At 71.7% G+C, this 225,675-nt stretch carries 207 protein-coding genes, 1 tRNA gene, 3 pseudogenes and 1 riboswitch (2 of these 212 running past the window's edge); of the genes and pseudogenes, 123 read left to right on the top strand and 88 right to left on the bottom strand.

Annotated features, from left to right (window positions below):
• From ACIP4X_RS07730 to ACIP4X_RS07700, 7 genes are all read left to right on the top strand, one after another.
• Positions 1-90, top strand: partial view of a VOC family protein gene (locus ACIP4X_RS07730; RefSeq protein WP_401347200.1) — the 3' end only. It extends 342 nt beyond the left edge of the window; 90 of the gene's 432 nt are visible here — the last part of the coding sequence; the start codon falls outside the window, past its left edge; its stop codon occupies positions 88-90.
• Between the two features lie 207 nt (positions 91-297).
• Positions 298-888, top strand: a complete 591-nt coding sequence (locus tag ACIP4X_RS07725) for a GNAT family N-acetyltransferase (RefSeq protein ID WP_401347197.1) — start codon at positions 298-300, stop codon at positions 886-888.
• A gap of 124 nt (positions 889-1,012) precedes the next feature.
• Entirely contained in the window at positions 1,013-2,653 is a 1,641-nt protein-coding gene (locus ACIP4X_RS07720) for an ABC transporter substrate-binding protein (protein WP_391456654.1), read from the top strand.
• A 5-nt stretch (positions 2,654-2,658) separates the two neighbouring features.
• On the top strand, positions 2,659-3,582 hold the full coding sequence (locus ACIP4X_RS07715) for an ABC transporter permease (protein WP_358728916.1): 924 nt from the start codon (positions 2,659-2,661) through the stop codon (positions 3,580-3,582).
• Positions 3,575-4,540 (top strand): ABC transporter permease, encoded by a 966-nt coding sequence (locus ACIP4X_RS07710; protein WP_401347194.1) that lies wholly within the window; start codon positions 3,575-3,577, stop codon positions 4,538-4,540. Before ACIP4X_RS07715 ends, ACIP4X_RS07710 begins: the two co-directional genes overlap by 8 nt.
• Before the next feature lie 7 nt (positions 4,541-4,547).
• The gene (locus ACIP4X_RS07705; protein ID WP_358728920.1) at positions 4,548-5,534 is read left to right on the top strand and encodes an ABC transporter ATP-binding protein; all 987 of its coding nucleotides are present in this window, start codon (positions 4,548-4,550) and stop codon (positions 5,532-5,534) included.
• Complete coding sequence (locus ACIP4X_RS07700; RefSeq protein WP_358728922.1) at positions 5,515-6,609, top strand: dipeptide ABC transporter ATP-binding protein; 1,095 nt, start codon at positions 5,515-5,517, stop codon at positions 6,607-6,609. Before ACIP4X_RS07705 ends, ACIP4X_RS07700 begins: the two co-directional genes overlap by 20 nt.
• A 67-nt stretch (positions 6,610-6,676) precedes the next feature.
• Here the strand turns inward: ACIP4X_RS07700 and ACIP4X_RS07695 are convergent, their stop codons facing one another.
• Entirely contained in the window at positions 6,677-8,806 is a 2,130-nt protein-coding gene (locus ACIP4X_RS07695) for a prolyl oligopeptidase family serine peptidase (RefSeq protein ID WP_401347189.1), read from the bottom strand.
• A 198-nt stretch (positions 8,807-9,004) separates the two neighbouring features.
• On the opposite strand from ACIP4X_RS07695, the gene ACIP4X_RS07690 reads away from it, so the two are divergent.
• A complete protein-coding gene (locus tag ACIP4X_RS07690) occupies positions 9,005-9,199 on the top strand; it encodes a hypothetical protein (protein ID WP_358728925.1) in 195 nt (64 codons plus the stop codon).
• Positions 9,200-9,262: 63 nt separating this feature from the next.
• Here the strand turns inward: ACIP4X_RS07690 and ACIP4X_RS07685 are convergent, their stop codons facing one another.
• Together ACIP4X_RS07685 and ACIP4X_RS07680 are read right to left on the bottom strand one after the other, a co-directional pair.
• Positions 9,263-9,472, bottom strand: a complete 210-nt coding sequence (locus ACIP4X_RS07685) for a DUF397 domain-containing protein (RefSeq protein WP_401347186.1) — start codon at positions 9,470-9,472, stop codon at positions 9,263-9,265.
• Positions 9,469-10,353, bottom strand: a complete 885-nt coding sequence (locus tag ACIP4X_RS07680; RefSeq protein ID WP_358728929.1) for a helix-turn-helix transcriptional regulator — start codon at positions 10,351-10,353, stop codon at positions 9,469-9,471. Before ACIP4X_RS07680 ends, ACIP4X_RS07685 begins: the two co-directional genes overlap by 4 nt.
• A gap of 142 nt (positions 10,354-10,495) precedes the next feature.
• Here ACIP4X_RS07680 and ACIP4X_RS07675 point away from each other — a divergent pair, with 142 nt between their 5' ends.
• From ACIP4X_RS07675 to ACIP4X_RS07630, 10 genes are all read left to right on the top strand, one after another.
• Complete coding sequence (locus ACIP4X_RS07675; protein WP_401347183.1) at positions 10,496-10,963, top strand: ATP-binding protein; 468 nt, start codon at positions 10,496-10,498, stop codon at positions 10,961-10,963.
• Between the two features lie 226 nt (positions 10,964-11,189).
• On the top strand, positions 11,190-12,128 hold the full coding sequence (locus ACIP4X_RS07670) for a helix-turn-helix domain-containing protein (protein WP_391456664.1): 939 nt from the start codon (positions 11,190-11,192) through the stop codon (positions 12,126-12,128).
• 52 nt (positions 12,129-12,180) lie between these two features.
• Positions 12,181-12,798 (top strand): Uma2 family endonuclease, encoded by a 618-nt coding sequence (locus ACIP4X_RS07665; RefSeq protein WP_358728935.1) that lies wholly within the window; start codon positions 12,181-12,183, stop codon positions 12,796-12,798.
• A gap of 86 nt (positions 12,799-12,884) precedes the next feature.
• Positions 12,885-13,781: an N-acetyl-1-D-myo-inositol-2-amino-2-deoxy-alpha-D-glucopyranoside deacetylase gene (gene mshB, locus ACIP4X_RS07660; protein WP_358728937.1), complete on the top strand. Its 897-nt coding sequence runs from the start codon at positions 12,885-12,887 to the stop codon at positions 13,779-13,781.
• Entirely contained in the window at positions 13,778-14,194 is a 417-nt protein-coding gene (locus ACIP4X_RS07655) for a DUF6113 family protein (RefSeq protein WP_358728938.1), read from the top strand. Before mshB ends, ACIP4X_RS07655 begins: the two co-directional genes overlap by 4 nt.
• 159 nt (positions 14,195-14,353) lie before the next feature.
• Entirely contained in the window at positions 14,354-16,471 is a 2,118-nt protein-coding gene (locus tag ACIP4X_RS07650; protein WP_401347180.1) for a hypothetical protein, read from the top strand.
• A gap of 174 nt (positions 16,472-16,645) precedes the next feature.
• Positions 16,646-17,575 (top strand): ABC transporter ATP-binding protein, encoded by a 930-nt coding sequence (locus ACIP4X_RS07645; protein ID WP_401347177.1) that lies wholly within the window; start codon positions 16,646-16,648, stop codon positions 17,573-17,575.
• A complete protein-coding gene (locus ACIP4X_RS07640; protein WP_358728942.1) occupies positions 17,572-18,312 on the top strand; it encodes an ABC transporter permease in 741 nt (246 codons plus the stop codon). Before ACIP4X_RS07645 ends, ACIP4X_RS07640 begins: the two co-directional genes overlap by 4 nt.
• A gap of 5 nt (positions 18,313-18,317) precedes the next feature.
• Complete coding sequence (locus ACIP4X_RS07635; protein WP_391457072.1) at positions 18,318-19,544, top strand: histidine kinase; 1,227 nt, start codon at positions 18,318-18,320, stop codon at positions 19,542-19,544.
• The gene (locus ACIP4X_RS07630; RefSeq protein WP_100568225.1) at positions 19,541-20,155 is read left to right on the top strand and encodes a DNA-binding response regulator; all 615 of its coding nucleotides are present in this window, start codon (positions 19,541-19,543) and stop codon (positions 20,153-20,155) included. Before ACIP4X_RS07635 ends, ACIP4X_RS07630 begins: the two co-directional genes overlap by 4 nt.
• A 28-nt stretch (positions 20,156-20,183) precedes the next feature.
• Here ACIP4X_RS07630 and ACIP4X_RS07625 read toward each other — a convergent pair whose 3' ends face one another.
• The gene (locus tag ACIP4X_RS07625) at positions 20,184-21,035 is read right to left on the bottom strand and encodes a tetratricopeptide repeat protein (RefSeq protein ID WP_401347173.1); all 852 of its coding nucleotides are present in this window, start codon (positions 21,033-21,035) and stop codon (positions 20,184-20,186) included.
• A gap of 29 nt (positions 21,036-21,064) precedes the next feature.
• Complete coding sequence (locus ACIP4X_RS07620; protein ID WP_401347391.1) at positions 21,065-22,138, bottom strand: GNAT family N-acetyltransferase; 1,074 nt, start codon at positions 22,136-22,138, stop codon at positions 21,065-21,067.
• Positions 22,139-22,278: 140 nt separating this feature from the next.
• On the opposite strand from ACIP4X_RS07620, the gene fdxA reads away from it, so the two are divergent.
• Both fdxA and ACIP4X_RS07610 read left to right on the top strand, forming a co-directional pair.
• Entirely contained in the window at positions 22,279-22,599 is a 321-nt protein-coding gene (gene fdxA / locus ACIP4X_RS07615; protein WP_100568222.1) for a ferredoxin, read from the top strand.
• 113 nt (positions 22,600-22,712) lie between these two features.
• The gene (locus ACIP4X_RS07610; protein WP_401347169.1) at positions 22,713-23,834 is read left to right on the top strand and encodes a bifunctional succinyldiaminopimelate transaminase/glutamate-prephenate aminotransferase; all 1,122 of its coding nucleotides are present in this window, start codon (positions 22,713-22,715) and stop codon (positions 23,832-23,834) included.
• A gap of 116 nt (positions 23,835-23,950) precedes the next feature.
• Here ACIP4X_RS07610 and ACIP4X_RS07605 read toward each other — a convergent pair whose 3' ends face one another.
• Both ACIP4X_RS07605 and ACIP4X_RS07600 read right to left on the bottom strand, forming a co-directional pair.
• A complete protein-coding gene (locus tag ACIP4X_RS07605) occupies positions 23,951-24,310 on the bottom strand; it encodes an ATP-binding protein (RefSeq protein ID WP_358728951.1) in 360 nt (119 codons plus the stop codon).
• 157 nt (positions 24,311-24,467) lie between these two features.
• On the bottom strand, positions 24,468-25,445 hold the full coding sequence (locus ACIP4X_RS07600; protein WP_358728953.1) for a heavy metal transporter: 978 nt from the start codon (positions 25,443-25,445) through the stop codon (positions 24,468-24,470).
• Positions 25,446-25,539: 94 nt separating this feature from the next.
• Between ACIP4X_RS07600 and dapE the strand changes: the two genes are divergently transcribed.
• Both dapE and ACIP4X_RS07590 read left to right on the top strand, forming a co-directional pair.
• A complete protein-coding gene (dapE, locus tag ACIP4X_RS07595) occupies positions 25,540-26,619 on the top strand; it encodes a succinyl-diaminopimelate desuccinylase (RefSeq protein ID WP_401347166.1) in 1,080 nt (359 codons plus the stop codon).
• A gap of 86 nt (positions 26,620-26,705) precedes the next feature.
• Entirely contained in the window at positions 26,706-27,464 is a 759-nt protein-coding gene (locus ACIP4X_RS07590) for a TIGR00730 family Rossman fold protein (RefSeq protein WP_358728957.1), read from the top strand.
• Between the two features lie 127 nt (positions 27,465-27,591).
• On the opposite strand, the gene folP is transcribed toward ACIP4X_RS07590, so the two are convergent.
• Positions 27,592-28,452 carry a dihydropteroate synthase gene (folP, locus tag ACIP4X_RS07585; protein WP_401347163.1) on the bottom strand — a complete coding sequence of 287 codons (861 nt, stop codon included), beginning with the start codon at positions 28,450-28,452 and terminating at the stop codon, positions 27,592-27,594.
• Between the two features lie 162 nt (positions 28,453-28,614).
• Between folP and ACIP4X_RS07580 the strand changes: the two genes are divergently transcribed.
• On the top strand, positions 28,615-28,971 hold the full coding sequence (locus ACIP4X_RS07580) for a DivIVA domain-containing protein (RefSeq protein WP_391456675.1): 357 nt from the start codon (positions 28,615-28,617) through the stop codon (positions 28,969-28,971).
• Positions 28,968-29,567, top strand: a complete 600-nt coding sequence (locus ACIP4X_RS07575; RefSeq protein ID WP_358728962.1) for a DNA-3-methyladenine glycosylase I — start codon at positions 28,968-28,970, stop codon at positions 29,565-29,567. The genes ACIP4X_RS07580 and ACIP4X_RS07575 overlap by 4 nt, the downstream gene beginning before the upstream one ends.
• A 37-nt stretch (positions 29,568-29,604) precedes the next feature.
• On the opposite strand, the gene ACIP4X_RS07570 is transcribed toward ACIP4X_RS07575, so the two are convergent.
• Positions 29,605-30,408 (bottom strand): enoyl-CoA hydratase-related protein, encoded by an 804-nt coding sequence (locus ACIP4X_RS07570; RefSeq protein WP_358728964.1) that lies wholly within the window; start codon positions 30,406-30,408, stop codon positions 29,605-29,607.
• A gap of 401 nt (positions 30,409-30,809) precedes the next feature.
• Here ACIP4X_RS07570 and ACIP4X_RS07565 point away from each other — a divergent pair, with 401 nt between their 5' ends.
• Positions 30,810-30,977 (top strand): DUF3117 domain-containing protein, encoded by a 168-nt coding sequence (locus ACIP4X_RS07565; RefSeq protein ID WP_003966491.1) that lies wholly within the window; start codon positions 30,810-30,812, stop codon positions 30,975-30,977.
• Between the two features lie 99 nt (positions 30,978-31,076).
• On the opposite strand, the gene ACIP4X_RS07560 is transcribed toward ACIP4X_RS07565, so the two are convergent.
• Complete coding sequence (locus ACIP4X_RS07560) at positions 31,077-31,898, bottom strand: O-methyltransferase (protein ID WP_358728966.1); 822 nt, start codon at positions 31,896-31,898, stop codon at positions 31,077-31,079.
• 51 nt (positions 31,899-31,949) lie between these two features.
• Here ACIP4X_RS07560 and sigE point away from each other — a divergent pair, with 51 nt between their 5' ends.
• The 5 genes from sigE (at position 31,950) to ACIP4X_RS07535 (ending at position 37,424) form a co-directional block, all read left to right on the top strand.
• Positions 31,950-32,723, top strand: a complete 774-nt coding sequence (gene sigE / locus ACIP4X_RS07555) for an RNA polymerase sigma factor SigE (protein ID WP_358728968.1) — start codon at positions 31,950-31,952, stop codon at positions 32,721-32,723.
• Positions 32,720-33,673: a zf-HC2 domain-containing protein gene (locus tag ACIP4X_RS07550; protein WP_391456679.1), complete on the top strand. Its 954-nt coding sequence runs from the start codon at positions 32,720-32,722 to the stop codon at positions 33,671-33,673. Before sigE ends, ACIP4X_RS07550 begins: the two co-directional genes overlap by 4 nt.
• 111 nt (positions 33,674-33,784) lie before the next feature.
• Entirely contained in the window at positions 33,785-35,902 is a 2,118-nt protein-coding gene (locus ACIP4X_RS07545; protein ID WP_401347159.1) for a trypsin-like peptidase domain-containing protein, read from the top strand.
• Between the two features lie 177 nt (positions 35,903-36,079).
• On the top strand, positions 36,080-36,547 hold the full coding sequence (locus ACIP4X_RS07540; protein WP_358728974.1) for a sec-independent translocase: 468 nt from the start codon (positions 36,080-36,082) through the stop codon (positions 36,545-36,547).
• Positions 36,548-36,752: 205 nt separating this feature from the next.
• Positions 36,753-37,424 (top strand): hypothetical protein, encoded by a 672-nt coding sequence (locus ACIP4X_RS07535; protein WP_358728976.1) that lies wholly within the window; start codon positions 36,753-36,755, stop codon positions 37,422-37,424.
• Between the two features lie 105 nt (positions 37,425-37,529).
• Here ACIP4X_RS07535 and ACIP4X_RS07530 read toward each other — a convergent pair whose 3' ends face one another.
• The 3 genes from ACIP4X_RS07530 to ACIP4X_RS07520 are packed head-to-tail and all read right to left on the bottom strand — an operon-like array spanning position 37,530 to position 40,577.
• Entirely contained in the window at positions 37,530-38,663 is a 1,134-nt protein-coding gene (locus ACIP4X_RS07530; protein WP_358728978.1) for an Mrp/NBP35 family ATP-binding protein, read from the bottom strand.
• Between the two features lie 41 nt (positions 38,664-38,704).
• Positions 38,705-39,304: a DUF1003 domain-containing protein gene (locus ACIP4X_RS07525; RefSeq protein ID WP_358728980.1), complete on the bottom strand. Its 600-nt coding sequence runs from the start codon at positions 39,302-39,304 to the stop codon at positions 38,705-38,707.
• Entirely contained in the window at positions 39,294-40,577 is a 1,284-nt protein-coding gene (locus ACIP4X_RS07520; RefSeq protein WP_358728982.1) for a magnesium transporter MgtE N-terminal domain-containing protein, read from the bottom strand. Before ACIP4X_RS07520 ends, ACIP4X_RS07525 begins: the two co-directional genes overlap by 11 nt.
• Before the next feature lie 220 nt (positions 40,578-40,797).
• Here ACIP4X_RS07520 and ACIP4X_RS07515 point away from each other — a divergent pair, with 220 nt between their 5' ends.
• Positions 40,798-41,544 (top strand): hypothetical protein, encoded by a 747-nt coding sequence (locus ACIP4X_RS07515; RefSeq protein WP_358728984.1) that lies wholly within the window; start codon positions 40,798-40,800, stop codon positions 41,542-41,544.
• Positions 41,545-41,565: 21 nt separating this feature from the next.
• Here ACIP4X_RS07515 and ACIP4X_RS07510 read toward each other — a convergent pair whose 3' ends face one another.
• Positions 41,566-42,078, bottom strand: coding sequence for a hypothetical protein (locus ACIP4X_RS07510; RefSeq protein ID WP_358728986.1), 513 nt, complete (start codon positions 42,076-42,078; stop codon positions 41,566-41,568).
• 22 nt (positions 42,079-42,100) lie between these two features.
• Positions 42,101-43,216 (bottom strand): magnesium and cobalt transport protein CorA, encoded by a 1,116-nt coding sequence (locus ACIP4X_RS07505; protein ID WP_358728988.1) that lies wholly within the window; start codon positions 43,214-43,216, stop codon positions 42,101-42,103.
• Positions 43,217-43,703: 487 nt separating this feature from the next.
• On the opposite strand from ACIP4X_RS07505, the gene ACIP4X_RS07500 reads away from it, so the two are divergent.
• Positions 43,704-44,288 (top strand): suppressor of fused domain protein, encoded by a 585-nt coding sequence (locus ACIP4X_RS07500; RefSeq protein WP_358728990.1) that lies wholly within the window; start codon positions 43,704-43,706, stop codon positions 44,286-44,288.
• Between the two features lie 30 nt (positions 44,289-44,318).
• Here ACIP4X_RS07500 and ACIP4X_RS07495 read toward each other — a convergent pair whose 3' ends face one another.
• Positions 44,319-45,614, bottom strand: a complete 1,296-nt coding sequence (locus ACIP4X_RS07495) for an MFS transporter (RefSeq protein ID WP_358728992.1) — start codon at positions 45,612-45,614, stop codon at positions 44,319-44,321.
• A 149-nt stretch (positions 45,615-45,763) separates the two neighbouring features.
• Here ACIP4X_RS07495 and ACIP4X_RS07490 point away from each other — a divergent pair, with 149 nt between their 5' ends.
• From ACIP4X_RS07490 to ACIP4X_RS07480, 3 genes are all read left to right on the top strand, one after another.
• On the top strand, positions 45,764-46,405 hold the full coding sequence (locus ACIP4X_RS07490; protein ID WP_401347152.1) for a DUF6758 family protein: 642 nt from the start codon (positions 45,764-45,766) through the stop codon (positions 46,403-46,405).
• A gap of 152 nt (positions 46,406-46,557) precedes the next feature.
• The gene (locus ACIP4X_RS07485) at positions 46,558-47,415 is read left to right on the top strand and encodes a PHP domain-containing protein (RefSeq protein WP_391456688.1); all 858 of its coding nucleotides are present in this window, start codon (positions 46,558-46,560) and stop codon (positions 47,413-47,415) included.
• Between the two features lie 52 nt (positions 47,416-47,467).
• Positions 47,468-48,073, top strand: coding sequence for a MarC family protein (locus ACIP4X_RS07480; RefSeq protein WP_358728998.1), 606 nt, complete (start codon positions 47,468-47,470; stop codon positions 48,071-48,073).
• A gap of 73 nt (positions 48,074-48,146) precedes the next feature.
• Here ACIP4X_RS07480 and ACIP4X_RS07475 read toward each other — a convergent pair whose 3' ends face one another.
• A complete protein-coding gene (locus ACIP4X_RS07475; RefSeq protein WP_100568199.1) occupies positions 48,147-48,299 on the bottom strand; it encodes a hypothetical protein in 153 nt (50 codons plus the stop codon).
• Between the two features lie 196 nt (positions 48,300-48,495).
• On the opposite strand from ACIP4X_RS07475, the gene ACIP4X_RS07470 reads away from it, so the two are divergent.
• Positions 48,496-49,392: an NYN domain-containing protein gene (locus tag ACIP4X_RS07470; RefSeq protein WP_358728999.1), complete on the top strand. Its 897-nt coding sequence runs from the start codon at positions 48,496-48,498 to the stop codon at positions 49,390-49,392.
• Here ACIP4X_RS07470 and ACIP4X_RS07465 read toward each other — a convergent pair.
• Positions 49,389-50,270: an alpha/beta fold hydrolase gene (locus tag ACIP4X_RS07465; RefSeq protein ID WP_401347147.1), complete on the bottom strand. Its 882-nt coding sequence runs from the start codon at positions 50,268-50,270 to the stop codon at positions 49,389-49,391. The genes ACIP4X_RS07470 and ACIP4X_RS07465 overlap by 4 nt on opposite strands.
• A 282-nt stretch (positions 50,271-50,552) precedes the next feature.
• The gene (locus ACIP4X_RS07460; RefSeq protein ID WP_401347144.1) at positions 50,553-53,108 is read right to left on the bottom strand and encodes a DEAD/DEAH box helicase; all 2,556 of its coding nucleotides are present in this window, start codon (positions 53,106-53,108) and stop codon (positions 50,553-50,555) included.
• Between the two features lie 490 nt (positions 53,109-53,598).
• Here ACIP4X_RS07460 and ACIP4X_RS07455 point away from each other — a divergent pair, with 490 nt between their 5' ends.
• The gene (locus ACIP4X_RS07455; protein WP_358729005.1) at positions 53,599-54,345 is read left to right on the top strand and encodes a ferritin-like domain-containing protein; all 747 of its coding nucleotides are present in this window, start codon (positions 53,599-53,601) and stop codon (positions 54,343-54,345) included.
• Between the two features lie 43 nt (positions 54,346-54,388).
• Here the strand turns inward: ACIP4X_RS07455 and ACIP4X_RS07450 are convergent, their stop codons facing one another.
• From ACIP4X_RS07450 to ACIP4X_RS07430, 5 genes are all read right to left on the bottom strand, one after another.
• Positions 54,389-54,658, bottom strand: a complete 270-nt coding sequence (locus tag ACIP4X_RS07450; protein ID WP_358729007.1) for a hypothetical protein — start codon at positions 54,656-54,658, stop codon at positions 54,389-54,391.
• Positions 54,659-54,860: 202 nt separating this feature from the next.
• The gene (locus ACIP4X_RS07445) at positions 54,861-55,088 is read right to left on the bottom strand and encodes a DUF3107 domain-containing protein (RefSeq protein ID WP_358729009.1); all 228 of its coding nucleotides are present in this window, start codon (positions 55,086-55,088) and stop codon (positions 54,861-54,863) included.
• A 176-nt stretch (positions 55,089-55,264) separates the two neighbouring features.
• Entirely contained in the window at positions 55,265-55,909 is a 645-nt protein-coding gene (locus ACIP4X_RS07440) for a TetR/AcrR family transcriptional regulator (RefSeq protein WP_358729011.1), read from the bottom strand.
• Positions 55,906-56,061 carry a hypothetical protein gene (locus ACIP4X_RS07435; protein ID WP_391456694.1) on the bottom strand — a complete coding sequence of 52 codons (156 nt, stop codon included), beginning with the start codon at positions 56,059-56,061 and terminating at the stop codon, positions 55,906-55,908. The genes ACIP4X_RS07440 and ACIP4X_RS07435 overlap by 4 nt, the downstream gene beginning before the upstream one ends.
• Positions 56,062-56,145: 84 nt before the next feature.
• Positions 56,146-56,358 (bottom strand): hypothetical protein, encoded by a 213-nt coding sequence (locus ACIP4X_RS07430; RefSeq protein WP_358729014.1) that lies wholly within the window; start codon positions 56,356-56,358, stop codon positions 56,146-56,148.
• Positions 56,359-56,577: 219 nt separating this feature from the next.
• On the opposite strand from ACIP4X_RS07430, the gene ACIP4X_RS07425 reads away from it, so the two are divergent.
• The 8 genes from ACIP4X_RS07425 (at position 56,578) to ACIP4X_RS07390 (ending at position 66,537) form a co-directional block, all read left to right on the top strand.
• Positions 56,578-57,720 (top strand): alpha/beta fold hydrolase, encoded by a 1,143-nt coding sequence (locus ACIP4X_RS07425; protein ID WP_401347139.1) that lies wholly within the window; start codon positions 56,578-56,580, stop codon positions 57,718-57,720.
• 620 nt (positions 57,721-58,340) lie between these two features.
• Positions 58,341-59,462, top strand: coding sequence for a DUF3152 domain-containing protein (locus tag ACIP4X_RS07420; RefSeq protein ID WP_401347137.1), 1,122 nt, complete (start codon positions 58,341-58,343; stop codon positions 59,460-59,462).
• A 231-nt stretch (positions 59,463-59,693) separates the two neighbouring features.
• Positions 59,694-61,433 (top strand): DUF3492 domain-containing protein, encoded by a 1,740-nt coding sequence (locus tag ACIP4X_RS07415; protein WP_401347135.1) that lies wholly within the window; start codon positions 59,694-59,696, stop codon positions 61,431-61,433.
• Positions 61,430-62,641, top strand: coding sequence for a hypothetical protein (locus ACIP4X_RS07410; protein WP_391456703.1), 1,212 nt, complete (start codon positions 61,430-61,432; stop codon positions 62,639-62,641). Before ACIP4X_RS07415 ends, ACIP4X_RS07410 begins: the two co-directional genes overlap by 4 nt.
• A 285-nt stretch (positions 62,642-62,926) precedes the next feature.
• Positions 62,927-63,889, top strand: coding sequence for an NAD-dependent epimerase/dehydratase family protein (locus ACIP4X_RS07405; protein ID WP_358729024.1), 963 nt, complete (start codon positions 62,927-62,929; stop codon positions 63,887-63,889).
• Positions 63,877-64,626, top strand: a complete 750-nt coding sequence (locus ACIP4X_RS07400; protein ID WP_401347130.1) for a spherulation-specific family 4 protein — start codon at positions 63,877-63,879, stop codon at positions 64,624-64,626. Before ACIP4X_RS07405 ends, ACIP4X_RS07400 begins: the two co-directional genes overlap by 13 nt.
• Before the next feature lie 63 nt (positions 64,627-64,689).
• The gene (moeZ, locus tag ACIP4X_RS07395) at positions 64,690-65,868 is read left to right on the top strand and encodes an adenylyltransferase/sulfurtransferase MoeZ (protein WP_358729028.1); all 1,179 of its coding nucleotides are present in this window, start codon (positions 64,690-64,692) and stop codon (positions 65,866-65,868) included.
• 225 nt (positions 65,869-66,093) lie between these two features.
• Positions 66,094-66,537, top strand: a complete 444-nt coding sequence (locus ACIP4X_RS07390) for a hypothetical protein (protein WP_358729030.1) — start codon at positions 66,094-66,096, stop codon at positions 66,535-66,537.
• A gap of 22 nt (positions 66,538-66,559) precedes the next feature.
• Here the strand turns inward: ACIP4X_RS07390 and ACIP4X_RS07385 are convergent, their stop codons facing one another.
• Complete coding sequence (locus tag ACIP4X_RS07385; protein ID WP_401347126.1) at positions 66,560-68,101, bottom strand: alpha/beta hydrolase; 1,542 nt, start codon at positions 68,099-68,101, stop codon at positions 66,560-66,562.
• A 72-nt stretch (positions 68,102-68,173) separates the two neighbouring features.
• The gene (locus ACIP4X_RS07380) at positions 68,174-71,008 is read right to left on the bottom strand and encodes a lysylphosphatidylglycerol synthase domain-containing protein (RefSeq protein WP_358729034.1); all 2,835 of its coding nucleotides are present in this window, start codon (positions 71,006-71,008) and stop codon (positions 68,174-68,176) included.
• A 186-nt stretch (positions 71,009-71,194) separates the two neighbouring features.
• Here ACIP4X_RS07380 and ACIP4X_RS07375 point away from each other — a divergent pair, with 186 nt between their 5' ends.
• The 5 genes from ACIP4X_RS07375 (at position 71,195) to nudC (ending at position 81,676) form a co-directional block, all read left to right on the top strand.
• Positions 71,195-71,581, top strand: a complete 387-nt coding sequence (locus ACIP4X_RS07375; RefSeq protein ID WP_358729036.1) for an MGMT family protein — start codon at positions 71,195-71,197, stop codon at positions 71,579-71,581.
• Positions 71,582-71,893: 312 nt separating this feature from the next.
• Positions 71,894-75,523: an ATP-dependent helicase gene (locus tag ACIP4X_RS07370; protein WP_401347122.1), complete on the top strand. Its 3,630-nt coding sequence runs from the start codon at positions 71,894-71,896 to the stop codon at positions 75,521-75,523.
• A gap of 100 nt (positions 75,524-75,623) precedes the next feature.
• Positions 75,624-79,163, top strand: coding sequence for a UvrD-helicase domain-containing protein (locus ACIP4X_RS07365; RefSeq protein WP_401347119.1), 3,540 nt, complete (start codon positions 75,624-75,626; stop codon positions 79,161-79,163).
• Between the two features lie 10 nt (positions 79,164-79,173).
• Positions 79,174-80,577 (top strand): dipeptidase, encoded by a 1,404-nt coding sequence (locus ACIP4X_RS07360; RefSeq protein WP_401347116.1) that lies wholly within the window; start codon positions 79,174-79,176, stop codon positions 80,575-80,577.
• Positions 80,578-80,731: 154 nt separating this feature from the next.
• The gene (gene nudC / locus ACIP4X_RS07355) at positions 80,732-81,676 is read left to right on the top strand and encodes an NAD(+) diphosphatase (protein WP_401347113.1); all 945 of its coding nucleotides are present in this window, start codon (positions 80,732-80,734) and stop codon (positions 81,674-81,676) included.
• A gap of 84 nt (positions 81,677-81,760) precedes the next feature.
• Here the strand turns inward: nudC and ACIP4X_RS07350 are convergent, their stop codons facing one another.
• Positions 81,761-82,003, bottom strand: a complete 243-nt coding sequence (locus ACIP4X_RS07350) for a mycoredoxin (RefSeq protein ID WP_358729046.1) — start codon at positions 82,001-82,003, stop codon at positions 81,761-81,763.
• Between the two features lie 205 nt (positions 82,004-82,208).
• Between ACIP4X_RS07350 and ACIP4X_RS07345 the strand changes: the two genes are divergently transcribed.
• From ACIP4X_RS07345 to ACIP4X_RS07325, 5 genes are all read left to right on the top strand, one after another.
• Positions 82,209-84,416 (top strand): UvrD-helicase domain-containing protein, encoded by a 2,208-nt coding sequence (locus ACIP4X_RS07345; protein WP_391456719.1) that lies wholly within the window; start codon positions 82,209-82,211, stop codon positions 84,414-84,416.
• Between the two features lie 187 nt (positions 84,417-84,603).
• On the top strand, positions 84,604-84,924 hold the full coding sequence (locus ACIP4X_RS07340) for a hypothetical protein (RefSeq protein WP_358729049.1): 321 nt from the start codon (positions 84,604-84,606) through the stop codon (positions 84,922-84,924).
• 174 nt (positions 84,925-85,098) lie between these two features.
• Positions 85,099-85,467, top strand: a complete 369-nt coding sequence (locus ACIP4X_RS07335; protein ID WP_028420407.1) for a WhiB family transcriptional regulator — start codon at positions 85,099-85,101, stop codon at positions 85,465-85,467.
• Entirely contained in the window at positions 85,464-85,787 is a 324-nt protein-coding gene (locus ACIP4X_RS07330) for a hypothetical protein (RefSeq protein WP_391456722.1), read from the top strand. The genes ACIP4X_RS07335 and ACIP4X_RS07330 overlap by 4 nt, the downstream gene beginning before the upstream one ends.
• A gap of 145 nt (positions 85,788-85,932) precedes the next feature.
• The gene (locus ACIP4X_RS07325; protein ID WP_358729363.1) at positions 85,933-86,214 is read left to right on the top strand and encodes a hypothetical protein; all 282 of its coding nucleotides are present in this window, start codon (positions 85,933-85,935) and stop codon (positions 86,212-86,214) included.
• Positions 86,215-86,249: 35 nt separating this feature from the next.
• Here ACIP4X_RS07325 and ACIP4X_RS07320 read toward each other — a convergent pair whose 3' ends face one another.
• Positions 86,250-87,644 carry an AarF/UbiB family protein gene (locus ACIP4X_RS07320; protein WP_391456724.1) on the bottom strand — a complete coding sequence of 465 codons (1,395 nt, stop codon included), beginning with the start codon at positions 87,642-87,644 and terminating at the stop codon, positions 86,250-86,252.
• Entirely contained in the window at positions 87,637-88,851 is a 1,215-nt protein-coding gene (locus ACIP4X_RS07315; RefSeq protein WP_391456726.1) for a TOMM precursor leader peptide-binding protein, read from the bottom strand. Before ACIP4X_RS07315 ends, ACIP4X_RS07320 begins: the two co-directional genes overlap by 8 nt.
• Positions 88,852-89,084: 233 nt before the next feature.
• Between ACIP4X_RS07315 and ACIP4X_RS07310 the strand changes: the two genes are divergently transcribed.
• The 4 genes from ACIP4X_RS07310 to ACIP4X_RS07295 all read left to right on the top strand — a co-directional run bounded on the left by ACIP4X_RS07310 (position 89,085) and on the right by ACIP4X_RS07295 (position 93,081).
• Positions 89,085-89,681, top strand: coding sequence for a SprT-like domain-containing protein (locus tag ACIP4X_RS07310; RefSeq protein ID WP_391456728.1), 597 nt, complete (start codon positions 89,085-89,087; stop codon positions 89,679-89,681).
• Positions 89,682-89,816: 135 nt separating this feature from the next.
• The gene (locus ACIP4X_RS07305; RefSeq protein WP_401347105.1) at positions 89,817-91,616 is read left to right on the top strand and encodes a TerD family protein; all 1,800 of its coding nucleotides are present in this window, start codon (positions 89,817-89,819) and stop codon (positions 91,614-91,616) included.
• Positions 91,617-91,627: 11 nt separating this feature from the next.
• Positions 91,628-92,308 (top strand): AIM24 family protein, encoded by a 681-nt coding sequence (locus ACIP4X_RS07300; RefSeq protein WP_358729061.1) that lies wholly within the window; start codon positions 91,628-91,630, stop codon positions 92,306-92,308.
• A gap of 17 nt (positions 92,309-92,325) precedes the next feature.
• Complete coding sequence (locus ACIP4X_RS07295; protein ID WP_391456733.1) at positions 92,326-93,081, top strand: AIM24 family protein; 756 nt, start codon at positions 92,326-92,328, stop codon at positions 93,079-93,081.
• Between the two features lie 162 nt (positions 93,082-93,243).
• On the opposite strand, the gene ACIP4X_RS07290 is transcribed toward ACIP4X_RS07295, so the two are convergent.
• Together ACIP4X_RS07290 and ACIP4X_RS07285 are read right to left on the bottom strand one after the other, a co-directional pair.
• On the bottom strand, positions 93,244-93,759 hold the full coding sequence (locus ACIP4X_RS07290; RefSeq protein ID WP_358729065.1) for an NUDIX hydrolase: 516 nt from the start codon (positions 93,757-93,759) through the stop codon (positions 93,244-93,246).
• Positions 93,756-95,231 (bottom strand): zinc-dependent metalloprotease, encoded by a 1,476-nt coding sequence (locus tag ACIP4X_RS07285; RefSeq protein ID WP_358729067.1) that lies wholly within the window; start codon positions 95,229-95,231, stop codon positions 93,756-93,758. The genes ACIP4X_RS07290 and ACIP4X_RS07285 overlap by 4 nt, the downstream gene beginning before the upstream one ends.
• A gap of 193 nt (positions 95,232-95,424) precedes the next feature.
• Here ACIP4X_RS07285 and ACIP4X_RS07280 point away from each other — a divergent pair, with 193 nt between their 5' ends.
• From ACIP4X_RS07280 to ACIP4X_RS07270, 3 genes are all read left to right on the top strand, one after another.
• Positions 95,425-96,534: an SDR family oxidoreductase gene (locus ACIP4X_RS07280; RefSeq protein ID WP_358729069.1), complete on the top strand. Its 1,110-nt coding sequence runs from the start codon at positions 95,425-95,427 to the stop codon at positions 96,532-96,534.
• Between the two features lie 178 nt (positions 96,535-96,712).
• Positions 96,713-97,171 carry a molybdenum cofactor biosynthesis protein MoaE gene (locus ACIP4X_RS07275; RefSeq protein ID WP_358729071.1) on the top strand — a complete coding sequence of 153 codons (459 nt, stop codon included), beginning with the start codon at positions 96,713-96,715 and terminating at the stop codon, positions 97,169-97,171.
• Positions 97,172-97,518: 347 nt separating this feature from the next.
• On the top strand, positions 97,519-98,616 hold the full coding sequence (locus ACIP4X_RS07270; RefSeq protein ID WP_401347099.1) for a PDZ domain-containing protein: 1,098 nt from the start codon (positions 97,519-97,521) through the stop codon (positions 98,614-98,616).
• Positions 98,617-98,673: 57 nt separating this feature from the next.
• On the opposite strand, the gene ACIP4X_RS07265 is transcribed toward ACIP4X_RS07270, so the two are convergent.
• Positions 98,674-99,216 carry a PPA1309 family protein gene (locus ACIP4X_RS07265; protein ID WP_358729074.1) on the bottom strand — a complete coding sequence of 181 codons (543 nt, stop codon included), beginning with the start codon at positions 99,214-99,216 and terminating at the stop codon, positions 98,674-98,676.
• Between the two features lie 174 nt (positions 99,217-99,390).
• Here ACIP4X_RS07265 and ACIP4X_RS07260 point away from each other — a divergent pair, with 174 nt between their 5' ends.
• The 3 genes from ACIP4X_RS07260 (at position 99,391) to ACIP4X_RS07250 (ending at position 104,619) form a co-directional block, all read left to right on the top strand.
• Positions 99,391-102,399 (top strand): UPF0182 family protein, encoded by a 3,009-nt coding sequence (locus tag ACIP4X_RS07260; protein WP_358729352.1) that lies wholly within the window; start codon positions 99,391-99,393, stop codon positions 102,397-102,399.
• Positions 102,400-102,616: 217 nt separating this feature from the next.
• Positions 102,617-104,446, top strand: coding sequence for a tetratricopeptide repeat protein (locus ACIP4X_RS07255; RefSeq protein ID WP_401347096.1), 1,830 nt, complete (start codon positions 102,617-102,619; stop codon positions 104,444-104,446).
• Between the two features lie 99 nt (positions 104,447-104,545).
• Positions 104,546-104,619 (top strand) — tRNA-Met (locus tag ACIP4X_RS07250).
• 167 nt (positions 104,620-104,786) lie between these two features.
• Here ACIP4X_RS07250 and ACIP4X_RS07245 read toward each other — a convergent pair.
• Complete coding sequence (locus ACIP4X_RS07245) at positions 104,787-105,203, bottom strand: Fur family transcriptional regulator (protein ID WP_100568161.1); 417 nt, start codon at positions 105,201-105,203, stop codon at positions 104,787-104,789.
• Between the two features lie 143 nt (positions 105,204-105,346).
• Between ACIP4X_RS07245 and ACIP4X_RS07240 the strand changes: the two genes are divergently transcribed.
• Entirely contained in the window at positions 105,347-106,798 is a 1,452-nt protein-coding gene (locus ACIP4X_RS07240) for a catalase (RefSeq protein ID WP_358729078.1), read from the top strand.
• Between the two features lie 69 nt (positions 106,799-106,867).
• On the opposite strand, the gene ACIP4X_RS07235 is transcribed toward ACIP4X_RS07240, so the two are convergent.
• Positions 106,868-107,278, bottom strand: a complete 411-nt coding sequence (locus ACIP4X_RS07235; RefSeq protein ID WP_358729080.1) for a CBS domain-containing protein — start codon at positions 107,276-107,278, stop codon at positions 106,868-106,870.
• A 176-nt stretch (positions 107,279-107,454) separates the two neighbouring features.
• Positions 107,455-108,252: a histidinol-phosphatase gene (gene hisN, locus ACIP4X_RS07230; RefSeq protein ID WP_391456739.1), complete on the bottom strand. Its 798-nt coding sequence runs from the start codon at positions 108,250-108,252 to the stop codon at positions 107,455-107,457.
• Between the two features lie 196 nt (positions 108,253-108,448).
• Between hisN and ACIP4X_RS07225 the strand changes: the two genes are divergently transcribed.
• Positions 108,449-109,081, top strand: coding sequence for a TetR/AcrR family transcriptional regulator (locus ACIP4X_RS07225; protein WP_358729084.1), 633 nt, complete (start codon positions 108,449-108,451; stop codon positions 109,079-109,081).
• 25 nt (positions 109,082-109,106) lie between these two features.
• Here ACIP4X_RS07225 and ACIP4X_RS07220 read toward each other — a convergent pair whose 3' ends face one another.
• The 4 genes from ACIP4X_RS07220 to ACIP4X_RS07205 form a co-directional block, all read right to left on the bottom strand.
• Positions 109,107-109,430: a multidrug efflux SMR transporter gene (locus ACIP4X_RS07220; RefSeq protein ID WP_100568156.1), complete on the bottom strand. Its 324-nt coding sequence runs from the start codon at positions 109,428-109,430 to the stop codon at positions 109,107-109,109.
• A gap of 118 nt (positions 109,431-109,548) precedes the next feature.
• A complete protein-coding gene (gene rsgA / locus ACIP4X_RS07215; protein WP_358729086.1) occupies positions 109,549-110,559 on the bottom strand; it encodes a ribosome small subunit-dependent GTPase A in 1,011 nt (336 codons plus the stop codon).
• 18 nt (positions 110,560-110,577) lie between these two features.
• Positions 110,578-111,894 carry a 3-phosphoshikimate 1-carboxyvinyltransferase gene (gene aroA / locus ACIP4X_RS07210; protein ID WP_391456744.1) on the bottom strand — a complete coding sequence of 439 codons (1,317 nt, stop codon included), beginning with the start codon at positions 111,892-111,894 and terminating at the stop codon, positions 110,578-110,580.
• Between the two features lie 111 nt (positions 111,895-112,005).
• Positions 112,006-112,728 carry a M50 family metallopeptidase gene (locus tag ACIP4X_RS07205; RefSeq protein ID WP_358729090.1) on the bottom strand — a complete coding sequence of 241 codons (723 nt, stop codon included), beginning with the start codon at positions 112,726-112,728 and terminating at the stop codon, positions 112,006-112,008.
• A gap of 50 nt (positions 112,729-112,778) precedes the next feature.
• On the opposite strand from ACIP4X_RS07205, the gene ACIP4X_RS07200 reads away from it, so the two are divergent.
• From ACIP4X_RS07200 to ACIP4X_RS07155, 10 genes are all read left to right on the top strand, one after another.
• Positions 112,779-113,594, top strand: a complete 816-nt coding sequence (locus ACIP4X_RS07200) for an SOS response-associated peptidase (protein ID WP_401347089.1) — start codon at positions 112,779-112,781, stop codon at positions 113,592-113,594.
• A gap of 28 nt (positions 113,595-113,622) precedes the next feature.
• On the top strand, positions 113,623-114,267 hold the full coding sequence (locus ACIP4X_RS07195) for an alpha/beta family hydrolase (protein ID WP_401347086.1): 645 nt from the start codon (positions 113,623-113,625) through the stop codon (positions 114,265-114,267).
• 255 nt (positions 114,268-114,522) lie between these two features.
• Positions 114,523-115,218, top strand: coding sequence for an RNA polymerase sigma factor SigR (gene sigR, locus ACIP4X_RS07190; protein WP_358729096.1), 696 nt, complete (start codon positions 114,523-114,525; stop codon positions 115,216-115,218).
• Entirely contained in the window at positions 115,215-115,526 is a 312-nt protein-coding gene (gene rsrA / locus ACIP4X_RS07185; RefSeq protein WP_358729097.1) for a mycothiol system anti-sigma-R factor, read from the top strand. Before sigR ends, rsrA begins: the two co-directional genes overlap by 4 nt.
• A 137-nt stretch (positions 115,527-115,663) precedes the next feature.
• Complete coding sequence (locus ACIP4X_RS07180; protein WP_401347082.1) at positions 115,664-117,106, top strand: HD-GYP domain-containing protein; 1,443 nt, start codon at positions 115,664-115,666, stop codon at positions 117,104-117,106.
• Positions 117,103-118,344 (top strand): HD domain-containing protein, encoded by a 1,242-nt coding sequence (locus ACIP4X_RS07175; RefSeq protein ID WP_391456755.1) that lies wholly within the window; start codon positions 117,103-117,105, stop codon positions 118,342-118,344. The genes ACIP4X_RS07180 and ACIP4X_RS07175 overlap by 4 nt, the downstream gene beginning before the upstream one ends.
• Positions 118,345-118,473: 129 nt before the next feature.
• Positions 118,474-119,454 (top strand): hypothetical protein, encoded by a 981-nt coding sequence (locus ACIP4X_RS07170; protein ID WP_358729102.1) that lies wholly within the window; start codon positions 118,474-118,476, stop codon positions 119,452-119,454.
• A 161-nt stretch (positions 119,455-119,615) separates the two neighbouring features.
• Complete coding sequence (def, locus tag ACIP4X_RS07165) at positions 119,616-120,266, top strand: peptide deformylase (RefSeq protein ID WP_391456757.1); 651 nt, start codon at positions 119,616-119,618, stop codon at positions 120,264-120,266.
• Between the two features lie 301 nt (positions 120,267-120,567).
• The gene (cyc1, locus tag ACIP4X_RS07160) at positions 120,568-121,653 is read left to right on the top strand and encodes an epi-isozizaene synthase (protein WP_358729105.1); all 1,086 of its coding nucleotides are present in this window, start codon (positions 120,568-120,570) and stop codon (positions 121,651-121,653) included.
• Positions 121,650-123,023 carry a cytochrome P450 gene (locus tag ACIP4X_RS07155; protein WP_401347076.1) on the top strand — a complete coding sequence of 458 codons (1,374 nt, stop codon included), beginning with the start codon at positions 121,650-121,652 and terminating at the stop codon, positions 123,021-123,023. The genes cyc1 and ACIP4X_RS07155 overlap by 4 nt, the downstream gene beginning before the upstream one ends.
• A gap of 21 nt (positions 123,024-123,044) precedes the next feature.
• Here ACIP4X_RS07155 and ACIP4X_RS07150 read toward each other — a convergent pair whose 3' ends face one another.
• Complete coding sequence (locus ACIP4X_RS07150; protein ID WP_358729109.1) at positions 123,045-124,010, bottom strand: helix-turn-helix domain-containing protein; 966 nt, start codon at positions 124,008-124,010, stop codon at positions 123,045-123,047.
• 93 nt (positions 124,011-124,103) lie between these two features.
• Between ACIP4X_RS07150 and ACIP4X_RS07145 the strand changes: the two genes are divergently transcribed.
• Positions 124,104-124,358, top strand: coding sequence for a hypothetical protein (locus tag ACIP4X_RS07145; RefSeq protein ID WP_391456764.1), 255 nt, complete (start codon positions 124,104-124,106; stop codon positions 124,356-124,358).
• On the opposite strand, the gene ACIP4X_RS07140 is transcribed toward ACIP4X_RS07145, so the two are convergent.
• The 6 genes from ACIP4X_RS07140 to ACIP4X_RS07115 form a co-directional block, all read right to left on the bottom strand.
• Positions 124,271-125,284, bottom strand: a complete 1,014-nt coding sequence (locus ACIP4X_RS07140; RefSeq protein ID WP_358729113.1) for a ribonucleotide-diphosphate reductase subunit beta — start codon at positions 125,282-125,284, stop codon at positions 124,271-124,273. The genes ACIP4X_RS07145 and ACIP4X_RS07140 overlap by 88 nt on opposite strands.
• Entirely contained in the window at positions 125,284-127,644 is a 2,361-nt protein-coding gene (locus tag ACIP4X_RS07135) for a ribonucleoside-diphosphate reductase subunit alpha (RefSeq protein ID WP_358729115.1), read from the bottom strand. The genes ACIP4X_RS07140 and ACIP4X_RS07135 overlap by 1 nt, the downstream gene beginning before the upstream one ends.
• Positions 127,645-127,766: 122 nt before the next feature.
• Positions 127,767-127,921: riboswitch (cobalamin riboswitch) on the bottom strand.
• A gap of 45 nt (positions 127,922-127,966) precedes the next feature.
• Positions 127,967-128,473, bottom strand: a complete 507-nt coding sequence (locus ACIP4X_RS07130) for a GNAT family N-acetyltransferase (protein ID WP_358729117.1) — start codon at positions 128,471-128,473, stop codon at positions 127,967-127,969.
• Between the two features lie 96 nt (positions 128,474-128,569).
• Entirely contained in the window at positions 128,570-130,180 is a 1,611-nt protein-coding gene (mctP, locus tag ACIP4X_RS07125; protein WP_391456768.1) for a monocarboxylate uptake permease MctP, read from the bottom strand.
• Positions 130,177-130,494, bottom strand: a complete 318-nt coding sequence (locus ACIP4X_RS07120; RefSeq protein WP_391456770.1) for a DUF3311 domain-containing protein — start codon at positions 130,492-130,494, stop codon at positions 130,177-130,179. The genes mctP and ACIP4X_RS07120 overlap by 4 nt, the downstream gene beginning before the upstream one ends.
• 139 nt (positions 130,495-130,633) lie before the next feature.
• The gene (locus ACIP4X_RS07115) at positions 130,634-131,398 is read right to left on the bottom strand and encodes a GntR family transcriptional regulator (protein ID WP_358729122.1); all 765 of its coding nucleotides are present in this window, start codon (positions 131,396-131,398) and stop codon (positions 130,634-130,636) included.
• A 463-nt stretch (positions 131,399-131,861) separates the two neighbouring features.
• Between ACIP4X_RS07115 and ACIP4X_RS07110 the strand changes: the two genes are divergently transcribed.
• The 4 genes from ACIP4X_RS07110 to ACIP4X_RS07095 all read left to right on the top strand — a co-directional run bounded on the left by ACIP4X_RS07110 (position 131,862) and on the right by ACIP4X_RS07095 (position 136,669).
• Positions 131,862-133,166, top strand: coding sequence for a sugar ABC transporter substrate-binding protein (locus ACIP4X_RS07110; protein WP_358729123.1), 1,305 nt, complete (start codon positions 131,862-131,864; stop codon positions 133,164-133,166).
• Positions 133,167-133,304: 138 nt separating this feature from the next.
• Positions 133,305-134,297 carry a sugar ABC transporter permease gene (locus ACIP4X_RS07105; protein ID WP_358729125.1) on the top strand — a complete coding sequence of 331 codons (993 nt, stop codon included), beginning with the start codon at positions 133,305-133,307 and terminating at the stop codon, positions 134,295-134,297.
• The gene (locus tag ACIP4X_RS07100) at positions 134,294-135,169 is read left to right on the top strand and encodes an ABC transporter permease subunit (protein ID WP_391456774.1); all 876 of its coding nucleotides are present in this window, start codon (positions 134,294-134,296) and stop codon (positions 135,167-135,169) included. Before ACIP4X_RS07105 ends, ACIP4X_RS07100 begins: the two co-directional genes overlap by 4 nt.
• Positions 135,170-135,178: 9 nt before the next feature.
• Positions 135,179-136,669 carry a glycoside hydrolase family 3 protein gene (locus ACIP4X_RS07095; RefSeq protein WP_358729126.1) on the top strand — a complete coding sequence of 497 codons (1,491 nt, stop codon included), beginning with the start codon at positions 135,179-135,181 and terminating at the stop codon, positions 136,667-136,669.
• 99 nt (positions 136,670-136,768) lie between these two features.
• Here ACIP4X_RS07095 and nagB read toward each other — a convergent pair whose 3' ends face one another.
• Positions 136,769-137,554, bottom strand: a complete 786-nt coding sequence (gene nagB, locus ACIP4X_RS07090; protein WP_391456776.1) for a glucosamine-6-phosphate deaminase — start codon at positions 137,552-137,554, stop codon at positions 136,769-136,771.
• Between the two features lie 731 nt (positions 137,555-138,285).
• Here nagB and ACIP4X_RS07085 point away from each other — a divergent pair.
• Complete coding sequence (locus ACIP4X_RS07085) at positions 138,286-139,752, top strand: PAS domain-containing sensor histidine kinase (protein WP_358729354.1); 1,467 nt, start codon at positions 138,286-138,288, stop codon at positions 139,750-139,752.
• A gap of 183 nt (positions 139,753-139,935) precedes the next feature.
• On the opposite strand, the gene ACIP4X_RS07080 is transcribed toward ACIP4X_RS07085, so the two are convergent.
• A complete protein-coding gene (locus ACIP4X_RS07080) occupies positions 139,936-140,193 on the bottom strand; it encodes a WhiB family transcriptional regulator (RefSeq protein ID WP_016639615.1) in 258 nt (85 codons plus the stop codon).
• A gap of 316 nt (positions 140,194-140,509) precedes the next feature.
• Positions 140,510-141,478, bottom strand: a complete 969-nt coding sequence (locus ACIP4X_RS07075; protein WP_358729130.1) for a diacylglycerol kinase family protein — start codon at positions 141,476-141,478, stop codon at positions 140,510-140,512.
• 116 nt (positions 141,479-141,594) lie between these two features.
• Here ACIP4X_RS07075 and ACIP4X_RS07070 point away from each other — a divergent pair, with 116 nt between their 5' ends.
• The gene (locus tag ACIP4X_RS07070; RefSeq protein ID WP_391456779.1) at positions 141,595-142,077 is read left to right on the top strand and encodes a hypothetical protein; all 483 of its coding nucleotides are present in this window, start codon (positions 141,595-141,597) and stop codon (positions 142,075-142,077) included.
• Between the two features lie 46 nt (positions 142,078-142,123).
• Here ACIP4X_RS07070 and ACIP4X_RS07065 read toward each other — a convergent pair whose 3' ends face one another.
• From ACIP4X_RS07065 to ACIP4X_RS07055, 3 genes are all read right to left on the bottom strand, one after another.
• Positions 142,124-143,239, bottom strand: coding sequence for a SigB/SigF/SigG family RNA polymerase sigma factor (locus ACIP4X_RS07065; RefSeq protein WP_391456781.1), 1,116 nt, complete (start codon positions 143,237-143,239; stop codon positions 142,124-142,126).
• Between the two features lie 17 nt (positions 143,240-143,256).
• Entirely contained in the window at positions 143,257-143,673 is a 417-nt protein-coding gene (locus ACIP4X_RS07060; RefSeq protein ID WP_146465655.1) for an anti-sigma regulatory factor, read from the bottom strand.
• A 250-nt stretch (positions 143,674-143,923) separates the two neighbouring features.
• Positions 143,924-144,184 (bottom strand): UBP-type zinc finger domain-containing protein, encoded by a 261-nt coding sequence (locus tag ACIP4X_RS07055; protein WP_358729135.1) that lies wholly within the window; start codon positions 144,182-144,184, stop codon positions 143,924-143,926.
• Between the two features lie 77 nt (positions 144,185-144,261).
• On the opposite strand from ACIP4X_RS07055, the gene ACIP4X_RS07050 reads away from it, so the two are divergent.
• Entirely contained in the window at positions 144,262-145,857 is a 1,596-nt protein-coding gene (locus ACIP4X_RS07050; protein ID WP_358729137.1) for a Na+/H+ antiporter, read from the top strand.
• 554 nt (positions 145,858-146,411) lie between these two features.
• On the opposite strand, the gene ACIP4X_RS07045 is transcribed toward ACIP4X_RS07050, so the two are convergent.
• On the bottom strand, positions 146,412-147,329 hold the full coding sequence (locus ACIP4X_RS07045) for a pyridoxal-phosphate dependent enzyme (RefSeq protein ID WP_391456783.1): 918 nt from the start codon (positions 147,327-147,329) through the stop codon (positions 146,412-146,414).
• Between the two features lie 222 nt (positions 147,330-147,551).
• Between ACIP4X_RS07045 and ACIP4X_RS07040 the strand changes: the two genes are divergently transcribed.
• The 4 genes from ACIP4X_RS07040 to ACIP4X_RS07025 all read left to right on the top strand — a co-directional run bounded on the left by ACIP4X_RS07040 (position 147,552) and on the right by ACIP4X_RS07025 (position 151,924).
• Complete coding sequence (locus ACIP4X_RS07040; protein WP_391456785.1) at positions 147,552-148,958, top strand: family 2B encapsulin nanocompartment shell protein; 1,407 nt, start codon at positions 147,552-147,554, stop codon at positions 148,956-148,958.
• Positions 148,959-149,084: 126 nt separating this feature from the next.
• Positions 149,085-150,251: a family 2 encapsulin nanocompartment cargo protein polyprenyl transferase gene (locus ACIP4X_RS07035; RefSeq protein WP_391456787.1), complete on the top strand. Its 1,167-nt coding sequence runs from the start codon at positions 149,085-149,087 to the stop codon at positions 150,249-150,251.
• Between the two features lie 174 nt (positions 150,252-150,425).
• Positions 150,426-151,049, top strand: a complete 624-nt coding sequence (locus tag ACIP4X_RS07030; RefSeq protein ID WP_391456789.1) for a GNAT family N-acetyltransferase — start codon at positions 150,426-150,428, stop codon at positions 151,047-151,049.
• Between the two features lie 56 nt (positions 151,050-151,105).
• Positions 151,106-151,924, top strand: coding sequence for a class I SAM-dependent methyltransferase (locus ACIP4X_RS07025; RefSeq protein WP_358729147.1), 819 nt, complete (start codon positions 151,106-151,108; stop codon positions 151,922-151,924).
• 63 nt (positions 151,925-151,987) lie between these two features.
• Here ACIP4X_RS07025 and ACIP4X_RS07020 read toward each other — a convergent pair whose 3' ends face one another.
• The gene (locus ACIP4X_RS07020) at positions 151,988-152,521 is read right to left on the bottom strand and encodes a GNAT family N-acetyltransferase (RefSeq protein ID WP_358729149.1); all 534 of its coding nucleotides are present in this window, start codon (positions 152,519-152,521) and stop codon (positions 151,988-151,990) included.
• Positions 152,522-152,742: 221 nt separating this feature from the next.
• Positions 152,743-153,138 carry a superoxide dismutase, Ni gene (gene sodN, locus ACIP4X_RS07015; protein ID WP_356380966.1) on the bottom strand — a complete coding sequence of 132 codons (396 nt, stop codon included), beginning with the start codon at positions 153,136-153,138 and terminating at the stop codon, positions 152,743-152,745.
• Between the two features lie 146 nt (positions 153,139-153,284).
• Here sodN and sodX point away from each other — a divergent pair, with 146 nt between their 5' ends.
• Positions 153,285-153,719, top strand: coding sequence for a nickel-type superoxide dismutase maturation protease (sodX, locus tag ACIP4X_RS07010; RefSeq protein ID WP_358729164.1), 435 nt, complete (start codon positions 153,285-153,287; stop codon positions 153,717-153,719).
• Here the strand turns inward: sodX and ACIP4X_RS07005 are convergent.
• The gene (locus ACIP4X_RS07005; RefSeq protein WP_358729166.1) at positions 153,623-154,252 is read right to left on the bottom strand and encodes a CGNR zinc finger domain-containing protein; all 630 of its coding nucleotides are present in this window, start codon (positions 154,250-154,252) and stop codon (positions 153,623-153,625) included. The genes sodX and ACIP4X_RS07005 overlap by 97 nt on opposite strands.
• Positions 154,253-154,350: 98 nt before the next feature.
• On the opposite strand from ACIP4X_RS07005, the gene ACIP4X_RS07000 reads away from it, so the two are divergent.
• Positions 154,351-155,127 carry a class I SAM-dependent methyltransferase gene (locus ACIP4X_RS07000; protein ID WP_358729168.1) on the top strand — a complete coding sequence of 259 codons (777 nt, stop codon included), beginning with the start codon at positions 154,351-154,353 and terminating at the stop codon, positions 155,125-155,127.
• A gap of 68 nt (positions 155,128-155,195) precedes the next feature.
• Here ACIP4X_RS07000 and ACIP4X_RS06995 read toward each other — a convergent pair whose 3' ends face one another.
• Genes ACIP4X_RS06995 through ACIP4X_RS06985 form a run of 3 tightly spaced genes read right to left on the bottom strand, consistent with a single transcriptional unit; the run spans position 155,196 to position 157,926 of the window.
• Positions 155,196-155,948: an amino acid ABC transporter ATP-binding protein gene (locus ACIP4X_RS06995; protein ID WP_358729355.1), complete on the bottom strand. Its 753-nt coding sequence runs from the start codon at positions 155,946-155,948 to the stop codon at positions 155,196-155,198.
• Between the two features lie 50 nt (positions 155,949-155,998).
• The gene (locus tag ACIP4X_RS06990; protein WP_401347059.1) at positions 155,999-156,934 is read right to left on the bottom strand and encodes an amino acid ABC transporter permease; all 936 of its coding nucleotides are present in this window, start codon (positions 156,932-156,934) and stop codon (positions 155,999-156,001) included.
• Positions 156,935-156,966: 32 nt separating this feature from the next.
• On the bottom strand, positions 156,967-157,926 hold the full coding sequence (locus tag ACIP4X_RS06985; protein WP_358729172.1) for an ABC transporter substrate-binding protein: 960 nt from the start codon (positions 157,924-157,926) through the stop codon (positions 156,967-156,969).
• A gap of 546 nt (positions 157,927-158,472) precedes the next feature.
• On the opposite strand from ACIP4X_RS06985, the gene ACIP4X_RS06980 reads away from it, so the two are divergent.
• From ACIP4X_RS06980 to ACIP4X_RS06965, 4 genes are all read left to right on the top strand, one after another.
• Positions 158,473-159,696, top strand: a complete 1,224-nt coding sequence (locus ACIP4X_RS06980) for an NADP-dependent malic enzyme (RefSeq protein WP_358729174.1) — start codon at positions 158,473-158,475, stop codon at positions 159,694-159,696.
• A 175-nt stretch (positions 159,697-159,871) separates the two neighbouring features.
• Complete coding sequence (locus ACIP4X_RS06975; RefSeq protein WP_358729176.1) at positions 159,872-160,837, top strand: zinc-binding dehydrogenase; 966 nt, start codon at positions 159,872-159,874, stop codon at positions 160,835-160,837.
• A gap of 99 nt (positions 160,838-160,936) precedes the next feature.
• A complete protein-coding gene (locus ACIP4X_RS06970; RefSeq protein ID WP_037745578.1) occupies positions 160,937-161,146 on the top strand; it encodes a helix-turn-helix domain-containing protein in 210 nt (69 codons plus the stop codon).
• On the top strand, positions 161,146-161,712 hold the full coding sequence (locus ACIP4X_RS06965) for a Clp protease N-terminal domain-containing protein (protein WP_391456946.1): 567 nt from the start codon (positions 161,146-161,148) through the stop codon (positions 161,710-161,712). Before ACIP4X_RS06970 ends, ACIP4X_RS06965 begins: the two co-directional genes overlap by 1 nt.
• 41 nt (positions 161,713-161,753) lie before the next feature.
• Here the strand turns inward: ACIP4X_RS06965 and ACIP4X_RS06960 are convergent, their stop codons facing one another.
• The 7 genes from ACIP4X_RS06960 to ACIP4X_RS06930 all read right to left on the bottom strand — a co-directional run bounded on the left by ACIP4X_RS06960 (position 161,754) and on the right by ACIP4X_RS06930 (position 170,877).
• Positions 161,754-162,755, bottom strand: a complete 1,002-nt coding sequence (locus ACIP4X_RS06960) for a helix-turn-helix transcriptional regulator (RefSeq protein WP_358729180.1) — start codon at positions 162,753-162,755, stop codon at positions 161,754-161,756.
• Position 162,756: 1 nt separating this feature from the next.
• Positions 162,757-163,662: a DUF4097 family beta strand repeat-containing protein gene (locus tag ACIP4X_RS06955; RefSeq protein WP_401347054.1), complete on the bottom strand. Its 906-nt coding sequence runs from the start codon at positions 163,660-163,662 to the stop codon at positions 162,757-162,759.
• A gap of 200 nt (positions 163,663-163,862) precedes the next feature.
• Positions 163,863-164,042, bottom strand: coding sequence for a DUF6104 family protein (locus ACIP4X_RS06950; RefSeq protein WP_003992906.1), 180 nt, complete (start codon positions 164,040-164,042; stop codon positions 163,863-163,865).
• 103 nt (positions 164,043-164,145) lie between these two features.
• Complete coding sequence (locus tag ACIP4X_RS06945; protein ID WP_358729184.1) at positions 164,146-167,955, bottom strand: multifunctional oxoglutarate decarboxylase/oxoglutarate dehydrogenase thiamine pyrophosphate-binding subunit/dihydrolipoyllysine-residue succinyltransferase subunit; 3,810 nt, start codon at positions 167,953-167,955, stop codon at positions 164,146-164,148.
• A gap of 281 nt (positions 167,956-168,236) precedes the next feature.
• Entirely contained in the window at positions 168,237-169,343 is a 1,107-nt protein-coding gene (locus ACIP4X_RS06940; RefSeq protein ID WP_358729186.1) for an ATP-binding protein, read from the bottom strand.
• Positions 169,340-170,077: a response regulator transcription factor gene (locus ACIP4X_RS06935; RefSeq protein WP_225075534.1), complete on the bottom strand. Its 738-nt coding sequence runs from the start codon at positions 170,075-170,077 to the stop codon at positions 169,340-169,342. Before ACIP4X_RS06935 ends, ACIP4X_RS06940 begins: the two co-directional genes overlap by 4 nt.
• Positions 170,078-170,199: 122 nt before the next feature.
• Positions 170,200-170,877 carry a spermidine synthase gene (locus ACIP4X_RS06930; protein ID WP_401347049.1) on the bottom strand — a complete coding sequence of 226 codons (678 nt, stop codon included), beginning with the start codon at positions 170,875-170,877 and terminating at the stop codon, positions 170,200-170,202.
• 161 nt (positions 170,878-171,038) lie between these two features.
• Between ACIP4X_RS06930 and ACIP4X_RS06925 the strand changes: the two genes are divergently transcribed.
• Together ACIP4X_RS06925 and lon are read left to right on the top strand one after the other, a co-directional pair.
• The gene (locus ACIP4X_RS06925; RefSeq protein WP_401347047.1) at positions 171,039-171,890 is read left to right on the top strand and encodes a rhomboid-like protein; all 852 of its coding nucleotides are present in this window, start codon (positions 171,039-171,041) and stop codon (positions 171,888-171,890) included.
• Positions 171,891-171,979: 89 nt separating this feature from the next.
• Positions 171,980-174,403, top strand: coding sequence for an endopeptidase La (gene lon / locus ACIP4X_RS06920; RefSeq protein ID WP_358729192.1), 2,424 nt, complete (start codon positions 171,980-171,982; stop codon positions 174,401-174,403).
• Positions 174,404-174,571: 168 nt separating this feature from the next.
• Here lon and ACIP4X_RS06915 read toward each other — a convergent pair whose 3' ends face one another.
• Entirely contained in the window at positions 174,572-175,396 is an 825-nt protein-coding gene (locus ACIP4X_RS06915) for a lysozyme (protein WP_401347043.1), read from the bottom strand.
• 196 nt (positions 175,397-175,592) lie between these two features.
• Between ACIP4X_RS06915 and ACIP4X_RS06910 the strand changes: the two genes are divergently transcribed.
• Entirely contained in the window at positions 175,593-176,084 is a 492-nt protein-coding gene (locus ACIP4X_RS06910) for a MarR family transcriptional regulator (RefSeq protein ID WP_358729196.1), read from the top strand.
• A gap of 22 nt (positions 176,085-176,106) precedes the next feature.
• Here the strand turns inward: ACIP4X_RS06910 and ACIP4X_RS06905 are convergent, their stop codons facing one another.
• Positions 176,107-176,895, bottom strand: coding sequence for a hypothetical protein (locus tag ACIP4X_RS06905; RefSeq protein WP_358729198.1), 789 nt, complete (start codon positions 176,893-176,895; stop codon positions 176,107-176,109).
• A 459-nt stretch (positions 176,896-177,354) separates the two neighbouring features.
• Between ACIP4X_RS06905 and ACIP4X_RS06900 the strand changes: the two genes are divergently transcribed.
• From ACIP4X_RS06900 to ACIP4X_RS06880, 5 genes are read left to right on the top strand one after another with little or no spacing between them, the layout of a single operon-like run.
• Positions 177,355-180,462, top strand: coding sequence for a nitrate- and nitrite sensing domain-containing protein (locus ACIP4X_RS06900; RefSeq protein WP_391456953.1), 3,108 nt, complete (start codon positions 177,355-177,357; stop codon positions 180,460-180,462).
• Positions 180,459-181,001, top strand: coding sequence for a roadblock/LC7 domain-containing protein (locus ACIP4X_RS06895; protein ID WP_358729202.1), 543 nt, complete (start codon positions 180,459-180,461; stop codon positions 180,999-181,001). The genes ACIP4X_RS06900 and ACIP4X_RS06895 overlap by 4 nt, the downstream gene beginning before the upstream one ends.
• Positions 180,998-181,414 (top strand): DUF742 domain-containing protein, encoded by a 417-nt coding sequence (locus tag ACIP4X_RS06890; protein ID WP_358729204.1) that lies wholly within the window; start codon positions 180,998-181,000, stop codon positions 181,412-181,414. The genes ACIP4X_RS06895 and ACIP4X_RS06890 overlap by 4 nt, the downstream gene beginning before the upstream one ends.
• Positions 181,395-182,030 (top strand): ATP/GTP-binding protein, encoded by a 636-nt coding sequence (locus tag ACIP4X_RS06885; RefSeq protein WP_358729206.1) that lies wholly within the window; start codon positions 181,395-181,397, stop codon positions 182,028-182,030. The genes ACIP4X_RS06890 and ACIP4X_RS06885 overlap by 20 nt, the downstream gene beginning before the upstream one ends.
• A 58-nt stretch (positions 182,031-182,088) precedes the next feature.
• A complete protein-coding gene (locus ACIP4X_RS06880; protein ID WP_358729207.1) occupies positions 182,089-183,351 on the top strand; it encodes a styrene monooxygenase/indole monooxygenase family protein in 1,263 nt (420 codons plus the stop codon).
• Here ACIP4X_RS06880 and ACIP4X_RS06875 read toward each other — a convergent pair.
• The 4 genes from ACIP4X_RS06875 to ACIP4X_RS06860 form a co-directional block, all read right to left on the bottom strand.
• Positions 183,348-184,466 carry an NlpC/P60 family protein gene (locus ACIP4X_RS06875; protein WP_391456954.1) on the bottom strand — a complete coding sequence of 373 codons (1,119 nt, stop codon included), beginning with the start codon at positions 184,464-184,466 and terminating at the stop codon, positions 183,348-183,350. The two genes, ACIP4X_RS06880 and ACIP4X_RS06875, sit on opposite strands and share 4 nt — an antisense overlap.
• A 104-nt stretch (positions 184,467-184,570) precedes the next feature.
• Positions 184,571-184,891, bottom strand: coding sequence for a hypothetical protein (locus tag ACIP4X_RS06870; RefSeq protein WP_391456955.1), 321 nt, complete (start codon positions 184,889-184,891; stop codon positions 184,571-184,573).
• Positions 184,884-185,543 (bottom strand): helix-turn-helix domain-containing protein, encoded by a 660-nt coding sequence (locus ACIP4X_RS06865; protein WP_358729213.1) that lies wholly within the window; start codon positions 185,541-185,543, stop codon positions 184,884-184,886. Before ACIP4X_RS06865 ends, ACIP4X_RS06870 begins: the two co-directional genes overlap by 8 nt.
• A 49-nt stretch (positions 185,544-185,592) precedes the next feature.
• Entirely contained in the window at positions 185,593-186,531 is a 939-nt protein-coding gene (locus ACIP4X_RS06860; RefSeq protein ID WP_391456959.1) for a diiron oxygenase, read from the bottom strand.
• A 152-nt stretch (positions 186,532-186,683) separates the two neighbouring features.
• On the opposite strand from ACIP4X_RS06860, the gene ACIP4X_RS06855 reads away from it, so the two are divergent.
• A complete protein-coding gene (locus ACIP4X_RS06855; protein WP_391456961.1) occupies positions 186,684-187,796 on the top strand; it encodes a diiron oxygenase in 1,113 nt (370 codons plus the stop codon).
• Here the strand turns inward: ACIP4X_RS06855 and ACIP4X_RS06850 are convergent.
• The 7 genes from ACIP4X_RS06850 to ACIP4X_RS06820 all read right to left on the bottom strand — a co-directional run bounded on the left by ACIP4X_RS06850 (position 187,778) and on the right by ACIP4X_RS06820 (position 194,719).
• Positions 187,778-188,296 (bottom strand): DUF3291 domain-containing protein, encoded by a 519-nt coding sequence (locus ACIP4X_RS06850; RefSeq protein ID WP_358729219.1) that lies wholly within the window; start codon positions 188,294-188,296, stop codon positions 187,778-187,780. The genes ACIP4X_RS06855 and ACIP4X_RS06850 overlap by 19 nt on opposite strands.
• 44 nt (positions 188,297-188,340) lie before the next feature.
• Complete coding sequence (locus ACIP4X_RS06845; RefSeq protein WP_391456964.1) at positions 188,341-189,810, bottom strand: penicillin-binding transpeptidase domain-containing protein; 1,470 nt, start codon at positions 189,808-189,810, stop codon at positions 188,341-188,343.
• Between the two features lie 19 nt (positions 189,811-189,829).
• Complete coding sequence (locus tag ACIP4X_RS06840; RefSeq protein ID WP_358729223.1) at positions 189,830-191,191, bottom strand: FtsW/RodA/SpoVE family cell cycle protein; 1,362 nt, start codon at positions 191,189-191,191, stop codon at positions 189,830-189,832.
• 43 nt (positions 191,192-191,234) lie between these two features.
• A complete protein-coding gene (locus ACIP4X_RS06835; RefSeq protein WP_391456966.1) occupies positions 191,235-191,738 on the bottom strand; it encodes an SH3 domain-containing protein in 504 nt (167 codons plus the stop codon).
• Positions 191,739-191,917: 179 nt separating this feature from the next.
• Entirely contained in the window at positions 191,918-193,255 is a 1,338-nt protein-coding gene (locus tag ACIP4X_RS06830) for a HAMP domain-containing sensor histidine kinase (protein WP_358729227.1), read from the bottom strand.
• Positions 193,252-194,082, bottom strand: a complete 831-nt coding sequence (locus ACIP4X_RS06825) for a hypothetical protein (RefSeq protein WP_391456968.1) — start codon at positions 194,080-194,082, stop codon at positions 193,252-193,254. The genes ACIP4X_RS06830 and ACIP4X_RS06825 overlap by 4 nt, the downstream gene beginning before the upstream one ends.
• A gap of 130 nt (positions 194,083-194,212) precedes the next feature.
• On the bottom strand, positions 194,213-194,719 hold the full coding sequence (locus ACIP4X_RS06820; RefSeq protein WP_358729228.1) for a protein phosphatase: 507 nt from the start codon (positions 194,717-194,719) through the stop codon (positions 194,213-194,215).
• A 100-nt stretch (positions 194,720-194,819) separates the two neighbouring features.
• Between ACIP4X_RS06820 and ACIP4X_RS06815 the strand changes: the two genes are divergently transcribed.
• Complete coding sequence (locus ACIP4X_RS06815) at positions 194,820-195,632, top strand: nuclease-related domain-containing protein (RefSeq protein WP_358729230.1); 813 nt, start codon at positions 194,820-194,822, stop codon at positions 195,630-195,632.
• Between the two features lie 234 nt (positions 195,633-195,866).
• Here the strand turns inward: ACIP4X_RS06815 and ligD are convergent, their stop codons facing one another.
• A complete protein-coding gene (gene ligD, locus ACIP4X_RS06810; protein WP_358729232.1) occupies positions 195,867-196,748 on the bottom strand; it encodes a non-homologous end-joining DNA ligase in 882 nt (293 codons plus the stop codon).
• A 111-nt stretch (positions 196,749-196,859) separates the two neighbouring features.
• Between ligD and ACIP4X_RS06805 the strand changes: the two genes are divergently transcribed.
• Positions 196,860-197,924: a Ku protein gene (locus tag ACIP4X_RS06805; RefSeq protein ID WP_358729234.1), complete on the top strand. Its 1,065-nt coding sequence runs from the start codon at positions 196,860-196,862 to the stop codon at positions 197,922-197,924.
• A 47-nt stretch (positions 197,925-197,971) separates the two neighbouring features.
• On the opposite strand, the gene ACIP4X_RS06800 is transcribed toward ACIP4X_RS06805, so the two are convergent.
• A complete protein-coding gene (locus tag ACIP4X_RS06800) occupies positions 197,972-199,747 on the bottom strand; it encodes a beta-ketoacyl-ACP synthase II (protein WP_391456972.1) in 1,776 nt (591 codons plus the stop codon).
• A gap of 323 nt (positions 199,748-200,070) precedes the next feature.
• On the opposite strand from ACIP4X_RS06800, the gene ACIP4X_RS06795 reads away from it, so the two are divergent.
• Together ACIP4X_RS06795 and ACIP4X_RS06790 are read left to right on the top strand one after the other, a co-directional pair.
• The gene (locus tag ACIP4X_RS06795; protein WP_358729238.1) at positions 200,071-200,802 is read left to right on the top strand and encodes a hypothetical protein; all 732 of its coding nucleotides are present in this window, start codon (positions 200,071-200,073) and stop codon (positions 200,800-200,802) included.
• Positions 200,803-201,252: 450 nt separating this feature from the next.
• The gene (locus ACIP4X_RS06790) at positions 201,253-201,555 is read left to right on the top strand and encodes a hypothetical protein (protein WP_358729240.1); all 303 of its coding nucleotides are present in this window, start codon (positions 201,253-201,255) and stop codon (positions 201,553-201,555) included.
• Between the two features lie 21 nt (positions 201,556-201,576).
• Here the strand turns inward: ACIP4X_RS06790 and ACIP4X_RS06785 are convergent, their stop codons facing one another.
• Positions 201,577-202,446: a class II glutamine amidotransferase gene (locus ACIP4X_RS06785; protein ID WP_401347027.1), complete on the bottom strand. Its 870-nt coding sequence runs from the start codon at positions 202,444-202,446 to the stop codon at positions 201,577-201,579.
• 219 nt (positions 202,447-202,665) lie between these two features.
• Here ACIP4X_RS06785 and ACIP4X_RS06780 point away from each other — a divergent pair, with 219 nt between their 5' ends.
• Positions 202,666-204,765: a TerD family protein gene (locus ACIP4X_RS06780; RefSeq protein WP_401347026.1), complete on the top strand. Its 2,100-nt coding sequence runs from the start codon at positions 202,666-202,668 to the stop codon at positions 204,763-204,765.
• Between the two features lie 110 nt (positions 204,766-204,875).
• Here ACIP4X_RS06780 and ACIP4X_RS06775 read toward each other — a convergent pair whose 3' ends face one another.
• Positions 204,876-206,516, bottom strand: coding sequence for a helix-turn-helix domain-containing protein (locus ACIP4X_RS06775; RefSeq protein WP_401347024.1), 1,641 nt, complete (start codon positions 206,514-206,516; stop codon positions 204,876-204,878).
• A 243-nt stretch (positions 206,517-206,759) separates the two neighbouring features.
• Here ACIP4X_RS06775 and ACIP4X_RS06770 point away from each other — a divergent pair, with 243 nt between their 5' ends.
• The 4 genes from ACIP4X_RS06770 (at position 206,760) to ACIP4X_RS06755 (ending at position 210,857) form a co-directional block, all read left to right on the top strand.
• Positions 206,760-208,031 carry an NAD(P)/FAD-dependent oxidoreductase gene (locus tag ACIP4X_RS06770; protein ID WP_401347021.1) on the top strand — a complete coding sequence of 424 codons (1,272 nt, stop codon included), beginning with the start codon at positions 206,760-206,762 and terminating at the stop codon, positions 208,029-208,031.
• A gap of 76 nt (positions 208,032-208,107) precedes the next feature.
• Positions 208,108-208,845: a rhomboid family intramembrane serine protease gene (locus ACIP4X_RS06765; RefSeq protein ID WP_391456985.1), complete on the top strand. Its 738-nt coding sequence runs from the start codon at positions 208,108-208,110 to the stop codon at positions 208,843-208,845.
• A 174-nt stretch (positions 208,846-209,019) separates the two neighbouring features.
• On the top strand, positions 209,020-209,409 hold the full coding sequence (locus ACIP4X_RS06760; RefSeq protein ID WP_358729252.1) for a VOC family protein: 390 nt from the start codon (positions 209,020-209,022) through the stop codon (positions 209,407-209,409).
• Between the two features lie 287 nt (positions 209,410-209,696).
• Positions 209,697-210,857 carry an acyltransferase family protein gene (locus ACIP4X_RS06755; protein ID WP_358729253.1) on the top strand — a complete coding sequence of 387 codons (1,161 nt, stop codon included), beginning with the start codon at positions 209,697-209,699 and terminating at the stop codon, positions 210,855-210,857.
• Positions 210,858-210,895: 38 nt separating this feature from the next.
• On the opposite strand, the gene ACIP4X_RS06750 is transcribed toward ACIP4X_RS06755, so the two are convergent.
• The 3 genes from ACIP4X_RS06750 to ACIP4X_RS06740 all read right to left on the bottom strand — a co-directional run bounded on the left by ACIP4X_RS06750 (position 210,896) and on the right by ACIP4X_RS06740 (position 215,483).
• Positions 210,896-211,987: a hypothetical protein gene (locus ACIP4X_RS06750; protein WP_358729255.1), complete on the bottom strand. Its 1,092-nt coding sequence runs from the start codon at positions 211,985-211,987 to the stop codon at positions 210,896-210,898.
• A gap of 300 nt (positions 211,988-212,287) precedes the next feature.
• Complete coding sequence (locus tag ACIP4X_RS06745; RefSeq protein WP_358729257.1) at positions 212,288-213,871, bottom strand: FMN-binding glutamate synthase family protein; 1,584 nt, start codon at positions 213,869-213,871, stop codon at positions 212,288-212,290.
• 856 nt (positions 213,872-214,727) lie between these two features.
• Positions 214,728-215,483 carry a sigma-70 family RNA polymerase sigma factor gene (locus ACIP4X_RS06740; RefSeq protein WP_401347017.1) on the bottom strand — a complete coding sequence of 252 codons (756 nt, stop codon included), beginning with the start codon at positions 215,481-215,483 and terminating at the stop codon, positions 214,728-214,730.
• A 406-nt stretch (positions 215,484-215,889) separates the two neighbouring features.
• Between ACIP4X_RS06740 and ACIP4X_RS06735 the strand changes: the two are divergent.
• From ACIP4X_RS06735 to ACIP4X_RS06715, 5 genes and pseudogenes are all read left to right on the top strand, one after another.
• Positions 215,890-216,270 (top strand): annotated as a pseudogene (locus tag ACIP4X_RS06735) (site-specific integrase); the annotation flags it as partial.
• 138 nt (positions 216,271-216,408) lie between these two features.
• Positions 216,409-216,714, top strand: coding sequence for a ferrous iron transport protein A (locus ACIP4X_RS06730; protein WP_401347387.1), 306 nt, complete (start codon positions 216,409-216,411; stop codon positions 216,712-216,714).
• Complete coding sequence (locus ACIP4X_RS06725) at positions 216,711-218,648, top strand: FeoB small GTPase domain-containing protein (RefSeq protein WP_391456996.1); 1,938 nt, start codon at positions 216,711-216,713, stop codon at positions 218,646-218,648. The genes ACIP4X_RS06730 and ACIP4X_RS06725 overlap by 4 nt, the downstream gene beginning before the upstream one ends.
• On the top strand, positions 218,645-219,223 hold the full coding sequence (locus ACIP4X_RS06720) for a NifU family protein (protein ID WP_391456998.1): 579 nt from the start codon (positions 218,645-218,647) through the stop codon (positions 219,221-219,223). Before ACIP4X_RS06725 ends, ACIP4X_RS06720 begins: the two co-directional genes overlap by 4 nt.
• 491 nt (positions 219,224-219,714) lie before the next feature.
• On the top strand, positions 219,715-220,644 hold the full coding sequence (locus ACIP4X_RS06715) for a phosphotransferase family protein (protein WP_401347014.1): 930 nt from the start codon (positions 219,715-219,717) through the stop codon (positions 220,642-220,644).
• A 47-nt stretch (positions 220,645-220,691) separates the two neighbouring features.
• Here the strand turns inward: ACIP4X_RS06715 and ACIP4X_RS06710 are convergent.
• Positions 220,692-221,840 (bottom strand): annotated as a pseudogene (locus tag ACIP4X_RS06710) (hypothetical protein); the annotation flags it as partial.
• Positions 221,841-221,994: 154 nt separating this feature from the next.
• Here ACIP4X_RS06710 and ACIP4X_RS06705 point away from each other — a divergent pair.
• Entirely contained in the window at positions 221,995-223,236 is a 1,242-nt protein-coding gene (locus ACIP4X_RS06705; RefSeq protein ID WP_401347011.1) for an IS256 family transposase, read from the top strand.
• A gap of 37 nt (positions 223,237-223,273) precedes the next feature.
• On the opposite strand, the pseudogene ACIP4X_RS06700 reads toward ACIP4X_RS06705, so the two are convergent.
• Positions 223,274-223,480 (bottom strand): annotated as a pseudogene (locus tag ACIP4X_RS06700) (hypothetical protein); the annotation flags it as partial.
• Between the two features lie 260 nt (positions 223,481-223,740).
• On the opposite strand from ACIP4X_RS06700, the gene ACIP4X_RS06695 reads away from it, so the two are divergent.
• From ACIP4X_RS06695 to ACIP4X_RS06680, 4 genes are all read left to right on the top strand, one after another.
• Complete coding sequence (locus tag ACIP4X_RS06695; protein ID WP_388484197.1) at positions 223,741-224,301, top strand: bifunctional DNA primase/polymerase; 561 nt, start codon at positions 223,741-223,743, stop codon at positions 224,299-224,301.
• On the top strand, positions 224,291-224,611 hold the full coding sequence (locus tag ACIP4X_RS06690; protein WP_388484199.1) for a hypothetical protein: 321 nt from the start codon (positions 224,291-224,293) through the stop codon (positions 224,609-224,611). The genes ACIP4X_RS06695 and ACIP4X_RS06690 overlap by 11 nt, the downstream gene beginning before the upstream one ends.
• 4 nt (positions 224,612-224,615) lie before the next feature.
• On the top strand, positions 224,616-224,936 hold the full coding sequence (locus ACIP4X_RS06685; RefSeq protein ID WP_388484200.1) for a hypothetical protein: 321 nt from the start codon (positions 224,616-224,618) through the stop codon (positions 224,934-224,936).
• A gap of 488 nt (positions 224,937-225,424) precedes the next feature.
• Positions 225,425-225,675, top strand: a protein-coding gene (locus ACIP4X_RS06680) for an IS3 family transposase (RefSeq protein ID WP_401347006.1); it runs 942 nt beyond the window's last position. Within the gene, positions 225,425-225,675 belong to an annotated coding region that runs on past the window's edge; the region does not span the whole gene.

Below are 225,675 nucleotides of genomic sequence, written 5' to 3'. Positions count from 1 at the left end.
GAGAACACCGACGGCTTCGAAGTCGAACTGGTGGCCCACCCGGAGCCCCCCGAGACCTCCCCGGCCACGACGCCCCCCGAACCGCCGTGACACCGCCCACCCCCCGCCGCGACACCGGACGACATCCCCGCACCGAGCGCCCACGCGCCGCGCGCGCCCTGCGCCGAGCGGTTCCACGTCGCGCGGTCCTCGTCCCGGCCGGGCTTCGCGCAGGTCGGGGCGCGTGCAGGGCTGGCCTCGCGTCGGTCGGCCTCGTGCCGGGCGGACCGATTTTCTACTGTTCTCAAGGAGCACCTCATGACGGAGACCGCGGCGGCGAACGCTCTGCCGTATACGGAACTCGACGGGTTCGGACTGCGTCTGCGGGCCTGGCGGGAGCATGACGTGCCTGCCGTGATGAAGGGCCTGAACGACCCCGAAGCGCTGCGCTGGTCCGCCATGCAGGCGACCCCCATGGACGAGGCCGGAGCGCTGGACTACGTCGCCACACGTGCCGAGCACTGGAAACAGGGCAGGCACGCGCCGTACTGCGTCACCGACGCCGTCACCGGGGAGGTGCTCGGCAGCGTGGAACTCCACAAGATAGAGCGCCGCATGGGCCACGCCGGGGTCGGTTACTGGCTCCTGCCCGAGGCGCGCGGCCGCGGCACGGTGACCCGGGCCGTCGAGCTGTGCGTCCGCTGGGGCTTCGAACAGCTCGGCCTGCACCGTATCGATCTGGGGCACGCCGTCGGCAACACGCCCTCCTGCCGGGTCGCCGACCGCTGCGGTTTCGCGTACGAGGGGGTGCTGCGCGGCTTCCTGCCCGCCGCGGGCGTGCCGGGCACGTACTTCGACACCCACCTCCACGCCCGACTCGCGACGGACCCGTACCCGGCCGTCGGCTGACCGCCGGTCAGGTCCTCCACGGATCCTCTCCACCCGTCCGGCGGGGGTGCCCGGTGCGGCGACCGTGTGATGTGCAGCTTATGTGCTGATATGTCTCAGGTCACCGCATCCCGAGGAGGCACCCATGCGTGGAGTCGCGCGCACCAGGGCCTTTCGAGGCCCCGGGTGGGCCGCCGCGGGTGCGATGGGCGCCGCGCTCCTCCTCGCGGCCTGCGGCGGCGGGGGCGCAGGCGTCGGCGCCAAGGCGCTGACCGCTTCCTGGGGCGACCCGCAGAACCCGCTGGAGCCGTCCAACACCAACGAGGTGCAGGGCGGCAAGGTGCTCGACATGATCTTCCGCGGGCTGAAGCGGTACAACCCGAGGACCGCCAAGGCCGAGAACATGCTCGCCGAGCGGATCGACACCACCGACTCGCAGCACTTCGCCATCACCGTCAGGGACGGCTGGAAGTTCAGCAACGGCGAACCCGTCACCGCCCGTTCGTTCGTCGACGCCTGGAACTACGGCGCGAGCCTGCGGAACAACCAGAAGAACGCCTACTTCTTCGGCTACATCGAGGGCTACGACAGGGTCCACCCCGAGAGTGGCAGGCAGAGCGCCGACACCCTCTCCGGTCTGAAGGTCACCGGCCCGCGCACCTTCACCGTCACCCTCGGCCAGAAGTTCTCCACCTTCCCCGACACCCTCGGCTACGCCGCCTTCGCCCCGCTGCCCCGCACCTTCTTCACCCACCACGCCGCCTGGCTGGACTCACCCGTCGGCAACGGTCCGTACACCATCGAGTCGTACACCAGGGGCGCGCAGATGACGCTCAAGAAGTGGGACGGCTACCCGGGCCCGGACAAGGCGCGGAACGACGGCGTGACCCTGGTGGTCTACACCGACAGCAACACCGCGTACACCGACGTGCTCGCCGGCAACCTCGACCTGGTCGACGACATCCCCGCCGGACAGCTCAAGAACGTGCGGACCGACCTGGCCGGCCGCTACATCAACAGCCCGGCCGGCATCCTGCAGACGCTCGCCTTCCCGTTCTACGACCCGAAGTGGAACACCGCTGGCGCGCGCAAGGTCCGCACCGGCCTGTCCATGGCGATCAACCGCAAGCAGATCACCGAGACCATCTTCCGGCGCACCCGCACCCCGGCCACCGACTGGACCTCACCCGTCCTCGGCACGGACGGCGGCTTCAAGCCGGGCCTGTGCGGCCACGCCTGCGACTACGACCCCGCCGGGGCCAGGAAGCTGGTCCAGGAGGGCGGCGGACTCCCCGGCGGCCAGGTGCGGATCACGTACAACGCGGACACCGGCTCGCACAAGCAGTGGGTGGACGCCGTGTGCAACTCCATCAACAACGTGCTCGGCAACGACCGGGCGTGCGTGGGCAACCCGGTCGGCACCTTCGCCGACTTCCGCAACCAGATCAGCGGGCACCGGATGACCGGACCCTTCCGGGCCGGCTGGCAGATGGACTACCCGCTGATCCAGAACTTCCTCCAGCCGCTGTACTACACGGGCGCCTCCTCCAACGACGGCAAGTGGTCCAACCAGCGCTTCGACCGCCTCGTCGACCAGGCCAACGCCGAGAGCGACCGGCCCCGGGCGATCCGGCTCTTCCAGCAGGCCGAGGGCGTCCTGCGGGACAACATGGCCGCCATCCCGCTGTGGTACCAGAACGGCAGCGCCGGCTACTCCGACCGGCTGCACGACGTGACGCTCAACCCGTTCAGCGTCCCCGTCTACGACGAGATCAGGGTCGGCTGATCCGCATGGGACGCTATGTCGCCAGACGGCTGCTCCAGATGATCCCGGTGTTCTTCGGGGCCACCCTGCTGATCTTCCTGATGGTGAACGTGATGGGCGACCCCATCGCCGGACTGTGCGGGGAGCGCGCCTGCGACACCGCGACCGCCGCCCAGCTCAGACGGGAGTTCGGCCTCGACAAGCCGCTGTGGCAGCAGTACGCGACCTACATGGGCAACGTCTTCACCGGCGACTTCGGCACCGCCTTCAACGGACAGCCCGTCACCCAGCTGATGGCGTCGGCGTTCCCCGTCACCATCCGGCTGACCATCGTCGCGATCCTCTTCGAGATCGTCGTCGGCATCACCCTGGGCGTGCTGACCGGGCTGCGTCGCGGCCGGCCCGTCGACACCTCGGTCCTGGTCCTCACCCTCGTCGTCATCTCCGTCCCCACCTTCGTCACAGGACTGCTGCTGCAACTGCTGTTCGGCGTCAAGTGGGGCTGGATCAGGCCCTCGGTGTCCCCGGCGGCGGCCTTCGGCGAGCTGATCGTGCCCGGCCTGGTCCTCGCCTCCGTCTCCCTCGCCTACGTCACCCGGCTGACCCGTACCTCCATCGCCGAGAACCGGCGCGCGGACTACGTGCGCACGGCCGTCGCCAAGGGAGTGCCCCGGCGCCGGGTCGTCGTCCGGCACCTGCTGCGCAACTCCCTGATCCCCGTGGTCACCTTCATCGGCACCGACATCGGCGCGCTGATGGGCGGCGCCATCGTCACCGAGCGCATCTTCAACATCCACGGCGTCGGCTACCAGCTCTACCAGGGCATCCTGCGGCAGAACACCCAGACCGTCGTCGGCTTCGTGACGGTCCTCGTCATGGTCTTCCTGGTCGCCAACCTGCTCGTGGACCTGCTCTATGCCGTACTCGACCCGAGGATCCGCTATGCCTGAGCAGCCGCGGGAGCCGGAGCGCGCCATCGCCGGGACCGGCATGGGCGGCGCGATGGACCTCGCGGCGAGCGAGGCGACGACACTGGAGCGGGCGCCGGGCGGGCCGACGGGCAAGCCGCGCTCCCTGTGGTCCGACGCCTGGCGCGACCTGCGCCGCAACCCGGTCTTCCTGCTCTCCGCGCTGGTGATCTGCTTCCTGGTCCTCATCGCGCTCTGGCCGTCCCTGATCACCTCGGGCAATCCGCTCACCTGCGATCTGGCCCGCGCCCAGGACGGCTCCGCGCCCGGCCACCCCTTCGGCTTCGACGGCCAGGGCTGCGACGTCTACACGCGCACCGTCTACGGGGCCCGCGCGTCCGTCACGGTCGGCGTGTGCGCCACGCTCGGGGTGGCGCTCCTCGGCTCGGTACTGGGCGGGTTCGCCGGGTTCTACGGCGGCGCCGGGGACGCCGTGCTGTCGCGGGCCACGGACGTCTTCTTCGCCATCCCCGTCGTCCTCGGCGGTCTCGTCCTGCTGTCCGTCGTCCCGAGCAGCACCGTCTGGCCGGTCGTCGGGTTCATCGTGCTGCTCGGCTGGCCGCAGATCGCCCGGATCGCGCGCGGGTCCGTCATCACCGCCAAACAGCTCGACTACGTCCAGGCCGCCCGCGCCCTGGGCGCCTCCGACTCCCGCATCCTGCTGCGGCACATCGCGCCCAACGCGGTCGCCCCGGTGATCGTCGTCGCCACCATCGCGCTCGGCACGTACATCGCCCTGGAGGCCACCCTGTCCTACCTCGGGGTCGGGCTGAAGCCGCCCAGCGTCTCCTGGGGCATCGACATCTCCGCCGCCTCGCCCTACGTCCGCAACGCCCCGCACGCGCTGCTGTGGCCCGCCGGGGCGCTGGCGATCACGGTCCTGGCCTTCATCATGCTCGGCGACGCGGTGCGCGACGCCCTCGACCCGAAGCTGAGGTGACGGCGCCGTGCTGCTCGAAGTCCGCGACCTGTACGTGGAGTTCCGGACCCGGGACGGGATCGTCCACGCCGTCAACGGAGTCGGCTACGAGGTGGAGGAGGGCGAGACGCTCGCCGTGCTCGGGGAGTCCGGCTCCGGCAAGTCCGTGACCGCGCAGGCCGTCATGGGCATCCTCGACGTGCCGCCCGGCCGGATCAGCGGCGGGCGGATCCTGTTCCGCGGCAGGGACCTGCTGGAGCTGAAGGAGGAGGAGCGGCGGCGGATCCGGGGCGCCGAGATGGCGATGATCTTCCAGGACGCGCTGTCCGCGCTGAACCCGGTGCTGTCCGTCGGCGACCAGCTCGGCGAGATGTTCGTCGTGCACCGGGGCATGTCCCGCAAGGACGCGCGCGCCAGGGCCGTGGAGCTGATGGACCGGGTGCGCATCCCGGCCGCCCGGCAGCGCGTCGGCGACTACCCGCACCAGTTCTCCGGCGGCATGCGCCAGCGCATCATGATCGCGATGGCGCTCGCCCTGGAGCCGGCGCTCATCATCGCCGACGAGCCGACCACGGCCCTCGACGTGACCGTCCAGGCCCAGGTGATGGACCTGCTCGCCGAACTCCGGCGCGAGTACCGCATGGGGCTCGTGCTCATCACCCACGACCTGGGCGTGGTCGCCGACGTCGCCGACCGGATCGCGGTGATGTACGCGGGCCGGATCGTGGAGTCCGCGCCCGTGCACGACATCTACAAGGCGCCCGCCCACCCGTACACCAGGGGCCTGCTGGACTCGATCCCGCGCCTGGACCACAAGGGCCGGGAGCTGTACGCCATCAAGGGCCTGCCGCCCAACCTCCAGGCGATCCCGCCCGGTTGCGCCTTCCACCCGCGCTGCCCCATGGCCCGGGACGTGTGCCGTACGGACGTACCGCCCCTGTACGAGGTCTCCGAAAGCCGCGTCAGCGCCTGCCACTTCTGGAGGGAGTGCCTGGATGGCAGAGCAGACGGCTGAGCGGGCCGCCGAGCCGATCCTGGAGGTCAGCGGGCTCGTCAAGTACTACCCGCTCACCCGGGGCGTGCTGTTCAGGAAGCAGGTCGGGGCGGTCAAGGCGGTCGACGGCGTCGACTTCACCCTGGGCCGGGGCGAGACGCTCGGCATCGTGGGCGAGTCCGGCTGCGGCAAGTCGACGGTCGCGAAGCTGCTGTGCAACCTGGAGCGGCCCACGGCGGGCGAGATCCGCTACCGGGGCGAGGACATCACCCGGCTGTCCGGGCGGGCGCTGAAGGCGGTGCGCCGCAACATCCAGATGGTGTTCCAGGACCCGTACACGTCGCTCAACCCCCGTATGACGGTGGGCGACATCATCGGGGAGCCGTACGAGATCCACCCCGAGGCCGCGCCCAAGGGCGACCGGAGGAGGAGGGTGCAGGAACTGCTGGACGTCGTCGGCCTCAACCCGGAGTACGTCAACCGCTATCCGCACCAGTTCTCCGGCGGTCAGCGCCAGCGCATCGGCATCGCACGGGGGTTGGCGCTGCGGCCCGAGATCATCGTCGCAGACGAGCCGGTCTCCGCGCTCGACGTCTCGGTGCAGGCCCAGGTGATCAACCTGATGGAGCGGCTGCAGAACGAGTTCGACCTGTCGTACGTCTTCATCGCGCACGACCTGTCGATCGTGCGGCACATCTCCGACCGGGTGGGGGTCATGTACCTCGGGCGGATCGTCGAGATCGGCACCGACGAGCAGATCTACGACCATCCCACGCACCCCTACACCCAGGCACTGCTGTCCGCCGTGCCTGTGCCGGACCCGGGGGCACGGGAGCGCCGGGAGCGGATCATCCTCTCGGGGGACGTGCCGTCGCCGACGGACATCCCCTCCGGCTGCCGCTTCCGCACCCGCTGCTGGAAGGCGCGGGAGCGCTGCACGCTGGAGGTGCCGGAGCTGGCGGTGCCCGAGGAGTTCCGGCACGACACCGGGCCGGCGGTGCACGACTCGGCGTGCCACTACGCGGCGGAGCTCCAGGTGGTGCCGCCGGAGGAGCGGGACAACGACGGACAGGGCACCGGCAGCAGGGCGCCGTGACCCCGCCGGCGGCCCGGCGCCCGCACGGCCCGTGAGGGGCGCTGTGAGGGCGTCGGGTCGGGAGGTCTCAGGCGATTCCCAGGGAGCGCTTGAGGAAGTCCACCTGGAGCAGCAGCAGGTTCTCGGCTACCTGCTCCTGCGGAGTCATGTGGGTGACCCCGGACAGCGGCAGCACCTCGTGCGGGCGCCCCGCGGCGAGCAGGGCGGAGGACAGCCGCAGGGCGTGGGCGACCACCACGTTGTCGTCAGCCAGGCCGTGCACGATCATCAGCGGCCGGTGCGGCTCGGCGGGCGAGGACAGCCCGTCGTCGGTGACCAGGGAGCTGTGGGCGTACACCTCCGGAGCCTGGTCCGGGTCGCCCAGGTACCGCTCGGTGTAGTGGGTGTCGTACAGGCGCCAGTCGGTGACCGGGGCGCCCGCGATGCCCGCGTGGAAGACGTCCGGGCGGCGCAGCACGGCCAGGGCGGCCAGGTAGCCGCCGTAGGACCAGCCGCGGATCGCGACCCGGCCGAGGTCGAGCGGATACGTCCCGGCGAGGTCCCGCAGGGCCTCGATCTGGTCGTCGAGGGTGACCGTGAAGTCGTGGTGGACGGCCTTCTCCCAGGCGGGGGAGCGGCCCGGGGTGCCGCGGCCGTCGGCGACGACCACCGCGAATCCCTGGTCGGCGAACCACTGCGAGGTGAGGTGCGCGTTGTGCGCGGCCACCACGCGGGAGCCGTGCGGGCCGCCGTAGGGGTCGAGGAGGACGGGCAGGGGAGCGGAGCCGTCAGTGTCACGGGGGTAGTCCGTAGGCATAAGCACGGCGCACGGGATTCGGCGTGCGCCCCCCTGGGTGAGGGTCACGCGCGGGGACAAACCGGGGTCTTCGGCATGGGAGCGGATGGTGGCCACCGTCCGGCCCTCGCGCACCACCCGTACCCGGGCGCCCGGCCGGTCGAGCGTGGCGGAGACGAGGACGGTCACGCCCCCGGCGCGCACCGCGGTGTGCACACCGGGCTCCTGGCTCACGCGTTCCACGCCGAGTTCGTTGACGCGGTAGACGTGCACCTCGCCGGTCTCAGGGTCCGCCGCCTCCTCGCCCGCCGAGGCGGAGACCAGCACGTCGTCGTCCGACACGTCCAATACCGCCCGCACATGCAACTGCGCCCCGGTGAGCGGTCGTTCGCCGACCGCCAGCACCCGCGCGCCGCCCTCGTCGGCGACACGCGCGAGCTGCCCCGAGGGAGACCAGCACGGCACCCCGGGGAAAAGATCAAGCCAATCTTGATCTTCATCGGCGTGCACCATGCGGGTCGCCCCGGACTCCGGGTCCACGGCCAGGTACAGCTGGCTGCGCTGGTCGCGCGCCTGTACGAGGAGCAGCGGCGCCCCTGCCGCTGACCAGTGCACATGAGCCAGGTACGGGTAGCGGGACCGGTCCCAGAGGACCTCCGTGCGGGTCCCGTCCAGACCGAACACGAACAACTGTACGTCCGCGTTGGGGGTGCCGGCGGCCGGGTAGGCGACGCGGCTGGGCTCCCGCTCGGGCTGCGCCGGGTCGGAGATCCACCACCGCCGCACCGGCGTGTCGTCCACGCGCGCCACGAGCAGCCGGTCCGACTCCGGCGCCCACCAGAAGCCGCGGGAGCGCTGCATCTCCTCGGCCGCGATGAACTCCGCGAGGCCGTAGGCGATGCCCTCGGACTCCGGTTCGGCGAGCGCCCGGTCGCCGTCGCCCTCGGCGCCGACCACCCGCAGGGACCCGGCGGTGACGTAGGCCACGTGCCGTCCGTCGGGGGACGGGCGGGGGTCGATCACCGGTCCGGGCACGGGCAGTTCACGTGCCGTACCCGCCCGCAACTCGGCTGTGAAAAGCCGCCCTGACAAGGCGAAAGACGCCAACTCCGCTGCGGTGTCGGTGGCGTAGCCGACGATGCCGGCGCCACCCTCGCGACTGCGTTCACGGCGTGCCCGTTCCTCGGCCGAGAGGTCCTCGGAGGCACCGGCGAGGAGGGCGCGCGGGTCGGCGGCCACGCGCTCCGCGCCGTCGCCGAGGTCGAGCACCCAAAGGGAGTTGGCCCGGTCCGTGCCGGATCCGGAGCGCAGGAACACGACACGGGAGGCGTCGGGAGCCACGGTGAACGCGCGCGGCGCGCCGAGCGTGAACCGCTGGGTGCGCGCGTGCCGTCGGGGGAAGGAGACAGGCTCGGTCGTCATGCAATGAACCATATTGGCCATGCGCCCCCTTGTGCGGCCGTGCGCCGACCGATGCGCGCGTGCGGATAGTTATGATCGTTAGCGCATAGTGGGTATGAACCTGCTGCCTGCTGTGTGGATTTATCTGCCCCCGTAGTCCGACGACCCCCGATACCCCCGACACCCCCCGCGTCCCGGGAACTTTGGAGGTGAGCCGCCGTGGCACTCTCGATTTCGGCGGTGCTGCTGCTGGTGATCATCGTCTTCTTGTTGATCAAGAAGTCGGGCCTCAAGGCGGGTCACGCGATCGTGTGCATGCTCCTGGGCTTCTACCTGGCATCGTCCACGGTGGCCCCCACGATCAGCGAACTCACCACGAACATCGCGGGGATGATCGGCAGCTTCAAGTTCTGACCCCGCGGGCTGTGCTCTCGGTGGTGGGGCGGCACCTGCCCCACCACACGCGGGCGTGCGCTGTCAGTCTTCGGCGGCGTACGAAACGAAGTGGGCCCAGGCTCCCGGCGTCATCGCGAGCCGGGGGCCGTCGACGTGCTTCGAGTCGCGGACATGGACCGTGCTGAGGTCGGTGGCGATCTCGACGCAGGAGTCACCCTCGCTGCCGCTGCTGTAGCTGCTCTTGAACCACGCCTGGTTGGAGGCGTCCCCGGACAAGGTGGTGCGCATCATGTCTCCCCCAGCAGTTGCTCGATGAACGCAGCCGACTCACGAGGCGTGAGGGCCTGCGCCCGGATGATGCCATACCGGAGTTCCAGAATACGGAGCTGCCTCGGCTCCGAGACCGGTCGGCCGTTGGCCACCACTGGAGAACGACCAATTGCTGAGCCGTCCTCGAACTTCAGCACCTCGATCCCGCCGTCCACTCCAGCATGCTCCTCGCGTTCCACTGGCATGACCTGGAGTTCGACATTCGGCAACTGCCCCGCCTCAAGCAAGTGCTCAAGCTGTCCCCGCAGAACCGCCCTCCCGCCTAGTGGGCGCCGAAGGGTCCACTCTTCCAGTACGAAGCTGAGTTCAGGTGCCGGCTCGCGCTCGTAGATCGCTTTGCGGGCCACCCGCGCGGCGATGAACCGCTCGACCTCTTCCGCTGAGTACGCGGGACGCCGCATCGTAAGGAGGGCGCGCGCACTCTCGCGTGTTTGCAACAAGCCGTGGACGTGCAGTGGGTCATAGAGCTGAAGCTCAACCGCCCGCGCCTCCAACTGTGCGAGATCCCGAACTTTCTTCGGGTACCGGACCTTCTTCAGGTCCTCCTGCATCGCCGAGACGAGTCCGCCCGCGTTCAGTACCGCGTCCGCCGCGTCCAGATACTCGGGCCGCGGGATGCGCTTGCCGCTCTCGATCTTGTAGACAAGGTCGTCGCCGTACCCGACCGCCGCGGCGAACTCGGCGACCCGCAGCCCCGCCGCTTCCCGTCGGAGTCTCAACTGCCGCCCCACCGTGGCCACTACGGCGAGCGCCCAGTCGTCGTCCGGGTCCACCTCCCACCCCGGCTCGTCCGCCGCCTCGGAGTCGACCCGAGTCCGTACCGCTTCGCCGTCCACCGACATGTGCGCGCCCTTCCGTAGTGCGTGTCGTACTCGTAAGAACGCCGTCGACAGGTTGGACAGCACCGGACAAACAGTGGACGGTGACCCTACGCAACAGCTTGAATACTCGTCACGGTAGGCCTCCTTGGCCACGCTGAGTGATGTGAATCAGGAAAATGCCGCGACCACAGCCCAACTCGACTCGGGCGTGCCCAACTTCAGCGTCCTCCTGTCGTCCACCCCGCGGGGCGCCCGCCTGGCCCGGCTCCTCGCTGCCGACCAGCTCCGCACGTGGGAACTCCCGACTGAGGCGGCGAGCCACGTCGTGGCCGAGCTGGCGGCGAACGCGGCCATCCACGGCCGGCACCCCGGCCGCAGCTTCCGCCTGACGCTCTACGTGATCGGCAGCACGCTCCGTATCGAAGTCACCGACACGCGCGGTGACCGTCGCCCGAAACTCCAAGAGCCGGACACGGACGCCGAGTCCGGGCGGGGCCTGCTGCTCGTGGACGCCCTCGCCGAGCGCTGGGGTGTGGCCGAGGACCGCTTCCCGCGCAAGACCGTCTGGGCTGAACTGCGCCTGCCGCGACCGGAACGCGCCCCCACGGGTTCCGGTGGCGCCGGCGACTGAAAGCAAAGGAACGAGGGAGAAGGAACCCCACCAAGCCCCACCCCTCCCGCCCGTGGCCCGCGCTCACTCGGGAGGGTGAACATCCCCGGCTCGGCTGGATTTGGCAGCCCCCGACGGCTCTACGCTCAGCCCAACGCAGCACGACAACCGCAGACATGCGACGGCCCCCGCCGGGACGGCAATCCCAGTGCGAGGGCCTGACCACCGAGGAAGAGGCAACTTCCCGATGGGTATCCAGAACCCTAGCGTGCCCCCGCGCGCTCAGTCCCGTATTGCGGCCGACAAGGACCCGAACCGGGGCCACCACACCGGCGGGCTCGTCCACGACAACACCCGCCACACCACCCGCTTCACGGTGATCGGCAACCACCTTGCCCAGCACCGCGAACTGTCGCTGCTCGCCATCGGCCTCGGCGTGCACCTCCAGTCGCTGCCGAAGGGCGCCCGCGTCGACATCAAGACCCTCACCGTGCGCTTCCCCGAGGGAGCCACCCGTATCGCCGCCGCCCTGCGGGAGTTGGAGGCCCACGGCTACCTCCGCCGCCCCCGTGAACGCGCCCCCGGCGGCCGTATCGTCACCCGCACGATCTCCTGCAACCAGCCGACCGCGGCCCGCCGTCACCACGACGAACCGCCCCACACCGCGCCCGACGCACCGGACCGCCCGGCGACGGCAGCGCCGAAGCAGGAGCAGTGCGAGAAGCAGGCGGCGCGCGAGACGGGCGGGGCGCACGAGAAGCGCGCTGCCCGCAAGCCGCTCCCCGCCGTCCCACGCCCCGCGTACCCCGCCCCCGCGCTGCTCCAAGCGGCCACCGACCTCCTCGCGGACCTGCGTCGCCGCGACCCCCGCCTGCTCCTCTCCGCCTGTGACACGGCCCACCTGGCCCCGGGCGTCGCCGCCTGGCTGGAACGCGAGGTGGGTCCGGCGGCCGTACGCCACGCCCTGACCGCCGACCTCCCGTCCGAGGGGCTGCGGCGGCCCGCCGCGGTCCTGGCGTACCGCCTCACCGCCCAGCTCCCACCGCCGCTCCCGTTCCGCGCCCCGGCCGCCCCTCCGCCCGTGCGACACCCGCTCCAGACCTGCGAGGGCTGCGACCGCGCCTTCCGCGCCCCCGCCCCCGGCCGCTGCCGCGACTGCCGAACCGATCTTCAGGGGGACGCCTAGCATGAACGTGACGATCCTTGCCCCTGGGCACAGACGACGAGGAGCGAGCGCCATGGCCGTCGTACCGGACCGCGCGAAGCAGGACGGCTCCCGCCTGTACCGGGCCATGCGCGACTTCGTTCAGTCCGCGGATGACACGCTGCCGGGCAAATTCGAGATCACCAGGGAAGGGATCGTTCACGACATGCTGTCGCCCAGCGGCCGCCACGAGCTGACCGCACTGCGGCTCCGGAAGCGCCTGGAAAGGGTGATGCCGGAAGAGATCGTCGCCCATACCGGCGAGCCCGACGTGGAGAACGAGCCCGAAGGCGTCATGCGCCGCCCGGACGTGATGGTGATCGCCGAAGAGGACATGGACACCGAAGGGTCCGTCGATCCCCGAACGATCGTCGCCGCCATCGAGATCGTCTCCCGTTCGAACCCGGGCAACGACTGGGTGGGCAAAGTGCGGGACTATCCGCTGCTCGGCATCCCCGTCTACGCAGTCTTCGACCCGCGCACCGGCGAAGGCGCGGTCTTCACCGACATCCACCCCACTCCGGACGGCCCCCGCTATGCGACCCGCAAGGACTTCGTCTACGGGGAGGACGTCACCATCGGCGACTGGACGATCCCGACGGACGGGCTGCCGCGCTATCGGGGGGACAGCGCTGAGGAAGCCGAGTCCTGAGCGCGCTCCCGGTGCCGTCTCCGAGGCGTCTGCCCCGGCCCGGGGAGACGCTTGGGGAGGTTCGGAGGCCTCGTAGGGTTGGGGCCATGACGGAACGGGCCGCTCGGCGGCTGATGCTGGTGCACGCGCATCCCGACGACGAGTCGATCAACAACGGCGCGACGATGGCGCGCTACGCGGCCGAGGGTGCCCTGGTGACGCTGGTGACCTGCACACTCGGGGAGCTGGGCGAGGTCATCCCGGAGGAGCTGCGGCACCTGGAGGGAGCGGCCGGGCTCGGCCCGTACCGGGCAAAGGAGCTGGCCGCGGCCATGCGGGAGCTGGGAGTCACGGACTTCCGGCTGCTCGGCGGGGCCGGGCGGTACCGGGACTCCGGGATGATGGGGCTCGCCGACAACGACGACCCGGACTGCCTGTGGCAGGCCGGCCTCGACACCGCCGCCGAGGACCTCGTCGCCGTGATCCGCGAGGTGCGCCCGCAGGTCCTCGTCACCTACGACGACAACGGCGGCTACGGACACCCCGACCACATCAAGGCCCACCGCGTCGCCATGCGCGCCGCGGACCTGGCCGCCGATCCCGCCGTGCGCCCCGACCTCGGCGAGCCCTGGCGGATCGCCAAGGTGTACTGGAACCGCCTCCCACGCCCGGTCGCCGAGGACGCCTTCGCACGGCTGAAGGACGATCTGGCGGGGCTGCCGTTCGACGAGACGGCGGCGATCGACGACGTTCCCGGAGTCGTCGGCGACGAGCGGGTCACCACGGCGATCGACGGCGCCGCCTACGCCGAGGCCAAGGCCGCCGCTATGCGCGCGCACGCCACCCAGATCGAGATGGCCGAGCCCTACTTCGCCCTGTCCAACCGGCTCGCCCAGCCGGTCTTCACCACCGAGTTCTACGAGCTGGTGCGCGGGGAACCCGTCGCCGCGCCGGGGGAGCGGGAGACCGATCTGTTCGCCGGCACCGGGAAGGAGGCGTCATGAGCTCAGGGGGAGGGGGCTCCATGCTCGCGCAGCCCCTCAAGCCGCCCTCCGCCGGTCGGGCCGCCGCGTACGTGGGACTCTTCCTGCTCGGTGCGGTGGTCGCGATCGCCGGTGCCCTGGTGCAGGCCGCCTGGTTCCCCGGCGGGCTGCTGCTCGCGCTCGCGGGTGCCGCCGGGCTGTTCCTGGGCGGGGCGCGGGCCGCGCGCAGCCGGGGCGGGGCCGTGGCGGGCGCGGCGGGCTGGGTCGTCACCGTGTTCGTGCTCACCACCAGCCGGCCCGAAGGCGACTTCTTCTTCGCGGCCGACAGCGGCTCCTATCTCTTCCTGCTCGGCGGCATGGCTGTCGCTGTGATCTGTGCCACCTTGGCTCCGAGACGGCAACCGCACGACGACGACGCCCGACTTGGCAAGTGACGTACCACTTCTTCCCGGGGTGCCGGTAGGGGTCCACCAGGGGTTTACCCAGCGGTCCCGGGATAAGGGCCCCGAGCGGCCAGTATGGTGGTGCGCGCGCCGCCGAGCCGCCCGCACTGAGGTCGTAACGTGCGGCGGAGCCAATCGGGAGAACCTGCCTTGAGTCGTGAAACTGACACTCCGTCGTCCGGGCCCAACGGGCGCGGCGGAGCCGCCTACCCCTCGGGAACCCCGCCGTACGGAATCCCGGCGGTCTCCGACGACCGAGCGGACGCGGGCCGTTCGGCCGCGCAGCCCGAGGAACGCAAGACCGAGACCACGCTGACGACGCGGATCCGGATCAACATCCCCGGATCCCGGCCGATTCCGCCGGTCGTCGTGCGGACGCCCGTCTCCTCGGACGGGTCCGAGAGCGACGCCGAGGACACCGGCGACGAGGCCCAGCAGCCGGCCGCCCCGGCGCCCGAGGCCGCTCCGGAACCGCCCGCCGAGCCCCCGGCGCCCGCGGCGGAGAAGCCGACAAGCGACTGGTTCGCCCCCCGCAAGCCCCAGGCCGGCAAAGGCGGTCAGGGTGGCGGATCCACCAACGGCGCGGGACTGCCGGGTGGTTCGGGCGCACCCCCGGCGATCGGGCCCGGCCCCGGCACCTCCGGTCCGGGAAGCTCCGTGCCCCGGCCCGTGGGCGTCGGCTCCTCCGAGCCGGGCTCGTCCGGCGGGGGCCGCCCCGGCGGCGTGACCGGCGCCATGAACCTGCCCGGTGCGGCGGGCGGCTCCCGGCCCGGCTTCACCGGCGCCGGTCTGCCCGGGGTCACCGGCGGCCCCGTCGCCCCGGGCCACGGCGGCGGTACCGGGTCCTTCGACGTCACCGAGGCACTGGGCGCGGGCCAGCTGCCCGGCGGCGGGCCGCGCCGTGAAGACCTGGCGTACTTCTCCGACAACGGCGGTCCGCAGGGCCCCAAGGGCCCGACGAGCGGCCCCGTCACCGGCGACGGACCGCTGCGGCCGCCCACGGGCGGCGCACCCGGCGGCGCGGGGCGCCCGGGTGGTGCCCCCGGCGCGCCCACGGGCCGCCCCGGCGGCGGTCTGAGCGACGATACCGCGGTCCTCACGCCGCAGCAGCAGGCCCCCGAGCCGGGCGCCCCCGGTTACGGCGCGCGGCCGGACAACGTCTCCGGGAACACCGTCACCAGCGGCATGCCCGTCATACAGCCGGGTCCGGACTCGCCGTTCGGACCGGATGCCGACTGGAGCGGGCCACAGACGCACACGCCACCGGGGCTGTCCGAGCCGGCGCCGCAGAGCGCCGCCGCGGCCACCGCGCCCAAGGCGAAGAAGAAGGGCCGCAACAAGCTCGTCCTGCTCTGCGTCGCCGTGATCGGCCTCGCCGGTGTCGCCTACGGCGCCGGGCTGCTGATGAACCACTCCGACGTGCCCAAGGGCACCACCGTGCTCGGCGTCGACATCGGCGGCGGCACCCGCGACGACGCGGTCAAGAAGCTCGACGACGCCTTCGGCAGCCGTGTGAACCAGCCGCTGAAGCTGTCGGTCGAGGGCAGGTCCGTGACCCTCAAGCCGGACCAGGCCGGGCTCCAGTTCGACACCCAGGCCACCGCCAGCGCGGCCGCGACGAGCGACTACAACCCCGTGTCGGTGGTCGGCTCGCTGTTCGGCAACCACCGGGTGATCCAGCCGCGGATGCCGGTCGACGAGGAGAAGCTCCAGGTCGCCCTGCAGAGCGTCTCGGGCGGTGCCGGATCGGTGACCGAGGGCGGCATCGAGTTCCAGTCCGGCAAGGCCGTTCCCGTGTACGGCAAGGCGGGCAAGGGCATCGACGTCGGCGGCTCGATCCAGCTCGTCCAGCAGGCGTACCGCGCCCAGGTGGAGACGGGCACGGCCACGCCGGTCCAGCTGCCCACGGTCACCCAGCAGCCGACGGTCCCCAACGCCGAGGTCGACCGGATGATGAAGGAGTTCGCGCAGCCGGCGATGTCGGGTCTCGTGACGGTGCAGACGGACGCCGCGCACTCGGTGCCGTTGAGCCCGCAGAACTCGCTGTGGAAGTTCCTGCGGGTCAAGGCCGTGGACGGCAAGCTCGTCGACTCCTACGACGAGGCGGCACTCAAGGAGCTGTACGGCAATGCCTTCGAGGGGGTCACGATCGCCAGGGCCACCGGTGACAAGACCCCTGTCACGGTCCAGGACGTGATCGGCGCCCTGCGCCCGGCGCTGACGAGCAAGACCAACCGCGTGGGAGTCATCGACACCAACCCCAGCTAGCAACACCGCAGCAGCGGCGGAGGGCACCCGGTCCGGCACGGACCCCGGGTGCCCTCCTGTCTTCCCGGCCCGCCCCCTCCCGACCTGTCATCTCACGGACATGACATCTGTCATCCGGCAGTCAGGACCCGCGACACTGCAAGGCACCCCGGCCCGTCGGCCAGCATGTCCGGCATGACGACAACAGCGGAGCGAGCCGGCACCACCACGGTGGTGGGGTTCGACAAGGTGACCAAGAGTTACGGGAACGTACGGGCCGTGGACGGGCTGACCCTCGCCCTGCATCCGGGCGAGACCGTCGCCCTGCTCGGCCCGAACGGCGCCGGCAAGTCGACCACCCTCGACCTGCTGCTCGGCCTCAGGCAGGCCGAGAGCGGCACCGTCAGCGTCTTCGGCACCACTCCGCGCGAGGCGATCGTCGCCGGGCGCGTGGGCGCCATGCTGCAGAGCGGCGGGCTGATGGAGGACGTCACCGTCGCCGAACTGGTCCGGCTCGCCTGCGACCTGCACCCCAAGCGGTACAGGACCGCCGACGTGCTGGCGCGGGCCGGTATCTCCCAGATCTCCGACCGCAAGGTGAACAAGCTCTCCGGCGGCCAGGCCCAGCGCGTCCGCTTCGCCCTGGCCACCGCCGGCGACAGCGACCTGATCGTCCTGGACGAGCCGACCACCGGCATGGACGTCTCCGCCCGCCAGGCCTTCTGGGCCACCATGCGCGAACAGGCCGACGACGGCCGTACGGTCCTGTTCGCCACGCACTACCTGGAGGAGGCCGACGCCATCGCCGACCGGGTGCTGGTCCTGCACCGGGGACGGCTGCTGGCCGACGGCACCGCCGCCGAGATCAAGGCGAAGGCGGGGGCCCGGCGGGTCGCCTTCGACCTGGAGGGCGACATCGACGAGGCCGCGCTGCGCGCTCTGCCCTTCCTGACCTCGATCACCGTGAGCGGCCAGACCGTCCGCATCCAGTCCTCCGACGCCGACGCGACCGTGCACGCCCTGTACGGGCTCGGCCTCTACCCCCGCAACCTCGAAGTCGCCGGGCTCGGACTCGAGCAGGCCTTCGTCGCCATCACCGAGGCCGAGGAGGCCAAGCAGTCGTGAACAGTCTGATCAGGCTGGAACTCACCCGCGCCCTGCGCAACCGCAAGTTCCTGTTCTTCTCGGTCCTCTACCCCTCGATCCTCTTCCTGATCATCGCGGGCAAGGCGGACGGCGTCACCAAGGTCGACGGCACCGGCCTGACCGTCCCGACCTACATGATGGTCTCCATGGCCTCGTTCGGCGCCCTCACCGCCGTGCTCATGGGCAACAGCGAGCGCATCGCCAAGGAGCGGGAGAGCGGCTGGGTACGCCAGCTGCGGCTGACCTCGCTGCCCGGACGCGGCTACGTCCTCGCCAAGACCGCGGGCGCCGCCGTGGTCAGCCTGCCGTCCATCGTCGTCGTCTTCGTGGTCGCCGCTGCCGTCAAGCAGGTCCGCCTGGAAGCCTGGCAGTGGCTCGCCCTCACCGGCGCGATCTGGGCCGGCAGCCTGGTCTTCGCCGCGCTCGGCGTCGCCATCGGCTACCTCGCCAGCGGGGACGCGGTCCGCCCGATCACGATGATCATCTACTTCGGCCTGTCCATGCTCGGCGGCCTGTGGATGCCCTCGACCACCTTCCCGCGGTGGCTCCAGGACATCGCCGAGTGGCTGCCCACGCACGCGTACGCTGCACTGGGGCGGGCCATCGAGGAGAGCCAGGCCCCGCACGCGAAGGACCTCGCCATCCTCGTCGTCTTCTTCGCCCTGTTCGCGGGCGGCGCGGCCTGGCTGTACCGGAAGGACACGCTGAAGGCGTGAGCGTCATGACGGAAGACCGGACGGAGGACCGGGTGCGGGAAGAGGCCGGCCCGGAGCGGGCGATACGCATGGGGGAGTCCCCGCGCAACGTCAGGGAGGCGCTGCGCAAGAGCCTGTGGATCGGCATCTGGCTGCTGTTCCTCAGCTCACCGGTGCACGACCTGGTCTCCGGCCGCCACACCCCGCTCGGCACCGTGGCGGGCGGGGTGGGCCTCGCGGCCTTCGTCGGGGTCTACCTGGCGGTGGTCTTCCGCCACCTGGGCCGCCCTGTCGGCCGGACCGTCGACCAGCGGTACGTCGGCGCTCTGATCGCCGGTCTCGGCGTGCTCGCCCTCGTGCTGTGCCTCACCCTCGGCCCGCACTGGACCGGCCTGTTCGTGTACGTCTCGGTCTCCTGCGGGGCGGCGCTCTCCCTGCGGACGGCGTACTGGACGATCCCGCTGACCGGCGCGGTGATGGTCCTGACCACTCTGCACCTCGGGGGCGGGGACGTCTGGCAGCTGCTCCTGCTCGTGGTGCTCATCGGCTTCGCCATGACCGGCGTACAGCAACTGGTGCGCACCACGGTCGACCTGCGCAAGGCCCGCGCCACGGTGGCGCAGCTCGCCGCCAACGAGGAACGGCTGCGGCTCGCCCGCGACCTGCACGACCTGCTCGGCCACTCGCTCTCGCTGATCACGCTGAAGAGCGAGCTGGCCGGCCGGATGCTGCCCGACCACCCCGACAAGGCGGCCCAGCAGGTCGCCGACATCGAACAGGTCAGCCGACAGGCCCTGGTCGACGTCCGCGAGGCCGTCACCGGCTACCGGCGCCCCCGCCTGCACGCCGAACTGGCGGGCGCCCAGGTGGCGCTGACGGCCGCCGACGTCGTCGCCGACGTGCCCGCCGAGCCCGACCTGCACGGCGTCACGGAGGAGAGCGAGTCCGCGCTCGCCTGGGCGCTGCGCGAGGCGATCACCAACGTCGTACGGCACAGCGGCGCGACCCGGTGCGCCGTCGGCCTGGTGCGCCGCCAGACCCTGGACGGGCCGTTCCTCGAACTGTGCGTCGAGGACAACGGCTCGGGCGGCACCGCCGGCGTCGCCAAGGGCCCCGGCAACGGTCTGACGGGCCTGGCCGAGCGTCTGGACAAGGTGGGCGGGCAGCTGGAGGCGGGGCGTGCCAGGCGCGGCTTCCGGCTCACCGCCCGGGTGCCTCTGGCCTCCCGCGCGGACGTAGGATCCCCGGCATGAGCCGAACGATCAAGGTCCTCCTTGCCGAGGACCAGTCGATGGTGCGCGAGGCACTGGCCGCGCTGCTCGGCCTGGAGGACGACATCGAGGTCGTCGCCCAGGTGCCGCGCGGGGACGAGGTCGTGGCGGCGGCGCACGCCCACGGCGTCGACGTGGCCCTCCTCGACATCGAGATGCCCGGCTGCACCGGCATCGAGGCCGCCGCCCGGCTCCACAAGGAGCTGCCCGCGGTGAAACTGGTCGTGCTCACCACCTTCGGCCGCCCCGGCTATCTGCGCAGCGCCATGGAGGCGGGCGCGGACGCCTTCCTGGTCAAGGACGCCCCGGCCGCGCAACTCGCCGCGGCGATACGCAAGGTGCTCGCGGGCGAGCGGGTCATCGACCCCACGCTGGCCGCGGCGGCCCTCGCCGAGGGCGCCAACCCGCTGACCGACCGGGAGCGCGAGGTCCTGCGCGCCGCGGCGGACGGCTCCACCAACGCCGAGCTGGCCGCCACCCTCCACCTGTCCCAGGGCACGGTCCGCAACTACCTGTCGACCGCGATCCAGAAGCTCGCCGTACGCAACAGGACGGAGGCCGTGCGCATCGCGCGCGAGAAGGGCTGGCTGTAGGACGGCCCCGAGGACGTTTCCGGCAGGTTCAGTTCAGCAGGGCCCGCGCCGCCCGCGCCTGTCCCCGCACCCGCTCGGCCGCGGGCTCGTCCACCGCGCCCAGCACCTCGGCGTACGCCTCCAGCTCCCGTGCCCCGTCCACGAAGTCGCCCCGCTGCACCAGAAGCTGCGCCCGCTCGTACCGCAGCCGCGCCGGACGCGACGGCAGCAGCAGCGACAGCTCCACCGCCCACAGCGCCACGTCCGACCGCTCGGGCCGCACGGCCGCCCAGGCCCGGATGTTGTTCAGGATCCGGGACACGACCTCCAGAGGACTCGCGGGCACCAGCATCGACGGATCCAGCGGCGCGCCCGTCGCCCCGACGACCAGCAGGTCGGCGTCCGCCCCGGTGAGTACCCGGCCCCCGTCGAACGGGTCCGCGAGCACCTGTTCCCCCGCCGGCCCGAACCCCACGACGAAGTGCCCGGGCAGCGCGACCCCGTACACCGGGGCCCCGGCCCGCCGCGCGACCTCCATCCACACCACCGACAGCAGGATGGGCAGCCCGCGCCGCCGCACCAGCACCTCGTGCAGCAGGGACGACTCCAGCCGCTGGTAGTCGGCCGCCGCGCCGTGGAACCCGTACCGCTCCCCGAGCAGTTCGCACAGGGCCCGCGCCCAGTCCCGCGGCCCGCCCGGCCGGTACGGCAGCTCCCCGGCGAGCCGGTCCAGCTCCAGCTGCGCCGCGTCCATGCCGGCCTCGTCCAGGGTTCCGTCGGCCGCCGCGCCCACCAGCAGGCACAGCGCGGCGAGGTCCGGTCGCTCGGACCGCACCTCCTCGCCGAACCACCGGCGCACCGCGGCGGCCCGTTCCGGAGACGGCGGATGCGGGGGACCCATAGCAGGCTCGTGCCCTTTCACGACGATCCCTACGACGGACGAGCGCCGGAGTTCTTCGGCGACCGCGGCTCCGGTTCCGCCGGCGACGGCCGCGGACGGCCGCCCTCGCCGGGCTCCGGGGCGCGGTAGTGGTGGTACGTGTGGTGCGCGCCGAAGCCCATCCCGGCGTACAGCGCCCGCGCCGCCTCGTTCCCGGTCTCTACCTGGAGCCAGGCCGCCGAGGCGCCCTCGTCCAGGGCCCGCCCGGCGAGCGCGGCGAGCACGGTGGTGGCCAGGCCGCGTCGCCGCAGTACTGGATCGACCTCGACGGCGGCGAAGGACGCCCAGCGGCCGTCGACGACACACCGTCCGATCGCCGCCGGAACTCCGCCCTCGCCGGGAACCGTCGCGAACCACACCGACGGCCCGCTGCCGAGCACCCTCAGGGCCACCTCGCTCACCCCCTTGCGCCGGTACCGCGCAAGCCACGCCTCGTCGGCCGTGCGGGACAGCACGACCCCGGAGCCCTCGGCCCGGTCCGCGACCGGCGCGAGCGCCCCGATCCACAGCTCGGCGCTCACCTCGCGCACCCAGCCCCGCCGCTCCAGCTCCGCGCACAGCGATTCCTGCGTGCCCTCGGCGCCGGTGGCCGTCTGGAGGTACGCGGGCAGGCCGCGCTCGCCGTACCAGCGTCGTACGGCATCGAGGGCCGCGTCGAGCGGAAGCCCCGGATCGCCGAGCGGCAGCACGGAATTGGCACGCCGGGTGAATCCCGCGGCCGCCCGAAGCTCCCACTCGCCCAGCCGCTCGCTCTCCACCGGCCGCCAGGCCCGCGCCGCCACACGCGCCAGCTCCTCGTACGTGGCCGCCGGACCCCGCCGTCTGGCCGGTGCGGCCGGTACCACCTTGCCCGCGACCAGGGAGGATTCGGCGATCTGTACGGTCTCGCCACTCTTCCGTGTGATCAGCAGCACACCGTGGTCCCATGATGTGAGAACTCCGACCGTGTCGGTGAACTTCTCACCCGGCGCGCCAGGTTCGCTCAAGCGCCGTATTGAGACCCGTTTGCCCACATCAGCAGTGGTGATACGGACCTCGAGGCGCCCTGTCGCCGATATTTCCACAGGTCTGTTCACCCCTCCTGTTCGGATCATGCCCCGGAACGGAGATACTAGGGGCGGGCATCGACGACGCCGCGCTCCCGCGCGCCAGGCGGCGGAGCCTGTGGAGGCCCGCCAGCGCCCTATCGAGGAGGAACGACAGCGTGACCTACGTCATCGCGCAGCCTTGTGTCGACGTGAAGGACAAGGCGTGCATCGAGGAGTGCCCGGTCGACTGCATCTACGAGGGCCAGCGGTCCTTGTACATCCACCCGGACGAATGCGTCGACTGCGGAGCCTGCGAACCGGTCTGCCCGGTCGAGGCGATCTTCTACGAGGACGACACTCCCGAGGAGTGGAAGGACTACTACAAGGCCAACGTCGAGTTCTTCGACGAGCTCGGCTCTCCCGGTGGCGCCAGCAAGCTGGGGCTGATCGAGCGCGACCACCCCATCATCGCCGCGCTGCCGCCGCAGAACCAGTAACAGCGGCCCGCCTTCGCGCCGCCTCGGTCCCGTATGGCCTGATCGCACTCCAGCGCTCCGCCCGCCGCACGGGACCGAGGCGTTTTCCGGACCAGAAAGTGAGCCTGATCCCCGTGTCCGCACTCTCCGACCGGCTCCCCGCCTTTCCCTGGGACAAGCTGGAGCCGTACAAGAAGACGGCCGCAGCCCATCCGGACGGCATCGTCGACCTGTCGGTCGGCACCCCCGTGGACCCGGTCCCCGACCTGATCCAGAAGGCGCTGATCGCGGCCGCCGACTCCCCGGGCTACCCGACCGTGTGGGGCACGCCCGAACTGCGTGACGCGCTCACCGGCTGGGTCGGACGCAGGCTCGGCGCGCGGGACGTCACCCACCGGCACGTCCTGCCGATCGTCGGCTCCAAGGAACTGGTCGCCTGGCTGCCCACCCAGCTCGGTCTCGGTCCCGGCGACAAGGTCGCGTACCCGCGCCTGGCCTACCCGACCTACGAGGTCGGCGCCCGCCTGGCCGGCGCGGACCACCTCGTCTACTCGACGACACCGGGCGACGGCGTGCCGGGCCCCACGGAGCTGGACCCGGCGGGCCTGAGGCTGCTGTGGCTGAACTCGCCCTCCAACCCCACGGGACAGGTGCTGCCCAAGGAGGAGCTGCGCCGGATCGTCGCCTGGGCCCGCGAGCACGGCGTGCTGGTCGTCTCCGACGAGTGCTACCTGGAGCTGGGCTGGGAGGCCGACCCGGTCTCGGTCCTGCACCCGGACGTGAACGGCGGCTCGTACGAGGGCATCGTCGCGGTCCACTCGCTGTCCAAGCGCTCCAACCTGGCCGGCTACCGCGCCGCCTTCCTGGCCGGTGACCCGGCCGTCCTCGGCCCGCTGCTGGAGATCCGCAAGCACGGCGGCATGATGACCTCGGCGCCGACCCAGGCGGCGGTCGTGGCCGCCCTCGGTGACGACACCCACGTCCGCGAGCAGCGCGAGCGTTACGCCGCCCGCCGCGAGGCCCTGCGCGGGGCCCTGCTGTCCCACGGCTTCCGCATCGAGCACAGCGAGGCGAGCCTCTATCTGTGGGCCACGCGCGGCGAGTCCTGCTGGACCACGGTCGCCCACCTCGCCGAGCGGGGCATCCTGGTCGCCCCCGGCGACTTCTACGGCGCCGCGGGCGCGGACTTCGTACGCGTGGCGCTGACGGCGACGGACGAGCGGGTCCGCGCGGCGGTGGAGCGCCTGGCCGGGTAGCCGGCGGCGGCTCGTCCGCACCGGCACGGCGACGGGGTCCTTACGACGACGGGGTCGTTACGACGACGGGGTCCGGGGAGGAATCCCCGGACCCCGTCGGGTCGTTCGCGCGGCGCTCAGCCGATCGGCAGGCCGGAGACCGGCAGGGACGGCGTCGGCAGCCCGCCCTTCGTCGCCGTCCGCGTGGCGCCGCCGAGGAGCCCGCCCGCGGACCCCGCCGCCTTCTGCGCCGCCGGCGCCGCCTGCTTCACGACCTTGCCGCCGGAGTCGCCCGCGACCCCGGTGACGTGCTGCGCGGCACCGTCCACCGTGTTGCCGACGCTCGCCCCGTCCAGGGCGGTCAGCCCGCCGAGGTTCGGGGCGGCGGGCAGCTCGGGGGCGGCGGAGGCGGCACCGGCCGCACCGACCCCGGCGGCCGCTCCCGCAGCGACGAGCAGCGCGGCACGGGCGATCCGGCGGGTCAGGGGGAGGGACATGTTGCTCCTTCGACGGAGGGAACGGACGCTCTGACTACCGCTCGAAGTCCGCGAAGGTTGCGGCGGGCCAACGTAAAGAGTTGGCAATGCGTCGCATTATCGGGTACGCGGAAAAGCTTCCCTCAAGCCGACTGACCCTCCGGGGTGACGAGCCGTACTAACGCCCGGTCGTGGTGATGCGCACCGAGCCCGCCGCCCGCTCCGCTCCCGCGGCACCCTGCGTCTGCGCCGCCCGCCACCGGCTGTCGGTCATCCCGGCCTTCCACTGCCAGCCGCCGTAGGAGACCTGCTCGATGTGCAGCGCGGAGGCGTTGGCCACCGCCCAGTGCGCGAGCTGCCAGCCGCGCTGCCGCGCGCTGCGCCCGGCCGCGGCCGTGTCGTCGGGCACGGGCACCGTCACGGTCCGCCCGTCCCCGACCGCGACCGGGGTCGGCGTGGGCGTCGGCGACGGGGTGCCGCCGACCTCCGCGCCCGCCTCCTGCACCACGTCCCGGCCGAAGTCCCGTACGAGTGCGGCACGCACCGCGTCGGGCCCGCTGGACCGGGTCGGGCCAGGACGGCCCTGGCAGGCCAGCGTGGCCCCGGAGCGGCCGGTGAGCGCGGCGGCGAGCAGCGTCGCGTCCGGCTCGTGCTTGGCGTACGCCTGCGGGAAGCCGCTGCGCTGCACGCGCTGAGCGGCCACGGTCAGCGGCAGCCGCGTGTAGCCGGGCACCTTGTTCAGATGGTCGTAGAAGATCCCCGCCGAGTAGGCCGGGTCCAGGATCTCCTCCGGTGTGCCCCAGCCCTGAGAGGGCCGCTGCTGGAACAGGCCGAGGGAGTCCCGGTCGCCGAAGTCGATGTTGCGCAGCGCGGACTCCTGGAGCGCGGTGGCCAGCGCGATGGTCACCGCCCGCTCGGGCATGCCGCGCCCGGTGCCGACGGCCGCGATCGTCGCCGCGTTCACCGCCTGCTCCGGCGTGAACCGGTACGAGGCTCCGTCGCCCTTGCCGGAGACGACCTCGCAGCCCGGACCCGAGGTGCCTCCGGTCAGGTACTGCACGGAGAGGTAGCCCGCGAGCCCGAGGAGGACCACGAAGGCCGCCCCGAACCGGAGGAGGCGGCCACGACGCTTGGAAGAGGGGGGAGGGTGCGGCACGCCTACAAGGTACTGGAGGCGGGCGGGACTGGTGAGGCAGGTGTGCACAATGCACGGCCGCAGTGCGGCGGTTCGCCGGGTTAGGGTCGACCGCATGGCCGATAACCCGCTTGACCTCACGCTGGACGCCGCGCGCCTGACCGCGCGACTCGTCGACTTCCCCTCGGAGAGCGGCACCGAGAAGCCGCTCGCCGACGCGATCGAGGCCGCGCTGCGCGCCCTGCCGCACCTGACGGTCGACCGTCTCGGCAACAACGTCGTCGCCCGCACGAACCTCGGGCGCGCGCAGCGGGTGATCCTGGCCGGCCACATCGACACGGTCCCCATCGCCGGGAACGTCCCCTCGCGGCTCGACGAGGACGGCGTCCTGTGGGGCTGCGGCACCTGCGACATGAAGTCCGGAGTGGCGGTCCAGCTGCGCATCGCGGCCACGGTCCCCGCCCCCAACCGCGACCTGACCTTCGTCTTCTACGACAACGAGGAGGTCGCCGCCGAGCTGAACGGGCTCAAGCACGTCGCCGAGGTACGCCCGGAGTGGTTGGCCGGCGACTTCGCCGTGCTGCTCGAACCCTCCGGCGGCGAGGTCGAGGGCGGCTGCCAGGGCACGCTGCGGGTGCTGCTGCGGACCAAGGGCGAGCGGGCCCACTCGGCGCGCGGCTGGATGGGCTCCAACGCCATCCACGCCGCCGCGCCGATCCTGACGCGACTCGCCGGGTACCAGCCGCGTCATCCGGTCATCGACGGCCTGGAGTACCGCGAGGGTCTCAACGCGGTCGGCGTCTCCGGCGGGGTGGCGGGCAACGTCATCCCCGACGAGTGCGTGGTCACGGTCAACTTCCGGTACGCCCCCGACCGCACCGAGGAGGAGGCCGTCGCCCACGTCCGCGAGGTGTTCGCGGACTGCGGGGTGGAGGAGTTCGTGATCGACGACCACAGCGGCGGCGCCCTGCCGGGTCTGCACCACCCGGCCGCGGCGGCGTTCATCGAGGCGGTCGGCGGTATCGCGCGCCCGAAGTACGGCTGGACGGACGTCTCGCGCTTCTCGGCGCTGGGCATCCCCGCCGTCAACTACGGCCCCGGCAACCCACACCTGGCGCACAAGCGCGACGAGCGGGTGGAGACGGCCAAGATCCTCGCGGGCGAGGAGCGCCTGCGGGCCTGGCTGACGGACTGACCACCGCGGTCATACCGACGTCCCCCTCTCGTAACCCCCGCGGATCTACGCTGAGGTGGAACGTCACGCAAACGGAGGGAGCGTACATGCCAACAGGGAATCCCGAGGGCAAGAAGCAGCCACCGGACGAGCAGCGACTGGGACCGGTCCTCCGGCGGCGCGGTCAGGTCCAGGCGAGCACCACGGACCAGCGCCTGCTGGACGAACGTGCCCCCACGGACTGGGTCCACACCGACCCCTGGCGCGTGCTGCGCATCCAGTCGGAGTTCATCGAGGGCTTCGGCACGCTCGCCGAACTCCCGCCCGCCATCAGCGTGTTCGGCTCCGCGCGGACGCCGGTGGAGTCGCCGGAGTACGACGCGGGGGTGAAGCTGGGGCGGGGCCTGGTCGAGGCGGGCTTCGCGGTGATCACGGGCGGCGGCCCGGGCGCGATGGAGGCGGCGAACAAGGGCGCCCTCGAAGCCGGGGGCGTCTCGGTGGGCCTGGGCATCGAGCTGCCCTTCGAGCAGGGCCTGAACGCGTATGTCGACATCGGCCTCAACTTCCGGTACTTCTTCGTCCGCAAGATGATGTTCGTCAAGTACGCGGAGGGCTTCGTCGTCCTGCCCGGTGGCCTCGGCACCCTGGACGAGCTCTTCGAGGCCCTGACCCTGGTGCAGACCCAGAAGGTCACCCGCTTCCCGATCGTCCTCTTCGGCAGCGCGTACTGGGGCGGCCTCGTCGACTGGCTGGAGAACACCCTGATCGCCGAGGGCAAGGCGGCCCAGGCGGACCTCACCCTGTTCCACGTCACGGACGACGTGGACGAGGCGGTGGCCCTGATGTCCAAGGAAGCGGGGCGCTAGCACCCCGTACGACGGGGGTACGGGGTACTGGCGTCGGCGCGGTGGGCTCCGGTGCTCGTACGGTGGGGTTCCGGGGCCTGTGCGGCGGGGGACCAGGGCCTGTCCGGCGGGGGCTGGGCCCCCGGTTCTACGCCAGTCCCCGTCGGGCCACCGCCGGGGGCCGGTGGCCCGCGATGGCCGCCACCATGTCCAGCACCTGCCGGGTCTCGGCCACCTCGTGCACCCGGTACACCTGGGCGCCCAGCCACGCCGAGACGGCCGTCGTCGCCAGTGTCCCCACCAGCCGTTCCTTCACCGGCTTGTCCAGCGTCTCGCCCACGAAGTCCTTGTTGGACAGCGACACCAGCACCGGCCACCCGGTCGCGACCATCTCGTCCAGCCGCCGCGTCGCCTCCAGGCTGTGCCGCGTGTTCTTGCCGAAGTCGTGCCCCGGATCGATCATCACCGACTCCCGCGGCACCCCGAGTGCCACCGCCCGCTCGGCCAGCCCCACGGTCACCCGGAGGATGTCGGCCATGACGTCGTCGTACGTCACCCGGTGCGGCCGGGTCCGGGGCTCCGCGCCGCCCGCGTGCGTGCACACCAGGCCGGTCCCGTAGCGCGCGGCGACCTCGGCGAGCCGCGGGTCCACCCCGCCCCACGCGTCGTTCAGCAGGTCGGCACCCGCCTCGCACACGGCCTCGCCGACGTCGGCCCGCCAGGTGTCGACGCTGATGACCACGTCCGGGAACCGCCGCCGCACCTCGGCCACGAAGCCGACCGTCCGCCGGGCCTCCTCCTCGGCGCTCACCTCGTCACCGGGCCCGGCCTTCACCCCGCCGATGTCGATGACCGCGGCCCCCTCGGCGACCGCCTGCTCCACGCGCGCGAGGGCCGGCTCGTCACGGAACGTCGACCCCTGGTCGTAGAAGGAGTCCGGGGTCCGGTTGACGATCGCCATGATCACCGGCTCGTGCGCGTCGAACTCGCGCCTGCCCAGCCTGAGCATTCCCCTGTGACCTCTCCTCTTCTGCCCGATCTCGTCGGCCTCGCCGGTCTTCCGGTCCTGCCCGGTCTTTCCCGGCCATCGGCCGTCTGCGACCCTAACTGTCAGCCTCGCATGGCACGATCGGACCCTGACAGATACGACAGACTCCGTGGGGACCGAGCGATGGTTATGTTCTTCTTCCTGGTCGTCGCGCTCGCCGTCGTGGTCGCCGCGGTGACCCTGGCGGTGGTGGGCGGCGGCGAGGGAACCGGGCCGCTGCCCGAGGCGGCGCCCGAGCGGCTCCTGGACCCGCTGCCGCCGGACCGCCCCGTGGACCGCGAGGACGTGGAGACCCTCCGCTTCCCGATGACCGTACGGGGCTACCGCATGGCGGATGTCGACGACGCCCTCAGCCGGCTCGGCGCCGAACTCGCCGAGCGCGACGCACGGATCGCCGACCTGGAGTCCGCGCTGGCCGGCGCCCGGGCCGCGGCCGCCCACGTCCACCTGACCAAGCCCGAGCAGGAGGACCAGCCGTGACGGACGACACCCCGACGCCGGGCGCCGCGATCGCGGGCCCGGACGGCGCCCCGCGCTGCCCGTGGGCGCTGTCCGCGGCGGAGTACGTGGCCTACCACGACGAGGAGTGGGGCCGCCCGGTCCACGGCGACGACGCGCTCTACGAAAGGCTCTCCCTGGAGGCATTCCAGTCCGGCCTGTCCTGGATCACCATCCTGCGCCGCCGCGCCGGCTTCCGCGCCGCCTTCGCCGACTTCAAGATCGCGGCGGTGGCGGACTTCACCGACGACGACCGGGAGCGGCTGCTCGCCGACCCGGGCATCATCCGCAACCGCGCCAAGGTCGACGCGACGATCGCCAACGCGCGCGTGCTCGTCGACTGGGCCCCGGGCGAGCTGGACGCCTTCATCTGGTCCCACGCCCCCGACCCCGCCACCCGCCCGGTACCGACGACCCTTTCCGACGTCCCGGCGGTCACGCCCGAGTCCACGGCCCTGTCGAAGGCCCTGAAGAAGCGCGGTCTGCGCTTCGTCGGCCCGACGACGGCGTACGCCCTGATGCAGGCCTGCGGCCTGGTCGACGACCATCTCGCGGACTGCGTGGCGCGCCGCCCCTGACCCGTCCGGCCGGGGGCGGCACCGACCCGCGCCGCGGTCAGCGGCCCAGATAGGTCGGCTTCTCCTTGTTCACGAACGCCCGCACGGCGATCGCGTGGTCCTCGGACTGCCCGGCCCTGGTCTGGAGCTCCTCCTCCTTGAGGAGGGTCTCCTCCAGGGAGTGCGTCAGCCCGTGGGCCACCGCCTCCTTCAGCGCCGCGTACGCCAGGGTCGGCCCCTCGGCCAGCGCCCGCGCCGTCCGCTCGGCCTCGGCCCGCAGTTCGGCGGCCGGCACGACCCGGTTGGCGATGCCCAGGTCGTGGGCCTCCTGTGCGGTGATACGGCGCGGGAAGAGCAGCAGGTCGGTGGCGCGGGACGGTCCCACCACCCGCGGCAGCGTCCACGAGATCCCCGAGTCCCCGGTGAGCGCGACGCCCACGAACGAGGTGTTGAAGGACGCCGTGTCCGCCACGATCCGGTAGTCCGCGGCGAGCGCGAAGCCGAAGCCCGCCCCGGCGGCGACCCCGTTCACCGCGGCGACCACCGGCTTCCGCGCCCCCGCCAGCGCCCGCACGATCGGGTTGTAGTGCTCCCGCACGGTGCTCATGGTCTGCCCGGACCCGGACTCCCGGTCGGCGGCCAGCAGCCCGATGTGCTCCTTGAGGTCCTGGCCCACGCAGAACGCCCGGTCGCCGGCGGCGGTCAGCAGCACCGCCCGCACGGCGTCGTCGTCCGCGGCCTCCCGGGCCGCGTCCCGCAGGGCGACCTTGGCGTCGACGTTCAGCGCGTTCATCGCCTCGGGGCGGTTCAGCGTGATCGTCGCGAGCCCGTCGCTCACCTCGTAGAGCACGGTGTCGGCCATGGGGCATCCCCTCCGGTGTCGCCTCGTCCACGTACCGGTCGGTACGTCGTGGTCCGTCGTGGTCCGAGGACAGCATGACGGAGATCACCGGGCGGGGCGCGGAGCCGGCATGTGACCTGCGTCAAAGAATTCCGGCGCGTCCGCGGTCGGCGGGCGGAGCAGCGGGAGCGCAGTATCGCAGCCACATCGCCGAATTGAGTGGTTTTGCTCGCGCGCGTTGCCCAAGCGATGCCAACTGATGTTGGTCATCGGGTCCTGGGATGCGGGATAATGGCTTGGAAGCAATGTGTTCGATGCCGGTGTCGCGTGTCCTGTGCCGTTCTGGGCAGGGACCGTGCGCGTGCCCTTTTGGTGGGCCGGCGGCTTTGACGATGAGCTGGGTTTCAGGAAGGGGAACGAGCATGGCGGCCATGAAGCCGCGGACGGGTGATGGCCCGCTCGAGGTGACCAAGGAGGGGCGGGGCATCGTCATGCGCGTTCCGCTCGAAGGCGGCGGTCGGCTCGTCGTCGAGTTGACCCCTGACGAGGCCGACGCGCTCGGCGACGCCCTCAAGAAGGTCGTCGGCTGACGCGCAAGCGACCATACCCTTTCAGTTGCCCCGGCATCGTACGCGGTGTCGGGGTCGCTGTCTTTCCAGGGGTGTGCGACGCGCGGGTGACGGGGGCGCTCAGCGCTTGACGGCGCACAGCAGTCCGTCGCCCACCGGCAGCAGCGACGGCGTCAGATCGGGGCTCTCGCGCACCGCGCGCAGCAGTTCCCGCAGCCGCACCACCTCCGTCGGCTGCGGTCCCGAGTCCACCGTCCGCCCGTGCGCGAAGACACCCTCGAAGGCGACGAGGCCTCCCGGTCTCAGCAGGCGCAACGATTCAGCGAGGTACTCGGGGAACTCCAGCCGGTCGCCGTCGCAGAACACGAGGTCGTATCCGGCGTCCGCGAGGCGGGGCAGCACGTCCAAGGCACGGCCGGGGATGAAGCGGGCCCGGTTGCCGGCGAAACCGGCGGCGCGGAAGGCCTGGCGGGCGAACTGCTGGTGCTCCGGCTCGGGATCCACGGTGGTCAGCACCCCGTCGGGGCGCATGCCGTGCAGCAGGTGGATCCCGGAGACCCCGGTGCCGGTGCCGATCTCCGCGACCGCCTTCGCGTCCACGGTGGCGGCCAGCAACCGCAGCGCGGCGCCCGCGCCGGGCGACACCGAGCGCAGCCCCGCGTCACGGGCCCGCTCGCGGGCCCAGCGCAGCGCGTCGTCCTCGGCGACATAGGCGTCGGCGAACGCCCAGCTCGTCTGCCGGTTGCCGGTAATGACCCTCTCCTGTCCCCGTGGTTGCCTGGGCGTGACTGTATCCGCTGGGGCCGGGAACCCGCAGATGGGACCGGTCGTTTGAAGGGGTGAGGAAGCGACACCATGCGCGACGGCGGTGCGGACGGGGGGTATGGGATGGATCGGGACACCGAGCAAGTGCTGACGCAGCCGCATCAGCCGGACCAGCACGTGTCAAATTCTCGTAAAACTGCTTATCCGGAGCTAACGGGCGAGGTGGCTATGGTAGGGGCTCCACTGGACACCACCAGAGCCGACAGGGGAGGTGCGGCTGCGCCTGTGGATCGGGGAGGAGTGCTACGGCGCTTTCTCGGATCGGCGGGCAGGCCGAAATCCGTGACCAACACCGCTGCCGACGTGAGCCACGCCACCGAATCCGCCCAGACCGCGACCTTCTCGACCGACGCGGACGGGCAGGCGTGGACTCCGCCCACCTGGGAGGAGATCGTCAGCACGCACAGCGGCCGCGTCTACCGCCTGGCCTACCGCCTCACCGGCAACCAGCACGACGCCGAGGACCTCACCCAGGAGGTCTTCGTCCGCGTCTTCCGCTCCCTGTCGACCTACACGCCGGGCACGTTCGAGGGCTGGCTGCACCGCATCACCACGAACCTCTTCCTGGACATGGTCCGCCGCAAGCAGCGCATCCGCTTCGACGCCCTCGGCGACGACGCGGCCGAGCGGCTGGCCAGCAAGGAGCCCACCCCGCAGCAGCTCTTCAACGACGCGCACTTCGACGCGGACGTCCAGCAGGCCCTGGACACCCTCGCGCCCGAGTTCCGTGCCGCCGTCGTCCTGTGCGACATCGAAGGACTGTCGTACGAGGAGATCGCCGCGACCCTGGGCGTCAAGCTCGGCACCGTGCGCTCCCGCATCCACCGCGGCCGTTCGCAGCTGCGCAAGGCCCTCGCGCACCGTTCGCCGCAGGCCCGGGCGGGGCGCCGCGGCTTCGTGGCCACGGTCCCCGCGCTGGGAGGAGGGGGCGCGCCCGCGTGAGTGGATCACGACCGGACCCCGCGGGGCGTCTCGCGGAACAGCATCTGGGAGACCGGCTCGCCGCCCTGGTGGACGGCGAGCTCGGTCACGACATGCGTGAGCGTGTCCTGGCGCACGTGGCCACCTGCCCGAAGTGCAAGGCGGAGGTCGACGCGCAGCGCCGTCTGAAGAACGTCTTCGCCCAGGCGGCCCCGCCGCCCCCTTCCGAGAGCTTCCTGGCCCGCCTTCAGGGCCTTCCCGGGGGCGGTACCGGCGGCGGTGGCGGTTCACCGCTGGGCGGGGGAGGGCTGCCCGGAGGGTTGTCCTCCAGCTCCGGAGTGTTCGGGGTGAACCGCGGCGAGCAGTTCGAGTTCGGCTATGTGCCGGCTCGGCCACATCCCGCCGACCCCGCGGAGGACCGCGGCTTCCGGATCCACCCCGTGGGCCGTGCGGACAGCGAGCGGTCCGCCTCGCGCGGGCTGCGGTTCGCGTTCGTCGCCGCCGGGGCGGTGTCGCTGGCGGCCCTCGCCCTGGGCGGGGTGAGCACCGGTTCGGCGGGTGACACCGCCACGGAGGCGCGCGGCGGCTCCGGGGCCGGCAGCAACGTGACTCCGGCGCGCACGGCGGGCACGGGGACGGCATCGGGCTCCGACACCGCGCGGCGCCGCCAGTCGGCCGCGCCGCAGTCGGCACAGGGGCAGCGGTCGTCGGACTCGGCGCAGGCGGCCTCGACGCCGCCGGCCGCGCCGCTGCTGCCGGGGGCCGTGCCGCCGGGCGGGCAGGCGCAGGACGTGATGCATCCGCTGACCACTCCGGTGGTCGCCGGAGCGGCCGTGATGTCCCCGCTGATACGTCCGCTCACCACGGCCCCGCCGATCTCCCTCACCTCGTGGTCCGGCGACCCGGGCTACACGGCCCCGGGCCTGCTCAGCGCGCCCTCTCCCTCCGCCTCCTCCCGTACCGCGCGCTGACCGGTCCCTGCGCGGCGGTTCGGGAACCTGGTTGAATCCACGGTGGTCGCGCCCATGACACCGGTCGGGGCGCGGAGTCGACGCCGTGCCGCGTCCCGCTGTGGGGAGAACATGAACGAGGGCAAGCCCACGAAGTCCGCCCGCCCGAAGTGGTGGAGCCGCTCAGCCCCTCCGGACACCCGGCCGGAGGGCACGGCGCCGGACGGCGTGACAGTGGGTGAGGCCTCAGCCCAGGGCCCGGGCGCGCCCGGACCTGCCGCCGGGGACGGCGACTACGAGCTGGAACGCCCGCTCCCGGCTTCAGACGACTTCGAACTCGCTGAGCCCCGTCCGCCGCTCGCGGGGGCGGAGGACACCCACCTGGGGTCGGCGGACGCGCCGCCGGCGGCGACGGTGCCCGCCGAGCCGGCCGCACCCGCCGCGTCGGCGACTCCGGCCGGTCCCGGTGTCCCGGCGCCCGTCTCCACCGACACGGGCGCCGACCGGCCGGTGGAGGGCCCCTCCGGGCCCGTCGACGCCTCCGGCGGCCCCGGCGAGCGTCCGAGCCCCCTGCACGACCCCGACCCCTACAGCACCCCTCCGTACGGCGAGCCGGGCCCCTGGGCACCCGCCCCACCGTTCCAGCACCCGACGGCACCCCCCGCGCACTCCTCCGCAACCCCGGCCACCGCACCCCACGACTCGCCCGCGCCGTACGGCCCGCCGCCCGTGGGGGTCCAGCCGGGTGCCCCGGTGCCCGCGCCTCCGGCGCCGCCCGCGTTGTCGCCGCAGGCGGCGGCCGACCCGTCCCAGGGTTCGCTCGCCCCGGACGCCCAGTCGTACGGTTCGGCGCCCATGCCGTCCGGCGCGCCCTCGCCGCCGCAGGCGCTGGCCGGTGCCGCAGCGCAGTGGGCGGCCCCTCGGGACGCCGTGCCGGCGGGGGTGCCGCTCCGGGGCGACCCGGGGCATGGCGTGCCCGCTCAGGCCATGGGTGACGGGCACGGCGTGCCCGCCTCCGGCGACGGCGGGGTTCACCCCGGTGCCGGGGGCTCCGGGGGGCCCTGGGGGCGTTACGACCCCTGGGGTGGTGTGCCGTTGCAGCAGAGCGGGGGCGGTGCGGTCAGTGCCGAGCAGCGGCACCGGCGGGTCACGCGGGCCCTCGTCGGCGGGGCCGTCGTGCTCGCCCTGGTGTCCGGCGCGCTCGGCGGGCTGGCCGGGGCGTACATCGAGCGCAACGGCGGCCTCGGCACCGTGGAGCTGCCGCAGGCAGGGAAGGAGCCCGCCGGGCGCGCCCCGGACAGCGTCGCAGGGATCGCCGCCCGCGCCCTGCCCAGCGTGGTGACGCTGCACGTCAGCGGCTCCGGCCAGGAGGGCACCGGCACCGGGTTCGTGCTCGACGGCCTCGGCCACGTCCTCACCAACAACCACGTCGTCGAGAACGCCGCCTCCGGCGGCGACATATCGGTGACCTTCAGCGGCGGCCAGACCGCCAAGGCCAGGATCGTCGGCCGGGACTCCGGCTACGACCTCGCCGTCGTCCAGGTCCGCGGCGTGCGCGGCCTGACCCCCATTCCCCTCGGCAACTCCGACAACGTGCAGGTGGGCGACCCGGTCGTGGCCATCGGCGCGCCCTTCGACCTCGCCAACACCGTCACCTCCGGCATCATCAGCGCCAAGGAGCGGCCCATCACGGCCGGCGGCGAGAAGGGCGACGGCAGCGACGTGTCCTATGTCGACGCCCTCCAGACCGACGCCCCGATCAACCCCGGCAACTCCGGCGGCCCCCTCCTCGACGCCCGGGGCCGGGTCGTCGGCATCAACTCCGCGATCCGCTCCGCGGACACCGGCTCCGACCTGCAGACCGGACAGGCCGGCTCCATCGGCCTGGGCTTCGCCATCCCCGTCAACCAGGCCAGGCGCGTCGCCGAAGAGCTGATCAACCACGGCAAGGCCAGCCACCCCGTGATCGGGGTGACCCTGGACATGAACTACCCCGGCGACGGCGCCAGGGTCGGCGCCAAGGGCCGGGACGGCGGCTCCCCGGTCACCCCCGGCGGCCCCGGAGCCAAGGCGGGCATCAGGGCCGGGGACGTCATCACCGCGGTGGACGGCCAGCGCGTCCACTCGGGCGAGGAGCTGATCGTCAAGACCCGCGCCCACCGCCCCGGCGACCGCCTGGAGCTGACCGTCGAACGCGGCGGAAAGGCACGGAAGGTGTCCCTGGTTCTCGGATCCTCGGACAGCAATTGACACAAAACGTGCGGAACGAGCCGAAAAGATCGTCGTGTACACGCAGTCCGAGGGCCCGGGACGGTACCGGTCCGGTACATGGGACGGGTACCGTGGATCCGGCCCGGACCACGGACAGCCGCACACAGACCGGACCACGCGAGGGCCGAGGACCGAGGACATCGCAAGGAGCTTCAGGTGTTCAATGACGTAGGACCGCTCGAGCTGCTGACGATCATCATCGTGGCGGTGCTCGTGTTCGGTCCCGAAAAGCTCCCGAAGGTCATCCAGGACGTCACGCGCACGATCCGGAAGATCCGGGAGTTCTCGGAGAGCGCCAAGCAGGACATCCGCAGCGAACTCGGTCCGGAGTTCAAGGACTTCGAGTTCGAGGACCTCAACCCCAAGACGTTCATCCGCAAGCAGCTGGAGAACGACGAACTGGGGCTGAAGGAGATCCGCAACGGCTTCGACCTGAAGAAGGAGATGGCCGAGATCACGGACGCGGTCAACGGCAACGAGTACGACTCCGCCGCGTCCACCGGGTCCTCCTCCGCAGGCCCCGCTGGCTCCTCGGGTGCGTCCGGTGGCCGGATCGACATGACCAAGAAGCCCGAGAGCGCCGGCCAGGACGAGCGTCCGCCCTTCGACGCCGACGCCACCTGACCCGCCTTCCCGTGTGACGCGTTTCACGCCCCCCGCGACCCGTGCGCGGCGTGAAACGGCTGTACCCACGCCCCACGCGCCGAGCGGTTTCCCGGCTGCCCGAAGCGGGATGGATATGCTGCCGAGTTGTTGTGCGGACCGGACGAGTACGCCCGAAGGGGGGCGGGCCGCCCCGGTCCGACGAGAGCGAGGAGGCGTCCGGCACATGGAGACGACAAGTCGGGCAGGCGCGCAGGCGTCTGCCGCGGAGGGTGGCCAACAGTCCCCCTTCGCCCGGCGTACGGCCGACGGCTACCTGCTGGCGCCCTTTCCCTGGTACGGCCTCGACGAGGCCTTCACAGGGCCGCGCTGGCTGATGCAGGTCGGGACCTCGGCCGACGGCGCCGTGGAACACGGTTCGACCGGGCACGGTGACGAGCCGTCCGTACGCAACGAGTTCGTGTCCGGGTCGCCGGACGAGCCCAAGGAGAGGTTCGCGGTCGTCGTCACCGTCGCCGCCCACCCCGAACGGCGTCTCGCCGACGGCACGGGCCAGCTGGAGGCCACCTCGGTCTCCTCGGCGGCCTGGCTGGCCGCGGTGGGCCTGCTCTCCTTCACCTGGCCCGGGCAGGTGGACCACACCCTGCGGGACGACTGGCTGGAGCAGCAGACGGAGACCGCGTGGGAGCTGGCCGACGACCTGTCAGGACCGGCGTGGTCGATGCTCTCGCTGCCCGTGGACGGCGTCCCGACGCCGTTCCACTACCGGGAGTCGGAGTTCGGCTGGGTGCTCGCCGGTTCGACCTCCCAGGGGGTCCACCTGGGGGCGTACGGCAGGGGCATGAGCGCGTACGGACTCGGTTTCGCCGTGATCAAGGACATCGGCGCGTACGCCTGACGCCTCGCGGCGCAGGGCCGACAGCGACACGAAGGGGCGCCGTCCACGAGGGACGGCGCCCCTCCGCCGTACGGGCGGTACGGGCCGCGGAGGGCCCCGTACGGCCTAGAACTTGTTCTTCGGGGTGATCCCCAGCGACAGCCCCGCGAGGCCCCGCTGACGGCCGGCGAGCTTGTCGGCGATCTCCCGCAGGGCCGAGCCCGCGGGGGAGTCCGGGTCGGTCAGCACGACCGGCTTGCCCTCGTCGCCGCCCTCGCGCAGGCGGACGTCGATCGGGATGGAGCCGAGCACCGGGACCGTGGCGCCCGTGGTGCGGGTCAGTCCCTCGGCGACCACCCGGCCGCCGCCCGTGCCGAACACGTCGACCATCTCGTCGCAGTGCGGGCAGGGCAGGCCGGACATGTTCTCGACCACGCCGACGATCTTCTGGTGGGTCTGGACGGCGATGGAGCCCGCACGCTCGGCCACCTCGGCCGCCGCCTGCTGAGGCGTCGTCACCACCAGGATCTCGGCGTTGGGCACCAGCTGGGCCACGGAGATCGCGATGTCGCCGGTGCCGGGCGGCAGGTCAAGGAGGAGCACGTCCAGGTCGCCCCAGTACACGTCCGCCAGGAACTGCTGGAGCGCGCGGTGCAGCATCGGGCCGCGCCAGACGACCGGCGCGTTGCCCGGGGTGAACATGCCGATGGAGATGACCTTCACACCGTTCGCCGACGGCGGCATGATCATGTTCTCGACCTGGGTCGGGCGGCCGTCCACGCCCAGCATCCGCGGCACGCTGTGCCCGTAGATGTCGGCGTCGACCACGCCCACCTTCAGGCCGTCGGCCGCCAATGCGGCCGCCAGGTTCACCGTCACCGAGGACTTGCCGACGCCGCCCTTGCCGGAGGCGACGGCGTAGACGCGGGTGAGGCTGCCGGGCTTGGCGAAGGGGACCTCGCGCTCGGCCTGGCCGCCGCGCAGCGCGGTCGCCAGCTCACGGCGCTGCTCGTCGCTCATCACGTCGAGCGTGACGTCGACCCGGGTGACACCCTCGACGCGGGACACGGCGTCGGTCACCCGTTGGGTGATCGTCTCGCGCATCGGGCAGCCGGAGACCGTCAGATAGACGGTGACCGCGACCGCTCCGTCCGCACCGATCTCCACCGATTTGACCATGCCGAGCTCGGTGATGGGCCGGTGGATCTCGGGATCGTCAACCGTCGCCAGAGCTGCGCGCACCGCGTCTTCCGTAGCCATAGGACGATGGTACGGCGCCCCGTGCGGCCGCCGGGACCCCGTCAGTGGTCGCCCATGTCACCCGCGTGCGGGTGATCCGCCGGGAATACCCCGCGCCGGCGGTGCCCGTCGACGGTGCGCTCCTCCACCTCCTTGACCAGGTCCTGGAGCTCCGAGCGCATCCAGTCGCGGGTGGCCACCTCGCCCAGGCCCATGCGCAGCGCGGCGATCTCACGGGTCAGGTACTCGGTGTCGGCGATCGACCGCTCGTTCTGCTTGCGGTCCTGTTCGAGGTTGACCCGGTCCCGGTCGTCCTGCCGGTTCTGCGCCAGCAGGATCAGCGGGGCGGCGTAGGACGCCTGGAGGGACAGGGCCAGGGTCAGGAAGATGAACGGGTACTCGTCGAACCGCAGATGCCGGGGCGCGACCACGTTCCACAGCACCCACACGACGATCACCACCGTCATCCAGACGATGAACCGACCGGTGCCCAGGAACCGCGCGATGCGCTCGGACAGCCGCCCGAAGGCGTCCGGGTCCCACTCCGGCAGCAGCCGGCGCCGGGGCGGGCGCGGCTGGTCCAGCCGGCCGGACCGGGGCCGCCCGGCTGCGGTGGCCCCCACCGGGAGCCGTTCGCGGGTGCTCTCTCGCTCAGCCGCCATGCGTGGCCGCCCCCTCGTCCAGGTCGTACTCCGTCTCCCGCCAGTCGTCCGGCAGCATGTGGTCCAGGACGTCGTCCACGGTGACCGCGCCGAGCAGCGCTCCGGCCTCGTCGACGACGGGCGCCGCCACCATGTCGTAGGTCGCGAAGAACCCGGCGACCACCGGCAGCGTCGCGTCGGGCGGGAGAGGCTGCAGATCGTCGTCGAGGATCGAGCCGACGAGGGTGTAGGGCGGGTCGCGCAGCAGCCGCTGGAAGTGCACCGTGCCCAGGTACTTCCCGGTCGGGGTCTCGTCGGGCGGGCGGCAGACGTAGACCTGGGCGGCCAGCGCGGGGGACAGGTCGCGGCTGCGGACCCGGGCCAGGGCGTCGGCGACGGTCGCGTCCGGGCGCAGGATGATCGGCTCGGTCGTCATCAGACCGCCCGCCGTGTGCTCCTCGTACGACATCAGCCGGCGCATGTCGGCCGCGTCGGCGGGTTCCATCAGCGCCAGCAGCCGCTCCTGCTCCTCCGCCGGCAGCTCGGCGAGCAGGTCGGCGGCGTCGTCCGGGTCCATCGCCTCCAGCACGTCGGCCGCGCGCTCGCCCTTCAGCTTGCCGAGGATCTCGATCTGGTCGTCCTCCGGGAGCTCCTCCAGGACGTCGGCGAGCCGGTCGTCGTCCAGCGCGGCGGCGACCTCCGCGCGCCGCTTGGCGGACAGGTGGTGCAGCACGTTGGCCAGGTCGGCGGGGCGCAGCTGCTCGAAGGTGGCGAGCAGGCTCTCCGCGCCCTGCCCCTGCTCCTCCAGCGAGAAGCCGGTGACCGCGGACCACTCCACGGTCAGGGCCTCTCCCCGGTTGCGCCGGAACGCGCCGCCCTTCCTGCCCTTGCGGACGAAGACGCGGTCGACCTCCCAGTCCCGGCGCGCGGGCAGCTGCTGTACCGACATGTCCAGGACCGTGACCTCCTCGCCGGTCTCCACGAGCGTCACCCGCCGGTCCAGCAGCTCGCCGAAGACGAGGCGTTCGGTGGGCCGCTGCTCGAAGCGGCGGACGTTGAGCACGCCCGTGGTGATGACCTGGCCGGACTCGATGCCGGTCACCCGGGTCATGGGCAGGAAGATGCGCCGCCGGGTGGAGAGTTCGACGACCAGCCCGAGCAGACGGGGCGGCCGGCGCGCGACGCGCAGCACGACGACCAGATCGCGTACGCGTCCGACCTGGTCGCCCGCCGGGTCGAAGACGGCGACTCCGGAGAGGTGCGAGACGAAGATGCGGGGGGCGCCCGCTGCCATGGCTGCCCCTCCTTTGCGTGGCTGCGTGGTGCGCGTGGTGCGTGTCGTGTGTGCTGGGTTTCTTTTCCCAAATGCCCGCTCAGGTGCGCTTCAGGCTAGCCCGTCCACCTCGGATACGCCCTGGTGAGGGTCCGGACGAGCCGGTTCCGCCGGGCGTGCGCGACCCCGGTACGCTGCCGTACGCCGCTTGAGGACACCCGCCGGAAAGGCAGCTCCACCTGTGACCGTGATTCCCCAGGGCCGTACCCGCCGGACCGCACTGACGAGCGCGCTGTGTGCCCTGGTCGTCGCGGGCGCGGGCCTGACGGGGTGTTCCGGGGACGATCCGGACGCGGGCACCAACGGGGTGGGCAAACTGCCTGCCGACAAGATCCAGGCGAGGACGAGGGCGGCGGCCGCCACCGCGGACACCGTGCACCTGTCCGGGAACGTAGTGAGCAACGGCCGTACATACCGGCTCGACATGCGTCTGAAGGACGAGGGCGGCACCGGCTCGGTCAGCTCGCAGGGGGCGACCTTCGGGCTGCTGCGGATCGGGGAACAGCTCTATCTGAAGGCGGACGCCGGGTTCTGGGGCCAGGTCGACGGCAGCGGCAAGGCCACCGGGGCCGCCGACAAGCTGGACGGCAAGTATGTGAAGGTGCCACAGGGCGATCCCTCGTACAAGCGGTTCAGCGGCTTCACGGACAAGGACCTCCTCCTCGACGGGCTGCTGACGCTGCACGGCACGCTGGCGACCGACGGGCACCACGAGCAGGCGGGCGTCCGCACGATCCGCATCACCGGCGGCAAGGGATCCGGCGGCACCCTGGACGTCTCCCTGGAGGGCACCCCCTACCCGCTGCGCCTGGTGCGCGCGGGCGACGCGGGAACGCTGAGCTTCTCGGACTGGGGCAAGGACTTCGCCCTGGCCCAGCCTGGGAAGGGCGAGACGGTCGACTACGGCAGGCAGCTCCCGACGTCCTGACTCCTGCTCCCCGGGGAGGGGCTACGTCCGCCGCTTCCGCCTCATCAGCAGCCGCGGCAGTCCGGCCGGGGCCGGCCGGCGGGTCGTCGCCGGTGTGGGCAGCGGTGCCTCGGCCAGCCGGCCCTCCGGCAGCGGCGCGGTCGTCCCGGTGGGCTCAAGGCGCAGCACCCGGCACTCGCGGGCCCAGCGCGCCGTCATGGCCTCGCCGTCGGGCGCGTTGAGGCGCTTCCCCTTCAGCTCGGCCACCGCCTCCTGCCACCGCGGGGAGTCCGGCGCGACCTCGACGACCCGCGCGGCCCAGGTGACCAGGCGGCCGCCCTTGTCCTTGCTGCGGACCGTCACCTCGGCGTCGGCCCCGTCGGCCAGCCCGGGCAGCGGCTGCTCGCCGGGCCCGTCGCCCACCACGCACGCCGCGCCCTCGTGCCAGACGTGCCACAGGGCGCGGGCCGGGACGCCGGGGCCCTTGACCCAGACGAGGCCGGACTTCTTGGTGGCCTCCTCGACGAGGGCCTGGTCGAGCAGCTCGGTGTTCATGGCAGAAGAGTAACGAGCCCGCTCACAGCCAGCCGTTGCGCTTGAGCGTGCGGTGGATGCCGAGGCAGATCACGGCCGTGAGGCCCAGGATCAGCGGATAGCCGTACTTCAGGTGCAGCTCGGGCATGTACTTGAAGTTCATGCCGTACACCCCGCAGACCATCGTCGGCACGGCGATGATCGCGGCCCAGGCCGTGATCTTCCGCATGTCCTCGTTCTGCGCGACGGAGGCCTGCGCCAGATTGGCCTGGAGGATGGAGTTGAGCAGCTCGTCGAAGCCGACGACCTGCTCCTGCACGCGGGCCACGTGGTCGGCCACGTCCCGGAAGTACTTCTGGATGTCCGGGTCGATCAGCCGCATCGGACGCTCGCTCAGCAGCTGCATGGGCCGCAGCAGCGGTGACACCGCCCGCTTGAACGCCAGTACCTCGCGCTTGAGTTGGTAGATCCGGCCGGCGTCGGTGCCGCGCGGGGTGCCGCCACGGCCCGGCGAGAACACCTCCGTCTCGACCTCGTCGACGTCCTCCTGCAGCGCGTCCGCGACCGCCATGTACCCGTCGACGACGTGGTCCGCGATGGCGTGCAGCACCGCGGAGGGGCCCTTGGCCAGCAGCTCGGGGTCGTCCTGCAGGCGGTGCCGCAGCGCGCGCAGCGAGCCCTGGCCGCCGTGCCGGACGGTGATGAAGAAGTCCCGGCCGGTGAAGCACATCACCTCGCCGGTCTCCACGATCTCGCTGTTGGCGGTGAGCTCGTCGTGGTCGACGTAGTGGATGGTCTTGAAGACCGTGAAGAGCGTGTCGTCGTAGCGCTCCAGCTTGGGCCGCTGGTGGGCCGTGACCGCGTCCTCCACGGCCAGCGGGTGCAGCCCGAACTCCCCGGCGATACCGGCGAACTCGGCTTCGTTCGGCTCGTGCAGGCCGATCCACACGAAGCCCCCGTCGCGCCGCACCTGGCGCATCGCCTCCGGAGGGGTGAGCGGGTGGTCGGTCGGAACCCGGGAGCCGTCGCGGTAGACGGCGCAGTCCACGATGGCCGACGGGGTCGCCGGGTCGCGCGTGGTGTCGTACGCCCCGTCGTCCCGGCGCGTGGCCGGACGGGAGGTGCGGACCACGGAACGCAGGTCGCGGATCATCGACATGGCGGGCTCCTTCGCAGCGAGCGACGAGCGGCCGAGGGCGGTTGGAACTGCCCGGAATGAGGACGTGGTGGCCTCAGGGATGTTTGGCACGTCCACAAAGCGGGGAGCACCGCACCGTCGCGGTGGCGAGCTTCGTCACTGACAGATCAGACAGATCAAAACGAAACGAAGTGCTCTTCCGTATGACGTGCGCGAGGGCACGAACGCGAGAGGCGGCGACCGACCGGAGTCAGAGCGACGACATCAGCGGCGGGAAGAGCGGGTGCTACTGCACGGTCGACTTCGATCCATGACAGCCTCACCTCCTCCGGCCGGTCCCTCGTAAGGGAGTCCCATCGGCGTCGGGGCCGGATCGCGACCTCCCCAGGGCTGAGAACCTGGGGGGCGTCAAGCTGCGCGCTGCCCCGGACGACCGGCCAAGAGTATCAGCAGCCCGGTGTGTCAAGGCGCCGCTTTGCCTGCCGCTGACGAGTTCTATGCTCGCCGCATGGCTGACGTTCTCCCTCTGGTCGAGGCCCGGTTGCGTTCCGCGCTGGGCGATCCGGACGCCCGCGCCGCGGTCACCTTCCTCGGCACGGACCGGCTCGAGGTGCTGCGCTTCCGCGAGGGGGACGTCGTCCGGTACGCCACCCTCGGCATGTCCGCCCGGCCCATGACCGACCCCACCGCGCTGGTCGCCGACCCGGTCGAGGGGCCGCGCGCCGAGCTGGTCCTCTCCGTCCGCGCCGGCCTCGCCGACACCGACAAGGTGCTCCGCCCGCTCGCCGTGCTGGGGGCGTCCCCGCAGGTCGAGGGCGTGGTGGTGGCGCCCGGTGCCTCGCTCGACGTGGGCGAGCCGCTGTGGCCGGGCGCGCCCTTCACCTCGGTCCTGGTGGCCGAGCCGGGCGGCCTGGTGGAGGACCTGGAACTCGACGGGCCGCGGGACCCCGTACGGTTCCTGCCGCTGCTGCCGATGACCCCGAACGAGGCCGCCTGGAAGCGGGTGCACGGCGCTCAGGCCCTGCGGGAGCGGTGGCTGAACCACGGGACGGACCTGCGGGACCCCGCCCGCGGTTCCGTCCCGCTGGAGTGAGCAAGCTCACCAACAGGCCGTCGGCCCACGTCAGTTGGCAAAGACCGTGACGCTGTCCCCGGTGGCGTGCCGTTGCTGCAGTTCCTCCGCCGTGGGGGTCCCCCCTGCTCGAGCGGAGTCGAGAGCTCGGGGGAGGGTGAGGGCCCGGCGCCGGACGGCGACCACCAGCGCGCCCACCACCGCGGTCGCCCCCGCGACCACGAACGGCACGTGGAGGTCGGTCCACTCCGCGATCTTCGGCGCGAGGAAGGGCGCGGCGGCCGCGGCGAACCAGCGCACGAAGTTGTAGCCCGCGCTCGCCACCGGACGGGGGGCGTCGGACACCCCGAGGGCCAGCTCGGTGTAGACGGTGTTGTTCACGCCGATGAACGCGCCCGACAGGATGGTGCAGACGACGGCGGTGGTGTGGTCGCCGTAGCCGAGCGCGACGACGTCGGCGGCCAGCAGCACCAGTGAGCCACCGAGCACCTTCAGCGAGCCGAACCGCGCCTGCATGCGCGGCGCCACCACGACCGAGAACAGCGCGAGCAGCACACCCCAGGCGAAGAACACCGCACCCGACTTGTACGGGGTCATGTTCAGCACGAACGGCGTGAAGGCCAGCACCGTGAAGAACGTGTAGTTGTAGAAGAACGCCGAGACCGCCGCCGAGGCGAGACCGCCGTGGCCGAGCGCCTTGACCGGGTCCAGCAGGGAGGTCTTGCGGGTGGGCCTCGGCTGCTCCTTCAGGAACGCCGTGATGCACAGGAAGCCGACGGCCATCAGGAACGCGGTGCCGAAGAACGGATAGCGCCAGCTCGCGTTGCCGAGCAGCGCGCCGACCAGCGGGCCGCAGGCCATGCCGAGGCCGAGCGCCGACTCGTAGAGCAGGATCGCCGCCGCGCTTCCGCCGGCCGCCGCGCCGACGATGACCGCGAGGGCGGTCGAGACGAAGAGCGCGTTGCCGAGGCCCCAGCCGGCCCGGAAGCCGACCAGCTGGGCGACGGAGCCCGAGGTGCCGGAGAGTCCGGCGAAGACCACCACGAGGGCGAGGCCGAGCAGCAGGGTCTTGCGGCCGCCGATACGGCTGGAGACGAAGCCGGTCACCAGCATCGCGACGGCGGTGATCAGGAAGTACGAGGTGAAGAGCAGGGAGACCTGGCTCGCGGTGGCGTTCAGGCCCTTGGCGATGGAGGGCAGGATCGGGTCGACGAGCCCGATGCCCATGAAGGCGACGACGGACGCGCCGGCCGTCGCCCAGACCGCCCTGGGCTGCCGCAGGATGCTTCCCGCGCCCGCGTCGAACGGGTCGGCGCCCTCCGCGGGAGCCCCTGTACTGCTGTGCATGCCGTCTCCTCCGATCGTTGCTGTTTACACATAATAAGTTAGCCACCCTAATTGATGCAACATGCATCTAGTTGGTCGTGGCCGGGCGTCCGGGCCGGACGGGTGATCGTCCTTGACGTGGCGCTGCCGGGGTAGGACCGTGGGGCCCTATGAGGGGCGAACCCAGTTGCCCGAAGTGCGGTGGCCGGGTCAGGGCTCCCGGACTCTTCAGCGATTCCTGGCAGTGCGATGTGCACGGGACCGTGTATCCGCTGCAGCCCGTGATCCCGCCCAGCGTCGAAGCCCTCGGTGTCGTGGTGCAGCGGACCCAGGTGCCGGTGTGGATGCCGTGGCCGCTACCCGTCGGCTGGCTGTTCACCGGCGTGACCTACGCCGGGGACGAGCGCAGCGGCGGCCGCGCCACCGCGGTGGCCTGTTCGGGGCCCGGGCCGCTCGGCGGCATGGGTGAACTCATCCTGGTCGCCGAGGAACTCGGCGTCGGCCTCGGCGCGCGTTACGCCGGCATTGACGGCCCTGACCCCGGCACCTACCTGGACGTGGAGAAGCCACCCGACGCCAAGCTCCTGGCCGGCGGCCGCCCCACCCCGCTGTGGCACGTCTCCGGCGCCCCCGACGACCGGGCCGTGTTCGCCGGCGAGGCGCTCGGGCTGTGGCTGTGGGCGGTGGTGTGGCCCGAGCAGTCCGGGCTGCTGATGTACGACGAACTGGTGCTGGCCGACCTGCGGGACGCGGGCGCCGAACTCGAACTCGTCCCGTGCGGGGCGCTGTCGCCGCGACTGCTGCATCCATAGGGCGTGCGCGGGGCGCCGTGGGCCGCGCGGGGCTCCGCGGGGAGCGCGAGCCGTAGGGGGCGCTCGGTGGTCGCGGGTGTGACAGGGCACCCGTCGGGGCCCGTTATCCTGAGGTGTCCCCTTCCGTCCCGCCAGAGCCTGGAGTCCGTGTCGTGCGCATCGACCTGCACACCCACTCCAGCGCTTCCGACGGCACGGACACCCCGGCCGAGCTGGTGCGCAACGCCGCCGCGGCGGGCCTGGACGTCGTCGCCCTGACCGACCACGACACCACCCGCGGGCATGCCGAGGCGATCGCCGCGCTCCCCGAGGGACTCACCCTGATCACCGGCGCCGAGCTCTCCTGCCGGGTCGACGGCATCAGCATGCATCTGCTGGCCTACCTCTTCGACCCCGCGGAACGCGCGCTGCTCGCCGAACGCGAGCTGGTCCGCGACGACCGGGTCCCCCGGGCCAAGGCCATGATCGCCAAGCTGAACGCGCTGGGCGTGCCGGTCACCTGGGAGCAGGTCGCGCGGATCGCGGGCGACGGCTCGGTCGGGCGGCCGCACATCGCCACGGCGCTGGTCGAGCTCGGCCTCGTGCCCACGGTGAGCGACGCCTTCACCCAGGAGTGGCTGGCCGACGGCGGCCGTGCCTGGGTCGCGAAGCACGAGACGGACCCCTTCGAGGCGATCCGGCTGGTCAAGGGCGCGGGCGGGGTGTGCGTCTTCGCCCACCCGGCGGCGGTCAAGCGCGGCCGTACGGTGCCGGAGTCCCGTATCGCGGAGATGGCCGCGGCCGGCCTGGACGGCATCGAGGTCGACCACATGGACCACGACCCCGACACCCGGGCACGGCTGCGCGGCCTGGCCGGCGAACTGGGGCTGCTCACGACCGGCTCCAGCGACTACCACGGCAGCCGCAAGACCGTCTCGCTCGGTGAGTTCACGACGCATCCCGACGTGTACGGGGAGATCACGCGGCGGGCCACCGGGGCGTTCCCGGTGCCGGGGGCCGGCGGGGTCTGAGGCCCGCCTCACCCGCCCTCACATCACTTCTCTTCCGCAAGGCCTCTCACCGATGTTCGACGCTGCCGTTTTCGGCTCCCTGTTCCTCACCCTTTTTGTCATCATGGATCCCCCCGGGATCACCCCGATCTTCCTCGCGCTGACCGCCGGACGACCCGCCAAGACGCAGAAGCGGATGGCCTTCCAGGCCGTCTGCGTGGCCGGCGGGGTCATAGCCGTCTTCGGTGTGCTCGGCAACCAGATCCTGGGCTACCTGCACGTGTCCATCCCGGCGCTGATGATCGCCGGCGGACTGCTCCTGCTCCTGATCGCGCTCGACCTGCTCACCGGCAAGACGGACGAACCCAAGCAGACCAAGGACGTCAACGTCGCGCTGGTCCCGCTCGGCATGCCGCTCCTCGCCGGTCCCGGCGCGATCGTGTCCGTCATCCTCGCCGTGGAGAAGGCCGGCGGCGTGGCGGGCCAGATCTCGGTGTGGTCGGCGATCCTCGCCATCCACGTGGTGCTGTGGCTGGTCATGCGCTACTCGCTGCTGATCATCCGGGTCATCAAGGACGGCGGCGTGGTTCTGGTGACGCGGCTCGCGGGCATGATGCTCTCCGCGATCGCCGTGCAGCAGATCATCAACGGGGTCACGCAGGTGATCCGGGGCGCGTGACCGCGCGCATGCGCGAAGCCCCCGTACGGCGGCCGTACGGGGGCTTCGAAGCTTCTGCGGTGATCCGTTCCTGTTATGAGGCCGTGGTCTCGGCCGGGCGGATCCACAGCCGCTGACCCACAGCGGCGGCCTGCTGAACGATCCGGTTGACGGAGGCGGCGTCCACGACGGTGCAGTCCACGGGCGTGCCGTCGACCTCGTCGAGTCGCATGATTTCGAAGCGCATTGCCTCTCCCTTCGTCTGGTCATCCTCCTGCGGAGAACTACTTGGCTTCACTCGGGTACAACGGACTGCACCGTGCAAACATTCCCTACGCTAAAGAAATTTTTCGAGTGTCTAATCAGTGACCGGTAAGGCAGCTTCAATTGACCGACTGGGACCGGTTGTGTTCACTGCGTGACCGCCGGGACAATGGAGGGCGATGAACGGTGACCTCGGGGCGCTGTGCGCCCGCATCGACCGCACCAACGAGTTGCTGCAACGCATGCTCGCCGAGGTGGCGAAGACGCCCTCGACCCATGCGATCTTCGTGGACGCCGGGTACCTCTACGCGGCGGCGGGGCGACTGGTGACCGGGACGGAGGACCGCCGCGCCTTCGACCTGGACGCCGAGGGGCTGATCGACGCGCTCATCGACCGGGCGCGTACCGTCTTCGCCGACAGCCGGCTGCTGCGCGTCTACTGGTACGACGGCGCCCGCCGCCGCATCCACACCGCGGAGCAGCAGTCGATCGCCGAACTGCCGGACGTCAAGGTCCGCCTGGGCAACCTCAACGCCAACAACCAGCAGAAGGGCGTCGACTCCCTCATCCGCACGGACCTGGAGTCACTGGCCCGGCACCGCGCCATCAGCGACGCGGCGCTGCTCGGCGGCGACGAGGACCTGGTCTCGGCGGTGGAGGCCGCCCAGGGCTACGGCGCCCGGGTGCACCTGTGGGGCGTCGAGGCCCCCGACGCCCGCAACCAGGCCGAGCCGCTGCTCTGGGAGGTCGACAGCCAGCGCACCCTCGACCTGGAGTTCTTCAAGCCGTACGTCTCCCGGCGCACCGCGCCCACCTACGACCCCGCCCAGACGGCCCGCCCGACCCGCGAGAACGTCCGCTTCGTGGGCGCGCAGATCGCCGCCAAGTGGCTCGCGGAGCGCGGCCGTGAATCCGTGGCGGAACTGCTGCCCGGCCATCCGTATCTGCCCGGCTCGGTGGACCAGGACCTGCTCGTCGAGGCCGAGGGCATCCTCCAGTACTCCCTGCGCGGCCAGGCCGACCTGCGACGCTCGTTGCGCGACGGCTTCTGGGAGCACATCCAGGCGCAGTTCTAGCCGGCCGCCCCGGTGGCGCTGTCCCAGAAGGCCGCGAGGGCGTGGGCGGTGGCGAGCGGCTGGTCGCAGTTGGGGGAGTGCTCGGCCCCCTCGACGACCGTGCGCAGGGCGCCCAGTCGCCGGGCCATGTCGTCCAGGAGGGGTACGGGCCAGGTGTCGTCCCGCGCGCCGGAGAGCACGTGGAATGGCAGCGGCCGGGCGGCGAGTTCGGCGACACGGTCCGGCTCGGTGCACAACTGCCGTCCCGTTGCGAGGAGTTGGGCGGGCTTGTGGCCCAGCCAGCGGTGGCGCAGGTCCGCGCGGTCGGCGAGGCCCGCGTCGAGTCCGGCGCCGGTGCTCTCGGGCGGTTCCGTCGCCTGCATGACCTCCCACACCTCGGCCATCGACATCACGCCGAGCGCGTCCCGCAGCAGTTTCACGCGCTGCTGCTGGGAGGCGGAGATCTGCGCCGGCCCTGAGGCCATCAGGGTGACCGAGACGAAGGGGGAGTGGTCGAGGAGCACGGCCGCGCGGCCGATCTGCCCGCCGAGCGAGTGCCCCAGCAGATGCACCGGCGTGCCGAGCGCCTCCGCCTGCGCGAGGACGTCCCGCGCGAGTTCTTCCTGCGCGTACGGGGACTCGTCGTCCACCGGTCCGTCCGACTCGAACTGCCCGCGTCCGTCCACGGCCACGGTGCGGTACCCGCGCGCCGCGAGCGGCTCGTGCAGCGGGTTGAAGTCCTCCTTGCTCCCGGTGAACCCCGGCAGCAGCAGCGCGGTGCCCCGCGGCTCGGCACCGGCCGCCACGGCCATGTCGACCACGGCGAACTCGCCGCGCGCGGTACGCAGCCGGTAGGCACGCGCCCCCGGCGGCGGAACGAACGAAGGAGGCCTGCTCATGCGCCGAGGCTATCGGTCACGACACCTTCGGGGGCACGGGGACGGCAGTTCGAGTGAAGCGCGGATGCAGGGACGTGCCGGGTCAGGCGTCCGTGTGGGGTCCGCTGTGGTGGCGCTCCTGGTGGTGGCCCGCGCCCGGATTTCGGCGGTGTCCGCCGTCGTCCTGCGGGCACGGTGCGGTGGGGCCGCAGGTTGAACCGGCGGGCGGGGCGTGCCGGGTACGCCTGCGGCCCGGTTCCACTTGGGGTGGGCCGGGCCGCAGGGGTGTACGGGTGTGCCGGGTCAGGCGTCCGTGGGCTCCGCCGTGGTGGCGGTGGTCTGTGCCGGGATCTCGGCGGTGTCCACCGCCGCCTTGGCGGCCGCCGTCTTGCGCGTACGGCGCGGCTTCGGCTCGGCGGACGCCTCGACGGCCTCCGCGACGGCCTCGACGGCCTTGCGGGTGCGGCGACGGGGCGTGACCTCCACCTCGTCGGCCTCCGCCGTCGCCGCTGCCGTCTTCCGGGTGCGGCGCGGCTTGGCCTCGGCGGCCTCCGGCGCGTCCGCGCTGGCCGTGGCCTTGCGGGTGCGGCGGGGCTTGGCTGCCGTGGCCTCGTCGGCGACGAGCGCTTCGGCCGTCTCGGCGGTCTTGCGGGTCCGGCGGCGCGGCTTGCTCTCCGCCTCGCCGGTGGTGTCCGCCGCGGCCTCGGTCGCGGCCGCCGCCTTGCGGGTGCGGCGGCGCGGCTTGGCCTCCGCGCCCTCGGCGGCGTCGACCGCCGCCTCGGCGGCGCTGTCCGGACCGTCGGCCACCTGCGCCGGGATCTCCGCGGCGACCGCCGCGGCGGCCTTGCGGGTACGGCGCGGCTTGGCCTCCGCGGTGTCCACGGCGGCTTCCGGCGCGTCCGCGGTGACGGTGGCGGCCGCGGCCTTGCGGGTACGGCGACGGGGCTTGGTCTCAGCCTCGTCCACAGCGCCCTCGGCGGCGTCCAGCGCGGCTTCCGGCGCGGTGGTCGCGGCCTTGCGGGTACGGCGACGCGGCTTGGTCTCCGCCTCGTCGACGGTCCCCTCGGCGGTGTCCGCCGCGGCCTCGGGTGCGGTCGCCGCCTTGCGGGTGCGGCGGCGCGGCTTGGCCTCGGGCTCCGCGGGGGACTCGGCCGTGTCCAGGACCGCCTCGGCGGTGGGCTCGGCCGGAGCCGCCGGTTCCGGGGCGACCTCGGTCCCGGCCTCGGCCGTGACCGCCTGCTCCGCCGACTTGCGGGTACGGCGGCGACGCGGCTTCGCGGGCGCCTCGTCGGCGTCGAGGGCGGGGCCCTCGGCCGTCGCCACCGCGGACTCCGCGGGCTCGACGGCCTCCAGCGGCTCTGCCGGTGCCGTCGCCTCGGCGGCCGTCACCGGCTGCGAGGGCGCACCGCCGCGCAGGCGGCGGCGACGGCGCGGCGTGCGCGTGCCGGACGCCTCGTCCGTGACCGTGCCCTCGACGGGCGCGGCATCGGCCGACGTACCGGCGGCCGGCGCGACCGCGGACGAGTCCAGCGGCGCCCCGCCACGGGTGCGGCGCCGGCGACGCGGCGTACGCGCCGGGCGCTCACGGTCCGCGGAGCGCTCACGGTCCGCCGGACGTCCCTCGTTCCGGCCGCCCCGGCCACCGCGACCGCGCGCACCGCGGCCACCGGTCTCGCCGAGGTCCTCCAGCTCCTCCGCCTCCAGCCCGGCGCGGGTGCGCTCCGAGCGCGGCAGGACGCCCTTGGTGCCCTCGGGGATGCCCAGCTCGGTGAAGAGGTGCGGCGAGGAGGAGTACGTCTCGACGGGGTCGTTGAAGTCCAGCTCCAGCGACTTGTTGATCAGCTGCCAGCGCGGGATGTCGTCCCAGTCGACCAGCGTGATCGCCGTACCCTTCGCGCCCGCGCGGCCCGTACGGCCGATGCGGTGCAGGTACGTTTTCTCGTCCTCGGGCGACTGGTAGTTGATGACGTGCGTGACGCCTTCGACGTCGATGCCGCGCGCGGCGACGTCGGTGCAGACGAGCACGTCGACCTTGCCGTTGCGGAAGGCGCGAAGCGCCTGCTCGCGGGCGCCCTGCCCGAGGTCGCCGTGGACCGAGCCGGAGGCGAAGCCGCGGCGCTGGAGCTGCTCGGCGATGTCGGCGGCCGTGCGCTTCGTGCGGCAGAAGATCATCGCCAGTCCGCGGCCGTCGGCCTGGAGGATGCGGGCGACCATCTCCGGCTTGTCGAGCGAGTGTGCCCGGAACACGAACTGCTTGATGTTCGCGACCGTCGCGCCCTCGTCGTCCGGCGCGGTGGCGCGGATGTGCGTCGGCCGTGACATGTAGCGGCGGGCCAGGCCGATGACCGCGCCCGGCATGGTGGCCGAGAACAGCATGGTCTGCCGCCTGGTCGGCAGCATGTCGATGATCTTCTCGACGTCGGGCAGGAAGCCCAGGTCGAGCATCTCGTCGGCCTCGTCGAGCACCAGGCTCTTGACGTGCTTCAGGTTCAGCTTCTTCTGGCCGGCCAGGTCGAGCAGGCGGCCCGGGGTGCCGACGACCACGTCGACGCCCTTCTTCAGGGCCTCCACCTGGGGCTCGTACGCCCGGCCGCCGTAGATCGCGGTGACGCGCACGTTGCGCACCTTGCCCGCGGTCAGCAGGTCGTTGGTCACCTGCACGCACAGCTCGCGCGTGGGGACGACGACGAGCGCCTGCGGGGCGTCGGTGAGGTCCTCGGGCCGCGCGCGGCCCGCCTCGACGTCGGCGGGGACGGTGACGCGCTCGAGGAGCGGAAGGCCGAAGCCGAGCGTCTTGCCGGTGCCGGTCTTGGCCTGGCCGATGACGTCCGTGCCCGTGAGGGCCACGGGGAGTGTCATCTCCTGGATGGGGAAGGGAGTGATGATGCCGACGGCTTCCAGGGCCTCGGCGGTCTCGGGGAGGATCCCGAGTTCTCGGAACGTCGTAGTCAGGGTGCTGCCTCTTCTGTGTGCGCGGTGCGAGGCGAGCGCGGGGGTCGTGTCTGACCGTGCCGGGGACGTCGGCCGCCCACGCGGGCGGGCCGTGTGGCACGGGACCACAGCCGACGCTCTAGCGCTCGAACCGCTTGGAGGTCCCTCCGATCGTCGTACGCACAGTGCCGTACGGTCAGGGAGGGCTGTCGGGTCGGAGCCGATCGGGCCACCGACCGGGCATCCTCATGCGTGCGGCCTGTCGACATACGCCGAAACACGACGGCGTACTCAGCAGGCGCATTACCACCATACCCCGGAAACGCGCACACGTGATGGCCGATTCGGTCACGTAGTCGTCGTCACACTGGTTGAGCAGGTCCTTCGCAGGCGCGGAGAGCGGGCTATTGTGCGCTTCATGACGAGCTCTGACAAGTCTGACAACGCCTCCGACGTGCCCGCCGAGCCCACCGGCATCGCCGCCCAGGAGTGGGCGACGGCCGCCGCCGACCCGCAGTACCGCGCCGCGGTCGTGGACCTGCTCGGCGCCCTCGCGTATGGAGAGCTCGCGGCGTTCGAACGGCTCGCGGAGGACGCCAAGCTGGCGCCCACCCTCGCGGACAAGGCCGAGCTGGCGAAGATGGCGTCGGCCGAGTTCCACCACTTCGAGCGGCTGCGCGACCGGCTCACCGGGATCGGCGAGGAGCCGACGCTCGCGATGGAACCCTTCGTCGCCGCGCTCGACGGCTTCCACCGGCAGACGGCGCCCTCGGACTGGCTGGAAGGGCTCGTCAAGGCCTACGTCGGCGACTCGATCGCCAGCGACTTCTACCGGGAGGTCGCCGTCCGCCTGGACACCGACACGCGTGAGCTGGTCCTGGCCGTCCTGGACGACACCGGGCACGCCGAGTTCGCGGTGGAGAAGGTGCGCGCGGCGATCGACGCGGACCCCCGCGTGGGCGGCCGGCTCGCGCTGTGGGCGCGGCGGCTGATGGGCGAGGCCCTGTCGCAGTCCCAGCGGGTCGTGGCCGACCGGGACGCGCTGTCCACGATGCTCGTCGGCGGCGTCGCGGACGGCTTCGACCTCGCCGAGGTCGGCAGGATGTTCTCCCGGATCACCGAGGCGCACACCAAGCGGATGGCCGCGCTGGGCCTGGCCGCGTAGGCCTGGAGGCGGTTTCAGGGGGTGCGCCGCCGGCGGCGCCGGATCAGGCCGGCGCCGACCGCCGGCGCAGTCTTCCCGCGGGGCGCACCAGCAGGGACAGCGAGGCGGCGGAGACGACCACCGCGCCGAGCAGGGTCGGCAGCAGGCTGCCGGAGCCCAGCGCGCTGTGGGTGACGAAGGCACCGAACAGGCCCCCCGCGACACCGGTCCACCGGACCAGGAGACGCGACGGCAGCCGGTGGGACAGGCGGTGGAACGCGGTCCAGCCGAGCAGCAGACCGATCAACGCGGAGCCGAGCGCTTCCAAGAACATGATGGTTCCCTCCCACACGATCGGCCGGTGCCGGGCGGTCGTAGCCGGTCTTACCCCTGACCTGCGGAATGCAACCCTCCCTGTGCGCGGATTGTGCGCCACCCGTGAAGTCGCCCCGTGAGTCGGGCCGTGACGGGGAACGCGAAGGGGCCCCGCGGCTCTCCACCGCGGGGCCCCCTCACGTCGTCCGGCGACGCGACGACTACAGCGCGCCGAAGCCCACCTTGCGCGGCGCCGGCTCACCGAGCTCGACGTACGCGAGCCGGTCGGCCGGGATCAGCACCTTGCGCCCGTGCTCGTCGACGAGGGTCAGCAGCTGCGACTTCCCGGCCAGCGCCTCGGACACCGCCCGCTCGACCTCCTCGGCACTCTGACCGCTCTCCAGAACGATCTCGCGGGGCGCGTGCTGCACGCCGATCTTGACCTCCACGGCTATGTCCCTCCGACGGTCAGTGAAGTGCGCGACCTTTCCGCGCCGTACCAGCACACATTAGCCCGGTGAGGCGACGAACACGCTCCGCCCGGGAACGCCAGGAGCGAACAGCCGACGGGAAGAGAACGCCCGTACGGCGGTGGCCCGGCCGGGTGCGGCGGTGCCGCGGGCGGTCAGTGGTGCTGCTCGACGCCGTGCAGCGGGAAACCGGCGATGCCGCGCCACGCCAGGGACGCCAGCAGCTGGACCGCCTGGTCGCGCGGCACGCTGCGGTCGCTGTGCAGCCAGGAGCGCGCCACCACCTGGGCGAGCCCACCGAGGCCCGAGGCCAGCAGCATCGACTCCGCGCGGGAGAGTCCGGTGTCCTCGGCGATCACCTCGCAGATCGCCTCGGCGCACTCGTTGGTGACCTTGTCGACGCGCTCGCGCACCGCCGGCTCGTTCGTCAGGTCCGACTCGAAGACCAGCCGGAAGGCGCCGCCGTCGTCCTCGACGTACGCGAAGTACGCGTCCATCGTGGCGCGCACGCGCTGCTTGTTGTCCGTGGTGGAGGCGAGCGCGGCGCGCACCGACTGGATGAGCGACTCGCAGTGCTGGTCCAGCAGGGCGAGATAGAGGTCGAGCTTGCCCGGGAAGTGCTGGTAGAGCACCGGCTTGCTGACGCCGGCGCGCTCGGCGATGTCGTCCATGGCGGCCGCGTGGTAGCCCTGTGCCACGAAGACTTCCTGTGCGGCGCCCAGCAGCTGGTTCCGTCGGGCACGGCGCGGCAGGCGCGTGCCACGCGGGCGTGCCGCCTCTGTCTGCTCGATGGCTGTCACGCCGCCTCCCAAAGTCGTCCACATGCGGTGTGCGCCGCGTCGCCATCGTACTTTTCGGTAACCGTGGTGTGCGCGGTGCGAGCGCAGGATTTCACGGACCGGACAGCGACCAAAACGGCATAGAGGGTTTCAAACAGGATCAAGATGGGCATGCGGCTGCGCTCCTGCTCAGCGGCGGTCTTTCCCGTCACGCGTCCCGAGCGCAGCCCCGCGCGCCACCCTGCGCGCCCCGTCCCTCACCGGTAGTCGTCCTCGTCGATGGAGACACCCCGCGCCTGTTCGATGAGATCGGCCTCGTTGGCGCGGTCCGGATCCCCGGTGAGGGGTTCGTCGTGGTCCGGCGTGACGTCGGCGTGCTGCTCGGCGGCGTCACCCTCCGGGGCCTCGACGGCGATCTCCGTGGCGTCGTCGCCCTCGTACGTCTCGGGATCGGTGGGGTCGAATGACATGCTGGGCTCCCTTCCTGCTGCATGCCGCGGAATGTCCCTGCGGGTGTCCCTGAAAAGCAGGGGCCATGTGCGGGTGCCCTCTGTACGAGCGTATGAGACACCCGTTGGCGACGCTATGCGATCCATGGCCCGGACGGCGGTCCCGCGCGCGCATGATCTGTGACAGCTGACACAGGCGAACACATGAGTCACTACGTGATCGTCTCGTAACATTGCCGCATGTCTTCGACCGAGCTGCCTTTCGTGCCGCCCGCCAACGTTCTGCCGAGGGTGGCGCCCGTCGGGATCGAGGAGGACGAACGGCTGCGCACGGTCGAACTGCCGGGCATCACGCTGTCGGTGCGCTCGCGGTCGCCCGCGCGGGAGGGGCTGCCGCCCGCGCTGTACGTGCACGGCCTCGGTGGCTCCTCACGGAACTGGTCCGCCCTGATGCCGCTGCTCGACGGTGTCGTCGACGGCGAGGCGGTCGACCTGCCGGGCTTCGGGGACTCCCCGCCACCGGACGACGGCGACTACTCCGTCACCGGGCACGCGCGCGCGGTCATCCGGCTCCTCGACGCCTCGGGGCGAGGTCCGGTGCACCTGATGGGCAACTCGCTGGGCGGCGCCGTGACCACGCGCGTCGCGGCGCTGCGGCCCGACCTCGTGCGGACGCTCACGCTCGTCTCGCCCGCGCTGCCCGAACTCCGGGTGCAGCGCACCGCCCTGCCGACCGGCCTGCTCGCGGTGCCCGGCGTGACCGCCCTGTTCACCCGGCTCACCCGGGAGTGGACGGCGGAGCAGCGGGTCCGCGGGGTCATGGCCCTGTGCTACGGCGACCCGGGGCGGGTGACGGACGAGGGTCTGCGCAACGCGGTGGGCGAGATGGAGCGGCGGCTTCGGCTGCCATACTTCTGGGACGCGATGTCGCGCTCCGCGCGCGGAATCGTGGACGCGTACACGCTGGGCGGTCAGCACGGCCTGTGGCGACAGGCCGAGCGGGTCCTCGCGCCCACGCTGCTGATCTACGGCGGCCGTGACCAGCTCGTCGGCTTCCGCATGGCCCAGCGGGCGGCCCGTGCCTTCCGCGACTCCCGCCTCCTCACCCTGCCGGACGCCGGCCATGTGGCGATGATGGAGTACCCGGAATCCGTGGCCACCGCGTTCCGCGAACTGCTGGTGGACACGGGAGAGTTGGAGACCGGATCGATGACGGAAGCGGAAGCGGGTGCCAGGGTCGAGGCCGGGGGTGACGGCGGGGCACGGGCCGGTGCCGAGGCCGACCACGGGAACCGTGCTTCGGACGCGGGCACCGGCGGTGGTGCTCGCGGTTCCGGCCCGGAGACCGGCGGAGCCTCCTTCGGCGCGAGTACGGGGGGCTGAGGGCCGACGTGGGACGCCACAGCCGCCGCGGGTCCGCGCCCAAGGGCAAGGCCGCGAAGACGAACACCGACCGGGAAGACAGCGCACCCCCATCGGGGCATGGACCGGGGGGCGGTCCGGAGGGCCAGGAGGCCCCCGAGTACGGGGGCGGCGCCGAGTACGGGGGCGGCGCCGAGTCCTGGGGAGGCCCGAGCGGCCGGCCGGGGCCGGGCCAGGGCCCGCCCGGAGCCGCCGGAACCACGGGCCCGGCCTACGGAGGACCCCGCCCCCACGACGGCACACCGACCCACGGCATCCCGCGGTTCGACGGCGGTACCCGTCCCCATGGGGCGCCGCACTTCGCGGACGGGACGCCGGCCCGGGGTGTTCCGCGGGCCGCAGGCGAGGCCCCTGGGCCCGGTGGCCCGCGGCTGTCTGACGGGGCGCCGGCTCAGGGCGGACCCCGTCCGTCCGGCGGTACGCCCGCCCATGGAACGCCGCGTCAGGCCGACGGAACTCCGGCGCGCGGTGTTCCGCGAGTCGCCGACGGCACCCCCGCCGGGGGGATTCCCCGCGTTCGCGGTGGGCACCCGGAGCAGCGGGAAGCCGGCGGCGGCTGGGGACAGTTGGGGGCGGATGCCATGGACGGGAGCGGAGCACAGGGGCCGACGGCCGCCGGTCTCGGCGACTCGGCGGACCTCGGCGGCTCCGCCGCTCCAGCCGCCCCCGGGCGTGCCCGCGCCCCCATACCCCGGCAGCGGCGGACATCGGCCGCCGGGCCGCGGCAGGACTACCTCGACGCCTTCGGCGAGCACGACGACGTCTTCGCGCCCCGCGGGGACGCGCGCACCGCCGCGAACCAGGACGCGGCTCCGCCCTCCTCCCCGGCCGGGCCGGACACGGCGGACGGCGGGGACGGCGACGCCACGCGACCGGCCGACGGGCCCGCGCGGGGCACCGTGACCAAGGGGAAGACGTTCACCGGCATCGCGGCCGCCGCCGTCACCACCGTGCTCGCCGTGGTCGTCGCCGGACAGGTCGCCGACGACCGGTCCGACGCCGGGCTGCTCTCCCAGTCCGCCACCGACCGGGCGGCGCCCGACGCGGCCGACATCGCGGGCGCGGGTGCGGACGCCAAGGCGGTGCCGCCGAACCTGTCGGTGCTGACGTACGACCAGAAGATGAGCATGAAGTACCCGCTCAGCCCCACCCTCAAGGGATCCGGCCGGTTCGACGCGGTCCCGGGCTTCGCCAAGGCACCCGGCACGGGACGCAAGTACACCTACCGCGTCGACGTGGAGCAGGGACTCGGCCTGGACGGCGAGCACTTCGCCGCGGCCGTGCAGAAGACGCTCAACGACGACCGCAGCTGGGCCCACAGCGGCGGCCGCACCTTCGAGCGCATCTCCTCCGGCAGGCCCGACTTCGTGATCACGCTCGCCAGCCCGGGCACCACCGCCACATGGTGCGCCAAGTCCGGTCTTGACACGACCGAGGACAACGTCTCCTGCGACTCGGCCGCCACCGAGCGCGTGATGATCAACGCCTACCGGTGGGCGCAGGGCTCCAAGACCTACGGCGACGAGATGTACGCCTACCGGGAGATGCTGATCAACCACGAGGTCGGCCACCGGCTCGGCTACGGGCACGTCACCTGCGACAAGGACGGAGCGCTCGCGCCGGTCATGCAGCAGCAGACGAAGTTCCTGGACCACGACGGAATCCACTGCCTGCCCAACGCCTGGCCCTACCCGGGCAGTTGACCGGGGCCGGGCCGGCCGGGCCCGCGGTGTGACGTTTCGTGTCCGGTTGATCTCCTGAAGCGACGAAACGCCGTTCGCGCGGGAAAGTTACGACCGTTCACCCCTTTTGGTGGCGCGATGGACAACCGTCCATCGCGCCACCGTCATGTCCGCATACGTTCGTCCCGCTGCGAGCCGCCGGTGCGACGGCGGCTCCCCACACGGGACAGACGGGAGAGCGGGGGTGCACGCGTGCGCATCGGACTGGTGACGGAGGGTGGCTACCCGTATGTGAGCGGTGACGCCGGATTCTGGTGCGAACGGCTCGTGCGCGGGCTCGAACGGCACGAGTTCGACCTCTACGCGCTCAGCCGCAGCCGGCAGCAGGAGGACGAGGGGTGGGTGCCCCTGCCGCCGCAGGTCAGCCGGGTCCGCACCGCGTCGCCGTGGGCGGCCGAGGACGACGGCGCCGTGTACGGACGGCGTGCGCGCCGGCGCTTCGCCGAGTGCTACGGGGAGCTGGCGTCGGGGCTGGTCGCGGCGAGCGGCGGCGATCTGCGCGAGTTCGGCGAGGCAGGCAGGGCGGCCGGCACGGGCGGCGCCGGACTTGAGGCGGACCGTTTCAGCAGCGCGCTGTACGGCCTCGCCGAACTCGCCCGCGACGAGGGCGGTCTGACGGGCGCGCTGCGCTCGGAATCCGCCGTCCGCGCGCTGGAACGCGCCTGCCGCGCGCCCGGCGCACCGCGGGCGGCGCGCGAGGCCCGCGTCCCCGACCTGCTCGCGGTCGCCGCGCACCTGCGGCAGACGCTGAGCCCCCTGTCGCTCGACTGGTACGAGGACGACGGGCTCGGCGCGACCGACCTCTGCCACGCGGCGGCCGGCGGCACGGCGGCCCTGGCCGGACTGCTCGCCCACCACTTCACCGGGGTGCCCCTGCTGGTCACCGAGTACGGCGTGCACCTGCGCGCGCACTACCTCGCCGCCGGCGCCGACGGCACCGCTCCGGCCGTGCGGGCGCTGCTCGCCGCCTTCCACGGCGGTCTCGCCGCCGAGGTCTACCGGCGGGCCGCCGTCGTCACCCACGGCAACGCGCACGCCCGCCGCTGGCAGGAGCGCTGCGGCGCCGACCGCGCCAAGCTGCGCACCGTCCACCCCGGCATGGACGCCGCCCCCTTCGCCGAGGCCGGGGAGTCGCCGGAGGCCGCCGACCCGTACACGCTCGTGTGGGTCGGCCGGGTCGGGCCCGCCAAGGACCTGGTGTCCCTGCTGCACGCCTTCGCCGAGGTGCACCGGCAGGAACCGAAGGCACGGCTGCGGATCGTGAGCGCGGGAACCGGCTCCGACGGCGCCGCCTACCTGGGCCACTGCAGGGTGCTCGCCGCCCAGCTCTTCCCCGACGAGGCCGCGGGTCCGCACACCGTCGGGGACAACCCGGTGTCCTTCGAGGAGATCGGCGGCCCGGAGGTGCCGACCCTCGCCGACGCCTACGCCTCGGGTGCCGTGGTCGTCCTGTCGAGCGTGGTCGAGGGCTTCCCGCTCGGCCTGGCCGAGGCCATGCTCTGCGGCCGTGCGACGGTCTCGACGGACGTCGGCGCGGTCGTCGAGGTCGTCGGCGGCACCGGGGTCGTCGTGCCCCCGCGCAATCCGCGGGCGCTGGCAGAGGTGTGCGTGAACCTGCTGCGCAACCCCGAGCGCCGTGCGCGCCTGGGCGCCGCGGCCCGCGCCCGCGCGCTCGAACTCTTCACCGTCGAGCAGAACATCGCGGCCTTCCACGGCATCTACCTGGAGGTCGTGTCGCACTGCCCGGTCCGGCGGGTCGTGCTCGACGAGACCGGCGAGCCCCTGCCGTTCGCCGCGCCCGCCGAGGCCCATGTGCCCGGCCGCTGGACCCGGGGCGCGGACCGCTTCCCGGCACGCTCGGGCCCCAGCTGGGCCACCGGCTCACCGACGGGGTACGCGGCCCCCACGACCACCACGGAGGCTCCCCGATGACCGGCCCGAGAACAGAGGACCAGCTCGCCACCCCGGCCGGCCGGGGCGGTCCGGGCGACGGCTTCGACGGCGGCCCCGCCCTCGACCCGGGCCTCTCCGTATCCTCCCGGCGTGGTGCGGCGGACCCGGTCAAGGTGCTGATGCACCGTCACCGCGAGCTGTGCGAACGGGCCGTCGACCCCCTGGAGATCGCCGCGGGCCTGGAGGCCCACGGAGTCACCGACCGCACCGCCGCCCGCTTCCGCCACCGCGACGTCTTCTCGCTCGCCGAGGAGATGTACGCCCGGATCAGCCGGGACACCGAGACACCCCCGCGGCACGAGGCCGCCGCCGCGCCCCGGCTCGGCCTCGGCGCGATCGCGTTCGGCCTGCTGCCCGGCATCCTGTGCGCGGCTGCCGTCGCCGGACTCCGCCTGACCGGGGGCCGGACCCGGCTGGGCGTCGCCGCGCTCGGCGTCGTGGCCGTGGGCCTGGCCCTGCGCGCCGTACTGCGCCGCGGCCCGCTGAGCGCGGAGGGGCGCACGCCCCCCGGCACGCACACGCCGGGCACCCGCACCTGGACGTGGTGGCTCCTCGGCTACGCCCTCCTCGGCGACGGCCTGCTCGGCGCGGCCGTCGACGGCGGGCCCGAAGGACTGCCCGACTTCACCGCGGCCGGGTCCTGGCCCCTGACCACCGCCCCCGTGCTGGCCCTCGCCCTGGCCTGCGGGCCGGCCGCCTGGACCACGCACCGCTTCACCACCGGTGCCCGGCGCAAGCTGACCACCAGCCGGGGCCTGGAGGAGTTCGCCGTATCCGTACGGCCCCTGCTGCTCGGCACGTTCGGGTTGTTCCTGTGCGGCCTGGCCGCCCTGCTCGCCGTGTGCGGCGCGGTCCTGGACGAGCCCGCCGGCTACGCCCAGGGCCTCACGCTGGGCGCGCTGCTGCTGCTCGCGCGCCTCCTCACCACGCACAGCTTCGCCCACGCTCCTGCCGTCGCCCTCGGCGTCGCGGCCGCGTGCGAGGCGACGGCCCAGGCCACGATCTTCGCCGCTCGCCTCCCCGGCTGCGGCGCCCTCGCCGCCCCGGTCGACGCCCTCGTGGCCGCCTGCGGCCCCGGCGGCGTACCGGCCCTCGCCTGCGGAGCCGCCGCCCTGGCCCTGCTCCTGCACGCGACCCGCACGCTGACCCGGGCCTCCGCCCACGCACGGGCGGAGCGGCAGCCGTGAGACGCGAGGCAGCCGTCAGCGGAGCGGCAGCCGCGACGGGCTCGGCTGCCGCCAGAGCCGCGGGGCCGGCCCCGGTCACCCCCGCGTGCCTCCGTACGGCCGTGGCAACGGACGCCGCCCGCGTTCCCCGTTCGGCCGCGGGCGCCCGACCCGGCGCAGGCCCGCGACCCACCGCCGGAGCCTGTCGCACCACCCCCTAGAAGGAGAAAACCAGATGATCACCGCCCGATCCGGAGCGTCCGGAGCATCCGGAGCCACCGGAGCGCACACCCCGGGAGCCGCCCGATGAGGGTTCTGCTGATCGGAGCCAACGGATACCTCGGCCGTTTCGTCGCCGACCGTCTGCTCGCCGACCCGGCCGTCCAGCTCACCGCGCTGGGCCGCGGCGACGACGCCGACGTCCGCTTCGACCTCGCGGCCGGCAGCCCCGGAGCGCTCACCCGCTTCCTGGACGCGGTCCACCCCGGCGTCGTCGTCAACTGCGCGGGAGCCACCCGCGGCGGCGCCCGCGACCTCACCCGGCACAACACCGTCGCCGTCGCCACCGTCTGCGAGGCCCTGCGTCGCAGCGGCTGCGGCGCCCGGCTGGTGCAGCTCGGCTGCAGCTCCGAGTACGGCCCCAGCCAGCCCGGCTCCTCCACGGCCGAGGACGCCGTGCCCCGCCCGGGCGGCCCGTACGGCGTCAGCAAACTCGCCGCCACCGAACTGGTTCTCGGCTCGGGTCTCGACGCCGTGGTGCTCCGTGTCTTCTCGCCCGCAGGACCCGGCACCCCCGCCGGGTCGCCGCTCGGCCGGCTCGCCGAGGCCATGCGCCGCGCCATGCAGTCCGGGGACGCCGACCTCAAACTCGGCGGCCTCGGCGTCCAGCGCGACTTCGTCGATGTCCGCGACGTGGCCCGCGCCGTCCACGCCGCCTCCCTCTCGGCGGCCCAGGGCGCCATCAACATCGGCTCGGGCCGGGCCGTCCGGCTGCGCGACGCCGCGGCGATCCTCGCCCGCGTCGCCGGATACGGCGGAGCCCTGCACGAACTCGACGGCCCGCCCGGCGGCCACCTCAGAGCCGCCATCGGACACCCCCGTACGGAGGCGGACCACCCCGCCCCGATCGCGTACCCGTACCCCGACGGCTGCGGCAGCTGGCAGCAGGCCGATGTGCGCACCGCCCGCGACCGGCTCGGCTGGCGGCCCCGGATCAACCTGGAGGAGTCCCTCGCGGACATCTGGATGGAGGCGGCGTGCCGTATCTGACCAGCACCCCCGTGGGCATCCCGAGCACCGCGCTGCGCACCGGACTCGGTGTCCCCGGCTGGGCCCATCCCCTGCTCGCCCCGGCCGAGTGGAACGAACTCACCCGGCCCGGCACGCCCCTTCACTGGGTCGTCCTCAACGTCGCCGACGGCCCCGGCGTCCAGCCCGACCCGCACTGCCTGGAGGCGGCGGGACGGCTGCGCAACGCGGGCGTCCGCGTCCTCGGCCACCTCGACGCCGCGCACGGCGCCCGGTCCTTCGTCGAGCTGGTCTCCGAAGCCCGGCGCTACCTGGAGTGGTACCGGGCCGACGGCTTCCTGCTGGACCACTGCCCCGCCGACCGTGCCGGGCTGCCCGAGGTCCGCCGGACGACCGACGCGCTGCGGGCCCTGCGGGACGACACCCACATCGTCCTCGATCACGGCACCCACCCGCACCCCGGCTACGCGGAGCACGCCGACCAACTGGTGACCTTCCGCGGCCCGTGGAGCGACTACCGCTGGTCGCAGGTCGCGGAGTGGACCGCCGATCATCCGCCCCAGCGTTTCTGCCACTTCGTGCACGGAGTCCCGCGCGGCCACCTCGACGAGGCGCTGCGCATCGCCCGCTGGCAGGGGGCGGGGACCATCTGGTTCACCGACCGCTCCGACCGCGACGGCCGGACCGCACCCTGGGAGACCGTGCCCGGTTACTGGGACGAAATCGTCTCGCAGATCGGACAAGGTGTCTCGGAATGAAGAAGGGCGTGGCAGTGTTACGAGGAGAACAACCGTAGTGTTTGACCGACCAACGGAGTCCCCGTGTCGCTGCCACCCCTGGTCGAGCCGGCTCCCGAGCTCACCGTAGACGAGGTTCGCAGGTACTCCCGCCACCTGATCATCCCCGACGTGGGGATGGACGGGCAGAAGCGGCTGAAGAACGCCAAGGTGCTCTTTGTGGGCGCCGGAGGGCTGGGTTCGCCGGGTCTGATGTACATGGCCGCGGCGGGCGTCGGCACGCTCGGCATCGTGGAGTTCGACGAGGTGGACGAGTCGAACCTGCAGCGCCAGGTCATCCACAGCCAGTCCGACATCGGCCGCTCCAAGGCCGAGTCCGCGCGGGACACCATCAAGGGCATCAACCCGTACGTGAACGTCGTCCTTCACCAGGAGCGGCTCGAGGCCGACAACGTGAAGGGGATCTTCAGCCAGTACGACCTGATCGTCGACGGCACGGACAACTTCGCGACCCGGTACCTGGTCAACGACGCGTGCGTGCTGCTCAACAAGCCGTACGTGTGGGGTTCGATCTACCGCTTCGACGGCCAGGCCTCCGTCTTCTGGTCCGAGCACGGCCCCTGCTACCGCTGCCTCTACCCGGAGCCGCCGCCCCCCGGCATGGTCCCCTCCTGCGCCGAGGGCGGCGTCCTGGGCGTGCTGTGCGCGTCCATCGGCTCCATCCAGGCCAACGAGGCCATCAAGCTGCTGACGGGCATCGGCGAGCCGCTGGTCGGCCGCCTGATGATCTACGACGCCCTGGAGATGCAGTACCGCCAGGTCAAGGTCCGCAAGGACCCCGACTGCGCGGTCTGCGGCACGAACCCGACCGTCACCGAACTCATCGACTACGAGGCCTTCTGCGGCGTCGTCTCCGAAGAGGCCCAGGCGGCGGCCGCCGACTCGACGATCACTCCCAAGCAGCTCAAGGAGTGGATCGACGACGGTGAGAACATCGAGCTCATCGACGTCCGCGAGCCGAACGAGTTCGAGATCGTCTCCATCCCGGGTGCCCGGCTGGTCCCGAAGAACGAGTTCCTCATGGGCTCCGCCCTGGAGAGCCTCCCGCACGACAAGAAGATCGTCCTGAACTGCAAGACGGGTGTCCGCAGTGCGGAAGTCCTCGCCGTGCTGAAGTCCGCGGGCTTCGCGGACGCCGTGCACGTCGGCGGCGGCGTGATCGGCTGGGTCAACCAGATCGAACCGCACAAGCCGGTCTACTGACAGACGGTCTCGCTCACCGGCGGGACTGAGGAAGCCCACGGCTCCGACCACCTCGGACGCCGTGGGCTTCCGCCGTCGCCGGGCCGCGGATGGACAGCGCGCCCCCTGGTCCGCCATGCTGCCCTGTCGGTGAGGGGCCGACGTCGGCCGCATGGGGTGAGGGGCGGGGGACTCATGGTGCAATCGCAGGTCACGGCCATACGACCGGAGCGTGTCCGTTTCCGGTTGACGTGGCCCCAGCGTCTGCTGCCACTGCTGCCCGGCACGATGGCCGTGACCTTCCAGGTCTCCCTCTGGCTGGACATGGGCGGTCAAGTGGTCGTCCCAGGACTGTTCGCGTGGGGTTCCCTGTTGTCCCTGGCGCTGATCGCCTCGCGGTTCTTCGGGGTCACTCTCACGCCGTCGGCGGCCGTCGTGCACAATCTCCGCCGGCGGACCATCCCGTGGTCGAACGTCCAGGCCATCCAGATCGAGTCCTTCTTCGGCAGCCGGACCGTCGTGATCTACGAGGCGGGCGGCCGCCGTACCCGCCTGCGGGCGCCGCTCACCGGGTTCCTCAACTGGGATCGCGGTTTCGAGGAGAAGTTCCACGTCATCGGCCGGTGGTGGCTGGAACACCGCGGCCCGGACTGGGTTCCGGTCCCGCCGCCGTGGGCGCAGTGGCGATGAGGGGATGTGTGGCCCTCCGCGGCTATGCGCAGACCTTTCCGGCCGGTGGCACCTTTCCGTCGAGCAGATAGCTGTTCACCGCGCTCTGCACGCACGGGTCCTTGCTGTCGTACGCGCCGTGCCCCTGGCCGTGCCAGGTGAGTTCGACGCCGACTCCCTTGCCCAGCGCGTCCACCATCCTCCTGGCGCCCCCGTACGGAGTCGCCGGGTCGCCGGTGTTGCCCACCACGAGGATCGGCGCCGAACCGTGCGCGCTCACGTCGGCGTGCACGGCCGCACCCGGCACCGCCCACTGGGTGCAGCTGAGCATGCCCCAGGCGAGGAAGTCCCCGAACACCGGAGAGGCGGCACGGAACTCGGGCAGCCTCTGCTCCACGAAGGCGGGCGTGTACCGCTGCTTCTGGTCGGCGCAGTTGATGGCGACGTTCGCGGCGGCGAGGTTGTTGTACTGGCCGTTGGTGCTGCGGCCGTTCATCGCGTCGGACAGCAGCATCAGGATCTCGCCGTTGCCCGCGTAGGCCCGCTGGAGCCCTTCGACGAGCGGGGCCCACAACTCCTTGGAGTACAGGGCCTGGGCGATGCCGTTGGTCGCGGCGGTCCGGGTCAGCCGGCGCGGGAAGATGCCGGGGATCGGATTGGTGTCGAGCTTCTTGAGCAGTGCGGCGACACGGTTCTCGACGTCCTGGACGCTGCTGCCGATCAGGCACTTGTCGCCCTTCGAGGCGCAGTCCTTCGCGAAGTTGTCGAGCGCGAGCTGGAAGCCCCTGGTCTGGCCGAGGGACGTCTGCTCGGGCGTCTGGGTGGGGTCGACGACCGCGTCGAAGACGGCGCGGCCCACGTGCTTGGGGAACAGATGGGCGTACACGCCGCCGAGTTCGGTGCCGTAGGAGATCCCGAAGTAGTGGAGTTTGGAGTCGCCGAGCGCCTGGCGGATCAGGTCCATGTCGCGGGCGGCGTCGGTGGTGCGCACATGCGGCAGGATCCTCCCGGAGTTCTTCTCGCAGGTGGCGTTGAACTGCCTGGTGTTGTTGACGAACGTGGCGCGTTCGGCGGCGGTCTCCGGCACCGCGTCCTGCTGGAAGTACTGGTCGAGCTGTGCGTCGGTCTTGCATTTCACGCCGGTGCTGCGCCCCACCCCGCGCGGGTCGAAGCTCACCAGGTCGTAGCGGGTGCGCAGTTTGGTGTAGTCCTTGGCGATCGCGGGCAGCGTGGTGACGCCGGAGCCGCCCGGTCCGCCGAAGTTGAAGAGCAGCGAGCCGATGCGCTTGCCGGGCCCGGTCGCCTTCGCCCGGATCAGCGCGATGTCGATCGTGTCGCCCTGCGGTTTGCTCCAGTCCAGCGGCGCCCTCATCGTGGCGCACTGCCACGTGCCGCCGCCGGGCGGCGTCGAGGGCGACGCCCCGCCGCCCTCCGCCGCGGACGGCGCCGGGCAGTTCTTCCAGTCCAGCCCCGGGTCTGTCGGCCCCCCGCCGACGGAGAGCCCGCCGCAGCCCGCCGTCAGGGCGCTCAACAGGACGGTGGTCGTGGTCAGGGCGGCGGCACGCAGCCCGTGGCGCTTGTGCATGACCCCATCCTCACGCCGCGGCCCGCCCCCCGCGCGGGACGCGGGCCGTTCGGAGTACGGCCCCGACGCGCCCTACAGGGAGCCCTTGCGGCTCAGGTGGTTGAAGGCCAGCCAGCCGGGCAGGACCGGCAGCCACAGCGTCAGCAGCCGGAACATCAGCACCGCGGGCGCCGCCACTTCCTTCGGCAGGCCCACCGCGATCAGACCGACCGTGAGGGTGGCCTCGACCGCGCCGACGCCGCCCGGGGTCGGCGCGGCCGAGCCGAGCGCGTTGCCCGCGAGGAAGACGACCGCGACGCTGGCGATGCTGAGCGAGGTCGACTGGTCGCCGAAGGCCCGGATCGAGGCGTCCAGGCACATCACGAAGCAGAACGTCAGCAGCAGCATGCCGCCGATGCCGGTGACGAGCTTCTGCGGCCGCTGGAGCACGTCCAGCATGCGCGGCACGACCCCCGCGAAGAGGGAACGCACGCGCGTGACGACGAACTTCCGCAGGAACGGCACCGAGGTGACCACCAGCACGAGCACCGCGACCGTCAGCAGACCCGCGATGACCGTCCGGGACGGCGACAGGGACGGCGTCTTCTCGGTGCCGGTCAGATAGCCGAAGGACAGCAGCATCAGGATGTGACAGCCGAGCCCGAACAGCTGCGAGGCGCCGACACTGGCCACCGCCAGTCCGGGGCGCACGCCCGCGCGCTGCAGGAAGCGCGTGTTCAGGGCCACGCCGCCGACCGCGGCCGGTGCCACGATCTTCACGAACGAGCCGGCGACCTGCGCCGCCACGGTCCGCACGAACGGGACACGCTCCGGCACGAAGCCCAGCAGCGCCATCGCCGCCGCGACATAACTGAGTGCCGAGAAGAGCACCGCCGCGATCACCCAGCCCCACTGGGCATGCGCGAAGAGCGTGCCGAACTCGATGTGCGTGAGCTGGGTCAGCAGGTAGTAGGCGCCGATGGCACCCGCGATGAAACTGAGCAGCGTCCGGGGGCGGATCCGCTCCAGCCGGGCCGGTTCGACCGGCGCCTGCGGCCTGATCCGCAGCACCTGGTGGCGGATCTGGGTGAGCAGATCCTCCTCACGGGCCTCCTCCAGGGCCTCGCCGATGGCCCGCTTCTCCGCCCGCGCCTCGGCGCGCTCGGCCTTCTTGTCCTTCTTGTCGGGCTTCCCTGATTTCTCCGACCTCTCGGGCTTCTCCGGCTTGTCTGATTTCTCCAAGCCGACCGGGCCGGTCCCGCCGGTGTCCTGGGCGGCCTGCTCAAGGCGGGCCTGCTTGGCCTGCCGGGACGTCTCCAGGACCGCCTCGCGCTCCCGCTGCGCCCGCTCCCGGGCCAGCCTGCGCAACGTCGCGCGCGTGGACCGCGTCAGAGCGATGGGCTGGAGCATGGGCAGACAGTCGGCGACCGCGTCGGGTCCCAGGACACCGACCGCCGAGGCGACGGAGCGCTCTGCGCCCACCCGCAGGCCGAGCGTCGTCAGCAGTTGCGCGATGTCCATGCGCAGCAGCAGATCACCGGCCGCGATCTCGCCGCCGCGCAGGTCGGTGAGGATCACCTTGCGGGCACGGTCCACCAGGATCGCGTCTCCGGCCAGCCTGCGGTGCGCGATGCGCCGTGACTGCAACGCCCGCACCTGCTCCCAGGTGCGGTGCAGCAACTCGTCGGTGATCTCCTCGTCCGCCAGCGAGTCGAGCGTGCGGCCGCCGGTGTGCTCGTAGACGAGCATCACGGCGTCGGGGCCGAGCTCGGAGGTCGCGATCAGCTTGGGCGCGTTGGCTCCGGCCGCGATCGCCGCGTAGGCGAGCAGCGCCTCCTGCTCCAGGGCCTGGCGCAGCGACTGGAGGCTGCGGCGGGTGGCCAGACCGCGCAGCGTGAGGTTGCGCCACACGCGGTAGAAGAAGCCCTGTGCCTGCTGCTCCCGGTCGACGACCGTGACGTCCAGCGGTGGTCCGTCCTCCAGGGTGACGAAGTAGCGCCGCCCGCGATCACCGCTGTCGGCGGTCTCCGAGACCTCCTCGCGGGCCGCGCCGACCGGGTGGAAACCGACGGTCCGCAGTCCCGCCACCAGGGTGCGTCCCGTGGGCCGGACGTTCGGCGAGCCGACCGCGTACAGGGTGCCGTAGGCGATGGTCCAGCCGATCAGCACCGTCAGGATGATCGAGAACGGTGTGGTGTAGCCGGTGACCAGCATGGAGAAGGCGTCGAGCAGCAGCACGATCCACAGCACCGCGCGCCAGCGCGGCCGGCGGGACATGCCGACCGCCGTCATGTATGCGATGACGGGAGCGAGGTAGCCGTGCACCGGATCGGTGAGCGCGTGGACGTTGCTGGGGGAGGGCTGGGTGAGCGCGTCCTGGATCGAGTGCGGGGCGCCCTTGGCGACCCACAGGTCGGTGGCGAGCGTCACCCCGTGGGCGAGGACGGCCGCGAGCACGCCGTCGGCGATCCGCAGCCCGTCCCGTTTGATCAGTCGCTCGATCGCGAAGGCCACCGGGACCAGCAGGATCGCGATGCTGGACACCAGTCCGGCGATCTTGATGAGCAGATCGGGTGCCTGACCGGTGCCCTTGTTGATGTCCTGTTCGAGGCCCGAGGTGGTGCCGTGCGCGAACCCGGCGATCGCCAGCAGGACGACGATGGCGAGCACACCGACCAGCAGCCGCATCAGGTCGGAGGGGCGGTGCACGCGCGCGGGGAGCAGCGGCTCGTCGCCCTCGATCTCGTCGGCGCGCGTCACGGCCTCCTCCTCCGCGGGCTTCCTGGCCGCCTTGGGAGCGTCCGTGTCCTGCGCCTTCGGAGCGTTTTCGTCCTGCGCCTTCGGAGTGTGTGCGCCGCCGGTGCCGGGATGCGACGAAGCCCCAGAGGTGCCCTCCGCGTCATCGGGGTGCACGCCCTGCTGCTTCATGATCTCTTCTTGGTCTCGTATCACCGGTCACCGCCCGCACGATGGTGGCATGTTCCACCGGCACACGGGGGCATCAGGGTGCATATGCGCCGCCGCACAGTCCGCCGGAGGCGCCGCCGGGGAGCGCGGGCCGCGCCCCGGACGCGGCCCGGTCCGCTGTCGGTGGGGTGGGGCAGGATGGGACGGATGAGCGAAGTGAGCCCTCCGCACGACGGCCGCCCCGAGCACCCCGACGCACTGCCCGAGTACGCCGAGCGGGTCCTGGAAGTCGCCGAGACGATCCCGCCCGGGTGCGTCATGACGTACGGCGACGTCGCCGAGTGGCTGGAGCGGGGAGGCCCCCGCCAGGTGGGCCGCGTGATGGCCCTGTACGGCGGCGCCGTCCCGTGGTGGCGGGTCGTACGCGCCGACGGGGTCCTGCTCCCGGGCCACGAGCTGCGCGCTCTCGCCCACTACCGCACGGAGGGCACACCCCTCAAGGAGGCGAGCAGGGCGGCGGAGGGCCACCTGCCCCGCCTCGACATGAGACGGGCCCGGTGGGACGGCGGCGAGCGTGCGCAGGGTCACACCTGACAGCTTCCGCCATTCGAGGGGGCCATGGGGAGTCCATGGCCCGTACGGGGGAATCGGGGCACGCCCGTCGCATGCCGTACGTTCGTGGGTGGAGGGACACATGTGACGGCGGCGGCGAGGGAGGACCGGGGGAGGCGTGGGAAGAGGGCGAAGCGCTCCTTCCGCGCCCGGCGGCGGCGTAGCGTCGGCTCCGCGTGTCCACCTCACCCCAGCGGCCACCGCCCTCCCGGCCGGGCCGTCCGTCCCCGCGACGACGGCGCCGCGCGCCGGCCGTGACAGACCCCAGCACACCCACCAGGACCGGCGAACCACGTGAGCTCCTCTTCCTCCACCAGGCACCTGCCGCACCCCCGGGCGCGGCAGGGGGACCGTGGCGCCTACCGACTGGTGCGTACCCCGCCGGCCAGACCCGATCCCCCTCGGCTGGACGCAGCGCAGCGCTCCGTGGTTGACCACCGGACCGGTCCGCTGCTCGTTCTCGCGGGTCCGGGCACCGGCAAGACCACCACGCTGATCGAGTCCGTGGCCGCCCGGATCGCCGACGGCCAGGACCCCGAGCGGATCCTGGTGCTGACGTTCAGCCGCAGGGCCGCCGTCGACCTGCGCGACCGCATGGCGCTGCGCACCGGCGCCGCCCACGTCCCGCAGGCGACCACCTTCCACTCGTTCTGCTACGCCCTGATCCGCGCCCACCAGGACAGTGAACTGTTCGTCGAGCCGCTGCGGCTGCTGTCCGGACCCGAGCAGGACGTGACCGTCCGCTCGCTGCTGGCCGGCCAGGTCGACCTGGAGCGGCTGGGCCTGGCGCACGTGCGCTGGCCGGACGAGCTGCGCGCCTGCCTGACCACCCGCGGCTTCGCCGACGAGGTCCGCGCGGTCCTCGCCCGCAGCCGGGAACTGGGCCTCGGACCCGAGGCCCTGGCCGCCTTCGCCCGCAGCATCGGCCGCCCCGACTGGCAGGCCGCGGCCTCCTTCCTCGCCGAGTACCTCGACGTCCTCGACCTGCGGGGCGTCCTCGACTACGCGGAACTGGTCCACCGCGCGGTGCTCCTCGCCCGCCGCCCCGAGGTCGCCGAACGGCTCGCCGCGCGGTACGACGCGGTCTACGTCGACGAGTACCAGGACACCGACCCGGCCCAGGTGCGGCTGCTGCGCGCGCTGGCCGGGGGCGGCCGCACCCTGCTCGCGTTCGGCGATCCCGACCAGTCGATCTACGCGTTCCGGGGCGCGGACGTGAACGGGATCCTTCAGTTCCCGCAGACGTTCCCGGGCGCGGACGGCACTCCGGCGCCCGTGCGGGTCCTGCGCACCTCCCGGCGCTCGGGCGCCGCCCTGCTCGCCGCGACCCGGCTGCTGACCCGGCGGATGCCGCTCACCCGCCTGCCCGCCGACAAGGTCCGCGCCCACCGGGAGCTCACCCCGGTGCGAGACGGGGGCCGCGTCGAGGTCCACACGTACCCGACGCCGGGCACCGAGGTGGACAACATCGCCGACATTCTGCGCCGGGCGCACCTGGAGGACGGTGTCCCGTGGAGCGAGATGGCCGTCCTGGTACGCGCCGGCGGCCGCTCCATCCCCGGCCTCCGCCGCGCCCTGACGGCCGCCGGAGTGCCGCTGGACATCGACGGCGACGACCTGCCCCTGCGCCACGAGCCGGCGGTGTCACCCCTGCTGACGGCCCTACGGGCGGTAGCCACGGCGGAAACGGGCCGACACTCGGAGGACGCGGTCGCCGGGGAGCCGGTGGTGGTTGTCGGGGAGCCGGGTGTGGCTGCCGAGCCGCAGCCGACCGGCACCCGTGATCCGGCGGCCGGCGACGAGGAGCCGGCGGGCGGCGCCGATGGGCGGGCTGGCGGCACCGGGGAGCGGGCGGCTGACGTCGGGATGCGGGCGGCCGCCGTCGAGGCGGGGGCGGCCGACGCCGGAGAGCAGGTGGCTGTCGACGAGTCGGCGGGCGGCACCGAAGAGGGTGCGGCCTTTGCCGGGGCGCAGGCCGCCGGCACCGAGGAGCAGGCCGTCCTCGTGCAGCACCAAGGGCAGGCCGAGGCTGACGTGGAGGCCGGGGTCTGCTGGCTCGGTACCGAGACCGCGCTCGCTCTCCTCGCCTCGCCGTTGGCCGGCATGGACGCCGCCGACCTGCGTCGCCTGGGCCGCGCGCTGCGCGAGGAGGAACGCGCCGCGGGCAACCCGCTGCCCCCGCCCTCGGACCAGCTGCTCGCGAGGGCGCTCGCGGAACCCGAGCGCCTGGTCGCGCACGATCCCACGTACGCGCGTGGCGCCCAGCGTCTCGGCGCGCTGCTCAGGAAGGCACGGGAGCGCCTGGCGGGCGGCGGGACCGCGGAGGAGGCGCTGTGGGACCTGTGGAACGGCACACCGTGGCCCTCCCGCCTGGAGCGCGCGGCCCGGCGCGGCGGCGCCGCGGGCCGCAACGCGGACCGGGACCTCGACGCCGTGTGCGCGCTGTTCGCGACCGCCGCCCGCGCGGAGGAGCGCACCGGCGGCCTGGGCGCCCTGAACTTCCTCGCCGAGATCGAGGCCGAGGACATCGCCGCCGACACGCTCACCCGGCGCGCCGTGCGCCCCGAGGCCGTGCGGCTGATGACGGCGCACCGGTCCAAGGGCCTGCAGTGGCGCCTGGTCGTCGTCGCGGGCGTCCAGGAAGGCCTGTGGCCGGACCTGCGGCGCCGCGGCTCCCTGCTGGAGGCCGACCGCATAGGCCGCGACGGACTCGCCGCCCCGCTCACCCCGGGCGCGTTGCTCGCGGAGGAGCGGCGGCTGTTCTACGTGGCCGCCACACGCGCGCGTGAGCGGCTCGTGGTGACCGCGGTGAAGGCTCCCGCCGACGACGGTGACCAGCCCTCCCGCTTCCTCACCGAGCTCGGTGTCGAACCCAGGGACGTCACCTCCCGCCCGCGCCGCCCGCTGTCGGTGGCGGCACTGGTCGCCGAGCTGCGGGCCACGACCGTCGACCCGAACGCCTCCGCCACCCTCCGGCAGGCCGCCGCGCACCGGCTGGCCCGGCTGGCCGCGCTCGCCGACGACGAGGGCCGCCCGCTGGTGCCCGCGGCCCACCCCTACCGCTGGTGGGGGATGGACGAGCCGACCGAGAGCAAGGTGCCGCTGCGCGACCGCGACCAGCCCGTGGCGCTGTCCGGCAGCGCCCTCGACCAGCTCGCCAACACGTGCGCACTGCAGTGGTTCCTCAGCCGCGAGGTCAAGGCCGACGCACCCGCGACCGCCGCGCAGGGCTTCGGCAACGTGGTGCACGTCCTCGCCGACGAGGTCGCCTCCGGACGCAGCCCCGCCGACCTCGCGGTCCTCATGGAACGCCTGGAGACGGTGTGGAACGCGCTCGCGTTCGACGCGCCGTGGAAGTCGGCCCAGGAGAAGGAACACGCGCGCGTGGCGCTGGAACGCTTCCTGAACTGGCACGTCCTGGAACGCGCCGGCCGCACCCCGGTGGCCGGCGAGCACGACTTCGACGTGACCCTGGAGGCGGGCGGCTACCAGGTCCGGATCCGCGGCTCCATGGACCGCGTGGAGGCGGACGGCGAGGGACGTGCCTACGTCGTCGACTTCAAGACCGGCAAGCAGGCGCCCACCGGGACCGAGGTGGCCCGCCATCCGCAGCTCGCCGTCTACCAGCTCGCCGTACGTGAGGGCGCGGTCGACGAGGTCTTCGACGGGGCACGCCCCGAGCCGGGCGGCGCCGAGCTCGTCCAGCTGCGCCAGGGCGCGGCCAAGCGGGACGGCGGCGACAGCCTGCCCAAGGTGCAGACGCAGGAGCCGCTGGAGGGGGAGTGGGCCGGCGAGCTGCTGGCCACCGCCGCCGGAAAGGTCCTCGACGAGCGGTTCACACCGACGGCCGGGCAGCACTGCGCGCACTGCGCCTTCCGGGCCTCGTGCAGCGCGCGGCCGGAGGGGCGCCACATCGTCGAGTGAACCGCGTGACCAACGGCATCACCGGCGCTGACCTGCGTGTTCTTCGGCGCCGTAGGGCATCCGGCACGGATTGTCAGTGCCCGCCGCTAGCCTCTGTCAGGTGTCCGCCCGTATCAGCGATCCCGAGCAGCTCAAGGAGCTCCTCGGGATTCCGTTCACCCCGGAGCAGACGGCCTGCATCGTCGCGCCGCCCGCCCCGCAGGTGATCGTGGCCGGCGCCGGATCCGGCAAGACGACCGTGATGGCAGCCCGTGTGGTGTGGCTGGTCGGCACCGGACAGGTCGCTCCCGAGCAGGTCCTCGGGCTGACCTTCACCAACAAGGCCGCCGGCGAACTCGCCGAACGGGTCCGCAAGGCACTGATCAGAGCCGGCGTCACCGACCCCGAGGCCATCGACCCCGACAATCCGCCGGGCGAGCCGCTGATCTCCACCTACCATGCCTTCGCCGGCCGCCTCCTGAAGGACCACGGGCTGCGCATCGGGCTCGAACCCACCGCCCGCCTGCTCGCCGACGCCACCCGCTACCAGCTCGCCGCGCGCGTGCTGCGCGAGGCCCCCGGCCCTTATCCGGCGCTGGCCCGCTCCTTCCCGGACCTGGTGAGCGACCTCCTGGCCCTCGACGCCGAGCTGTCCGAACACCTCGTACGCCCGGAGGACCTCCGCGCCTGGGACACCGGCCTGCTGCACACCCTGGAAGGCGCCAAGCTCAGCAACGCCGACCTGCGCAAGATCCCGGAGACGGCCGCCGCCCGGCGGGAACTGGCCGAGCTGGTACTCCGTTACCGGGCCGCCAAACGCGAGCGCGACCTCCTCGACTTCGGCGACCAGATCGCCCTGGCCGCACGGCTCGCCCGCCTGCCGGAGGCCGGCCGCGTGCTGCGCGAGGAGTTCCGGGTGGTCCTCCTCGACGAGTACCAGGACACCTCCGTCGCCCAGCGCATCCTGTTGGCCGGCCTCTTCGGCGACGGCACCGGCCACCCCGTCACCGCCGTCGGCGACCCCTGCCAGGCGATCTACGGCTGGCGCGGCGCCTCCGTCGCCAACCTCGACGACTTCCCCGAGCACTTCGCGCATGCCGACGGCCGTCCCGCCACCCGCCAGGCCCTGAGCGAGAACCGCCGCAGCGGCGGCCGCCTCCTCGACCTCGCCAACGGCCTCGCCGCCCCCCTGCGCGCCATGCACGCGGGCGTGGAGGCCCTGCGCCCGGCCCCCGGCGCCGAGCGTGACGGCCTGGTGCGCTGTGCGCTGCTGCCCACCCACGCCGAGGAGATCGAGTGGGTCGCCGACTCCATCGCCCACCTGGTGGCGACCGGAACGGCACCGGGCGAGATCGCCGTCCTGTGCCGTACGGCGGCCGACTTCGCCGAGATCCAGGGCGCCCTGGTCGCCCGTGACGTCCCGGTCGAGGTCGTCGGCCTGTCCGGGCTGCTGCACCTGCCCGAGGTCGCCGACCTCGTCGCCGTCTGCGAGGTCCTCCAGGACCCCGGCGCCAACGCCGCGCTGGTGAGGCTGCTGACCGGCCCGCGCTGGCGCATCGGCCCGCGCGACCTCGCGCTCCTGGGTCGCCGGGCGAGACTCCTCGTCGCCCACGCGCGCGTGGAGACCGACGACGACCCCGACAGCCGGCTTGCCGAGGCCGTCGAGGGCGTCGACCCGGCCGAGGTGATCTCGCTCGCGGACGCCCTCGACACCTTCCTCGAAACACCCCTGGACGGCGCCGGGGACGACGACCGGCTGCCGTTCTCCCCGGACGCGCGCGTACGGTTCGCCCGGCTCGCCGCCGAACTGCGCGACCTGCGGCGTTCCCTGTCCGACCCACTGATGGACGTCCTGCACCGCGTCCTGGCCGTCACCGGACTCGAGGTGGAACTGTCGGCGTCCCCGCACGCCCTGGCCGCCCGCCGCCGCGAGACCCTGGCGAACTTCCTGGACATCGCCGCCTCCTTCGCCGCGAACGAGAGCGAGGCCAGCCTGCTGGCCTTCCTCGGCTTCCTGCGCACCGCCGCCCAGTACGAGAAGGGCCTCGACAACGCGCTGCCCGGCGGCGAGAACACCGTCAAGGTGCTCACCGCGCACAGGTCCAAGGGCCTGGAGTGGGACGTCGTGGCCGTCCCCGGCCTGGTCACCGGCACCTTCCCCAGCGGGCAGGGCCGGGAGAAGTGGACCAGCCAGGGCAAGGTGCTGCCGCACGCCCTGCGCGGCGACGCCGACACCCTCCCCGACGTCGACGGCTGGGACGCGCGCGCCATGAAGGCCTTCCACGAGGCCATGAAGGACCACCAGCACACCGAGGAGCTCCGCCTCGGCTACGTCACCTTCACCCGCCCCCGCTCCCTGCTCCTCGGCTCAGGCCACTGGTGGGGCCCGAGCCAGAAGCGGCCCCGCGGCCCGTCCGCGTTCCTCCAGGCCCTGCACGACCACTGCGCCGCAGGCCACGGCGAGATCGAGGCCTGGGCGGACGAGCCCGGCGAGGACGAGGAGAACCCGGCCCTGCACCGGGCGACCGCCGACCAGGTGTGGCCGCTGCCGCTGGACGAGGCCGCCCTGGCCCGCCGCCGCGAGGCCGCCGCGATCGTCCTCGCCCACTTGGAGGACCTCGCCACCGGCACGGAGACCCACCCGGAGGCCACGCACGACCCCGCCGAGCCCCCGTACGACGAGGCGCCCCCGGACGACGAAGCACCTCCGTACGAAGACGCACCCCCGTACGACGACGCGCCGCCCTTCGATGAGGACGACCCCTTCGAGGGGCACCCCGGCGACTGGGACTCCTGGAGCGGCGACCGTCCGACCGTCCCGCACCAGGCGCCCCCGCCCGACGACCACGGCGCGCCCCCGCCCGCGCGCGAGCACCCGGCGCACGACGAATCGGACCGTGCACCCGGAGCCGGCCCCCTCACCCCGGAGGAAGGTCGTACCGTCGCCTCCTGGGACCGTGATCTCGAAGCGCTGACCGGAGAACTCCGGCGGGCCCGGCAGACCGTCACCGACGTCCCCCTGCCGACCACCCTGACCGCGTCGCAGCTGCTGCACCTGGCCGCCGACCCCGACGGGTTCGCGCGGGAGCTCGCGCGCCCCATGCCACGCCCCCCGCAACCGGCCGCACGCCGTGGCACCCGCTTCCACGCCTGGGTGGAAACCCGCTTCGAAGCGCTGACGCTGCCCATGCTGGAGCCCGGGGAACTGCCCGGCGACGACGCCGAGATCGCCGACGAACGCGACCTCGAAGCCCTGAAGGAGGCCTTCGAACGCACCCCGTACGCCCACCGCACGCCCCACCGCGTCGAAGCACCCTTCCAGCTCGCCCTGGCGGGCCGTGTCGTCCGGGGCCGTATCGACGCCGTCTACAAGGAGGGCGACGGCGAGCGGACGACGTACGAGATCGTGGACTGGAAGACGCACCGCGCCCGCACCGCGGACCCGCTCCAGCTCGCCGTCTACCGGCTGGCCTGGGCCGAACAGCGCGGCGTCCCCCTGGACCGTGTCACCGCCGTGTTCGTCTACGTGCGCACCGGCGAGGTGGTACGGCACGACGACCTCCCGGGTCGCGCCGAGCTGGAACGGCTGCTGACGGAGGAGCCGCAGGCCGGGCTGCAGTGTGACGAACCGCCCGAACGGGAAGCCACCGCGGGCCGATAGGCTCGGAGCCATGAGCCAGACCCCGGACAGCGCCGTCCGTACGTACATCGAGCAGCACCGCACCGCCTTCCTCGACGACCTCGCCGAATGGCTGCGCATCCCCTCCGTGTCGGCCCAGCCCGACCACGCGCCCGATGTACGGCGCAGCGCCGACTGGCTCGCCGGCAAGCTCCGGGAGACCGGTTTCACCACCATCGAGGTCTGGCCGACCGCGGGCGCCCCCGCCGTCTTCGCCGAGTGGCGCTCCGACGACCCCGAGGCCCCCACGGTCCTCGTCTACGGCCACCACGACGTCCAGCCCGCCGCCCGTGAGGACGGCTGGGGCAGCGAGCCCTTCGAGCCCGTCGTCCGCGAGGGCCGCCTCTACGCGCGCGGGGCGGCCGACGACAAGGGCCAGGTGTTCTTCCACACACTCGGCGTCCGCGCCCACCTCGCCGCCACCGGCCGCACCGCCCCGGCCGTCAATCTGAAGCTGCTGATCGAGGGCGAGGAGGAGTCCGGCTCCCCGCACTTCCGGGCGCTCGTCGAAGAGCACGCGGAGCGCCTGGCCGCCGACGCGGTGATCGTCTCCGATACCGGCATGTGGTCCGCCGACACCCCCACGGTGTGCACCGGGATGCGTGGCCTCGCCGAGTGCGAGATCCGGCTGCACGGGCCCGACCAGGACATCCACTCCGGCTCCTTCGGCGGCGCGGTGCCCAACCCGGCGACCGCCGCAGCCCGCCTGGTCGCCGCTCTGCACGACGAGCACGCGCGCGTGGCCGTGCCCGGCTTCTACGACGGCATCGTGGAACTCACCGACCGGGAACGCCGGCTCTTCGCCGAGCTGCCCTTCGCCGAGGAGCAGTGGCTGCGCACCGCCAAGTCGTACGCCGCCCAGGGCGAGGCCGGTTACTCCACCCTGGAGCGCATCTGGGCCCGCCCCACCGCCGAGGTCAACGGCATCGGCGGCGGCTACCAGGGCCCCGGCAGCAAGACGATCATCCCGTCCACGGCGATGGTCAAACTGTCGTTCCGCCTGGTCGCGGGCCAGGACCCCGACCACATCGAGAAGGCCGTCCGCGCCTGGGCCGCCGAGCAGGTGCCCGCGGGGATACGGCACGAGATCGTGTTCGGCTCGGCCACGCGCCCGTGCCTGACGCCGCTCGACCACCCGGCCCTGCAGTCCGTGGTCCGCGCCATGGGCCGTGCCTTCGACGCACCCGTCCGCTTCACGCGCGAGGGCGGCTCGGGCCCGGCCGCCGACCTTCAGGAGGTGCTCGGCGCACCTGTCCTCTTCCTGGGCATCTCCGTCCCCTCCGACGGCTGGCACGCGCCGAACGAGAAGGTCGAGCTCGACCTCCTGCTCAAGGGCGTCGAGACCACCGCGTACCTGTGGGGCGACCTCGCGGAGCACTGGCACGATGCGCCCTGAGGGGTGCCCGACGGCCCGGGCGGTGACGTGCCGGGCGCACACTGGTAAAGCCGTCGCGCGCTCCCAGGCCCCGCAGGACGCGGACGCCTCCTGCCGCACATCCCGCTGAACCGCCGCCGAAACAACCGTTGCACCGGGGGAGTTGGAAGCACCCGTGACCACCTGGACCGACCACACCGCAGACCGACCCATCTCGCTCACCGCGCCCAGCGGCATCGACCGGGCCGCCCACCACCGGCTCGACGAGGCCTGGCTCGCCGCGGCGTGGAGCCACCCCTCGACGCGCTGCTTCGTGGTCTCCGGCGGTCAGGCCCTGATCGACGAGACCCCCGACGGCCGGACCGAACTGGTCACGACGCCCTCCTTCGAGGCCCCCCTCACCGAGGCGCACCGCTACTTCCTCGGCACGGACGCCGAGGGCGTCAGCTACTTCGCCCTGCAGAAGGACTCCCTGCCCGGCCGCATCGACCAGTCCGCCCGCCCGGCCGGCCTGCGCGAGGCCGGTCTGCTCCTGTCCCCCCGGGACTCCGGCCTGCTGGCGCACGCGGTGGCCCTGGAGAACTGGCAGCGGCTGCACCGCTTCTGCTCCCGCTGCGGCGAGCGCACCGTGATCGCCGCGGCCGGGCACATCCGTCGCTGCCCGGCTTGCGGCGCCGAGCACTATCCGCGCACGGACCCCGCCGTGATCATGGCGGTCACCGACGACGAGAACCGCATCCTGCTCGGCCGCCAGGTGCACTGGCCCGAGGGCCGCTTCTCCACGCTCGCCGGCTTCGTCGAGCCGGGGGAGTCCATCGAGCAGGCGGTGCGCCGCGAGGTCCACGAGGAGGTCGGCGTCGCCGTCGGCGAGGTCGAGTACGTCGCCAGTCAGCCCTGGCCGTTCCCCTCCAGCCTGATGCTGGGCTTCATGGCGCACGCCACCTCGACCCGGATCGACGTGGACGGCGACGAGATCCACGAGGCCCGCTGGTTCTCCCGCGAGGAACTGCGCGCGGCCTTCGATTCCGGCGAGGTCCTGCCGCCCTACGGCATCTCCATCGCGGCCCGCCTCATCGAACTCTGGTACGGCAAGCCGCTACCGACGAGAAGCACCGCCTGAGAACACCGGCAACACGAAGGCGGCCTCCCCCGGAATCCCAGGGCGAGGCCGCCTTCGCATGGTCCGACGTCCGACACGCCGCGATCAGACGCCGACCTTCTCCTTGACCTGGGCCAGCGACGGGTTCGTGAGGGTCGAGCCGTCGGGGAAGAGGACGGTCGGAACCGTCTGGTTTCCGCCATTGGCCTTCTCCACGAAGGCCGCGGAGTCCGGGTCGTGCTCGATGTTGATCTCGGTGTACGCGATGCCCTCGCGGTCCATCTGGCTCTTCAGCCGACGGCAGTAGCCGCACCACGTGGTGCTGTACATCGTCACAGTGCCCGGCATGTCTCTCGCGCTCCTTCGGCGGCTCGGGGACGTATTCGTCGCAGGACAGGAACGTACGCCATCGCTCCGGCATTCCCACCGGGGGTATCCGCACGGACGTGACGCGCGGCACCGTGACGGAGGACGCACGGCGTTAGTACGACCGCCGGGGCTGCCTGTGGACAACCGGCTCATGCGTCCCGGAGCGACCTGGCAGCATGGCTGTGTGACAGCAGCAACGCACTCCCCGCTCTTCCCTCGGGTCCCGGACTCCGCCGACGCGGTGCTCGACGGGCTCGACCCCGAGCAGCGCGAGGTGGCCACCGCTCTGCACGGGCCGGTGTGCGTCCTGGCGGGCGCCGGTACGGGCAAGACCCGGGCGATCACCCACCGCATCGCCTACGGGGTGCGCGCGGGTGTCCTCCACCCCTCCACCGTGCTGGCTGTCACGTTCACCAACCGCGCCGCGGGGGAGATGCGCGGCCGGCTGCGCCAGCTCGGCGCGCACGGCGTGCAGGCCCGCACGTTCCACTCCGCCGCCCTGCGGCAGTTGCAGTACTTCTGGCCGAAAGCGATCGGTGGCGCCATGCCCCGGCTCGTCGACCGCAAGATCCAGCTCGTCGCCGACGCGGCCGCCGCCTGCCGCATCCGCCTCGACCGCAACGAGCTGCGGGACGTCACCGCCGAGATCGAGTGGTCCAAGGTCACCCAGACCGTCCCGGCCGACTATGCCGTCGCGGCCGCGAAGGAGGGCCGCACCGCGCCCCGCGACCCGGCCGAGATCGCCCAGCTGTACTCGGTGTACGAGGACCTCAAGCGGGGCCGCTCCGTCATCGACTTCGAGGACGTCCTGCTGCTGACCGTCGCCGTCCTGCAGGACCGGGCCGACGTCGCCGAGCAGGTCCGCGCCCAGTACCAGCACTTCGTGGTGGACGAGTACCAGGACGTCTCCCCGCTCCAGCAGCGCCTGCTGGACCTGTGGCTCGGCGACCGCGACAGCCTGTGCGTCGTCGGCGACGCCAGCCAGACGATCTACTCCTTCACCGGGGCGACCCCCGACCACCTGCTCGACTTCCGCACCCGTCATCCCGGCGCCACCGTCGTCAAGCTGGTCCGCGACTACCGGTCCACCCCGCAGGTCGTCCACCTCGCCAACGGACTGCTCGCCCAGGCCCGGGGCCGGGCCGCCGACCACCGGCTGGAACTGGTCTCCCAGCGCGCCCCCGGCCCCGAGCCCGCCTACACCGAGTACGGCGACGAGCCCGCCGAGGCCGAGGGGGCCGCCCACCGCATCCGCGACCTCATCGCCTCCGGCGTCCCGGCGAGCGAGATCGCGGTCCTGTTCCGGACGAACGCCCAGTCCGAGACCTACGAGCAGGCCCTCGCCGACGTCGGCGTGCCCTATCAGCTCCGCGGCGCCGAGCGCTTCTTCGACCGGCCCGAGGTGCGCAAGGCCGGTGTCGCCCTGCGCGCGGCCGCCCGCTTCGGCGGCAACGACTCCCTGCTCGACGACGCCGTCGACCTGCCCTCACAGGTGCGTGCCGTGCTGTCGGGGGAGGGCTGGACCGCGCAGCCGCCGGCCGGCTCCGGCGCGGTCAGGGAACGCTGGGAGTCGCTGGCCGCCCTGGTGAACCTCGCGCAGGACTTCGCCGCCGCCCGGCAGGGCGGGACACTCGCCGACCTCGTGGCGGAACTCGACGAGCGGGCGAACGCCCAGCACGCGCCCACGGTCCAGGGCGTCACCCTCGCCTCCCTGCACTCGGCCAAGGGCCTGGAGTGGGACGTCGTCTTCCTGGTCGGCGTCGCCGAGGGCATGATCCCCATCACCTACGCCCGGACGGACGAACAGATCGAGGAGGAGCGCCGCCTCCTCTACGTGGGTGTCACCCGCGCCCGTGAGCGGCTGCACGTCTCCTGGTCGCTGTCCCGCTCGCCCGGCGGCCGCCCGGGCCGCCGTCCCAGCCGCTTCCTCGACGGGCTGCGCCCCGGCTCGTCCGGCGCGGCGGGCCGCGCCGCGCCCGGCGGCTCCGGGGGCGTCGAGCGCGGCTTCACCACGGCCGCGGGGACACCGGGGGCGCCCGCCCCGCGACGCGCGCAGCGCACCCCCGCCCGCTGCCGGGTCTGCGGCCGCACGCTCACCGACGCCGGCGAGATGAAGCTGATGCGCTGCGAGGGCTGCCCCTCCGACATGGACGAGGGCCTGTACGAGCGGCTGCGCGAGTGGAGGGCGGTCCAGGCGGGGCGCAGCGGTCAGCCCGCGTTCTGCGTCTTCACGGACAAGACGCTGATGGCGATCGCCGAGAACGTGCCGGACGACGCGCGCGAACTGGCGCGCATCCCCGGAGTGGGGATGCGCAAGCTCCGCCGGTACGGATCGGACGTTCTCGATCTCTGCGCAGGCCGGGAGCCCGCGGGAGAGGCGACCGCCGACTGATCGGGGGCTCACCGCAGACCCGTGGGAACTCGTCGAAAAAATAGTTTGCGCACCCGCCGTCCGTCCCCATAGGTTCTTGGTCACGGGAACGGTGGCCTTCCTGAGGCCCTGATTCCGTGTTGTACTTGCATATCCGTACGGACTGGCTCACCCCCAGTCCCCCAGACGCCGAGAGGAGGCGAGTCCAGTGATCAGCATCAACAGCAGCTCCATCAGCACCGCCAAAATGACCGATCGCTCGGTCGCCTCCCTGTGCATGCTCGGCGCCTTCAATCAGGGCACCGGTCTGTCCGGCATCGCTGCCGTGCGTCCGGCGTCCTTTGCTTCCCTCGCGGGTCTTCCCATCCGTGAGCGCGATGAGCGACCGACCGAGGCACTGGAAGCAGTAGCGGCGCAGGCACAGGCCTATGCCGTTGAGGCGGCCGGTGCCGGTAACCGGGAGCAGATGAAGCAGCACCACCTGACGTGGGCCTTCCGTGGGCCAGAACCCTGGAGTGATCCAGCCTGATCGCCGATCAGGCCGGCGCCTTCAGGGCCGCGGAACCCCACCCGGGATCCGCGGCCCTTCTGTTTTCCCCGAACGGGGACAGCGGAGCGAAGGGGCCTCGGGACAAGACAAGAACCCGGTAGCCGGCCGACACCCGGCCGACCGGCCAACCCGACCAGACGAGGAAGACGAACCGTGCAACTCGAAGCGCACGCCCCGTCCGTACCGCCTTCCGACACGATCCCCAAGCCCGGTCTCACGGAGGACCCCGCCTTGACCCCGCTCACCGCGCTCACCGCGCTCGACGACGCCATCGAGAACCTCGGCGTGCCCGTGCCGTGCCGCTCCTACGACCCGGAGGTCTTCTTCGCCGAGTCGCCGGCGGACGTGGAGTACGCCAAGTCCCTCTGCCGCACCTGCCCGCTGATCGAGGCCTGCCTCGCCGGTGCCAAGGAGCGGCGTGAGCCCTGGGGCGTCTGGGGTGGCGAGCTGTTCGTCCAAGGTGTCGTCGTCGCCCGGAAGCGGCCGCGTGGCCGTCCGCGCAAGAACCCGGTCACGGCATGAACACCGCAGGAACGATCGATCGCCCCCTCACGCACGACCCCCAGAAGCAGGCCCCGATGAAGCCGTCCCCCAGTGAGCCCGCGGGCTCCGCGACCGAAGACGTCACCACCATCGGCGCGAACGAATCGCGTCAGAACAGGAACCGAGAGATGCAACTCATCCCAGAAGCGCTGGCTCGTGCGCATATGCACGAGCGGCTGCACGAGGCGGAGCGGGAACGCCGGGCCCTGCGCCTGGCCGCCGCCCGCCGGATGCAGCGTCGCGCCGAGCGCGCCTCGCTGCGTGCCCGCCGCGCGCTCGCCATTGCAGTGATGCACTGACCGTCAGGCTGTTCCACACCGCCAGGCGGTGGCCTCCCGGCCCGGGAGGCCGGAACTCCTCCCGCGGGGGCCGGTCCGTCCGCACGGACCGGCCCCCGCGGTGCGTTGTTCCCGCCGAGCCGTGGCCCGGCGGTATGGTCGCGGGGTGACGAGTCTTCCCGGAGGCACGAACCACGCGAGCGCGGGCCACGCGCGCACGGCCCACGACGACGCAGCGCACGACGGCACGGTCCGTGACGGCACGGGCGGCGGCGCGGGCGCGGTGCGTCCCGCCCTGGTGTGCGCGCGGTGCGGCACACCGGCCGAGGGACTGCCGCCCACCTGGACCTGCTCCGTGGAGAACGGGACCCGGCGCTACTTCTGCGACGCCTGCTCCCGCGAGAACCTCCGCTCGATCGAGGGGCGTCTGGACTCCGCCTGGTGGTAGCCCTCAGTGGTAGTCCCGCGGCAGCCCCCTCGCGCTCACGCCTCGACGGCCGACTCCTCGTCGCCCGGTCCCTCGTCGTCCGGCTCCTCGGCCCAAGACTCCGCCGCGAAGCCCGGCAGCCACTCCTCCAGCTCCTCCCGCAGCCGCACCGTGGCCCCCAGCTGGCACAGCACACCGATGGTGCTCAGCGTGACCCGGTGGATGAGCAGGTACGACGGGGGCAGGTTGAGCTGCTTGCCGAGCTGGTAGGCGGGTGAGCGGGGGTCGGCGATCCGAGCGGCCTGACTGCGCATCCACCCACGGGTGAAGGTGAACTCCTCCGCCTGGGCCGGCTCGATGATCGGCAGGAGGTAGTCGAGTACGGCCTCCGGGTCCAGCTCGATGGACTCCTTCACGAAGCCCTCCGTGCTGAGCCTCTCGTAGACCGCGTCCGCCTCTCCGTCCAGCGCCATGCGCAGCGCCGCGCCGATGGTCGGCGGCAGGCCGCCGGGAAGGCGGTCGACGGTGCCGAAGTCCAGGACGCCCAGACGCCAGTCGTCCTCGCCGTCCGGCCCCCCGGGCAGAAGACGGAAGTTGCCGGGGTGCGGGTCGGCGTGCAGCAGGCCGGTGCGGGCCGGGCCGGAGAACAGGAAGCGGGCCAGCAACTGGCCGGCCCGGTCGCGCTGGGCGACGGTGCCGTCCGCGATCACCTCGGACAGCGGGACACCGTCCATCCACTCGGTGACCAGGACCTGGTCGCGCTGGTGGACGACCGCCGGGACGACGACGTCCGGGTCGTCGGCGAACTCCTCGGCGTGAGCCTGCTGGGCCTGGGCCTCCAGCCCGTAGTCCAGTTCCTCGGAGACGCGGTCCTTGAGCTCGGCGATCAGCGGCTTGATGTCCACGCCGGGAACCAGCGGCCCCAGCAGACGGGCGAACCGGCTCAACTGGGTCAGGTCGGAGACGAGGGCCTCGCCGGCGCCGGGGTACTGCACCTTGACCGCGACCTCGCGGCCGTCGTGCCACACCGCCCGGTGCACCTGCCCGATCGAGGCCGCCGCGGCCGGCTTGTCCTCGAACTCCTCGAACAGCTCACGCCAGTGCGCGCCGAGCCGCTCCTCCAGCACGGAGTGCACCGTGCGCGTCGGCATCGGCGGCGCCGCCTCCTGGAGCTTGGTCAGCGCGACCCGATAGGGGCCGGCGACCTCCTCGGGGAGCGCCGACTCGAAGACGGACAGCGCCTGCCCGAACTTCATGGCCCCGCCCTTGAGCTCGCCCAGCACCTTGAACAACTGATCGGCGGTGCGTTGCTGCAGCTCGCGGCCGACAAGATCGGCGGACTCGCCGACGATCCGTTTGCCGAGTCCCCAGGTCGCTCTCCCGGCGAAGCCCAGCGGGAGCGCGGCGAGCTTGGCGGTCCGGGTGACCGCCTTCCGGGGAAGATCAGACATGCGCCCTCCAAGTCCCAGCGAGCCGCGCAGCCTCTGCCCGACGGCAGGGCGTCGATGACGGCCGTTGCTCAGCCATTGTCGCGCGTGTTTCCCCGTTCTCTGAGGTCTGCTCCCTCTCGGCTTTCCCGGCAGCGCCGCACGGACAGGCCGGATGGGGCCACACCGGTCGCGCATACCAGTGCAGGCCGGGCAGGGAAACCTCCCAACGGGCGCCCGCGCAGGAGGGCGACGCACCGTCGAGGAAGGTGAGTGCGTGCGCGGCCGCGAGGGCGGCCACGGTCGCGGCGAGAGCGAGATCACACGGACGTACGTGCCGTGGTCTGCCCGAGCGCCACTGCGCCACCAGACGTGGCCAGGTCCCGTCCCGGTCCGTGCGCTCCTGGTGGAGGCAGCCGGCACAGCCGGTCTCTCCGGGCAGGACGAGCGGCCCGACGACGCCTGTGCCCTCCACCACCCCCGCGTACAGATGAGGGGTGCCGGACTCGATCAGGGCGGTGGCCGCGGACGGGTCGGGAGCGTGCACGCCGATGTCGTCCCGCGGGGCCAGGACCACCAGGGAGAACCCCCGCTCCTCCGGCTCGGACGGCGTCCGGGGAGTGCGGCGGGCCGCGCGGTCCGGCGCCGCCGCGCGCACGGCGCGCCGTGCCGCGATGTCCCGGCGCTCGCCGACGGCCTCTGCGGACAGCCCGCCAGGTGCGACGTCCCACGGCTCCACACAGCCTCCGTCGCGCACGTCGACCTCGCCGACCCCCGCCCCGGACAGCAGCGCGGCCAGGACGGCGCCCACCCGTCCGGCGCCCCTGACCTGCACGCGCGCCTCACGTCTCGCGGCAAGGCGCTCCATCGCCTCGCCCGGTTCGCGCGTGGTCAGGGAGAGGGAGGCGAGATCGGGCCCCAGCCGGTCCATCGCCTCCTTCCGTGCGCGCAGCGCGTCGGCCGCCGCGCCGCCGCCCCTGGCGTCGTCGAGGAGCCCGGCCTGGGCCAGCCGCTCCACCAGGCGGTCGACATGGCCGTCGGGCAGGTCCATGCGGCGGGCCTCCTCCCGCAGCAGCGGCAGCCCGCGCGTGCCGTTGAGCAGGTCCAGGAAACTGCCCGTCGCCGTGTCCAGCGGGCCCAGTGTCATCGCGTGCGCGGGAGTCATCCCGAACTGCACGGTGCCAAGATCACGCCAGCCGCGCCTGAGCGCGGGTTTCACCATCGGATGCATGTGCGAGCCCCCGTAGCCCGAAGAGAAGTAGGAGAAGAAGCAGAAGAAAGGAGAGGGGAGGAGGAAGGAGTCCCAGGATGCCTGGCTCGAAGGGGACGTGCCGGAAGTTATCCACAGACAGTGGGTAATCGTCGTACTAATTGGACCCGGAGGTGAGTGCCCCCAGGCAGGGACCGGCACGGAAGCGTCCCCGGCCCGGGACTTCTGGTCCGTGCACCCGGTAACGTCGGAGCGTGTCCGCCGACCCACTGCACCGTGCCGGAGAGCCACAGCGCGGCAAGACGAGCCGGCCACCGGACGCCGCGGCGGCGAGCGAGATCGAGGTCCGCAGGAGCGCCCGGCGCCGCCGGACGGTCTCCGCGTACCGCGAGGGCGGTCGCACCGTCGTGCTCATTCCCGCCCGGATGTCCGAGGCGGAGGAGCGGCGCTGGGTGACCGTCATGCTCGACAAGCTGGCCGCCCAGGAGAGCCGCCGGGCGCTCGGCGACACGGAGCTGGCCGAACGCGCCGAGCGGCTGTCCGCCCAGTACTTCGGCGGCCGGGCCCGGCCCGCCTCGGTCCGCTGGGTCACCAACCAGAACACGCGCTGGGGCTCGTGCACCCCGGCGGAGGGCAGCATCCGCCTCTCCCACCGTCTCCAGGGCATGCCGGAGTACGTCGTCGACTACGTACTGCTGCACGAGCTGGCCCATCTGCTCGCCCCGGGGCACGGGCCCGACTTCTGGCGGCTGCTGGAGGCGTACCCGCGCACGGAGCGGGCCCGCGGCTATCTGGAGGGCGTGGCCGCGGCCGCGCGGCTGCCGCATCCGCCGGCGACAAGCGGCGACTGACGGGGCCGTCGGGGGGCGTCCGGTACGGCCCGACTGGGTTTGTGTAGCGGGTCTGTACCGACTTCGTCCGGTGTCGGAGTTTGCCGTTAGCCTGGCGCGACGCACTCGCTTCGGGACGGGGGACGGTCGTTACGCATGTCCAGGGAATTCCAGCGCGGCCACAAGGCCAGGATCAGTGACCTGACCGCGGGCACGGATCTGTACGTAGGCGTGCAGATCTCGGCGCCCGGACTGACCGTCGACATCAGCTGCTTCGGGCTGGACGCCGACGAACGCCTCTCGGACGACCGGTACTTCGTCTTCTTCAACCAGCCGAAGTCCCCCGAGGAGGCCATCCAGCTGCTGGGCGCCCAGGCAGGCGACACGGAGTCCTTCCGGGTCACGCTGGAGAAGATCCCGTCGCATGTCCGGAAGCTGTCGTTCACGGCCGCCATCGACGGCGCCGGGCAGATGTCGCAGATCGACTCGGGGTACCTGCGCATCGTGGCGGGCGGCGAGGAGGTGGCCCGGTACGCCTTCGACGGCTCGGAGTTCTCCACCGAACGGGCCCTGATGCTGGGCGACTTCTACGCCAAGGACGTATGGCGGTTCGCGGCCGTCGGGCAGGGCTTCGACGGGGGTCTGGAGGCGCTGCTGAAGAACTTCGGCGGCGAGGTCCTCGAAGAGGAGGAGGAGAACCCCGCCGCGGGTCAGGACCCGCAGCCCGGTGCCGCTCCCGGCTTCGCGCCACCCGCACAGGCCACCGCGCCCCCGGAGTTCGCAGTCCCCTCCGGGCCGGCCGCGCCTGCCCCCGCGCCGCCCCTTGCTCCACCTCCGGCCGCTCCCGTTCCTGCCCCGGCCGCCCACACGCCACCGCCCGCTGCACCCGTGCCCCCGCCCGGCGCGTCCGGATTCGAGCCGTCCCCGGGAGCCGTCCCGCCACCCGCAGCGCACGGCTTCCCGCCGCCCCTGGGAACCACCCCGCCGCCCCCGCCCCCGGCGCCGGGCCCCGTGCCCTCGGTGCACGCCGCGCCGACCATCATCGCCCCCCTGATCCCGCCCGGCGGCCCCGTTCCGCCGCCGGCCCCGGCACCCGCCCCCTACGGGCAGCCCCCGTACGGCCCGGCGCACGGTCAGGGACACGGCCAGACCCCGCCCCCGCCCCCGCCGCCCGACCAGTACCCGGCACCGCAGCCCCCGCCACCACCCCCCGGCTACGGACACCAGCCGCCGTACGGCCAGGTTCCCGGGCCGCCCGCGCCCTACGGAGTGCCGCAGGCCGCTCCCCAGGCCGCCGGGGTGTCCGCCGCGTTGAACCTGTACAAGGAGGCGCCCACCGGACGGCGCTGGACCCTGCAGAACAGCAAGCTGATCCGCGCCGACCTCGGCACGGAGGGAGGCCGCCCCGTGCTGGCCCGGCAGGGCAGCATGGTGCTCTACCAGGGCAAGGTCGACTTCGCCTACAAGGGCGCCGGCTTCGCGGGCCGGATCACGGGCAACGTCACGGGCCAGGAGATGCAGCTCATGCGCTGCACCGGCCAGGGCCAGGTGTTCTTCGCCGAGAACTCCACCCATCTGCACCCGGTCGAGCTCCAGGGCGACGCGATCTGCGTCTCCGCCGAGCACGTCCTCGCCTTCGACGAGAGCCTGGAGTACGAGGTCCGCCGCGTCGAGGGGCATGGCATCCCCGGCGGCGCCCTGTTCACCATGCTGTTCCAGGGCACCGGCACGATCGTCGTCAAGACGCACGGCACCCCGGTCGTCCTGCCCGTGACGCCGACGACGTTCGTCGACTCGAACGCCGTGGTCGCCTGGTCGGCCGCCGCCCAGGTGATCGTCTCCAGCCAGGTGCGGATGCGCCGCAACGCCTACCCGGGCGACACCGGAGAGGGCGTCAACCTCCAGTTCCGCGCCGCCCCCGGCAGTTTCGTCGTCGTCCAGCCCTACGAGGTCTGAGGGAGCCCGTCATGAACCAGCCGCTCGCGGGTTACGCCCCCGCACCCGTCACCGCCCGCATGGAGAACCACGGCAGCCACATGCTGAAGGTCGCCATGCAGACCGGGAACGACCTCTTCGCGCGCGTGGGGTCGATGGTCGCCTACGAGGGCTTCATCCAGTACGAGCCCAGCCCGTCGGCCGTGCGCCAGATCGCGCGCGACTGGGTCACCGGCGAGGGCGCACCCCTGATGAAGTGCTCCGGCGACGGACTGCTCTATCTCGCCGACTACGGGGCCAACGTCGTCGTCATCGACCTGGGCGGTGACGCGATCTCCGTCAACGCCACCAACCTGCTCGCCTTCGACGCCGGATTGACCTGGGGTGTCGAGCGGGTCAAGGGGCTGGCGAAGTTCGCCGGGCAGGGCCTGTGGAACACGCGGATCTCCGGGCAGGGCTGGGTGGCGCTGACCTCCCGGGGCGAGCCGATCGTCGTCGACTGCGGCGAAGGCGAGAACGAGACCTACGTCGACCCGGACGCGCTCGTCGCCTGGTCGCCGAACCTGAAGGTGAAGGGCAAGCGCAGCTTCAGGGCGCAGTCCCTGATCGGCCGGGGCAGCGGAGAGGCCTACCAGATGGCCTTCTCCGGGCAGGGCATCGTCGTCGTACAGCCCAGCGAGGACAGCACCGACCGCCTGCGAATGCGCGGCTGAGGGGGAGACAGGAGACCATGCAGAGCCCGCTTTTCGCCTTCAACGAGGCCCAGACGCAGGAGCGCTGGAGCCTGCAGAACAAGCAGATGCTGCGCGTCACCCTGGAGGGCCACGACGACATCCTCGCCCGCAAGGGCACGATGGTCGCCTACCAGGGCCTGATCGAGTTCGACGCCGAGTACCAGAGCGGCGGTCAGGCACGCACGCGCGCGTACACCGGCGAGGGCCTGGACCTGATGCGCTGTCACGGACAGGGCACGGTCTACCTCGCCAACCTCGCCCAGTACGTGCACATCATGGACGTCGAACAGGAGGGTCTGACCGTCGACAGCAGCTATGTGCTGGCGATGGACTCCTCGCTGTACCACGAGGCCGTCGCCGTCGACAGCATGTACGGCATCTCCGGTTCCGGGAAGTACCAGCTGAACATCACCGGCCAGGGCAGGGTCGCCCTGATGACCTCGGGTGCGCCGCTGCTGATGCGGGTGACGCCGGACAAGTACGTCAACTGCGACGCCGACGCGATCGTCGCCTGGTCCACCGCGCTGCGCGTGCAGATGCAGGCCCAGACGCACTCCAGCGGGGTGTGGCGGCGTCGTGGCGACACCGGCGAGGGCTGGGAGCTCAGCTTCATGGGCAGCGGCTACGCGCTCGTCCAGCCCAGCGAGCTGCTGCCGCCGCAGAACGCGGTGATCGGGCAGGGCCTCGCGGCCCAGTTCGGCATGGGACAGCAGGGGGCGCGAGGGCAGAACCAGGGCAACGTCTGGGGCTGAGCGGGGACCGCGGGCGGGGGCGACCACCATCGGTGGCCGCCCCACGGTCGGGAACCTCGCACGGCCGGAAGCCGCCCCACGGTCGGGAACCTCGCACGGGCGAAAACCGCCGTGCGGCCGCCCCTCGCACGGCCGGAGACCGGCGTACCGCCCCCCGACCGGTCAGAGCCTGGCGAGGGTCGCCTCCAGCAGGCGGACGACCGACTTGTCGGCCACCTCCGGCACCTCGTCGTAGGCGAACCAGCGCAGGTCCAGGGACTCGTCGCTGATGGTCGTCACCGCCCCGCTCGGCGCGAGCGCGGCGTACTGCACGTCAAGGTGCCAGGCGCACGGCGTGTGGTGACGGTCGAGGCGGACGGGACCGCCGGGCAGCAGCGTCAGCCCCTCTATGCCCGACTCCTCGGTCGCCTCGCGCAGGGCGGCGCCCGCCAGTGTGGTGTCCTCCGGTTCGCAGTGGCCGCCCGTCTGCAGCCAGATGCGGATCTTCCCGTGGAGGGTCAGCAGCGCCCGGCCGCGCTCGGGGTCGACCACCAGGGCGCTCGCCGTGATGTGCCCGTCGGCGCAGGCCTTCCACAGGCCGTCCGGATGCGTCCGCAGGTGCTCCAGGAAGAGCGGGCGCAGATCCTCCTGGTCCCCGTACTCCCGCAGGGCGCGGACCGCGTCGTCGTGAAGGCTCACTCGGCGTCGTCGCCCCTGTCGTCCTTGTCGTCCTTGTTGGCGGTGTCGGCGTCGTCGTTCTCGGACTTCTTGTGCAGGTCCGGCTTCGGCGCCGAACCGCCCGCGGCCTCGCCGAGCATCCTGTCCAGCTCCGAGAAGTCCATGTGCTCGCGGTGCACGAAGCCGTCCGGGTCGTCCAGGTCGGCGGCGGTCGGCAGCATGTCCGGGTGTGCCCAGAGGCCGTCGCGGCCCTCCACCCCGCGCGCGTCGGTGAGCGAGGCCCACAGGCGGGAGGCGTCCCGAAGCCGGCGCGGACGCAGCTCGAGGCCGATCAGCGTGGCGAACGTCTGCTCGGCCGGGCCGCCCGAGGCCCGGCGGCGGCGCAGCGTCTCACGCAGCGCGTCGGCGGACGACAGGCGGGGCTTGGCCGCCGCGTGCACCACGGCGTCCACCCAGCCCTCGACGAGGGCCAGAGCGGTCTCCAGACGGGCCAGCGCGGCCTTCTGCTCCGGGGTGTCCTCCGGCTGGAACATGCCCTGCTGGAGGGCGTCCTGCAACTGCTCGGGGTTCTGCGGGTCGAACTGGCCGACCACGTCCTCCAGCTTCGCGGTGTCGACCTTGATCCCGCGCGCGTACCCGTCGACCGCGCCGAACAGGTGCGAACGCAGCCACGGCACGTGCGAGAACAGGCGCTGGTGGGCGGCCTCGCGCAGGGCGAGGTACAGCCGCACCTCCTCCTTGGGCACGCCCAGGTCCTTGCCGAACGACTCGATGTTCACCGGCAGCAGCGCGGCTTTGCCGGCCGGGCCGAGCGGCAGGCCGATGTCGGTCGAGCCGACGACCTCGCCGGCCAGCACGCCGACGGCCTGGCCGATCTGCGTGCCGAACATGGCGCCGCCCATGGAGCGCATCATGCCGATCAGCGGGCCGGCCATGGCCTGCATCTCTTCCGGCAGCACGTCGCCCATGGCGGTGCCGACCCGCTCGGCGACCGGGTCGACGAGCTCCTTCCACGCCGGCAGGGTGGCCTCGACCCACTCCGCGCGGGACCACGCCACCGCGGAGCCGGCGCCCGACGGCAGCGAGGTCACGTCGTCGAGCCACAGGTCGGCCAGCCGGACGGCGTCCTGGACCGCGGTGCGCTCGGCGGGACCGACGCTGGCGTCCTTGGTGCCGTCGGAGGTGCCCTGGGCCACCGTCTGGCGGGCGATCTGCTTGGCCATGTCCCAGTTCACCGGGCCGCCCTCGTAGGAGAGCATCTGGCCGAGCTGCTGGAACGCCGCACCCAGGTCGGTGGGGTTCAGCGAACCGAACATGGCTGCGAGCGGATTGTCGGCGCCGGGCCCACCAAAGCCTCCGGCCCCGGGCAGCCCGAAACCGAACGGGTTGCCCGGTCCCTGCTCACCGCCGCTCTGCTGGTCCTTCTTCTTGCCCTCGTCGCCGTCGTCCGGCTCCTCCGGCGGAAGGCCGAATCCGAATGGGGTGTCACTCACGGGATTCCTCGGCTGGTAGGGCCACCGGTTCTCTCCGGCGGCGCGGCTGCCCGACAACACCACCCAGCGTAGACACCATGGGCGGTTCGGGCCTCGGTGCTTCGCCGACACATCGCCTGCGGCAGGATGGATGCCACCTGGTACGTACGCGTCATTCGCGCCCGTATGTGAAGACAACCGCTGGAGACGCCCGGTGAGTTCCCCAGATCCACAGGTTCGCGCAGCGCGAAACCAAGAGAGCACTCCCGCCGTGCGCGGGCCCGTCGTCGCGGTCACCGGAGCCGCTCGCGGGGTGGGCGCGCTGCTCACCGAGCGGCTGGCAGAGTCCGCCGAGGTCAGGCAGGTCGTCGCGATCGACGAGCGGCGCGGGGAGTGCGCGGCGGCGCAGTGGCACATCCTCGACGTGCGGGATCCGGCGATCGCGGAGAAACTGCGCGGCGCGGACGTCGTCGTGCACCTGGCGCTCGATCTCGATCTGGAGACCGACTCGGCCGCCCGGACGGCGTACAACGTCAGGGGGACGCAGACCGTGCTGACCGCGGCGGCCGCCGCCGGGGTGCACCGCGTGGTGCTGTGCACCTCCGCGATGGTCTACGGGGCGCTGCCGGACAACGAGCTGCCGCTGTCCGAGGACGCGGAGCTGCGGGCGACCGCCGAGGCGACCGGCGTCGGGGACCTGCTGGAGATCGAGCGGCTGGCGCGGCGCGCTCCGCGGGCGCATCCCGGGCTGAACGTGTCCGTGGTCCGGCCCGCCGTGCTGGTCGGGGGCACGGACACCGCGCTGACCAGGTACTTCGAATCGCCGCGCCTGCTGGTCGTGGCCGGGTCGCGGCCCGCGTGGCAGTTCTGCCACGTGGAGGACCTGTGCAGCGCCCTGGAGTACGCCGTGCTGGAGAAGGTCGACGGGGAGCTGGCCGTCGGGTGCGACGGGTGGCTGGAGCAGGAGGAGGTCGAGGAGCTCAGCGGGATCCGCCGCATGGAGCTGCCGTCGGCGGTCGCGCTCGGGGCGGCGGCCCGGCTGCACCGCATCGGCCTGACGCCGTCCCCGGCGGGGGACCTGGCCTACACGATGTACCCCTGGGTGGTGAGCGGCAGCCGGCTGCACGACGCCGGATGGCGGCCGCGGTGGACCAACGAGGAGGTCCTCGCGGCGCTGCTGGAGGAGGTGTCCGGGCGGCACACGGTCGCCGGGCGGCGCCTGGGACGCAAGGACGCGACGGCGGCGGGCGCGGCCGGGGCGACGGTGGCCCTGCTGGGCGCGGCGGCGGTGGTGCGACGGGCGCGGAAGGCACGCCGGCGCTGAGGAGCCCCTCCCCGTACGCGGCCCTCCAGCACCTGGTCCTGGTCCGTCCCCTGCCGGGCGGTCCCGTACGAGGCGGTCCTGTACGAGACGGTCCTGTACGAGAATCCGAACCGGCACGCGCGCGTACCGGGTGATCACGCTATTCCCGGACCTTCCGGCCGTGCGGCACGATGGACGCATGGCAGCCACCAACGATCATCCCGGCGAGTACGCCGCCGAGGACCCCGTCAAGCTGATCGGCGTCCGGGAGACCCCCCTCTCCCTGGACGAGGTGTTCAAGGCGCTCGGGGACGATGCCGCGGGCGGCACCGCGCTGTTCGTGGGGACCGTGCGGAACCACGACGGAGGCGCCGGGGTCGACGCGCTCGGGTACTCCTGCCACCCCAGCGCGGAGGCGGAGATGCGCCGGGTCGCCGAGAAGGTCGCCGCCGGGTACCCGGTCCGGGCGCTGGCGGCCGTCCACCGTGTGGGGGATCTGAGGGTGGGAGACCTCGCGGTCGTGGTCGGGGTGTCGTGTCCGCACCGGGGCGAGGCCTTCGATGCCTGCCGGAAGCTGATCGACGACCTCAAGCACGAGGTGCCGATCTGGAAGCACCAGCGGTTCTCGGACGGCACCGAGGAATGGGTCGGCGCCTGACGCCCACGCCGTGTCCTCCGCGTCCGCGGCTCCGGTTGCGTAACCCAACCCCTGGCGTGAGCGTTGTCAGAGCGGATGGTTAATCTGCTGATCAGTCAGTCGCGGTCGCGCATGAGGGGTTGGGAGGTCGGCATGGCGGCGCTTGCCTGGTTGCTGATTCCGTTTGTGGCTGCGATAGGCGCCGGACTGTGGGGGAGCTGGGCGAACCGGACCCGCAAGGCACGCAGCGACGGTCCCGAACTGGACGGCTACGCCCGGTTCCGTGAGGCCATGGAGAGGTCGCACTCCAGTACGTGAGGGTCCCGCCCTGACGGTGCGCTGACAGAACTGTCCCGTACTGTCGAGTCATGCCACGCCGCACCGCGACGATGCTCGCCTCCACCCTGATGCTGATCGCGCTCCTGTGCGCGGGAATCCTCTTCCCCGTGCCCTATTCGGAGATGTCGCCGGGGCCGACGGTCAACACCCTGGGCGACCACGGCGGCGAGCCGGTGCTGCAGATCTCCGGCCACAAGACCTACCCGACGGACGGCCACCTCAACATGACCACCGTCCGGGTCACCAGCGCCGACTACCGCATGAACCTCGTCGAGGCCGTCTACGGCTGGCTGGCTCACGACAGCAAGATCGTTCCCCACGACACGCTCTACCCCGACGGCAAGACGGAGGAGCAGTCGACCCAGGAGAACGCCGAGGAGTTCACCCTCTCCCAGGAGAGCGCCAAGGTCGCCGCCCTGAAGGAGCTGCACATCCCGGTGCAGTCCTGGGTGATCGTCTCCACGGTCCTCAAGGACACCCCGGCGCAGGGCAGGCTGCACGCGGGCGACGTCATCAAGGCCGTCGACGGCACGTCGGTCAAGCAGCCCTCGGACGTCGCCAGGCTGGTCACCAAGCACCAGCCGGGACAGGCCGTGGTCTTCACGATCGTGCCGGCCAAGGACCAGGCCGCCGCCGCCAAGCAGCACAGGGCGGCGACCGTCACCAAGGACGTGACCATCACCACCGCGCAGTCCGCCGACACCGGGGCCAAGCGGGCCATCGTCGGGATCTCCGCCGGGACCGACCACACGTTCCCGTTCGAGATCAACATCAAGCTCGCCGACGTCGGCGGACCGAGCGCGGGGCTGATGTTCGCGCTCGGCCTCTACGACAAGCTCACGCCGGGCAGCCTGACCGGCGGGAAGTTCGTGGCCGGCACCGGGACGATAGACGACGACGGCACGGTCGGCCCGATCGGCGGCATCGCGATGAAGACCGTCGGCGCGCGCAGCAAGGGGGCTCAGTTCTTCCTCACCCCCGCCGAGAACTGCGCGGCCGCCGCCAAGGACACCCCCTCGGGGCTCACCCTCGTCAAGGTGCACACGCTCGACGACGCGCTCGGCGCCCTGAAGGACATCCGCGGTGGCAAGACCGCCGACCTGCCGACGTGCACGGCCAAGGGCTGACGGGCAGCGCCCCGGCCGTGGTCGGGTGACGAAGGGCGGCGGGCCCAGGGCCCCCGCTCAGTCCTCGAAGGTCGCGGCCAGGGCCTCGGCCAGCCCCGGCACCAGGTCGGAGCCGGTGAGGACCTCCGTGGCGGCGTCCTTCTCCCGCAGGCGCAGCGCCGACTCCCGGGTGCCGTCGCGCAGGACCGCGACCGTCATGCGGACCTCCTGGCGCTCGGGGTGGCCGGCCACCCACTTCGCCAGCTTCGCCCCGTCCAGTCCCTGCGGGACCTGCGCCTCGGCGGACGGGGGCAGCATCATGCGCTCCACGGTCAGCGCGCAGCCGGCCACCGCCTCGGGCCAGGCGATGGTGGCGAGGAACTCGTCGAGGGGCCGGTCGGCCGGGACCTCGTCCTGCTCGACCGGGGTGAGACCGGTGGTCTCCTGTTCGTCGGCCAGGCCGAGCTGGGCCGCGAGCGCGGGTTCCTGGGACCGCAGCCGCGCGGTGTCTACGAGGGCGAAGAGGCGAGCGGGCTGGTCCCAGCCGAGGCCGGAGGCGTACTCGTCGATCTCGAGTACCGCCCGGGTGAGCGGGTTCGCTGCCATGGGAGTGTTGGACATGGTCACAATCCTGCCTCGTTCCTGGGCGGAATCGGGAACCGAGTAAACGGTGAGTAAGTTGCATAGGTGTGGGCCCACGATTCCGGGGGCCCACCGTACGGTCCGCGGACTCGGGGGCCTGACGCAACGAAACAACCAACAGCGACTTTCGAGGTGCACACCTTGGCTTTCCAGATGCCGGACCGCGGCGGAGGCCCGACAGGGCCGCGGATGAGAGTGGGCCGCCCGTCCCGGCGTGCCAGGACCCTGCTCATGACACTGGGCGTCCTCGCCGTCCTCGGCATGGTCTTCGCCATGTTCGCGGGCTTCTGGACGGACTGGCTGTGGTACCGGTCGGTGCACTACTCGTCCGTGTTCACCACCACCCTGTGGACCAAGATCGGACTGTTCTTCGTCTTCGGCCTGCTGATGGCGGCCGCGGTCGGGCTGAACATCTGGCTGGCGCACCGGCTGCGGCCGCCGCTGAGCGCCATGTCGGTGGAGCAGCAGAGCCTTGACCGCTACCGGATGAGCATCGCGCCGTACAAGAAGTGGCTGCTGGCCGGCATCACGGCACTGGTCGGGCTGATCGCCGGTGCCTCCGCCGCGAGCGAGTGGCGGACCTGGCTCATGTGGGTCAACGGCGTCGCGTTCGGCAAGCAGGACCCCCAGTTCCACCTGGACGTCTCCTTCTACGCCTTCGACCTGCCCTGGTACCGCTTCCTGCTGGGCTTCGGCTTCGCGGCCACGATCCTGTCCCTGATCGCCGCGGTGCTCACCCACTACCTCTACGGCGGGCTGCGCGTCACCAGCCCCGGCGCGCGTGCCACGGCCGCGGCGACCGGGCATCTGTCGGTGCTCCTCGGCGTCTTCGTGACGCTGAAGGCGGTGGCCTACTGGCTGGACCGGTACGGACTGGCGGTGAAGTCCAGCGACTTCAAGGCGACCGGCAACTGGACGGGCCTGAGGTACGTCGACGCCAACGCCTATCTGCCGGCCAAGACGATCCTGTTCTGCATCGCCGTCATCTGCGCGGTGCTGTTCTTCGCCACCCTGTGGCGGCGCACCTGGCAGCTGCCGGTCATCGGCTTCGGCCTGATGGTGCTGTCGGCCATACTCATCGGCGGCCTGTACCCGGCGATCGTCCAGAAGTTCCAGGTCGAGCCCAACGAGCAGGCCAAGGAAGCCCCGTACGTCCAGAAGAACCTCAAGGCGACCCGCGAGGCGTACGACATCGACGACACCAAGGTCACCGACTACGCGGGCACGAGCGACACCCAGGACAAGGCGAAGCTGCGTGACGCCGCCGCCGACGCGGCCAGTTACCGGCTGATGGACCCCAACATCGTCTCGCCGACGTTCGAGCAGCTCCAGCAGGTGCGCAACTACTACGGTTTCCCGTCCAACCTGGCCGTCGACCGGTACAAGACCAAGGACGGCAAGATCCAGGACACCGTCATCGGCCTGCGCGAGCTGAACCTCGCCGGGATCCCGAAGAACAACTGGATCAACGACCACTTCCGCTACACCCACGGATACGGCGTGGTCGCGGCCAAGGGCACCGAGGCCGACTCCGAGGGCCGCCCGGTGTTCACCGAGTACAACCTGCCGTCCACGGGCGACCTCCCGCGGTACGAGCAGCGGATCTACTACGGCGAGAAGACCAGCACCTACTCCATCGTCGGCGGTCCCCAGAAGGAGATCGACTACTCCGACGACAGCGGTGAGAAGACCACCAGCTACAAGGGGAACAGCGGGGTCAGCCTCTCCAACCCGCTGAACCGCGCCGCGTACGCGATGGCGTTCAACGAGCCGCAGATCCTCTACTCCGGCGCGATCGGCGACGGCTCGCGGATCCTGTACAACCGCACGCCCAAGCAGCGCGTCGAGGCGGTCGCCCCGTGGCTGACGATCGACGGCGTCTCGTACCCGGCGGTCGTCGACGGGCGCGTCCAGTGGATCGTCGACGCCTACACGACCACCAACGGCTACCCGTACTCCTCGCGCACCACCCTCGGTGACACGACGCTGGACTCGCTGACCGCCGCCAACAACCAGCGGGTGGTGGCCCAGCAGAACCAGGTCAACTACATCCGCAACTCGGTCAAGGCGACGGTCGACGCCTACACGGGCGAGGTCAAGCTGTACCAGTGGGACACCCAGGATCCGGTCCTGAAGACCTGGATGAAGGCGTTCCCGGGCACGGTGGAGCCGAAGAAGGACATCTCCCCGGAGCTGTTGTCCCACATCCGGTATCCGCAGGACCTGTTCAAGGTGCAGCGCGAACTGCTCACGCGCTACCACGTCACGGACGCGCAGACCTTCCTCAGCGGCAGCGAGGTGTGGCAGATCCCCAACGACCCGACCAACAGGTCGGGCGACGCGGTGCCGCCGTACTACCTGAGCCTCAAGATGCCCGGTGAGTCGTCCCAGACGTTCTCGCTGACGACGACGATGACGCCGAACGGCCGTGACAACCTGAGCGCGTTCATGACGGTCGACGCCGACGCGAACACGAGCGACTACGGCAAGATCAGCATCCTGAAGCTGCCCACGGGCAAGACGATCGACGGCCCGAAACGGGTGCAGAGCCAGTTCAACTCCGAACCCTCCATCGCCGAGTCCATCCGGCTGCTGAAGGGCGGCGACTCGGAGGTCGAGTACGGCAACCTGCTGACGGTGCCGCTCGACGGCGGGCTGCTCTACGTGGAGCCGGTCTACCTGCGCGGCGGCGGCCTCAAGTACCCGCTGCTGCGCAAGGTCCTGGTGACCTACGGCGGCAACACGGCGTTCGAGGACACGCTCGACAAGGCGCTCAACAAGGTGTTCGGCACGGAGGCTTCGACCACCGAGCCGCCCGGCTCCGGTCCCGGCTCCGGCTCCGACACCGGCGGTAGTGACACCGGCAGCGGCGGGACCAACCCGCCACCGTCGGCCAACCCGACGGTCCAGGACGCGCTGAAGGACGCCCAGAAGGCCTTCGAGGACGGTCAGACCGCCCTGAAGAACGGCGACTGGCAGGCGTACGGCCAGGCGCAGAAGGACCTTCAGGACGCGCTGAAGCGGGCCGAGGACGCGCAGGCGCAGGCGGAGAAGCCCGGCGCCGGCGGCAAGAACGGCGACGGCAAGGGCGGCGCGAGCCCGGGTGCGAGCGCCAGTCCGACACCAAACAGCAGTCCGAGCGGTAGCCCGAGCGGGGGCTGATCGCTCCCGCCGAGTCCAGGGGCCCGGATCCGTGCAGCGGATCCGGGCCCTTCGCCGTGTGCGAACGCATGTACCGACGTGCTCTGCGGCCGTGCCGCCGTGGGGAGTTGGGCGATCTGTGTTTGACTTGTCTCTCTGTGGGCATGTCGACAAAACGCTGAAGTGACCTCACTGGCTGGGGTATTACAGATGTACCCGGGTTGCAGGTGGTGCGACGATGGACGTTATGGGGGACAAGGCAACTCTGTTCGAGACGGGGCGATTTGTGCAGGATTCCGGCTCTGGTGAGACCGGAGGCGAGGCCCGCGACGAGTCCGTGGCGGCCGCGGAGGAGACCGCCGAGCTGGCGCGCCGTCGCCTCGCCGCCGAGGCGGGCGACGTCGAGGCCATGAGCGTCCTCGGGGCCATGCTGCTGCGCCGCGGGGATCTCGACGCCGCCGAACCGCATCTGCGCTCCGCCACCGCGGGCGGCGACCGCGCCGCGGCCAACAACCTGGGAGTCCTCCTCCACCAGCGCGGTTACGCCGACGACGCCGCCGGATGGTGGCGCATCGCCGCCGTCGCCGGATCCGCGCCGGCCGCGCACGCGCTCGGCCGGTACCACCGCGAGCGCGGCGACGAGCCCGCCGCCGAGTACTGGCTGCGCCAGTCCGCCGAGCAGGGCCACGTCCTCGGCGCCTACGCCCTCGCCGACCTGCTGGAGCACCGCGGCGACGCCGGGGCCGAGCGCTGGATGCGGGTCGCCGCGGAGCGGGGACACCGGGAGGCGGAGTACCGGCTGGCGCGTGCACTGGACCGGCGCGCGGGCCGGCAGTCCGGCACCGAGGGTCCCGGCCTGCCGGCGGAGGCCGAGCAGTGGTACCGCCAGGCCGCCGCGCGCGGGCACCGGCGGGCCGCGCTGCACCTCGGCGCCATCCTGGAGAAGCGCGGCGACCTCAAGGAGGCCGGCCGCTGGTACCTGACCTCCGCCAAGGACGGCGAGGCCAGGGCCGCCTGCGCGCTCGGGTTCCTGCTGCGGGACGCGGGTGACCCCGAGAACGCCGCCCTGTGGTGGCTGAGGGCCGCGCAGGGCGGCGACGGCAACGCCGCGAACGCGCTGGGCGCGCTGCACGCCGAGCGCGGCGAGACGCAGACCGCCGAGCGGTGGTACCGGGCGGCGATGGACGCGGGCGACATCAACGGCGCCTACAACCTCGGACTCCTCTGCGCCGAGCAGGGCCGTACCGCGCAGGCCGAGCAGTGGTACCGGCGCGCCGCCTACGCCGGGCACCGGGAGGCGTCGAACGCGCTGGCCGTCCTGCTGCTCCAGGGCGGGGACACCAGTGGGGCCGAGCCGTGGTTCTCCAAGGCGGCGGAGGCCGGGAGCGTCGACGCCGCGTTCAACCTGGGGATCCTTCACGCCGGGCGGAGCGAGGACGCCCAGGCACTGCGGTGGTACGAGCGGGCGGCGGCGGCCGGGCACACGGAGGCCGCGTTGCAGGTGGGGATCGCCCGGCTGCGGGCGGGCGACGAGCGGGCGGCCGAGCTGCACCTGCGGTGCGCGGCCGGCGGCGGCAGCCCGGAGGCGGCGTACCGGCTGGCCGCCGTGCTCGACGCCCGGCGGCCGCCGGCGCCCGCGCACGAGCTGGGGGAGCCGGCGATCCAGGAGAAGACCGAGTGCGAGGAGTGGTACGAGCGGGCGGCCGGCCAGGGGCACCGGCGCGCGCAGGTGCGGGTCGGGATGCTGGCCGCGGCCCGCGGGGACGTGGGCGAGGCGGCGCGGTGGTACCGCAGGGCGGCGGAGTCCGGCTCCCGCAACGGCGCCTTCAACCTGGGGCTGCTGCTCGCCCGGGAGGGCAGTGAGCCGGAGGCGGCCACGTGGTGGGCGCGGGCGGCCGACGCCGGGCACGGGCGGGCGGCGCTGCGGCTCGCCCTGGTGCACGCGCGCCGCGGCGAGCTGGCCGAGGGGCAGGGGTGGGCCGACCGGGCCGTGGCGCTGGGGCCGGCCGAGGTCGCCCAGCGAGCCGCGCGTCTGCGGGACGCGCTGCGCGAGGAGCTGTCGGCGTGACGCGGGTGTGGCGCGGGCCCTGTGACGCGGCTCCCTTCCGGCGTCCCCGTAAACGATTTGCCTCTCGGTCCGCCGGTCACGTAATGTTGCATTCACCGACGCGGGGTGGAGCAGCTCGGTAGCTCGCTGGGCTCATAACCCAGAGGTCGCAGGTTCAAATCCTGTCCCCGCTACTGAAGGCCGAGGGCCGGAATCCGATCAAGGATTCCGGCCCTCGGTGTTTCCGGTGCCGCTTCCGAGAGGGGGCCGCGAAAGAAGGACCCCCGCACACCGTCGAGGTGCCGGGGGTCTTCTGCCGTCTCGCGAGTGGGCCTCGCTGTGGGGCCTCGCGTGTGGGCCGTCAGGCCGCCGCGCAGTTCGGGCACAGGCCCCGGTAGGTGACCTCCACGTTCGAGACCGTGAAGCCGAAGCGCTCCGAGTCGGGCAGGTCGGCCAGCGGATTGCCGCTCGGGTGGACGTCCCGGATCGCGCCGCAGCCGGCGCAGACCAGATGGTGGTGCGGCCGGTGTGCGTTGGGGTCGTACCGCTTGGCGCGCTTGTCGGTGCTGACTTCCAGGACCTCGCCGAGGGAGACCAGCTCGCCCAGCGTGTTGTAGACGGTCGCCCGGGAGATCTCGGGCAGCTTGGCGACAGCCCGGGCATGGACCTCGTCGGCCGTCAGATGGACGTGTTCGCCGTCGAGGACCTCGGCCACCACACGCCGCTGCGCGGTCATCCGCCATCCGCGTCCGCGCAGCCGTTCCAGAAGGTCACTCATACCGACCAGCCTAACAGCAAGGGGGAATAGATCCCGAATGAGTGTGACTTTGGAGCTCCACTTGACTTGGACTAAGTCCATTGTAGGATCGGGACTGGCTTTGGCCAAGCGACAGGAACGATGGAAATGACCCAGGAGGCGACGTGACCCAGGGGCCGCTCACGACGGAGGCCGGTGCTCCGGTTGCCGACAACCAGAACAGCGAGACGGCGGGCGTCGGCGGCCCGGTGCTCGTCCAGGACCAGCTCCTGCTGGAGAAGCTCGCCCACTTCAACCGCGAGCGCATCCCGGAGCGCGTGGTGCACGCCCGTGGCGCCGGTGCCTACGGCACCTTCACGGTCACGGCCGACGTCACCCGGTACACGCGGGCCGCGTTCCTCTCCGAGGTCGGCAAGGAGACGGAGACCTTCCTGCGCTTCTCGACCGTGGCGGGCAACCTCGGCGCCGCGGACGCGGTCCGTGACCCGCGCGGCTTCGCGCTGAAGTTCTACACCGAGGAGGGCAACTACGACCTCGTCGGCAACAACACCCCGGTGTTCTTCATCAAGGACGCCATCAAGTTCCCCGACTTCATCCACACCCAGAAGCGCGACCCCTACACGGGCAGCCAGGAGGCGGACAACGTCTGGGACTTCTGGGGCCTGTCCCCGGAGTCGACGCACCAGGTGACCTGGCTGTTCGGCGACCGCGGCATCCCGGCCTCGTACCGTCACATGAACGGCTACGGCTCCCACACCTACCAGTGGAACAACGAGGCCGGCGAGGTCTTCTGGGTCAAGTACCACTTCAAGACCGACCAGGGGATCAAGAGCCTCACCGCCGAGGAGGCCGCCGGGCTCGCCGGTACGGACCCCGACTCCCACCAGCGCGACCTGCGTGAGGCCATCGAGCGGGGCGAGTTCCCGAGCTGGACCGTGCAGGTGCAGATCATGCCGGCGGCCGACGCGGCGACCTACCGCTTCAACCCGTTCGACCTCACCAAGGTGTGGCCGCACGAGGACTACCCGCCGATCGAGATCGGCAAGCTGGAGCTCAACCGCAACCCGGAGAACATCTTCGCCGAGGTCGAGCAGTCGATCTTCAGCCCCGCCCACTTCGTGCCGGGCATCGGTCCCTCCCCGGACAAGATGCTCCAGGGCCGCCTGTTCGCGTACGGCGACGCCCACCGCTACCGCGTCGGCATCAACGCCGACCACCTGCCGGTGAACCGTCCGCACGCCACCGAGGCGCGCACCAACTCCCGTGACGGCTACCTGTACGACGGCCGCCACAAGGGCGCGAAGAACTACGAGCCGAACAGCTTCGGCGGGCCGTTCCAGACGGACCGGCCGCTGTGGCAGCCGGTGCCGGTCACCGGCGTCACCGGTGACCACGAGGCACCGGTCCACGCCGAGGACAACGACTTCGTCCAGGCCGGCAACCTCTACCGGCTGATGTCGGACGAGGAGAAGGAGCGTCTGATCGGCAACCTGGCGGGCTCCATCGCGCAGGTCTCGCGCGAGGACATCGCCGAGCGGGCGATCAGCAACTTCCGTCAGGCGGACGGCGACTTCGGCAAGCGGCTGGAGGCCGCGGTGCAGGCCCTGCGCGGCTGATTCCCGCACTGGACCGCTTGTCGGACGGCGGGCCGGGTCCCTTCGGGGGCCCGGCCCGCCGTCCGGCGTTCAGGTCGTGCCCGCTCCGGCGGCCGCCGCGTGCTGCCGGACCGGAGCCCAGCAGCGGATGATGTCGCGGACCGAGACGATGCCCGCCGGCTCGTCGTGGTCCAGGACGATCAGGTGCCGGAAGCCGCCCCGGGCCATGGCGCCGGCCGCCTCCTCCAGGGTCCAGGACGGCGCGGCGAACACGACGTCGGTGGTGGTGTGCGCGTGCACGCGCTCCGTGTCCGGGTTCTGGCCCAGGCCCACGGAGTTGAGGACGTCGCGTTCGGTGAGGATGCCGATGCCGCCCGCGTCCGGGTCGTGGACGACGGCGGCGCCGACGTGGCGCGCGGACATCAGGGCCGCCGCCTGTCGGAGGGTGTGTGCGGGACCGATGGTGAGGACCACCGTGCTCATGGCGTCGCGGACGAGCATGGGATGGAGCCACCTCCTCGGGGAATCCGGCTGGTGCGTGCCCGGCGGGTGAGCCGCCTCTCGGGCTCTGCACAAGTTCACAAGGGGGGAACTCCCAGAGTCTCAGGCAAAGCGCGGGTCAACAAGGGGGCGTGCGCGGTCCGGCGGGGGCGCGCGCAGGCGTTCACCGTCGCCCGTCAGCGCTGGTTGAGATACCCCAGCATCTCGTCGTGCAGCAGCCCGTTGGACGCGGCGGCGTTGCCGCTGTGCGGGCCGGGACGGCCGTCGAGCCCGGTGAAGGAGCCGCCGGCCTCGGTCACGATGATCGCGTTCGCGGCCATGTCCCACAGGGACAGCTCCGGCTCGGCGCAGAAGTCGACCGAGCCCTCGGCGACCATCATGTACGGCCAGAAGTCGCCGTAGGCACGGGTGCGCCAGACCGCGCGGGTCAGATCGAGGAAGCCGTCCAGGCGGCCCTGCTCCTCCCAGCCGCTGAGCGAGGAGTACGCGAAGGAGGCGTCCGAGAGGTCCGCCACGCGGGACACCCGCAGCCTGCTCGCCTGCGCCAGACTGCGGCCCATGAAGGCGCCGTGGCCCTTCGCGGCCCACCAGCGGCGGCCCAGGGCGGGGGCGGAGACGAGGCCCACCACGGGATGGAAGCCGCCCTCACCGGCCTCCATCAGCGAGATGAGCGTGGCCCAGACCGGGACACCGCGCACGTAGTTCTTGGTGCCGTCGATCGGGTCGACGACCCAGCGGCGGGGGCCGGTGCCCTCGATGCCGTACTCCTCGCCGAGGACCGCGTCGCGGGGCCGGGCGCGTTGGAGCTGGCCGCGGATGAGTTCCTCCGCGGCCTTGTCCGCCTCACTGACCGGGGTCATGTCCGGCTTCGTCTCGACCTTGAGGTCGAGGGCCTTGAAACGGTCCATGGTCGCGGCGTCGGCGGCGTCCGCGAGGACGTGGGCCAGGCGCAGGTCGTCAAGGTAGTCCGGCATGCCAGAACCGTATCCGCCCGGGGCGACCCGGGGCCACGGGGGGCGGGGCGGGCGCGCCGGGACGCTCCCCGGGTGCGGTCGGCGGACGCGCGTGTGGGCGCCCGCCCCGGTCCGCACGTGCCGTCACGGACCCTTGACAGTGCGTTCGGGGGCGTCAAATCTGGGCGCAGAGCCGCTCGCCCCAGGGAGGCGGAAGATGCCTGCAGCGCGGGAATCCCTGCTGGACGCCGCCTACTCGGCGCTGACAGGGCGGCCGTGGTCCGCGGTCCGCATGGTCGACGTGGCCGCGGTGGCCGGGGTCTCCCGGCAGACGCTGTACAACGAGTTCGGCAGCAAGGACGGGTTCGCGCGGGCCCTGGTCAGGCGGGAGGCGGACGGCTATCTCGCCGGGGTCGAACGCGTCCTGACCACCCCCGCCGACCCGCGCGAGCGGCTCACCCCCGCCGACCCGCGCGAGCGGCTCACCGCCGCCGCCGAGTGGACGGTGTCCGCCGCCCGGGGCAACGTGCTGGTGAAGGCGATGCTCACCGGCTGCTGGAGCGAGCGGCTGCCCTCGCCCACGCTGTCGGCGGTGCCGTCCTCCAACGCGGTTCCGGCGCAGCGCCGGGCCGACGGCCCGCTGCCGTCGCCCGGCGACTTCGTGGCGATCGTCCGCGACCGCGCCGCGGTCCTGCTCTCCGCCCCCGGCACCCCCAGGGGCGACACCGCCGAACTGGCCCGTGCCTGTGAGCTGGTGATCCGCCTCGCCCTGTCGTGCGTGGCCGCGCCGCCGGACCGGGGCGGGGTCGCCGAACTGGTGCGCGGCGCGCTCCCGCGCCAGCCGGCGTGACCCGCCCGCGCTCGGCGCCGTCGCGTCAGTGCGCGGAACCGGACAGCTGGAGCCCGATCACCCCGATGATGACCAGGCTGATCGAGACGATCTTCAGCGTGGAGACCAGGTCGCCGAGGAAGACCATGCCGTAGATGGCGGTGCCCGCCGCGCCGATCCCGGTCCACACCGCGTACGCGGGGCCCACGTCGAGCTTCTTCAGGGACAGGGTGAGCAGGCCGAAACTGCCCAGGGCGAAGCAGCAGAAGGCGATGGTCGGCCAGAGCCGGGTGAACCCGTGCGACAGCTTCAGGCACACGGCGAAGCCGGTCTCGAGCAACCCGGCGACGATCACCAGCAGCCACGCCATGCAGTCCTCCCGAGCGTCCGCGTGCCGTGACCGCTTCGTCGTGCTTGGGGCAGGTCATGATCCGGCTCCGTGCGATTATGCACTTGCCGGACCGCGCCGCACCCAAACAACGCGGAGGTCAGTCGCCCTCCTTGCGCTCCCGCGTGGCCAGCAGCCGGCGCAGCGAGTACAGCCGGGCCGGGTCCGCGTGACCCTCGGCGACCCACGCGTCCAGGGCGCAGTCCTGCTCGTCGTGACTGCACGCGCGCGGGCAGCCCTCGGTGCCCGGCTCCAGGTCGGGGAAGGCGTGGATCACCCGGGACGGATCGATGTGCGCGAGCCCGAACGACCGTACGCCCGGGGTGTCCACGACCCAGCCGTCCCCGCCCGCCAGTGGCAGCGCGAGCGCGGAGGTGGTGGTGTGCCGGCCCCGGCCGGTCACCGCGTTCACATGTCCGGTCACCCGCCGCCGGTCCTCCGGCACCAGCGCGTTGACCAGGGTCGTCTTGCCCACGCCCGAGTGGCCGACGAACGCCGTGACCTTCCCGTCGAGGTGCTCGCGCACCCGGTCCGCCGCGGCGCCGTCGTCCAGCTCGGCACGGCTGGTGACGACGTAGGGGATGTCCAGGTCCCCGTACAGCTCCAGGAGCTTGTCCGGCGGCGCCAGGTCCGACTTGGTCATGACCAGCAGCGGCTCAAGACCGCCGTTGTACGCCGCCACCAGGCAGCGGTCGATCAGGCGCGGGCGCGGCTCGGGGTCGGCGAGCGCCGTGACGATGGCCAGTTGGTCGGCGTTCGCGACGACCACGCGCTCGTAGGGGTCGTCGTCGTCCGCCGTGCGGCGCAGGACCGAGGTGCGTTCCTCGATGCGGACGATGCGCGCGAGGGTGTCCTTCGTGCCGGACAGGTCGCCGACCAGGGCCACCCGGTCGCCCACGACGGCGGCCTTGCGGCCCAGTTCGCGGGCCTTCATCGCGATGATCGGGCGGCCGTCGACGAGGCAGGTCAGCCGTCCCCGGTCGACGGTGAGGACCAGGCCCTCGGCGGCGTCCTCGTGCTTGGGACGGATGTTGGTGCGCGGCCGGTTGCCCTTGCGGTTGGGGCGGCTGCGGATGTCGTCCTCGTCGGTGTGCTTGCCGTAGCGGCGCATGACGTGTTCCCCGCGTCCCTACGCCCCGAGCATCCCGGTCCACAGGTCGGGGAAGTCGGGCAGTGTCTTCGCCGTGGTCGCCACGTTCTCGATCTGCACGCCCTCGACCGCGAGGCCGAGGATCGCCCCGGCCGTCGCCATGCGGTGGTCGTCGTAGGTGTGGAAGACCCCGCCGTGGAGGCGGCGCGGGCGGATGCGCAGCCCGTCGGCCGTCTCGGTCACGTCACCGCCGAGCTCGTTGATCTCCTTGGTCAGCGCGGCCAGGCGGTCGGTCTCGTGCAGCCGCAGATGGGCCACGCCCCGCAGGGTCGAGGGCGAGTCCGCGAGCGCGGCGACGGCCGCGATGCCCGGGGTCAGCTCGCCGACCTCGCCGAGGTCCACGTCGATGCCGTGCACGGCACCCGAACCGGTGAACACCAGGCCGTAGTCGGTGAGTTCGCAGGAACCACCCATCTCGGTGAAGATCTGCCGCAGCCGGTCACCCGGCTGGGTCGTCCGGGCCGGCCAGTCGGGGACGACGACCTTGCCGCCGGTCACCAGCGCCGCCGCGAGGAAGGGCTGGGCGTTGGACAGGTCGGGCTCCACGGTCAGGTCCCGGCCGAGCAGGGCGCCCGGGGTGACCCGCCAGACGTTCGGCTCGCCGCCCGACTCGGGGGTGTCCACCTGGGCGCCGACCGCCCGCAGCATGTCGACCGTCATCCGGATGTGCGGCAGCGACGGCAGCGACGACCCGGTGTGCCGGACCTCCACGCCCTGGTTGAAGCGCGGTCCCGACAGCAGCAGGGCGCTGACGAACTGCGACGAGGAGGAGGCGTCGATCTCCACCGGGCCGCCGTCCAGCGCGCCGCTGCCGTGCACGGTCATCGGCAGCGCGCCGCGGCCGTCGTCGTCGATCCGGGCGCCCAGGACACGCAGCGCGTCGATGACGCCGTCCAGCGGGCGCTCGTACGAGCGCGGGTCGCCGTCGAAGCGGATGGGGCCGTCGGCCAGCGCGGCGACCGGCGGCAGGAAGCGCATCACCGTGCCGGCGTTGCCGACGTCGACCGTGGCCGGGCCGTGCAGCCCCGCGGGGATCACGCGCCAGGCCTCCCCGGTGCCGTCCGGCCCGACGCCCTCGTCGATGCCGACGCCCATGGCCCGCAGCGCGCCGGCCATCAGCAGCGTGTCGCGGGAGCGCAGGGGGCGGCGCAGCCAGCCCGGCTCGGAGGCGAGGGCGGCGAGCACCAGCGCGCGGTTGGTGACGGACTTCGACCCGGGCACGTGGACCGTCGCGTCGACGGCTCCGCTCGCGTGCGGGGCGGGCCAGAGGGCGGTGTGCGCGGGGTTCGGGGCCATGGTCCCCACCTTAGAGCCTGTTCCGAGTCCCCCGCCTGCGCCCCGGCGCCCGGCACACACGCCCGCCGCACGGCGCCGGCCGGCGTATCGGCGAGGGCCGGACGGACCGCCTCAGCCCGCCAGCAGCCACCGCCCGCCGCCGATCAGCGAGCACAGCGACACCGCGTGGAACAGGAACAGCCACAGCGCCGCCGGGACGTGCGTCAGCCGCGACAACTGGTCCGCGTCCGAGTCCCCGGCGCCCCCGCGCGCCCGCTTGGCCTGAAGCTCGAAGGCCGGGCGCACCCCGCCGAGCAGCAGGAACCACACCACCGCGTACGCGAACGCGGCCTGCACCTGCGGCCCGGTCAGCCAGGACACCAGCAGGAACAGGCCACCGGTGAGGATCACGGTGAGCGCCCCGTAGGCGTTGCGGATCATCACCAGCATGGCCACCAGCAGCGCCGTGGCCACCCACAGCAGCAGCGTGATGCGGCCGGTGGCGAGCAGGGCCGCGCCGCCCAGACCGAGGAGCGGGGGAGCGGTGTAGCCGGCGGCCGCGGTGAGGATCATGCCGATCCCGTGCGGCTTGCCCCGGCTGACGGTCAGGCCGCTGGTGTCGGAGTGCAGGCGTATGCCGGTCAGGGTGCGTCCGGTGAGCAGCGCCACCAGTCCGTGCCCGCCCTCGTGCGCGATGGTGATCGCGTTGCGCGAGAGGCGCCACAGGGTGTGCGGGACGACCACGACGAGCGCGGCGGCCGCGGTGGCGATCACCACCCACAGGTCGGGGTCGGGCTGGGTGCCGACGAGCCGGTCCCAGAGATCGGGCAGCGCGGTGGCGGCGAGGCTGTCCATGTGTCCGAGTGGCTCCCTGTCCGTGTGCGCGGTCTGGCAGTGTTGCACGTATGTGCGGACGGTATGCGGCGAGTCGCGGCCCCGGGGATCTCGCGGGAGTCTTCGAGATCCAGAGGTGGGACCCGGAGGAGACCCTGGAACCCGATTACAACGTGGCCCCGACCAAGGAGGTCCACGTGATCCTGGACCGCCCCTTGAAGGACGCCGTCGACCGCGGCCCGGTTCGCCAGCTGCGGAAGCTGAGGTGGGGGCTCGTACCGTCCTGGGCGAAGTCCCCCGAGGGCGCGGCCCGGATGATCAACGCGCGCGCGGAGACCGTGCACGAGAAGCCGTCGTACCGCCGCGCCTTCGCCGCCCGGCGCTGTGTCGTGCCCGCCGACGGCTACTACGAGTGGGTCACCGGCACCCAGGAGCGGGAGCTGGAGGTCGAGGGCCGGCGCAAAAGGCCGCGCAAGCAGCCCTACTTCGTGACCCCGGCGGACGGCTCGGTCTTCGCGATGGCCGGGCTCTACGAGTTCTGGCGGGACCGCACCCTGCCCGACGACCATCCGCTGGCCTGGTGGGTGACCTGCTCGGTGATCACCACGGAGGCGGAGAGCACCCCGCTGGCCGTGGCCCCGGCCGAGGGCCCGGGCTCGCTGGCCGAGATCCACCCCCGGATGCCGCTGATGCTCACCCCGGACCGCTGGGACGCCTGGCTGGACCCGGCCCGCACCGACCCGGACGACCTGCGCGCGCTGCTCACCCCGCCGCCCCCCGGCCTGATGCGCGCCTACCCGGTGTCCACGGCCGTCAGCAACGTCCGCAACAACGGACCGGAGCTGCTCAAGGAGCTCCCGGCGCCCGAAGAGGGCACACTCTTCTGACGTGGGCGACCCGAGCGACGTGAGGGACATGAGCGACCTGAGTGACCTGAGCGAGACCGTCGAGACGGAGGCGGGCGCGGCTCGCGTCACCTGGCACCGGGCCCCCGCGGCACGCCTGGTGCTCGCCGTGAGCCACGGAGCCGGCGGCGGTGTCGAGGCCCGCGACCTCCAGACCCTGGCGCACACCCTCCCCGGGCACGGCGTCACCGTCGCACTGGTCGAGCAGCCCTGGCGGGTGGCCGGCAGGAAGGTCGCGCCCGCGCCGAGGACGCTGGACACCGGCTGGCGCGGGCTGTGGCCCGCCCTCACCCGGCCGGGACTGCCGGTGATCGCGGGCGGCCGCAGCGCCGGAGCGCGCGTCGCCTGCCGTACGGCGGCCGGCCTCGGCGCGCACGCCGTCCTCGCCCTCAGCTTCCCGCTGCACCCGCCGGGCAGGCCCGAGAAGTCCCGCGCCGACGAGCTGCTCGGCGCCGGGGTGCCCACGCTCGTCGTCCAGGGCGGCAACGACCCGTTCGGCAGCCCCGCGGAGTTCCCGGACGGCCCCTACCGGCTCGTCGAGGTGCCGTACGGCGATCACGGCTTCGCCGTCCCGAAGCGGGCGTCCCTCACCCAGGACCGGGCGCTGGAGATCGTCGCCGACGCCGTCGCCCAGTGGACCGCGTCACTCGGGTGACCCGCCGGGAATGCCCGGCGGACCGCCGCTGTTGACCCGGTCGGAAGTGCCGCTCACGGCGCCGACGTCACACGAGAGGGAGTCCGCCGCATGGGTTCGACCGTTTGCCCGAGCCGCAGCAGCCGCACTGACCTGGACTGGACGGTGCTGCACGCGGCACGGACCGCTTCTGTTCGGGCGGCGGCAGGCACGGCTCGTCGTCTATCCTCCGATTCGAGTGGAACCGCATTCGGTGCCACGACATCGCTTGAGGAGGTGGGTCCGGTTCCCGGTACCGACGCAGGGACCGACGACGGCCAGGCGGAGCAGCCCGAGGGCCGTGGCACGAGCGTGGGCGGATCCGTGGAGTCGACGACCGCGCGCAGCGCGCGCTTCGAGCGGGACGCGCTGGAGTTCCTCGACCAGATGTACTCGGCCGCGCTGCGCATGACGCGCAACCCGGCCGACGCCGAGGACCTGGTGCAGGAGACCTACGCCAAGGCGTACGCGTCCTTCCACCAGTTCCGCGAGGGCACCAACCTCAAGGCGTGGCTGTACCGGATCCTCACCAACACCTTCATCAACTCGTACCGCAAGAAGCAGCGCGAGCCCCAGCGCAGCGCCGCCGAGGAGATCGAGGACTGGCAGCTCGCCCGCGCCGAGTCGCACATGTCGACCGGACTGCGCTCCGCCGAGTCGCAGGCGCTCGACCACCTGCCCGACTCGGACGTGAAGGAAGCGCTGCAGGCGATCCCCGAGGAATTCCGCATCGCCGTCTACCTTGCGGACGTAGAAGGCTTTGCGTACAAGGAGATCGCGGACATCATGGGGACACCCATCGGGACGGTGATGTCCCGGCTGCACCGGGGCCGCCGTCAACTGCGCGGCATGCTCGAGGACTACGCCCGCGAGCGCGGACTGGTCCCGGCCGGCGCCGGGGAGTCGAACGAAGCGAAAGGCTCGGGCTCATGAGCTGCGGAGACCCGCACGAGACGGACTGCAGTGAGGTACTCGACCACCTCTACGAGTTCCTCGACAGTGAGATGCCGGACGTCGATCGCACCAAGTTCGAGCACCACTTCGAGGAGTGCTCGCCGTGCCTCGAGAAGTACGGCCTGGAACAGGCCGTGAAGAAGCTGGTCAAGCGGTGCTGCGGACATGACGACGTGCCCGCCGACCTGCGCGCCAAGGTCATGGGGCGGATCGATCTCATCCGCTCCGGCCGGACCGTCCCCGAGCACGACGTGACGGCGGCGCCGGTGACTCCGCAGGAGTCCTGACCCACCGCACGCGGACGCCCGCCCGGCGACCCGCCCGCTTCACCCGAACGTGCTAATCCTCGGGACTTCGCCCCGTGGGCTCCCCACCGCGCGCCCTACGCTCCCACCGTGGACAGGCATGACCGGGGAGGGGCGGCATGGAGGCGGTTCCCCCGCGGGCTCGTGCGTATGTCGCCTGTGCCGTCCTCGCCGCCCTGGCCTGTCTGCTGCCGCTGCCGCTGACGCGCGTCTCCTGGTGGGAGGTCGCCCTGCTCACCGCGGTGTACACCGGGTGCAGGCAGTTCGCCCGGCGCAGCCTCGCCGGGCCCTTCTACCCCGTACTGCTCGCGGCCGCCTTCCTGCTGCCGCCGTCCGTCGCCGCGGTCGTCCCGCTTCCGGGTGTGCTGCTCACCCGCGCCGGACGGCGGCCCGAGGCGCTGCGCCGGATCTGGCGGGCCGCGCAGCTCGCGCTCGCGGTGTGGGCGGCCGCCCGGGTCCACGGTGCGCTCGGCGGCCCGGACGCGGTCGCGGGCTGCGTCTTCCCCGATGTCCTCCTCCCCGCGGGCGCCGCCGTGCTCGCCTTCTGCCTGGTGCTGACGGCGCTGGACGGCGGGGTCCTCGCGCTCGCCGAGCACGTGCCGGCCCGGCGGGCGTGGCAGGGGCTGCTCGCCCGGTCGCTGGCGCCCGTCGCGGTGCACGGGCTCGCCGGGCTGATGATGGCCGTGCTGTGGCTCAGCCCCTACGGTCCCGTCGCCGCGCTGCTCGTACTGCTGCCGATGTGCGTGTCCGGCTGGGTGTACGCCCAGTACCACCGCGAGCGGTCCGCGCACCGGGCCACCATCCGCGCGCTGGTGCAGGCCGTCGACATCAAGGACGGCTACACGCGCGGGCACAGCGAGCGGGTGGGGCAGGCCTCCATGCTGATCGCGCGCGAGCTGGGCATGGACGACGAGCGGGTCGAGGTGCTGCGCTTCGCCGGCATCCTGCACGACGTGGGCAAGCTGGGCGTGCCCACCCGGCTGCTGCGCAAGGACGGGCCGCTGACCCCCGAGGAGCGGCGCGTGATCGAGCTGCACCCCGAGTACGGGCACGAGATGGTGCGCGGGATCTCCTTCCTCGGCGAGGCACGCTCGGCGATCCTGCACCACCACGAGCGGCTCGACGGAGGCGGCTACCCGTACGGTCTGACGGGCGATCAGATCCCGGAGTGCGCACGGGTGGTGGCCGTCGCGGACACCTTCGACGCGATGACCTCCACCCGGTCCTACCGGCGGGCCCGGCCGGTGGCCGCCGCGCTGACGGAGCTGGAGCGCTGCGCGGGAACCCAGTTCGACCCGCGGATGGTCACGGCGCTGGTCCGCGCCCTGGACCGGTACGGCTGGCACCCGGCGGTCACCGCGCAGGACGGCACGCCCGTCGCCCCGCCGGCACCCTTCCGTGCCGTCCCCGGTGCCACCGGCCCGGCGTCGGCGGCTCCCGGCGGCGCGGACGACCCGCACGCCGTCCCCCCGGACGCGGCATCCGGCGCGGCGGGCGGCCCGGCGGTGCCGTACGCCACCGAGGACGGCGGCCCCGGCGGCCGGCCGGAAGCCCGTCGATGAGCGGGCCCCTCCTGCTGCTCCTCATCCGCGGCTCGGCGGCCCTGGCCGCCCTGCTGTCCCTCGCCGTCACCCTGTGGACCGGCCTGGAGGACCGCGGGGCCGCCCTCGCCTTCGGGGCGCTGGTCCTCGTCGGCGAGCTGACCCGGTGGACCGGGTCCGAGTCCCGGGAGGCCGCCCCGCTCGGCGCCGCCGGGGCGCTGTCGTACGCGCTGCTGGGCGCGGACGCCGGCCGGCCCGGTCACCACGGCGCCTGCCAGGTCGTCGCCGTGGTGCTCGCCGCCTGCCTCCTGGGCGGGGTGCCGCACATCGCGCGCGGGCGCGGGCCGACGCTCGACCATCTGGTGCGGCGGATCCTCACCGTCGCCTTCGCCGCCGTCTGCTTCCAACCCCTCTACGGAAAAGGGGTGTTCCGGGACTGGGTCGGTCCGGCGTACGCGCTGCTGCTGCTCGCGCTCCTGGTGCTCACCGCGCTGTGCGGCGCCGTGCTCGCCGCCGCGCAGGCGCATGGCCGCACCCGCTGGCCGTTCGGGCCGCTGCTGCGGGAGGAGCTGCGGGGGCTGCGCGGGATCGGCTCGGCGGTGTGCGCGACCGGCGCGGTGATGGCCCTCGCCGTCGCCGTGGCCGGGCTGTGGGCGCTGCCCGTGTTCTCGCTGCCGCTGCTGCTCACCCAGCTCTCCCTCCGACGGTACGCGGCCGTGCGCAGGACCTACCGGCAGACCATCGCCTCCCTGGCCCGGGCCACCGAGGTCGCCGGGTACACCCCGGCCGGGCACGCCCGGCGGGTGGCCGCGCTCAGCCGGGCCGTGGGCAGGGACCTGGGCCTGGCCGGACCGGAGCTGACCGTCCTGGAGCACGCGGCCCTGATGCACGACATCGGGCAGCTCAGCCTGGTCGATCCGGTGCCCGACGGTGCCACCGCGGGACTGCCCGCCGAGGAGCAGCGGCGTATCGCGCTGCTCGGCGGGGCCGTGGTGCGGCAGACCGGGGTCGACGCCCGGGTCGCGGTGGTGGTGGAGCGGCAGGCCGACCCCTGCCGGGAGCAGCCGCTGTCCGCACGGATCGTGCGGGCCGTCAACGCCTACGAGGAGAAGGCGCGCGACGCCGGGCCCGGCGGTCCGCTCCAGGCCCTGGAGGCACTGCGGCTGGCGGGAGCCGGCGCGTACGCCCCCGAGGTGGTGGAGTCGCTGGGCCGGGTGCTGTCGCGGGACAGCTTGACGCTGCCCGCGAGCCCGGCATGATCCGAACGAGAGGCCCTCGGGTAACCCATGGGTAATGAGCGTCCCTCCAGTCGTACGTGGTTGGATGCGAATGAGAGGGTGTCCGGGGGCAGAAGCCGGCCCACTCGACGGAACTGGCAGGCGGGAATCGTGAGGATCTTCGGCAAGGGACGGCACCGGCCCTCCGCCTCCTGGCGGCAGGCCACCGACCGGGCGTTCACGCTGATCGGCGACGGCCGGTACGAGGACGCGGGCGCGCTGCTGACGCGCGCCGCCGATCTGGAGCCCTGGCTGGCCGAGTCCTGGTTCAACCTCGCCCTGCTGCACAAGTTCCGGCACGACTGGGAGCAGGCGAGGGCGGCGGGCCTGCGGGCCGTGGCCCTGCTGGAGAAGGAGAGCGGGGCGCCCGACTGGTGGAACGTCGGCATCGCCGCCACCGCCCTCCAGGACTGGCCGCTGGCCCGGCGGGCATGGCAGGCGTACGGGCTGAAGGTGCCCGGAGGCGCGGCCGCGGCCGGGGAGCCGGTGGGCATGGAGCTGGGCAGCGCCGCCGTGCGGCTTTCGCCGGAGGGCGAGGCCGAGGTGGTCTGGGGCAGACGTCTTGACCCGGCCCGGATCGAGGTGCTGTCCATTCCGCTGCCCTCCTCGGGGCGCCGCTGGGGCGAGGTCGTGCTGCACGACGGCGTGCCCCACGGGGAACGGACCACCGCGGCCGGCCACACGTACCCCGTGTTCGACGAGATCGAGCTGTGGGCGCCCTCCCCGGTGCCCACCTGGGTGGTCCTCCTCGAGGCCGCGACCGAGGCCGACCGGGACGCGCTGGAGCAGCTCGCCGCCGACGCCGGCTTCGCCGCCGAGGACTGGTCGTCGTCCGTGCGGCTGCTGTGCCGGATGTGCTCGGAGTCGCGGATGCCGTCCGACGAGGGCGACGGCGTGCACCTCGACCCGCACGACCACAGCGAGCCGGGGCACCCCGGACCGCTCGGGCACCGCACCGACGGGCAGCTGTGGGTGCCGGAGCGCGAGTGCGGAGTGGCCGCTCCGGCCTCCCTGGTGCGCGGGCTGCTGGACGGGTGGGTGGCCGACAGCCCGGACTCGCGGGACTGGCGGGACCTGGAAGAGGTCTGTTGAGGACGCCGGTCCGCCGCGGGCGCGGGAGCGGGCCCGCCGTGGCCGGCCGGTCCTCCCGGCGGAGCCGCATATCGGACACGCGCGGGTCCGGTCGGCGGCACGGGCCCCTTACCCTGTAGCAGATTCACTCCCCGTTCTTGTCAGGAAGGCGTACGTCGGTCATGGCGCAGCAGGACACCGATCAGCAGCACGCGGGCGTGCTCCCCGTCGACGACGAGGGGTACGTCGTCGACTCGGAGGACTGCGAGGAGCGCGAGGCGGCCTGGCGTGAGCGCGGCACCTCCCGGCCCATCACGGTCGTGGGCAACCCCGTGCTGCACAAGGAGTGCAGGGACGTCACGGACTTCGGCGAGGAACTCCAGCAGCTCGTCGCCGACATGTTCGCCAGCCAGCACACCGCCGAGGGCGTGGGCCTGGCCGCCAACCAGATCGGCGTGGACCGGAAGGTCTTCGTCTACGACTGCCCGGACGACGAGGGCGTCCGGCACGTGGGGGTCGTCTGCAACCCCCGACTGGTCGAGCTGCCCGCCGAGCGGCGGCGGCTGGACGACAGCAACGAGGGCTGCCTGTCCGTGCCCACCGCCTACGCGCCGCTCGCCCGCCCCGACTACGCCGAGGTCACCGGCCAGGACGAGCAGGGCAACCCGGTCAAGGTGCGGGGCACCGGCTACTTCGCGCGATGCCTCCAGCACGAGACGGACCACCTCTACGGCTACCTCTACATCGACCGGCTCTCCAAGCGCGAGCGCAAGGACGCGCTGCGGCAGATGGCCGAGAACGAGCCGCGCTACCCCGTGGTCGCCAACGACTGAGCAACGACGGTTCCCCTGCCGCCCGTTGGGGAGCGAGGAACCCGCGCGCACGGCGCCCGACCGGAACGTCCGGTCGGGCGCCGTACTTGTGTCCGCCGCCATTCGATCCTTTGTGCGCTTCTACTGATTCGTAATCAGTCACACAAGGGGAGATTCTCGGCATCCGGGGGTGATCAAGGGAGCAAATCCATTCCCAGAACGGTCAGTTGTGGTGCTGAATGGGGGTGCGGGGATACGCGACGGCGTGCGCCCGGCACGACGGAAGGGGTGTACGCCACCGGCGGCTGAGAGGGGTTTGTCCGTGCCAGCTTTCCCATACAGCACCACACCGACGACGACAGCGGTCCCAGTCCCACCATCGTTCGCACTTCCGGTGATCGAGGCCGAGTTCCCCCGGCAGTTGCACGGGTATTGGCCCCGTCTCCAGGAGAGGACACGCGGCTGGCTGCTGGAAAAGCGGCTCATGTCGGCGGACAAGGTCGAGGAACACGCCGACAGCCTCTGCTACACCGACCTCATGGCGGGCTACTACATCGGCGCCCCCGACGAGGTGCTCCAGGCCATAGCGGACTTCAGCGCGTGGTTCTTCCTCTGGGACGACCGCCAGGACCGCGACGTCGTCCACGGCCGGCCCGCCGCCTGGGAGCGGCTGTGCCGTGCGCTGCACACGGCCCTGGACTCCCCCCGGGACCACCTGCACCACCAGGACACCCTGGTCGCGGGGTTCGCGGACAGCGTGCTGCGGTTCTACTCGTTCACGTCGGCCCGGTGGAACGCCCGCTTCGCGCGGCACTTCCACGCCGTCGTCGACGCGTACGACCGGGAGTTCCGCAACCGCACCGGGGACGTCGTGCCCACGGTCGAGGAATATCTCGCGCTGCGCCGGTTCACCTTCGCGCACTGGATCTGGACCGACCTGCTGGAGCCGAGCGCCGGCTGTGAACTCCCGGACACCGTCAGGAAGAATCCCGCATACCGGCGTCCGGCACTGCTCAGTCAGGAATTCGCGGCCTGGTACAACGATCTGTGCTCCCTGCCCAAGGAATTGGCGGGCGACGAGGTGCACAATCTCGGAATCAGCCTCGTCAAACACGAGGGGCTGAGTCTCGAGGAGGCGATCGCGGACATGCGCGGGCGCATCGAGGAATGCGTGTCCGGATTCCTGGTCGCGGAACAGGCAGGATTACGTTTCGCCGACGGCCTCGCGGACGACACGGTGCACGGAAAGGAACTGAGCGCCGCCGTACGGGCCTGCGTCGGCAATATGCGGAACTGGTTCAGTTCCGTCTACTGGTTCCACCACGAATCCGGCCGTTACATGGTCGACGACTGGGAGGACCCGGCCACACCCCCGTACGTCGAAAACGAAGGGGCAGGTGGGAAATGACCGCCGAATCAGTGCAGTCGGAATCCCGGCACGACGCTCAGGGACCGCACGAGCCACCGGTGGCCGGGGGCGGGGTGCCGCTTCTCGGCCACGGTCTGAGGCTGGTCCGCGATCCGCTGGCCTTCATGTCCGAGCTCCGCGACCACGGAGACGTCGTCCGGATCAGGCTCGGCCCGAAGACGGTGTACGCCGTCACCACGCCCGCCCTCACCGGGGCGCTCGCCCTCAGCCCCGACTACATCATCTCCGGCCCGCTGTGGGAGTCCCTGGAGGGCCTGGTCGGGAAGGAGGGGGTGGCCACCGCCAACGGGCCGCTGCACCGGCGCCAGCGCCGCACCATCCAGCCCGCCTTCCGGCTCGACGCCATTCCCGCCTACGGGCCGGTCATGGAGGAGGAGGCGCACGCGCTGACCGAGCGCTGGCAGCCGGGGGAGACCATCGACTGCGCCTCGGAGGCCTTCCGGATCGCCGTGCGCATCGCGGCCCGCTGCCTGCTGCGCGGCGAGTACATGGACGAGTGCGCCGACCGGCTGTGCGAGGCGCTCGCCACCGTCTTCCGCGGCATGTACCAGCGGATGGTGGTACCGCTCGGGCCGCTGTACCGGCTGCCGCTGCCGGCCAACCGCGAATTCAACCGCGCACTCGCCGATCTGCATCTCCTCGTCGACGAGATCATCGCCGAGCGCCGGGCATCCGGCCGGAATCCGGACGATTTGCTGACGGCATTGCTGACGGCGAAGGACGACAATGGCGAGCCGATCGGGGAACAGGAGATCCACGACCAGGTGGTCGCGATACTCACCCCGGGCAGCGAAACGGTGGGCGCCACGATCATGTGGCTGCTCCGGGTGCTCGCGATACATCCGGAACACGGCGACCGGATCCGCGCGGAGGTCGAATCCGTGACCGGCGGCCGTCCCGTCGGATTCGACGACGTCCGCAGGCTCACGCACACCAACAATGTCATCGTCGAGACGATGCGTTTGCGTCCGGCCGTATGGGTATTGACGCGGCGGGCGGTGGCCGAAACCGAACTCGGCGGCTATCGCATTCCGGCCGGTGCGGACATCATCTACAGCCCGTACGCGGTTCAGCGCGACCGGCGCTCGTATCCGGACAATCTGGAGTTCGACCCCGATCGCTGGCTTCCCGAACGCGCCAAGGACGTGCCGAAATATGCCATGAGCCCGTTCGGCGTGGGCAATCGCAAGTGCCCGAGTGACCATTTCTCGATGGCACTTCTGATCCTGTTCACCGCCGCGGTGGCGACGCGGTTCCGCTTCGAGGAGGTGCCCGGCTCGGACGGCACGCCACGGGTCGGCATCACCCTGCGCCCGCAGAGGATGCTGGTGCGGCCGGTGCTCAGGTGACCTGAGCGGCGCGGCGCGCGTTCAGGCGGCCTGCGGGCCCCGGAACGCGCGCCGGTAGGCGTTCGGGGTGGTGTCCAGCGCGCGGACGAACTGGTGCCGCAGCGCCGCCGCGGTCCCGAACCCCGTACGGTCCGCGATCGTGTCCATGGTCTCGTCCGTCGCCTCCAGCAACCGCTGTGCCAGCAGCACGCGTTGGCGCAGGAGCCAGCGGTAGGGAGTGGTGCCCGTCTCCTGCTGGAAGCGGCGGGCGAAGGTCCGCGGCGACATATGGGCGCGGGCGGCGAGCTGCTCGACGGTGACCTCCTGGTCCAGGTGCTCCTCCATCCACACCAGCACCTCGCCGACCGTGTCGCAGGAGGACTTCGGCAGCGGCCGCTCGACGTACTGGGCCTGCCCGCCGTCGCGGTGCGGGGGCACCACCATCCGCCGGGCGATCCGGTTGGCCACCTCCGGGCCCTGTTCCTTGCGCACGATGTGCAGACAGGCGTCGATGCCGGAGGCGGTGCCGGCCGAGGTGATCACCGGGTCCGCGTCCACGTACAGCACGTCCGGCTCGACCAGCGCCCGCGGGAAGCGCCGGGCCAGCGCGTCCGCGTGCCTCCAGTGCGCCGCGCAGCGCCGCCCGTCCAGCAGGCCGGCGGCGCCCAGCACGAAGACGCCCGAGCAGACGCTGAGCACCCGGGCGCCCCGGTCCACCGCACGGCGCAGCGCGTCGAGCAGCTCGGGCGGGTAGCCGCGCGAGGTGACGGCGTCGGCGGCCGGCACCGTGATCAGGTCGGCCTCCTCCAGCCGGTCCAGGCCGTGCGGGGTGTGGACGGTGAGGCCGGGGACATGGGTGCGCAGCTCCGGGCCCTCCGCGGAGACGACCGCGAAGTCGTACACCGGCAGCCCCTCGTCGCTGCGGTCGAGTCCGAAGACCTCGCAGACCACGCCGAGCTCGAAGGGGTGCACTCCGTCCAGCAGCACGGTGGCCACGTTCTTCAGCATGGCTCCAGTGTGCCCCCGTGGTGGCAGGATTTTGAAGGTGTACGGCAGTCCTGCCACTCACGGTGAGGAGCGCTCGGCGCCACAGTGGTGTCCATGACCACGACACAGCTGCAAGGCCTGATCTCGATGCTCTTCGTCCTGGGCCTCCTGGTCCTCATGGTCCTGCCGTCGGTGATCGGCATCGTCCACGACCGACGTGCCGACCGCCGGATCCGTCAGGCCCAGGAGGACCGGGAGGCCGGGGGGAACCGCGACGAGGCTCAGAAGTCCTCGTCCAGGTCGACGGTTCCCTCCACCGCCACCTGGTACGCCGACGGGCGCCGCTCGAAGAAGTTGGTCAGTTCCTGAACGCCCTGGAGCTCCATGAAGGAGAAGGGGTTCTCGGAGCCGTACACCGGAGCGAAGCCGAGGCGCGTCAGGCGCTGGTCGGCCACGCACTCCAGGTACTGCCTCATCGACTCGGTGTTCATCCCCGGGAGGCCGTCACCGCACAGGTCGCGCGCGAACTGGAGCTCGGCCTCGACGGCCTCCCGCAGCATGTCGGTGACCTGCTGCTGGAGGTTCTCGTCGAAGAGGTCCGGCTCCTCCTTGCGCACGGTGTCCACCACGTCGAAGGCGAAGGACATGTGCATCGTCTCGTCCCGGAACACCCAGTTGGTGCCGGTGGCCAGGCCGTGCAGCAGGCCGCGGCTGCGGAACCAGTAGACGTAGGCGAAGGCGCCGTAGAAGAACAGGCCCTCGATGCAGGCGGCGAAGCAGATGAGGTTGAGCAGGAAGCGCCGGCGGTCCGCCTTCGTCTCCAGCCGGTCCAGCTTCTCCACCGAGTCCATCCACTTGAAGCAGAACTCGGCCTTCTCCCGGATGGAGGGGATGTTCTCCACCGCGGCGAACGCGGCGGTACGGTCCTCCGGGTCGGGGAGGTAGGTGTCCAGCAGCGTCAGATAGAACTGGACGTGCACGGCCTCCTCGAAGAGCTGGCGGGACAGGTACAGCCGCGCCTCGGGGGAGTTGATGTGCTTGTACAGCGTCAGCACCAGGTTGTTCGCCACGATCGAGTCACCGGTGGCGAAGAAGGCCACCAGCCGTCCGATCAGGTGCTGCTCGGACGGGCTCAGCTTGGCGAGGTCGGCGACGTCCGAGTGGAGGTCGACCTCCTCCACGGTCCAGGTGTTCTTGATGGCGTCCCGGTAGCGCTCGTAGAAGTCCGGGTAGCGCATCGGACGGAGCGTCAGCTCGAAGCCGGGGTCGAGCAGGTTCTTGGTCTCGCTGGTCATTACTGGCAGGCCTCGCAGGACTCGGGGTTCTCAAGGGAGCAGGCGACCGCGTCGGCGTCCGGCGCCGCCTGCTGGACGGGGACGGTGGCCTGGGCCCGGGCGGCGCGCGCGATCCGGGTCGCCGGACGGGACCGCAGGTAGTACGTCGTCTTCAGACCCTGCTTCCAGGCGTAGGCGTACATCGAGGAGAGCTTGCCGATGGTCGGCGTCTCCAGGAACAGGTTCAGGGACTGGGACTGGTCCAGGAACGCGGTGCGGGCGGCGGCCATGTCGATCAGGCCGCGCTGCGGGATCTCCCACGCCGTGCGGTACAGCCCGCGCACGTCCTCGGGGATCCAGGCGAAGTCCTGCACCGAGCCGTTGGCCTCGCGCAGCGCCTCACGGGTGCGGGCGTCCCAGACGCCGAGCGCCTTCAGATCGTCCACCAGGTACGAGTTGACCTGGAGGAACTCCCCGGAGAGCGTCTCACGCTTGAAGAGGTTGGAGACCTGCGGCTCGATGCACTCGTACACGCCCGCGATCGAGGCGATGGTGGCGGTCGGGGCGATCGCGAGCAGCAGCGAGTTGCGCATGCCGACGGCGGCGATCCGCTCGCGCAGGGCCGCCCAGCGCTCCGGCCAGGTCAGCTCGACGTCGTAGTGGTCGGGGTGCAGCACGCCCCGGGCCGTACGGGTCTTCTCCCACGCGGGCAGCGGGCCGCTGCGCTCGGCGAGGTCGGCGGACGCCTCGTACGCGGCGAGCATGATCCGCTCGGCGATACGGGTGGACAGGGCCTTCGCCTCCGGGGAGTCGAAGGGCAGGCGCAGCTTGAAGAACACGTCCTGCAGGCCCATGGCGCCCAGGCCCACCGGCCGCCAGCGGGCGTTGGAGCGGCCCGCCTGCTCGGTCGGGTAGAAGTTGATGTCGACCACGCGGTCGAGGAAGGTGACCGCGGTGCGGACGGTCTCGTCCAGCCGCTCCCAGTCGATGTCGCCGCCGGCCACGAACGCGCCGAGGTTGACCGACCCCAGGTTGCACACCGCCGTCTCGCCGTCGTCGGTGACCTCCAGGATCTCCGTGCAGAGGTTCGAGGAGTGGACCACGTGGCCCGGCTCCGCGGTCTGGTTCGCGGTGCGGTTGGCGGCGTCCTTGAAGGTCATCCAGCCGTTGCCGGTCTGCGCGAGGGTGCGCATCATGCGGCCGTACAGGTCGCGGGCCGGCATGGTCTTGCGCGCCAGGCCCCGCGCCTCCGCGGCCCGGTACGCGGCGTCGAACTCCTCACCCCACAGGTCGGTGAGCTCGGGCACGTCCGCGGGGGAGAACAGCGACCACTGACCGTCGGCGTTCACCCGGCGCATGAACTCGTCCGGGATCCAGTGCGCGAGGTTGAGGTTGTGCGTCCGGCGGGCGTCCTCACCGGTGTTGTCGCGCAGCTCCAGGAACTCCTCGATGTCAGAGTGCCAGGTCTCCAGGTAGACCGCGGCGGCGCCCTTGCGCCGGCCGCCCTGGTTCACGGCGGCCACCGAGGCGTCCAGGGTCTTCAGGAACGGCACGATGCCGTTGGAGTGCCCGTTGGTGCCGCGGATCAGCGAACCGCGGGAGCGGATGCGGGAGTAGGCGATGCCGATGCCGCCGGCGTGCTTGGACAGACGGGCGACCTGGAGGTAGCGCTCGTAGATGGAGTCCAGCTCGTCCTTGGGGGAGTCGAGCAGGTAGCAGGACGACATCTGCGGGTGGCGCGTGCCCGAGTTGAACAGGGTGGGGGAGGAGGGCAGGTAGTCGAGGCGGCTCATCAGCCCGTAGAGCGCCTCGACCTCGTCGACGGACCGCGCGGTGTCGTCCTGCGCGAGACCGGCCGCGACCCGCAGCATGAAGTGCTGGGGCGTCTCGATCACCTTGCGGGTGATCGGGTGCCGCAGCAGGTACCGGCTGTGCAGGGTGCGCAGGCCGAAGTAGCCGAAGCGGTCGTCGGCGGCCCGGTCGATCATCGCGTCCAGGCGGTCGGCGTGGACGCGCACGAACTCCGCGGTCCGGTCGGCGACGAGGCCTTCGCGGTGGCCCACGACGACGGAGTCGGTGAAGGAGGCGACGCCCTGGGAGGCGGCCTCGGCGCGGATGGCGAGGGTCAGCAGCCTGGCCGCCAGCCGGGAGTAGGCGGGGTCCTCGGAGATGAGCCCGGCGGCCGCCTCCGTGGCCAGCTCGCGCAACTCGGCCTCGTCGGCCCGCGCCGACCGGCCGCGCAGCGCGGCGGCGGCGACCCGGCCGGGGTCGGCGTCGGGGAGGTCGGCGGTCAGCTCGGTCAGGGTCCGCAGCAGTACGGCACCTGGACCGTCGGTTTCCGTGGCTACGACTGAAACCGGGTCGGCTGGCGCGATGGTCACGTGGAGCTCTCCCTCGCTCGGCACGGGGCCTCGCCGAGGGCAGGGGGCGGCACACGAACGCACACGGCGCCGCGTCCACCGGCCCATTCCGCGAAGCCCGGACGTCAGGGCACCCGGACCGGACGGCCGGGCGCACTGTCGGCAGGTCCTCGGACTGACGCTCGTGACGGGCCTTGGGGGCATACGTGCACGAGTACACCGTTGCGGGACAGTTCCGGATTCGCACCGGATTCCCCTGCGGCGACATTGAGCACGAGCATACATCTTGTGCTGAGCGAGTCAGGCACCCCCATATGTTGTGCCGCGTCGACTCCGGAGCGTGTCAGAATGTCAACTCGTAGGTGAGCAGCATGATGTCGTCCAGCTCGGGGAGCGGGTTCCAGTCCCGGCCCGGTGTGCGAACGAAGCCGAGGCGCTCGTAGATGCGGTGGGCGGTGTGCATGGAGCTCTGGGTGGACAGCACCACGCGGACACAGCCCTCCACGGCCCGTGCCCGGTCCGTACAGGCCCGTACGAGGGCCTCGCCGACGCCCCTGCCGCGGGCCGCGTGCGCGACCGCGAGCATCCGTATCTCGGTCTCCCCGGGGCCGGCGAGGTCGGCCATGGGGCCGGCGCCCGGGACGAAGGTCACTCCGCCGAGCACCTGTCCGTCCGCCACCGCGACCAGCACCTCGGCGGCGGCCGCCCGCTTGGCCACGTCCCGCAGCTCGCCGAGATACCCGTCGCTCTCACCGAAGTCCAGGAGCCCGTCCTGGAGGTAGGCCCGGGCGGTGATCTCACCCAGGGTGCCGTACTCGCCGGGTTCGACCGGCCGGATCACGAAGTCCATGCGCCCGAGTGTGCCGCACGGGCACGGCAGCGGGCCGCCGGAATTCTCCGACGGCCCCTGGAACGCTCCGTGCGAGTGTCCCTGCCTGTTGCGGCACTAGTGCGGGGCCGCCGCCGTGGCCGGCGGGAGCTCCGCCTCGACGCCCGGGTCGCCGGCGTCCGCCGTGTAGTCCTCCGGACGGGTCTCGTCCACGCCCTGGGGCGCGTTGACCGCCTGCAGCACGAACGTCAGGACCACCGTGACGGCCGCGTTGAGCACGAACGCCGTCAGCCCGATGTAGCCGATCTCACCGAGGCCCGGGATCTCCTTCGCCGACCCGCCGAAGTGCTTCTGCGTGGGCGAGGCGACCCCGTAGGCGGCGACCGTGCCGTAGACCATGCCGACTGCCCAGCCCGCCAGCAGCGCCCAGCGGTGGAACCAGCGGGTGAACAGCCCGCCGACCAGGGCCGGGAAGGTCTGCAGGATCCAGATGCCGCCGAGCAGCTGGAAGTTGATGGCGACCGTCTTGTCCATGGTCAGGACGAAGGCCAGCGCGCCCACCTTCACCAGGAGCGACACGATCTTGGAGACCCGGGTCTCCTCCCGCGGTGTCGCCTGCGGGCGGATGAAGTCCTTGTAGATGTTGCGGGTGAACAGGTTCGCGGCGGCGATCGACATGATGGCCGCCGGCACCAGCGCGCCGATGGCGATCGCCGCGAACGCCACGCCCGCGAACCAGTCCGGGAACATGTTCTCGAAGAGCTGCGGGATGGCCAGCTGGCCGTTCTTCACCTGCACGCCCGCCGCGATCGCCATGAAGCCCAGCAGGGCGAGGAGGCCCAGCATCAGAGAGTACAGCGGCAGGATCGTGGTGTTGCGGCGGATCACCTCGCGGCTGCGCGAGGACAGCGTCGCGGTGATCGAGTGCGGGTACATGAACAGCGCGAGCGCGGAGCCCAGGGCCAGCGTGGCGTACGTCCACTGGCCGGCCGCCGCCGGCACCAGACCGCCCGAACCCGCCTCGGTGAACTTCTGGTCCGCCTTGGCGAACACCTCGCCGAAGCCGCCCAGTTTGATCGGGATGTAGATGACGGCCACCGCGATCACGATGTAGATCAGGGTGTCCTTCACGAACGCGATCAGCGCGGGCGCGCGCAGTCCCGACGAGTAGGTGTATGCCGCCAGCACGCCGAAGGCGATCAGCAGCGGCAGGTCCTTCACGAACCAGTGGGTGCTGTCGCCGCCGCCGACGCCCATCACGTCCAGGACGGCCTGGATGCCGACCAGTTGGAGCGCGATGTACGGCATGGTCGCGAGGATGCCGGTGAGCGCCACGGCCAGCGACAGGCTCTTGGAGCCGAACCGGCCGCGGACGAAGTCGGAGGTGGTCACGTATCCGTGCCGGTGGGACACCGACCACAGCCGCGGCAGGAACGTGAAGATCAGCGGGTACACCAGGATCGTGTACGGCACCGCGAAGAAGCCGGCCGCCCCGGTCGCGTAGACGGCGGCCGGCACGGCCACGAAGGTGTAGGCGGTGTACAGGTCGCCGCCGAGCAGGAACCAGGTCACCCAGGTGCCGAACGACCGGCCGCCCAGGCCCCATTCGTCCAGGCTGTGCTCGTTCTCGGCCCGGCGCCAGCGCGCGGCCAGGAAGCCCATGACGGTGACGAGCAGGAAGAAGAAGACGCAGACGCCGAGCGCGACGCCGTTGACCCCGTCCTTCACTTGGCCGCACCCCCGTCCTCGGCCGTCGCGGCGGAGGACGTCCCGGCGGCCCGGGAGGTCCCGGAGACCGGGGAGGCCCCGGCGGTGCGCCGGTCACGCTGCCACAGCCGGTACGCGGTCATCGTCAGGACCGCGGAGACGAGTACCCAGAGCATCTGGTACCAGTAGAAGAACGGGACCCCGGCGAGGGCCGGGTCCTTCCTCGCGTACGACCCCACCCACAGCAGCGCCACGAAGGGGGCGGCGAGGCAGAGGGCGATGGCGACCCGTAAGGGGGTCACCACCGCTCTGGTGGCTTGCGGGGCATTCGACATGGGCGACTCCGTCCCCTGGCTGATCACCGAGCGTGCGTGCGGTGCGCACGCAATGTAGATCACGGTGACACAGGTGCGGAATCCCTCGTGCGCATGACGCCGCGGACCGCCACGAGATTCTTACTCCGTCACAAGGCCTTTACTCCTGCGGGCGCTTGAGGCGGGCCACGAACTTGTAGCGGTCCCCGCGGTACACCGACCGCACCCACTCCACCGGACGGCCCGCCCGGTCCAGGGAGTGCCGGGAGAGCAGCAGCATCGGCAGGCCCACGTCGGTGCCGAGCAGGCCCGCCTCGCGCGGAGTGGCGAGCGAGGTCTCGATGGTCTCCTCGGCCTCGGCGAGGTGGACGTCGTAGACCTCGGCGAGCGCCGTGTACAGGGAGGTGTACTTCACCAGGCTGCGCCGCAGCGCCGGGAAGCGCTTGGCCGACAGGTGGGTGGTCTCGATGGCCATGGGTTCGCCGTTGGCCATGCGCAGCCGCTCGATGCGCAGCACCCGCCCCCCGGCGGTGATGTCGAGCAGTTCGGCCAGGCGGTCGTCGGCGGTGACGTAGCCGACGTCCAGCAGCTGCGAGGTCGGCTCCAGGCCCTGGGCGCGCATGTCCTCGGTGTAGGAGGTCAGTTGCAGCGCCTGGGAGACCTTCGGCTTGGCGACGAAGGTGCCCTTGCCCTGGATGCGCTCCAGCCGGCCCTCGACGACGAGCTCCTGAAGCGCCTGCCGCACCGTGGTCCGCGAGGTGTCGAACTCGGCGGCCAGGGTCCGCTCCGGCGGGACCGGGGTGCCCGGCGGCAGCGTCTGGGTGATGTCGAGCAGGTGCTTCTTCAGGCGGTAGTACTTGGGCACGCGCGCGGTACGGACGGTCGCCCCACCCTCGTTCTCCGCACTGCTGACGTCGGTGCTCATGCTCTGCCTTCCCGGCTCCTGTGCCGAAGCGGGCGACGTCCCGTCGGCCCCCGGCTCACATCGTGGCACGGCTTCGCGTGCCGGGTGGTCACCCGTACGCTCCGTGATCTCCTCTGTATACCGTCGTGACTCCGGATGGTCTAGTCCATAGCCCCGGCCTGGGCGGGTGGTCCACCTGGCCAGGGCGCCCCGGCGGTCGCGTACGGTCGCCACTGGTCCAGCGGAGCGCGGACGTCCATTTTGCCGGACGAACAATGAAAGGTCCCTGCATATCGCGGTCCCATAACGGACCGTCTGAGCGGGTCGGCGCACTCTTGACAGCCCTATTGGTCTGGGCCAAGCTCCCCCTACTGGTCTACACCATTGGTCCAGGTCCCGGCCCCACGGGCGGTTACGCCGACGCTCGGATGTCGCTCAACCGCGGGGAGGCAGGGGGGTTTGTGGCATCCCTGAGGAGGGTGGCGTGAAGCGCAAGCTGGTAGCCGCGATCGGTATCGCGGGCATGATGGTCTCCATCGCGGCGTGTGGGGGCGGCAAGGGTGACGACGCGTCCAAGCAGGACCCCAAGGACCGCAAGGGCGATCTCACCGTCTGGCTGATGGTGGACGCCCAGAGCAGCTGGCCGGAGCTGGTCAAGCAGACGAACGACGACTTCAACAAGAAGTACCCCGGGGTCAAGGTCAACGTCCAGTACCAGCAGTGGGGGGACAAGACCAAGAAGCTCGACGCCGCCCTGTCCGGTGACAAGTTCCCCGACGTGGTCGAGCTGGGCAACACCGAGACGATGACCTACATCCTCAACGGTGCCCTCGGCGAGATCGACGCCAAGAAGTACGACAACTCGGACACGTGGATCGAGGGGCTCAAGGACACCTGCGCCTACGAGGGCAAGCTCTACTGCGTCCCGTACTACGCCGGTGCGCGCGTCGCCATCTACAACAAGGACATGTTCAAGGCCGGCACTGGTTCGGACCAGCTGCCGACGACCGAGGACGAGCTGTTCAAGGCGCTCGACAAGGTCCAGGACAAGTACAAGAAGGACCGGGCCTTCTCCTCGCTGTACCTGCCGGGCCGCTACTGGTACGCCGCCATGTCCTACGTCGCCGCGTACGGCGGCCAGATCGCCACCTACGACGAGGGCGGCAAGGAGTGGAAGGCCGCCCTGTCCACGCCGGAGGCGCAGAAGGGCATCCAGCACTTCATCGACCTGGTCAAGAAGTACAACCACGGTGACCAGACCAAGGACGAGCAGGACCACGCCAACGTCATGGCCAACGAGAAGGCGGCCCTGATCTACGGCAACGGCTGGGAGGCCGGGAGCGTCGTCGACTCCAAGGCGAACGGCAACCCGAAGCTGGACGGCAAGATCGCCACGGCGGGCATGCCCGGCCCGAACGGCAAGGCCCTGCCCTCCTTCATCGGCGGTTCCGACCTCGCCACGATCTCCAAGTCCAAGAACCAGGACCTGGCGCAGGCCTGGATCTCGCTGTTCACCAGTGAGAAGTCCCAGGCCGCACTGGTCGCGAAGGACATCCTGCCCAACAACACCAAGCAGCTGGAGCCGCTGAAGAGCAAGCCCGAGACGGCTCCGATCGCCAACGCGGTCCCCGACGCCTGGTTCACCCCGATCGCTCCCGGCTGGGCCGCGGTCGAGAAGAAGCAGACGCTCCAGCTGATGCTGCTGGACATCCTCAAGGGCAAGTCGGTCGCCGATGCCACCAAGGCGGCGGACGCGGAGATCAACTCGCTGATCAACAAGGCCTCCTGAGCCGAGGTGCTCGACCCTCGTTGACTTCCGGTGCCTTGTCCGGCCGCCCGGCCGGACAAGGCCGATCAGGCGGCCGGCGGCCCGGAAGGCGCCGGCCGCCCGACTGATGCAGAACCCTTCGAACGGAAGGCCAGCACAGTGAGTGCCGCCGACATCAAGACAGCCGGCCCGGAGGAGTCCGTCACACGGACGCCTCACGGTGACGGCCCGGCGCCGTCCGTACCCCGGCGAAGCCGGTGGACGGACGGGCCGCTGCTGCCCTATCTGCTGATCGCGCCGGCTGTCGTGGCAATCGCCGCGGTGTTCGTCTGGCCGTTGGCCAAGACCGTGATCATGTCCTTCCAGGACGTCGGCCGGCGGGAGCTGTGGACCGGTCAGGCCCCCGAGTGGGTCGGCTTCGAGCAGTTCACCAACATCCTCGGCGACGGCGAGTTCTACGACGTCCTGTGGCGCACCGTACTGTTCATGGCCGTCTGCGTCGTCGCCACGATGGCCATCGGTCTCTTCCTCGCCCACTCCATGCAGCGCATGACCAAGGCGGTGCGCCTGCTGCTGACCGGCGCGCTCATCGCCGCGTGGTCACTGCCGCTGCTCGTCGCCACCTCGATCTTCCGCTGGTTCGCCGACTCCGACTACGGCGTCGCCAACATGGTGCTGACGAAGTACCTCGGCCTCGACTTCCAGGGCCACAACTGGTGGCTCGACCCCAAGCAGGGCTTCTTCATGATCGGTGCCGTCGTGGTGTGGGGCGCGGTCCCGTTCGTCACCGTCACCCTCTACGCCGCGCTCACCCAGGTGCCGTCGGAACTGGAGGAGGCCGCGGAACTCGACGGCGCCGGACGGCTCGGCGTCTTCCGCTACGTGACCTGGCCGGTGATCAAGCCCGTCTTCCAGATGGTCGCCACGCTCTCGGTGATCTGGGACTTCAACGTCTTCGGCCAGGTCTTCCTGATGCGCGGCAACAAGCCGGAGAAGGACTACAACCTGCTCGGCCTCTACTCCTACGAGAAGGCCTTCGAGTCGAACTCCTTCAGCCAGGGCGCCGCCATCGCGCTGATCACGGTGCTGCTCCTGTCCGGCGTGGCCGTCTACTACCTGCGCCAGCTGCTCAAGATCGGAGAGGTCGAGTGAGCGACACGACCGCCACGCGCGCCATGGCGCCCGGCCACCGCCCGGACCGCAAGAAGCCCAGTCGGCACTTCTACAACGCCGTGGGACTCGTCGCCTTCCTGGTCATGGCCTTCCCGGTCTACTGGCTCGTGGTGAGCGCCCTGCGCCCCAACACGGAGATCCGCTCCTACGACCAGAAGCTCTGGCCGACCTCCATCACCTTCGACAACTTCCGCCGGGCGATCGAAGCGCCGAACTTCGGCACCGCCGTCCAGTCCAGCCTGATCGTCTGCGTGACGGCCGTCGTCGGCGCGATGGTGCTGTCCACGATCGCCGCCTTCGCGATCGGCCGCTTCCGGTTCGCCGGCCGCAAGCTCTTCATGATCGTGCTGCTCGTGGTGCAGTTGCTGCCGCCCACGGCCATGCTCATACCCCTCTACATCCAGCTGAACGACCTCGGCGCGATCAACGAGTACTGGGGCGTCATCGTCATCTACCTCGTCTCCACGCTGCCCTTCGCCACCTGGATGATCCGCGGGTTCGTCGTGAACATCCCGCTGGAGCTGGAGGAGGCCGCCATGGTGGACGGCTGCTCCCGGATGGGCGCCTTCTGGCGGGTGGTCTTCCCCCTGCTCGCCCCCGGCCTCGCCGCCGCGTCGATCTTCTCCCTGATCAACGCGTGGAACGAGTACCTGCTCGCCTACATCGTGCTCCAGGACAACGACAAGTACACGCTCAACGTGTGGCTGATGAACTTCACCACCTCGCGCGGTACCGACTACGGAGCCCTGATGGCCGCCTCGACACTCATCGCGATCCCGGTCGTCGCGTTCTTCATGATCGTCCAGAAGAAGATGGCCGCTGGCCTCACCTCCGGCGCCGTGAAGGGATAACGCCACCCGATGACGACAATCGCCAGCGGCACCGACACACTCACCCGCGACGCGCTGACCGTCCTCCAGCCGGGCTTCACCGGGACCACGGCCCCCGACTGGCTGCTCCGGCGGCTCGGTGAGGGCCTCTCCTCGGTCGGACTGTTCGGCCGGAACATCGCCTCGCCCGAACAGTTGTCCGCCCTCACGGCCCAGTTGCGCGCCGAACGCGAGGACGTCCTGGTCGCCATCGACGAGGAGGGCGGCGACGTCACCCGTCTGGAGGTGCGCACCGGCTCCAGCTTCCCCGGCAACCACGCGCTGGGCGCGGTGGACGACGTGGACCTGACCGAGGCCGTCGCCCGTGAACTCGGCAGGCGGCTGGCCGAGTGCGGAGTGAACCTCAACTGGGCGCCCTCCGCCGACGTCAACTCCAACCCCGGCAACCCGGTCATCGGCGTACGGTCCTTCGGCGCCTCCACCGACCTGGCCGCCCGGCACACCGCCGCCTATGTCACCGGCCTCCAGTCCGCGGGGGTCGCCGCCTGCACCAAGCACTTCCCCGGGCACGGCGACACCGCCGTGGACTCCCACCACGCGATGCCCCGCATCGACGTGGACGCCGAGGTCCTCCAGGCGCGCGAACTGGCCCCGTTCCGCGCGGCGATCGCCGCCGGCAGCAAGGCCGTGATGAGCGCGCACATCCTGGTTCCGGCCCTGGACCCGGAGCTTCCGGCAACGTTGTCCCGCCGGGTGCTGACCGACCTCCTGCGCGGCGAACTCGGCTACGAGGGCCTGATCGTCACCGACGGCATGGAGATGCGGGCCATCGCGGACAACTACGGCATCCGGCGCGGCAGCGTCCTGGCCGTCGCCGCCGGGGCCGACGCGATCTGCGTGGGCGGCGGACTGGCCGACGACGAGACCGTGACCGGTCTGCGCGACGCCCTGGTCGCCGCGGTCCGCTCCGGGGAACTGCCCGAGGAACGGCTGGCGGACGCGGCCGAACGGGTCCGCGCCCTCGCCCGCTGGACCGCCGCGGCCGGGAGCCGGGCCGGGGCGCGGGGCGTCGCCGACCCGGAGGTCGGACTGCGGGCGGCCCGGCGCGCGCTGCGCGTCACCGCCGCGGAGGACTTCACCCCGCTCACGGACCCGCCCTACGTCGCCGCCCTCACCCCCGTCGCCAACATCGCCGTCGGTGACGAGACCCCGTGGGGCGTGGCCGCGGAGCTCGGCCGCCTCCTGCCGGGCACCCGGACGGGCAGCTTCGCCGGCGAGGACGCGGCGCGCGCGGCCCTCCAGGAGGCCGGCACCCGGCGGGTGGTGGCCGTCGTCCGTGACGAGCACCGCCACCCCTGGATGGCGGCGGCCCTGGACACCCTGCTCGCGGCCCGCCCGGACACGGTGATCATCGAGATGGGCGTGCCCCAGGCCCCCGCGCGCGGCGCCCTCCACATCGCCACCCACGGCGCGGCCCGCGTCTGCGGCAGGGCGGCGGCGGAGGTCCTCACGGGCGCGTGATCCGCCCACCGGCCCCGCGCCGCGGCCGGGCCGCACGGCCGCCGACGCGATGACGCCGGCCACCCCCAGGGGGGTGGCCGGCGTCAGGCGGTCCGGGGGTCAGATGCCCTGCCAGTCCGGCTTGTTGACGTAGGTGTGGCGGAAGTAGTCGGCCAGCTTCAGCTTGGACGCGGCGGCCTCGTCGGCGACGACCGTGGCGTGCGGGTGGAGCTGGAGTGCCGAGGCGGGGCAGACGGCGGCCAGCGGACCCTCGACGGTCGCCGCGACCGCGTCCGCCTTGCCCTCGCCCGTGGCCAGCAGCACCAGGTGCCGGGCCTCCAGGATCGTCCCGATGCCCTGCGTGATGACGTGGTGCGGCACCTGCTCGACGTCGCCGTCGAAGAAGCGCGCGTTGTCGGCGCGGGTCTGCTCGGTCAGGGTCTTGATCCGGGTGCGCGAGGCGAGCGACGAGCACGGCTCGTTGAACCCGATGTGCCCGTCCGTCCCGATCCCGAGCAGTTGCAGGTCGACGCCGCCGGCCTCGGCGAGCGCCCGGTCGTAGGCCGCGCAGGCCGAACGGACGTCGTCGGCCGTGCCGTCGGGCCCGAGGAAGGCGTCCATCCCGATGCCGAGCGGCTCCAGCACCTCCCGGCGCAGTACCGAGCGGTAGGACTCGGGGTGCTCGGCGGGCAGCCCCACGTACTCGTCGAGCTGGGCGATCCGCGCCCGCGAGAGGTCCGCCGCTCCGGAGCGCACCTTGGCCGCCAGCGCCTCGTACACGGGCAGGGGAGTGGAGCCCGTGGCCACGCCGAGCAGGGCGTCGGGCTTGCGCCGGAGCAGCTGCGCCATCGCCTCGGCGATGAGTTCGCCGCCCGCTCTGGCATCCGGAACGATGACAACTTCCACGCTGGGGCCTGCCGATCTGAAGTGGATCTGAAGGGGACGGACCCGGTAATGGGGGTCGTGTGGTTTAGACCAATCCAAGCCCAATCTAACAGAGTCGGGCCTCTGCGCGTCGCGCCCGTCCGCCCGTGGGACGGAGGCGGCGGGGGCGGACGCCCGGACCCGGACCGCGACCGGCGTACGACGGCGTGAGCCGGGGGGAGTCGAGGCGCTCACGGAAATCACCCCGCCATCCGGTCCCGCCGCCGGGCGGGGCGGGCTAGGCTGCGGGGGACACGCCGGAAGTTCCGGAAGTTCCGGTCAGCCGACCGGAGCGGGATCCGCCCCGACCGGTCGTCCGGTGAAGAAAACGCAACAACCGCCGTCCCGCGCATGGACAGGGCAAGTGGTCTAGTCCAGAATGCTGCGGAGACGTCTCGAAGAGCGCACACGCGCGGCCCCGCCCGCGTACGACAGGTGAACGCACGAGCCTCCGCCTTCCCCGCACAGGAGGGCGGACCGAGGATCCGGAGCTCTCTGCCCTGACTGCCCCGGTTCCTCATCCTTCGGCCGACCGGGACCGCACGCCCGCGGCCGATGCTGCTCCGGGCTGCGGTGCCGGGAGGGTTGAGGGTCCCTCTCAGGCGCCGCGGCCCGCGGGTGTCTCCGTGGCCCCCGCGCCTCCGCAGCCTTCTTCGCATTCGCACGATTCGGGCCCGCACACATGCCCGGGTACGCTCGCAGACGTGCCCTCCATGAACGAACTCGTACGCCAGCACACCGCGCTCGACGACTCCGATCTCGAGTGGCTGCACATGCTGGTCTCGGAGTGGCAGCTGCTCTCCGACCTGTCCTTCGCCGACCTGGTCCTGTGGGTCCCCACCCTGGACGGCACCCGGTACGTCTCGGTCGCCCAGATGCGGCCCAACACGGGACCCACCTCATACCAGAACGACATGGTCGGCCACCTCGTCCCGCGCGGCCGCCGCCCGATGCTGGACGCCGCGCTCGACGAGGGCCGGATCGTGCGGGAGGGCGACCCCGAGTGGCGCGAGGAGGTCCCGGTCCGCGTCGAGTCCATCCCGGTACGACGGCAGGGACGCGTCCTCGGCGTCATCGCGCGCAACACCAACCTGCTCACCGTGCGCACCCCGAGCCGGCTGGAGCTGACGTATCTGCAGAGCGCCTCCGACCTGGCGCAGATGATCGCGGCCGGCTCCTTCCCGTTCCCGGACCAGCAGGTCGACATGGACGCCTCGCCCCGCGTCGGCGACGGCCTGATCCGGCTGGACGCGGACGGCATCGTCCAGTACGCCTCGCCCAACGCGCTCTCCGCCTACCACCGCCTCGGCCTCGCCGCCGACCTCGTCGGCCACCACCTCGGCGAGACCACCGCCGAACTCGCCCCCTCCCGGGCCCCGGTGGACGAGGCCCTGGTGAAGCTGGCCAGTGGCTGGGCGCCCCGGGAGTTCGAGATCGAGGCCCACGACGGGGTGATCCAGTTCCGGGCCATCCCGCTCAAACCCAAGGGCACGCGCATAGGTTCGCTGGTGCTGCTGAGGGACGTGACCGAACTGCGCCGCCGCGAGCGGGAGTTGATCACCAAGGACGCGACGATCCGGGAGATCCACCACCGGGTCAAGAACAACCTCCAGACGGTGGCGGCCCTGCTCAGGCTGCAGGCCCGGCGCATCGAGTCGGCGCGCGGCCGCGAGGCCCTGGAGGAGGCGGTCCGCCGGGTCGGCTCGATCGCCATCGTGCACGAGACGCTGTCCCAGAACCTGGACGAGCGCGTGGAGTTCGACGAGATCGCCGACCGGGTGCTCGCGATGGTCGCCGAGATCTCACCGGGCAAGGTGACCGGCCGGCGCAGCGGCCGCTTCGGGATCCTGGACGCGGAGGTCGCCACCCCGCTCTCCATGGTGCTGACCGAGGTCCTGCAGAACGCCCTGGAACACGGCTTCCGCGAGGGCGAGACGGGGACGGTGGAGGTCTCCGCGGTCCGCGGCGGCACCTCGCGCGAGGCCCGACTGCTCGTCACCGTCCAGGACGACGGCGTGGGTCTGCCCGACGGCTTCGACCCGCACAGCTCGGGCAACCTCGGCCTGCAGATCGTACGGACCCTGGTCGAGGGGGAGTTGGGCGGCACCTTCGACATGGTGCCGGCCCCGGAGCGCGGCACCCGGGTGATCCTCGACATCCCCGTGCAGACGCACAAGTAGCCCGCGCGGCAGAAGCGTCGGACCCCGCACAGCAAAGAGCCCCGGACCGAAGTCGGTCCGGGGCCAGTCGCTCGTTGCGTCCTGTGTGCGCATCGGGGGTACTGCGCGCTGCGGCTCGGGGGCGGGAGATGCGTACTCGTTGCACGCGCCGCCAAGCTCAGGCTGTCAGCGGGGTGGCTGTGGTCAGGCGGAGGCCTGACGAGCCCGGTTGCGGGCGGCGCGGCGCTTCATCGCACGACGCTCGTCCTCGCTGAGACCACCCCAGACGCCGGAGTCCTGACCGGACTCGAGCGCCCACTGCAGGCACTGCTCCATAACGGGGCAGCGACGGCAGACGGCCTTGGCTTCCTCGATCTGCAGCAGCGCGGGACCGGTGTTGCCGATGGGGAAGAACAGCTCGGGGTCTTCCTCGCGGCAAACGGCGTTGTGACGCCAGTCCATGGCTGCTACCTCTCTTGGTCTTACATACGGTTGCTTGTGAATGTGAACGCTTTCACGAATCCCTCGACAAGGGAAGGGCCGACTGCCAGGTTCCCTGGTGTGGTCCTGTGATTCGTAGAGGGGTTCCGGTGATCTCTGGGGCCCGTGTGGTGGGCCGTCCCGATCGCCACGTAGAGACTCGCAAACCTCAGCGGCGGATACAACCCCTTCCGGAAAGTTTTTTTTGATTCCTCGGTGTCGACTAGGTCACAGCCGTACTTCCATGGGGTGGATCCTGGCCTAAACGTTCGAGTGAAAGGACTTTCGCCTCTTCTACTCACACAATCACACGCAGTGCACGGCGTACGCCTGTGAACGTCACGCTTCGACGCAGTCCCAGGTGGTCACCGTCCATCTGGAGGGGGAGCGGCACCTTCGAATGCAAGGTGAAGCGGCTCAGATCGTGCAGGGAGGTCGCATGCCTGCCCTGGGGTCCGCGCTCGGGGGACGAAGTGAGCAACTGGGTGCCATACCGGGCAACCGCGGCGGTCGACAGGCGGCTGAGACCGAGCACATCGAGCCCGGTATCGAACGAGGCCTTAGGTGACGTGTACATCGGACGATTGCCGAGATACGTCCACGGCGAGGTGTTCGAGACTATCGCCACCACCAGTTCGGTCAGCGGATCCTCCCCGGCGCGCTCCAGGGTGATCGCCCCGCGCCGCCGGCTCGACTCCCCGAGGAACTGGCGGACCACCTGCCGTACGTACAGGGCGTGCGTGGACTTCCTGCCGCGCTCGCGCTGCTGCTCCACCCGGCCGACCACACCGGCGTCGAAACCGAGCCCGGCGTTGAAGGTGAACCAGCGCTCCGGCACCGCCGCGTCGCCGGTGCCCGGCGTGCCCGAGGCCAGACCCAGGCCGACGGTGCGCTCGCTGCCCAGGCGCAGGGCGTCCAGGATCGCGCCGGTGGCCTCCACGGCGTCGTTGGGCAGGCCCAGCGCGCGGGCGAAGACGTTGGTGGAGCCGCCGGGCACCACCGCCAGGCGGGGCAGGCGCTCGGGGTTCGGGCCGCGGTGCAGCAGACCGTTGACGACCTCGTTGACCGTGCCGTCGCCGCCGAGGGCCACCACCAGGTCGATGTCGTCGCTGTCCGCGGCCTGCCGGCCCAGGTCGCGGGCGTGGCCGCGGTACTCGGTGGTGACCGCGTCCAGCTTCATCTCGCTGGCGAGCGCGTGGATCAGGACGTCGCGCGTACGTGCGCTTGTGGTGGTTGCCGCCGGGTTGACCACGAGAAGTGCACGCATGAGGTGCAGCGTACCTACCGGACAGTACCGACCCCACCCCGAGGTAGGGATCCGGTAAGAGGACGGGGCGTGAGCCTGCACACGGTGGCCGGGGCCGCGAGGGCTACCCTGCTGGAGTGAGCAGTGACCGCGAAACCGCACCGAAGACCGAGCCCACGGACGCCACGGACACGGCGGACACCGCCGGTCCGCGCCCGCGGCGGCTGACGTACGCGGCGGCGCTGGCCGGGCTGGAAGGGCTCGTGCTGGTCGTCGGCGGGATCTGGATGCTCGTCGCGGGCGCCACCGGCCACGAGGGCGACCGGCAGACCGGCGTCACCGGCGGCATCACGGTGCTCGTGCTCGCGCTGCTGCCGCTGCTCGCCGCCCGCGGACTGCTGCTGCGCCGCGGCTGGAGCCGGGGGCCGGCGGTCATCACGCAGATCATGGCGCTGCCCGTCGCCTACAACCTGCTGCGGTCCGACGGCCTCGCCATCCCGGCCGGCATCGTGCTCGCCGTGGTGGCCGTCACGTCGCTGGTGCTGCTCGTCAACCCGGAGACGACCAGGGCCCTCGACATCAGGGGCCCGGGCCGGGCCGGGGAGACCGGGCAGCGGTAACCGGCAACGGCCGACCTCCGCCCCGGCCGTCCCGGTCCCTCTTCTCCTACTCCTCCACGAGCAGCTTCTCCCGCAGCTGGGCCAGTGTGCGGGCCAGCAGCCGGGAGACGTGCATCTGCGAGATGCCGACCTCCTGCGCGATCTGCGACTGGGTCATGTTGCCGAAGAAGCGCAGCAGCAGGATCCGCTTCTCGCGCGGCGGCAGATCCTCCAGCAGCGGCTTCAGCGACTCCCGGTACTCCACGCCCTCCAGCGCCTCGTCCTCGGCGCCGAGGGTGTCCGCGACCGCCGGGGACTCGTCGTCCGTGTCGGGGACGTCCAGGGACAGCGTGGAGTAGGCGTTGGCCGACTCCAGGCCCTCCAGCACCTCCTCCTCGGAGATGGCGAGCTTCTCCGCCAGCTCGTGCACCGTGGGGGAGCGGCCGTGGAGCTGGGACAGCTCGGCCGTCGCGGTGGTCAGCGCCAGACGCAGTTCCTGGAGCCGGCGCGGCACGCGCACCGCCCAGCCCTTGTCCCGGAAGTGCCGCTTGATCTCGCCGACGACCGTCGGAGTGGCGTACGTGGAGAACTCCACGCCGCGGTCCGGGTCGAACCGGTCGACCGACTTGATCAGGCCGATGGTGGCGACCTGGGTGAGGTCGTCCAGCGGCTCGCCGCGGTTGCGGAAGCGGCGCGCGAGATGCTCGACGAGCGGCAGGTGCATGCGGACGAGCTGGTTGCGCAGCTCGGCGTACTGCGGGCTGCCCTCCTGCAGGGCGCGCAGCTCGACGAACATCGCACGTGCGCCACTGCGGTCGTGCGGGTCGTGCCGCGCGTTGTGCACGATCGGCGCGGCGCGCGATCCGTCCTCGCCGTTGCGCTCGTGCTCGCTCATCGTCCCGCCCGTCGCCCTTCCCCGAGCCCTCGCCTCCTTCCCCGAGTTCTCGCCTTCGCTCGAACGGGGGGAGTCCCCGTGAGGGGGAGGGCCGCCGTGGCCGGCGACCAGCGGCTCGTCCTCCGGGTGCGGCCTGGCCTGCTCCGGGATGCCGTCGATACCGTCCGCCGCGCGCCGGGCCGCGGCCGGACCGCCCCGGGCGGCCCCGCCCGGAGCCCCGGCCCCGTCCGCGCGCGCCGGGGTCCCGCCCTCGGGCAGCTCCCGTGTGCCGCGCTCTTCGTCCCGCACCGGACCGTCCCCGTTCCTCACGCCGGCCCGGGTCCCGCGCCGCGCTGTTTGTAGAGGCTGATCGACACGGTCTTGTCGTCGTCCACGGCGGAGGAGACCTTGCCCGCGAGCGCGGACAGGACGGTCCAGGCGAACGTGTCCCGCGAAGGCGCGTGACCGTCCGTCGTCGGGGCCGAGACGGTGACCTCGAGCGAGTCGTCGACCAGCCGGAAGACACAGCTGAGCACCGAGCCGGGCACGGCCTGCTGGAGCAGGATCGCGCAGGCCTCGTCGACCGCGATGCGCAGGTCCTCGATCTCGTCGAGGGTGAAGTCCAAACGGGCCGCGAGGCCGGCCGTGGCCGTCCGCAGCACCGACAGGTAGGCACCCGCAGCCGGCAGCCGGACCTCCACGAAGTCCTGGTTCGCCGCGGGCTCGCCTGCGATCTGGGACACCCTCACCTCCAAGGTGGTACAAGCTTTCTCAGGGCCGGGGGCATCCCCCCGGGGCAACGCGATACATGGTTCAGCGGTGACGCTACCGCGCGCCCGGCCTTTCTGTCCCCGGGCCCCGACCCCTTGCTGTCACTCATAGTAAACCTACGGATACGCTCCGTGGCTAGGGGTCTGCGGGCCCAAATGGGAACGGCGGGCGCCGGGTTGACGTACCCAGACGTCAGACGGTCGAACCGTCCGCCGGTTCCCGTCACACGAGCACGTGGTCCACGAAGCACCAGCGCCAGTCCTCGCCGGGCTCGAAGGTCCGCATCACCGGATGCCCGGTGTCCTTGTGATGCTTGGTCGCATGCTGTCCCGGTGAGGAGTCGCAGCATCCGACGTGGCCACAGGACAGGCACAGCCGCAGCTGCACCGGATGCGTGCCGTCCGCCAGGCACTCCGGACACGTCTCGCACTCGGGCGCGGGCTCCGGGTGCGGCAGCGTGCCGGCGTGCGTGCACTGTTTCATGATTGCCAGATTACGACGCGCGTGCGGGTGACCGCGCGGAAAGCGGCAGGGCGACGAACGACGGGTGGGCGAGGACCATGGACGTAGTGCCGCTGCTGTTCCTGGTGGCGGGCAGCGCCGCGGTGGCCGGGGCCGCCCGGCGCACGCCAGTACCGGCGCCCCTGCTGCTGGTCGCGGCCGGACTGGCGGTCTCCTACGTCCCCGGGGTCCCCGCCTACGCCCTCGATCCCGGCGTGGTCCTGCCCCTGCTCCTGCCGCCGCTGCTGTACACCTCCGCCAGTGACAGCTCCTACCTCGACCTGCGCGCGCAACTGCGTCCCGTGGCGTTGCTCTCCGTCGGGTACGTACTGTTCGCGACCTTCGTGGTCGGCTGGGCCGCGTACCTGCTCGTGCCGGGACTGCCGCTGACCGCGGCGCTGGTCCTCGGCGCGGTGGTCGCGCCGCCGGACGCGGTCGCGGCGACGGCCGTGGCCCGGAGGGTAGGGCTCCCCTCGCGGATCACCACGATCCTCCAGGGCGAGTCCCTGCTCAACGACGCCACCGCGATCACCGCCTACCGGGTGGCGCTGGCCGCCGCGGTCGGCGAGGGCGCGACCTGGGCGGGTGGCGTGGGGGAGTTCCTGATCGCGGCGATCGGCGGCGTCGGCATCGGTCTGGTGGTGATGGCGCCGCTGCACTGGCTGCGCACCCACCTGAAGGAGGCGCTGCTGCAGAACACGCTCTCCCTGCTGATCCCGTTCGTCGCCTACGGCGTCGCCGAGCAGGTGCACGCCTCCGGAGTCCTGGCCGTCGTCACCGTCGCCCTCTACCTAGGGCACCGCGCCTGGGAGGTCGACTTCGCCACCCGGCTCCAGGAGGAGGCGGTGTGGAAGATGGTGGCGTTCGTCCTGGAGTCGTCGGTGTTCGCCCTCATCGGACTCCAGCTCCCGGTCGTCCTCAGAGGCCTCGGGACGTACTCGGGACCCGAGGCCGCCTGGTACGCGATCGCCGTCTTCCTGGTGGTCGTCGCCGCCCGGTTCGTGTGGGTGTACCCGGCGGCGTTCCTGCCCCGGCTGCTGTCCCGGCGCATCCGGGAGCGCGAGGAGAACCCCACCTGGAGGGGCGCGATGGTCACCGCGTGGGCCGGGATGCGGGGCGTGGTGTCCCTGGCCATCGCCTTCTCGATCCCGGTCACGCTGCACGACGGCGGCCCCTTCCCGAAACGGAACCTGCTGCTCTTCCTGACCTTCACGACGGTCATCGGGACCCTGGTGGTGCAGGGCCTGACCCTGCCGCCGCTGATCCGGCTGCTGAAGTTCCCCGAGCGCGACACGCGCGCGGAGACCCTGGCCGAGGCGAACGCGCAGGCGCAGGCGTCCCTGGCCGCCGAGCGGCGCCTGGAGGAACTCCTGACCGACGAGCGCAACGCCCTGCCCCCGCCGCTCGCCGACCGCCTCCGCACGGTCCTGGAGCGCCGCCGCAACTCCGTCTGGGAGCGCCTCGGCCAGGCCAACCCGGTCACCGGCGAGTCGGTCGACGACACCTACCGCCGCCTGTCCCGCGACGTGATCGGCGCCGAACGCGAGGTCTTCGTCCGCCTCCGCGACGGCCGCTACATCGACGACGAAATGCTGCGGACCTTGCTGCGCAGGCTGGACCTGGAGGAGGCGGCGGCGTACCGAGAGACGGCGTGAGGCCTTCGGCAGACCGGGCGGGGTCTCCGAGGGCTGCGGGGGTCCGGGTGCGGGGCCGCGTGGTGTGGGGAGGCGCCGGGCGGTCCTCGCGGAGGCCGCGTCGTCGGGTCCGAGGGCCGGGTCGGGGCGGGGTGCGGGGGGCCGGGTGTCGGGCGGTGTGGGGAGGTGCCGGGCGGGCCTTCCGGAGGCCGCGTCATCGCGTCGGGGTGCCGGGGCGGGGTGCGGGGGGCCGGGTGTCGGGCCGCGTGGCGTGGGGAGGTGCCGGGCGGGCCTTGCGGAGACCGCATCGTCGTGTTTGGGGCCGGGGCGGGGCGTGGGACAGCGTCGCCGCGTCCGGGTGCCCGGTCGGGGCATGAGGGTCCCGGGCGGCGCAGGCGGGTGCCGGGTGTGACGGCGGGGTGGCGGCGTCCGTCCGACGGGTGGCTCAGGCGGGCGCCGGGAAGGGCTTGCCCGAGACCGCCGGATGGCGGCGTCCGGTGGGCGGGTGGTTCAGGCGGGTGCCGGGGAGGGGCTGCCCGAGACCGTCGGGTGGCGGTGTCCGGTCGGCGGGCGGTTCAGACGAGCGCCGGGAAGGGGCTGCCCGTGACGACCGCGGCGATGGACGTGCCGCTCGGGAAGGCGTCCTCGGCGGCCAGGGTGACCAGGCCGTACAGCAGTTTGGCGACGTAGAGGCGTTCGACGGGGACGCCGTGCCGCGCGGTGAAGTCCTCGGCGAAGGCGTCGAGTTCGGCCGGGACACGGGCGTAGCCGCCGAAGTGGAAACGGTCGTCGAGCGACCACGCGCCGCGCCGGGCGCCGAAGGCCCGCTCCTGCAGGGCCTCGATGTCCGCCGCCAGGAAACCGCCCCTGAGGACCGGTATGCCGAGGGCGCGCCGACCGGGCGCGAGACCGGCTGCCAGGCCGGCCAGCGTGCCGCCGGTGCCGCAGGCCAGCGCGACGACGTCCGCGTGCTCGCCCAGCTCCTCGCCCAGGGCCCGGCAGCCGCGTACCGCCAGGGCGTTGCTGCCGCCCTCCGGGACCACATGCGCGCCCTCGGCGCCCGCGGCGCGCAGCAGGGCCGCCAGCGTCTCCGGCTCGGCCTTGCGGCGGTACGTCGACCGGTCGGTGAAGTGCAGCCGCATCCCGTCGGCCGCGCAACGCGCCAGGGAGGGGTTCAGCGGGCGCTCGGCCAGCTCCTGGCCACGGACCACACCGACCGTCGGCAGGCCCAGCAGGCGGCCCGCCGCGGCCGTCGCGCGCAGGTGGTTGGAGTAGGCGCCGCCGAAGGTCACGACCGTCCGGCCGGCCGCGGCCCGCAGGTTCGGGGCGAGTTTGCGCCACTTGTTGCCGATCAGCTCCGGGTGGATCAGATCGTCGCGCTTCAGGAGCAGCCGCAGTCCACGACGGGTGAACCGGTCGTCGGTGACCTCCTGGAGGGGCGAGGGCAGCCGGGGGGACAGCGCGGTGAGGCCGGGGGCGGCGGAGCGGGTCATCCGGCCATTGTCGCCGCCCGGCCAGGGAAGCGGCGCGGCCGGCGAGGCACGGCGAATCCGCTGGTCACGGAAAAGGGAACCGCAATTTCTGCCCGTGCCGGCAGTGATCCATTCCCGCTCTTTCGGGTAATAGCACGACCACGCTCCGTACTGGAAGGCTGGCGCACGCAAATCGATGCACGGCGCCGAGCGTGCCGGGCATGAGCGGGAGGGCAATTCTCTATGTCGGTAGGCGAAGAGGTCCGCACGGAGCAGGACCGGCCGCAGCAGAGCCTCGGCACCGCGGCCGCGCGGAACCTGGCCACCACCACCAAGTCCGTTCCCCAGATGCAGGAGATCAGCTCGCGCTGGCTGCTGCGCATGCTGCCCTGGGTCGACGTGCAGGGCGGCACGTACCGGGTGAACCGGCGGCTGACCTACGCCGTCGGCGACGGCCGCATCACCTTCGTGAAGACGGGCGACCGCGTCGACGTCATCCCGGCCGAGCTCGGCGAACTGCCGGCGCTGCGGGACTACGAGGACGACGAGGTGCTCTCGGAGCTCGCCCAGCGCTGCCGCCAGCGCGAGATCGAGGCGGGCCAGGTCATCGCCTCCTTCGGCAACCAGGCCGAGGAGGTGTACCTGCTGGCGCACGGCAGGGTCCAGAAGGTCGGCACCGGCCCCTACGGCGACGACCAGGTCCTCGGCGTCCTCGCCAACGGCGCGTACTTCGGCGAGCAGGCTCTCGTCGACCCGGACGCCATCTGGGAGTACACGGCCCGCGCGGACACCGCGTGCACCGTCCTCGTGCTGTCCCGCCGCGACGTCGAGCAGATCGCCGAGCGCGCCGATTCGCTGCGCGCCCACCTCCGGCAGCAGGCCTCGGCCTCCGGGCAGAACGCCAACAACTACGGGGAGAAGGCGGTCGAACTCGCCGCCGGACACAGCGGTGAGGCGGACATCCCGCACACCTTCGTCGACTACGAGGCCAGCCCCCGCGAGTACGAACTGAGCATCGCGCAGACCGTCCTGCGCATGCACACACGCGTGGCCGACCTCTACAACCAGCCGATGAACCAGACGGAGCAGCAGATCCGGCTGACCGTCGAGGCGTTGAAGGAGCGCCAGGAGCACGAGCTGATCAACAACCGTGACTTCGGCCTGCTCCACAACTGCGAGTACGACCAGCGGATCCACCCGCACGACGGCGTGCCGAGCCCCGACGACATGGACGAGCTGCTCAGCCGGCGCCGCGGCACCAAGCTGTTCCTCGCCCATCCGCGCGCGATCGCCGCGTTCGGCCGCGAGCTGAACAAGCGGGGCCTGGTCCCGGAGACCATCGACATGGGCGGCAACCGCATCCCCACCTGGCGCGGGGTGCCGATCTTCCCGTGCAACAAGATCCCGGTCACCGAGGCGCGGACCAGCTCGATCATCGCCCTGCGCACCGGCGAGGAGGACCAGGGCGTCATCGGGCTGCGCGCGAAGGGCATCCCCGACGAGATCGAGCCGAGCCTGTCCGTGCGGTTCATGGGCATCAACGAGCAGGCGGTCATCAAGTACCTGGTCACGGCCTACTTCTCGGCCGCGGTGCTGGTGCCGGACGCGCTGGGCGTCCTGGAGAACATCGAGGTCGGCCGTTGGCGCTGACCACGCGCGCCGGCTCCCGGTGTCCCGGCCCGCCGGGCCGGGTACACCCCGGGGGTACGCGCCCGGTTCCGGCTGCGGAAGCGCCACCGTCCGCGGTCTCTTCGCGGGGGATCGAATGTGGATCGGATGGTTGAGTTCATGACGGAGACGACGCGGCGCCCGACCGGCGTGCCCCGCCCCGCCGGGGCCGAGCGGCCGGCGGGACCCGGCTCCGCCGAGAGCCTTCTCCCCCGCCCCACCCCCGGTCGGGCGGGGGGCCCGGCCGCGCCCGACGGGCACGACGCGGCGGTGATCCTCGAACGCTCCCGGGCCTCGGTCGACCCCGAACTGCGGGCGGCCGTCACCTCCCTGCCCGCCTCGATGCGCCGGATCGCGCGCTACCACTTCGGCTGGGAGCACGCCGACGGCACCCCGGCCGCGGGCAACGGCGGCAAGGCGATCCGCCCGGCGCTGGTCCTCACGGCGGCCACCGCGCTGGGCGGGCCGCCCGCCCGGGCGGTGGCGGCACGGGCCGCGGCGGCGGTCGAGCTGGTCCACAACTTCACGCTGCTGCACGACGACGTGATGGACCGGGACGCCACCCGGCGGCACCGGCCCACGGCGTGGACGGTGTTCGGCGAGAACGACGCGATCCTCGCGGGGGACGCGCTCCAGGCGCTGGCCCTGGGACTGCTCGCCGAGAGCCGGCATCCGGCGTCACCGGCCGCCGCCGCCCGGCTCGCGGGCTGTGTCGTCGAACTCTGCGAGGGCCAGCGGGCGGACACCGCCCTGGAACAGCGCGCTCCGGGCGAGGTCACACTCGCCGAGGTGCTCGTCATGGCCGAGGCCAAGACGGGCGCGCTGCTCGGCTGCGCCTGTGCCGTGGGGGGTCTGTACGCGGGGGCGGGGGAGGAGGAGGTCGAGGCGCTGGACGCGTTCGGCCGGCAGGCGGGGCTCGCCTTCCAGCTCATCGACGACGTGATCGGCATATGGGGCGACCCGGCGCGCACCGGGAAACCGGCCGGTGCCGACCTCGCCGCCCGCAAGAAGTCCCTGCCGGTGGTCGCCGCGCTGACCTCCGGTACCCCGGACGCCGCCGAACTGGCCGAGCTGTACGCCCGGCCGCACCAGGAGGGGGAGGAGGAGTACCTGGCGCTGGTGGTGGAGCGGGCCGGTGGGCGGGACTGGGCGCAGGCCCAGGCGGCCGACCGGATGGCCCGGGCCGTGGCCGACCTGGCCCGCGCCGTACCGGATCCGGAGAACGCGGGGGGACTGCTGGCCCTGGCCGAGTTCGTGACCAGACGCTCCAGCTGATCCGGCCGGAGAAGACCCCGGAGCCACCGGGCCCGTACGGCTCCTGACCCCGTACGGCCGCCGTCGGCTCCGGTGCGGCGGACCCCGCACTGCCCCACGGTGTGCGGGGCCCGCCCCTTTCACCTAGGCTCAACTCCCGTATTCCAAGCGGCACTTGAGTTGAGAGGGCGGACCATGGGCGTGGGGATCCGGGCGGCGGGGGAAGGCGACCGGGAACTGGTCGTGCGACTGCTGGACGAGGCCTTCCAGGACGACCCGGTGAGCGGCTGGGTCTTCCCGGAGCGGGAGTACCGCCGTACGACCCACCACCGGCTGATGGCCGCCTTCACCGACATCGTGCTCGCTGAGGGCCGGATCGACGTGACCGAGGACGGCACGGCGTGCGCCCTGTGGCTGTCGATGCCGGCGGCCGACGGCGACGGCCCGGACGGCGCCGGCGACTCGGACGACGCCGTACGGCTGCGCGAGAGCGTCGACCCGGCGAACGCGCGGGTCGAGGAGATCGCCCGGCTGATGGCCGAATCCCACCCGGCGGACCGCGCCCACGAGTACCTGTGGATGATCGGCGTCGCCCCGGCCCACCAGGGCGAGGGCCTGGGCGGCGCCCTCGTCCAGCACGTCCTCGACCGCTGCGACCGCGAGGGCCTGCCCGCCTACCTGGAGGCCAGCAGCGAGCGCAGCACGAAGCTCTACGAACGCCTGGGCTTCACCTTCACCGACCACACCCTCGACCTCCCGGCAGGCCCCAGAATGTGGCCGATGTGGCGCGAACCCATCACCGACCAGGACAGGCACTGACAGCACACGGCCGTCCTCGCGGCCTCACCGGCCGCCCGTCCTCCGGAGTCGCCGACGTGACCGAACCGTCCGCCGCACATGAAGCCGCTGTCACCGACCGGGGCCGCCTGGCGGGCAGCGCCTACCGCACCGACCGGGACCTGGCGGCCCGCCAGTCGCTCTACCGGTGGCAGGCACCCCGGTACGACCTGCCGGGCATCGTCGCCGAGCAGTTGAGCGCCGTACGCGGACGTGTGGTCGACGTCGGCTGCGGCAACGGAAAGTTCCTCCAGCGGCTTCGCCGGGACCGATCCGACCTGGCCCTGCTGGGTCTGGACATCTCTCCCGGAATGCTCGCCGGTGTCCCCGGTCCGGTCGCCGTCGCGGAAGCCACCCGCCTGCCGCTGGCCACGGAGAGCGTCGACTGCGCCTTGGCGATGCACATGCTGTACCACGTCCCGGACATCCCTCAGGCGGTCAGGGAGTTGTCCCGCGTCGTCGCCCGTGACGGGCTGGTGATCGTCTCCACCAACAGCGACGGGGACAAGGCCGAACTCGACGACTTGTGGCAGAGGGCCGCCGGCGACGTGCTCGGAACCGGACGAGGCCCGGCCCTGATCGCGCTCGGTGCCCGCTTCCCACTGGAGAAGGCCCCGGCCTTTCTGGGGGAGGAGTTCGGGCGGGTGCGGACGATCGAGCTGCCCGGCACCATCACCGTCCGGGACCCCGAGCCCGTCATCGCGTACCTGGCCTCCTACCAGGCCTGGGCGGACCAGCACGACGTGCCGTTCGAAGCCACGGTCGAGCGGGCGCGTGAGATTCTCGGCGACCACATCGCCCGGCACGGGACCTACGAGGTCGGGTGCCGATCCGGGATCCTCGTCTGTCGGCGCTGAAACAGGCAGGGTGACTTGCCGGGGCAGCGCGTCGTGATCGTGTGATCGACGGCTCCGGCCGGTTCAGGCCTGGAACTCGGTGAGGTCGATGGCGTGAACGCGCAGGGGGTAGCCGTACACCGGATGTGCCGTCTCCCGCTCGGGCGCCATGCCGAGCTTGCGGATGACGTTCTCGGAGGCGTTGTCACCCACCCGGTTGATGCTGATGACGCGGTCCAGGCCGCGGTCCTGGAGAGCGAACTCCAGCGTGGCGTGGGCGGCTTCGGACGCGTATCCCTGGCCCCAGAACTGTGAGCCGATCCGCCAGCTGATCGCCACGGCGGGCATCACCTCCGGCAGGAACTCGGGCACGGACAGTCCCGTGAAGCCGATCAGTTCGCCCGAGGCCAGCAACTCGACGGCGAAGAGCCCGAAGCCCTCCTCGTCCCACTCCTCCTCCCACCGCTCGATGTCCTCGGCCGTCCGGTCCAGGTCGCACACCGAGCCGTCGTCGATCCAGCGCATGACCCGTGGGTCCGCGTTGATGTCCGCCATCGGCGCGAGGTCGTCATCGTGCCAGGTACGGAGGAGAAGGCGGGGCGTGCGGATCTCGGTCATGCGCCCATCCTGCCGAAGGCAAGGGCCTCATCCGTAATCCGGCCCTCGCCCGCACCGCCGCCGCGGAACCATGAGGCGCCAAGCCTCCTGTGACCCGTGGCACTGCGAAGAAGACCGCACCCGATCCGTCATGGACGCCGTGCTCGGCGGACTGCGGACCGGGTGCGGTCAGGTGGGCGGTGCGACCCGCGAAACCGCGGGTCGGACGGCCTGGCCGAAGATCAGGCCTTCTTGGTCTCCCAGAAGATCTTGTCGATCTGGGCGATGTAGTCGAGCGCCTTCTGGCCCGTGGCCGGGTCGGTCGAGGCCTTCGCGGCGGAGAGGGCCTTCAGCGCGTCGTTGACCAGCTGGTGCAGCTCCGGGTACTTCTCGAAGTGCGGGGGCTTGAAGTAGTCGCTCCACAGCACGGAGACGTGGTGCTTCGCCAGCTCGGCGCGCTGCTCCTTGATGACGGTGGCACGCGTCTGGAAATGCGGGTCGTCGTTCGCGGCCATCTTCTCCTGGACGGCCTTCACCGACTCCGCCTCGATGCGGGCCTGGGCCGGGTCGTACACACCGCAGGGAAGGTCGCAGTGCGCGCTGACCTTGACCTTGGGGGCAAACAGGCGGGAAAGCATGGAGCCATCCTTCCTCGTGATCGTCTTCTCAGGTGGGACATTACTCCCTGCCAGGTGTGTTTTCGCGAGTGCCCCCTGGGGCTTAGGACAAAAGTCCGGGGTGAGACTGAGACTGGTGGAGGAACGTGACCGGGGAGGTGCCGGGGATGCCGGAGCTGTCGCAGGAGACCGAGCGCAGGGGCGCCGTACTGCCCTTCGGGCTGGCCGAGGTGACCGGGCCGTCCATGGTGCCCACGCTGCACCACGGGGACCGGCTCGTGGTGCAGTACGGCGCCCGGATCCGGCCCGGTGACGTGGTGGTCCTGCGGCATCCGTTCCAGCAGGACCTGCTGGTCGTCAAGCGCGCCTCGGAGCGGCGCGACAGCGGCTGGTGGGTGCTGGGCGACAACGCGTACGCGGGCGGGGACAGCACCGACTACGGGACCGTGCCCGAGGACCTGGTCCTGGGCAAGGTGTGGTTCCGCTACCGGCCGCGCAGGCGCGCTCAGCGCTCGCCGCTGGCGCTCGCGCGCTGGGTGCTCTCGGCGGCCCGGCCCGTGTTCACCGACCGGTCGGCCTCGAGCCGCTTGCGGGCTCGGTAGGCGGCGACGTTCGCGCGGGTCGCGCAGCGGTCGGAGCAGTAGCGGCGCGAGCGGTTGGTCGAGGTGTCCAGGTAGGCGTTGCGGCACGGCGCGGCCTCGCACAGGCCGAGGCGGTCGACGCCGTACTCCGTGAGGTGGAAGGCCAGGCCCATCGCCGCGATCGCCGCGTAGCCGGCGGTCGCGTTGGACGGGTGGTCCGCCAGGTGCATGTGCCACAGCGGGCGGCCGTCGTCGTCGCGGTGGTCGTGTCCCGAGATCTGCGGGCTCACCGGGAACTCCAGCAGCAGGGAGTTCAGCAGCGCCACCGCGAGCGTCTCGTCGCCCTGGTCGGCCGCCTCGAAGACCGAGCGCAGCCGGGCCCGCACCGAGCGGAAGCGCGTGACATCGGCGTCGGTGGCCCGGCGGGCCGCGGAGGCGTTGGCGCCGAACAGGTCCCGGACCGCGTCGACCGAGGTCAGAGCGTCCTTGCCCCGGGCCGGTTCCTCGCTGTTGACGAGACGTACGGCGTAATCCGAGTAATAGGCCAGTTCCACTTGTAGTCCTTACGGAGGCGCTCTATGGTCGGGTGAGCGATCGGTAACAGCCGGCTGGCCTTCAAGGGTATTACGTGACGTGGACAGGGAGGGCTGCGATGACGGAGACGACGACGGGCATCACCGCTGAGGGGACCGACTGGGCGGCGTGGCAGGAGAGCTGGGACCGCCAGCAGGAGTGGTACATGCCCGACCGCGAGGAACGCTTCCGCATCATGCTCGACATGGTCGAGGCGCTCGTCGGCACCGCCCCGCGCGTCCTCGACCTGGCCTGCGGCACCGGCAGCATCACCGCCCGGCTGCTCACCCGCTTTCCCGGGGCCACCAGCACCGGCGTCGACCTCGACCCGGCGCTGCTCGCCATCGCGCGCGGCACCTTCGACGGCGACGACCGGGTCTCCTTCGTGACCGCGGACCTCAAGGACCCCGACTGGCCGGCGAAGCTGCCGTACGACTCGTACGACGCCGTCCTGACCGCCACGGCCCTGCACTGGCTGCACAGCGAACCTCTCGCCGCCCTCTACGGCCAGGTCGCGAAACTCGTCCAGGACGGCGGTGTCTTCATGAACGCGGACCACATGATCGACGAGACCACGCCCCGGATCAACGCGGCCGAACGCGCCCAGCGGCACGAGCGCATGGAACAGGCCAAGCGGGCCGGCGCCCTGGACTGGGCCGAGTGGTGGCAGCTGGCCGCCAAGGACCCGGTCCTGGCCGGACCGACGGCCCGCCGCTTCGAGATCTACGGCGAGCACGCCGACGGCGACATGCCGTCCGCCGCGTGGCACGCGCGCGTACTGCGCGAGCAGGGCTTCGCCGAGGCCCGCCCGGTGTGGTGCTCGCCGTCGGACACCCTGCTGCTCGCCCTCAAGTAGGACACCGGGCGCACATGCGAGAGGGGCGGTACGGGATCCCCGTACCGCCCCTCGTCGTTCGCGTCCCGCTACAGCACCTTCGACAGGAAGGACTGCGTGCGCTCGTGCTGCGGGTTGGTCAGCACCTCGCGCGGATGGCCGGATTCCACCACCACGCCCTCGTCCATGAAGACCAGGCTGTCGCCGACCTCGCGGGCGAAGCCCATCTCATGGGTGACGACGACCATCGTCATCCCGGACTCGGCGAGGTCGCGCATGACGTCGAGGACGTCACCGACCAGCTCCGGGTCGAGCGCCGAGGTCGGCTCGTCGAACAGCATGAGCTTGGGGTCCATGGCCAGGGCGCGGGCGATCGCCACCCGCTGCTGCTGGCCGCCGGAGAGCTGCGAGGGGTAGTGCCCGGCCCGGTCCGCCAGGCCCACGCGCTCGAGGAGCTGCAACGCCCGGTCCCTGGCCTCGCCCCTGTTCACGCCCTTGACCTGGACCGGCGCCTCGATGACGTTCTCCAGCGCGGTCATGTGCGGGAACAGGTTGAAGCGCTGGAAGACCATGCCGATGTCCCGGCGCTTCATGGCGACCTCGCGGTCGCGCAGCTCGTACAGCTTGTCGCCGTGCTGGCGGTAGCCGACGAGCTCGCCGTCCACGTACAGCCGGCCCGCGTTGATCTTCTCCAGGTGGTTGATGCAGCGCAGGAACGTCGACTTGCCGGAGCCGGAGGGGCCGATGAGGCAGAACACCTCGCCGGGCCTGACCTCCAGGTCGATGCCCTTGAGCACCTCCACCTGGCCGAAGGACTTGTGGACGTCCTCCGCCCTCACCATCGCGACGCCGGTGTCGCGCACGGTGGTGTCCTGCTTGGTGAGCTTGTCGGTCATGCCGTGACCTTCCTGCTGGAGAAGGACGTCAGGTGCGCCCTGACCTTCTGCCACGGCGTCGGCGGCAGGCTGCGGCTGGAGCCGCGGGCGTAGTACCGCTCGATGTAGTACTGGCCCACGCTCAGCACCGAGGTCATGATCAGGTACCAGGCGGCGGCGAGGAAGTACATCTCCACCGGGGCGCCGGAGACCTGGCCGATGTCCTGGGCGTAGCGGAACAGCTCCGAGAACTGGACGGCCGCCACGAGCGAGGTCGTCTTCAGCATGTTGATGACCTCGTTGCCGGTCGGCGGCACGATCACCCGCATGGCCTGCGGGATGATGATCCGGCGCAGGGTCTTGGAGTGGCTCATGCCCAGCGCGTGGGCTGCCTCCGTCTGACCCTCGTCGACGGCGAGCAGGCCGGCGCGGCAGATCTCCGCCATGTACGCCGCCTCGTTCAGACCGAGGCCGAGCAGCGCCGTCAGCAACGGCGTCATGAAGTTCGACCAGTAGTCCTTGTAGAACGGCATCAGGTTGATGTACTCGAAGACCAGGCCCAGGTTGAACCACAGGAACAACTGGACCAGGACCGGGGTGCCGCGGAAGAACCAGATGTAGAACCAGGCGATGTTCGAGGTCACCGGGTTCTTGGACAGGCGCATCACCGCGAGGACGATGCCGCCGACGATGCCGATCAGCATCGAAAGGACCGTCAGCAGGAGGGTCTTGCCGACGCCGGTCATGATCCGGTCGTCGAAGAAGTAGTCCGGAACCGCGTGCCAGTTGATCTTGCCCTGGCCGAACGCGTAGATGATCGCGACCAGAATCGCGATCGCGACGACGGCGGTGAGGTACCGCCCGTAGTGCCGGACCGGAATGGCCTTGATGGCCTGCGGTCCGGCCGGGGGTGTGTCCTTCGTCCCCGCCGTCTTGTCGATGTCAGCAGTCACGGGTGTCGCCTCTCAGCGGCTGCTCGGCGCGGTCACTTGCCGCCGTTGATGACGGATTCCTTCACGGCACCGTCCTGGACGCCCCACTTCTCCAGGATCTTCTCGTACTCGCCGTTCTTGATGATCGCGTTCACTGCGGCCTGGAGCGCGTCGCGCAGCTGGGTGTTCGACTTGCTGACGGCCATGCCGTAGGGGGCCGCCTGGACCTGCGGGCCGACGACCTCGAAGTCGTTGCCGCCGCCGGAGGTCTTGACGGCGTACGCGGCGACCGGGAAGTCGGAGGAGACCGCGTCCGCGCCGCCCGAACGCAGTCGGGTCTGGGCCTGCTGGTCGTCGTCGAACGGCTCGATGGTGAGCTTCTTGCCGGCCGGGCACTTCTTCGCCTCGGACTTCGCCAGGTCCTCGGAGACCGTGCCGCGCTCCAGGGCGATCTTCTTGCCGCACAGGTCGGACCAGCCGTTGATGCCCTTGGTGTCGCCCTTGCGGGTGTAGATGGAGACACCGGCCGTCAGGTAGTCGACGAAGTCGACGCCCTCGCCGACCTTCTTGCCCGTGCTGGGGTCGACGCCGTCCTGGCGGCTCTTGTTGTCCGTCATGGCCGACATGGCGATGTCGTAGCGGTTGGACCGCAGGCCGGTGAGCAGGGCGTCGAAGGTGCCGTTCTCGAAATCGAGGGTCACCCCGAGCTGCTTGCCCAGCGCGGCCGCGACATCGGGGTCGAGGCCGACGACCTTGCCGGACTTGTCCTTGAACTCGACCGGCGCGTACGCGATGTCGGAGCCGACCTTGATGGTGCCCTTTTCCCGGATCTGGGCCGGGAGCATGTCGGCCAGCGGGGCCGCCTTCGCCGAGTCGCTGCCCGACGTCTCCTTCTTGTCCTTGGTCTGGTCACCGCAGCCGGTGAGAATCAGGGCGCCGGTGACCACGATCGCACCGACCGCAGCTAGCCGGGAGTGCGCGGCGGTCGGACGACGGGTGGAGCGTGTGGTCATGGTGTTCCTCCGGCTGATGGATGGCGCTGCCGACGGGGCGACGAGACCACACACCTTTCGAGTGTTGCGACCTCGCGTGATTGACCGCATCTTGCCATTCGGGCTGCGCCATTCAGGGGCGTCGCCATGTCAAAATCGGATAACGGGTGACCCCCGAACAGCGCAGAGCGGCTCCGGCAAAGCTGGACCATCTGCGGGAATGCCTTCTTCCGGCCGGAGGATCTTCGGCCCGTCCCAGGATGCGGTCCACCGCTGCAGGATGTTTGAGTGCAGTTGGGACCCTGTCGGGTATTCGACGATGAGTTGTCCCCATATTGGGCCAAGTGCCGAGTCCCCGTCATGTGACCTTGACGTTATGGACTCGTCGTTGACGCCGATCGTCCGGTAAGAAGGTTCTTTACACCCCTCATCCGGGGCTCGAGCGCGTGTGCGGCGCGCCCGTCGCGTAAGTGACCCAAGGCATCACTCACGGTCCATGCGCGGTCCCGCCCGTTCCCACCAGGAGCGGCAACCCTCAAACCATGAACACTTAAGGGGTAAAACGAAGTGGCAGCGGAGATCGTCAATCCTCGCAGCGACAGCGGTACGGACCAGGACGGCGGAGCGGAGCCGCTCGACTCCTTCGATCCGGCCTTCGCGCTGCACCGCGGCGGCAAGATGGCCGTGCAGGCCACGGTGCCCATCCGCGACAAGGACGACCTGTCCCTGGCGTACACGCCCGGCGTCGCGCGCGTGTGCTCCGCCATCGCGGAGCAGCCGGAACTGGTCCACGACTACACGTGGAAGTCGTCCGTGGTCGCCGTCGTGACCGACGGCACGGCCGTACTGGGGCTCGGTGACATCGGCCCCGAAGCCTCCCTCCCGGTCATGGAGGGCAAGGCGATCCTGTTCAAGCAGTTCGGCGGCGTGGACGCGGTGCCGATCGCGCTGAACTGCACCGACGTCGACGAGATCGTCGAGACCGTGGTGCGCCTCGCGCCGTCCTTCGGCGGTGTGAACCTGGAGGACATCTCGGCCCCGCGGTGCTTCGAGATCGAGCGCAGGCTCCAGGAGCGTCTGGACATCCCGGTCTTCCACGACGACCAGCACGGCACGGCGGTCGTGACCCTCGCGGCGCTGCGCAACGCGGCCCGGCTGAGCGGGCGGGCGATCGGGGACCTGCGGGCCGTCATCTCGGGCGCGGGCGCGGCCGGTGTGGCCATCGCCAAGATGCTGGTCGAGGCCGGTATCGGCGATGTCGCGGTCGCGGACCGCAAGGGCGTGGTGTCGGCCGACCGCACGGACCTGACCGAGGTCAAGCGCGAGCTGGCCGAGTTCACCAACAAGGCCGGCGTCAGCGGTTCCCTGGAGGACGCGCTGGCCGGGGCCGACGTCTTCATCGGCGTCTCCGGCGGCACGGTGCCGGAGGAGGCCGTGGCGTCGATGGCCGAGGGCGCGTTCGTGTTCGCCATGGCCAACCCGAACCCCGAGGTGCACCCCGAGGTCGCGCACAAGTACGCGGCGGTCGTGGCGACCGGGCGCTCGGACTTCCCCAACCAGATCAACAACGTCCTGGCCTTCCCCGGCATCTTCGCGGGCGCGCTCCAGGTGCGGGCGTCCCGGATCACCGAGGGAATGAAGATCGCGGCGGCCGAGGCGCTGGCCGGGGTCGTCGGCGACGACCTCGCCGCGGACTACGTGATCCCCTCGCCGTTCGACGAGCGGGTGGCACCCGCCGTGACCGCGGCGGTGGCCGCGGCGGCCCGTGCCGAGGGCGTGGCCCGTCGCTGAGCCGACCCGAACGGCCCCGTCCCCCGCGGACGGGGCCGTTTGCTTTTCCCGCGACCCTCGGCCTCCTGTCCGGCAAAGTCCTCCTGTCTGGCAAAGTCCTCCTGTCTGGCAAGAGGGTGAGCGTCACAGAGGTGCGTGGTTCCGTCGGCCGGGGCACACCCCTAGGGTCAAGGTCATGTTCGCTGTCTACGCCGCCCGAATCGACCGCGACCAGCCGCTGAGCGGCCTGGAGTCGGGGGAGCGCCCGGCCCCCGACGCCCGTCCCGGCTGGAGCACGGTCGATGTCAGGGCCGCCTCACTGAACCACCACGACCTCTGGTCGCTGAGGGGGGTGGGACTGTCCGAGGACAAGCTGCCCATGATCCTCGGCTGCGACGCCGCCGGTGTCGACGAGGACGGCAACGAGGTCGTCCTGCACTCCGTGATCGGACAGAGCGGGCACGGGGTCGGACCCCGGGAGCCCCGGTCCATCCTCACCGAGCGCTACCAGGGCACCTTCGCCGAACAGGTGGCCGTGCCGACCTGGAACGTCCTGCCCAAGCCCAAGGAGCTCTCCTTCGAGGAGGCCGCCTGTCTGCCCACGGCGTGGCTGACGGCGTACCGGATGCTCTTCACCAACGCCGGGGTGCGTCCCGGCGACTCCGTGCTCGTCCAGGGCGCCGGCGGCGGTGTCGCCACGGCCGCGATCGTGCTCGGCAGGGCGGCCGGGCTGCGGGTGTTCGCCACCAGCCGGGACGAGGCCAAGCGCAGGCGTGCGGTGGAGCTCGGCGCGGTGGAGGCGCTGGAGCCGGGGGCGCGGCTGCCGCAGCGGGTGGACGCGGTGATCGAGACCGTCGGCGCGGCCACCTGGTCGCACTCGGTCAAGTCGCTGCGGCCCGGCGGCACCATCGTCATCTCCGGGGCCACGAGCGGCGACAGGCCGTCCCATGCCGAGCTGACACGCATCTTCTTCCTGGAGCTGAGGGTCGTGGGCTCGACCATGGGCACCAAGGACGAACTGGAGGACCTGCTGTCCTTCTGCGCCGCCACCGGGGTCCGTCCCGTCATCGACGAGGTGCTGCCGCTCGACCGGGCCCGCGAGGGCTTCGAACGACTGGAGTCGGGCGGCCACTTCGGCAAGGTGGTGCTCACCACCTCCTGACTCCCTCCCCCTCTGTTCTCCCTGTTGGTTCTCCGAGCGGCGGACCCGGGCATGTCAACCATGGTTGACATGCCCGGGGTGTCAATGTAGGTTGACATCATGACCGAAGCAACGGATCTCGCCGAGCGTGCGGGCGATCGCGATCCCCGGGTCGGGCTGCGGGCCGTCGCCGCACTCCGCCGGCTGCTGGAGCAGCTCGAGGCGGTACAGGTGCGCGGTGCCCGCAACCAGGGCTGGTCGTGGCAGGAGATCGCCGCCGAACTCGGCGTCAGCAGGCAGGCCGTGCACAAGAAGTACGGGAGGCAGTGATGTTCGAACGATTCACGAAGGACGCCCGGGCGGTGGTGCGGGGGGCGGTGGAGTATGCCGACGACGCGGGAGCGCAGACCGTGGACGCCGAGCACCTTCTTCTCGCCCTGCTCGACCGCGAGGGCAGCCGTGGCTCCTTCGCGCTGAGGGCGCTGGGGCTCGACGAGCACGGGGAGCCCGTGCGGCAGTCGCTGCACGACGCACGGCGGCGCGCCGGCCTGTCCCGGGCCGAGGCCGACGCCCTCGCCGGCCTGGGCATCGACGTCTCGGAGATCGTCTCCCGGGTGGAGGAGACGCACGGCGTCGGAGCGATGTCCGGCGACCGGCAGGGCAAGAGCGCCTGGCCGGGACGCCGCGCCTTCAGCCGGAGCGCCAAGGACACGCTCGAAAAGGCCCTGCGCTCGGCGGTGGCCCACAATGACCGGCACCTCGGCGACGAGCACATCCTCCTCGCTCTGACCGTCCGCCCGGGTGTGCCCGCCGAGGCCCTCGCCGACCACGGTGTGACCTACGAGTCGGTGACCCGCGTGCTGTACGGCGGGGGACAGGCGCAGGCGGCCGGTTGAGTTGAAGGGGACGGCCGCCCGAGTGGGCCGGCGGGCGGCCGTCAGACCTTCGGGCGCTGCAGGAGCGCGGCGATGTGGGCCGCCGCCGCGGACAGATGGCCACGGGCCTCACGGAGCTGGTCGGCGGTGATGCCGTTGTCCCGGGCCGTGTCGCGGATGTCGTCGCGGAAGCGGTCCAGGAGGCGGTCCAGGTCGCGGGCCGGGTCACCGGTGAGGTCCTCGTGCGCCCAGGCCGGTTCGTAGCGGGCGGGGAAGTCCTCCGGAGTCGTGGAGTACTCGGCGCGGGCCGCGGTGCGGCCGAAGGCGTAGTCCTTGCCGAAGTCGCCGAACTCCTTGGCCAGTTCGGTCAGGCCCTCACGCACCCCCGTGGGCCAGTCGCCCCGGTCGAAGTGGTCCTGCACCTGTTCCTGGACCCGCTTGGCGATGCGCTGCAACTCCTCCTGAGCCTGGGCCCGGGCCCGCTCCTGCGCGTCCTTGGCCTGACGCTTGGCCCGCTGGGCCTCGTCGCGCGCCCTGCGGCTCTCCTCCTTCGCGCGCCGCGCCTGCTCCTTCCACTCCTGCTTGACGCGCCGCATCTCCTCCTTGGCGGCCTGCCAGGCCTCCTTGTCGTCGGCCTTGCCGTGCTCCCAGGGCTCCCCGTCCTTTCCGGAGCCCTCGCGGGCCTGGGAGGCCGCCGCACGCATCTCTCGCCGCAGATCCCCCGCGGCACCGCGCACATCGGCGCGGATCTCCGCGGCGAGTTCGGCGACGGACTCGCGGATCTCCAGCTCCAGGTCGGCCAGTTCACCACTGCGGTCGGCCAGCTCGGCGCGGCCCGCGTCCGTGATCGCGTACACCTTGCGGCCGCCCTCGGTGGTGTGCGTGACCAGGCCCTCCGCCTCCAGCTTGGCCAGCCGCGGGTACACCGTGCCCGCCGAGGGGGCGTACAGGCCCTGGAAGCGCTCCTCCAGCAGCCGGATCACCTCGTACCCGTGGCGCGGGGCCTCGTCGAGCAGCTTGAGCAGGTACAGACGGAGTCGGCCGTGGGCGAAGACGGGAGGCATGTCAGAGCACCTTCTTGTCGGTCGTGCCGTGGGCGGTGCCGCCGTCGGCGCCGTCGGCCGGGCGGTCGCTGCGCGGCTCCGCCTCCCACGGTCCGTCCTCCGCGGGCGGGCGTCGCAGCAGCGCGATGGAGCCGGAGACGGTGGTCGCCTTCAGCCGCCCGTTGCCCGCGCCGAGGCGGCCGGTGATCCGCTTGGCGCCCCACTGGCCGCCGACCTTGAGGTCCTCGAAGGCGTTGGACACCGTCCCGCTCGCGGTGTTCGCGTCCACCTGCGCGTCCGCCGGGTGGGGGAGCCGGATGGCGATCTCGCCGGAGACATTCGTCAGGCTGACGTCCGTGGGGCCGCCCGCCGGGTCGAGGTCGACGATCATCGACCCGCTCACCGAGTCCGCCCGCACCGAGGGACCGGCGCCGTCGACCACCGTCAGATCGCCGGAGACCGAGTTGAACCGCAGCTCGCCGGAGAGGGCCTGCGCCTCCACGCTCCCCGACACGGTGTCCGCGCGCACCGGGCCCGTCAGGCGCACCAGTGTGGTGTCCCCGGACACGCCCTTGACCTCCGCGCGTCCGCCGATCCCCGAGACCACCGCCCCGGCACCGACCACTCCGAGCTCCACCCGCGTGCTCGCCGGAACGGCGACGGAGACCACGGCGCTGCGCCGCCAGCCCTTGCGGTCGAGCCACTTGAGGAAGCCCTTCCAGGGCAGGTCCTCGTACGCCACCGTCAGCGTGCCGCCCTGCTGGGTGACCACCAGGGGCGGCCCCTCGATCTCCGAGACCTCCAGACGGGCCGGACCCTCGTCCACCCCCACGACGTTCACCGCTCCGTGCACGATGCGGACGTTGAGCGCGGTCACAGGCTCGTCGAAGGTGAGCTTCCTGGGCTCACCGACGGTCCACTCGGACATGGTGCAGACCTCCCCGGGCCGGACGCGACACGCCATATCGCGTCGTCTGCCATCCACGATATATCGCGTTCCGGGGAAGTCAAGACACTCGTAAGGGTGAGGCGAGCGCGGGCCGCCGGGGAAAGGCGGGCCGGGGCGGACCCTTGAAACGCGACAGGGCGCCCCCAAGGGGCGCCCCGCGTCGAGCAGACGGCCGGTCCCTATTCGTCGTCCTCGTCGTCCAGCCGGGCCAGCCAGGTCGCCAGCCGCTCCACCGGCACCTCGAAGTCCGGATTGAGGTCGACGAAGGTCCGCAGCTGCTCGGCCAGCCACTCGAAGGTGACCTCCTCCTCGCCCCGCCGCTTCTCCAGCTCTTCGATGCCACGGTCTGTGAAGTACATGGAGTCAAGGATAGGCGCGCGGAAACGGCCGGGCCGCACCCCCGTTTCAGGGGTGCGGCCCGGCCAGGTGCGAACCGACGGAGCGGTTTACGCCTCGGAGCGGTTACGCCTCGAACACCTCACGCACCAGCTGCTCCTGCTCCGCCTGGTGCCGCTTCGCGGAACCGACGGCCGGGGACGAGCTGTGCGGACGGGAGATGCGGCGCAGGCGCTCGCCGGCCGGGATGTCCGCGCCGACCGCCAGGTCCAGGTGGTCGATGAGGTTCAGGGCGATGAACGGCCACGCGCCCTGGTTCGCCGGCTCCTCCTGGGCCCACAGGTACTTCTCCGCGTTCGGATACTTGGCGATCTCCGCCTGGAGCTCGGCACCCGGCAGCGGGTAGAGGCGCTCGAGACGGATGATCGCCGTCTCGGCGGCCGCAGCGTCCGTCGCGCCGCGCTTCTTCCGCTCGGCGTCCAGGTCGTAGTAGACCTTGCCCGCGGTGAAGACGACCTTCTTGACCGCCGCCGGGTCCACCGACGTGTCGCCGATGACCGGACGGAACTGGCCCGTGGTGAACTCCTCCGCCTTAGAGGCCGCGGCCTTCAGACGCAGCATCGACTTCGGGGTGAAGACGACCAGAGGCTTGTGGTGCGGGTTGTGCACCTGCCACCGCAGGAGGTGGAAGTAGCTCGACGGCAGGGTCGGCATGGCGACCGTCATGTTGTTCTGCGCGCAGAGCTGGAGGAAACGCTCCGGGCGGGCGGAGGAGTGGTCCGGGCCCTGGCCCTCGTAGCCGTGCGGCAGGAGCAGGGTGACGCCGGAGGTCTGGCCCCACTTCTGCTCGGCGGAGGAGATGAACTCGTCCACCACCGTCTGGGCGCCGTTGGTGAAGTCGCCGAACTGGGCTTCCCACATCACCAGCGCGTCCGGGCGGGCCAGCGAGTAGCCGTACTCGAAGCCCATCGCCGCGTACTCGGACAGCAGCGAGTCGTAGACGTTGTACCGGGCCTGGTCCTCGGACAGGTACAGCAGCGGGGTGAAGTCCTCGCCCGTCTCGCGGTCGATGATCACCGCGTGCCGCTGGCCGAAGGTGCCGCGGCGGGAGTCCTGGCCGGACAGCCGGACCGGGACGCCCTCCAGGAGCAGCGAGCCGATGGCGAGCGTCTCGCCCATGCCCCAGTCGATCGTGCCGTCCTCGACCATCGCCGCACGGCGCTGGAGCTGCGGCAGCAGCCGCGGGTGGACGGTGATGTGGTCGGGGATGTTGACCTGGGACTCGGCGATCCGCTTGACGACCTCGGCGGAGACGGCCGTGGAGACCGCGACCGGGAAGCCGTCCTGCGGCTCCTGGACGTCCCCGGTGGCCGGCTGGGAGGTGGCCTCGCGGACCTCGGTGAAGACCTTCTCCAGCTGGCCCTGGTAGTCCTGCAGCGCCTGCTCGGCCTCTTCCAGGGTGATGTCGCCCCGGCCGATCAGCGACTCGGTGTAGAGCTTGCGCACCGAGCGCTTCTTGTCGATCAGGTCGTACATCAGCGGCTGGGTGAAGGCCGGGTTGTCCGACTCGTTGTGACCGCGGCGGCGGTAGCAGATGAGGTCGATCACCACGTCCTTGTTGAACGCCTGGCGGAACTCGAAGGCCAGCCGCGCCACGCGGACCACGGCCTCCGGGTCGTCGCCGTTCACGTGGAAGATCGGGGCCTCGATCATCCTCGCCACGTCCGTCGCGTACATGGAGGAACGCGAGGACTCCGGGGCGGCCGTGAAGCCGACCTGGTTGTTGATGACGATGTGGACCGTGCCGCCGGTGCGGTAGCCGCGCAGCTGCGACATGTTCAGGGTCTCGGCCACCACGCCCTGGCCCGCGAAGGCCGCGTCGCCGTGGATGGCCACCGGCAGGACGGTGAAGTCCGTGCCGCCCTTGTTGATGATGTCCTGCTTGGCGCGGGAGACGCCCTCCAGGATCGGGTCCACCGCCTCCAGGTGGGAGGGGTTGGCCACCAGCGAGACGTTGATCTGCTCGCCGTCCAGGCCGGTGAACGTGCCCTCGGCGCCCAGGTGGTACTTCACGTCGCCGGAGCCGTGCATCGACTTCGGGTCGAGGTTGCCCTCGAACTCGCGGAAGATCTGCGCGTACGACTTGCCGACGATGTTGGCCAGCACGTTGAGGCGGCCGCGGTGGGCCATGCCGATGACGACCTCGTCCAGGCGGGACTCGGCCGCCGAGTCGATGACCGCGTCGAGCAGCGGGATGACGGACTCGCCGCCCTCCAGGGAGAACCGCTTCTGGCCGACGTACTTCGTCTGCAGGAAGGTCTCGAAGGCCTCGGCCGCGTTCAGCCGGCGCAGGATGCGCAGCTGCTCCTCGCGCTCCGGCTTGGAGTGCGGGCGCTCCACGCGGTCCTGGATCCACCTGCGCTGCCTGGGGTCCTGGATGTGCATGAACTCGATGCCGACCGTGCGGCAGTACGAGTCGCGCAGCACGCCGAGGATGTCGCGCAGCTTCATCAGCGTCTTGCCGGCGAAGCCGCCGACCGCGAAGTCGCGCTCCAGGTCCCACAGGGTGAGCCCGTGCTCGGTGATGTCCAGGTCGGGGTGCTTGCGCTGCTGGTACTCCAGCGGGTCGGTGTCGGCCATGACGTGGCCGCGGACCCGGTAGGAGTGGATCAGCTCGAAGACGCGGGCGGCCTTCGTGACGTCGTCGTCGTGCGAGGCGTCGATGTCCTTGAGCCAGCGGACCGGCTCGTAGGGGATGCGCAGCGACTTGAAGATGTCGTCGTAGAAGTCGTGCTCGCCGAGCAGCAGGTTGGCGACGGCGCGCAGGAACTCGCCGGACGCGGCGCCCTGGATGACCCGGTGGTCGTAGGTCGACGTGAGCGTCATGACCTTGGAGATGCCGAGCTTGTTCAGGGTGTCCTGGGAGGTGCCCTGGAACTCCGCCGGGTAGTCCATGGAGCCGACGCCCATGATCACCGACTGGCCGGGCATCAGCCGCGGCACGGAGTGGACCGTGCCGAGACCGCCGGGGTTGGTGAGGGAGACGGTGACGCCGGTGAAGTCGTCCATCGTCAGCTTGTTGTCGCGGGCGCGACGGACGATGTCCTCGTAGGCCTGCCAGAACTCGAAGAAGTTCAGCGTCTCGGCCTTCTTGATGGCGGCCACGACGAGCTGGCGGTCGCCGTTGGGCTTCACCAGGTCGATGGCCAGGCCGAGGTTGACGTGGTTCGGCTTGACCAGGGTGGGCTTGCCGTCCTTCTGCGCGAAGGACCAGTTCATCGACGGCATCTGCTTGATGGCCTGGACCATCGCGTAGCCGATGAGGTGCGTGAAGGAGATCTTCCCGCCGCGAGCCCGCTTGAGGTGGTTGTTGATGACGATGCGGTTGTCGAACAGCAGCTTCACCGGGACGGCGCGCACGGACGTGGCCGTGGGCAGCTCCAGCGAGGCGCTCATGTTCTTCGCGACCGCGGCGGAGGGGCCACGCAGGGTGACGAGCTCCGGACCCGCGGGAGCCTCGCCCGCGGGCTTCGCCGGCGCCGGGGCCTGAGCCGCGGGCTTCGCGGGCGCCGGAGCGGCGGCCGCGGGCCGGGGCGCGGCCGGAGCCGGCGCGGGAGCGGCCGGAGCGGCGGCGGCCTGGGGTGCGGGCCTGGCAGGGGCGGCCGGAGCGGCGGCGGGCGCCGCCTGGGCCGTGGTGGTGGTCTCCGCGGCCCCCGCGGCCGCGGTACCCGCCGGAGCCTGCGGGGCGGCGGCCCCCGGCTTGTAGTCGGCGAAGAAGTCCCACCAGGCGCGGTCTACGGAGTTCGGGTCCTGGAGGTACTGCTGATAGATCTCGTCGACGAGCCACTCATTGGCACCGAACGCGGCCGCGGAGGTCTTCCCGGCTTGGTCGGTGTCGGTCGAGATGCTCGAGTTACTGGGGGACTGTGGCGACACGGCGGCAACCGCCCTCTTCCGCTTCACAAGAATGATGGACAGCGGGAATAAAGGCTACGCCCCTGAGAGGGGGAAGGTCAGGTCGGGCCACTCCTTCGTCATGTAAGTCACATCAAAACCCGGGTTTCGGGGCTTGAAATGGCGGGAAACAACCGTAGTTCCGCTGCGCGAGGGAAGGGGGGACCCGGGCCTGACCCCCGTGGGATGCAGGCCCCTGCCTGATCACACGTGTCCGCCTGCGGCGACGCTCGTGGATCTTGGGTTCGTGATCGAACTTTACGTCAACTTGGCAAAGACGGCAGACCCGGAAGAGTGACAAGGATCCGGCAGCCCCGCTCGGATTCGGCCACACCGATCCGGCCGCCGTGCAGATCCACCGCCCAGCGGGCGATCGCCAGACCGAGTCCGGTGCCGCCGTCGCTGCCCGGACCGTGCGGCCGGTGCATCGCGCCCCGGTTGAAACGCTCGAAGACGCGGTGCCACTCCGAACGCGGGATGCCGGGCCCCTCGTCCAGGACCTCGAGCTCCAGCGAGTGCGGCCGCGCGCCGCGCCGCGCCTTCACCGTCACGCGCCCGTGCGGCGGGCTGTGCTTGACCGCGTTGTCGATCAGGTTGGAGACCACCTGGTGGATGCGCTCGGGGTCGGCGTGCGCGGTCAGATCGGACGGGAAGACGTCCAGGTGCAGATGGACGTCCGTACGGGTGTGGCTGCCGGAGCCGGAGGCGATGCCCGCGCGGGCCGAGGCGACCATGTTGGCCTCCTTCAGCACGCCCGCGAGATAGGGCCACACCTCGAACCGGCGCTGCTTCAGCGGCACCACGCCGTTGTCCAGCCGGGACAGGTCGAGCAGCGTCTCCACCAGCCGGCCCAGCCGCTCGGTCTGCTTCAGCGCCGTGCGCATGGTCTCGGGGTCGGCCTCGGTCACCCCGTCGACGATGTTCTCCAGCACCGCGCGCAGGCCCGCGATGGGCGTGCGCAGCTCGTGCGAGACGTTCGCCACCAGCTCCTTGCGCTGACGGTCCTCGGCCTCCAGGTCGTCGGCCATGCGGTTGATCGTCTGGGCCAGGTCGCCCAGCTCGTCCCGGCGGTTCTCGCGCACCCGGCGCGTGTAGTCGCCGTGCGAGATGGAGCGGGCCACGGTGTTCATCTCGTCCAGCGGCGCGGTGAGCGAGTGCGCCACGAACTGCGTGATGAGCAGGGTGGCGATCATCGAGAAGACCGTGATGAACCGCAGCTCCGTCGCCGTGCGCACGGCGATCAGCAGCAGACCCGTGGTGATCAGCACCGATATGACGACCAGTGCGCCCAGCTTGGTCTTGATCGAGAACGGGCGTACGCCACCCCAGGGCTCGCCCTGGTTCCTCCGTGCGGCCGGCCCGTCCCTCATGGTGTCGGTGTCTCCAGGGCGTAGCCCACGCCGTGCACCGTGCGGATCCGCTCCGCGCCGATCTTCCGGCGCAGCGCCTTGATGTGGCTGTCCACGGTCCGGGTGCCGGAGGCGTCCGCCCAGTCCCACACCTCCGCCAGCAGCTGCTCGCGCGAGAGCACCGCGCGCGGGGTGTTCGCCAGGCACACCAGCAGGTCGAACTCGGTGGGCGTGAGGTGGACGTCCTCGCCGCGCACGCGCACCCGGCGCTGGGCGTGGTCGATCTCCAGCTCGCCCAGACGCAGTATGCCGCTGCGCGGGGTCGCCGCGGCCAGCGCGGCCCGCTCCATGCGGCGCAGCAGCACGTGTACGCGCGCGGCCAGCTCCCGCATCGAGAACGGCTTCGTCATGTAGTCGTCGGCGCCGACCCCGAGGCCGACCAGCATGTCGGTCTCGTCGTCCCGCGCGGTGAGCATCAGCACCGGCACCGGGCGCTGGGCCTGCACGCGGCGGCAGACCTCCAGGCCGTCGAAGCCGGGCAGCATGATGTCGAGGATCAGCAGGTCCGGCTGCCAGGCCTCGGCGGTGTCGACGGCTGCCGGGCCGTCGCCCGCGGTCTGCACGAGGAATCCCTCTGCGCGCAGGCGGGTGGCGATGGCATCCATGATGGTCTGGTCGTCCTCGACCACCAGGACCCGGCGCTGAGCGCCCGGGGTGGCCGTCGTGCCGTTGTGCGCGGTGTGTGTCTGCTCCATCGCCCGCCCCTGAGTGTGCTTTCCGGAATCCGTGGGGTGATCCCTTGACTGCGCGTAGTTGCGATTGACGCTTGAATGATCGGCGCCAAGGGAGCAGCGTACGGGGACCGGCCGCGCCTTTGCTATCCAGGTCGGACCGCGAGGTGCACGACGTCCGGAACGCCCCGGGCAACGGGGACCTCTTCGGTGCGCACCTGCCGGAATCCGGCATTCCGCAAGGTTCCTTCAAATTCCGCAGATGGCTTCGCGGACCACACCGCGAGCACCCCGCCGGGCCTCAACGCCCTTGAGCAGCTTGCCAGTCCGGTCGGCCCGTACAGCTCCTCGTTGTCCTCGGTGACCGTCCAGTCGGGGCCGTTGTCGATGTCCAGGCACAGCGCGTCGAACGTGTCGGATGTCTCATTGACGTAGGCGATCAGGTCGCTTTCGACGACCTCGGTGCGCGGGTCGGCCAGCGCGTCCGCGGTCAGCTCGGCGAGGGCGCCGTCGCGGTGCCAGTCGATGATCGCGCGTTCGCGTTCGACAACGGTGATCCGTCCCCAGTGCGGGTCCGCCGCGGCGTGCGCGAGTGAGAAGCCGACCCCGAGGCCGCCGATCAGCACGCTCGGTGCCCGCCGCTCCGGCAGCGCGGCCAGCGCCGCGTCGACCAGGAGGCGCTCGGAGCGCCCGTCGGAGGTGTCCATCAGGAAGCAGCCGTTGGCGATGATCTGCAGCAGCGCCCCGTGCCGGCGCAGCACGACCTCGCCGTGGGGGCCCTCGCGGCGGTCCAGCACCTCAGGGGCGTCGTAGGAGCCGGTCATGGGGCCATCCTGCCCCAACGGGCCCGTAAGCCCACATGAATTAGGGGTGACACCCGTGTGCGAGCGCCCTGCGGGCCGTGCGCTGCCAGGACGGTCGGGGTCGCGGGGGCCGCCGGGAACTTAATAGGTTGCTGAGAATCGCCGCGCGGGTGGCGTCGGTCATGGACAGGGGCGCCGGGGACACGAAGTGTGGGGCGCGACGGAAGGAGCGCCGCACCGTGGAACGGACCGCGACGGCCGGCCCCCCGGACTCTCCGACACCTGCGGGGTCGCCCCACACTCCGGCGGAGGTGCCGCAGGCGCTGGACGGGATGCCGCAGCAGCGGGCGGGCGATGCCGTCCAGGTGGGCATGGACGCCGAGCCGCCGCGACCCGCCGCCTGGCTGCGCGGTCTGCGTCCGTGGCGGCTGCTGCCCAGCCCCACGGGCACCCCGTTCACCTTCGGGTACGCGGCCCTGCTCGCCGCCACCTCGCTCCTCGCCCGGTTCGCCGATCCCGCGGTGGTGGACGCCCTGCGACAGAGCTCCAGCACGGACGTCGCCCATCTGGTGCGGGCGCCCCTGCTGGTGCTGCCCGCCAGCGCGCTGTGGATCGCGGGCGGCGTCGTGTCGGCGTACTCCCTGTGCTTCCTGCTGGTGCTCACCGCGCTGGAACGCCGGATAGGCGGACTCCGTACCGCCGGTGTGTTCCTGTTCGGGCACGTGCTCGCCACCCTCGCCACGGAGGTTCCCGTCGGGCTCGCGGTGCTGGCGGGCCGGCTTCCGGGCAGCTCGGCGCACCGCCTCGACTACGGCATCAGCTTCGGTGTCGCGGCCAGCCTCGGCGCCCTGGCCGGCCTGCTCACGCCCTGGTTGCGCTGGCCCCTGCTCCTCGTGTTCACGGCCATGCTGCTTCAGGACCTGGCGGGCTTCGCCGACCCGATGACGAGCTGCGGCCATCTGATCGCGGTGGGGCTCGGCGTGGCGACGTGGCCGGTGATACGCCGCTGCCGGCGGGCACGCGCCGCGGAGTGATCGCTCAGAGCGAACAGGTGTCGGGGAACAATCGATCCGCCCCGTGCATTGAGTCGGCATAACTCAACTTGACTGCCGAAGGGGAGATCATGGCTGCTGAGTCCACCGAGTTCACACCGCTCACCCTGCCCGTGCTGCCGCTCGACGACGAGGTCGTGCTGCCCGGGATGGTGGTTCCGCTGGATCTGAGCGACGCCGAGGTACGGGCCGCGGTGGAGGCCGCGCAGGCCGCCGCGCGGGACGAGCCGGGCAAGCCCAGGGTGCTGCTGGTGCCGAGGATCGAGGGGACGTACGCCAGGACCGGTGTGCTGGGCACGGTCGAACAGGTGGGCCGGCTGGCCGACGGCGACCCGGGCGCGCTCATCCGCGGCCGCGGCCGGGTGCGCATCGGCGCCGGGACCACCGGCCCCGGCGCCGCGCTGTGGGTCGAGGGCACCCGGATCGACGAGAACGCGCCCGAACCGGTGTCCGGCCAGGTCGCCGACCTGATGAAGGAGTACAAGGCGCTCGCCACCGCCTGGCTGCGCAAGCGCGGCGCCTGGCAGGTCGTCGACCGTGTGCAGGCCATCGACGACGTCTCCGCGCTCGCCGACAACTCCGGCTACTCGCCCTTCCTGACCACCGAGCAGAAGGTCGAGCTGCTGGAGACCGCCGACCCGGTGGTCCGCCTCAGGCTCGCCACCCGGCAACTGCGCGACCACCTCGCCGAGCAGGACGTGGCCGAGTCCATCGCCAAGGACGTCCAGGAGGGCGTCGACAAGCAGCAGCGCGAGTTCCTGCTGCGCCGCCAGTTGGAGGCCGTCCGCCGGGAACTGCGCGAACTGAACGGCGAGAGCGACGGCGAGGAGTCCGACGACTACCGGGCCCGTGTCGAGGCAGCCGACCTGCCCGAGAAGGTCCGGGAGGCCGCGCTCAAGGAGGTCGACAAGCTGGAGCGGGCCTCCGACGCCTCGCCCGAGGGCTCCTGGATCCGCACCTGGCTCGACACGGTTCTGGAGATGCCGTGGAGCGAAAGGACCAAGGACGCCTACGACATCCAGGGCGCCAGGGCGGTCCTGGACGCCGAGCACGCGGGCCTCGACGACGTGAAGGAGCGGATCACCGAGTACCTGGCGGTGCGCAAGCGGCGCGGCGACCGGGGTCTCGGCGTGATCGGCGGACGGCGCGGCGGTGCCGTGCTCGCGCTGGTCGGGCCGCCCGGCGTGGGCAAGACCAGCCTCGGCGAGTCCGTGGCCCACGCGATGGGACGGAAGTTCGTGCGCGTCGCGCTCGGTGGCGTCCGGGACGAGGCCGAGATCCGCGGCCACCGGCGTACGTACGTGGGCGCGCTGCCGGGGCGGATCGTGCGTGCCGTCAAGGAGGCCGGGTCGATGAACCCGGTGGTCCTGCTCGACGAGATCGACAAGGTCGGCTCCGACTTCCGCGGCGACCCGGCCGCGGCGCTGCTCGAAGTCCTGGACCCGGCGCAGAACCACACCTTCCGGGACCACTACCTGGAGGTGGAGCTCGACCTGTCCGACGTCGTCTTCCTGGCCACCGCCAACGTTCTGGAGGCGATCCCGGAGGCGCTGGCCGACCGGATGGAGATCGTGCGCCTGGACGGCTACACCGAGGACGAGAAGGTCGTCATCGCCCGCGACCACCTGCTGCCGCGCCAGCTCGAACGGGCCGGCCTGCGCCAGGACGAGGTGACGATCGAGGAGGGCGCGCTGCGCCGGCTCGCCGGCGAGTACACGCGTGAGGCGGGCGTGCGGACCCTGGAGCGGTCCATCGCGCGGCTGCTGCGCAAGATCGCGGCCCAGCACGAACTGGGTGAGCGGGAGCTGCCGTTCACCGTCACCGACGGTGAGCTGCGGGGGCTGATCGGGCGTCCGCACCACGTTCCGGAGTCCGCGCAGGACCCGGCCGAGCGGCGTACGTCCGTCCCGGGTGTGGCGACGGGTCTCGCGGTCACCGGGGCCGGGGGCGACGTCCTCTTCGTCGAGGCGTCCCTGGCGGACCCGGAGACGGGTGCGGCCGGGCTGACCCTGACCGGTCAGCTGGGCGACGTGATGAAGGAGTCCGCGCAGATCGCGCTGAGCTTCCTGCGCAGCCACGGCGCCGAGCTGGAGCTGCCCGTGGGCGATCTGAAGGACCGGGGTGTGCACATCCACTTCCCGGCGGGCGCGGTGCCGAAGGACGGTCCGAGCGCGGGCATCACGATGACGACCGCGCTCGCCTCACTCCTGTCCGGCCGCCTGGTCCGCACGGACGTGGCGATGACCGGCGAGGTCTCGCTGACGGGCCGTGTCCTGCCCATCGGCGGCGTCAAGCAGAAGCTGCTCGCCGCCCATCGTGCGGGTGTGACCACGGTGGTCATCCCCAAGCGCAACGAGCCCGACCTGGACGACGTCCCGGCGGAGATCCTGGACCGGCTCGACGTCCACACCGTCACGGACGTCCGCCAGGTCCTGGACCTGGCCCTCGCCCCGGCGACGAACGACGCCTCACGGGAGGTGCCGGCCGCCGCGTGACCCGGCGGAACCACGCCCGGCCGAACCACCGCGCCACAAGCCGCGGTGGTTCGGCCGGGTGTTTCCCGGGGTGCGCTCGGTGTGGGCCGCCGCGCTTGTGCCGGGCGGGCCCCGGGGCCCCGGTCGGGGGCGACCCCCTGCCCTCGGCCGGGGAGTTCGAAAGGGGCGTCAGCCGTTGGCCAGTGCCTGGACCCGGTCCAGGGCGCCGTTGAACTTGTCGTGGTCGCCGACCGTCGGGCCGGACGAGGTGTACTGCCACATGGTGTAGAAGCCCCAACCGGCCGGGAGCGTGCCCGGGTCCGAGGCGTAACGGGCTATCCACAGCGGGTTGTTGGCGGCGAAACCGCCGTAGTTGCCGGTGCAGTCGGTCCACCAGCTCGTGGCCGTGTAGATCACGGCGTCCCGGCCCGTGCGGGCCTTGTACGTGTTGAGGAAGTCGGCGATCCAGCCGACCATCGCGCTCGCCGTCTTGCCGTAGCAGGCGGCGCCGTAGGGGTTCCACTCGATGTCGAGGGTGCCCGGCAGGGTCCTGCCGTCGCGGGACCAGCCGCCGCCGTGGTCGACGAAGTAGTTGGCCTGGGCGGCGCCGCTCGTGGTGTCCGGGGTGGCGAAGTGGTAGGCGCCGCGGATCATGCCCACGTTGTACGAGCCGTTGTACTGCTGGGCGAAGGAGGGGTTCGTGTAGTACGTCCCCTCGGTGGCCTTCGTGTACGCCCACTTGACGCCGCTGCTCCAGAGCGTGGACCAGGCGACACTGCCCTGGTAACCGGAGACGTCGACACCCTCGGTCTGGGCGGCGGCGGTGTTCCCGCCGGCCGGTGTGCCGCCCCGGCCGTCGTGCGGCACGACGCCCATGCCCATGTGGGCGGAGCCGCGGGCGGGCACGGTGACGGCGGCGGACGGGAGGGTGAGGAGCAGGGAGAACGCGGCGAGCAGGGCTCCCGCGGCGGTGAGCCGCCGCACGCGGGCCGTTCCGGATCTGTGCACGGGCATGACGTGCCTCCGAAGCTCGGTGGTGCTCGGTGGGGGGATGCGGGGCATGTCGGAAGCTACGCACGTAGACCGGAGCCTGGGAAGGGGTCCCGGGGTCTGCCGATGGTCTATGCCTGCGAAATACTGGCGGAGCTGCGGTGATGGCGCCGACTGGCGGAAACTTTCAGGAACGGGAAACCTTCAGGCAGGGGCTGACGTGCACGAAGACGCAAACAGCGGCGGACGTGGGACCGTGTCCGGCGCGTCCCCGAGCGGTGCGGACCGGGAGTTCCTGTCGCTGGAACGCGAACTGACGGTGCTGCTGCGGCGCGCACGCGCCAACCAGGGCGAGATGGCCCGCGAGGTCCACCCCCACCTGGAGCCCGCCGCCTACGGACTGCTGGTCCGCCTGGAGGAGTGCGGCCGCCAGCGCGCCACGGAGCTCGCCGGGTACATCGGCGTCGGCAAGGCGACCATGTCACGCCAGCTGCACGCCCTGGAGCAACTCGGCCTCGTCGCCCGGGAGCCGGACCCCGCCGACGGACGGGCCTGGCTGGTGGCCCTCACCGACGACGGCCGCCGCCGGGTCGGCCAGGTGCGCGAGGCGCGCCGTGCCCGCTACGTCAGCCAGCTCGCCCACTGGGACCGCCGCGAGGTGGCCGAACTGGCCCGCCTGCTGCACGAGTTGAACCAGGTCACGGAGAAGTAGCCGGCCCCGGACGCACGGCAGCTCATGGCTCGACGAACACCACCGTCGCGTCGTCGTGCGTCTTGCTGCGCCGCAGATACGTCCGCTCCTCCTTGTCGGCCGTCTCCAGGGCCCGCACCCGGTCCACCAGCGAGCCCGCCCCCTCCTCGCGCACCAGCCCGAGACACCGCGCCCAGTCGCCCGCCCGGAACTTCTCCACCCACCGCGCCGACCCGTCCGTCAGCGCGGCCAGCGCGCGGACCCCTGCACGCGGCACGCTGCCCGTGACGGCGCGGGCGGCCACCGAGGGATCCGCCGCCGCGGTGAAGAAGCCGCCCTCCTTGTTGCGCACGACGGCGTCGATGAGCGCGTCCGTGGCGAGCGACGCCCGGGGCAGACGGGCCAGCCGGTCGTCCAGGACCGGGGTGACCGAGCCGTCGGGGGACTCCAGCAGCAGCACCGAGTCGGAGAGCACCAGGTAGTCGACCGCCTCCGCCGACCAGCGGGCCAGAACGACGGTTGCCTGAGGCGTACGCGGGTGAGAAAGGTCACAGGTCGCAGCGTGCGCCTCGGCGGTACGGACGATCGCCCGCGAAAGAATCTCCGGCAGTGTCAGATCTCGGCAGGAAACCGTCAGTTCGGTCAGTGCGCCGCCCAGCCGGGCGGTGAACCAGGAGACCGAATGCGAACACCCCGTCCCGGTCCGCGGCGGTGTCACCCCGTCCAGGACGACGAGGCAACCACCCTGTCCAGACGCGGGTAGTCCGACACTCGCGAAGTCCTCGTTGCGGCAGTCGGGACGGCCGGGCTCCGAAACAACCTCAGTGCGCATCCGGCCAGTCTGCACGAGCCCTTCACAAGCCTTGCGAAAGGGTGGCAACCATCCGGGAATCGACGGGGCGACGCAGGTCAGCCGCCTGGTTTGGGTGCAATTGGATCACTCTGGGAAGGCGTGGCGGCGAATATTGCCAAAGCCCGCCGCAGACGTCCAACCGGCCCGCCTCACCGTGCTCGGGCACGCGCCGGAGGAACTTGCCCGCCAACTCCCCTCCGGGGTTCACTCCTTCGGGTGGCCGGTCGGACGATGCAGGACCACTGCCCACCGGCACTGGGAGGGTCGGGAACCGATGCAGGTCCCCCCTGCTCGAGCGGAGTCGAGAGCGTGGGGAGGGTGTACGCACCTGTCCGCGCCAGCTGACGGGGCACCACCCGGGCCCATGAGTACACGAGTACAGGAATGCGAGCACCGGTGCAGAAGAAGCGGCCTCGGCGCGCAGGCAAGCAGACGGCCATGGCAGGAGACCCGGCGCAGACGCCCGGCACGCCGCCCGTCACCCCCGTCGGCAAGGGCCGTCCCACGCACGTACGCAACCGGCTGATCGCCGCCGTCGCCGTCGTGGCGGCCGCGGTGGCCGGTGCGGGGGCGCCCTCCTTGATAGCCGCCTCCGGGCAGGTGAACGACACCCAGAACCTGGTGACCCTCGCCGGGCAGACCCAGGACGCGCTCGGCCTCGCCCACTCACTGGCCGACGAGCGCGACGAGGTCACCTCCTACGTCGCGGCCGGCCGCCCCGGCGCCAAGGCGCCCTCCGAGCAGAGCAGCGCCCGCGTGGACCGCCAGGTCGACGAGCTGCGCGCCGACCCCGACACGCCCGCCTGGCTGCGCGAGGACCTCGACGGCATCGCCGCCGTGCGCCGCTCCGCGCTCACCGGGCAGAGCACCGCCCTCGAGGTCCACCAGGCCTACTCCGCCGCCATCACCGAGCTGCACAAGCTCGCCGAGCAGCTCGCCGAGCGGATGCCCCCGAGGGCCGGCGCCGGCGCCCACGCGCTCGCCCAGCTCGACATCGCCGTCCAGCAGGCCGCCGCCACCCGCGGACTGCTGCTCGCGGCACTGAACGTGCCGCACACCACGCAGACCGTCTACAACCCCGTCACCGGCCTGTACAACGAGACCGCCACCTCCTCGGAGGCCGACACCAAGCAGCGCGACGCCCTGAGCACCGCCGCCCAGCAGGCCCGGCTGCGCTCGGACGCCGCCCTCGCCGGCTTCCGCGACACCGCGCCCAAGGAGGCCCTCGCGGCGTACGACTCCACGGTGAGCGGAGCCGAGGTCGACACCGCGGACAAGTACCTCGCCTCGCTGACCGGGCAGCCGACGCTCTCCGGCGGCGACCTGGCCACCAGCGTCAAGAAGGCCGACGCCGCGCTCAGCGCTCGCGTCGACCTGATGCGCGGCGCCGAGTCCTCCCTGTACGACCACCGCACCAAGGACCTGGCGCAGCTCCGCGACGACGACGTCACCGCGCTGGAGATCCGCGTCGCGCTGCTCGGCGCCCTGCTGCTGGTCACCATCGGCATCGCCACCGGGCTCGCCCGGACCCTGACCCGGCCGCTCGCGGTGCTGCGCCTGGGCTCGGCGCGGCTGGCCGGCGCGCAGGACCCGGCCACCGAGGAAGCCGTCAAGTTCACCGGCCGCAACGACGAGTTCGCGCAGGTCGTCCGCTCGGTCAACACCCTGCACGCGCAGGCCGTCACGCTCGCCGAGCGGATCGCCACGCTGGAGACCGACCGCAAGCACCTGGTCGGCCAGCGCCAGAAGATGGCCGACGCCCGCGAGGAGCTGCGCGCCGAACTCGCCGACTCCGCCGCTCAGCTGGAGCGGATGCGCAGCGGCATAGGCGGCAGCTTCGTCAATCTCGCGCTGCGCACGCTGGGTCTGGTGGAGCGGCAACTCACCGTCATCGAGGGCCTGGAGGACCGGGAGCAGGATCCCGACCGGCTGTCCACCCTCTTCAAGCTCGACCACTTCGCCACGGTCATGCGCCGGCACAGCGAGAACCTGCTGGTGCTGGCCGGCTCCGAGCACGTCCAGCAGCACGCCGGGCCGGTCCCGCTGGTCGACGTCGTACGCGCCGCGGTCAGCGAGATCGAGCGCTACGAGCGCGTACGCATCGCCGCGCTGCCGCCGCACGCGCACGTGGCGGGCTTCGCGGCGGACGACCTGTCCCATCTGCTGGCCGAACTCCTGGAGAACGCCACCTCGTTCTCCCCGCCCGACCAGCCCGTCGAGGTCTCCGGCTGGCTCATGGAGAACGGCGAGGTCATGCTCTCCGTCCAGGACGAGGGCATCGGCGTGCCGGAGGAGCGGCTGGCCCGCCTCAACGTCCGCCTCACGGAGTTCGACCCGAAGTCCGCCTACGACGAGGAGGGCGACCAGGGTCTGGGCCTCGGCCTGTACGTCGTGGCCCGCCTCGCCCACCGGCACGGTGTGCGCGTGCAGTTGCGCGAGCAGAAGCAGGGCGGCATCGCGGCCGTCGTGGTCGTCCCCAAGTCCGTGCTGGCGGCCGCCCCCGCCTCCGCCGTCGCGGACTCCGCCGCGGCCCCCGGAGAGACCCCCGCGGTCTCCCTGCCGGGCGCCGCCGCCGAGGCCAACTCCAACGTCCTGCCCACCCGCGCCGAGGGCGCCGACCCGCTGGTCGCCCTGGCCGAGAAGGCGGTACGCGAGTCCGGGACGACGAACAAGTCCCACCGCACCAGGACCACCTCACCCGAGAAGCCCCCGGCTTCCGAAGACCCCGCCGCCGGCGAACCGGCGACCGGAGCTCCGGCCGCCGGGGGACCGGGCGCAGGAGGACGCGCCACCAAAGGACGCGCCACCGCAGGACCGGCTCCCGAGAGCCCGGCCGCCGGAGGGTCGGCTGCCGAGGGAACGGCGACCGACGGCCTGACCTCCAGAGGGTCCGCCGCCGGGAACCCGGCCACCGGAGGCCCGGCCGCCGAGGGAGCGGCGACCGGAGGCATGACCTCCGGCGGGTCCGCTGCCGAGGGCCCGGCGGCCGGAGACCCGGGCGCCGAGGGTTCCGTGGATGAGGGCTCGGTTCCGTTCGCCGAGACGACGATGGAGCTTCTGCTTCCGTCGCCCGCAGGTGAGTCGGAGCCGGCCCGTCCGCACCCCGCGCCCGCCGACAACGAGCGCACCCCGCAGGCAGCGTCCGCACCCGGCCGGGAAACCCCCGCGGCCGGGAGCGGACCGGACGAGGGCGGGACCGGGCCCGGGACCCCGGCCCCGTTCGCGCGGGAAACCGGCGCCGAGGACGCCCGCACCACACTGCCCCCGCAGCAGAACACCCCCGCCGACGGCGACGCCGAGGCGGAACACCACCGGACCCCCGACGCGTCGGAGGACGAGGTCACCGCCAAGGGTCTGCCCAAGCGCACCCCGAGGATCTCCGCCCCCGCCCCGGCCCCGCGCCAGCGCAGCGCTTCGGTGGACGCCGAGGCCCTCCGCCGCCGCCTGGGCGGCTTCCACCGGGGAGCGCAGGAGGGCTACCGCGAGGCGGAGGCGGAGATCGCCGATCAGAACACGGGGGGCACAGTCGAGGAGGCAAGCAGTTGACCACGCCCAGTACCTTTGGTCTGAGCAGTGAGGCCCGCAACCTGCACTGGCTGCTGACGAACCTCGTCGAGGAGGTCCCCGGCATCGAGTCGGTGGCCGTCGTCTCCTCCGACGGCCTCCTGCTCCTCTCCTCGGACCCCGGCCTCCCCCACGCTCGAACGAGCTCGCGCGGGGAGACCCCCATCGACAAGGCCCGCCGGGCCGGTGGCAAGCGCACGGGTCCGCGCGGTTCCACCGCCGACCTCGCCACCATCGTCTCCGGTATCGGCAGCCTCACGCTCGGCGCCGCCAAGCTGATGGACTCCGGCGTGGTCAAGCACACGATGGTCGCGATGGACGAGGGCAGCCTGTTCGTCATGTCGATCAGCGACGGTTCGCTGCTCGGTGTGCACGGCTCCGCGGACTGCGACATGAGCGTCGTCGCGTACCACATGGCGCTCTTCGTCGGCCGCGCCGGACACGTCCTGACGCCGGAACTCCGCAGCGAGCTGCGCAAGTCCCTGGAAACCGACGGGAGCACCGAAGGGACGGCCCGATGAGCGGCAGTACGTCCAAACGGCAGCTCCCCGTCCGCGGCGGTGACCGCAAGGCCTCCCGCGTCCGCCCCTACTCGCTCACCGGCGGCCGTACGCGCTTCGGCCACGTCCTCCAGGTGGAGACGTTCGTGGCCGCGCTCGAGGCCCCGGAGGAGCGCAAGGAGCTGACCAACGGCTCGCTCGCCCACCCGGGCCTGCCCGAGGTCCGGGCCATCGTCGAACTCTGCCGCCGGATGCGTACGGTGGCGGAGATCGCCGCGCTGCTGAAGATGCCGCTCGGCGTGGTCCGCGTGCTGCTGAGCGATCTCGCGGACCAGGGAAAGATCCGTGTGTACGGAACCGGAACCGGTCATGGCACGGGCCGGCCGGACCGCGCGCTGCTGGAAAGGGTGCTGAGTGGACTCCGCCGTCTCTGACGCCGCCGTGGGCGTCCCCCCGCTCGTCGACGACGAGGCCCCGCAGGCCTGGCAGACGGACCGTACCCGCGCCCCGGTCGCCACGAAGATCGTGGTGGCCGGCGGCTTCGGCGTCGGCAAGACCACGCTGGTCACCGCCGTCTCGGAGATCACGCCCCTGCAGACCGAGGCGCTGATGACCGAGGCGAGCGAGGGGACCGACGACCTCACCGAGACGCCGGACAAGACGACCACCACGGTCGCCATGGACTACGGCCGGATCACGCTCGACGACGACCTCGTGCTGTACGTGTTCGGCACGCCGGGCCAGCAGCGGTTCTGGTTCATGTGGGACGACCTGGTGCGCGGCGCGATCGGCGCCGTGGTCCTGGCCGACACCCGCCGTCTGAAGGACTGCTTCCCGGCGCTGGACTACTTCGAGAGCTGCGGGCTGCCGTACATCGTCGCCGTCAACCACTTCGACGGCAGCGAGCAGTTCGACCCGGAGGACGTGCGGGAGGCCCTGACGATACCCGCACACATACCTGTCATGATCATGGACGCTCGGCGGCGGATCTCGGCCATCGAGACCCTGCTGGCCCTCGTGGCCCACGCACTCGAGGAGACCCCCGAGTAGTACCCGCTCCCCGAGCAGTCCAGCGAGCAGTCCCGAAGCCACAGGAGGCAACAGCCGTATGCGGAAGATACTCGTCGTGGGGGCCGGGCAGTCCGGTCTCCAGCTGGCCCTCGGACTCCAGTCGCACGGGTACGAGGTCACCCTGATGTCCAACCGGACCGCGGACGAGATCCGCACCGGCAGGGTCATGTCGACGCAGTGCATGTTCCATACGGCCCTCCAGCACGAGCGGGACCTGAAGCTGGACTTCTGGGAGTCCCAGGCCCCGAACATCGAGGGCCTCGGCGTCTCCGTCGCCGCCCCCGGCTCCTTCGACCCCGGCCCCTCGCAGCGGGCGATCGACTGGGTGGGCCGGCTCGACGGGTACGCGCAGTCCGTCGACCAGCGGGTGAAGATGGCCGGCTGGATGGAGACGTTCGCCCAGCGCGGCGGCCGGCTCGTCATCCACGGCGCCGCGGTCGGCGACCTGGACTACTTCTCCCGCACGTACGACCTCGTCCTCGTCTCCGCGGGCAAGGGCGAGCTGGTGAAGATGTTCGAGCGGGACGCCTCCCGCTCCCCGTACAGCGAGCCGCAGCGCGCGCTGGCGGTGGCGTACGTGCACGGCCTGGCCCCGCGTCCGGAGCACCCGGAGTTCGACGCGGTCCGCTGCAACCTGGTGCCGGGCGTCGGCGAGATGTTCATCATGCCGACGCACACCCTCTCCGGCCGCGCCGACATCCTGTTCTGGGAGGGCATACCCGGCGGCCCGCTCGACGCCTTCCGCGGGATCAAGGACCCGGCCGAGCACCTGGCCCTGACGCTGGACCTGATGAGGACGTTCCTGCCCTGGGAGTACGCCCGGACCGCCGGCGTCGAGCTCACGGACGCCGGCGGCACGCTCGCCGGCCGCTACGCGCCGACCGTGCGCAAGCCGGTCGGCCGGCTGCCCGGCGGCGGGGCGGTCCTCGGTGTCGCCGACGTCGTCGTCGCCAACGACCCGATCACCGGCCAGGGCTCCAACTCGGCCTCCAAATGCGCCGCCGCGTACCTGGACGCCATCCTGGAGCACGGCGACAAGCCGTTCGACGAGACGTGGATGCGGCAGACGTTCGACCGCTACTGGGCCACCGCCCAGCACGTGACCAAGTGGACCAACGCCATGCTGGCCCCGCCGCCGGAGCACGTCCTGAACCTCCTCGGTGCGGCCGGTCAGCTCCAGCCGGTCGCCGACCGCTTCGTGAACTGCTTCGACGACCCGGCCGACCTGGAGAACTTCTTCTTCGACCCGGACAAGGCCCAGGCCTACCTCGCCGAAGTATCCGAGGCGTCCGTCGTCTAGAGACGGACGTGATGCCTGGCCAGGGCGCCCCGGGGGAGTTCCGGCGGTGTGTACCGCCGCAGGGGCTCCCCGCCCGGGTCGGGCCGTACGGCGCCCAGTACCGGGTTGGCCGCGACCGGTGAGACCTTCACCCGCGAGCCGGGCCGCGGGGCCTGCACCACCATCCCGTCGCCGAGGTAGAGGGCGACATGCGTGGCCTCGGGGAAGTAGACGACCAGGTCGCCGGGCCTCAGCTCGCGCAGCGGGATGTGTTTCAGCCGCGCCCACTGCTCCTGACTGGTGCGCGGGATGGGCGTCCCGGCATGCTCCCAGGCCTGCGAGGTCAGCCCCGAGCAGTCGTACGCCCGCGGGCCCGTGGCGCCCCACCGGTACGGCTTGCCGAGCTGGCGCACGGCGTAGCGTACGGCCTCGTCGCCCTCCCGTGACGGCCTGCGGAGGCCGCTGAGCACCCCGGAGGCCAGGAGCGAGCGCTGCGCCGCGGTGACCCCGTTCGTCTCGGTGCGGGCGAGCGCCGTCACCTGTTCGGCGCTGAGCGAGGCCAGCAGCTTCTCCACGTCGTGCAGCCGTGCCTGGACGTCGTCCCGGGCCTGCTGCTGCCGCCGGGCGAGCGCGGTGCGGGTGTCGAGTGTCCTGCGGGCCTTGGCGGCGAGGTCGGCGGCCCGCTTCTCGTTGGTGGTGAGCCGCCTGACCGTCTCGGCCCGCTCCCGCGCCAGCTGCCCGAGCAGATGCCCCTCCGCCAGTGCCTGCTGCGGGTCGGGTGCCAGCAGCAGCCGCAGGTACGGGGAGAGCGCGGTGCTGCTGCCCTGGTACTGCTGAAGGGCCAGCCGTGCCGCCTGCGTACGGCTGTCGCGCAGGGCCCGCCGGGCGGCGCCGAGGTCGGCGTCGAGGCGTTCGGCCTCGGTGCGCTGCCGTTTCAGGCGCTCGGCGGTGGCGTTGTAGGACTCGGTGGCCTGCTCGGCCTGCCGGTAGAGCTTCTGCAGATCCGTCAGCAACTCGGAGACGGACCGCTGCGCGGGCTCCTGCGGCCCGGGCAGGGCCACGGCGGCCACCGGTACGAGGGCGGCCTGCGCGGCCACGGCCGCCGTACACACCAGACGCGGCACTCTTCCTGACACGTCATCACCTCCCGTGCTGCGGGCGGCGTTTCCGCCCCGCACGTGAGGATTCGACGTATGAACCGACTTTCTGTGCCGTTGGTGCGCCGTACGGCGCAACGACGTCACCCGCCGGTGGCGTCCGGCTTGCCGCCGCCCTGCGGCTCCGGCTTGGACCACGGCCATTTCAGCCGGCCGCCGCCCCGCCCTTCGGGATCGAACTCGTACTTCCACCCCCGGGGCAGTCCCAGGCGCTTGCTGTGCCCGCGGGGCACCCGCCGGTAGACGAGCACGGTCGGCGGGCCGCCGGCGGCGTCGGGCACCGGGATGCGGTAGGCCTTCGGCGGGTTTCCGGTGGGCCCCACCAGCACGGGCAGCACCCGCCCGTCCATCGGGCCGCCCTCGAACGGGGTGTCTTCGCTCTTCACGGCACCAGTGTCAGCCATCCGCCTGCGCCAGGGCGCGCCCCACCAGCTCGGCGGTCTGCGCGTCCCGGGCCGCGGTCACGGTCAGCACGGCCACGAACTGCTCCACCAGCCAGTCCCGCAGCTCGTCGGCGGGCGGCTGCTTCTCCTCGTCCAGCCAGATCAGGGAGGCGGCCTCCACGGCCGTGATCCACATCCGCACGGTCATGCGCAGCCGTGGGCCGGGGTCCGCGACGTCCAGATGGCTCAGGATCCGCTCGGCGGCGGCCCGGCGCACGCCGTCCACGATGGCCGTCGTCCGGGAGGTCTCCACCACGCTGCCGCCCTGGAGCAGCGCGGTGAACCCGGCGTCGTGCTGGTCGACGAAGGCCAGGTAGCGGTCCAGGGCGCGGGCGAGGCGGGGCAGCGTCGGGCCCTCCTGCGGCTCGTCGAAGCAGTGCCGCAGCTCCTCGGCGGCGGACCGCAGGGCGGCCTCGTACAGCTGCTGCTTGCCGCCCGGGAAGTACCGGTACACCAGCGGGCGCGACACCCCCGCCGCCTCCGCCACGTCGTCCAGCGACACCTCCTCGGGCGCCCGGTGCGCGAAGAGCGACAGGGCCGCGTCGAGCAACTGGGCCCGCCGCTCCTCGACACTGAGGCGACGGTACGCGGGGCTGGACGCGGCAGGGCTCATGACCAGCAGCGTAATCGCCCGTCCCGGCCCCCACCCGGGCCCGCGCTTTTCAGGGCAGGAGGCCCGAGGCCCGCCAGAGGCGGCGGCCCGCTCCGCGCAGGACGCCGATGTCGTCGAGGAAATCCGTCAGCCGCTTCGCGCCCGTCCGCATGACCTCCCGCCGGTGGCCGCTCGCCTTCACCTGGGCCATCGCCTCCCGCTTGTCGAGGCCCACGTTCGTGTACACTTGCGGGTTGACGAAGGCGACCGAGAAGACCCGGGCGAACTCGCCCGAGGTGATCCGCGTGAACTCCTGCGACCACCTCGGCGCGGTCACCATCTGCCGACGCAACTCCTCGCGGGCGTACCGGACATGGCGGGCCTCCTCCACCACGTGGATGCGCGTGACGCCCCGCACCAGCGGCTGCACCCGCTCGTCCGGGAACGTCAGCCGCTGCATCCAGTCCAGGACCTCCTCGCCCAGCAGGGTCGCGGTGAAGGACCCGGGGGTCGTGGAGATGGTCTTGAACAGCCGGCCGAGGTTCTGGTGTGCCCGGCTCACCGGGTACCAGGGCGTGTCGCCGCGCGCTATCAGGCGGGCGAACATCTTCGAGTGCCGGCACTCGTCCTCGATCTCGGTCAGCGCGTACCGCACGTGCGCGCTCGTGGCCGCCTTGTCGTAGACGTGCCGTACGAGGAGCTGCATGAGGATCAGCTCGAACCAGATGCCGAGGGAGGCGAGCGCAGCGGCCTCGTGCCGGGAGAGCAGGATCCGCTGCTCCTCGCCCATCCGCTTCCACAGCGGCGTGCCGTACAGCGACACCAGTTCCGGTGGCCAGAACCACTTGGCCTCCTCGAAGGGCGCGTCCCAGTCCAGTTCCCTGTCGGGGTCGAAGGAGTGCCTGGCGGAAGAGGCGAGCAGCCGCTCGGCCACCTGCTCCCGGTCCTTGAGCAGGCCGAGCGCGTCGCGCAGGCCCGCGAGCGCGCCGTCGTCCGTCACGGTCGTCATGGCTGTCCCACCTCGTCGTACGGGATGTGGCCGGATGGGCTGGTTACCCGGCAGTCAGGTTCTCCGACTCTTATGAGACTGCCTGTCAGCAAGCCCGTCAATCCCTCGCACACGACTTGTTGACTCGGCGTCTACATGTGAACCTGCGGAGTATGCCGACCTACGACCTGTACGCCAGGAACCCGGGGGACTCGCACTGGCAGGTCCCCGCGACCGGCGCGGCTCGTTTCAGCTGGGAGTACGACAACGGCCGCGACCGCCTCCTCGCCCTCTACCAGAAGGGCAAGGACAAGCAGTGGGACGGGCAGAAGCGGATCGACTGGGACCTGGAGGTGGACCCGTACGACCCGCTCGGCACCCCCGAGGAGGCGATGACCCTCTACGGCACCCCGCACTGGGCGAAGATGACCGACCGGGACAAGGGCGAACTGCGCCGCCACTTCGCGGCCTGGCAGTTCAGCCAGTTCCTGCACGGCGAGCAGGGCGCGATGATCTGCGCCGCGCGGATCGTGGAGTCCGCGCCCGACCTGGACGCCAAGTTCTACTCCGCGACGCAGACCATGGACGAGGCCCGGCACGCCGAGATCTACGGCCGTTTCCTGCACGAGAAGATCGGGATGCTCTACCCGATCAACGACAACCTCCGGTCCCTCCTCGGCGACACCCTCCGCGACAGCCGCTGGGACATGCCCTACCTGGGCATGCAGGTGCTGATCGAGGGCCTCGCCCTGGCGGCCTTCGGCATGATCCGCGACACCACGAACAAGCCCCTGCCCCAGCAGATCCTCGCCTACGTCATGCAGGACGAGGCCCGGCACGTGGCCTTCGGCCGCATGGCCCTGCGCGATTACTACCGGCAGCTCACCGACGCCGAACTGCGTGAACGCGAGGAATTCGTCATCGAGGGCTGCTACCTGATGCGCGACCGCCTGCGCGGCGTGGAGGTCCTGGAGAACTTCGGCATCCCCGGGGCGGAGGCCGACGAACTCAGCGAACGCTCCGAATTCCTCCGGCTCTTCCGCCAGTTGCTCTTCAGCCGCATCGTCCCCTGCGTCAAGGACATCGGCCTGTGGGGCAAGCGACTCCAGCAGGCCTACGTCGACATGGGCGTCTTCGAGATGGGCGACTCCAGCCTGGACCGGCTCATGGCCCAGGACGAGGAGATCGCCGAGAAGCTGGACGCGGAACGCTTCGCGGCCGAGGAGCGGGAGCGGGTCGCGGAGGTGGAGGAGGCGATCGAGGAGGGTCAGCGCCTCACCGGCTGATCGTCCGGCTCCTCGGGCGCCCCGCCGGTCACCGGCACGGCACGCCGGGGCGGGAACGTCGCGCGCAGGGTGAACGCGTACTCGGTCGGACCGTGTTCACGGAGGTGGAGGAGCCGTTCCTCCGCCTCCGCCACGGTGGGACGGTGACCCGCCGGAACCCACCACAGCGTGGTGACCGCCTCCGTCGGCGGCTCGAAGAACTCCCGGCGGCGGGCGAGCATCTCCCGGTGCCGGCCCCGGTACATGTACGCCGTCAGCGCCTTCGCGTCCCGCCACACCGACATGTTGACGATCAGCCACGCGTCACCGAAGACCGCCACGTCCGTCGCGTTGCCGGAGTCGCTCTTCAGTCGCCAGACGAAACCGTCCGCGGCGTCCGCGTCGGCGTTCACCGGGTCGAGCGCGTCCACGAAGTCCTTCAACCTCGGTGAGTCCAAAGGGGCGTTGAGGCGGGCGATGTTCACCTGGGCGAGTTCGTACACCGATGCCGGAATCGTCATGCCCGAACCGTAGGGCCGCCCCGGCCGGTCCCGGCACCCCCGTCTCACCCAGCGGGCGGCGTGTGCAACACCTTCTCCATCACCGCCTTGGCGATCGGCGCCGCCGTACCGCCGCCGCTGATGTCGCCCCGCCGCGCGGACGCGTCCTCCACCACGACGGCGACCGCGACCCTGGGCGCCATGTCGTCGTCGTTCTGCGCCCAGGAGACGAACCAGGCGTACGGAGTACCGGCGTTGCCCAGGCCGTGCTGGGCGGTGCCCGTCTTGCCGCCCACCACGGCCCCGGGGATCGCCGCGTTCCCGCCGGTTCCCTCAGTGACCACGTCGGCCATCAGCTCCCGGAGCCGGGCCGCGGTCGTCGGGCGCATCACCTGCCGAGCGGGCCGCGAGCCGGCCGCGGACACCGTGCCGCCGTTGCTGCGCGTGGTCCGCTCCACGAGGTAAGGCGTCCGCACCCGCCCGCCGTTCGCGACCGCCGCCGCCACCATCGCCATCTGCAGCGGAGTGGCCCGCGTGTTGTACTGCCCGATCGACGACAGGGCGAGCTGCGCCCGGTCCACCCGGGTGTCGAAGGTGCTCGGCGACACCGAGAAGGGAATCCTCACCTCCTTGTCGTTGAAGCCGAACCCCTCCGCCGCGGCCCGCATGCCCCGCACCCCGACGTCCACGCCCAGCTTCGCGAACACCGTGTTGCACGACCACTCGAACGCGTGCCGCAGGGAGGCGTCGCGGCAGTCGTCGGCCTCGTTGTAGAGCCAGGTCGTCGTGCCCGGCAGCTGGTACGGGTCGGGGGAGCCGGTCGGCTCGTCCAGGTCCCGCACCACGCCCGCGTCCAGCGCGGCCGCCGCGGTGACCACCTTGAACGTCGAACCCGGCGGATACGTCTGCCGCACCGCCCGGTTCAGCATCGGCTGCTCCGGGTCCTCGTTCAGCCGCGCCCACACCGCCGACACCGCCGGCCTGTTCCCGGACAGCAGCGAGGGGTCGTACGAGGGTGTGGACACCAGCGCCAGGATCCGTCCCGACGTCGGCTCGATCGCCGCGACCGCCCCCTTGCGGCCGCCCAGCCCCTCGAACGCGGCCCGCTGGGCGGCCGGATCGATCGTCGTCACCACATTGCCGCCCGGACTCCGTCCGCCCGCGAAGCCCCGCCACGGTCCGAACCCCGCCAGCATCGGATCCGAACCCGACAGCACCCCGTCCTCGGAGTGCTCCAGGAAGGTCGTCCCGTAGAGCTGCGAGGCGAAGCCGGTCACCGGCGCGTACAACGGCCCGTCCGTGTAGGTCCGTTCGAAGCGCAGTTGCTCCCGGGTGTCCCGGGAGCCGGTGACCGGCCGCCCGCCGACCAGGATCTCGCCGCGCGGCTGCTGGTAACGGGCGATGGTGGGGCGGCGGTTGGCCGGATTGCCGCCGTAGGCCGGGTTCCGGAGCACCTGCAGCCAGGCGACGTTCAGCAGGAGCGCCACCAGCAGGACCAGGCAGAAGGCCGCGGCGTGCCGGATGCACCGGGTCAACGGACTTTCTCCTCAACGGTCATGGGGCCACCGTCCCGTCGTACTCCCGGCGCGCCACATGGCTCACCCGGATCAGCAGCGCCACGATCGTCCAGTTGGTCACGACCGACGATCCGCCCTGTGCAAGGAACGGCATCGCGAGACCGGTCAGCGGGATCAGGCCGGTCACCCCGCCCGCGATCACGAACACCTGGAGCGCCACGAGCGAGGCGAGCCCGATCGCGAGCAGCCGGCCGAAGGGGTCGCGCAGGGCGAGGCCCGCCCGGTAGCCGCGCTCGACGAGGAGCGCGTACAGCAGGAAGACCGCGGAGAGGCCGGCCAGACCCAGTTCCTCCCCGGCGGTGGCCAGGATGAAGTCCGACTTGACGGCGAAGCCGACGAGGGTCGAGTGGCCGAGGCCGAGTCCGGTGCCGGTCAGCCCGCCCGCCGCGAACGAGAACAGAGACTGGGCCACCTGGCCGGGCCCCTCACCGGCCTCGATGGACGCGAACGGGTGCAGCCACTCCCCGAACCGGCCGCGCACGTGCGGCTCCAGCCGGCCGACGGCGACCGCACCGGCCGCCGCGAGGAGCAGCCCGACCGCGATCCAGCCGGTGCGGGCGGTGGCCACGTAGAGCATGACGACGAACAGCCCGAAGAACAGCAGCGAGGTGCCGAGGTCGCGTTCCAGGACCAGGACGACGACACTCAGCAGCCAGATCGTGACCACCGGCCCCAGCACCCGTCCGGTGGGCAGTTGCAGCCGCCACACCTGGCGGCCGCTGTACGCCAGCGCCCCGCGGTTGGCGGCCAGGTAAGCGGCGAAGAACACCGCGAGGAGCACCTTCGCGAACTCGCCCGGCTGGATGGAGAACCCGCCCAGCCGGATCCAGATCCGGGCGCCGTTGACGGCGGGGAAGAGGATGGGCAGCGTGAGCAGGACGAGCGTGGTGGCGACGCAGAGATAGGCGTAGCGCTGGAGCCACCGGTGGTCGCGCAGCACGAGCACCACCAGGATGAACAGCCCCACGCCCAGGGTGGACCACACCAGTTGGGCGGGTGCGGCCTCGTCGCCCGGTGTCTCCAGGTCGAGCCGGTAGATCAGCACCAGGCCAAGCCCGTTGAGCAGGACGGCGATGGGCAGCAGCAGTGGGTCGGCGTACGGCGCGCACAGGCGCACCGCGATGTGCGCGACCAGCGCGAGCGCGCCGAGCCCGGCGCCGTAGCCGGCGGCGCCGGGCGGGACGGTGCCGTTCCTCGCCAGGCCGACGGCGCAGTAGCCGCACACCGGCAGCAGGACGGCGAGGACGATGAGGGAGAGTTCGACACCGCGGCGCCGGGGGAGGCGGACGGCGGGCGCGGACGGGACGGCCGCCGCCACGGGGATTCCGGCCTGGGTCATGTCCGGAACCTACCCAAAAGGCATGGCCTGTCCGTCCTGCTGCTCAGCACCAGCGTGGCGTGGGCCCGATCGTGGCGATGTACCGCGCCGAGCCCCACGCCCAGACACCGTCCGAGAGGAGGTACCACACGCGGGTGCCGTCGACCGTCTGGCCCAGGGTCCGGCAGTGGATCCACACGGGCTGACCCGGCCGGGCCACCCGCAGCACCCGGCCGCCGCGGTCGGGGCGGCTGCGCAGGACGAGCCCGCCGCGGGCCGTGACGACACCCCGGGTGAAGCGCGGGCGGCGGCGGTCGGGGACGCCGCTGTTCTGCCGGGCCGTGCCGCGGTCGGGCGTGGTGCCGTGCTCGGGTGTCGTGCCGCGGTCGGGTGTCGTGCCGTGCTCGGTCGTTGTGCTGTGTGCGGGTGTCGTGCTGTGCCGGGGGGTCGCTGTCTGCTGACCGCTCCGGCCGTCGTCGGCGACGGCGGGAGCCGCGGCGGCCGTGGAGAGGAGTGCGCCGGTGGCGGCCGCCACGGCCAGTCGGATGAGGGGGGAGCGCAGGGACATGAAGTACCTCCACCTGAGGTGGCGAAGCCCATCGAGGCCGGACAGATCTGACTAACCGCCACATTAGGAGCGCCGCATTCCGATGGCCCGTCACGCTGGGCCATAAGGGCGCCGCCGTCTGAGGGCTCGTCATCCGGGTGCGGAGACGGTCCTTCTGGGGGCGGGCCCCGGAAGGGATGTCAGCCGGACACGGTGTCACTCGGTGGCGGCGTCACCGGAACGCCGCCGCTGCCGGCCGGTCCCGAGGACCCGGGCGGTTCCTGAGGGAGGGTCAGGGTCGCCACCGCCCCGCCGTCCGGCGCGTTGGCGAACTCCAGCCGTGCGCCCAGCACCTCCGCCTGGCCCAGGGCGATCGTCAGCCCGAGCCCGTGCCCGGTCGCGCCGCCCTCCGTGCGGAAGCGCTGCGGCCCGTGCGCCACGAGGTACTCCGGATAGCCGTCGCCGTGGTCCCGCACGCTGACCACCGGCCCGTCGACGGTCAGCACCACCGGCGGCCGGCCGTGGCCGTGCGCGTTGGCCACCAGATTGCCCAGCACCCGCTCCAGCCGCCGCCGGTCGGTCTCCACGTACACGTCCTGGACGACCCTGACCTGCGTGTCCGCCCCGGACGCGGCCCCCGCCGCTCCCGCCGCCCGCACCGCCCGCTCGGCCACCGAGCTCAGGTGCCCGGCGTCCAGGGCCGGCCGTTCCCTCCCGGTGTCCAGCCGGGAGATCTCCAGCAGATCCTCGGTGAGCGTGCGCAGCGCGGCCACCCGGTCGCGCACCAGTTCGGTGGGGCGGCCCGGCGGCAGCAGCTCGGCCGCCGCGTGCAACCCGGTCAGCGGGGTGCGCAGCTCGTGCGCCACATCCGCGGTGAACCGCTGCTCGGCCAGCAGCTTGCCCTGGAGCGACGCCGCCATGGAGTCCAGCGCCGCGGCGACCGCGGCCACCTCGTCGTGCGGGCGTGACGCGTCCCGTGCCAGCGGATCGTGCACGCGTGCGTCCAAGTCGCCCCCGCTGATCCGGCGGGCCACGCGCGCGGTGGCGTGCAGCCGCCGGGTCACCCGGGTCACCGCGAACGCGCCGACCAGCAGCGTCGCCCCGATCGCCAGCAGCGACGACCAAAGGATGGACTGGTCCAGCGCGTCGATGGTGCGGGCCTGCTGCGAGTAGTCCACCGCCACGGCCAGCGTCCGGCCCCGGTCCGCGGGCCCGGCCGCCCACATCGTGGGCCGACCCTGGTGCACGTCGACCATCGTGCCGCGCTGTCCGCTCGCCGCCAGCCGCCGCAGCCGCTCCGGCAGCCCCTCCGGGTCGACACCCGCGCCCGGCAGCAGGGTGTCGCCGGACTCGAACGCGGTCGTGGCGTCCTTCAGCCGGGACAGGGCGAGGGCGCGTGCCTGGCCGACGGTCTGATCGGTCACCGAGACGTGCACGAGGACGCCGAGCAGCGCGGCGAGCGCGCAGCACATCACCGTGATGAAGGCCGCGGCCTTCACCGCGAGCGTCCCGGCCCACCGGGGGAGCGCGAGCCTCATCGCACGCTCGTGGAGTAGGTGGCGGCGAGGGACGAGGGAGCGGCGAGTGAGGAAAGGGCGGAGGACGAGGAGGGAGCGGGGGAGGCGGGCGAGGGGGCGTCGGCGGACGGGGACGGCGACGCGGGGAGGGGCGCGTGGGTACGCGCGTGCGTGGGCCGGTGCTGCCCGGTGCGCAGGAACTCGTCGCGCGAGAACACCATCGCCCGCTGCTCCGGGTCCCAGGACCACGTGGTGCGGTACTCGTACCCGGCGATCCCGGCCGGCGAGCGTATGATCACGGCCCGCCCGGCCAGCTCCACGCCGATCACCGCGTCGTCGTTGGCGAACACCTGCACCAGCCGGTGCCCCTCGAACGTGTAGACGCGCACCGCGGTCTGGTTGGTCGGGTACAGCCGGAAGCCCAGTGCCATGTCGTCGCGCCCGTCACCGGTGAGGTCCCGGTAGTACGGCCGCATGACGGGACACCGCGACGGGTCCTTCGCCCCGCCGCACTCCGCCAGCCGGACGGCCGTGTCCTGGTACGGCGCCTTGCCGCTCGTGTAGGCGTCCGGACGCGCGGCCACCTCGGCCTGTACGACGGCCACCGGGTCGACCGCGTGGATGTCGTCGCCGGGAGCGGTGACGCCCTTGACCGTCTCGATCTGTATCTCGTCGTAGGGCCAGGCGGGGCTGGCCGCCGGGCGCAGCGAGGGCCACAGCCGGGCCGGGCTGACCGCGGTCGGTGTGGGCCCCGCGCCGCGCAGCCCGCCCGCGTCGCCGCAGGCGGCCGTTGTCGCCGTCAGGAGGGTGGCCAGGGCGGTGGCCAGGGCGGGGCGTCTGCGGAACACGTTTCTCCGGTGGCTGGAGGAGAGCGGGAGGAGAGGAGCGGTGCGAGTGACAGCCGCGTACACCCTATTCGTTTCGTATGGAAGTCCCTTTTGCTCACCGGGTTTCGGTTCCGGCGCCCAGGCGAAACGGTTACTCGGCCAGCTCCTCCAGCAGCCGTGCCGTCGGCAGGCCCGTCCGCAGATAGTCGACGAACAGCTCGTTGTGGAGGGCCCAGGGGGAGCGGCGGGCGCGGATCAGCCGGATCGCCTCGTCGGCGGAGCGTCCCTGCCGGACCAGCGCGTGCGCGATCACCAGCCCCGAGCGGTTGTAGCCGGAGTAGCAGCGCACGAGGACCCGGCGGTCCTGGTCCAGGGCGTCGCAGGCGGCCCGGGCCAGCCGTATCACCCCCGCGAGCTGTGTTCCGTCCAGCGGCCCGTCGGGTATCGGCCACACATGGTGCTCGACACCCGGGTCGGGTCCGTGGCCCGGCAGCCTGAGCAGGGTCTGCACAAGATCGAACTGGTCGCGCACGACGGCGAGTTCCAGCCGCCCGGAGAGCGTCCGGAACTCGTGCCCGCCCATCCACAGGCCGGGCACGATCTCGCTCCACGGGCTGTCCGGAGCCGGTACGTCGGGTTGCTTCCTGCGGGTCCGCAACGGCGCCTCCCCACTCCCCTGCCAACCGCTCCTCAAAGGTAGCCGGGTTCTTGCCCCGGGAGCACCCCGCCTGTTCCCATGGTCGTGGGGGTGATGGTGCATGAGCGGACACCGCGGACTGCGCGTCATACCGACCTGGCGCCACGGACAGGAACGGCTCTACGTCTGCCGGCCCGACGGCGGGAACATCGCCTGGTACGACCGTGAGGCCGCCCGGGTCAACCTCCTCAGCGCGGACGAGCAGGAGGACGTGCTCCAGGCCCTGGGGCCCTTCCTCACCGGCCCGGTCGCGGTGGGCCCGCCCCCGGTGCCCACCCCCGCCGAACTCGCCCGGCTGAGCCTGCACCCGGACGACGACCTCGCCCCGAACCGTCCCGGCGAGGCCCTGCTGATCGCCCTCGACCGTGAGCCCACCTCAGCCCACCGCCTGCGCCCGGACCCGCGCCGCCGCGCCCTGACCGCCGAGCAGACGGTGGGCGAGGCCCTGGACCACCTCGACGGCGCCGGCTGGCACGCCCTGCACTCCGTCCCGCTGCCCGGCGGCGACCGCATCCACCACCTGGTCATCGGTCCGGGCGGCCTCTTCGCCGTCCACGCCCTGTACGCCCGCAAGCAGCGCGTCCGCGTCGACGACCCGATGGTCGCCCTCGGCCGCCACGACCCCGCGCCCCTCCTGCGCGACCTCCGCGGCCGGGCCGACCGGGCCTCCTACGCGCTGACGGCCGAGGTGCGCCCGGTCCTGGTCCTGACGGATCCGGCCACCCTCCAGGTCGGCGCGCCGCCCAGGGGCGTACGCGTCCTCGAACTCACCGGCCTCGCAGACCTGACCCACCTGGGCGGCCAACTGAAACCGGCGGACGTGGAAGCGCTCCACGCGATGGCGAGGGACCGCAGGACGTGGGAGCGGGTGTGAGAGGGCGGCTGGGCTGAGGGGTCGGCTGGGCTCGGGGGTCGGCTGGGCTGAGGGGTCGGCCGGGCTCGGGGGCGGTCAGGCTGGGCTCAGGGGGCTGACCGGACGGACGGCCGGGTTCCGCCCGAGTGGGCGTGACCGGATGACCGGATGACCGGGTTCCGGCCGGGCGGGTGTGATCGGACAACGGACGGCCCGGTTTCCCGGAGAGGGCGTGACCGGGCCGCCGGTTCACGCTCACGGCAGCGCGGCCGCACGTCCCGGCTCCAGCAGCGGCGCCAGCAGGTCGCCGTGGTCCCGCAGCCGGGGCACGATGTCCGGCGCCCGGAACTCCAGCCGCCCCGGCGCCCGGCACTCCGCCACCTCGTCCCACGTGACCGGCGCGGAGACCGTCGGCTCCGGGCGCGCCCGCAGCGTGTAGGGCGCCGCCGTGGTCTTCCGCGCCGCGTTCTGACTCCAGTCGACGAACACCTTCCCCGGGCGCAGACTCCGCGTCATCCGGTGCAGCACCAGCTCGGGCATCGCGCGCTCCGCCTCCACGGCGAGCCCCTTCGCGTAGTCGGACACCCGCGCGCTCGAAGCCCCCCGGACCGCGGCCAGCAGGTGCAGCCCCTTCGATCCGGACGTCTTCGCGTACGCCTCGATCCCGTCCCCGGCCAGCCGCTCCCGCAGCCACAACGCCACCCGGCAGCAGTCCACCACGCTCGCCGGCGCCCCCGGATCCAGGTCGAACACCAGCCGGTCGGCCTCCGCGGGCGCCTCGACCACCCACTGCGGGGTATGGAACTCGGTCACCAGATTGGCCGCCCACATCAGACTCGCCAGATCCTGCACCAGCACCATCCGCGCCGCCCCCGTCGACCTCGGCACCTCGGCCGTCGTCACCCACTCGGGCGTACCCGGCGGCACGTTCTTGGCGAAGAACACCTGCCCGTCCGGCCCGTCCGGGTAGCGCAGGAAGGACACCGGCCGGTCCCGCAGATGGGGCAGCAGCACCTCGGCGGTCGTCGCGTAGTAGTGCAGCACCTCGCCCTTGGTGAACCCGCTCGCCGGATACAGCACCTTGTCCAGGTTGCTGAGCGCGAGCCGTCGCCCCTCCACCTCCGTGATCGGCGCCATACGATAAGAAAACCATGGAAACTTCTTGAATCATGACAAACGGCTCGGTCTGAGCGGTCGGCGCGATCAGACCGAGCAGATCGTCCTGATCCGATCCGGAAGGTGCTCCCCGTGCGATCCATTTGGAACGGCGCCATCTCGTTCGGCCTGGTCAGCATCCCGATCAAGCTCGTGAACGCGACCGAGAGCCACGCCATCTCCTTCCGTCAGATCCACACCGAGGACGGCGGCCGCATCCGCTACCGCAAGGTGTGCGAACTGGAGGAGCGCGAGGTCACCCAGGCGGAGATCGGCAAGGCCTACGAGGACGCGGACGGCTCCATCGTCCCGATCACCGACGAGGACCTGGCCCATCTGCCGCTGCCCACCGCGAAGACGATCGACATCGTGGCCTTCGTCCCGGCCGACCGGATCGACCCGCTCCAGATGGAGCACGCGTACTACCTGGCGGCGAGCGGCGCCCCGGCCGCCAAGCCGTACACCCTGCTGCGCGAGGCCCTCAAGCGCAGCCGCAAGGTGGCGATCGCGAAGTTCGCCCTGCGCGGCCGCGAGCGCCTGGGCATGCTCCGTGTGGTGGACGACGTCATCGCCATGCACGGCCTGCTCTGGCCCGACGAGATCCGCGCCCCGCAGGGCGTGGCCCCGGACGTCGACGTCACCGTCCGCGACAAGGAACTGGACCTCGCCGACGCCCTCATGGACACCCTGGGCGAGGTCGACCTCCAGGACCTCCACGACGAGTACCGCGAGGCGCTGGAGGAGGTCATCGCCGCGAAGGCCGCAGGCGAGGCGCCCCCCGAGGCCCCCGAACCCGCCGCCGGCGGCAAGGTCCTCGACCTGATGGCCGCCCTGGAGAACAGCGTGCGGGCGGCCAAGCAGTCCCGGGGCGAGGAAACGGGGGAGGAGACCGGGGAGCCGGCCAAGGAGGCCGAGGAGGCCGAGGTCAGGCACCTCCCGCGCGGCAAGCGGACGGGCGGCGCAGCGAAGAAGACCACCACCGGGAAGTCGGCTCCCGCGGCCAAGAAGACGGCGGCGAAGAAGACGGCCGCCGCGAAGAAGTCCACGTCCAAGTCGGCGCAGTCGTCGCGGTCCGCGAAGAAGACCGCGTCGACCACCAAGAGCACGGCGAAGAAGACCCCGGCCAAGAAGACGGCCGCCCGCAAGCGCACAGCGTGAGAACGGGCGCTCGCAGGGTTCTGCCGCCCGCCGTCACCCGGCCTCGATCAGCGCACGCGGCGCAGTGCCAGCACGGCGTTGTGTCCTCCGAACCCGAACGAGTTGCTGAGCACCAGGTCACCGTCCCGCGGCAGCGCGCGGGCCGCGCCCGTCACCACGTCGAGGCCGATCGCCTCGTCGACCTCCGCGCACCCCACGGTCGGCGGCACGACCCCGTGATGCAGGGTCAGCACCGCGGCGACGGCCTCGACTCCGCCGGCGGCGCCCTGAAGATGCCCGAGGTGCCCCTTGAGGGCGGTCACGGGTACGCCGGGCAGACCGAGCACGGCCCGCAGGGCACCCGCCTCGGCGAGGTCGCCCTCCCCGGTGGCCGTGGCGTGCGCGTTGACGTGGGCGACGTCGACGACGTACCCGCCCGCGTCCCGCACCGCCCGCCGCAGCGCGAGGGCGACCCCGCCGCCGCTCGGGTCGGGCGCGGCCATGTGGTGCGCGTCGGCGGACAGTCCCCATCCGGCGGCCTCGCAGTAGATCCGGGCGCCACGGGCCCGCGCGTGCTCCTCGGCCTCCAGGACGAGCAGCCCGGCGCCCTCGCCGTTGACGAATCCGGCACGGTCCTTCGCGAACGGCCGCGAGGGTGAGACGCCGTCTTCCAGCCCGAGGCCGGACAGCGCGCGCATGGCGGCGAACGACGCCATGATGGCGGGCGTGACGACGGCCTCGGCCCCGCCGGCCAGGGCGACGTCGACCCGCCCGTACCGTATGCGGTCCACGGCCTCCCCTATCGCCTCGGTACCGGAGGCGCAGGCGCTGGTCACGGTCCGCGCCTCACCGGTGATGTGCAGGTCGAGCGAGACCTGCGAGGCGGCCTGCGAGGGCACGGTCATGGGCGTGGTGAGCGGCGACACGCCACGGGGTCCCTTCTCCCGCAGCCTGCGGTCCCCGCCCACGAGCACGGACGCGTCGCCGAGGATGGCCCCGAGGCTGACGCCGACCCGCTCCGGATCGAGCCCGCTCTCCCTGGTCCCGCCGTCCGTGAACCCGGCGTCGGCCCATGCCTCCCGCGCCGCGAGCACCGCGAACTGCGCGGCCCGGTTCATCCGCCGCGCGGCAGCCCGGGGCAGCAGCACGGCGGGGTCCACGGGCACGACCCCGGCCACCCGCACGGGCAGCTCCGCGAACTCGTCCCCCTCCAACTCCCGTATCCCGTGCCGCCCGTCGAGCAGCCCCTGCCAGAGTTCGCCCACCCCCACACCGAGCGGGGTGACGGCCCCGAGCCCGGTCACGACGACGCGCCGCGGCCCGGCCACCGAGGGTTCGCGCTCCGGCCGCGGGTGGTGCCGTACGACGTACCCCTCCTGATCGGCCCCGGCGGCCCACTCGCGCACCTCGTCGTCCGTGGCGGTCCGGGCGGTCCGGGTGTCGAGGTCGCGGTGCCAGAGCCCCCACCGGCGCCGGTACGTCTCCTCGACGCCCCGCGGGTCGACGGCCCGCAGCCGGGTCACGGCGTCCCCGTCCCGGAAGGCGGCCTCGTCCAGCCGGGGCGACGACACGGCCGGAACGGCCGCGACATCCATCCGCGGGCCGGCGACGACGACCTCCTGCTCGCGTGCCAGGACCTCGTCCCGGTCCACGCCGCCGAGCGGTGGACGCAACGTCACCCGGATCGTCTCCGGCGACTCGGGCAGGGTGTGCATCACGACACACCACCGCTGCCGCTCGGCGTCCTCCGGCGACAGGGCGAGCAGATCGCCGGGGACGACCTCGGCGGCCGTCACCGCGGCGGGCACGATGGGGAGTTCGGGCATCTGAGGTGAAGAGGACATATCCGTTGAGGCCTCCTGTGGCGCGAAGTGGCGTATGACGGATGCTCCCGAGTGAAAGGGGTGAAGGCGAGGAAAGCCATAGGCATGGATAAGCGTCCCAAACAGGACTCCTGTACGAATAACCTCAAGTGCTCGGGATGTGCGTGGAGTTGAGCGTCCCGCCCGCCGACGATGTGCGGCAGGTCACTCCCGCGGGCGAGATGACGGCGTGTGACGCGCGGCACTCCGACGCGGCCCGGTCCGGCCCTTCCCGGCGGACGAAAAAGCACGCGAACTCCGAACCCCCGCTGGGCTATGTTGCTGCTGTTCGAAGGGGGAGAGGCGTGACCAGGCTCAACCAGATCATCGCCGTGGAGAAGGGCGTCAAGAGCAAGTCGCTCCAGGACGTCAACGCGGCTCACCAGAAGGTGCAGAAGCCCGCGCTGCTCGCCGGTATCTCGCGCACGTACCAGCCCAAGGACGAGGAGGGCGAGCAGTTGCCGCCCGAGTCGACGCGGGTGCAGGTCAAGGCCGAGGAGATCCTGCGTGAGATGTCCGGGTCGCTCACGCGTCTGTTCGACGTGACCGCGACCAAGGACTGGGCCAACCGCACGGCCCACGCGGACATCACGGTCGACGGCCGTACGGTTCTCGCCGAAGTCCCGGTCTCCTACCTGTTGTTCCTGGAGAAGCAGCTCACGGAACTGCACTCCTTCGTCAAGAAGCTCCCCGTCCTGGACGCCGCCGAGTCCTGGTCGCTGGACCCGTCGACGGACTGGTGGAAGACGGACCCAGTCCGCACGATCCGTACGAAGAAGGTCCCGCGCAACCACGTCAAGGCGGAGGCGACCGAGAAGCACCCGGCCCAGGTCGAGGTGTACTACGAGGACGTGCCGATCGGTTACTGGACGACGGTGAAGTTCTCCGGAGCCCTCCCCGCGCGGCGGGTGAACGAGCTGCTGGAGCGGGTGGAAAAGCTTCAGCAGGCCGTGAAGTTCGCACGCGAGGAGGCCAACGGCGCCGAGGTCACCGACCAGCGGGTCGGCGACGCGGTGTTCGGCTACCTGTTCGGCTGAGGCCGGACCGGGGCAGCCCCTTATCGCCCCTGTGTGCGAGCGCGGGGGTGCGCGACGGGAGCGGGCCGGACAAAGGACCGGTTCCGCGCCCTGCGCGCAAGCTGAAACTGAGGCTCAGCCTGAATCAGCCGGTCTCCTCCGGGAGATCGTGATCAATCTCAGACTCTCGCTCCAGCTTCAGCATTCGCCACCGATCGCCGGACGACCGAGTGCGGACGACCGCCGCCGGATGCGAGTTCGACTCTCGCCTGCACCTCTCACACGGTGCGGTAGTTCAAAGGAAGAACACGACGGCCTGACGACTGATCCGCACTCCTGAACACCACCGGCGTGCGCAACTGGGTGGCATCCAAGGGGCCCGGGAGCTGGATACGACTCCCGGGCCCCGCCACGCCCGGATGTCATCCTTGTTCCGCAGCTGCAACGCGCCTGACACCGAAGGAAGTCGACGTGACGAGGACAGGTCCCGACCCCACCTTGCTCGTGGTCCTCGACGAAGCGGTCGCCGCTCTCAAGGCCCCGCTGGAGGAGGCGGACCGTGCGCAGGGCTGGACCGACGATCTGAGGCGGGAGGTGCAGGAGGAGATCTCGGTCAACCGCTCGGTGCTGCGCCGCGAGGGGCTGCACATGGTGTGGTACCTGCGCACCCGCCTCGACGTGTGGATGGACCACGAGGGCGTACGGCCCGGACGCCTCCGGAGTCTGGTCCTCGACGTGCAGCGCCGGCTCGTGGAGGCCCGGAGCGCGTCCTAGGGACGCGCCCCTGAGGCGGACCTACGCGGCCTTCTGCGAGGCGGCGGCGTCCGGACGCAGTTCGTCGAGGGTGAGGAGGTGTGCCGGCGGCTCGGGCAGGACGAGCCGGCCGGTGGTGCGCAGGCCGGAGTCGACATGGAGCAGTTCGCCCGCCTCCAGCAGCCGCCAGCCCGGGTTCTCGTCCATGCGCTCGCTGGCCACCACGACGGACGGCTGTCCGGCCAGAGCCTCGGAATGGACGCGCATCCGCCCGTTGCTGCCGCTGTGGTCGAGGTGCCGGGTGCCGTGCCGGCCGCCCGCCGCGCGCTGGAGGACGTACAGCTCGTGGGTGTCGGGGTACCGCAGCGCCCACAGTTGGTCGGGGGTGACGAGGACCAGGTTGAGGGCGTAGACGGGCAGATGCCCGGCGATCCAGCGCGCGGCCCGCGTGATACCGGCGGTGACGTCGCCGCCGTGTTCGCGGGTCTCGCGGGTGACGAGGGCGAAGAACCGCTCCGAGTCGGTGTCGCCCCTGACCAGTGACCTGTCCTCGCCCAGGTGGTCGTCGAGCGCGTCGAGGCCCTCGATCACCCCGTTGTGCGCGAACAGCCGCCCCTCCTGCTCGAAGGGGTGGGTGTTGCGGGCGTCCAGGCCGCCGGTCGAGGCGAACCGCACGTGGGCGAGGAAGGTGGCGGACTCCACCTGCCGCGCCTCCTCGGCGAACCCGCGGTCCCGGTAGGCGGCGATCGGCGCCTTGTCGACCCGCGGGGTGCCGTCCGCCGCGAAGTAGCCGAGCCCGGTACCGTCCGGATCACGGTGACTCTGCCGACTGAGACTGTCGGGCGCGTCCAGCAGCCAGAACGTGGCACGGGTACGCCGCGGTGCACTGCTGAGCCCGAACAGACGGCACATCCGCGTCCTCCCGATTGTCGACCGGCCTTCCCCGTGTTCCCCGCCCCCGGATCACGAACCGGGCCTACCGTGAAGATCCGGACTGGCCGCTTACGCATCGCTTCGAGGCGGCTACAGTGAGCTGTGTGCGGCACGTCACACCGTGTCGCGTATCAAGCGCCTGGGGCGAGGCTCTCCTCGTTCCCGGGTTGCGTCGTTTTTGGGGGCAATGTGCATGAAATGAGCAAGGGCTCGAATGTGACGCTGACGGCCCTGAGCGAGAACGTCGGTCCGGTGATCGTCGGTCTGGGCTGGGGGAGCCCGACCGGCGAGGGCGACGCGGACGTTTCCGTCCTCCTGCTGGACGCGAACGGCAAGGTGCGCAGCGACGCCGACTTCTACTTCTACAACCATCCGGTCGCCGCCGACGGCAGTGTGCAGTTGCTGGGCAAGACGCCCACGGCGGACGGGAACGAGGACCGGATCAGCTTCGACCTGACCGCCGTCCCCGCCGACGTCGACCGCGTGGTGGTGGCCGCCAGCCGGTACGACGGAGCGTGCTTCGGTGAACTGGACGACGTACGGCTGTCGTTGGCGGACGGAGCCGGGGAGGAACTCCTCCGCTTCGCCGTGCAGGGCGCCGACTCGATGAGCGCGATCATCTTCGGCGAGCTCTACCGGCGCGGGCAGGAGTGGAAGTTCCGCGCCGTCGGCCAGGGCTACGACACCGGACTCGCCGGTCTGGCCACGGACTTCGGCGTCGACATCGACGACGACGCGGAGGCGGTGGCGGTTCAGGGTGACGCGGAGGCTGTGGACGCGGAGGGCGGCGGCGCCGCGTCCGAGGGCCGGGCGGTCGTGAGGGAACCGGCCCTGGCCTCAGTGCCGGTGCCGGTTGCGGCCCCTGTCGGAGAGCCCGGTCCACGGGAGGCTGTGGCGGCCCTCCCGGCTCCCCGCCGTCCCGAGGACGACGCCGCCGACGGGCCGAGCAGGCCGACCGCACGGCCGCGTACCGCGAAGAAGAAAGTCACCCTGTCCAGGGCGGCCAGAAAAACCCTGGCGGAGAACGAGTCCTGGAGGGCGGCCCGGCTCTTCCCGGTGTCGGCGCTCAAGAGCGACCGGGACCGTGAGACGCGCGCGACCTCCGTGCTGCTCTCGGTGATGGCGCAGGTGCCGGAGTTCGGCAGGAGGCTCACCGCCGCGTTCGGGGCGCCGGCCGGCCGTATGGAGACCTTCACCGAGGTCACCCTGCCGCACGGCGACTCCCCGCGGCGCCCCGACGGGGTGATCCGCGTCGAGCGGGCCGGCAAGCTGTGGACGGCGCTGGTCGAGACGAAGACCAACGGCAACGCGCTCAAGGCCGACCAGGTCCAGGCGTACATGGACATCGCCGCGCGCCGCGGCTACGAGGCCGTCATCACGCTGTCGAACGACGTCGAGCTGGAGGGCAGCCCGCTCGTCGACGTCAGGATCGACAAACGCCGCAAGCACAAGGTGGCCCTGCGGCACCTGTCGTGGGCGGAAGTGGCCCACCAGGCACAGATGCTGATCCGCCACGAGGGCGTCGGCAACGCGGCGCACGCCTGGCTCCTCCAGGAGCTGCTGCACTACCTCCAGCACGAGAACTCCGGCTGCCACGGTTTCCAGAACATGGGCCCGGCCTGGGTGCCCGTACGCAACGGGATCGACGACGAGACCCTGTGCCAGGGAGACCCGCGGGCACTGGAGGTCGTCGAGAACTGGGAACGGCTCATCCGCCAGGTGTGTCTCGCGCTGGGCGGCGAACTCGGGCAGAAGGCATTGCCGGTCCAGCGTTCCAAGCGGGGAGCGGATCCGGGAGCGCGCCGCAGCGCACTCGCCGACCAGCTCTGCGTCGACGGAAGACTCCAGGCGGAACTGCGGATCGAGGGAACGCCCGGCGTCCTGGCGATCAGTGCGGACCTCCGTACCGGAAAGCTGCGCACCTCCATCGACATACCGGCGCCCGAGCAGGGCTACCCCCTGTCCTGGGCGAAGCGGCTCGTGCGGCGCCTGGCCGAGGCACCGGCCGACCTTCACGTCGAGACCCTCGTCGACGGGGGGACCGGCGGCCCGCGGAGCACGCTGGAACGGCTCCGCCCGGAGCCCGCGGACATGCTGCCGAAGGACGGCGACACGCGGATCACGGGTTTCCGTTTGTCCTTGTTCAAGAGCATGGGGAGTACGCGCGGCACCGCCCAGTCCGGTTTCATCCGGAGCGTCGACGAGGCCGTACACCGCTTTCACCGAACCGTGGTGGTCCACCTGGACAGCCCGGCCCCGCGCCGGGTGCCGTCCGGGCAGGGAGCGGCGAGAGGCTGAGAGGGCGGCGCCGGGACAGAGGGAAGAACGAGGCCCGGAGGGAGTTCGAGGTCCGGGGGAAGCCGAGGTCGGGGGGAGGCCGAGTCCCGGCGGTCGCGGATCGGTGGTGGTCAGGGGCGCGGCGGTTCGCTGTCCGCGAGGGGCTCGCCCATCGCCATGAGCTGGAGCCGCAGCGCCAGCCGCAGGCGGGGCGAGGAGAGGTCGAGCGGGACCGCCTCGTCGAGCTTGCGCAGCCGGTAGCGCAGCGTGTTCGGATGGACCCGCAGGTGTCGTGCGGCGCTCTGCGGGTCGCCGAAGTGGTCGAGCCAGGCCGCGAGGGTGGTGAGGTACGGCGTGCCGTGTTCCTCGTCGTGTGCGCGCAGGGCGGCGAGCGGCCCGCCGAGCTGCCAAGTACCGGTCCCGACGGCGGTCTTGGCGCGCTCCACGACGACGGCGTCCCAGGCGTCCTCCATCAGCACGAGCCCCGCCCCGTGGGCGAGGGGGAGCCGGCCGGCGCAGGTCAGCCGGTGGAGTTCGGCCGCTTCCGCCGTGGACCGCGGCAACTCTCCGGGGGAGCGGGCGGGGCAGCCCGCCACGGCGTACAGACCGGGGTCGTGCGCGCGTGTCTCGGCGAGCACATGCCGGAGCCAGTCGACGGTGCCGGCGTCGGCCCGGACGCCGGGCGTACCTCGCCGCCCGTTCCGCCCCGGCTCGGTGACGACGCCGAACAGCAGCCCGTCGAGGTCGGCGAGCAGCGGCTGCTGCCAGCCGAACCGGTGGGCGACCGACTCCCACAGGTCGAGCTGCCCGCGTACGTCCTCGGTCCCGCCGGACGAAGAGCCGAAGGCCACCACCCGCCAGGGACCGGCCGGCAGCGCGGCGGCCGCTCCCGGTGCCCGGTCCGGGAGGGTGCCTTCGCGCAGGGCGGCCCGCAACTGCCCGGCCGACACCCGCCGTGCGATACCGGCCTCGGCACGCAGCCGCAGCAGATGGAGGGCCAGGACCGAGGCCACATCGCCGAGCTCACGGACGCGTTCCGGCGGGACCGGCGACCTGACCACGGCCCAGATCGACCCGAGCCACTCGCCGCCCGCCCGCACGGGGACGACCAGCCTGGGCAGGATGCCGTCGGGACCCGCGGGGGTCCAGACGGGGTCGGCGGAGCGTGCCAGCCTGCGGAAGACGCCACTGGCCCGGAAATGCGTCAGGGTCTTCGCGGGGACGCGCCGCCCCACGATGGTGGAGACCCGTGCCGGGTCGGTGGTGTCCTGTCGCGCGGAGTAGGCGAGGACGCGGGACTGCGCGTCCTCCACGGTCACGGGCGCTTCGATGATCTCGGCGGCAGCGTCGGCCAGGGCGAACAGGTCGCTGTGCGGACCGGGCGTGCCGAGGGCGCCGGTGGCGGGCGCTGAGGCCCGGTCGATGACACCACGCAGCAGCCAGACGACGTGCGCCCACGAGGTGTGCGGTTGCAGTTCGACCAGCGCGGGGCCGCCCGTCGCCCCTCGGGCCGCGCGGACCACCTGCGGGTCGCGCGCTGCGGGCCGCTTGAGCACCAGGCCCGCGGCACCTGCCCCGGCGGTCCGTTCCAGCAGGGCGAGGGCTCCGGCCCTATCCGTCACGCCGACACCGAGGACGAGTTCGCCCGGCCGGCCCACGACGTCACCGGGCTCGGCCAGGGCGACGTCGTGCACCTCGGCGTTCCCGGCCGGGACCACCGTACGCAGAAGCCCGGACCCCAGGGAGTCCACGAGGTCGGTCACGGTGATCACGGCCGGCACCCCGCAGCGCGGCGTCGGGGACTGCTGTTCATGAGCCCCATTGTGTCCCCGGCGCATCGTGCCCGTCGCATCATCGGCACCGCCCTCATTGTCCGCCTGCCACAAAGACAACGGAGGCGTCCGGCACCACCATCGGAGGCGTCCGGAGGCGTCCGGAGGCATCTGGAGGCGTCCAGAGGTGCCACCGGCCCCGGACAGGTCCCGTATGAACCGCCCCGCACGAAGAGGTCCCACATGGCCGCCCGCCCTCCCTCGCCCGCACCCTCCGCCCCCAGCCGTGTCGCCGTCGTCGGCGCGGGCATGGTCGGACTGTCCACCGCCTGGTTCCTCCAGGAGCGGGGTATCGGCGTCACCGTGTACGACCGCGAGGGGGTGGCCGCCGGGTCCTCCTGGGGCAACGCCGGATGGCTCACCCCCGGCCTCGCGACCCCGCTGCCCGAGCCGGCGGTCCTCACCTACGGAGTACGCGCGGTACTCAGCCCGTCCTCCCCGGTCTACGTCCCGCCGAGCGCCGACCCGAAGCTCCTCAGGTTCCTGGCCGGGTTCGCGCGCAACAGCACCGGCTCCCAGTGGCTGCGGTCGATGCGCGCGCTCGTCCCCATCAACAGCCTGGCGCTGCCGAGCTTCGACCTGCTGGCCGCGGGCGGTGTCGAGGCACGGACACCGGAGGCCAAGTCCTTCATCGCCGCCTACCGCACGGCCACCGAGCGCGAGGTCCTGCTGGAGGAGCTCGAACAGATCCACTCCGCGGGCCAGACCATGGAGTTCGACGTCCTCGACGGGAACGAGGCCCGCGGTGTCGAGCCGTCCCTGTCGGACGAGATCGGCGCGGCGATCCGGCTGCACGGCCAGCGCTACATCGACCCGGGCCACTACGTGCACGCCCTGGCCGACGCGGTCCGTGCCCGCGGCGGGGTGATCCATGACGGCACGGAGGTCACCGACGTGCGGGACGCGGCGGCCGGAGTCACGATCGATGTCGGCGGCGGGGACGGCGAGCGCTTCGACGCGGTGGTCCTGGCCACGGGCGCCTGGCTCGGCCGCCTCGCCCGGCGGTTCGGCGTGCGCTCCCTCGTACAGGCCGGCCGCGGATACAGCTTCAGCGTCCCGGTCGAGCACGTGCCGTCCGGGCCCGTCTACTTCCCCGCCCAGCGCGTCGCCTGCACGCCGCTCGGCGACCGGCTGCGTGTCGCCGGGATGATGGAGTTCCGCAAGCCGGAGGCGCCCCTGGACGCCCGCCGCGTCCGCGCCATCGCCGAGGCCGCCCGCCCGCTGCTGCGCGGCGCCGACCTGGACGCCCGCCGGGACGAATGGGTCGGCTCCCGCCCGTGCACCACCGACGGCCTGCCCCTGATCGGCGCCACCCGCTCCCCCCGCGTCTTCGCCGCGGGCGGTCACGGCATGTGGGGCATCACGCTCGGCCCGGCCACCGGACGCCTCCTCGCCGAAACGATCGTCACCGGCGAACTCCCCGCGCAACTGACCCCGTTCGACCCGCTGCGCTGACGTCTACGCCCCCGCCGGGAATACTGGGAGCAGGTGGCGGCGCGGAGACGGATCCGCCGGGGGAGGGGAGCGTGCCATGGGCAGGCCGGATCAGGGCCGGGCCGGCGGCGGGCCGGTCGGTGCGGAGCAGATGATCGCGGAGGCGCGGAAGGCGTTCTTCACGATGTTCGCGTTCCTCGTGGCGATCTGGCTGGTGCAACTGGCCAACTACACCGGCGGCTACGCCCTCTCCCGGCAGTTCGGGGTGTCGTCCGGCGACCTCGGCACCCTGCCCGACATCGTCACCGCGCCTTTCCTGCACTGGAGTTGGGCGCACATCGAGAGCAACTCCGGCCCGCTGTTCATCTTCGGCTTCCTCGCCGCCTACCGGGGCGTGGCCCGCTTCCTCGGACTGAGCCTGCTCGTGGCGGTGACCAGCGGACTCACCGTCTGGTTCTTCGAGCGCGGCGGCGTGGAAACTGTGGGCGCCAGCGGCCTGATCTTCGGCTACTTCGGCTACGTCGTGGTCCGCGGCCTCTTCGACCGGCACCTGATCGACACGCTGATCGGCATCGTCATAGCGGCCTCCTTCGCCTACATGCTCACCGTCGCCGTGCCCGGGACACCGGGAGTGAGCTGGCTCGGACACCTCGGCGGCCTCATCGGCGGCCTGGTCGGTGCCTGGCTCTTCCGGGACCGAGGCCCACGGCCCACCGGCCCCGGCCGCCGCCCCGACGACGGAACCGGACCGACGACCCGCGGCGACCTCCCGGTACGGGCCGACAACCCACGCGCCGACCTGCACAAGGAACTCGGCGACCTGGGCCTCCTCTGACGTCACATTGAGTGACGGGCTATGGCGGGACGTAGCAGCCGCCGTGTGGGCACCCGCACGGGTCCGGCTACCGTCCCCGCACCACCCCGACTAGTGTCGGAGCTACGGCACCGCGTGCCGGACATCGGCTCGGTGGGCACGGAGACGCCGGCGAGGTCCGCAGGGAGGCACACCATGAACGTGGAGCTGAACCACACCATCGTCCACGCCCGGAACAAGCAGGAGTCCGCCGAGTTCCTCGCGGACATCCTGGGCCTGGAGGTCGGCGCGCCCTTCGGCCCGTTCCTTCCCGTGGCCACCGGCAACGGCGTCACCCTCGACTACATGGCCGACACCGAAGGCCCGATCGCCGCCCAGCACTACGCCTTCCTCGTCTCGGACGAGGACTTCGACGCGGCGTTCGACCGGATCCAGCAGGCCCACGTGACGTACTACGCCGACCCGCACATGGAGAAGTCCGGCCAGATCAACCACCGCGACGGCGGCCGCGGACTGTACTTCCAGGACCCGGTGGGCCACGCGATGGAGATCCTCACCCGCCCGTACGGCAGCGGCGAGGACTGATCGCGGTCCGGCTGACCCCGGTGATGGGCCGAGACAGGACAGCGTGTCGGACGAGGCGCGCCGGACAGTGTGTCGGACGAGCGCGCCGGGCAGTGTGACAGGCGCGGGACCAGGACGTGCGCCGGGGTTCCCGATGTACATGCGGAATTCACCGCACGCACCGGCATCGGCAACCAAACCCTTCGCGGAGATCGTCACGGTGTGCCGACCGCCGTCGGTCGAGCAGTCGAGTACCAGTACGGCGGCCCAACACCCTGCCGAGCCGCTGTCAGGAGCACGCCGTCGCGATGGACAATCCACTCCCCAGACCTGCCACCGCCGTCTCCACCGACCGCGCCGGAGCGGCGGACCGGGCCGGCGCGACGGACCGGACCAGGAACCCGTGGTGGGACAACACCCGGTTCCTCTCCGCCACGCTGATCGTGATCCTGCACACCGGCGGCAGCATCATGACGCGAGTGGACGCGCTGCACTCCTTCCACATCGCGAGCTGGGCCTTCCGGGTGCCCGCCTTCGTCATGCTGGCCGGGGTGTTCAGCAACGCGGGGCCGCTCGGCCCCCGTTCCCTGCGCACCCTGATACAGAGCATCGTGCTGCCCGCCCTCGCGTTCAGCCTGCTCTACTCGCTGGAACGGTACTGGCTGGGAAACGACTTCGCCGTGTACGTCGTCCAACTGCCTTGGACGCTCTGGTTCCTGATGTCGCTCTTCTTCTGGCGGCTGCTGCTGCCGCTGGTGGTCCAGCTACGGCACCCCCTGCTCGTCACGACCGTCATAGCCCTCGCGGTGGGGTACGTCGAGGAGTTCGGGCTGGAGTTCTCGGCGAGCCGTACCCTCGTCTACTTCCCGCTGTTCTACCTCGGCTGGCGGATCGGCCAGGGCCTCCTGAGCGGCTGGCTCAACAGCCGCTGGAGCCTGTACGTGTCGGTCGCCGGAATCCTTGCCTCCTGCGTGGTCGGATGGCTGTGGCACCGGGACATCAAGGGCAACTGGCTCTCCATGCGCCATCCTTACGCCGCCGGCGACCCGCTGAGCCTGGAGTGGGCCTGGGTCATCCGGCTGCTGGTCCTGGCCTCGGCCGCCGCCCTGGTGCTCTGCCTGCTGCGGGTGATGCCCCGCCGGCGGCTGCCGCTGATCTCCACGCTGGGCGCCGGCGGATTCACCATCTACCTGCTGCACCCGCTGGTCATCCTGCCGGTCCGGGAACTGGGCTACATCTCCCGGGTGAACACCCCGGTCGAGGTCGCGGGCCTGGTGCTGTGCGCGATCCTGCTGACGACGGTGCTCGGCTCCCCGCCGGTACGCCGCCTGGTCCGCCCGCTGACCCGCCCGTCCACCGGCTGGCTGTTCGCCCCCGCCGCCGCCGGGTCGCGGCAACCGGAGCGCGCTTCGACCCAGGTAGCACCGGGCCACGTACCACCGGCGCCGGAGCCCGCGAGCGCGCCGTAGCCCTCAGTCCTCCGCGGCGGGCTTCACGTCATCTCCGCCTACGACCGCGAAACGGTCCCGCAGCCCTCCCGTACGAGCTCCTCCAACGGCGTGCTCCTGTCGTACGGGTCGACCTCGGGGCCGTTGCCCGGGGCCGAGGTGGCAAGGTCCGTGCTGAACCTGGGCGTGAAGTAGCCGGGGAAGGTGCCGCATTCACTGTTGCCGGTGTCCACCATGTAGGAGACGAGGGAGAACGTACCCGGATCGACGACGACCTTCGCCGGATCGTCCCAGCTCATCACGACCTCACGGCGCACGATGGTGCGCGCGACCTCGTCGACTCCGGGCGTGGCGGGTGCGATCGGATACACGTACGTGACATCGGTGGTCACCTCGACCGCACCGCGGTCACCTTCGCGGTACGTGATCCGTCCTCGCACCTTGACCACGTCCCCGACAAGCCGGACCTTCGACGTGTCGAACCGGCTGAACAGCAGCAGAGGATCGTTCTCCCGGTTGGGCGCGCGGAACGCGGTCGCCAGGTAGTCCTTGACATCCTTCTGATGGGGATTGATCAAGGCGATCGCCTTCCGCGGCCGCTCGCCGCGCAGCACAGCGGGATCCAGACTGGAAGCGGCGAGGAAGTCCCGGCTCTTCTCGAGCGCCTGCGCGACCTGCGCCTTGCTCATCCAGCCGGTCGCCCGGGCCTCGGGCATGCCGATCCCGGCCGTGCCGTCACCCCACCGCGTCGCGGGCGAACCCCGGAACGGCTGTGAAAGGGTCGGCAGTTGGGCTACGGCCTCGGTCGGCGGCGCCTGATCCGGACGCTGCGACTCCACAGCGAGCGGCGTGCTCTCGTCGCCCGCGCCGCCGCCCCCGAACCATCCAGCCACCCGCCCCGGATCCAGCGCCACGACCAGCAGGGCGGCCGCAGCCAGCAGACCGACCGCGTACCAGGCCTTGCCTCCTCGCCGCCGGGCCGGCCTGTGACTCCGCCACGGCTCCGGCGGACCGGTCTCCTCCCGCAGCCGCCGCGCCACCATCCGGGCCCGCGCCGACGGCTCCTCGGGCGCCCCCTTGGTCCCCGCCTCGGCCTCCCGAAGGAAGCGCTCCCACTCCTCGTCGGGTATGGACCCCTCGCCCTTGCCCACGCTGGGCTCCCCTTCTCCGGCACCCGTCCCCACCCCAGGACGGTGATCATCCGTGCATCATCACACAGCCGGGCCTGCCTCAAGATCACCTGCGGTCAGGGGCATTCGGCGCTGCGGGAGATGGCGGCGGGAGGCGGCCCCGGGGCGCGGATCGGTGTTCTGGGCGGAACGGTGTTCCGGGCCCCGGGCGCGCGGATCAGTGTTCCGGGCAGGCCCAGCCGACCTTTGCCGCGCCCCGCGCCGCTTCCCCCGGCGCGGGCCAACCGCCGCACATGCGCACCGAATCCGCCGGGAGGCATCTCAGACCGCGAAACGGTCGGGATCCGCGGCCTTCCAGTCCACCGCCCAGGACTCGGGCGGCTCGATCAGCAACTGGCCAGGGGTCAGCCAGTCGTAGAGCTCCGCGTAGGAGCGGACGGCGACCGGGTCCACGCGCCGACGCAGCATGTTCGGGCGCAGTTCGGCGGGGTCACTCACGCCCAGCGAGGCGATGATCTGCAGTGCGCTGCTCACCGTGGCGGACTGGAAGCGGTGGACGCGGGCCGACTTGTCGTCGACGTCCAACGCGCGTGCACGGCGCGGGTCCTGCGTGGCGACGCCGGCGGGGCAGGTGTTGGTGTGGCAGCTCTGCGCCTGGATGCATCCGATCGCGAACATCATGGCGCGTGCCGCGTTGGTGAAGTCGGCGCCCTGCAGCATGCGCTTGACGATGTCGGCCCCAGTGGCCACCTTGCCGCTGGCGCCGATCTTGATCCGGTCCCGCAGGCCGACGCCGACCAGGGCGTTGTGGACGGTGATCAGTCCCTCGGTGAGGGGACTGCCCAGATGGTCGGCGAACTCCAGCGGCGCCGCTCCGGTGCCGCCCTCCGCTCCGTCGACGATGATGAAGTCCGGTGCGGTGCCCTCTTCGAGCATGGCCTTGCACACTGCCAGGAACTCGCGCCGGGAGCCCACACACAGCTTGAAGCCGACCGGCTTGCCACCGGACAGCTCGCGCATCTCGGCGATGAACCGGATCAGTTCCCGGGGCGTGTCGAAGACCTGGTGGTACGGGGGCGAGATGACCGTCTTCCCCTCGGGAACCTCGCGCACCCGGGCTATCTCCGCGGTGACCTTCTCGCCGGGCAGCACCCCTCCAATTCCGGGCTTGGCTCCCTGAGAAAGCTTCAGCGACACACACTTCACGTTCTCGCGAGCGGCCTTTTCGGCGAAGCGGGCGCGATCGAAACCGCCGTCCGGGGTGCGGCAGCCGAAATAGGCGGTGCCGATCTCCCACACCAGGTCGCCACCGTGGCGCAGGTGGTACTCCGACATGCCGCCCTCGCCGGTGTCGTGAGCGAAGCCTCCGAGGGCGGCCCCCTGGTTCAGGGCGAGGATGGCGTTGGCGGACAGTGAACCGAAGCTCATGGCGGAGACGTTGAGCAAGGCCATGTCGTAGGGCTTGGTGCAGTCCGGGCCGCCGATACGGACCCGGGGCTGCTCGGCCGGCACCGGGCGCGGCCTCATCGACGATTCGAAGTACTCGTAGCCCTCGGCGTAGACGTTCCGCTCGGTGCCGAACGCGATCTCCGCTTCGGTCCCCTTGGCGCGCTGGTAGACGAGGCTGCGCACATCCCGGTCGTACGGACGGCCGTCATAATTGCGCTCGATGAAGTACTGCTGCAACTCCGGCCGGATCGACTCCAGCATGAAACGGATGTGTCCCAGCACCGGATAATTACGAAGAACGGAGTGACGCTTTTGGAGCAAGTCGTAAGTGCCGAGCCCGGCTATCCCCGCGCACAAAGCGGCGACCAGCCACAACCAGGGCGACACGGTCAACGCAGAGACGCCGAAGGAAATGGCGAGAGCCCAAATGAATACGATCACTGCAATTCTGATCATGCGGGGAACGTACAGCCCTCCCGGCGCGCGGCACAATGTCCAAGGATGAGACATCCGACGCATCCCGCCCGGCAACGCCGCCGACCTCGCCATTGACTGGACGTCACCTGCGGCGATGCCCTCGCACTCGGTGTCCCCACCGCTCACGAGGTCTTCCAGCGCCCTACGGACGCTCGACCGCCGGCGCGAGCCGGGACAGGGGTGCTCGGGCCCACGGACGGGAAACCGCCTGCACGCCGACAAGGCTATTGCCCACACTCCCCCGTCCTCAGGTCAGGTGTCACCTATCCGTGCTGCAGTCCAGTGTTTCCGCTGGTGACGGGGTCTTTGGGCACCTTATGAAGGGTGCCCCCGGCAGGATTCGAACCTGCGCACACGGCTTCTGAGGGCCCTTCGGGACTACGAAGCGTTGCTGGCCAGGGGGCACGTTGTCGACCGGCTGCTCGGGGCTTGTTCACGGACGGCCCACGGCGCCTCGCCGGAGCAGCTCTACTCTCAGAGGCCTTGCAAGCTGAGCGCGTCCGCCGGAGCCCGCCTCAGTCCTGCTATTCCCCGCGACCATTCAGCGGATAGTAGACGCTAAACCCCGAGCTTTACGGAAGCTCTATTGCATTTTCCTGATGAGTATTCTTCCCGCCAATCTGGCGGAACAATTAGTGGCAGGTCTTCTGCTGCGAGAGAAAGTTGCACTGAGGTGACTGAAATTTGAGGCTGCCCGGTGTCCGAGACCTTGGAAAGAGCTTCTTCAAGTCGCTCATCCACGTCAATCAATTCTGAGAGGGCTGAGCGTAGTTGTGAGACCCCCCTCTGCATGAAGTCATCCATTGCGTGCGTGTAGCTCTTCGATTCAGGCATATCAGCCGATCCCTTCCGTGTGAAGAATTTTGGCCAGGTTGGCGCGCGCTCGATGTAGGTTCTGTCTCACGTTCGTCGGGGACATCCCCATGGCTTCTGCGGTTTCGGCCGGCGAGCAACCGTCGTACGCAAATGCCATGACAGCCTGCTGCAGGGGTGGGAGCCGTCGCAGAAATTGAACGACTTGGGATTTTTCCACCAGTTCGTCGCTAGAGTCTGAGTGGGTGGAATCTGGGATACTCTCGCTCAACTCGTGCAGTCGATTCTTTCCAAGAATTTTGGTCCACAGTCGGAAAGATACGCGTCGAACCCATGCGATGGGCTTTTCCACGGAGTGCCAATTCCTGGCAAGTTCGATAAAGGCCATTTGTACGGCGTCCTCTGCGTCGACTCGGCGCGCTCCAGCAGTGATCAGGAATCCGACTAGGCGATGCAGGGACTCCCTGAAGATAGCCGCGAAATCTTCCTCGAATCTCCCGGTCGAGATCGAGTATTCCTTCGTTGCTGTTTCGAGGAGACGTCGCCACGAAGTGACTGTGGGTCGACGGTCCAGGAGAGCCCTACGTTCGCCCTCGGTCATGCCACCCCAGACGCCGAACTCGACGCGGTTGTCTAGCGCGTCAGCCAGGCACTCGGTACGAACTTGGCATCCCTGGCACACGGCTTTCGCGCGAAGCTGTGCCGAGCCCTGCACGAACAGCTCGTCAGGGTCGGCAGTTCGGCACGCAGCCAGTGACGACCAGTCTTCTACCCACATGCCGTATCCCCCTGGTTTGACCGCTGATCGAAGTGGCCCACCTCGATCACGGTTGTGCCGCTAGCGTCACGCACCCGGCTTCCAGGCGGTAGGGCGCGCACGGTGTCTCGACGCACAACACCCCGGTGCCGTTCCACCTGGAGGTGCGCACGCTCGCGCACCCACGTGCGAGCAAGCGCCAGAACCTGTGCAACAACAATGACGATGGCTGCGATCCCGGTCTCCGACAACATCCCGCTCCCCTTTCAGTAGCGCTGTTGTGGGGTAGTGGGGAGCGGAACCCTGGAGTGTGACGTCTGGGCGAGCACTTTTTTGGGGGGGGGAGGAGGTAGGAGGCGTTTAGACGTCTGATTGAACGCCCGATCTATCCTGAAAGTCCCTTCCGTGCAGCCCGCGGTGGTAGCGCCGACCCGTGCCGATCCCGCCCCAGCTCGTCACCATCCTCAGGCAACACCTCGACTCCTTCGGCGTTGCCGAAGACGGGCGGCTGTTCACCAACGAACGCGGGGGAGTGGTCGGCTCGTCCACGTACTACCGCGTCTGGCAGGAGGCTCGGGCGCTGGCGCTCCCGCCGGCCGCGGTCACCTCACCGCTCGCCGCCCGGCCGTACGACCTCCGCCACTCGGCGCTGTCGACGTGGCTCAACTCCGGCGTGGACCCTACAGAGGTCGCCGAACGTGCGGGTAACCGCGTTGAAGTCCTACTGAGCCGCTACGCCAAGTGCATCGACGGGCGGCAGGCGATCGCCAACCGCAAGATCGAAGAGTTGTTGCGTGAGTACGAGTGATCATGCACGGCATCGGCTTGGCTCCCGCAGATCCGCAGCTCTCCGTGGGGTCCAGCGTCGGGAAGGGGGGCGATATTGCCGCTACCGGGATAAAAGGTTAGCCTGCCCTAAGCTACTTAGGTGATCCCGGGGTTGAGGATGTCGATGGTCTCAGTGCAGTTGGGTGCGCTTCAGCGCGGTCTGTCCGTGCCGACGGATTCAGCGGGGGATGCGCGACTGGCCGACCTGCGACCCGGAATGAGTGGCCAGGTGATCGACATCGACGAGTCGGTCGAGCCGAGCACCGCGCGACGACTGTTCGATTTGGGGTTCGCTCCCGGCGCTGAGGTCACCGTGCTGCGGAAGGCGCCGCTTGGCGACCCCGTTGTCTTCCAGATCGTGGAATACGAGGTGGCACTGCGCAAAGAGCAGGCTGCCGGCATCCGTGTACGGCGCACAGCATGAGCGCGCACTGCGGTCCGGTGGCCCAGACGGTCACCGGCAATACTCGTCTGGCTCTGGTCGGCAGCCCGAACTCGGGCAAGAGCACGCTTTTCAATGCCCTGACCGGCCTGCGGACCAAGACCGGCAACTACCCCGGAGTGACCGTCGCGCGCTATGAGGGGACAGCGCGTGTCGGCGAGCACGAGGTGGTCATCGAGGATCTGCCGGGCACCTACAGTCTCGACCCGATCAGCCCGGACGAGCAGGTCGTCGCCGATGTGCTCGACCCGGATAACCCGGGCATCGGCACACCCGACGGGATTCTCGTCACGATCGACGCGACGACGCTGCGCCGTTCCCTCGGGCTACTGGCCCAGGTCATGCAGACCGGTCTGCCGATCTGTGTGGTGCTCACCTTCCGTGACGAACTGGCCCGTCGCGGCGGCACCCTTGACGTCTCGGCCCTCCGCCGTGCACTCGGCGTACCGGTCGTCGCGGTGACAAGCGGATCACGCAATGACCTGGCGCAGTTGCAGTCCATGCTGCTCGACTGGGCCGCATGGGAGCGGCCGGTCGTCGCGCCGCCCACCGATCCCTCACAGAGGCGGGCTTGGGTGGAGTCGCTGCTGCAGAGCGCGGACTACCAGGTACCCGAGGTCGATCACCGCACGCGGCGCATCGATGCCGTACTGCTGCACCCGCTGTGGGGCACACTCATCTTCTTCGCGACCATGTTCGCGTTCTTCCAGATCATCTTCACCGTTGCGACACCGCTGCAGGATGCGGTGCAGAGCCTCTTCGACTGGCTCGGCACGCTGGTCACCGAATACGTCTCGAACCCGTTGCTCGCCGGCTTCCTCGGCAACGCCCTGATCGGCGGCTTGGGCAGCGTACTGGTCTTCCTGCCGCAGATCGCCCTGCTGTTCCTCATGATCTCGCTGCTGGAAGGCAGCGGCTACCTCTCCCGTGCGGCCTTCCTGATGGACCGACTCATGGCCAAGGCCGGGCTGGAGGGCCGGGCGTTCGTCGCCCTGCTCTCCTCCCTCGCCTGCGCCATCCCCGGCATCATGGCCACCCGCTCCCTCCCGTCGGCCAAGGACCGCTTCGCGACTATGATGGGCGCGCCGCTGATGACCTGCTCGGCGCGTCTGACGGTCTATGTGCTGCTGACCGGCCTGCTGGTGAGTCCCGATACCAGCGTCGGTCCCTTCGGTGCCCAGGGTGTCGTCATGTTCGCCCTGTACCTCGTCGGCGCGCTCTCGGCCATGGCGACGGCCTGGGTCTTCAAACGGTTCAGCAGCCGGGGCGGGCCGGTGCTGCCGTTCTACATGGAGATGCCGTCCTACCGGCTGCCGCGGCCGCGGGCGGTGATCGAGGCCATGTGGAGCGCCTGCAAGGGCTTCCTTCACAAGGTCGGCCGGATCATCCTGCTCGTCACCGTCGCGATGTGGCTGCTGCTCAGCCTGCCCATGCACAGCGATGCCCAACTGCGCTCCGCCGGAGTCGACCCGACCGACCGGACCGCCGTCTCGGCCTACGAGGTCGACCACAGCTACGCCGCCGACATCGGTCATGCCATCGAACCCGTCTTCGAGCCCCTTGGGTTCGACTGGCGGATCAACATCGGCGTGCTGGGATCGCTGTCCGCCCGCGAGGTGTTCGTCGCCACGCTCGGCCAGGTCGCCGCCGCCCAGAACCCCGACCAGCCGGCCGAAACCCTGGCACGCATGACCTACACCGACGGGCCGCACCAGGGAGAGAAGCTCTTCACCCCGGCCACGACGGCCGCCCTGCTGGTCTTCTTCCTCTATGCACTGCAGTGCATGTCGACGGTCGGGGTCATGCGCCGTGAGACCGGCTCGTGGAGATGGCCCGCGGTCGCCTTCGGCTACATGTTCGTGCTGGCCTGGACCATGGCCTTCCTGACGCACACCGTCGTAGGACTGCTGGCATGAGCATCGTCCCCATGCACCCCGAGGCCACGGCCGACCCGCAGGCTGTCCGCTGGGTGATCCCCGCCGGTACGCTGCCGGTCGTCGGAGAGATCGCCGAGGCCCCGGACGAGCTCGGGGACATGCTCCACCGCGAAGACATCGCCTCCATCGAGGTGGAGACAGGGGCCGTGGTGATCCGGCTCGCCGACGGCCAGAGCTGGTCCGGCACAGGAGCACGAGTACGCGACGCGCTCAGCGCCGCACTGCAACACCCCCAGCGGTGGCGGCCGGCCGACGTGGTCACCGAAGACGTCCTGCTGCGCGCCGCACTGCAGGACGTCCTGGACGGATCCGCCGGCGACTACATCCGCTCCCACGGCGGCGAAGTGACGATCGTGTCCGCCCACGATCGGCACGCGGAGGTGCGGATGGCGGGCACCTGCAGCCACTGCCCAGCCGCCGGATTCACCCTCCACTCCCGCCTCGAATCGGAACTGCGCGCCCGCTTCCCCGACCTGGTCGAACTGCGCGCCACGGAGGAGCCCGACAAGGCGGCAAGGCGCACATGGCTCACCCTGCGCCGCCGCAGCGCGTGACCGTCCAAGACAGGGGCGGCGACGGATCCGTTGCAACCACTTTGGCCGACAGGCTGCGCGCGGCTTCCGCCGGCAGTCACAGGCTCCTGTCGGCGGAAGGGCTACGGCCATGGAGGAGCGCGGGCCCGTGGACTGGGCCAGGGGCCTTCCCATTTGTAGGGGCTGACCTGGGCAGACGCTCCAAGATCCTGTCCACGAACAGTCCACAGACGGCGTCCTAGGGTCGCTCGGCGCTGCACGCCTGCACATGCAAGAAGACCCCGGCCTCAGCGTTTCCGCTGGTGACGGGGTCTTTGGGCACTTCATGCGAAGTGCCCCCGGCAGGATTCGAACCTGCGCACACGGCTCCGGAGCCCAGGTGAGTGCGCGGAGTGTCGGGCGCGCTGACCTGCGGGGGAGGGGTGCAGGGACGCCGCTCCATCCAAGATCATTACGCTCCTATTACGTGGGCGCCCTGTGCGGGGGTGCGGCTGCGCCGTATCGTCGGAGGCATGATCTCGGGCAGTGGCGGGGGACCGGTCGGCGGCGGTACGGAGTTCACAGCGGAGGGCGTGGCAGTCGTCCTGCGTGAGGCATGCGAGGCTGCCGGACTGGATGCGAACGGGGCGGAGCTGTTGCGGCTCGGCTCCAACGCGGTGTACCGACTGGCGTCCTTACCGATCATTGTCCGCATCGCCCGTGACCCTGGTGTGCTGCCGGAGATGGAACGCGCCGTGGGCGTGGCCCGCTGGCTGCAGACGGTCGACTTCCCGGCCACCCGAGTGCCGGCCGGGATCGCTCAGCCCGTCGTCGTACGCGGTCTGGTGGTCACCTTCTGGGAGAGCGTCCAGGAGCGCGAGGAGTACGCGACGGTCGGCGAACTGGCCGACCTGCTCCGCCGGCTGCACTGGCTGGAGGAACCCGAGTCACTGGGCCTCCCGTACTTTGACCCCATGGCCAAGCTGTCTGCCTCGCTGGATGGACTGAATGCCGTCTCCGAGGAAGATCGGTCCTTCCTGGAGGAACGGGCGGCCAAGCTCGCCAAAGAGTACGACCGGCTGGACTTCGTGCTCCCCTTCGGGTTGATCCACGGGGATGCCAGCATCGGAAACATCCTCCGCCACCGGGATGGTCATGCCGTCCTCATCGACCTCGACGGATTCGCCCTCGCTCCGCGCGAGTGGGACCTGATCCAGACCGCGCTCTTCTACGACCGGTATGGCTGGCACAGCGAAGTGGAGTACGCCGAGTTCGTCCACCGGTATGGGTTCGACCTCATGAACTGGCCCGGATACGAGACCTTGGCCGACCTGCGGGAGCTGATGATGGTGGCGTGGCTCGGTCACCAGGTCGGCGTGAGCGAGCGTTCTGCTGCCGAGTTCGCCCGGCGGGTGCGGTCCCTGCGGACGGGTAAGGGACGCGAGGAGTGGAACCCCTTCTGAGGGGCGGCGGTCGTCTTCCTGCTGAGGCCGGTAGCTTTCGGTCGGCCCTACTGCTCCGTAGCGATCCACAACCTGTGTTCGCGGACCTGCTCTGCAAGTTCACGTGCTGCGCTGCTTCGGCCGGCCGCGCTGAGGTTTCGGCGGAACTCGGTCAGGTAGCTGATGCATCGCGCCGACTTGAGCTGTTCTCCGAGATCCAGTGCGTCGAGTGCCACGCGGCATGCCTCCTCGACGTCTCCGGCCCGTAAGTGGGCGTCGGCCAGGACCATGGTCGCGAAGAAGTCGCTCCGTACGTGGCTGCCGCTCATGGCGTTCTCGGCGTGGGCGACGGCTCGGCGGGCGCTGTTGACGTCACGGAAGCAGTGGGCGGCTTCGGCGGCAAGCTCGGCTTCGTCGAAGTAGCTGATCCACTCCGGCTCGTCCTCGTTGTTCCGGCTTTCGAGAGCTTTGGTCGCTGCGCTCAGGGCGGCCTCGCAGGCAGCGACGTCGCCGGTACGTGCAAGGGCGCGGGCCTCCATGGCATGGAACTGCGCGCGCAATGTCGGCGTGGCCACCGGAGAGATGCCCATGAGGGCGGCACGGGCGAGAGTGGCGGCCTGGGTGTACCGCCCCAGGAACGTCGCCTGATGGCTCATCGCTGACAGGATGCTGCCCGCGAGCCGGCGGTCGTTGGCGTCTTGGGCGAGACGGAGGGCCTGGAGGAAGTACCTCTGGGCGAGTCCGTGATGGCAGGCGTCGTACGACATCCATCCAGCAAGGAGGGTTGCTTCTGCCACGGTGGAGAACAGGGCCCGGCCCACCTGTTCGGTGTACCGGCCTCGGAGGAGTGGGGCCACGTCGTTGTTGAGGTACTGGATGACCGAGTGACGTGCGTGGTCTCCGCCGAACTGGTCGTCGAGCTGGGCGAACATGTCCGCCGTGGTCTTTATGGCTGCCACGTCGCCGAGACTGACCCGGGCGCCTTCGGTCCGTGGCCGGGGGATGCCCGGCTCGGGCGCGACCAACCACCGAAGGGACGCCTCGTTCCACGCGGGCTCGGACGGCTCTGCTGTGAGCAACGGGTCGTACTGGTTGAGGTCAGCACGCCACAGTTGGCCAACCGTCCGAATGGCGTCATCCGGGCTGGCGGGATACGCGGCGTCGAGCAGAGCGGTGTCTTTGAGTTCCCCGTGACTCAATCCGAGCTCGACCGCGCTGGTGGTGGATGGCGTCCCTTGTCGTGGTGTAGCCGATCAAGGTTAGGGAGTGCGCCGGGGGCGTGCGCCAATGTGGCTTTCGCTCCCTGCCCGCAGGGTGGGCCACCGTGCAACTCTCCGTAATGAACGGGCAGTTCAACGCGGGAGGTGCGGGGTGGCCCTGTCTCAGCATGACCTACTCCGGCTGCTTGAGTCACTACGTTCGGCGGACGGGCTCGAACTCGTCCGCGGTGTGGCCGAGCGGATGCTCCAAGAGCTGATCGAGGCCGAGGCCACGGCCCGGATCGGCGCGGAGTGGAACGAGCACACCGAGACGCGCACCGCGCTTCGCAACGGGCACCGGGACAAGACGCTCAGCACGCAGGCCGGCGACCTGGACCTGGCGATCCCAAAGCTGCGGTCGGGGAGCTTCTTCCCCGTACTGCTGGAGCGACGACGCCGGATCGACCAGGCCCTGTATGCGGTCATCATGGAGGCCTACGTCCATGGCGTGTCCACGAGATCGGTCGACGACCTGGTCAAGGCCCTCGGCGCGGACACCGGGATATCCAAGAGCGAGGTCTCGCGGATCTGCCAGGACCTGGACGGCCAGCTGACCGCATTCCGCAACAGGCCCCTGGACCACGTCCGCTTCCCGTACATCTACCTGGACGCGACCTACTGCAAGGCGCGGGTCGAGCACCAGATCGTGTCCCGGGCCGTGGTGATCGCCACCGGGATCACCGACGACGGTGGCCGCGAGGTGCTGGGAGTGATGGTCGGCGACAGCGAGACCGAGGCGTTCTGGACCGAGTTCCTGCGTCACCTGCGCGAACGCGGTCTGACCGGGGTCCGACTCGTGATCGGCGACCACCACTTAGGGCTGGTCAAGGCCATCCGGAAGGTCATGCTCGGCGCCGCCTACCAACGCTGCAGGGTTCACTTCCTGCGCAACGTGTTCAGCGTGATCAACAAGGAAGCGGCCGAGATGGCCGCCGCGACAATCCGCACGATCTTCGCCCAGCCCACCGCCGACGCGGTCCGCACCCAGCTGGACACCGTCGCCGACATGCTCGGCAAACAGTTTCCCAAGGTCAAAGCGATGCTGCTGGAGGCGAAGGACGACCTGACCGCCTTCGCCGCCTTCCCGGAGCGACATTGGAAGAAGATCCAGTCCACCAACCCCCTGGAGCGGATCAACCGCGAGGTCAAACGCCGCACCGACGTCGTCCAGGTCTTCCCCAACGATGACGCGCTCCTGCGACTGGTCACCGCCGTGCTTTTCGAACTGCACGACGAATGGATCGCCTTCCCCCGCCGCTACCTGCCCGAGGGAAGCATGGACCAGCTGTACCCCGCCGAGCGCCCCGAAAGCGCCCCCGCACTACCCAACACCCCCAACACAACCGCCGGATGATCGGCTACACCACGAGAAAGGACACGACCCTGGTGGTGAAAGCGTCGCACAGAAGCGGGCCGTAGAAGTCGTCCGGGGTGCTGTGGCCGTTCTCCCAACTGGCAATACGCCGCTTCACGCTGGCGTCCGACGGGAGTTGGTGGCCGCGCTGGGCGGCGGCCTGGCGAAGCTCCCTTACCAACCGTGGCTGACTCCAGCCTCGGCCCGTGCGAGCCTCACGTAAGCGGACACTGGTCGGCTTCAAGGCGGCCTTTCACTCCCTGGGTGATGCCAGTGCGACAACTCGGGGTTTCATTACTGAATGTACGTGTTGGTCATCGCTTCGTGCAGGCAGTAACCGGAGATCGTCTGCAAGGAATGGGGAGGACGGGGGATGACGTGTCGTGCATGGACGCGTCATCCCCCGTCACCTCTCGTCATCTGCCCTGGCCAGGGGGCCGGCCGTGAGTCTGGATGCACTGCGGCATCGGGGCCGCACCGTAGTCCGACTGAAGGTGAGACGACGTGCAGAGGATGACCAGGCGGGGCATGGAATGGCTGTCTGCGGCGGCGGACGACCCAGCGCAGTGCCGACAGGTTTGGGCGGATGACCCGCGGATGCCCTGCCTGCTGGCGACGGGGCGTTTCTTCGACGTGGTGAGCGTAGAACAGCGCCTCGGCTTGGAGATGTTCGACCGGCTTTTGCGCAGTGGCTTGCCGTTCGGGCCCTCGGTTGTCGACCGCAAGGCGCAGCGTGTCGGATTCTTCCTCGGCTCACAGAGCCGCGAGACCTTTACGCACTACCTCGAACGCGAAACATCCTCCCCGCCGTCGTACCGGTACCTCGGTCACGGCTCCGCCGTCGTAGTACCCGGCCCCATCCCGCTGTCCAGTGACCGCTATCAGTGGCTTCGCGCGCCGATGCGCCGGCCGGCGGCCAACCCGCTGCGGCCGGTCGCCCTCGCGACCGCGCTGGTGGCCTCCGCGGAACTGCTGGCGAGGATCGACCGCTTCGACGAGCAGTACCCGACTCCGTACGCGGCGGTCGCTGCGCTTCCCGAGGAGACGACCACCGATGCGGGATGAGCCGGCCAGCGGGCACGACGCTGCCACGTGGTCACCTCTCGACAGCGACGGATGGTACGCGGCCCGAAACGCGACCACCGCACTGCGGGACGCCCTCGTACGCGCGGGTCTGGAAAAAGACTTCCCGTACCTGCGCGCGGACTTGAACGCCTTCGGACACGGCCTCGTCGAACTGGGCCGGGTGTCCCCCGACACGGCCGAACGCCTCGCAGAACTCCTGCGCCTGGCACTGGCAAGCGGCTTCGGCACGGACCGTGGCGGGCTCGGGCACGCACCGACCACCGCCAATGAACACAAGGGTAGGACCTGACGTCATGACCGACCGGCGAGGAGTGGTGGCCAAGCGCGCAGAAGACTTGTTGCCCGGCGTGCCCTACGTCCGCGGCTGGAACCGAGCACGGCGAAGCGCCGGCACCCTGGCCGATCAGCTGGTGCTGCTCGGGCTGGACTCCGACTTCCCCGGCCTAGTGGCCGACGTGAACGTCTTCGGTGACGGGTTGGTGCAGCTCGGCACCGTTCGCCCTGAAGCGGCCGAACTGCTGGCGAAGCTGATCACGACAGGACTGGAAGCGGAGCTACGCGGCGCGACGGCCGAACCGCCTATGACCACCCGGCGGGAAGCGCCTGCGGCCTGAACCGTTCCTCGGACGCAGGTTGGGCGCGATTCGAGAGCAGTCCCGCGATCAGACGACCTGGCCCCTTGCGACATCGTGTCCCGGCACTGTGGCAAGGGGCTCTTCGCTGCCCTGGTGCGCTCTGGTGCGTTCCTCGGCCTGCCGTTCGGCCGGGACCGGCGCCCCAGCGCCGCAGCCCGGACGAAGCGGCGGGCCGATGGGTGACATCAGCCTGGGAGGCTCGGGTTATCTACCGGTGGCTGCCTGACCTGCTGGGGAGCGGTGTTGACAACTCCTTGCGCGCCGCAGACTGGTTCCCCGTGGTTCCCCGCACGATCTGACACGGTTCTGGCACAGCAACAGCTTCGGAGGCCACTGCATCGACGGCTAAAAGGCTTGTTCAACGCTTTGGGCCGGTCTTGGGTCGCACACCAGTCTGAGCTGACCCCCGTTTCGTGGAGTCCCTGAAGCCAGGCTTATGATCCTGGCTCGAAGGAGAACCACGAGCAGTGCCAGCACCACGTAAATACCCGGACGAGCTCCGCGAGCGGGCCGTCCGCGAAGTCCGCACCACCGGCCGCCCGGTCGCGCATGTCGCCCGGGACCTCGGCATCCACAAAGAAGCCCTGCGGGGATGGGTCCGCCAGGCCGAAGCCGACGCCGGTGACCGGGACGACCGGCTCACCACCGCCGAACGCGAGGAGCTGAAGCAACTCCGCAAAGAAGTCGCGGAGTTGAAGCGGGCGAACGAGATCCTGAA

Origin of the sequence: Streptomyces sp. NPDC088817, assembly GCF_044750345.1 — a bacterium.
Taxonomy (GTDB): domain Bacteria; phylum Actinomycetota; class Actinomycetes; order Streptomycetales; family Streptomycetaceae; genus Streptomyces.
The sequence above is the reverse complement of the archived record's forward strand: the minus strand, read 5'-3'. Positions and strand labels throughout refer to the sequence as shown.

What these genes read in the sequence shown, in the direction of transcription:
- ACIP4X_RS07225 (WP_358729084.1), top strand. Translation starts at nt 108,449, where the DNA reads ATGCCTGCAGCGCGGGAATCCCTGCTGGACGCCGCCTACTCGGCGCTG.
- ACIP4X_RS07530 (WP_358728978.1), bottom strand. Translation starts at nt 38,663, where the DNA reads ATGGCTACGGAAGACGCGGTGCGCGCAGCTCTGGCGACGGTTGACGAT.
- ACIP4X_RS06855 (WP_391456961.1), top strand. Translation starts at nt 186,684, where the DNA reads ATGCCGACCTACGACCTGTACGCCAGGAACCCGGGGGACTCGCACTGG.
- ACIP4X_RS06835 (WP_391456966.1), bottom strand. Translation starts at nt 191,738, where the DNA reads ATGTCCCTGCGCTCCCCCCTCATCCGACTGGCCGTGGCGGCCGCCACC.
- ACIP4X_RS07145 (WP_391456764.1), top strand. Translation starts at nt 124,104, where the DNA reads ATGACCACGACACAGCTGCAAGGCCTGATCTCGATGCTCTTCGTCCTG.
- ACIP4X_RS07670 (WP_391456664.1), top strand. Translation starts at nt 11,190, where the DNA reads ATGGGTATCCAGAACCCTAGCGTGCCCCCGCGCGCTCAGTCCCGTATT.
- ACIP4X_RS07425 (WP_401347139.1), top strand. Translation starts at nt 56,578, where the DNA reads ATGTCTTCGACCGAGCTGCCTTTCGTGCCGCCCGCCAACGTTCTGCCG.
- ACIP4X_RS06765 (WP_391456985.1), top strand. Translation starts at nt 208,108, where the DNA reads ATGGGCAGGCCGGATCAGGGCCGGGCCGGCGGCGGGCCGGTCGGTGCG.
- ACIP4X_RS06975 (WP_358729176.1), top strand. Translation starts at nt 159,872, where the DNA reads ATGTTCGCTGTCTACGCCGCCCGAATCGACCGCGACCAGCCGCTGAGC.
- ACIP4X_RS07040 (WP_391456785.1), top strand. Translation starts at nt 147,552, where the DNA reads ATGTCGGTAGGCGAAGAGGTCCGCACGGAGCAGGACCGGCCGCAGCAG.
- ACIP4X_RS06985 (WP_358729172.1), bottom strand. Translation starts at nt 157,926, where the DNA reads ATGACCACACGCTCCACCCGTCGTCCGACCGCCGCGCACTCCCGGCTA.
- ACIP4X_RS07330 (WP_391456722.1), top strand. Translation starts at nt 85,464, where the DNA reads ATGAACACCGCAGGAACGATCGATCGCCCCCTCACGCACGACCCCCAG.
- folP (WP_401347163.1), bottom strand. Translation starts at nt 28,452, where the DNA reads ATGCTCAGGCTGGGCAGGCGCGAGTTCGACGCGCACGAGCCGGTGATC.
- ACIP4X_RS07710 (WP_401347194.1), top strand. Translation starts at nt 3,575, where the DNA reads ATGCCTGAGCAGCCGCGGGAGCCGGAGCGCGCCATCGCCGGGACCGGC.
- aroA (WP_391456744.1), bottom strand. Translation starts at nt 111,894, where the DNA reads ATGGCCCCGAACCCCGCGCACACCGCCCTCTGGCCCGCCCCGCACGCG.
- sigE (WP_358728968.1), top strand. Translation starts at nt 31,950, where the DNA reads ATGGTAGGGGCTCCACTGGACACCACCAGAGCCGACAGGGGAGGTGCG.
- ACIP4X_RS07195 (WP_401347086.1), top strand. Translation starts at nt 113,623, where the DNA reads ATGAGCGACCTGAGTGACCTGAGCGAGACCGTCGAGACGGAGGCGGGC.
- ACIP4X_RS07685 (WP_401347186.1), bottom strand. Translation starts at nt 9,472, where the DNA reads ATGATGCGCACCACCTTGTCCGGGGACGCCTCCAACCAGGCGTGGTTC.
- ACIP4X_RS07115 (WP_358729122.1), bottom strand. Translation starts at nt 131,398, where the DNA reads ATGAGCACCGACGTCAGCAGTGCGGAGAACGAGGGTGGGGCGACCGTC.
- ACIP4X_RS07490 (WP_401347152.1), top strand. Translation starts at nt 45,764, where the DNA reads ATGAGGGGCGAACCCAGTTGCCCGAAGTGCGGTGGCCGGGTCAGGGCT.
- ACIP4X_RS06685 (WP_388484200.1), top strand. Translation starts at nt 224,616, where the DNA reads ATGACCGACCGGCGAGGAGTGGTGGCCAAGCGCGCAGAAGACTTGTTG.
- ACIP4X_RS06950 (WP_003992906.1), bottom strand. Translation starts at nt 164,042, where the DNA reads ATGTACTTCACAGACCGTGGCATCGAAGAGCTGGAGAAGCGGCGGGGC.
- ACIP4X_RS07315 (WP_391456726.1), bottom strand. Translation starts at nt 88,851, where the DNA reads ATGCATCCGATGGTGAAACCCGCGCTCAGGCGCGGCTGGCGTGATCTT.
- ACIP4X_RS07480 (WP_358728998.1), top strand. Translation starts at nt 47,468, where the DNA reads ATGTTCGACGCTGCCGTTTTCGGCTCCCTGTTCCTCACCCTTTTTGTC.
- ACIP4X_RS07260 (WP_358729352.1), top strand. Translation starts at nt 99,391, where the DNA reads ATGCCGGACCGCGGCGGAGGCCCGACAGGGCCGCGGATGAGAGTGGGC.
- ACIP4X_RS06905 (WP_358729198.1), bottom strand. Translation starts at nt 176,895, where the DNA reads ATGCGCACTGAGGTTGTTTCGGAGCCCGGCCGTCCCGACTGCCGCAAC.
- ACIP4X_RS06850 (WP_358729219.1), bottom strand. Translation starts at nt 188,296, where the DNA reads ATGACGATTCCGGCATCGGTGTACGAACTCGCCCAGGTGAACATCGCC.
- ACIP4X_RS07590 (WP_358728957.1), top strand. Translation starts at nt 26,706, where the DNA reads ATGCCAACAGGGAATCCCGAGGGCAAGAAGCAGCCACCGGACGAGCAG.
- ACIP4X_RS06880 (WP_358729207.1), top strand. Translation starts at nt 182,089, where the DNA reads ATGCGGAAGATACTCGTCGTGGGGGCCGGGCAGTCCGGTCTCCAGCTG.
- ACIP4X_RS06760 (WP_358729252.1), top strand. Translation starts at nt 209,020, where the DNA reads ATGAACGTGGAGCTGAACCACACCATCGTCCACGCCCGGAACAAGCAG.
- sodN (WP_356380966.1), bottom strand. Translation starts at nt 153,138, where the DNA reads ATGCTTTCCCGCCTGTTTGCCCCCAAGGTCAAGGTCAGCGCGCACTGC.
- ACIP4X_RS06930 (WP_401347049.1), bottom strand. Translation starts at nt 170,877, where the DNA reads ATGACCGGCTCCTACGACGCCCCTGAGGTGCTGGACCGCCGCGAGGGC.
- ACIP4X_RS07205 (WP_358729090.1), bottom strand. Translation starts at nt 112,728, where the DNA reads ATGGACAGCCTCGCCGCCACCGCGCTGCCCGATCTCTGGGACCGGCTC.
- ACIP4X_RS07700 (WP_358728922.1), top strand. Translation starts at nt 5,515, where the DNA reads ATGGCAGAGCAGACGGCTGAGCGGGCCGCCGAGCCGATCCTGGAGGTC.
- ACIP4X_RS07385 (WP_401347126.1), bottom strand. Translation starts at nt 68,101, where the DNA reads ATGCACAAGCGCCACGGGCTGCGTGCCGCCGCCCTGACCACGACCACC.
- ACIP4X_RS07405 (WP_358729024.1), top strand. Translation starts at nt 62,927, where the DNA reads ATGAGGGTTCTGCTGATCGGAGCCAACGGATACCTCGGCCGTTTCGTC.
- ACIP4X_RS06860 (WP_391456959.1), bottom strand. Translation starts at nt 186,531, where the DNA reads ATGACGACCGTGACGGACGACGGCGCGCTCGCGGGCCTGCGCGACGCG.
- ACIP4X_RS07080 (WP_016639615.1), bottom strand. Translation starts at nt 140,193, where the DNA reads ATGGACTGGCGTCACAACGCCGTTTGCCGCGAGGAAGACCCCGAGCTG.
- ACIP4X_RS06970 (WP_037745578.1), top strand. Translation starts at nt 160,937, where the DNA reads ATGACCGAAGCAACGGATCTCGCCGAGCGTGCGGGCGATCGCGATCCC.
- ACIP4X_RS07520 (WP_358728982.1), bottom strand. Translation starts at nt 40,577, where the DNA reads ATGGCAGCGGGCGCCCCCCGCATCTTCGTCTCGCACCTCTCCGGAGTC.
- ACIP4X_RS06740 (WP_401347017.1), bottom strand. Translation starts at nt 215,483, where the DNA reads ATGTGGGTAGAAGACTGGTCGTCACTGGCTGCGTGCCGAACTGCCGAC.
- ACIP4X_RS07320 (WP_391456724.1), bottom strand. Translation starts at nt 87,644, where the DNA reads ATGTCTGATCTTCCCCGGAAGGCGGTCACCCGGACCGCCAAGCTCGCC.
- ACIP4X_RS06800 (WP_391456972.1), bottom strand. Translation starts at nt 199,747, where the DNA reads ATGTCCTCTTCACCTCAGATGCCCGAACTCCCCATCGTGCCCGCCGCG.
- ACIP4X_RS07695 (WP_401347189.1), bottom strand. Translation starts at nt 8,806, where the DNA reads ATGACGACCGAGCCTGTCTCCTTCCCCCGACGGCACGCGCGCACCCAG.
- ACIP4X_RS07720 (WP_391456654.1), top strand. Translation starts at nt 1,013, where the DNA reads ATGCGTGGAGTCGCGCGCACCAGGGCCTTTCGAGGCCCCGGGTGGGCC.
- ACIP4X_RS06900 (WP_391456953.1), top strand. Translation starts at nt 177,355, where the DNA reads ATGGCAGGAGACCCGGCGCAGACGCCCGGCACGCCGCCCGTCACCCCC.
- rsgA (WP_358729086.1), bottom strand. Translation starts at nt 110,559, where the DNA reads ATGCGCCGCTACGGCAAGCACACCGACGAGGACGACATCCGCAGCCGC.
- ACIP4X_RS07665 (WP_358728935.1), top strand. Translation starts at nt 12,181, where the DNA reads ATGGCCGTCGTACCGGACCGCGCGAAGCAGGACGGCTCCCGCCTGTAC.
- ACIP4X_RS07565 (WP_003966491.1), top strand. Translation starts at nt 30,810, where the DNA reads ATGGCGGCCATGAAGCCGCGGACGGGTGATGGCCCGCTCGAGGTGACC.
- ACIP4X_RS07535 (WP_358728976.1), top strand. Translation starts at nt 36,753, where the DNA reads ATGGAGACGACAAGTCGGGCAGGCGCGCAGGCGTCTGCCGCGGAGGGT.
- mshB (WP_358728937.1), top strand. Translation starts at nt 12,885, where the DNA reads ATGACGGAACGGGCCGCTCGGCGGCTGATGCTGGTGCACGCGCATCCC.
- ACIP4X_RS06780 (WP_401347026.1), top strand. Translation starts at nt 202,666, where the DNA reads ATGAGCAAGGGCTCGAATGTGACGCTGACGGCCCTGAGCGAGAACGTC.
- ACIP4X_RS07655 (WP_358728938.1), top strand. Translation starts at nt 13,778, where the DNA reads ATGAGCTCAGGGGGAGGGGGCTCCATGCTCGCGCAGCCCCTCAAGCCG.
- def (WP_391456757.1), top strand. Translation starts at nt 119,616, where the DNA reads ATGGCGCAGCAGGACACCGATCAGCAGCACGCGGGCGTGCTCCCCGTC.
- lon (WP_358729192.1), top strand. Translation starts at nt 171,980, where the DNA reads ATGGCTGCTGAGTCCACCGAGTTCACACCGCTCACCCTGCCCGTGCTG.
- ACIP4X_RS07085 (WP_358729354.1), top strand. Translation starts at nt 138,286, where the DNA reads ATGAACGAACTCGTACGCCAGCACACCGCGCTCGACGACTCCGATCTC.
- ACIP4X_RS07350 (WP_358729046.1), bottom strand. Translation starts at nt 82,003, where the DNA reads ATGCCGGGCACTGTGACGATGTACAGCACCACGTGGTGCGGCTACTGC.
- ACIP4X_RS07275 (WP_358729071.1), top strand. Translation starts at nt 96,713, where the DNA reads ATGGCAGCCACCAACGATCATCCCGGCGAGTACGCCGCCGAGGACCCC.
- ACIP4X_RS06955 (WP_401347054.1), bottom strand. Translation starts at nt 163,662, where the DNA reads ATGTCCGAGTGGACCGTCGGTGAGCCCAGGAAGCTCACCTTCGACGAG.
- dapE (WP_401347166.1), top strand. Translation starts at nt 25,540, where the DNA reads ATGGCCGATAACCCGCTTGACCTCACGCTGGACGCCGCGCGCCTGACC.
- ACIP4X_RS07495 (WP_358728992.1), bottom strand. Translation starts at nt 45,614, where the DNA reads ATGCACAGCAGTACAGGGGCTCCCGCGGAGGGCGCCGACCCGTTCGAC.
- ACIP4X_RS07375 (WP_358729036.1), top strand. Translation starts at nt 71,195, where the DNA reads ATGAGCGAAGTGAGCCCTCCGCACGACGGCCGCCCCGAGCACCCCGAC.
- ACIP4X_RS07035 (WP_391456787.1), top strand. Translation starts at nt 149,085, where the DNA reads ATGGTTGAGTTCATGACGGAGACGACGCGGCGCCCGACCGGCGTGCCC.
- ACIP4X_RS07120 (WP_391456770.1), bottom strand. Translation starts at nt 130,494, where the DNA reads ATGTCGAATGCCCCGCAAGCCACCAGAGCGGTGGTGACCCCCTTACGG.
- ACIP4X_RS07095 (WP_358729126.1), top strand. Translation starts at nt 135,179, where the DNA reads ATGACGACAATCGCCAGCGGCACCGACACACTCACCCGCGACGCGCTG.
- ACIP4X_RS06715 (WP_401347014.1), top strand. Translation starts at nt 219,715, where the DNA reads ATGATCTCGGGCAGTGGCGGGGGACCGGTCGGCGGCGGTACGGAGTTC.
- ACIP4X_RS07635 (WP_391457072.1), top strand. Translation starts at nt 18,318, where the DNA reads ATGACGGAAGACCGGACGGAGGACCGGGTGCGGGAAGAGGCCGGCCCG.
- ACIP4X_RS07430 (WP_358729014.1), bottom strand. Translation starts at nt 56,358, where the DNA reads ATGTCATTCGACCCCACCGATCCCGAGACGTACGAGGGCGACGACGCC.
- ACIP4X_RS07155 (WP_401347076.1), top strand. Translation starts at nt 121,650, where the DNA reads ATGACCGCCGAATCAGTGCAGTCGGAATCCCGGCACGACGCTCAGGGA.
- ACIP4X_RS07625 (WP_401347173.1), bottom strand. Translation starts at nt 21,035, where the DNA reads ATGGGTCCCCCGCATCCGCCGTCTCCGGAACGGGCCGCCGCGGTGCGC.
- ACIP4X_RS07265 (WP_358729074.1), bottom strand. Translation starts at nt 99,216, where the DNA reads ATGTCCAACACTCCCATGGCAGCGAACCCGCTCACCCGGGCGGTACTC.
- ACIP4X_RS06960 (WP_358729180.1), bottom strand. Translation starts at nt 162,755, where the DNA reads ATGCCTCCCGTCTTCGCCCACGGCCGACTCCGTCTGTACCTGCTCAAG.
- ACIP4X_RS07725 (WP_401347197.1), top strand. Translation starts at nt 298, where the DNA reads ATGACGGAGACCGCGGCGGCGAACGCTCTGCCGTATACGGAACTCGAC.
- ACIP4X_RS07075 (WP_358729130.1), bottom strand. Translation starts at nt 141,478, where the DNA reads ATGCGTGCACTTCTCGTGGTCAACCCGGCGGCAACCACCACAAGCGCA.
- ACIP4X_RS07220 (WP_100568156.1), bottom strand. Translation starts at nt 109,430, where the DNA reads ATGGCGTGGCTGCTGGTGATCGTCGCCGGGTTGCTCGAGACCGGCTTC.
- ACIP4X_RS07715 (WP_358728916.1), top strand. Translation starts at nt 2,659, where the DNA reads ATGGGACGCTATGTCGCCAGACGGCTGCTCCAGATGATCCCGGTGTTC.
- ACIP4X_RS07150 (WP_358729109.1), bottom strand. Translation starts at nt 124,010, where the DNA reads ATGCTGAAGAACGTGGCCACCGTGCTGCTGGACGGAGTGCACCCCTTC.
- ACIP4X_RS07055 (WP_358729135.1), bottom strand. Translation starts at nt 144,184, where the DNA reads ATGAAACAGTGCACGCACGCCGGCACGCTGCCGCACCCGGAGCCCGCG.
- ACIP4X_RS07420 (WP_401347137.1), top strand. Translation starts at nt 58,341, where the DNA reads ATGGACGGGAGCGGAGCACAGGGGCCGACGGCCGCCGGTCTCGGCGAC.
- ACIP4X_RS06935 (WP_225075534.1), bottom strand. Translation starts at nt 170,077, where the DNA reads ATGGAGCAGACACACACCGCGCACAACGGCACGACGGCCACCCCGGGC.
- ACIP4X_RS06925 (WP_401347047.1), top strand. Translation starts at nt 171,039, where the DNA reads ATGGACAGGGGCGCCGGGGACACGAAGTGTGGGGCGCGACGGAAGGAG.
- ACIP4X_RS07295 (WP_391456733.1), top strand. Translation starts at nt 92,326, where the DNA reads ATGCAGAGCCCGCTTTTCGCCTTCAACGAGGCCCAGACGCAGGAGCGC.
- sodX (WP_358729164.1), top strand. Translation starts at nt 153,285, where the DNA reads ATGCCGGAGCTGTCGCAGGAGACCGAGCGCAGGGGCGCCGTACTGCCC.
- ACIP4X_RS07245 (WP_100568161.1), bottom strand. Translation starts at nt 105,203, where the DNA reads ATGAGTGACCTTCTGGAACGGCTGCGCGGACGCGGATGGCGGATGACC.
- ACIP4X_RS06815 (WP_358729230.1), top strand. Translation starts at nt 194,820, where the DNA reads ATGAGCGGACACCGCGGACTGCGCGTCATACCGACCTGGCGCCACGGA.
- rsrA (WP_358729097.1), top strand. Translation starts at nt 115,215, where the DNA reads ATGAGCTGCGGAGACCCGCACGAGACGGACTGCAGTGAGGTACTCGAC.
- ACIP4X_RS07470 (WP_358728999.1), top strand. Translation starts at nt 48,496, where the DNA reads ATGAACGGTGACCTCGGGGCGCTGTGCGCCCGCATCGACCGCACCAAC.
- ACIP4X_RS07545 (WP_401347159.1), top strand. Translation starts at nt 33,785, where the DNA reads ATGAACGAGGGCAAGCCCACGAAGTCCGCCCGCCCGAAGTGGTGGAGC.
- ACIP4X_RS07450 (WP_358729007.1), bottom strand. Translation starts at nt 54,658, where the DNA reads ATGTTCTTGGAAGCGCTCGGCTCCGCGTTGATCGGTCTGCTGCTCGGC.
- ACIP4X_RS06870 (WP_391456955.1), bottom strand. Translation starts at nt 184,891, where the DNA reads ATGGCTGACACTGGTGCCGTGAAGAGCGAAGACACCCCGTTCGAGGGC.
- ACIP4X_RS07455 (WP_358729005.1), top strand. Translation starts at nt 53,599, where the DNA reads ATGACGAGCTCTGACAAGTCTGACAACGCCTCCGACGTGCCCGCCGAG.
- ACIP4X_RS07050 (WP_358729137.1), top strand. Translation starts at nt 144,262, where the DNA reads ATGGACGTAGTGCCGCTGCTGTTCCTGGTGGCGGGCAGCGCCGCGGTG.
- ACIP4X_RS07045 (WP_391456783.1), bottom strand. Translation starts at nt 147,329, where the DNA reads ATGACCCGCTCCGCCGCCCCCGGCCTCACCGCGCTGTCCCCCCGGCTG.
- ACIP4X_RS07255 (WP_401347096.1), top strand. Translation starts at nt 102,617, where the DNA reads ATGGACGTTATGGGGGACAAGGCAACTCTGTTCGAGACGGGGCGATTT.
- ACIP4X_RS06770 (WP_401347021.1), top strand. Translation starts at nt 206,760, where the DNA reads ATGGCCGCCCGCCCTCCCTCGCCCGCACCCTCCGCCCCCAGCCGTGTC.
- ACIP4X_RS06720 (WP_391456998.1), top strand. Translation starts at nt 218,645, where the DNA reads ATGAGCATCGTCCCCATGCACCCCGAGGCCACGGCCGACCCGCAGGCT.
- ACIP4X_RS06840 (WP_358729223.1), bottom strand. Translation starts at nt 191,191, where the DNA reads ATGACCCAGGCCGGAATCCCCGTGGCGGCGGCCGTCCCGTCCGCGCCC.
- ACIP4X_RS07525 (WP_358728980.1), bottom strand. Translation starts at nt 39,304, where the DNA reads ATGGCGGCTGAGCGAGAGAGCACCCGCGAACGGCTCCCGGTGGGGGCC.
- ACIP4X_RS07680 (WP_358728929.1), bottom strand. Translation starts at nt 10,353, where the DNA reads ATGTCGGTGGACGGCGAAGCGGTACGGACTCGGGTCGACTCCGAGGCG.
- ACIP4X_RS07510 (WP_358728986.1), bottom strand. Translation starts at nt 42,078, where the DNA reads ATGAACACCGAGCTGCTCGACCAGGCCCTCGTCGAGGAGGCCACCAAG.
- ACIP4X_RS07270 (WP_401347099.1), top strand. Translation starts at nt 97,519, where the DNA reads ATGCCACGCCGCACCGCGACGATGCTCGCCTCCACCCTGATGCTGATC.
- ACIP4X_RS06830 (WP_358729227.1), bottom strand. Translation starts at nt 193,255, where the DNA reads ATGAGGCTCGCGCTCCCCCGGTGGGCCGGGACGCTCGCGGTGAAGGCC.
- ACIP4X_RS07360 (WP_401347116.1), top strand. Translation starts at nt 79,174, where the DNA reads ATGAGCCAGACCCCGGACAGCGCCGTCCGTACGTACATCGAGCAGCAC.
- ACIP4X_RS07140 (WP_358729113.1), bottom strand. Translation starts at nt 125,284, where the DNA reads ATGACCAGCGAGACCAAGAACCTGCTCGACCCCGGCTTCGAGCTGACG.
- ACIP4X_RS07380 (WP_358729034.1), bottom strand. Translation starts at nt 71,008, where the DNA reads ATGAAGCAGCAGGGCGTGCACCCCGATGACGCGGAGGGCACCTCTGGG.
- ACIP4X_RS07605 (WP_358728951.1), bottom strand. Translation starts at nt 24,310, where the DNA reads ATGTCCCTCCCCCTGACCCGCCGGATCGCCCGTGCCGCGCTGCTCGTC.
- ACIP4X_RS07305 (WP_401347105.1), top strand. Translation starts at nt 89,817, where the DNA reads ATGTCCAGGGAATTCCAGCGCGGCCACAAGGCCAGGATCAGTGACCTG.
- ACIP4X_RS07500 (WP_358728990.1), top strand. Translation starts at nt 43,704, where the DNA reads ATGGCTGACGTTCTCCCTCTGGTCGAGGCCCGGTTGCGTTCCGCGCTG.
- hisN (WP_391456739.1), bottom strand. Translation starts at nt 108,252, where the DNA reads ATGCCGGACTACCTTGACGACCTGCGCCTGGCCCACGTCCTCGCGGAC.
- ACIP4X_RS06745 (WP_358729257.1), bottom strand. Translation starts at nt 213,871, where the DNA reads ATGATCAGAATTGCAGTGATCGTATTCATTTGGGCTCTCGCCATTTCC.
- ACIP4X_RS06965 (WP_391456946.1), top strand. Translation starts at nt 161,146, where the DNA reads ATGTTCGAACGATTCACGAAGGACGCCCGGGCGGTGGTGCGGGGGGCG.
- ACIP4X_RS07465 (WP_401347147.1), bottom strand. Translation starts at nt 50,270, where the DNA reads ATGAGCAGGCCTCCTTCGTTCGTTCCGCCGCCGGGGGCGCGTGCCTAC.
- ACIP4X_RS07030 (WP_391456789.1), top strand. Translation starts at nt 150,426, where the DNA reads ATGGGCGTGGGGATCCGGGCGGCGGGGGAAGGCGACCGGGAACTGGTC.
- ACIP4X_RS07645 (WP_401347177.1), top strand. Translation starts at nt 16,646, where the DNA reads ATGACGACAACAGCGGAGCGAGCCGGCACCACCACGGTGGTGGGGTTC.
- ACIP4X_RS06690 (WP_388484199.1), top strand. Translation starts at nt 224,291, where the DNA reads ATGCGGGATGAGCCGGCCAGCGGGCACGACGCTGCCACGTGGTCACCT.
- ACIP4X_RS07000 (WP_358729168.1), top strand. Translation starts at nt 154,351, where the DNA reads ATGACGGAGACGACGACGGGCATCACCGCTGAGGGGACCGACTGGGCG.
- ACIP4X_RS07460 (WP_401347144.1), bottom strand. Translation starts at nt 53,108, where the DNA reads ATGACACTCCCCGTGGCCCTCACGGGCACGGACGTCATCGGCCAGGCC.
- ACIP4X_RS07180 (WP_401347082.1), top strand. Translation starts at nt 115,664, where the DNA reads ATGGAGGCGGTTCCCCCGCGGGCTCGTGCGTATGTCGCCTGTGCCGTC.
- ligD (WP_358729232.1), bottom strand. Translation starts at nt 196,748, where the DNA reads ATGGCGCCGATCACGGAGGTGGAGGGGCGACGGCTCGCGCTCAGCAAC.
- ACIP4X_RS07435 (WP_391456694.1), bottom strand. Translation starts at nt 56,061, where the DNA reads ATGCCCATCTTGATCCTGTTTGAAACCCTCTATGCCGTTTTGGTCGCT.
- ACIP4X_RS07475 (WP_100568199.1), bottom strand. Translation starts at nt 48,299, where the DNA reads ATGCGCTTCGAAATCATGCGACTCGACGAGGTCGACGGCACGCCCGTG.
- ACIP4X_RS06865 (WP_358729213.1), bottom strand. Translation starts at nt 185,543, where the DNA reads ATGAGCCCTGCCGCGTCCAGCCCCGCGTACCGTCGCCTCAGTGTCGAG.
- ACIP4X_RS07630 (WP_100568225.1), top strand. Translation starts at nt 19,541, where the DNA reads ATGAGCCGAACGATCAAGGTCCTCCTTGCCGAGGACCAGTCGATGGTG.
- ACIP4X_RS07505 (WP_358728988.1), bottom strand. Translation starts at nt 43,216, where the DNA reads ATGTCGATGATCCGCGACCTGCGTTCCGTGGTCCGCACCTCCCGTCCG.
- ACIP4X_RS06725 (WP_391456996.1), top strand. Translation starts at nt 216,711, where the DNA reads ATGAGCGCGCACTGCGGTCCGGTGGCCCAGACGGTCACCGGCAATACT.
- ACIP4X_RS06940 (WP_358729186.1), bottom strand. Translation starts at nt 169,343, where the DNA reads ATGAGGGACGGGCCGGCCGCACGGAGGAACCAGGGCGAGCCCTGGGGT.
- ACIP4X_RS06730 (WP_401347387.1), top strand. Translation starts at nt 216,409, where the DNA reads ATGTCGATGGTCTCAGTGCAGTTGGGTGCGCTTCAGCGCGGTCTGTCC.
- ACIP4X_RS07200 (WP_401347089.1), top strand. Translation starts at nt 112,779, where the DNA reads ATGTGCGGACGGTATGCGGCGAGTCGCGGCCCCGGGGATCTCGCGGGA.
- ACIP4X_RS06890 (WP_358729204.1), top strand. Translation starts at nt 180,998, where the DNA reads ATGAGCGGCAGTACGTCCAAACGGCAGCTCCCCGTCCGCGGCGGTGAC.
- ACIP4X_RS07570 (WP_358728964.1), bottom strand. Translation starts at nt 30,408, where the DNA reads ATGGCCGACACCGTGCTCTACGAGGTGAGCGACGGGCTCGCGACGATC.
- ACIP4X_RS07410 (WP_391456703.1), top strand. Translation starts at nt 61,430, where the DNA reads ATGACCGGCCCGAGAACAGAGGACCAGCTCGCCACCCCGGCCGGCCGG.
- ACIP4X_RS07175 (WP_391456755.1), top strand. Translation starts at nt 117,103, where the DNA reads ATGAGCGGGCCCCTCCTGCTGCTCCTCATCCGCGGCTCGGCGGCCCTG.
- ACIP4X_RS06785 (WP_401347027.1), bottom strand. Translation starts at nt 202,446, where the DNA reads ATGTGCCGTCTGTTCGGGCTCAGCAGTGCACCGCGGCGTACCCGTGCC.
- ACIP4X_RS07300 (WP_358729061.1), top strand. Translation starts at nt 91,628, where the DNA reads ATGAACCAGCCGCTCGCGGGTTACGCCCCCGCACCCGTCACCGCCCGC.
- ACIP4X_RS07130 (WP_358729117.1), bottom strand. Translation starts at nt 128,473, where the DNA reads ATGGACTTCGTGATCCGGCCGGTCGAACCCGGCGAGTACGGCACCCTG.
- ACIP4X_RS06755 (WP_358729253.1), top strand. Translation starts at nt 209,697, where the DNA reads ATGGACAATCCACTCCCCAGACCTGCCACCGCCGTCTCCACCGACCGC.
- ACIP4X_RS07020 (WP_358729149.1), bottom strand. Translation starts at nt 152,521, where the DNA reads ATGACCGAGATCCGCACGCCCCGCCTTCTCCTCCGTACCTGGCACGAT.
- ACIP4X_RS06915 (WP_401347043.1), bottom strand. Translation starts at nt 175,396, where the DNA reads ATGCCCGTGCACAGATCCGGAACGGCCCGCGTGCGGCGGCTCACCGCC.
- ACIP4X_RS06995 (WP_358729355.1), bottom strand. Translation starts at nt 155,948, where the DNA reads ATGGTGAGGGCGGAGGACGTCCACAAGTCCTTCGGCCAGGTGGAGGTG.
- ACIP4X_RS07235 (WP_358729080.1), bottom strand. Translation starts at nt 107,278, where the DNA reads ATGCTCGTCCGCGACGCCATGAGCACGGTGGTCCTCACCATCGGTCCC.
- ACIP4X_RS07580 (WP_391456675.1), top strand. Translation starts at nt 28,615, where the DNA reads ATGGTTATGTTCTTCTTCCTGGTCGTCGCGCTCGCCGTCGTGGTCGCC.